General features: G+C 72.3%; 214 protein-coding genes, 1 pseudogene and 1 riboswitch (1 of these 216 only partly in view). Of the genes and pseudogenes, 106 read left to right on the top strand and 109 right to left on the bottom strand.

Features of this window, described 5'->3' with window-relative positions:
* Positions 1–21: 21 nt before the first annotated feature.
* The gene (locus NE234_RS17310; RefSeq protein ID WP_252781333.1) at positions 22–216 is read right to left on the bottom strand and encodes a CsbD family protein; all 195 of its coding nucleotides are present in this window, start codon (positions 214–216) and stop codon (positions 22–24) included.
* 146 nt (positions 217–362) lie between these two features.
* Here NE234_RS17310 and NE234_RS17315 point away from each other — a divergent pair, with 146 nt between their 5' ends.
* Entirely contained in the window at positions 363–1,010 is a 648-nt protein-coding gene (locus tag NE234_RS17315) for a spermine/spermidine synthase domain-containing protein (protein WP_252781334.1), read from the top strand.
* Here the strand turns inward: NE234_RS17315 and NE234_RS17320 are convergent.
* A complete protein-coding gene (locus NE234_RS17320) occupies positions 983–1,909 on the bottom strand; it encodes an SRPBCC family protein (protein ID WP_252781335.1) in 927 nt (308 codons plus the stop codon). The two genes, NE234_RS17315 and NE234_RS17320, sit on opposite strands and share 28 nt — an antisense overlap.
* Complete coding sequence (locus NE234_RS17325; RefSeq protein ID WP_252781336.1) at positions 1,906–2,223, bottom strand: ArsR/SmtB family transcription factor; 318 nt, start codon at positions 2,221–2,223, stop codon at positions 1,906–1,908. Before NE234_RS17325 ends, NE234_RS17320 begins: the two co-directional genes overlap by 4 nt.
* A 90-nt stretch (positions 2,224–2,313) precedes the next feature.
* Between NE234_RS17325 and NE234_RS17330 the strand changes: the two genes are divergently transcribed.
* Positions 2,314–3,114, top strand: a complete 801-nt coding sequence (locus tag NE234_RS17330) for a class I SAM-dependent methyltransferase (RefSeq protein WP_252781337.1) — start codon at positions 2,314–2,316, stop codon at positions 3,112–3,114.
* 343 nt (positions 3,115–3,457) lie between these two features.
* On the opposite strand, the gene NE234_RS44360 is transcribed toward NE234_RS17330, so the two are convergent.
* Complete coding sequence (locus NE234_RS44360) at positions 3,458–3,586, bottom strand: hypothetical protein (protein WP_256528930.1); 129 nt, start codon at positions 3,584–3,586, stop codon at positions 3,458–3,460.
* Between the two features lie 83 nt (positions 3,587–3,669).
* Here NE234_RS44360 and NE234_RS17335 point away from each other — a divergent pair, with 83 nt between their 5' ends.
* A complete protein-coding gene (locus NE234_RS17335; RefSeq protein WP_252781338.1) occupies positions 3,670–4,704 on the top strand; it encodes a zinc-dependent alcohol dehydrogenase family protein in 1,035 nt (344 codons plus the stop codon).
* Here NE234_RS17335 and NE234_RS17340 read toward each other — a convergent pair.
* Positions 4,701–5,144: a MarR family winged helix-turn-helix transcriptional regulator gene (locus NE234_RS17340; protein WP_252781339.1), complete on the bottom strand. Its 444-nt coding sequence runs from the start codon at positions 5,142–5,144 to the stop codon at positions 4,701–4,703. The two genes, NE234_RS17335 and NE234_RS17340, sit on opposite strands and share 4 nt — an antisense overlap.
* Positions 5,145–5,203: 59 nt before the next feature.
* Between NE234_RS17340 and NE234_RS17345 the strand changes: the two genes are divergently transcribed.
* Together NE234_RS17345 and NE234_RS17350 are read left to right on the top strand one after the other, a co-directional pair.
* Complete coding sequence (locus NE234_RS17345; protein WP_252781340.1) at positions 5,204–5,608, top strand: VOC family protein; 405 nt, start codon at positions 5,204–5,206, stop codon at positions 5,606–5,608.
* Between the two features lie 185 nt (positions 5,609–5,793).
* The gene (locus NE234_RS17350; RefSeq protein WP_252781341.1) at positions 5,794–7,023 is read left to right on the top strand and encodes an isochorismate synthase; all 1,230 of its coding nucleotides are present in this window, start codon (positions 5,794–5,796) and stop codon (positions 7,021–7,023) included.
* 6 nt (positions 7,024–7,029) lie between these two features.
* On the opposite strand, the gene NE234_RS17355 is transcribed toward NE234_RS17350, so the two are convergent.
* Positions 7,030–7,794: a TetR/AcrR family transcriptional regulator gene (locus tag NE234_RS17355; RefSeq protein WP_252781342.1), complete on the bottom strand. Its 765-nt coding sequence runs from the start codon at positions 7,792–7,794 to the stop codon at positions 7,030–7,032.
* A gap of 103 nt (positions 7,795–7,897) precedes the next feature.
* Here NE234_RS17355 and NE234_RS17360 point away from each other — a divergent pair, with 103 nt between their 5' ends.
* The 7 genes from NE234_RS17360 (at position 7,898) to NE234_RS17385 (ending at position 13,355) form a co-directional block, all read left to right on the top strand.
* Positions 7,898–8,881 carry an ATP-binding cassette domain-containing protein gene (locus NE234_RS17360; protein ID WP_252781343.1) on the top strand — a complete coding sequence of 328 codons (984 nt, stop codon included), beginning with the start codon at positions 7,898–7,900 and terminating at the stop codon, positions 8,879–8,881.
* The gene (locus NE234_RS17365; RefSeq protein ID WP_252781344.1) at positions 8,878–9,705 is read left to right on the top strand and encodes an ABC transporter permease; all 828 of its coding nucleotides are present in this window, start codon (positions 8,878–8,880) and stop codon (positions 9,703–9,705) included. The genes NE234_RS17360 and NE234_RS17365 overlap by 4 nt, the downstream gene beginning before the upstream one ends.
* Before the next feature lie 137 nt (positions 9,706–9,842).
* Positions 9,843–10,625, top strand: a complete 783-nt coding sequence (locus NE234_RS17370; protein ID WP_252781345.1) for a tyrosine-protein phosphatase — start codon at positions 9,843–9,845, stop codon at positions 10,623–10,625.
* 81 nt (positions 10,626–10,706) lie between these two features.
* A complete protein-coding gene (locus NE234_RS45340) occupies positions 10,707–10,931 on the top strand; it encodes a hypothetical protein (protein ID WP_308206900.1) in 225 nt (74 codons plus the stop codon).
* Positions 10,928–11,293 (top strand): Uma2 family endonuclease, encoded by a 366-nt coding sequence (locus NE234_RS45345; protein ID WP_308206901.1) that lies wholly within the window; start codon positions 10,928–10,930, stop codon positions 11,291–11,293. Before NE234_RS45340 ends, NE234_RS45345 begins: the two co-directional genes overlap by 4 nt.
* 54 nt (positions 11,294–11,347) lie before the next feature.
* A complete protein-coding gene (locus NE234_RS17380; RefSeq protein ID WP_252781346.1) occupies positions 11,348–12,532 on the top strand; it encodes a winged helix DNA-binding domain-containing protein in 1,185 nt (394 codons plus the stop codon).
* A 187-nt stretch (positions 12,533–12,719) separates the two neighbouring features.
* Positions 12,720–13,355: a glycoside hydrolase family 16 protein gene (locus tag NE234_RS17385; RefSeq protein WP_252781347.1), complete on the top strand. Its 636-nt coding sequence runs from the start codon at positions 12,720–12,722 to the stop codon at positions 13,353–13,355.
* Between the two features lie 410 nt (positions 13,356–13,765).
* Here the strand turns inward: NE234_RS17385 and NE234_RS17390 are convergent, their stop codons facing one another.
* Together NE234_RS17390 and NE234_RS17395 are read right to left on the bottom strand one after the other, a co-directional pair.
* Complete coding sequence (locus NE234_RS17390; RefSeq protein ID WP_252781348.1) at positions 13,766–14,074, bottom strand: GH25 family lysozyme; 309 nt, start codon at positions 14,072–14,074, stop codon at positions 13,766–13,768.
* Positions 14,075–14,079: 5 nt separating this feature from the next.
* Entirely contained in the window at positions 14,080–14,346 is a 267-nt protein-coding gene (locus NE234_RS17395) for a hypothetical protein (RefSeq protein WP_252781349.1), read from the bottom strand.
* A gap of 320 nt (positions 14,347–14,666) precedes the next feature.
* On the opposite strand from NE234_RS17395, the gene NE234_RS17400 reads away from it, so the two are divergent.
* Genes NE234_RS17400 through NE234_RS45355 form a run of 3 tightly spaced genes read left to right on the top strand, consistent with a single transcriptional unit; the run spans position 14,667 to position 18,723 of the window.
* Positions 14,667–15,107 (top strand): MarR family winged helix-turn-helix transcriptional regulator, encoded by a 441-nt coding sequence (locus NE234_RS17400; RefSeq protein WP_252781350.1) that lies wholly within the window; start codon positions 14,667–14,669, stop codon positions 15,105–15,107.
* Positions 15,104–16,942 (top strand): ABC transporter ATP-binding protein, encoded by a 1,839-nt coding sequence (locus NE234_RS45350; protein WP_252781351.1) that lies wholly within the window; start codon positions 15,104–15,106, stop codon positions 16,940–16,942. The genes NE234_RS17400 and NE234_RS45350 overlap by 4 nt, the downstream gene beginning before the upstream one ends.
* A complete protein-coding gene (locus NE234_RS45355) occupies positions 16,939–18,723 on the top strand; it encodes an ABC transporter ATP-binding protein (RefSeq protein WP_252781352.1) in 1,785 nt (594 codons plus the stop codon). The genes NE234_RS45350 and NE234_RS45355 overlap by 4 nt, the downstream gene beginning before the upstream one ends.
* Positions 18,724–18,929: 206 nt before the next feature.
* On the opposite strand, the gene menD is transcribed toward NE234_RS45355, so the two are convergent.
* From menD to NE234_RS17425, 3 genes are read right to left on the bottom strand one after another with little or no spacing between them, the layout of a single operon-like run.
* Positions 18,930–20,591: a 2-succinyl-5-enolpyruvyl-6-hydroxy-3-cyclohexene-1-carboxylic-acid synthase gene (gene menD, locus NE234_RS17415; protein ID WP_252781353.1), complete on the bottom strand. Its 1,662-nt coding sequence runs from the start codon at positions 20,589–20,591 to the stop codon at positions 18,930–18,932.
* Positions 20,588–21,562, bottom strand: coding sequence for an o-succinylbenzoate synthase (locus NE234_RS17420; RefSeq protein WP_305886698.1), 975 nt, complete (start codon positions 21,560–21,562; stop codon positions 20,588–20,590). The genes menD and NE234_RS17420 overlap by 4 nt, the downstream gene beginning before the upstream one ends.
* A gap of 58 nt (positions 21,563–21,620) precedes the next feature.
* Positions 21,621–22,520, bottom strand: coding sequence for a 1,4-dihydroxy-2-naphthoyl-CoA synthase (locus tag NE234_RS17425; protein ID WP_252781354.1), 900 nt, complete (start codon positions 22,518–22,520; stop codon positions 21,621–21,623).
* Between the two features lie 193 nt (positions 22,521–22,713).
* Here NE234_RS17425 and NE234_RS17430 point away from each other — a divergent pair, with 193 nt between their 5' ends.
* Complete coding sequence (locus tag NE234_RS17430; protein ID WP_252781355.1) at positions 22,714–23,880, top strand: AMP-binding protein; 1,167 nt, start codon at positions 22,714–22,716, stop codon at positions 23,878–23,880.
* 6 nt (positions 23,881–23,886) lie between these two features.
* On the opposite strand, the gene NE234_RS17435 is transcribed toward NE234_RS17430, so the two are convergent.
* Positions 23,887–24,300 (bottom strand): ribonuclease domain-containing protein, encoded by a 414-nt coding sequence (locus tag NE234_RS17435; protein WP_252781356.1) that lies wholly within the window; start codon positions 24,298–24,300, stop codon positions 23,887–23,889.
* Positions 24,301–24,466: 166 nt separating this feature from the next.
* Here NE234_RS17435 and NE234_RS17440 point away from each other — a divergent pair, with 166 nt between their 5' ends.
* Both NE234_RS17440 and NE234_RS17445 read left to right on the top strand, forming a co-directional pair.
* The gene (locus NE234_RS17440; protein ID WP_252781357.1) at positions 24,467–24,850 is read left to right on the top strand and encodes a hypothetical protein; all 384 of its coding nucleotides are present in this window, start codon (positions 24,467–24,469) and stop codon (positions 24,848–24,850) included.
* 269 nt (positions 24,851–25,119) lie between these two features.
* Positions 25,120–26,454, top strand: coding sequence for an RNA polymerase sigma factor (locus NE234_RS17445; protein WP_252781358.1), 1,335 nt, complete (start codon positions 25,120–25,122; stop codon positions 26,452–26,454).
* A gap of 70 nt (positions 26,455–26,524) precedes the next feature.
* Here the strand turns inward: NE234_RS17445 and NE234_RS17450 are convergent, their stop codons facing one another.
* The gene (locus tag NE234_RS17450; protein ID WP_252781359.1) at positions 26,525–27,460 is read right to left on the bottom strand and encodes an NADP-dependent oxidoreductase; all 936 of its coding nucleotides are present in this window, start codon (positions 27,458–27,460) and stop codon (positions 26,525–26,527) included.
* Positions 27,461–27,570: 110 nt separating this feature from the next.
* Between NE234_RS17450 and NE234_RS17455 the strand changes: the two genes are divergently transcribed.
* Entirely contained in the window at positions 27,571–27,981 is a 411-nt protein-coding gene (locus NE234_RS17455; RefSeq protein WP_252781360.1) for a winged helix-turn-helix transcriptional regulator, read from the top strand.
* A gap of 7 nt (positions 27,982–27,988) precedes the next feature.
* On the opposite strand, the gene NE234_RS45360 is transcribed toward NE234_RS17455, so the two are convergent.
* Positions 27,989–29,143, bottom strand: a complete 1,155-nt coding sequence (locus tag NE234_RS45360; RefSeq protein WP_252781361.1) for an FAD-dependent oxidoreductase — start codon at positions 29,141–29,143, stop codon at positions 27,989–27,991.
* Positions 29,144–29,254: 111 nt separating this feature from the next.
* Here NE234_RS45360 and NE234_RS17465 point away from each other — a divergent pair, with 111 nt between their 5' ends.
* Positions 29,255–29,989 carry a TetR/AcrR family transcriptional regulator gene (locus NE234_RS17465; RefSeq protein WP_252781362.1) on the top strand — a complete coding sequence of 245 codons (735 nt, stop codon included), beginning with the start codon at positions 29,255–29,257 and terminating at the stop codon, positions 29,987–29,989.
* Between the two features lie 132 nt (positions 29,990–30,121).
* Here the strand turns inward: NE234_RS17465 and NE234_RS17470 are convergent, their stop codons facing one another.
* The 6 genes from NE234_RS17470 to NE234_RS17495 form a co-directional block, all read right to left on the bottom strand.
* Complete coding sequence (locus NE234_RS17470) at positions 30,122–30,838, bottom strand: sirohydrochlorin chelatase (protein WP_252781363.1); 717 nt, start codon at positions 30,836–30,838, stop codon at positions 30,122–30,124.
* Entirely contained in the window at positions 30,835–32,019 is a 1,185-nt protein-coding gene (locus tag NE234_RS17475) for a uroporphyrinogen-III synthase (protein WP_252781364.1), read from the bottom strand. Before NE234_RS17475 ends, NE234_RS17470 begins: the two co-directional genes overlap by 4 nt.
* Complete coding sequence (gene nirD / locus NE234_RS17480) at positions 32,016–32,390, bottom strand: nitrite reductase small subunit NirD (protein WP_252781365.1); 375 nt, start codon at positions 32,388–32,390, stop codon at positions 32,016–32,018. The genes NE234_RS17475 and nirD overlap by 4 nt, the downstream gene beginning before the upstream one ends.
* A 62-nt stretch (positions 32,391–32,452) precedes the next feature.
* Positions 32,453–34,918, bottom strand: coding sequence for a nitrite reductase large subunit NirB (gene nirB / locus NE234_RS17485; protein ID WP_252781366.1), 2,466 nt, complete (start codon positions 34,916–34,918; stop codon positions 32,453–32,455).
* Between the two features lie 96 nt (positions 34,919–35,014).
* On the bottom strand, positions 35,015–36,457 hold the full coding sequence (locus NE234_RS17490; protein ID WP_252781367.1) for an FAD-dependent oxidoreductase: 1,443 nt from the start codon (positions 36,455–36,457) through the stop codon (positions 35,015–35,017).
* Complete coding sequence (locus tag NE234_RS17495) at positions 36,454–38,559, bottom strand: molybdopterin oxidoreductase family protein (protein WP_252781368.1); 2,106 nt, start codon at positions 38,557–38,559, stop codon at positions 36,454–36,456. The genes NE234_RS17490 and NE234_RS17495 overlap by 4 nt, the downstream gene beginning before the upstream one ends.
* A gap of 213 nt (positions 38,560–38,772) precedes the next feature.
* On the opposite strand from NE234_RS17495, the gene NE234_RS17500 reads away from it, so the two are divergent.
* Positions 38,773–40,107, top strand: coding sequence for a nitrate/nitrite transporter (locus tag NE234_RS17500; RefSeq protein WP_252781369.1), 1,335 nt, complete (start codon positions 38,773–38,775; stop codon positions 40,105–40,107).
* Between the two features lie 47 nt (positions 40,108–40,154).
* Here NE234_RS17500 and NE234_RS17505 read toward each other — a convergent pair whose 3' ends face one another.
* Positions 40,155–41,144: an RNA polymerase subunit sigma-70 gene (locus NE234_RS17505; RefSeq protein ID WP_252781370.1), complete on the bottom strand. Its 990-nt coding sequence runs from the start codon at positions 41,142–41,144 to the stop codon at positions 40,155–40,157.
* On the bottom strand, positions 41,141–41,545 hold the full coding sequence (locus NE234_RS17510; protein ID WP_252781722.1) for a VOC family protein: 405 nt from the start codon (positions 41,543–41,545) through the stop codon (positions 41,141–41,143). Before NE234_RS17510 ends, NE234_RS17505 begins: the two co-directional genes overlap by 4 nt.
* 155 nt (positions 41,546–41,700) lie before the next feature.
* On the opposite strand from NE234_RS17510, the gene NE234_RS17515 reads away from it, so the two are divergent.
* Complete coding sequence (locus tag NE234_RS17515) at positions 41,701–42,282, top strand: TetR/AcrR family transcriptional regulator (RefSeq protein WP_252781371.1); 582 nt, start codon at positions 41,701–41,703, stop codon at positions 42,280–42,282.
* Positions 42,283–42,412: 130 nt separating this feature from the next.
* Here the strand turns inward: NE234_RS17515 and NE234_RS17520 are convergent, their stop codons facing one another.
* Both NE234_RS17520 and NE234_RS17525 read right to left on the bottom strand, forming a co-directional pair.
* Positions 42,413–43,261 carry an NAD(P)-dependent oxidoreductase gene (locus tag NE234_RS17520; protein ID WP_252781372.1) on the bottom strand — a complete coding sequence of 283 codons (849 nt, stop codon included), beginning with the start codon at positions 43,259–43,261 and terminating at the stop codon, positions 42,413–42,415.
* Between the two features lie 71 nt (positions 43,262–43,332).
* Positions 43,333–43,914, bottom strand: a complete 582-nt coding sequence (locus NE234_RS17525) for a TetR/AcrR family transcriptional regulator (protein WP_252781373.1) — start codon at positions 43,912–43,914, stop codon at positions 43,333–43,335.
* A gap of 136 nt (positions 43,915–44,050) precedes the next feature.
* On the opposite strand from NE234_RS17525, the gene NE234_RS17530 reads away from it, so the two are divergent.
* On the top strand, positions 44,051–44,674 hold the full coding sequence (locus NE234_RS17530; protein WP_252781374.1) for an NlpC/P60 family protein: 624 nt from the start codon (positions 44,051–44,053) through the stop codon (positions 44,672–44,674).
* A gap of 364 nt (positions 44,675–45,038) precedes the next feature.
* Here the strand turns inward: NE234_RS17530 and NE234_RS17535 are convergent, their stop codons facing one another.
* A complete protein-coding gene (locus NE234_RS17535; protein WP_252781375.1) occupies positions 45,039–45,920 on the bottom strand; it encodes an SDR family oxidoreductase in 882 nt (293 codons plus the stop codon).
* Between the two features lie 122 nt (positions 45,921–46,042).
* Here NE234_RS17535 and NE234_RS17540 point away from each other — a divergent pair, with 122 nt between their 5' ends.
* From NE234_RS17540 to NE234_RS17555, 4 genes are all read left to right on the top strand, one after another.
* Positions 46,043–46,621 (top strand): TetR/AcrR family transcriptional regulator, encoded by a 579-nt coding sequence (locus tag NE234_RS17540; protein ID WP_252781376.1) that lies wholly within the window; start codon positions 46,043–46,045, stop codon positions 46,619–46,621.
* 174 nt (positions 46,622–46,795) lie between these two features.
* Positions 46,796–47,065, top strand: coding sequence for a hypothetical protein (locus NE234_RS17545; RefSeq protein WP_252781377.1), 270 nt, complete (start codon positions 46,796–46,798; stop codon positions 47,063–47,065).
* Positions 47,066–47,075: 10 nt separating this feature from the next.
* A complete protein-coding gene (gene glmS / locus NE234_RS17550) occupies positions 47,076–48,878 on the top strand; it encodes a glutamine--fructose-6-phosphate transaminase (isomerizing) (protein ID WP_252781378.1) in 1,803 nt (600 codons plus the stop codon).
* On the top strand, positions 48,878–49,474 hold the full coding sequence (locus NE234_RS17555; RefSeq protein WP_252781379.1) for a LysE family translocator: 597 nt from the start codon (positions 48,878–48,880) through the stop codon (positions 49,472–49,474). The genes glmS and NE234_RS17555 overlap by 1 nt, the downstream gene beginning before the upstream one ends.
* Positions 49,475–49,507: 33 nt before the next feature.
* Here the strand turns inward: NE234_RS17555 and rho are convergent.
* A pseudogene (gene rho, locus NE234_RS17560) lies at positions 49,508–50,614 on the bottom strand (transcription termination factor Rho); the annotation flags it as partial.
* Between the two features lie 413 nt (positions 50,615–51,027).
* Between rho and NE234_RS17565 the strand changes: the two are divergent.
* Both NE234_RS17565 and NE234_RS17570 read left to right on the top strand, forming a co-directional pair.
* Positions 51,028–52,329: a sensor histidine kinase gene (locus NE234_RS17565; protein ID WP_252781380.1), complete on the top strand. Its 1,302-nt coding sequence runs from the start codon at positions 51,028–51,030 to the stop codon at positions 52,327–52,329.
* A complete protein-coding gene (locus NE234_RS17570) occupies positions 52,326–52,973 on the top strand; it encodes a response regulator (protein ID WP_252781381.1) in 648 nt (215 codons plus the stop codon). The genes NE234_RS17565 and NE234_RS17570 overlap by 4 nt, the downstream gene beginning before the upstream one ends.
* A gap of 104 nt (positions 52,974–53,077) precedes the next feature.
* On the opposite strand, the gene NE234_RS17575 is transcribed toward NE234_RS17570, so the two are convergent.
* Positions 53,078–53,722 carry a lysophospholipid acyltransferase family protein gene (locus NE234_RS17575; RefSeq protein WP_252781382.1) on the bottom strand — a complete coding sequence of 215 codons (645 nt, stop codon included), beginning with the start codon at positions 53,720–53,722 and terminating at the stop codon, positions 53,078–53,080.
* An 82-nt stretch (positions 53,723–53,804) separates the two neighbouring features.
* Positions 53,805–55,229 (bottom strand): MFS transporter, encoded by a 1,425-nt coding sequence (locus NE234_RS17580; RefSeq protein ID WP_252781383.1) that lies wholly within the window; start codon positions 55,227–55,229, stop codon positions 53,805–53,807.
* Positions 55,230–55,312: 83 nt separating this feature from the next.
* On the opposite strand from NE234_RS17580, the gene NE234_RS17585 reads away from it, so the two are divergent.
* Complete coding sequence (locus NE234_RS17585; protein ID WP_252781384.1) at positions 55,313–55,840, top strand: winged helix-turn-helix transcriptional regulator; 528 nt, start codon at positions 55,313–55,315, stop codon at positions 55,838–55,840.
* Between the two features lie 47 nt (positions 55,841–55,887).
* Here the strand turns inward: NE234_RS17585 and NE234_RS17590 are convergent, their stop codons facing one another.
* Entirely contained in the window at positions 55,888–56,514 is a 627-nt protein-coding gene (locus tag NE234_RS17590; RefSeq protein ID WP_252781385.1) for a maleylpyruvate isomerase N-terminal domain-containing protein, read from the bottom strand.
* 395 nt (positions 56,515–56,909) lie between these two features.
* Positions 56,910–57,320 carry a plectin gene (locus NE234_RS17595; RefSeq protein ID WP_252781386.1) on the bottom strand — a complete coding sequence of 137 codons (411 nt, stop codon included), beginning with the start codon at positions 57,318–57,320 and terminating at the stop codon, positions 56,910–56,912.
* 113 nt (positions 57,321–57,433) lie between these two features.
* Here NE234_RS17595 and NE234_RS17600 point away from each other — a divergent pair, with 113 nt between their 5' ends.
* The 3 genes from NE234_RS17600 to NE234_RS17610 all read left to right on the top strand — a co-directional run bounded on the left by NE234_RS17600 (position 57,434) and on the right by NE234_RS17610 (position 59,445).
* On the top strand, positions 57,434–57,973 hold the full coding sequence (locus tag NE234_RS17600; RefSeq protein ID WP_252781387.1) for a TetR/AcrR family transcriptional regulator: 540 nt from the start codon (positions 57,434–57,436) through the stop codon (positions 57,971–57,973).
* Between the two features lie 147 nt (positions 57,974–58,120).
* Positions 58,121–58,987 (top strand): oxygenase MpaB family protein, encoded by an 867-nt coding sequence (locus NE234_RS17605; protein ID WP_252781388.1) that lies wholly within the window; start codon positions 58,121–58,123, stop codon positions 58,985–58,987.
* A gap of 254 nt (positions 58,988–59,241) precedes the next feature.
* Positions 59,242–59,445: a DUF5999 family protein gene (locus NE234_RS17610; protein ID WP_252781389.1), complete on the top strand. Its 204-nt coding sequence runs from the start codon at positions 59,242–59,244 to the stop codon at positions 59,443–59,445.
* Positions 59,446–59,494: 49 nt separating this feature from the next.
* Here NE234_RS17610 and NE234_RS17615 read toward each other — a convergent pair whose 3' ends face one another.
* A complete protein-coding gene (locus NE234_RS17615) occupies positions 59,495–60,097 on the bottom strand; it encodes an alpha/beta hydrolase family protein (protein WP_252781390.1) in 603 nt (200 codons plus the stop codon).
* Positions 60,098–60,235: 138 nt separating this feature from the next.
* On the opposite strand from NE234_RS17615, the gene NE234_RS17620 reads away from it, so the two are divergent.
* Both NE234_RS17620 and NE234_RS17625 read left to right on the top strand, forming a co-directional pair.
* Positions 60,236–61,363, top strand: coding sequence for a VIT1/CCC1 transporter family protein (locus NE234_RS17620; RefSeq protein WP_252781391.1), 1,128 nt, complete (start codon positions 60,236–60,238; stop codon positions 61,361–61,363).
* A 43-nt stretch (positions 61,364–61,406) separates the two neighbouring features.
* Positions 61,407–61,835: a PPOX class F420-dependent oxidoreductase gene (locus NE234_RS17625; RefSeq protein ID WP_252781392.1), complete on the top strand. Its 429-nt coding sequence runs from the start codon at positions 61,407–61,409 to the stop codon at positions 61,833–61,835.
* 128 nt (positions 61,836–61,963) lie between these two features.
* Here the strand turns inward: NE234_RS17625 and NE234_RS17630 are convergent, their stop codons facing one another.
* Both NE234_RS17630 and NE234_RS17635 read right to left on the bottom strand, forming a co-directional pair.
* Complete coding sequence (locus tag NE234_RS17630; protein ID WP_252781393.1) at positions 61,964–63,091, bottom strand: tetratricopeptide repeat protein; 1,128 nt, start codon at positions 63,089–63,091, stop codon at positions 61,964–61,966.
* A gap of 320 nt (positions 63,092–63,411) precedes the next feature.
* Positions 63,412–64,869 (bottom strand): serine hydrolase domain-containing protein, encoded by a 1,458-nt coding sequence (locus NE234_RS17635; RefSeq protein WP_252781394.1) that lies wholly within the window; start codon positions 64,867–64,869, stop codon positions 63,412–63,414.
* A 351-nt stretch (positions 64,870–65,220) separates the two neighbouring features.
* Here NE234_RS17635 and NE234_RS17640 point away from each other — a divergent pair, with 351 nt between their 5' ends.
* From NE234_RS17640 to NE234_RS17650, 3 genes are read left to right on the top strand one after another with little or no spacing between them, the layout of a single operon-like run.
* Positions 65,221–65,646: a septal ring lytic transglycosylase RlpA family protein gene (locus NE234_RS17640; RefSeq protein ID WP_252781395.1), complete on the top strand. Its 426-nt coding sequence runs from the start codon at positions 65,221–65,223 to the stop codon at positions 65,644–65,646.
* Positions 65,647–65,660: 14 nt separating this feature from the next.
* Entirely contained in the window at positions 65,661–66,263 is a 603-nt protein-coding gene (locus tag NE234_RS17645; RefSeq protein WP_252781396.1) for a cell wall protein, read from the top strand.
* A gap of 20 nt (positions 66,264–66,283) precedes the next feature.
* Positions 66,284–67,111 (top strand): MauE/DoxX family redox-associated membrane protein, encoded by an 828-nt coding sequence (locus tag NE234_RS17650; RefSeq protein WP_252781397.1) that lies wholly within the window; start codon positions 66,284–66,286, stop codon positions 67,109–67,111.
* Between the two features lie 76 nt (positions 67,112–67,187).
* Here NE234_RS17650 and NE234_RS17655 read toward each other — a convergent pair whose 3' ends face one another.
* Together NE234_RS17655 and NE234_RS17660 are read right to left on the bottom strand one after the other, a co-directional pair.
* Entirely contained in the window at positions 67,188–67,484 is a 297-nt protein-coding gene (locus NE234_RS17655) for a MoaD/ThiS family protein (RefSeq protein ID WP_252781398.1), read from the bottom strand.
* Positions 67,481–68,596, bottom strand: a complete 1,116-nt coding sequence (locus NE234_RS17660; RefSeq protein ID WP_252781399.1) for a WD40/YVTN/BNR-like repeat-containing protein — start codon at positions 68,594–68,596, stop codon at positions 67,481–67,483. Before NE234_RS17660 ends, NE234_RS17655 begins: the two co-directional genes overlap by 4 nt.
* Positions 68,597–68,848: 252 nt before the next feature.
* Here NE234_RS17660 and NE234_RS17665 point away from each other — a divergent pair, with 252 nt between their 5' ends.
* Complete coding sequence (locus tag NE234_RS17665; protein WP_252781400.1) at positions 68,849–69,925, top strand: carboxylate-amine ligase; 1,077 nt, start codon at positions 68,849–68,851, stop codon at positions 69,923–69,925.
* Positions 69,926–69,972: 47 nt separating this feature from the next.
* On the opposite strand, the gene gcvP is transcribed toward NE234_RS17665, so the two are convergent.
* Positions 69,973–72,810, bottom strand: coding sequence for an aminomethyl-transferring glycine dehydrogenase (gene gcvP / locus NE234_RS17670; protein WP_252781401.1), 2,838 nt, complete (start codon positions 72,808–72,810; stop codon positions 69,973–69,975).
* A 162-nt stretch (positions 72,811–72,972) separates the two neighbouring features.
* Positions 72,973–73,070: riboswitch (glycine riboswitch) on the bottom strand.
* A 121-nt stretch (positions 73,071–73,191) separates the two neighbouring features.
* On the opposite strand from gcvP, the gene NE234_RS17675 reads away from it, so the two are divergent.
* Together NE234_RS17675 and NE234_RS17680 are read left to right on the top strand one after the other, a co-directional pair.
* Positions 73,192–74,043: an SCO6745 family protein gene (locus NE234_RS17675; RefSeq protein WP_252781402.1), complete on the top strand. Its 852-nt coding sequence runs from the start codon at positions 73,192–73,194 to the stop codon at positions 74,041–74,043.
* Positions 74,044–74,124: 81 nt separating this feature from the next.
* The gene (locus NE234_RS17680) at positions 74,125–76,806 is read left to right on the top strand and encodes a lysylphosphatidylglycerol synthase transmembrane domain-containing protein (RefSeq protein WP_252781403.1); all 2,682 of its coding nucleotides are present in this window, start codon (positions 74,125–74,127) and stop codon (positions 76,804–76,806) included.
* A gap of 70 nt (positions 76,807–76,876) precedes the next feature.
* Here NE234_RS17680 and NE234_RS17685 read toward each other — a convergent pair whose 3' ends face one another.
* The 8 genes from NE234_RS17685 to NE234_RS17720 form a co-directional block, all read right to left on the bottom strand.
* Positions 76,877–77,878, bottom strand: a complete 1,002-nt coding sequence (locus tag NE234_RS17685) for a glutathione S-transferase family protein (RefSeq protein WP_252781404.1) — start codon at positions 77,876–77,878, stop codon at positions 76,877–76,879.
* A 58-nt stretch (positions 77,879–77,936) separates the two neighbouring features.
* A complete protein-coding gene (locus tag NE234_RS17690) occupies positions 77,937–78,530 on the bottom strand; it encodes a MerR family transcriptional regulator (RefSeq protein WP_252781405.1) in 594 nt (197 codons plus the stop codon).
* A gap of 389 nt (positions 78,531–78,919) precedes the next feature.
* Positions 78,920–79,390, bottom strand: coding sequence for a bifunctional nuclease family protein (locus NE234_RS17695; RefSeq protein WP_252781406.1), 471 nt, complete (start codon positions 79,388–79,390; stop codon positions 78,920–78,922).
* A 99-nt stretch (positions 79,391–79,489) separates the two neighbouring features.
* Positions 79,490–80,173, bottom strand: coding sequence for a transcriptional regulator FtsR (ftsR, locus tag NE234_RS17700; RefSeq protein WP_252781407.1), 684 nt, complete (start codon positions 80,171–80,173; stop codon positions 79,490–79,492).
* A 171-nt stretch (positions 80,174–80,344) separates the two neighbouring features.
* A complete protein-coding gene (locus tag NE234_RS17705; protein ID WP_252781408.1) occupies positions 80,345–80,902 on the bottom strand; it encodes an FHA domain-containing protein in 558 nt (185 codons plus the stop codon).
* Between the two features lie 319 nt (positions 80,903–81,221).
* A complete protein-coding gene (locus NE234_RS17710) occupies positions 81,222–81,938 on the bottom strand; it encodes a DUF881 domain-containing protein (RefSeq protein WP_252781409.1) in 717 nt (238 codons plus the stop codon).
* The gene (locus NE234_RS17715) at positions 81,935–82,267 is read right to left on the bottom strand and encodes a small basic family protein (RefSeq protein ID WP_252781410.1); all 333 of its coding nucleotides are present in this window, start codon (positions 82,265–82,267) and stop codon (positions 81,935–81,937) included. The genes NE234_RS17710 and NE234_RS17715 overlap by 4 nt, the downstream gene beginning before the upstream one ends.
* On the bottom strand, positions 82,264–83,106 hold the full coding sequence (locus NE234_RS17720) for a DUF881 domain-containing protein (RefSeq protein WP_252781411.1): 843 nt from the start codon (positions 83,104–83,106) through the stop codon (positions 82,264–82,266). The genes NE234_RS17715 and NE234_RS17720 overlap by 4 nt, the downstream gene beginning before the upstream one ends.
* Positions 83,107–83,257: 151 nt before the next feature.
* Here NE234_RS17720 and NE234_RS17725 point away from each other — a divergent pair, with 151 nt between their 5' ends.
* Positions 83,258–83,671 carry a hypothetical protein gene (locus tag NE234_RS17725; protein WP_252781412.1) on the top strand — a complete coding sequence of 138 codons (414 nt, stop codon included), beginning with the start codon at positions 83,258–83,260 and terminating at the stop codon, positions 83,669–83,671.
* Between the two features lie 30 nt (positions 83,672–83,701).
* Here NE234_RS17725 and NE234_RS17730 read toward each other — a convergent pair whose 3' ends face one another.
* The gene (locus NE234_RS17730) at positions 83,702–84,685 is read right to left on the bottom strand and encodes an AraC family transcriptional regulator (RefSeq protein WP_252781413.1); all 984 of its coding nucleotides are present in this window, start codon (positions 84,683–84,685) and stop codon (positions 83,702–83,704) included.
* Between the two features lie 130 nt (positions 84,686–84,815).
* Here NE234_RS17730 and NE234_RS17735 point away from each other — a divergent pair, with 130 nt between their 5' ends.
* Both NE234_RS17735 and NE234_RS17740 read left to right on the top strand, forming a co-directional pair.
* Positions 84,816–85,727, top strand: a complete 912-nt coding sequence (locus NE234_RS17735; protein WP_252781414.1) for an MBL fold metallo-hydrolase — start codon at positions 84,816–84,818, stop codon at positions 85,725–85,727.
* 115 nt (positions 85,728–85,842) lie between these two features.
* Positions 85,843–87,369, top strand: a complete 1,527-nt coding sequence (locus NE234_RS17740; RefSeq protein WP_252781415.1) for an MFS transporter — start codon at positions 85,843–85,845, stop codon at positions 87,367–87,369.
* Here the strand turns inward: NE234_RS17740 and NE234_RS17745 are convergent.
* The 7 genes from NE234_RS17745 to NE234_RS17770 all read right to left on the bottom strand — a co-directional run bounded on the left by NE234_RS17745 (position 87,299) and on the right by NE234_RS17770 (position 95,508).
* Positions 87,299–88,414, bottom strand: a complete 1,116-nt coding sequence (locus NE234_RS17745) for an alpha/beta fold hydrolase (protein WP_252781416.1) — start codon at positions 88,412–88,414, stop codon at positions 87,299–87,301. The two genes, NE234_RS17740 and NE234_RS17745, sit on opposite strands and share 71 nt — an antisense overlap.
* 65 nt (positions 88,415–88,479) lie before the next feature.
* A complete protein-coding gene (locus NE234_RS17750; protein ID WP_252781417.1) occupies positions 88,480–90,978 on the bottom strand; it encodes a sugar phosphate nucleotidyltransferase in 2,499 nt (832 codons plus the stop codon).
* A gap of 28 nt (positions 90,979–91,006) precedes the next feature.
* The gene (locus tag NE234_RS17755; RefSeq protein WP_308206902.1) at positions 91,007–91,600 is read right to left on the bottom strand and encodes a CDP-alcohol phosphatidyltransferase family protein; all 594 of its coding nucleotides are present in this window, start codon (positions 91,598–91,600) and stop codon (positions 91,007–91,009) included.
* 255 nt (positions 91,601–91,855) lie between these two features.
* Positions 91,856–92,167: a DUF397 domain-containing protein gene (locus NE234_RS45945; RefSeq protein ID WP_406567019.1), complete on the bottom strand. Its 312-nt coding sequence runs from the start codon at positions 92,165–92,167 to the stop codon at positions 91,856–91,858.
* Between the two features lie 41 nt (positions 92,168–92,208).
* Positions 92,209–93,186, bottom strand: a complete 978-nt coding sequence (locus tag NE234_RS17760) for an aldo/keto reductase (protein ID WP_252781419.1) — start codon at positions 93,184–93,186, stop codon at positions 92,209–92,211.
* 470 nt (positions 93,187–93,656) lie between these two features.
* On the bottom strand, positions 93,657–94,478 hold the full coding sequence (locus NE234_RS17765; protein WP_252781420.1) for a hypothetical protein: 822 nt from the start codon (positions 94,476–94,478) through the stop codon (positions 93,657–93,659).
* A 142-nt stretch (positions 94,479–94,620) separates the two neighbouring features.
* The gene (locus NE234_RS17770) at positions 94,621–95,508 is read right to left on the bottom strand and encodes an aminoglycoside phosphotransferase family protein (protein ID WP_252781421.1); all 888 of its coding nucleotides are present in this window, start codon (positions 95,506–95,508) and stop codon (positions 94,621–94,623) included.
* A gap of 136 nt (positions 95,509–95,644) precedes the next feature.
* Here NE234_RS17770 and NE234_RS17775 point away from each other — a divergent pair, with 136 nt between their 5' ends.
* The 3 genes from NE234_RS17775 (at position 95,645) to NE234_RS17785 (ending at position 100,387) form a co-directional block, all read left to right on the top strand.
* Entirely contained in the window at positions 95,645–98,305 is a 2,661-nt protein-coding gene (locus tag NE234_RS17775) for a methyltransferase domain-containing protein (RefSeq protein ID WP_252781422.1), read from the top strand.
* Positions 98,305–99,873 (top strand): ArnT family glycosyltransferase, encoded by a 1,569-nt coding sequence (locus NE234_RS45080; protein ID WP_305886699.1) that lies wholly within the window; start codon positions 98,305–98,307, stop codon positions 99,871–99,873. The genes NE234_RS17775 and NE234_RS45080 overlap by 1 nt, the downstream gene beginning before the upstream one ends.
* A gap of 166 nt (positions 99,874–100,039) precedes the next feature.
* Positions 100,040–100,387, top strand: coding sequence for a helix-turn-helix domain-containing protein (locus NE234_RS17785; protein WP_252781423.1), 348 nt, complete (start codon positions 100,040–100,042; stop codon positions 100,385–100,387).
* A gap of 8 nt (positions 100,388–100,395) precedes the next feature.
* Here NE234_RS17785 and NE234_RS17790 read toward each other — a convergent pair whose 3' ends face one another.
* The 3 genes from NE234_RS17790 to NE234_RS17800 all read right to left on the bottom strand — a co-directional run bounded on the left by NE234_RS17790 (position 100,396) and on the right by NE234_RS17800 (position 102,512).
* A complete protein-coding gene (locus tag NE234_RS17790) occupies positions 100,396–100,986 on the bottom strand; it encodes a ClpP family protease (protein ID WP_252781424.1) in 591 nt (196 codons plus the stop codon).
* Positions 100,983–101,609 carry a ClpP family protease gene (locus NE234_RS17795; protein WP_252781425.1) on the bottom strand — a complete coding sequence of 209 codons (627 nt, stop codon included), beginning with the start codon at positions 101,607–101,609 and terminating at the stop codon, positions 100,983–100,985. The genes NE234_RS17790 and NE234_RS17795 overlap by 4 nt, the downstream gene beginning before the upstream one ends.
* Before the next feature lie 330 nt (positions 101,610–101,939).
* Positions 101,940–102,512, bottom strand: coding sequence for a GNAT family N-acetyltransferase (locus NE234_RS17800; RefSeq protein ID WP_252781426.1), 573 nt, complete (start codon positions 102,510–102,512; stop codon positions 101,940–101,942).
* A 581-nt stretch (positions 102,513–103,093) separates the two neighbouring features.
* On the opposite strand from NE234_RS17800, the gene NE234_RS17805 reads away from it, so the two are divergent.
* From NE234_RS17805 to NE234_RS17820, 4 genes are all read left to right on the top strand, one after another.
* On the top strand, positions 103,094–103,636 hold the full coding sequence (locus tag NE234_RS17805; protein ID WP_252781427.1) for a dihydrofolate reductase family protein: 543 nt from the start codon (positions 103,094–103,096) through the stop codon (positions 103,634–103,636).
* Positions 103,637–104,099: 463 nt separating this feature from the next.
* Entirely contained in the window at positions 104,100–104,594 is a 495-nt protein-coding gene (locus tag NE234_RS17810; RefSeq protein ID WP_252781428.1) for a DUF6640 family protein, read from the top strand.
* Between the two features lie 165 nt (positions 104,595–104,759).
* Positions 104,760–105,194 carry a DUF6234 family protein gene (locus NE234_RS17815; protein ID WP_252781429.1) on the top strand — a complete coding sequence of 145 codons (435 nt, stop codon included), beginning with the start codon at positions 104,760–104,762 and terminating at the stop codon, positions 105,192–105,194.
* 84 nt (positions 105,195–105,278) lie between these two features.
* Entirely contained in the window at positions 105,279–106,517 is a 1,239-nt protein-coding gene (locus tag NE234_RS17820; RefSeq protein WP_252781430.1) for a dipeptidase, read from the top strand.
* 14 nt (positions 106,518–106,531) lie between these two features.
* Here NE234_RS17820 and NE234_RS17825 read toward each other — a convergent pair whose 3' ends face one another.
* Positions 106,532–107,410, bottom strand: coding sequence for a PaaX family transcriptional regulator (locus NE234_RS17825; protein WP_252781431.1), 879 nt, complete (start codon positions 107,408–107,410; stop codon positions 106,532–106,534).
* A 137-nt stretch (positions 107,411–107,547) separates the two neighbouring features.
* Between NE234_RS17825 and NE234_RS17830 the strand changes: the two genes are divergently transcribed.
* The 8 genes from NE234_RS17830 (at position 107,548) to NE234_RS17865 (ending at position 114,672) form a co-directional block, all read left to right on the top strand.
* The gene (locus NE234_RS17830) at positions 107,548–108,450 is read left to right on the top strand and encodes an SDR family NAD(P)-dependent oxidoreductase (RefSeq protein ID WP_305886700.1); all 903 of its coding nucleotides are present in this window, start codon (positions 107,548–107,550) and stop codon (positions 108,448–108,450) included.
* Positions 108,451–108,467: 17 nt separating this feature from the next.
* Complete coding sequence (locus NE234_RS17835) at positions 108,468–109,340, top strand: amidohydrolase family protein (protein WP_252781432.1); 873 nt, start codon at positions 108,468–108,470, stop codon at positions 109,338–109,340.
* Between the two features lie 61 nt (positions 109,341–109,401).
* Complete coding sequence (locus NE234_RS17840; protein WP_252781433.1) at positions 109,402–110,940, top strand: acyl-CoA synthetase; 1,539 nt, start codon at positions 109,402–109,404, stop codon at positions 110,938–110,940.
* Positions 110,941–110,968: 28 nt separating this feature from the next.
* Positions 110,969–111,427, top strand: coding sequence for a MaoC family dehydratase (locus NE234_RS17845; RefSeq protein WP_252781434.1), 459 nt, complete (start codon positions 110,969–110,971; stop codon positions 111,425–111,427).
* A gap of 13 nt (positions 111,428–111,440) precedes the next feature.
* Positions 111,441–112,262: an IclR family transcriptional regulator gene (locus tag NE234_RS17850; RefSeq protein WP_252781435.1), complete on the top strand. Its 822-nt coding sequence runs from the start codon at positions 111,441–111,443 to the stop codon at positions 112,260–112,262.
* 86 nt (positions 112,263–112,348) lie between these two features.
* Positions 112,349–113,404: an aromatic ring-hydroxylating dioxygenase subunit alpha gene (locus tag NE234_RS17855; RefSeq protein WP_252781436.1), complete on the top strand. Its 1,056-nt coding sequence runs from the start codon at positions 112,349–112,351 to the stop codon at positions 113,402–113,404.
* A gap of 64 nt (positions 113,405–113,468) precedes the next feature.
* Complete coding sequence (locus NE234_RS17860) at positions 113,469–113,663, top strand: hypothetical protein (protein ID WP_252781437.1); 195 nt, start codon at positions 113,469–113,471, stop codon at positions 113,661–113,663.
* A 64-nt stretch (positions 113,664–113,727) separates the two neighbouring features.
* Positions 113,728–114,672, top strand: a complete 945-nt coding sequence (locus NE234_RS17865; RefSeq protein ID WP_252781438.1) for a PDR/VanB family oxidoreductase — start codon at positions 113,728–113,730, stop codon at positions 114,670–114,672.
* A 51-nt stretch (positions 114,673–114,723) separates the two neighbouring features.
* On the opposite strand, the gene NE234_RS17870 is transcribed toward NE234_RS17865, so the two are convergent.
* Entirely contained in the window at positions 114,724–116,043 is a 1,320-nt protein-coding gene (locus NE234_RS17870) for an MFS transporter (protein WP_252781439.1), read from the bottom strand.
* Positions 116,044–116,122: 79 nt separating this feature from the next.
* Here NE234_RS17870 and NE234_RS17875 point away from each other — a divergent pair, with 79 nt between their 5' ends.
* The 6 genes from NE234_RS17875 to NE234_RS17900 all read left to right on the top strand — a co-directional run bounded on the left by NE234_RS17875 (position 116,123) and on the right by NE234_RS17900 (position 123,471).
* The gene (locus tag NE234_RS17875; RefSeq protein ID WP_252781440.1) at positions 116,123–116,704 is read left to right on the top strand and encodes a CGNR zinc finger domain-containing protein; all 582 of its coding nucleotides are present in this window, start codon (positions 116,123–116,125) and stop codon (positions 116,702–116,704) included.
* Positions 116,705–116,786: 82 nt separating this feature from the next.
* A complete protein-coding gene (locus NE234_RS17880; RefSeq protein ID WP_252781441.1) occupies positions 116,787–118,151 on the top strand; it encodes a hypothetical protein in 1,365 nt (454 codons plus the stop codon).
* Between the two features lie 97 nt (positions 118,152–118,248).
* Positions 118,249–119,832 carry an MFS transporter gene (locus tag NE234_RS17885; protein WP_252781442.1) on the top strand — a complete coding sequence of 528 codons (1,584 nt, stop codon included), beginning with the start codon at positions 118,249–118,251 and terminating at the stop codon, positions 119,830–119,832.
* A 335-nt stretch (positions 119,833–120,167) separates the two neighbouring features.
* Entirely contained in the window at positions 120,168–121,010 is an 843-nt protein-coding gene (locus tag NE234_RS17890) for a nitrilase-related carbon-nitrogen hydrolase (RefSeq protein ID WP_252781443.1), read from the top strand.
* Positions 121,011–121,030: 20 nt separating this feature from the next.
* Positions 121,031–122,437, top strand: coding sequence for a dihydropyrimidinase (gene hydA / locus NE234_RS17895; RefSeq protein ID WP_252781444.1), 1,407 nt, complete (start codon positions 121,031–121,033; stop codon positions 122,435–122,437).
* Between the two features lie 14 nt (positions 122,438–122,451).
* Positions 122,452–123,471, top strand: coding sequence for a TIGR03842 family LLM class F420-dependent oxidoreductase (locus NE234_RS17900; RefSeq protein WP_252781445.1), 1,020 nt, complete (start codon positions 122,452–122,454; stop codon positions 123,469–123,471).
* Between the two features lie 53 nt (positions 123,472–123,524).
* Here NE234_RS17900 and NE234_RS17905 read toward each other — a convergent pair whose 3' ends face one another.
* Positions 123,525–123,914: a phage holin family protein gene (locus NE234_RS17905; protein ID WP_252781446.1), complete on the bottom strand. Its 390-nt coding sequence runs from the start codon at positions 123,912–123,914 to the stop codon at positions 123,525–123,527.
* 123 nt (positions 123,915–124,037) lie between these two features.
* On the opposite strand from NE234_RS17905, the gene NE234_RS17910 reads away from it, so the two are divergent.
* Positions 124,038–124,211: a hypothetical protein gene (locus tag NE234_RS17910; RefSeq protein WP_252781447.1), complete on the top strand. Its 174-nt coding sequence runs from the start codon at positions 124,038–124,040 to the stop codon at positions 124,209–124,211.
* 30 nt (positions 124,212–124,241) lie between these two features.
* Here the strand turns inward: NE234_RS17910 and NE234_RS17915 are convergent, their stop codons facing one another.
* Positions 124,242–125,648: a serine/threonine-protein kinase gene (locus tag NE234_RS17915; protein WP_252781448.1), complete on the bottom strand. Its 1,407-nt coding sequence runs from the start codon at positions 125,646–125,648 to the stop codon at positions 124,242–124,244.
* A 102-nt stretch (positions 125,649–125,750) separates the two neighbouring features.
* On the bottom strand, positions 125,751–126,680 hold the full coding sequence (locus tag NE234_RS17920) for an alpha/beta hydrolase (protein WP_252781449.1): 930 nt from the start codon (positions 126,678–126,680) through the stop codon (positions 125,751–125,753).
* Positions 126,681–127,020: 340 nt separating this feature from the next.
* Here NE234_RS17920 and NE234_RS17925 point away from each other — a divergent pair, with 340 nt between their 5' ends.
* Together NE234_RS17925 and NE234_RS17930 are read left to right on the top strand one after the other, a co-directional pair.
* Positions 127,021–128,712, top strand: a complete 1,692-nt coding sequence (locus tag NE234_RS17925) for a PucR family transcriptional regulator (RefSeq protein ID WP_252781450.1) — start codon at positions 127,021–127,023, stop codon at positions 128,710–128,712.
* 133 nt (positions 128,713–128,845) lie between these two features.
* Positions 128,846–129,178, top strand: a complete 333-nt coding sequence (locus NE234_RS17930; RefSeq protein ID WP_252781451.1) for a DUF2795 domain-containing protein — start codon at positions 128,846–128,848, stop codon at positions 129,176–129,178.
* Between the two features lie 154 nt (positions 129,179–129,332).
* Here the strand turns inward: NE234_RS17930 and NE234_RS17935 are convergent, their stop codons facing one another.
* The 3 genes from NE234_RS17935 to NE234_RS17945 form a co-directional block, all read right to left on the bottom strand.
* Entirely contained in the window at positions 129,333–129,842 is a 510-nt protein-coding gene (locus tag NE234_RS17935; RefSeq protein WP_252781452.1) for a lytic polysaccharide monooxygenase auxiliary activity family 9 protein, read from the bottom strand.
* A gap of 493 nt (positions 129,843–130,335) precedes the next feature.
* Positions 130,336–132,051 carry a serine/threonine-protein kinase gene (locus NE234_RS17940; RefSeq protein ID WP_252781453.1) on the bottom strand — a complete coding sequence of 572 codons (1,716 nt, stop codon included), beginning with the start codon at positions 132,049–132,051 and terminating at the stop codon, positions 130,336–130,338.
* Positions 132,052–132,154: 103 nt separating this feature from the next.
* Positions 132,155–132,514: a TraR/DksA family transcriptional regulator gene (locus NE234_RS17945; protein ID WP_252781454.1), complete on the bottom strand. Its 360-nt coding sequence runs from the start codon at positions 132,512–132,514 to the stop codon at positions 132,155–132,157.
* Here NE234_RS17945 and NE234_RS17950 point away from each other — a divergent pair.
* The 12 genes from NE234_RS17950 to NE234_RS18005 all read left to right on the top strand — a co-directional run bounded on the left by NE234_RS17950 (position 132,408) and on the right by NE234_RS18005 (position 148,257).
* The gene (locus NE234_RS17950; RefSeq protein ID WP_256528940.1) at positions 132,408–133,613 is read left to right on the top strand and encodes a LacI family DNA-binding transcriptional regulator; all 1,206 of its coding nucleotides are present in this window, start codon (positions 132,408–132,410) and stop codon (positions 133,611–133,613) included. The genes NE234_RS17945 and NE234_RS17950 overlap by 107 nt on opposite strands.
* 247 nt (positions 133,614–133,860) lie before the next feature.
* Positions 133,861–135,210 (top strand): ABC transporter substrate-binding protein, encoded by a 1,350-nt coding sequence (locus NE234_RS17955; RefSeq protein ID WP_252781456.1) that lies wholly within the window; start codon positions 133,861–133,863, stop codon positions 135,208–135,210.
* 37 nt (positions 135,211–135,247) lie between these two features.
* On the top strand, positions 135,248–136,192 hold the full coding sequence (locus NE234_RS17960) for a carbohydrate ABC transporter permease (RefSeq protein ID WP_252781457.1): 945 nt from the start codon (positions 135,248–135,250) through the stop codon (positions 136,190–136,192).
* Positions 136,193–136,208: 16 nt separating this feature from the next.
* Entirely contained in the window at positions 136,209–137,201 is a 993-nt protein-coding gene (locus NE234_RS17965) for a carbohydrate ABC transporter permease (protein ID WP_252781458.1), read from the top strand.
* A 127-nt stretch (positions 137,202–137,328) separates the two neighbouring features.
* Positions 137,329–138,912 (top strand): glycoside hydrolase family 13 protein, encoded by a 1,584-nt coding sequence (locus tag NE234_RS17970; protein ID WP_252781459.1) that lies wholly within the window; start codon positions 137,329–137,331, stop codon positions 138,910–138,912.
* 87 nt (positions 138,913–138,999) lie between these two features.
* Positions 139,000–140,841 (top strand): glycoside hydrolase family 15 protein, encoded by a 1,842-nt coding sequence (locus NE234_RS17975; RefSeq protein ID WP_252781460.1) that lies wholly within the window; start codon positions 139,000–139,002, stop codon positions 140,839–140,841.
* Between the two features lie 126 nt (positions 140,842–140,967).
* Complete coding sequence (gene uidA, locus NE234_RS17980; protein ID WP_252781461.1) at positions 140,968–142,734, top strand: beta-glucuronidase; 1,767 nt, start codon at positions 140,968–140,970, stop codon at positions 142,732–142,734.
* 104 nt (positions 142,735–142,838) lie between these two features.
* On the top strand, positions 142,839–144,152 hold the full coding sequence (locus NE234_RS17985; protein ID WP_252781462.1) for an ABC transporter substrate-binding protein: 1,314 nt from the start codon (positions 142,839–142,841) through the stop codon (positions 144,150–144,152).
* Between the two features lie 16 nt (positions 144,153–144,168).
* Positions 144,169–145,164: a carbohydrate ABC transporter permease gene (locus NE234_RS17990; RefSeq protein ID WP_252781463.1), complete on the top strand. Its 996-nt coding sequence runs from the start codon at positions 144,169–144,171 to the stop codon at positions 145,162–145,164.
* Positions 145,157–146,014, top strand: a complete 858-nt coding sequence (locus tag NE234_RS17995) for a carbohydrate ABC transporter permease (RefSeq protein WP_252781464.1) — start codon at positions 145,157–145,159, stop codon at positions 146,012–146,014. Before NE234_RS17990 ends, NE234_RS17995 begins: the two co-directional genes overlap by 8 nt.
* A 44-nt stretch (positions 146,015–146,058) precedes the next feature.
* On the top strand, positions 146,059–147,390 hold the full coding sequence (locus NE234_RS18000) for a GH1 family beta-glucosidase (RefSeq protein WP_256528983.1): 1,332 nt from the start codon (positions 146,059–146,061) through the stop codon (positions 147,388–147,390).
* A 234-nt stretch (positions 147,391–147,624) separates the two neighbouring features.
* Complete coding sequence (locus NE234_RS18005) at positions 147,625–148,257, top strand: hypothetical protein (RefSeq protein WP_252781466.1); 633 nt, start codon at positions 147,625–147,627, stop codon at positions 148,255–148,257.
* Here the strand turns inward: NE234_RS18005 and NE234_RS18010 are convergent.
* On the bottom strand, positions 148,230–149,279 hold the full coding sequence (locus NE234_RS18010) for a helix-turn-helix transcriptional regulator (RefSeq protein ID WP_252781467.1): 1,050 nt from the start codon (positions 149,277–149,279) through the stop codon (positions 148,230–148,232). The two genes, NE234_RS18005 and NE234_RS18010, sit on opposite strands and share 28 nt — an antisense overlap.
* 168 nt (positions 149,280–149,447) lie before the next feature.
* On the opposite strand from NE234_RS18010, the gene NE234_RS18015 reads away from it, so the two are divergent.
* The 3 genes from NE234_RS18015 to NE234_RS18025 all read left to right on the top strand — a co-directional run bounded on the left by NE234_RS18015 (position 149,448) and on the right by NE234_RS18025 (position 152,092).
* Positions 149,448–149,870, top strand: a complete 423-nt coding sequence (locus NE234_RS18015) for a VOC family protein (RefSeq protein ID WP_252781468.1) — start codon at positions 149,448–149,450, stop codon at positions 149,868–149,870.
* A gap of 95 nt (positions 149,871–149,965) precedes the next feature.
* Positions 149,966–150,985 (top strand): aldo/keto reductase, encoded by a 1,020-nt coding sequence (locus tag NE234_RS18020; protein ID WP_256512837.1) that lies wholly within the window; start codon positions 149,966–149,968, stop codon positions 150,983–150,985.
* A 6-nt stretch (positions 150,986–150,991) separates the two neighbouring features.
* The gene (locus NE234_RS18025) at positions 150,992–152,092 is read left to right on the top strand and encodes a winged helix DNA-binding domain-containing protein (RefSeq protein WP_252781470.1); all 1,101 of its coding nucleotides are present in this window, start codon (positions 150,992–150,994) and stop codon (positions 152,090–152,092) included.
* Positions 152,093–152,199: 107 nt separating this feature from the next.
* On the opposite strand, the gene NE234_RS18030 is transcribed toward NE234_RS18025, so the two are convergent.
* Positions 152,200–154,395, bottom strand: a complete 2,196-nt coding sequence (locus NE234_RS18030) for a discoidin domain-containing protein (RefSeq protein WP_252781471.1) — start codon at positions 154,393–154,395, stop codon at positions 152,200–152,202.
* A 244-nt stretch (positions 154,396–154,639) separates the two neighbouring features.
* Here NE234_RS18030 and NE234_RS18035 point away from each other — a divergent pair, with 244 nt between their 5' ends.
* Together NE234_RS18035 and NE234_RS18040 are read left to right on the top strand one after the other, a co-directional pair.
* Complete coding sequence (locus tag NE234_RS18035; protein ID WP_252781472.1) at positions 154,640–155,830, top strand: ROK family transcriptional regulator; 1,191 nt, start codon at positions 154,640–154,642, stop codon at positions 155,828–155,830.
* A 244-nt stretch (positions 155,831–156,074) separates the two neighbouring features.
* Entirely contained in the window at positions 156,075–156,866 is a 792-nt protein-coding gene (locus NE234_RS18040) for an SDR family NAD(P)-dependent oxidoreductase (RefSeq protein ID WP_252781473.1), read from the top strand.
* Positions 156,867–156,948: 82 nt separating this feature from the next.
* Here the strand turns inward: NE234_RS18040 and NE234_RS18045 are convergent, their stop codons facing one another.
* Entirely contained in the window at positions 156,949–157,680 is a 732-nt protein-coding gene (locus NE234_RS18045; RefSeq protein ID WP_252781474.1) for an alpha/beta hydrolase, read from the bottom strand.
* Positions 157,681–157,836: 156 nt separating this feature from the next.
* On the opposite strand from NE234_RS18045, the gene NE234_RS18050 reads away from it, so the two are divergent.
* From NE234_RS18050 to NE234_RS18060, 3 genes are all read left to right on the top strand, one after another.
* Positions 157,837–158,226, top strand: coding sequence for a winged helix-turn-helix transcriptional regulator (locus NE234_RS18050; RefSeq protein WP_252781475.1), 390 nt, complete (start codon positions 157,837–157,839; stop codon positions 158,224–158,226).
* A 79-nt stretch (positions 158,227–158,305) separates the two neighbouring features.
* A complete protein-coding gene (locus tag NE234_RS18055) occupies positions 158,306–159,010 on the top strand; it encodes a Clp protease N-terminal domain-containing protein (protein ID WP_252781476.1) in 705 nt (234 codons plus the stop codon).
* A 147-nt stretch (positions 159,011–159,157) separates the two neighbouring features.
* Positions 159,158–159,784, top strand: a complete 627-nt coding sequence (locus NE234_RS18060; RefSeq protein WP_252781477.1) for a DUF6000 family protein — start codon at positions 159,158–159,160, stop codon at positions 159,782–159,784.
* Between the two features lie 43 nt (positions 159,785–159,827).
* Here the strand turns inward: NE234_RS18060 and NE234_RS18065 are convergent, their stop codons facing one another.
* The 9 genes from NE234_RS18065 to NE234_RS18105 all read right to left on the bottom strand — a co-directional run bounded on the left by NE234_RS18065 (position 159,828) and on the right by NE234_RS18105 (position 170,770).
* On the bottom strand, positions 159,828–161,006 hold the full coding sequence (locus tag NE234_RS18065; protein ID WP_252781478.1) for a DUF2332 domain-containing protein: 1,179 nt from the start codon (positions 161,004–161,006) through the stop codon (positions 159,828–159,830).
* Positions 161,007–161,024: 18 nt separating this feature from the next.
* Positions 161,025–161,765, bottom strand: a complete 741-nt coding sequence (locus NE234_RS18070) for an enoyl-CoA hydratase/isomerase family protein (protein WP_252781479.1) — start codon at positions 161,763–161,765, stop codon at positions 161,025–161,027.
* A gap of 4 nt (positions 161,766–161,769) precedes the next feature.
* Positions 161,770–163,263: a 3-hydroxyacyl-CoA dehydrogenase gene (locus NE234_RS18075; RefSeq protein WP_252781480.1), complete on the bottom strand. Its 1,494-nt coding sequence runs from the start codon at positions 163,261–163,263 to the stop codon at positions 161,770–161,772.
* A gap of 10 nt (positions 163,264–163,273) precedes the next feature.
* The gene (locus tag NE234_RS18080) at positions 163,274–163,795 is read right to left on the bottom strand and encodes a gamma carbonic anhydrase family protein (RefSeq protein ID WP_252781481.1); all 522 of its coding nucleotides are present in this window, start codon (positions 163,793–163,795) and stop codon (positions 163,274–163,276) included.
* The gene (locus NE234_RS18085) at positions 163,795–164,655 is read right to left on the bottom strand and encodes an amidohydrolase family protein (RefSeq protein WP_252781482.1); all 861 of its coding nucleotides are present in this window, start codon (positions 164,653–164,655) and stop codon (positions 163,795–163,797) included. The genes NE234_RS18080 and NE234_RS18085 overlap by 1 nt, the downstream gene beginning before the upstream one ends.
* Before the next feature lie 97 nt (positions 164,656–164,752).
* Positions 164,753–166,321, bottom strand: coding sequence for a benzoate-CoA ligase family protein (locus NE234_RS18090; RefSeq protein ID WP_252781483.1), 1,569 nt, complete (start codon positions 166,319–166,321; stop codon positions 164,753–164,755).
* Between the two features lie 49 nt (positions 166,322–166,370).
* Entirely contained in the window at positions 166,371–167,789 is a 1,419-nt protein-coding gene (gene boxB / locus NE234_RS18095; RefSeq protein ID WP_252781484.1) for a benzoyl-CoA 2,3-epoxidase subunit BoxB, read from the bottom strand.
* Positions 167,790–167,791: 2 nt separating this feature from the next.
* On the bottom strand, positions 167,792–169,513 hold the full coding sequence (gene boxC, locus NE234_RS18100) for a 2,3-epoxybenzoyl-CoA dihydrolase (protein ID WP_252781485.1): 1,722 nt from the start codon (positions 169,511–169,513) through the stop codon (positions 167,792–167,794).
* 120 nt (positions 169,514–169,633) lie between these two features.
* Positions 169,634–170,770 (bottom strand): F420-dependent hydroxymycolic acid dehydrogenase, encoded by a 1,137-nt coding sequence (locus NE234_RS18105; RefSeq protein ID WP_252781486.1) that lies wholly within the window; start codon positions 170,768–170,770, stop codon positions 169,634–169,636.
* Between the two features lie 186 nt (positions 170,771–170,956).
* Here NE234_RS18105 and NE234_RS18110 point away from each other — a divergent pair, with 186 nt between their 5' ends.
* The 3 genes from NE234_RS18110 (at position 170,957) to NE234_RS18120 (ending at position 176,914) form a co-directional block, all read left to right on the top strand.
* The gene (locus tag NE234_RS18110; protein ID WP_252781487.1) at positions 170,957–174,421 is read left to right on the top strand and encodes a GH92 family glycosyl hydrolase; all 3,465 of its coding nucleotides are present in this window, start codon (positions 170,957–170,959) and stop codon (positions 174,419–174,421) included.
* Between the two features lie 169 nt (positions 174,422–174,590).
* A complete protein-coding gene (locus NE234_RS18115) occupies positions 174,591–176,387 on the top strand; it encodes a cellulose binding domain-containing protein (RefSeq protein WP_252781488.1) in 1,797 nt (598 codons plus the stop codon).
* 95 nt (positions 176,388–176,482) lie between these two features.
* Positions 176,483–176,914, top strand: a complete 432-nt coding sequence (locus NE234_RS18120) for a hypothetical protein (RefSeq protein ID WP_252781489.1) — start codon at positions 176,483–176,485, stop codon at positions 176,912–176,914.
* Between the two features lie 9 nt (positions 176,915–176,923).
* On the opposite strand, the gene NE234_RS18125 is transcribed toward NE234_RS18120, so the two are convergent.
* The 4 genes from NE234_RS18125 to NE234_RS18140 all read right to left on the bottom strand — a co-directional run bounded on the left by NE234_RS18125 (position 176,924) and on the right by NE234_RS18140 (position 181,787).
* A complete protein-coding gene (locus NE234_RS18125; protein ID WP_252781490.1) occupies positions 176,924–177,934 on the bottom strand; it encodes an ABC transporter permease in 1,011 nt (336 codons plus the stop codon).
* Positions 177,931–178,896: an ABC transporter permease gene (locus NE234_RS18130; RefSeq protein WP_252781491.1), complete on the bottom strand. Its 966-nt coding sequence runs from the start codon at positions 178,894–178,896 to the stop codon at positions 177,931–177,933. Before NE234_RS18130 ends, NE234_RS18125 begins: the two co-directional genes overlap by 4 nt.
* Positions 178,893–180,452, bottom strand: coding sequence for a sugar ABC transporter ATP-binding protein (locus tag NE234_RS18135; RefSeq protein WP_252781492.1), 1,560 nt, complete (start codon positions 180,450–180,452; stop codon positions 178,893–178,895). The genes NE234_RS18130 and NE234_RS18135 overlap by 4 nt, the downstream gene beginning before the upstream one ends.
* Positions 180,453–180,704: 252 nt before the next feature.
* A complete protein-coding gene (locus NE234_RS18140; protein ID WP_252781493.1) occupies positions 180,705–181,787 on the bottom strand; it encodes an ABC transporter substrate-binding protein in 1,083 nt (360 codons plus the stop codon).
* A gap of 250 nt (positions 181,788–182,037) precedes the next feature.
* On the opposite strand from NE234_RS18140, the gene NE234_RS18145 reads away from it, so the two are divergent.
* Positions 182,038–184,554: a LamG-like jellyroll fold domain-containing protein gene (locus NE234_RS18145; RefSeq protein WP_252781494.1), complete on the top strand. Its 2,517-nt coding sequence runs from the start codon at positions 182,038–182,040 to the stop codon at positions 184,552–184,554.
* A gap of 58 nt (positions 184,555–184,612) precedes the next feature.
* Positions 184,613–187,075, top strand: coding sequence for a beta-L-arabinofuranosidase domain-containing protein (locus NE234_RS18150; RefSeq protein ID WP_252781495.1), 2,463 nt, complete (start codon positions 184,613–184,615; stop codon positions 187,073–187,075).
* Positions 187,076–187,083: 8 nt separating this feature from the next.
* Here NE234_RS18150 and NE234_RS18155 read toward each other — a convergent pair whose 3' ends face one another.
* Positions 187,084–188,610 (bottom strand): sugar ABC transporter ATP-binding protein, encoded by a 1,527-nt coding sequence (locus NE234_RS18155; protein WP_252781496.1) that lies wholly within the window; start codon positions 188,608–188,610, stop codon positions 187,084–187,086.
* 92 nt (positions 188,611–188,702) lie between these two features.
* The gene (locus NE234_RS18160; protein ID WP_252781497.1) at positions 188,703–189,086 is read right to left on the bottom strand and encodes a BlaI/MecI/CopY family transcriptional regulator; all 384 of its coding nucleotides are present in this window, start codon (positions 189,084–189,086) and stop codon (positions 188,703–188,705) included.
* 222 nt (positions 189,087–189,308) lie between these two features.
* Here NE234_RS18160 and NE234_RS18165 point away from each other — a divergent pair, with 222 nt between their 5' ends.
* Positions 189,309–189,953 carry a phosphatase PAP2 family protein gene (locus NE234_RS18165; protein ID WP_252781499.1) on the top strand — a complete coding sequence of 215 codons (645 nt, stop codon included), beginning with the start codon at positions 189,309–189,311 and terminating at the stop codon, positions 189,951–189,953.
* Positions 189,954–189,971: 18 nt separating this feature from the next.
* Here the strand turns inward: NE234_RS18165 and NE234_RS18170 are convergent, their stop codons facing one another.
* Positions 189,972–191,159: a glycosyltransferase family 4 protein gene (locus NE234_RS18170; protein WP_252781501.1), complete on the bottom strand. Its 1,188-nt coding sequence runs from the start codon at positions 191,157–191,159 to the stop codon at positions 189,972–189,974.
* 160 nt (positions 191,160–191,319) lie between these two features.
* Between NE234_RS18170 and NE234_RS18175 the strand changes: the two genes are divergently transcribed.
* Complete coding sequence (locus NE234_RS18175; protein ID WP_252781503.1) at positions 191,320–191,709, top strand: BlaI/MecI/CopY family transcriptional regulator; 390 nt, start codon at positions 191,320–191,322, stop codon at positions 191,707–191,709.
* Between the two features lies 1 nt (position 191,710).
* Positions 191,711–192,730 (top strand): M48 family metalloprotease, encoded by a 1,020-nt coding sequence (locus tag NE234_RS18180; protein ID WP_252781504.1) that lies wholly within the window; start codon positions 191,711–191,713, stop codon positions 192,728–192,730.
* A gap of 12 nt (positions 192,731–192,742) precedes the next feature.
* On the opposite strand, the gene NE234_RS18185 is transcribed toward NE234_RS18180, so the two are convergent.
* The gene (locus NE234_RS18185) at positions 192,743–194,089 is read right to left on the bottom strand and encodes an aspartate aminotransferase family protein (RefSeq protein ID WP_252781505.1); all 1,347 of its coding nucleotides are present in this window, start codon (positions 194,087–194,089) and stop codon (positions 192,743–192,745) included.
* A gap of 86 nt (positions 194,090–194,175) precedes the next feature.
* On the opposite strand from NE234_RS18185, the gene NE234_RS18190 reads away from it, so the two are divergent.
* Positions 194,176–195,105: a LysR family transcriptional regulator gene (locus NE234_RS18190; protein ID WP_252781506.1), complete on the top strand. Its 930-nt coding sequence runs from the start codon at positions 194,176–194,178 to the stop codon at positions 195,103–195,105.
* Between the two features lie 10 nt (positions 195,106–195,115).
* Here the strand turns inward: NE234_RS18190 and NE234_RS18195 are convergent, their stop codons facing one another.
* From NE234_RS18195 to NE234_RS18230, 8 genes are all read right to left on the bottom strand, one after another.
* Complete coding sequence (locus NE234_RS18195) at positions 195,116–195,922, bottom strand: DeoR/GlpR family DNA-binding transcription regulator (RefSeq protein ID WP_252781508.1); 807 nt, start codon at positions 195,920–195,922, stop codon at positions 195,116–195,118.
* Positions 195,923–196,003: 81 nt separating this feature from the next.
* Positions 196,004–196,690 carry an urease accessory protein UreD gene (locus NE234_RS18200; RefSeq protein WP_252781509.1) on the bottom strand — a complete coding sequence of 229 codons (687 nt, stop codon included), beginning with the start codon at positions 196,688–196,690 and terminating at the stop codon, positions 196,004–196,006.
* Between the two features lie 47 nt (positions 196,691–196,737).
* A complete protein-coding gene (gene ureG / locus NE234_RS18205; protein WP_252781511.1) occupies positions 196,738–197,397 on the bottom strand; it encodes an urease accessory protein UreG in 660 nt (219 codons plus the stop codon).
* A 9-nt stretch (positions 197,398–197,406) separates the two neighbouring features.
* Positions 197,407–198,141, bottom strand: a complete 735-nt coding sequence (locus NE234_RS18210; RefSeq protein WP_252781512.1) for an urease accessory protein UreF — start codon at positions 198,139–198,141, stop codon at positions 197,407–197,409.
* The gene (locus NE234_RS18215) at positions 198,141–199,838 is read right to left on the bottom strand and encodes an urease subunit alpha (RefSeq protein WP_252781513.1); all 1,698 of its coding nucleotides are present in this window, start codon (positions 199,836–199,838) and stop codon (positions 198,141–198,143) included. Before NE234_RS18215 ends, NE234_RS18210 begins: the two co-directional genes overlap by 1 nt.
* Positions 199,831–200,151 (bottom strand): urease subunit beta, encoded by a 321-nt coding sequence (locus NE234_RS18220; protein WP_252781515.1) that lies wholly within the window; start codon positions 200,149–200,151, stop codon positions 199,831–199,833. Before NE234_RS18220 ends, NE234_RS18215 begins: the two co-directional genes overlap by 8 nt.
* Positions 200,148–200,450 (bottom strand): urease subunit gamma, encoded by a 303-nt coding sequence (locus NE234_RS18225; RefSeq protein ID WP_252781517.1) that lies wholly within the window; start codon positions 200,448–200,450, stop codon positions 200,148–200,150. Before NE234_RS18225 ends, NE234_RS18220 begins: the two co-directional genes overlap by 4 nt.
* 121 nt (positions 200,451–200,571) lie before the next feature.
* Positions 200,572–201,666, bottom strand: coding sequence for a PDDEXK family nuclease (locus tag NE234_RS18230; RefSeq protein ID WP_252781518.1), 1,095 nt, complete (start codon positions 201,664–201,666; stop codon positions 200,572–200,574).
* Positions 201,667–201,785: 119 nt separating this feature from the next.
* Between NE234_RS18230 and NE234_RS18235 the strand changes: the two genes are divergently transcribed.
* Positions 201,786–202,433, top strand: a complete 648-nt coding sequence (locus tag NE234_RS18235; protein ID WP_252781519.1) for a DUF6928 family protein — start codon at positions 201,786–201,788, stop codon at positions 202,431–202,433.
* Positions 202,434–202,607: 174 nt separating this feature from the next.
* Here NE234_RS18235 and NE234_RS18240 read toward each other — a convergent pair whose 3' ends face one another.
* Both NE234_RS18240 and NE234_RS18245 read right to left on the bottom strand, forming a co-directional pair.
* Positions 202,608–202,955 (bottom strand): hypothetical protein, encoded by a 348-nt coding sequence (locus NE234_RS18240; protein ID WP_252781520.1) that lies wholly within the window; start codon positions 202,953–202,955, stop codon positions 202,608–202,610.
* Positions 202,956–203,149: 194 nt separating this feature from the next.
* The gene (locus NE234_RS18245) at positions 203,150–205,951 is read right to left on the bottom strand and encodes a P-loop NTPase fold protein (protein WP_252781522.1); all 2,802 of its coding nucleotides are present in this window, start codon (positions 205,949–205,951) and stop codon (positions 203,150–203,152) included.
* 277 nt (positions 205,952–206,228) lie between these two features.
* Here NE234_RS18245 and NE234_RS18250 point away from each other — a divergent pair, with 277 nt between their 5' ends.
* Together NE234_RS18250 and NE234_RS18255 are read left to right on the top strand one after the other, a co-directional pair.
* Positions 206,229–207,071, top strand: a complete 843-nt coding sequence (locus tag NE234_RS18250) for an alpha/beta fold hydrolase (RefSeq protein WP_252781524.1) — start codon at positions 206,229–206,231, stop codon at positions 207,069–207,071.
* A 13-nt stretch (positions 207,072–207,084) separates the two neighbouring features.
* The gene (locus NE234_RS18255; RefSeq protein WP_252781525.1) at positions 207,085–207,804 is read left to right on the top strand and encodes a hypothetical protein; all 720 of its coding nucleotides are present in this window, start codon (positions 207,085–207,087) and stop codon (positions 207,802–207,804) included.
* Between the two features lie 86 nt (positions 207,805–207,890).
* On the opposite strand, the gene NE234_RS18260 is transcribed toward NE234_RS18255, so the two are convergent.
* A complete protein-coding gene (locus tag NE234_RS18260) occupies positions 207,891–208,553 on the bottom strand; it encodes a helix-turn-helix transcriptional regulator (protein WP_252781526.1) in 663 nt (220 codons plus the stop codon).
* A 91-nt stretch (positions 208,554–208,644) separates the two neighbouring features.
* Positions 208,645–210,354, bottom strand: coding sequence for an FAD-dependent oxidoreductase (locus NE234_RS18265; protein WP_252781527.1), 1,710 nt, complete (start codon positions 210,352–210,354; stop codon positions 208,645–208,647).
* Between the two features lie 139 nt (positions 210,355–210,493).
* On the opposite strand from NE234_RS18265, the gene NE234_RS45365 reads away from it, so the two are divergent.
* Complete coding sequence (locus tag NE234_RS45365; RefSeq protein WP_252781528.1) at positions 210,494–213,349, top strand: helix-turn-helix transcriptional regulator; 2,856 nt, start codon at positions 210,494–210,496, stop codon at positions 213,347–213,349.
* 119 nt (positions 213,350–213,468) lie between these two features.
* Entirely contained in the window at positions 213,469–214,302 is an 834-nt protein-coding gene (locus tag NE234_RS18275; RefSeq protein WP_252781529.1) for an alpha/beta fold hydrolase, read from the top strand.
* Between the two features lie 58 nt (positions 214,303–214,360).
* Here NE234_RS18275 and NE234_RS18280 read toward each other — a convergent pair whose 3' ends face one another.
* The 4 genes from NE234_RS18280 to NE234_RS45950 form a co-directional block, all read right to left on the bottom strand.
* Positions 214,361–214,717, bottom strand: a complete 357-nt coding sequence (locus NE234_RS18280; RefSeq protein ID WP_252781530.1) for a VOC family protein — start codon at positions 214,715–214,717, stop codon at positions 214,361–214,363.
* 69 nt (positions 214,718–214,786) lie between these two features.
* Positions 214,787–215,089 carry a DUF1905 domain-containing protein gene (locus NE234_RS18285; RefSeq protein ID WP_252781531.1) on the bottom strand — a complete coding sequence of 101 codons (303 nt, stop codon included), beginning with the start codon at positions 215,087–215,089 and terminating at the stop codon, positions 214,787–214,789.
* A gap of 104 nt (positions 215,090–215,193) precedes the next feature.
* A complete protein-coding gene (locus NE234_RS18290) occupies positions 215,194–215,829 on the bottom strand; it encodes a hypothetical protein (RefSeq protein ID WP_252781532.1) in 636 nt (211 codons plus the stop codon).
* 349 nt (positions 215,830–216,178) lie between these two features.
* Positions 216,179–216,295, bottom strand: a complete 117-nt coding sequence (locus tag NE234_RS45950; protein ID WP_406567024.1) for a DUF397 domain-containing protein — start codon at positions 216,293–216,295, stop codon at positions 216,179–216,181.
* An 8-nt stretch (positions 216,296–216,303) separates the two neighbouring features.
* Here NE234_RS45950 and NE234_RS18295 point away from each other — a divergent pair, with 8 nt between their 5' ends.
* The 3 genes from NE234_RS18295 (at position 216,304) to NE234_RS18305 (ending at position 218,243) form a co-directional block, all read left to right on the top strand.
* Positions 216,304–216,849, top strand: a complete 546-nt coding sequence (locus NE234_RS18295; RefSeq protein ID WP_252781534.1) for a hypothetical protein — start codon at positions 216,304–216,306, stop codon at positions 216,847–216,849.
* 209 nt (positions 216,850–217,058) lie between these two features.
* The gene (locus NE234_RS18300) at positions 217,059–217,586 is read left to right on the top strand and encodes a hypothetical protein (protein ID WP_252781535.1); all 528 of its coding nucleotides are present in this window, start codon (positions 217,059–217,061) and stop codon (positions 217,584–217,586) included.
* Positions 217,587–217,655: 69 nt separating this feature from the next.
* Complete coding sequence (locus NE234_RS18305) at positions 217,656–218,243, top strand: DUF6817 domain-containing protein (protein WP_252781536.1); 588 nt, start codon at positions 217,656–217,658, stop codon at positions 218,241–218,243.
* Positions 218,244–218,271: 28 nt separating this feature from the next.
* Here NE234_RS18305 and alc read toward each other — a convergent pair whose 3' ends face one another.
* Genes alc through uraD form a run of 10 tightly spaced genes read right to left on the bottom strand, consistent with a single transcriptional unit; the run spans position 218,272 to position 227,696 of the window.
* A complete protein-coding gene (gene alc, locus NE234_RS18310; RefSeq protein WP_252781537.1) occupies positions 218,272–219,300 on the bottom strand; it encodes an allantoicase in 1,029 nt (342 codons plus the stop codon).
* Positions 219,301–219,303: 3 nt separating this feature from the next.
* On the bottom strand, positions 219,304–220,608 hold the full coding sequence (gene allB, locus NE234_RS18315; protein WP_252781539.1) for an allantoinase AllB: 1,305 nt from the start codon (positions 220,606–220,608) through the stop codon (positions 219,304–219,306).
* Complete coding sequence (locus NE234_RS18320; protein ID WP_305886706.1) at positions 220,605–220,976, bottom strand: allophanate hydrolase-related protein; 372 nt, start codon at positions 220,974–220,976, stop codon at positions 220,605–220,607. Before NE234_RS18320 ends, allB begins: the two co-directional genes overlap by 4 nt.
* Complete coding sequence (locus NE234_RS18325) at positions 220,976–223,276, bottom strand: molybdopterin cofactor-binding domain-containing protein (protein ID WP_252781542.1); 2,301 nt, start codon at positions 223,274–223,276, stop codon at positions 220,976–220,978. Before NE234_RS18325 ends, NE234_RS18320 begins: the two co-directional genes overlap by 1 nt.
* On the bottom strand, positions 223,273–224,631 hold the full coding sequence (locus NE234_RS18330; RefSeq protein ID WP_252781543.1) for an 8-oxoguanine deaminase: 1,359 nt from the start codon (positions 224,629–224,631) through the stop codon (positions 223,273–223,275). Before NE234_RS18330 ends, NE234_RS18325 begins: the two co-directional genes overlap by 4 nt.
* Positions 224,631–225,101 carry a (2Fe-2S)-binding protein gene (locus NE234_RS18335; RefSeq protein WP_252781544.1) on the bottom strand — a complete coding sequence of 157 codons (471 nt, stop codon included), beginning with the start codon at positions 225,099–225,101 and terminating at the stop codon, positions 224,631–224,633. The genes NE234_RS18330 and NE234_RS18335 overlap by 1 nt, the downstream gene beginning before the upstream one ends.
* The gene (locus NE234_RS18340; protein ID WP_252781545.1) at positions 225,092–225,961 is read right to left on the bottom strand and encodes an FAD binding domain-containing protein; all 870 of its coding nucleotides are present in this window, start codon (positions 225,959–225,961) and stop codon (positions 225,092–225,094) included. The genes NE234_RS18335 and NE234_RS18340 overlap by 10 nt, the downstream gene beginning before the upstream one ends.
* A 3-nt stretch (positions 225,962–225,964) precedes the next feature.
* The gene (gene pucL / locus NE234_RS18345) at positions 225,965–226,891 is read right to left on the bottom strand and encodes a factor-independent urate hydroxylase (protein WP_252781547.1); all 927 of its coding nucleotides are present in this window, start codon (positions 226,889–226,891) and stop codon (positions 225,965–225,967) included.
* 2 nt (positions 226,892–226,893) lie between these two features.
* Positions 226,894–227,205 (bottom strand): hydroxyisourate hydrolase, encoded by a 312-nt coding sequence (gene uraH / locus NE234_RS18350; RefSeq protein WP_252781548.1) that lies wholly within the window; start codon positions 227,203–227,205, stop codon positions 226,894–226,896.
* A gap of 2 nt (positions 227,206–227,207) precedes the next feature.
* Positions 227,208–227,696 (bottom strand): 2-oxo-4-hydroxy-4-carboxy-5-ureidoimidazoline decarboxylase, encoded by a 489-nt coding sequence (uraD, locus tag NE234_RS18355; RefSeq protein ID WP_252781549.1) that lies wholly within the window; start codon positions 227,694–227,696, stop codon positions 227,208–227,210.
* A gap of 179 nt (positions 227,697–227,875) precedes the next feature.
* Between uraD and NE234_RS18360 the strand changes: the two genes are divergently transcribed.
* A protein-coding gene (locus NE234_RS18360) for a PucR family transcriptional regulator (RefSeq protein ID WP_252781550.1) crosses the window boundary here: on the top strand, positions 227,876–228,237 show its start. 1,264 nt of this gene lie beyond the right edge of the window; 362 of the gene's 1,626 nt are visible here — the first part of the coding sequence; the start codon lies at positions 227,876–227,878; its stop codon lies off the right edge, out of view.

A 228,237-nucleotide genomic window follows, 5' to 3' on the forward strand; every position in this document is an offset into this window, starting at 1 on the left:
ACCTTCCCGCTTCCCGGCCCCTCACCGCTCGAAGGTGCGACGGACCTCCTTCGCGGCGTCCTTGGCCTGCTCGCCGACCTGCTTGGCGCCGCCCTTCATGCGATCCTTGCGCCCCTCGGACTCGAGGTACGGATCGCCGGCTTCCCGGCCCGCCGCCTCTTTGCCGCGGCCCTTCGCCTTCTCCGCCTTGTTCTTCAGCTTGTCCAGGAGACCCATCGGTTTCCCCTTCCGTACGAAGCTGTACGCGGCTGGTCATTCCCCATCGTTGAGGACCTATTCGGCTCCACGACCTCGAATGACGACTCTGCGTCACCTTTCACTCACGTCGCGGATGGTGATCTTGCGGGGTAGGCTGGCGGCTCATGGAGGTCCACGATCGGCGGACCGGCCCGCACGGCGAGCTGGTCCTTCGCGGTGACGGCGAGCACTTCGAGATCATCAGCAACGGCGTGTTCCTGATGGACACCCGGGCCGGCGCGTCCGAGCGCCTCCTGGTCCGCGCCGCCCTCGACCGCCTGGCCCGCCCGGCCGACGTGCTCATCGGCGGCCTGGGGGTGGGCTTCTCCCTCGCCGAGGCGGTGCGCTCGCCGTACACCCGCGGGGTGACCGTCGTGGAGCGGGAGCCCGCGGTGATCGGCTGGCACGCCGGGCCGCTCCGGCCGTACTCCGAGGGCGCCCTCGACGACCCCCGCGTGCGCGTCGAGTGCGCCGATCTCCTGACCTGGCTGCGCGCGCCGGGCGAGCCGTATGACGCCATCTGCCTGGACATCGACAACGGCCCGGAATGGACGGTCAGCGAGGGCAACGCCGCGCTCTACGGCCCGGAGGGGCTGGACCTGCTGGCCGGCCGGCTGCGGCCCGGCGGCGTCCTCGCGGTCTGGAGCGCCGCCGCCGTCACCGTGTTCGAGGATCGCCTGCGGGAACGGTTCGCGGGCGTGTCCGCGCATCCGGTCGAGGTCGCGCGCGGCGAACCCGACGTCGTCTACCTGGCCTCGATCCGGGCGGCGTAGCGGCGCTCCAGTTCTCCGGTCTCGTCGGAGCCGGGGCGCTCGGCGTCCCGCAGCCGGTCGGCCAGGGACCGCAACCGCAGGTGCCAGGCGGCCAGCGCGGCGGCGCACCGGCCGCGCTCCGCGGCCGGGCCGGTGCAGGTGAGCACCACACGGGTGCCCGCCGGATGGCCGCCGGTCAGCCGCCACCGCACGCGCCCGAGGGCGTCGCCGGCCGGCCAGGAGTACTCCAGGACCTCCGGCGCGGCGGCCTCGGTCACCTCGCCCGCCGGCACCGGGCCGACGGTGGCCCCGGGCGGCGGGACGTCGCCGGCGGCGGCCGGGGTGGGCCCGGCGAGCGCCGGCCAGACCTGCTCGATCGGGTGCGGGATGTTCCGCTCGAACCGGATCGTCCAGCCGTCGGCGTCCTCGACCACGACGCCTTCGTCCAGGCCGAACGCCTCGGCGTACGCGTCGTGCCGCTCGGGGTAGTCCTCCGGCGCCGGCCGCGTGGGGGCGCCCGCGAGGGCGGAGCCGAGCGCGGACAGGCAGGCCTCCCAGCCGGTGGCGAAGCTGCCGGCCATGGGCCGGTCGGTGAAGGTGTGGGTGAAGACGAGGAGGCAGCCCTCGCCGTCGGGGCGCAGCTCCCAGCGGAGCGGATCCTCGTACCAGGTGAAGGCCAGCACGTGCGGCGGATCGAGCTCGGCGATCTCTCCCGAGCCGAGCGGGATCTCTTCGTACTCCTGTGTGAAGCGGACCTCGCCGCCGAGGCGCAGGTCGATCTCCTCGACCGCCGAGGGGAACCAGTGGGCGAGGTGCGCGGGGTCGGTCAGGGCGCGCCAGACCTTCTCCACCGGATGGGCGAGGCGGCGCTCGAACCGCAGGACGCTACGGCCGTCCGCGGTCTCCAGGGTCGGGTTCATGTGTCGTCGGTCTCCATCGTGTCCAGATGCCGTTCCAGTGCGTCGAGCGAGTCGGACCACAGGCGCCGGTAGGGCGCCAGCCACGCGTCCACCTCGGCCAGCGGCTCGGGGCGCAGCTCGTACCACCTGCGCTGCGCCTCGGGCCGGGCCCTGACGAGGCCCGCCTCACGCAGGACGCGCAGGTGCTTGGAAGTCCCGGGCTGGGTGAGACCGAGCGCCTCGGTCAGCTCCCCGACCAGACGGGGACGCTCGAGCAGGAGGTCCAGGATGCGACGGCGGGCGGGTTCGGCCAATACGTCGAAGGTCGTGCTCACCCAGGAAACATAACGAGACAGCTATATTCCTGTCAAGGAATACAGAGTCTCGGCCTCCCCCGCGGCGCCGGGGCCCGTACGCTGCGGCAGGTGACCGACTTCGACGCGTACGAACGCGAGCTGTGGGCGGGCCGGGCCGACGCGTACGAGCGCGGCTTCGCCCGGCTGACCGCGCACACGGTCGAGCCGCTGCTGGACGCCGCCGGGGCCCGAACGGGCCGCCGCGTGCTCGACCTGGGCACGGGCCCGGGGATCGTGGCGGCCGCCGCCCTCCGCAGGGGCGCCGTCGTCTCGGCCGTGGACGCCGATCCGCAGATGGCGCGGACGGCGGCGCGCAACGCGCCCGAGGCGGAGGTGCGCGTCGCGGTGCTGCCCGTCCTCCCGCACGAGGACGAGGCGTTCGACGCGGTGGCGGGCAACTTCGTCATCAACCACGTGGGCGAGCCCGAGACCGCGCTGTGGGAGCTGCGCCGCGTCCTACGGACCGGCGGCCGGGCCGCGCTGACGTGCTGGAGGATGCCCGGCAGCGGCGTGCTCGCGCTCGTCCGCGACGCGATGGACCAGGTCGGCGTCCCGTGGCCGGACGACGTGCCGCCCAGCCCGTTCATGGAGCACGGCAGGCCGGACGCGTTCGGCGACCTGATGGGACGGGTCTTCGGTGACGTCGCGGTGGAGGAGCTGACCTGGGACTTCGAGTTCGAGCCCGAGGAGTGGTGGCGGACCGGGGCACTGGCCAGGGTCGGCTCGAACGGCGTCGTCCTCGCCCGGCAGGACGCCGCGACGATCGCCCGGGTCAAGGACGCCTACGACGGGCTCCTGAAGCCGTACGCGGCCGGGAACGGACGGGTGCGCGTGCCCGCACACGCCCTGCTGGCCCGCGGCACGCGCTGACGCCCAACCCCCTCAGCCCCGATCCGGGCGGTCGGAGACGGACGAAGACCCGGAGACGGGCGAGGACACCGTGAAGGGCCGCCGCCCGCCGGAGTGGTCACGGCCGCGGTCGCGTACACGCATCACCACACCGTCCGCCGGAGCGAGAACGGGACGGCCGAACCCGCGGAAGGACGCGGGCCGGCGGGCCGGCGGGCCGGCGTACACGCCCGCCCAGTCCCGCCCGGCATCCGGATGGTGGACCAGGTCGATCGCGTACGTCTGGCCGACCCGTGCACGCCGTGGCTGGGCACGCGGTCGGCGGGGCTGTTGACCGGAACCCACCGCCCTCGCACGGGTGGGCTCACCCGCACCGGCTCGCGCTCCGCCGGGCGCAGCCGGACGATGAGCGCGGCAGAAGGAGCAGGAGCCGGACCGGGCGGGCCAGCGCGGCCAGCACGGCGGCGCCCTGCGTCCCGTCGGCGGTCAGCATACGTCCAGCCGTCCGTCGACCCGCGGACTTCGTGCGCGGTCCGCGTCGGTACGGTGTGCCGGGAGCGAGAGAGGAGCGGGCCGGTGCGGGCGGTGGCGTACGACGGGTTCGAGCGGATGCCGGAGGTTCGGGAGGTGCCCGATCCCGAGCCGCCCCGTGCCGGGGTGGTCATCCGGGTCGAGGCGACCGGCCTGTGCCGCAGCGACTGGCATGGGTGGATGGGCCACGATGCCGACATCACGCGGTTCCCGCACGTGCCCGGGCACGAATTGGCCGGCGTCGTCGCCGCGGCCGGCCCGGAGGTCACCGGGTGGCGGGCCGGCGACCGGGTGACGGTGCCGTTCGTGTGCGCGTGCGGCCGGTGCGCGGCCTGCGCGGCCGGCGACCAGCAGGTGTGCGAGCGGCAGACGCAGCCCGGATTCACCCACTGGGGCTCGTTCGCGGAGTACGTCGCGATCGACAATGCCGACGTCAACCTCGTGGCCCTGCCCGGTGACCTGCCGTACGCGACGGCGGCCGCGCTGGGCTGCCGGTTCGCGACGGCCTTCCGGGCCGTCACCGCGCAGGGGCGCGTCCGGCCGGGCGAGTGGGTGGCGGTGCACGGCTGCGGCGGGGTCGGGCTGTCCGCCGTGATGATCGCGGCGGCCTGCGGGGCACGGGTCGTCGCGGTCGACGTCTCCCCCACCGCTCTGGACCTGGCCCGACGCTTCGGCGCCGCCGCATGCGTCGAGGGTCCCGACGGGGTGGCCGAGGCCGTCCGCGAGGTCACCGGCGGCGGCGCGCACCTGTCACTGGACGCGCTCGGGAGCCCGGCGACGTGCGCGGCGTCGGTCGAGAGCCTGCGCCGCCGCGGACGTCACGTCCAGGTAGGGCTGCTGCCCCCCGCCGCCGGCCCCGCCGTCGTGCCGATGCACCGGGTCATCGCGCTCGAACTGGAGGTCCTGGGCAGCCACGGGATGGCCGCGCACGCGTACGGCCCGATGATGGCCATGGTCGCGGACGGTTCGCTGCGCCCGGACCTGCTCATCACCCGGACGATCGGCCTGGCCGACGCTCCGGCCGCCCTGGCGTCGATGGGCACCGCCCCCGCCGCGGGCGCCACCGTCATCGTTCCCTAATCTCCTTCGTGCAGGTGGGCGAAGAGCCGGCGCAGCAGCGCGTGCAGCACGGCGCGTTCGTCCTCGTCGAGGGGCGCCAGCACCTCCTCCCGCACCGCCGTCGTCTCGGCGATCAGGTCCGCGAGCGCCGTACGGCCGGCGGCGGTGAGCGTCACCGTGGCCCGGCGCCGGTCGGCCGGGTCGCGTGCCCGCTCGACGTGGCCCGCCGCGGCCAGTTCGTCGAGGACCTTCACCACGTCGCTCGGATCGATCCGCAGCCGGGCGGCGAGGTCGCGTTGCGCCTGCGGCCCGAAGTCCGCCAGCGCCGCCAGGACGGCCATGTGCCAGAGGCGCAGTTCGCGCGCCGAGAGGCGCTCGATGATCCGGCCCCGGGCCGTCTTCCCCACCCGTGACAGCAGGTACGGGGTCAGCGCCAGCAGGCTGGGCGGTGTCTCCTCCATGTCCGCACAGTGTAGGGTCTCCACCAATAGTGGGTGCCCACCTATGAATTGGAGGCGTCATGGACGCGCTGTACCCCCGCCTGCTGGTCGGGCGGTTCGCCGAGTGCTTCGGGTTCTACGACGCGGTGCTGCCCGAGCTGACCGGCGCGACCCTCGCGCGCGGCGGCGCGACCGGGCCGTACGCGAGCTGGGACGTCGACGGCGAGGGGGCGCTCGCGCTGTTCGACCGCGCGGCGATGGCCGCGGCCGCGGGCACCGCGGACCTCCCGGCCGAGGCGCCCGCCCAGGACAGGGCCATGCTCGTCGGAAGGGTCGCCGACGTCGACGCCGGATACGAGTTCTGCCTGCGCCACGGCGCCCGCGCGGTCGCGGCCCCGGCCGACCGGCCGGAGTGGGGACCGACCCTCCGCAACGCCCTGGTCCGCGACCCCGACGGCAACCTGCTGGAACTGCAGTCGTACTGAGCCACCGCCGCCGCCCGGCGGCGCGACTCCGGCCATCCACCCCGCCAACCGATATGTCGCAATGTTTACAGCAGGATTGGGCGGCTACCCTCCATCCCGGCGACGGATCGATCGGGCCGAAGCTCGCGAATCTCACCGGACCCTGCTGTTTGAACAGGTTCAAATCTCCCGTACAGTGGGGTCTCGTGACCCTCGCTGTTGGACTGCCGGAGCAACTCGCCGTCCGCACCGTCCCCGTGCGCGCGCCGGAGGATCTGCTCGCCCGACTCCCCCACGCGGCCGCCCTGGCCTGGGTACGCCACGGCGACGGGCTGGTCGGCTGGGGCGAGGCCGCACGCGTCGCCGTCCCGCCGGGCGAGGACCGCTTCACCTGGGCGCGGCAGTGGCTCTCGGCGCTCTTCGACGCCGCCACGATCGACGACCCGCTCCAGGTGCCCGGCTCCGGGCCGGTCGCCTTCGGCAGCTTCTCCTTCGACCCCCGCTCCGAGGACTCGGTCCTCATCGTGCCGCGGACCGTCCTCGGCCGCCGTGACGGGCAGGCCTGGTACACCACGATCGGCGACCACGCCGACCCGCTGACCCTCCTGCGCCCTCCGGCGCCGCCCGCCGCCGTCCGGTGGGCCGACGGCGACGTCACCGCGCCGCGGCACATGCGGGCCGTGGCCGCCGCCGTCGAGCGCATCCGCGCGGGAGAGCTGTCCAAGGTCGTCCTCGCCCGCGACCTGCTGGCCGTGACCGACGAGCCGATCGACAGCCGGATCCTGCTCCGGCGCCTCGCCGACCGTTTCCCGTCCTGCTACACCTTCGCGTGCGCCGGACTGGTCGGAGCGACGCCCGAACTGCTGGTCCGGCGCATGGGAGGCCAGGTCGAGTCGCTGGTGCTGGCCGGGACGATCGCCCGCGGCTCGGACGGCGACTCCAGCGCCGCCACCACCCTGTTCGCCTCGGCCAAGGACCGCGAGGAGCACTCCTACGCCGCCGACATGGTCCGCGCCGCGCTGGCCCCGCTGTGCCGGGACCTGACGGTGCCCGCCGAGCCGGAGATCCTGCGCCTGTCGAACCTCATCCACCTGGCCACGCCCGTACGCGGCCGGCTCGAGGAGGACCGCTCGGTCCTGGACGTCGTCGGCGCGCTGCACCCGACGCCGGCGGTCGGCGGCACGCCCACCGACACCGCCCTCGACGTGATCCGCGAACTCGAGGCGATGGACCGAGGCCGCTACGCCGGGCCCGTCGGCTGGATCGACGCCCGGGGCGACGGCGAATGGGGCATCGCCCTGCGGTGCGCGCGGATCGAGGGGCGGCGGGCCCGCCTGTACGCCGGCGGCGGCATCGTCGCCGGCTCCGACCCCGCCGCCGAACTCGCCGAGACCCAGACCAAACTGCGCGCCATGCAGTACGCCATCGAGGGCTGACCCTCCTCAGCCCGAGCGGGACTCCACGAGCGCGCCGATCCCGTCGAGGATCCGGGCGAGACCGAACTCGAAGGCGTACTCGGGGCTGAGGGCGGCCTGGTGAGCCTCGCCCGCGGCGGCGCCCACGCGCGCGGCCACGGGATACCGGTCGGCCTCGAAGACGTTCGCGAGCAGCGGGGCGTGCGCCGCCCACCACTCCTCGTCCGTCATGCCCGTACGGCTCTGCGCCTCGGCCGCCTCGACCAGCAGGCGCGCCGAGCTCACCGCGTGCTGCAGGACCAGCGTGAGCGCCGAGTCCATCTCCACGTCGGTCAGCCCGATCCCCTCGACGGCACGCAGTTCCTCGTCGTACTTGGCCAGCGCGTTCGGCCCGAGGGCCGGGCGGACCGTCGCGACCTGCAGCATCCAGGGGTGCCGCCGGTACAGGGCCCAGTTGGCGCGGGCGACCTGCCCCAGCCGCTCCCGCCAGCCGCCGGACGTCTCCACCCGGCCCGGCCGGTCGCCGTGGACGGCGTCGACCATGAGGTCGATCAGCTCCGCCTTGCCGGGGACGTACGTGTAGAGCGACATGGCGCCCACGCCCAGCCGCTCGGCGACCCGCCGCATCGACAGCGCGGGCAGGCCCTCGGCGTCGGCGACCTCGATGGCGGCCCGCGTGATCTGCTCGATGGTCAGGCGCGGCTTCGGTCCCCTGCTGGGGCGTGCCTGCACGCCCCAGAGCAGCTCCATCGTCCTCGTGGGGTCGCCGCTGCCGCTGTACTCCGTCGTCACCTCGCAATTGTCTCCAACCCGTCTCGGCGGACCGAACTCCGTATGCCGTACGGTATTGTTTGACCCAGATACTCCGTACGACGTACCGAGTTAAGGGGATGGGATGACCACGACCGACCTGGCCGTCGCCGCCGAAGGACTGCGCAAGCGGTACGGCGGCACCGCCGCCCTGGACGGCCTCGATCTCGCGGTGCCCGCCGGCACCGTCCGCGGGCTCCTGGGGCCGAACGGCGCGGGCAAGACGACGACCGTACGGATCCTGGCCACCCTGCTGCGGCCGGACGAAGGGCACGCGACCGTCGCCGGGTTCGACGTGCTCGACCGGCCCGCCGAGGTCCGCCCGCGGATCGGGCTGCTCGGCCAGCGCACGGCGGTGGACGAGATCCTCAGCGGCCGGCAGAACCTGGAGCTGTTCGGGCGGCTGCATCACCTGGGCGCGCGCGCTGCGCGCGCCCGCGCCACCGAACTCCTCGACCGCTTCGGCCTGGGCGACGCCGGAGGAAAGCCCGTCGGGCGCTACTCCGGCGGCATGCGCCGGCGTCTCGACCTCGCCGCGGCGCTCATCCTCGCGCCCGCCGTGCTGTTCCTCGACGAACCGACGACCGGGCTGGACCCGCGCGGCCGCCTGGAGATGTGGGACGCCGTCCGCGCGCTCGCCCGTGAGGGCACCACCGTGCTGCTCACCACCCACTACCTGGACGAGGCCGACCACCTCGCCGACACCATCTCCGTGGTCGACCACGGCCGGGTCGTCGCGGAGGGCACGCCCGACGAGCTGAAGTCCCGCACCGGGGACGACCGGATCGACGTCGTCGTCCGCGACCCGGCCACGCTGCCGGTCGCCGCCGAGCTCCTGGGCCGCGTCAGCGGGACCACGGCCCACGTCGACCCGGACCTGCGCCGCGCCGGGGCGCCGGTGCGCGACCGCGCCACGGCGCTCACCGGGGTCGTCCGGGCGCTGGCCGACGCGGGCATCGATGCCGAGGACATCGCGTTGCGGCGCCCGACCCTCGACGAGGTCTTCCTGCACCTGACCGGGCACCGCGCCGGCGAGCCGAACCGGAACGGGCAGGAGGTGCCGGCATGACCGTGCACGTCCCCCCGATCCCCCGGACGCCGGCGGCCCGGTTGCGCTGGGCCCTCACCGACGGATGGACGCTGACCCGCCGCGCCCTGACGCACTGGGCGCGCCGGCCCGCCCAGGTCGTCGTCGGCCTGCTGTTCCCCGTCATGACGGTGCTGATGTTCCGCTACCTGTTCGGCGGGCAGATGCGGGTGCCCGGAGGTGGCGGCTACGCGCAGTTCCTGCTGCCGGGGATGTACGCGATGACGATGGCGTTCGGGCTGGAGACCACCTTCGCCGCCGTCAGCGGGGACGCGGCCAAGGGCGTCACCGACCGGTTCCGCTCCCTGCCGATGGCCTCATCGGCGGTGGTCACCGGCCGCGCGGTCGCCGACCTGCTGAACTCCGCGCTCGCCCTCGCCCTGATGGTCGCCTGCGGGCTCGCGGTCGGCTGGCGCTGGCACGACGGCGCGGGGCGGGCTCTCCTGGCGGTCGGGCTGCTGCTGCTCCTGCGCTTCGCCCTGCTGTGGGCCGGGATCTACCTCGGCCTCGTCGCGGGGAACCCGGAGCTGCTCGCGGCCGTGCAGATCCTGGTCTGGCCCGTCGGCTTCCTGTCCAACGTCTTCGCCGCGCCGTCCACCATGCCCGGCTGGCTCGGGACGATCGCCGAGTGGAACCCGCTGTCGGCCACGGTGTCGGCCGCCCGTGAGCTGTTCGGGAACCCCGGCTGGGGCGGCGGATCCTGGGCCGCCCGCCACTCCCTCCTGCTCGCCGTCCTGTGGCCGGTCCTCATCACGTCCGTCTTCCTTCCCCTGTCCGTACGCCGATTCCGGCGGCTGAGCCGCTGACCCGGCGCACCGGCCGGCCTTCGGGGCGGCCGGTGGCGCGGAATGCGCATCCCGCCCGTAACCGTGCCGCCGATCGGCGCGCCCCCTTGCGACGTGGAGCGGCCATGCACCCCGGATAGGGTCCAGATCATGAGTGAATGATCGAACTGGAGGGCGCGGTCAACGTCCGGGACCTGGGCGGCCTGCCCACCGTCGACGGCGGCGCCATCCGCACCGGCGCGCTGCTGCGTTCGGACAACCTGCAGGACCTCACCCCGGCCGACGTCCGCCGCCTGGTGACGGACCACGGCCTGCGCAACGTCGTCGACCTGCGCAGCGACACCGAGGTGAGCCTCACCGGCCCCGGACCGCTGACCCGCGAGCCCACCGTCACGATCCACCACCTGTCGCTGTTCAGCGAGGGCGGCCGGTTCACCGACGTCGAGGCCGACACGATCGACACCGACAATGTGCTGCCCTGGCAGGGCCGTCAGGAGGACGGCCCGGAGAGCGACCGCTCCGTCGGCCACTACCTGGGTTACCTGGCCGACCGTCCCGACTCCGTCGTGCGCGCGCTGCGCGTCGTCCCCAGCGGCACGTCGATCGTGCACTGCGCCGCCGGGAAGGACCGCACCGGCGTCGTCGTCGCCTTCGCCCTGTCCGTCGCGGGCGTACCACGCGAGGAGATCGTCGCCGACTACGCGGCGACCGGCGAACGCCTGGAGGCCATCCTCGCCCGCCTGCGCTCCAGCCCCGTCTACGCCCAGGACCTCGACTCCCGGCCCGCCGACACCCACATGCCGCACGCGCAGACGATGGAGAAGTTCCTCGCCGTCATCGACGAGCACTTCGGCGGCCCGCTCGGCTGGCTCGAACGCCACGGCTGGACGGACGCGGACACCACCGCCCTCCGCGCCACCCTCCGCGACGGGAGTCGATGACTTTCGGTGACGAAGTCTCGCTCTGCGTGTTAGGGTCCTGCTCAAGCCGCCGACACCGAGTATTGGGGAATCACGTCTGTTATGACCTCACTGCCCGAGTGGCTCTACCCCGGGCCGGAGGGCGGCTGGACGTCGGACGACCTGGACGCCCTTCCGCCCGACGCCCCGAAGCATGTCGAGCTGGTCGACGGAGCCCTCGTCCTGATGTCACCGCAGACCAAGTTCCACATGCTGGTGGTCGACCTGCTCACGGACGCACGGCTCGGCATCCGCCCCCCGAGGGTCTCACCGTGGTGCGGGAGATGACCGTCAAGCTCGGTCTGCGGCAGCGTCCGGAGCCCGACGTCATGGTGGTGGCGGATCAGCGCCCCGACGACCTCGACCGCACCTACTACCTGCCCGAAGAGGTACGGCTCGTCGTCGAGGTGGTCTTGCCCGACTCCGAGGACCGCGATCGGTTCACCAAGCCGATCAAGTACTCCGAGGCCGGGATCAGGTACCTCTGGCGGATCGAGCGTGACGGTCAGCGGCCCGTCGTCTACACCTACGAGCTGGATCCGTCCATCCGGGCGTACGTGCCGACGGGCGTCCATCACGGCCGGGTGCACACGAACATCGGGTTCGAGGTCGACCTGGATCTCGACCTGGGCCGGTTCCGTCAGCGCTGACCGGGCGACCATTGCGGTCGAAAACCGGCCGCAATGTCCCGTACGGTGCCGGTCATGGAGATCCTTCCTTCCCCCGGACCGGCGCCTGCCGCCTCCACGACGGCCGCCCCCCGTGTCCTCGGCCGCCGCGCGCTGAACCGGGCGCTGCTCTCCCGCCAGATGCTGCTCGCCCGCGAGACCCTGCCGGCCGTCCGGGCGGTCGAGCGCCTGGTCGCGATGCAGGCCCAGGCTCCGCTCGCGCCGTACGTGGGGCTGTGGACCCGGCTGGCGGGGTTTCGGGCCGACGACCTCGCCGACCGGATCAACGGCCGCGACCTCGTCCGCATCGCGCTGATCCGCGGAACGATCCACCTGCTCAGCGCGGACGACTGCCGTGAGTTGCGCCCGCTCGTCCAGCCCGTGCTCGACCGCGCCCTCAGGGCGGGGTACGGCCGGCACCTGGCCGGGCTCGACCTCGATGCCGTCGCGGCCGCCGGCCGGGCGCTCGTCGAGGAACGGCCGCGCACGTTCGCGGAGCTCGGCGCGGCGCTCGGCGACCGCCTCCCGGACCGTGACACCGGCGCGCTCACCGCGGTCGTACGCACCCAGGTGCCGCTCGTGCAGTTGCCGCCCCGGGGCGTCTGGGGCCGGGGCGGGCAGGCCGTGCACACGTCGGCCGAGGCATGGCTGGGCCGGCCCCTGTCGGCGGACCCGTCGCCGGAGGATCTGGTGCTCCGCTACCTCGCCGCGTACGGCCCGGCCTCCGTCAAGGACCTGCAGGCCTGGTCGGGCCTGACCCGGCAGCGCGAGGTGGTCGACCGGCTCCGGCCCCGTCTGCTGTCCTTCCGCGACGAGCGCGGCACCGAACTGCTCGACCTGCCGGACGCGCCCAGGCCCGACCCGGAGACTCCCGCTCCCCCGCGGTTCCTCCCCGAGTACGACAACCTGCTCCGGTCGCACGCGGACCGTACCCGCGTCCTCCCGGAGGAGCATCGCGGCCGGCTCGCCACCCCGAACGACTCCCCACGGCCGGCGTTCCTCATCGACGGGTTCGTCCACGGCACCTGGCGGATCGTCCGCGAGCGGGACCGCGCGATCCTCGACGTCGAGCCGTACGCGCCCCTGGCCGCGCCGGACCGTACGGCGCTGCTGGAAGAGGGCGCCCGGCTCCTGGCCTTCGCCGCCGACGGCGCCGACCACGACATCCGGGTCCGCGTCGCGGAACCCGGCGTCGCCGGTGAACGCCGCCCGGTCGAATAGGGCGCGATCGGTGAACGTCGCTCCGCCGAAGCCGGGGCGGCGGTCATCGACGTCGAGACCACCGGTCTGGACGGCGTCGTCATCGAGGTCAGCGAGGAAGCCGCCCGGCCACGCCATGCGCCTGTGCCCACACGGAGAGTATGTTCGCGCTTGATATGAGGGGAGCCCCACGTGTTTTCGTGAGGGTATGGCACTCGACAGGGGCGAGAACTGGGGCACGCCGGTGTTGTCGGACGACTTCGGGGGCACCCGGCTTGACTCGCGCAAGTGGCAGGTGGACGAGGCGCCTGACGGCGTCCACGTCTCGGGCAGGGTCCTCAACCTCGTGGGCGGGCTCTACGGCGGCCACGACCAGAACGCGGGCGTCATCTCCCGTCTTGCCCAGACCTACGGCCGCTGGGAGGCCCGCGTCCGGGCCGACCGTGGCGACGGCTACTCCGCGACCGCGTTCCTGTGGCCGGTGCACATGGGCGACCCGGAGTACGCCGAGATCGACTTCGCCGAGATCTTGTCGGGTGACCGTAAGAGCGGTGGCCTGTTCATCCATCACGGGCCCGACGACCGGCAGGTGCAGCGCACCATCCACGCTGATTTCACCAAGTGGCACACCATGGGCGTCGACTGGCTGCCCGACTACGTGACGTTCTGGATGGACGGTGAGGAGACCTGGACCTATTCCGGGTCGTTCGTCCCCCACCAGGCCGAGATGCAGCTCTACCTGCGCATCGAGATGCGGGAGGGGTTCCACCGCACGCCTACGACGCCCGAGCGGATCACCATGCAGGTCGACTGGGTCCGGGTCTACCGCGCTCCTCATGCGTGATTCCGTGCCTTCGCCGGTTTCGATCACGAGGCTCCGGGACCCGGAGCGTCACCGTCCCGTTGCCGGTCCCGATTCCGGCCGCCCTACGGCGTCTCGTCCCGCGCGGGTGGGGCATGCCCACCTCCGGCGAGCTGGTCGATGGTGAGCCTGGCGATGTCGGCGTCCAGGCCATCGAAGTCGTCGGTGAACTGCCAGATGTCCGGCCTTTGCCAGCCGCACGTCAGCCTCTTGGGCAGCCACGGGTCGAACGTCCGCGGCCATGTCGAGGTGCGGGCGCTGCTGGGGTATTGGGGGTACCACCACAGGTCGTAGTGCCGGTCGAGCCCGCGGCCGGTGCCGTTGGAGGCGTAGGCGGAACCCAGGTAGATGCCGGAGGTGACGCCGCGCGAGTGCCGGCGGATGTGGTCACCCTATGCCTTCGCCCAGGCGTTCGTCCTAACCTGGTCCAGGTCGCCGACTTCCAGGTCGAGCCACACCGACTCGCCCGGCACGGGCTTCACGACGGACAGGAACCTGGCGGCCTGCAAGGCCGCCGAGGAGTCCTCCGGACGCGCGAAGTGATACGCGCCACGGTGCCTTGCCCCGCCCTTGGCCGATTTCCACTGCGCGGCGAATTTCGCGTTGGTGTAGCTCGTACCCTCGGTGGCCTTGACGATGACGAAGTCCGCGGCCGGCGCTGTGGCCGAGTCGTACGCGGAGATGTCGAATCCATGGAGCACGGTGGTCACCCCACCGGGCGGGAGTCGTCCGCCGGCGCCGCGGTTCGGGCGATGAACTCCCACCATTCGCCGTAGCCCATGATCTGAGAGTCGCGGGGCCGCTCGACCAATCCCACCCGGTGGTGATGATCGCCCTCCCACACCCAGATCGTCGAGGAGGTGCAGTGGTCGATCATGCCGATGTGGTTCGCCCCCCTCGGGGTGCCGGCCCAGTCGTACCAGACCAGCCGGCGAGCCCGCGGCATCCTCGAGACCCGGTCGTGCAGCCTCATCCAGGCGAACCAGACCTGGACCTCGGCGAAGTGCTTGTTCAGGCCACCCGCCGCGGCGGTCCACTCCGACCCGCCCTGAGCGATGACCCAGAGCAGGCCGTATCCCGGTCCGCTCCGAGGACCGCAGCCGGCCGCGTGCGCCGGGGTTGTTGACCTGGTAGGGGAACCACTGGTCCGTCCTCATGCGGCCGGGCCGGTTGGCGAGATGGCGAGCGGTGTGCCGTGGCCCGCCTGATGGTTCGTAGCTGCGAAGCATCATGGTGTAAGTCTCCGATAAATCGGTTGTATCGGTACGCAACTGCGAACTAAGTTCGGCTGCCATGGATGAGGTGGCGGAGGTGGTGGCCCGGGCGGCGAACAGCCTCGCGCAGCGGATGCGGGCCGAGCGGCCGCGCGACGGGCTGAGCCTGTCGATGGTCAGCGTGCTGTCCCACCTGGACCGGGCCGGGCCCCTGACGCCGGGGACGCTCGCCGAGCTGCAGAAGGTCGAACCGCAGACGATGACGCGGACGCTGTCGCGGCTGGAGGAGGAGGGCCTGATCGACCGGGTCCCCGATCAGGCCGACCGCAGGCGGCTGCGCATCAGGCTCACCGAGGCGGGGCGGCGGCGCCTGGAGGACCATCTGCGGCCGAGGATCGACTGGCTGGCCCACCGGATGGAGGAGAACCTGACCCCCACGGAGCGGGAGCTGCTGCGGCTGGCCGGCGGGCTGATGGAGTCCCTGGCCGCGTGGGACGACGACCAGGTGACCGCCCCGTGAGCCCGCCGGCCGCACTGCGGGACTCGCCGCGGTACCGCGTCCTGAAGGCACTGGCCGCCGGCTCGCCCGGCCTGCTGACCGGCGCGGTCGTCTTCATGCTCGCCGAGGGTCTCATCCCCAACCTCGTCCTGATCGCCATGGGACGGACCGTCGGGGCGATCCCCGCGGCCGTACGCTCCGGGCTGGGCGGGCACGACGGGGAGGTGCTGCTGTCCCGGCTGACGGTGGCGGGCCTGGTGTACGCCGTGTCGCTGCTACGCGGACCGGCGGAGGACGTCCTGACCGCGATGGTGCAGGCGAAGATGAGCGCGGTCCAGCAGGAACGCCTGATCGAGGCGGTCAGCGCGCCCGCCGGGATCACGCACCTGGAGGACCCGGACGTGCTCGACCGGCTGGCGTCCGCGCGCGGCGAACTGTCCGCCTACCAACCCGCCGGAGCCGCGATGACGCTGATCGGGCAGCTCGGCGACCGGCTGTCGGGCGTGATCGCCTGCGCCGTCCTCGCGAGCTTCCGGTGGTGGCTGGGGCTGGGCCTGTTCGTGATGTGGCTGCTGGTCCGGCGGCCGCTGCAGGCGCTGGTACGGGCGCGCATCGCGACGTTCCGCAAGGCCACCGAGCCGCTGCGCAGAAGCTGGTACTACCTTCACCTGGCGTTCCGCCCGGCCGCCGCGAAGGAGGTCCGGGTGTTCGGCCTGGGGCCGTGGCTCGTCGGCAACTACCGCGAGCGGAACACCGAGGCGATGCGGCCCGCCTCCGACGAGATGCGGGCGCTGAACGGCCGGATCGCCGCGTCCACCGTGCTGATCCTGGCCGGGTACGGAATCGCCGCCGTCGCCCTGGGCACGGCCGCGTACGACCGTTCGCTGCCGCTCGGCACGCTCGTCACGATGCTGACCATGCTGCCCGCCACGATGCAGGTCGGCGGCCTGACGGCGGCCGACGTCGCCGTCGAGACCATGCTGTCGTCCGTCCCCGACCTGGACGCGCTGACCACCGACCTGCGGCCCGCTCCCCTCCCCGCGGGCGGTGGGCGGCCCGTGGCCGGACGGCCGCACCGCGAGATCCGGTTCGAGGGCGTCTCGTTCCGGTATCCCGGTACCGACCGGAACGTGCTCGACGGCCTCGACCTGGTGCTGGAGGCCGGCCGGTCCACGGCCGTCGTCGGCGTCAACGGGGCCGGGAAGAGCACGCTCATCTCGCTGCTGGCGGCCCTGCGCACCCCGACCGAGGGCCGCGTCCTCGTCGACGGCGTCCCCCTGGAGGAGTTCCCGGTACGGGACTGGCAACGGCACGTCGCGGCGGTCTTCCAGGACTTCACCCGCCTGCCGCTCACCGCCCGCGAGAACGTCACGATGGGCCTCGGCGGCGAGCCCGCCGACCCGGAGGTCCTGGCGGCGGTGGCGCGCCGCGCCGGCGCCTCCGAGCTGGTCGCGGACCTGCCGGACGGATGGGACACCGTCCTGTCCGCGCAGTACGACGGCGGCCGGGACCTGTCCGGCGGGCAGTGGCAGCGGATCGCCCTCGCGCGGGCGCTGTACGCCGTCGAGCGCGGCGCGGGGGTCCTCGTCCTCGACGAGCCGACCGCTCAGCTCGACGTCCGCGCCGAGGCCCGCTTCTACGACCGTTTCCTGACCATCACCGAGGGCGTCACCAGCCTGATCATCTCGCACCGCTTCTCGACGGTCCGCAAAGCGGACCGGATCGCCGTCCTCGACGGCGGCCGCATCACCGAGTACGGCGGCCACGACGAGCTGCTGCGGGCCGGTGGCACCTACGCCGAGATGTTCCGGATCCAGGCCGCTCGCTTCGCACCGAACCGGGAGGCACGCCGGTGAAAGGCACTTCCGCCGTCACGACGCTGATCGGCACGGCCTGGCGGGCGGCGCCCATGACGCTGCTGTGGGCGTTCACGGCGGCCACCGTCGGGGCCGTCGCGTCGGCCGCCTTCCCCCTCGGCTTCCACTACATGGTCGACGGGGCACTCGCCCACCGCTCCGGCGAGGTCACGTTCGGCGTGGCCCTCGTGGCGATCCTCTTCAGCGTGGCGACGACGCTCACCACCTTGTCGGTCACCGGGAACTGGACGCTCACCGACCGCCTCAACCTGTTCGTCTCCGGGCGCATCGCGCTGCTGCTGAGCACCGCGCCCCGGCTGGAGCACTTCGAACACCGGGAGCTGCTGTCGGAGATCGACCAGCTCCGCAACGACCGCCGGAGCCTGGCCGCCGCGCCCCGGCAGCTGCTCCGGGCGTGGCAGGTGGTGATCCGGGGCGGCGCGATCATGTTGCTGCTGGCGACCGTGTACCCGCCCGTCATGCTCATGCCGCTGTTCGGGCTGATCCCCGCGCTCGCCGACCGGCGGGCCGGGCGCGTCCAGGCCCGCACCGGCGACGAACTCGCCCCGACCCGGCGGCTGATCGGCGACCTGTTCACGCTCGCCACCACCGCCGAGACCGCCAAGGAACTCCGGACGTACGGCGTCACCGACGCGCTGGCCGCCCGCCACGCCACGCTCGCCGAAGAGGCCCGCCGCCGCGACGTGCGGGGAGCGATCCGCGCCGCGGCGTGGGAGGCCCTGGGCTGGGTCGGGTACGCCGCCGCCTTCGTCGGCGTCATCATCGTGCTCGTGCTGCGCGCCGCGCACGGGCACACCTCCCCCGGCCAGGTCGTCATGGCCGTGAGCCTGATGCGACGGGCCCAGCGCCAGGTCGCCGGCGCCTCCGACACCGCCGGGTCCCTCGCCAGGGCCGTCCGGACCGCCCGGCGGCTGGCCTGGCTCGAGGACTACGTCGCGGAGGAGACCCGGGCTCCCGGCCGGACGCCGGTACCCGACCGCCTCCGTACGGGCATCCGCCTGGAGGGCGTGGGCTTCCGCTATCCGGGATCGGACGAGGACGTCCTGTCCGACCTCACCGTGGACCTGCCGGCGGGAGCGACAGTCGCGATCGTCGGGGAGAACGGCGCGGGCAAGACCACACTGGTCAAGCTGCTCACCGGCATGTACCGGCCGACGGACGGGCGGATCCTGGCCGACGGCGCCGACCTGGCCGGCCTGTCCCCCGACGAGTGGCGCGCCCGCACCACGGCGGTGTTCCAGGACTTCGTCCGCCCCAACCTCGTCGCCCGGGAGGCGGTCGGCATCGGCGACCTGCCCCGGATCGAGGACGAGGCCGCGGTGCGCTCCGCGCTGGCCGCCGCGGGCGCCGACGGCCTGCCGTCCCGGCTGGCCGACGGTCTCGCCACTCCCCTCGGCCGCTGGTTCACCGGCGGCCAGGAGCTGTCCGGCGGGCAGTGGCAGCGGATCGCGCTCGCCCGCGGCCTGATGCGGGCCGACCCCCTGCTGACCGTCCTGGACGAGCCGACCGCGGCCATGGACCCGGCCGCCGAGGCCGAGCTGTTCACCCGGTTCGCCGCGCTGGCCCGGGCCGGGCGCCGGGCCGGCGGCATCACCCTGCTCGTCTCGCACCGGTTCTCCACCGCGCGCACCGCCGACCTGATCATCGTGCTCCAGGACGGCCGGATCACCGAGGCCGGTGACCACGAGACGCTGCTCGCCCGCGGTGGCGGCTACGCCGAGTTGTTCACCCTGCAGGCCAAGGCGTACGAGCCCGGCTGAGCCGCCACGCGCGACCGCGGGCCGGGCCTGGCCGGGGCACGCGCCGAGCCGAACGTGCACCGAAGAGCGGACCGGTCGAGCGGCCACAGGCCCCGCGAAGACACGGACCGTCCGAGCAGCCGCAAGCCCCTGCGATGACGCGGACCGGCCGGGCGGCCTTGAAGGAGCCGGCCGGCCGGGCGGCGTCAGGCACCGGGCCGGGTGCCCTAGACGCCGAGGAGCGCCCGGACCGCGTCCTGCGCCGCGTCGCGCATCCGGGCGTGGAACTCGGCGTTGGCCGTGCGGTCGGTGCGCGCCTCGACGATCCGCAGGCCCTCCTTGGCCACGACCTTCGGCAGGTCGCTCAGCGACTCCAGCCGGGCGTACGGGATGCCGTGCGCCGCCGCGATCGAGGCGATGTCCACCTGGTGCGGCGTGGCGAAGACCCGCTCGAACGGCTCGGGGAACGACGCCTGCGGCAGCAGCGAGAAGATCCCGCCGCCGACATTGTTGATCACGATGATGGCCAGGTCGGGCCGCTGGTCCTGCGGTCCGATCACCAGGCCGTTCTGGTCGTGCAGGAACGCCAGGTCGCCCAGCAGGGCGTAGGCGCGGTTGCCGTGTGCCAGCGCCGCGCCCATCGCCGTCGAGATGAGGCCGTCGATGCCGCTCGCCCCGCGGTTGGCGAGGATGCGGATGCCCCGGCGCGGATGCATCGTCTGATCCAGGTCGCGGATCGGCATGCTCGCAGCCGCCAGCAGCAGCGAGCCGCCGGGAATCGTCGCGACGAGGTCACGGGCGAGCCGCGGCTCGGTCAGCTCGTCGGTGGAGTCCAGGACCGAGTCCACCGCGTTGCGCGCGATCAGGTCGGCGGTCCGCCAGGACTTCAGCCACGAGTCGTCGCCCGACACGACCGGGATCTCCGCCTCCTGCGCCACCTGCGTGGCCGACCGCACCGGGTCCGGCCAGCGCGCCAGCGACGGGGAGACCACGACGTGCTGCTCGGCACGGCGCAGGAACGACAGCAGCGGACGGGACAGGCCCGGTTTGCCGAGCGTGACGACGACGTCCGGGTGGTGCCGGTCGACGAACTCCGGGACGCCGAGCAGGAAGTGGTGCGCCGAGAGGGCGTGGTCACCGTAGCGGGCGTTGCCGTTCGGCTCGGCCAGCACGGGCCAGCCCGCCATCGACGCCGCGGCGACATAGCGCTTGACGTTCACCGCTCCGTCGCCGACGACGAGGACGCCGCGGCGGGTCGGGGGCACGTGCAGCACCGAGCCGGGCGTCGCCGCGCGCACCTTGGTCCAGGCGCCGTTGACGTCGCCTTCCAGCGGCTCGCACCAGTCCTCGTCCCCGTCGGGGATCAGCGGCTCGCGGAACGCGAGGTTCAGGTGGACCGGGCCCGGGTCGGGCTCCAGCGCGGCGTGCCAGGCGCGGCTGGCGAGCGACCGCCAGTACGCCACCATCCCGGGGCGCTCCTCAGGCACGCCGACCTCACAGCTCCAGCGCGCCGCCGTGCCGTACAGCTTGACCTGGTCGATCGTCTGGTTGGCGCCGGTGTAGCGCATCTCCGGCGGCCGGTCGGCCGTCAGGATCAGCAGCGGCACCCCCGACTCGTGCGCCTCGACGACGGCCGGGTGGAAGTTCGCGGCGGCCGTCCCCGACGTGCAGATCACGGCGACCGGGCGGCCGCTGCGCTTGGCGATGCCCAGCGCCAGGAACGACGCCGACCGCTCGTCGATCCGCACGTGCAGCCGGATCTTCGACTGCTGGTACAGCGCCAGCGCCAGCGGCGCGGACCGCGAGCCGGGGGCCAGCACGGCGTCGGTCATCCCGCAGCGCATCAACTCGTCGACCAGCACGGTCGCCAGCGCGGTCGCCGGGTTCATCGCACGCCCTCGGCATCCGTCACCAGCGGAGCGCCGCCCAGCTCACGCTGCGCCTCGGCCGCCCGGCGCCGCCACGCCTCTCCGTCGACCTCGTACCGCCGCAGGGCGTCCTCGTCGACCTCGGGGCGGCGTACGTCGATCGCGCCGTCGGTCACCGTGAGCGGGTCGGCAACGACGTCGCCCTCCAGCAGCGAGAGGGTTCCCAGCCCGCAGGCGTACGGCAGTTCGGGCAGCGCGGCGGCCAGCGCGGCGCCCGCGGCGAGCCCGACGGAGGTCTCGACCGCGCTGGAGACGACCACGGGCAGCCCGCACGCCTCGGCCACGCGCAGTGCGGCGCGCACCCCGCCCAGGGGCTGCACCTTGAGCACGACGACGTCGGCGGCCTCGGCCGCCCGGACCCGCAGCGGGTCCTCGGCGCGGCGGATCGACTCGTCGGCGGCGATCGGCGTCTCGACGCGGCGGCGCACGGCGGCGAGCTCGTCCAGCGTCGCGCAGGGTTGCTCGGCGTACTCGAGCTCGCCGAGGCGCCGCAGCACGCGGACGGCGGTGTCGACGTCCCAGGCGCCGTTCGCGTCCACCCGGACCTTTCCGCCGGGGCCGAGCGCGTCGCGGACCGCCTCGACCCGCGCCAGGTCGTCCGCCTCGGTCTGCCCGGGCTCGGCGACCTTCACCTTGGCCGTACGGCAGCCGGACGCGCCGGCGATCCGGTGGGCGGTCTCGGCGTCCACCGCCGGAACCGTGACGTTCACCGGGATGCGGGAACGCAACGGCGCCGGCCATCCGTCATGTGCCGCCTCCCGTGCCGCGGCGAGCCAGCGAGCGCACTCCTTCGGGCCGTACTCCGGAAAGGGGGAGAACTCCCCCCATCCGGCGGGGCCTCGCACCAGCAGCCCCTCTCGCCGTGTCACCCTGCGGAACCGCGTGCGCATCGGGATGGCGAACACGCGCAATGGCCTGACCCCCCTGTCCAAAGACGCTGTTTCCCGCCTTACCTTAGGGCCGCGCGTCCGCCGCCCGTGCACGGGCCGGTCAGTAATACCAGGGGAAACGGGACCAGTCGGGGGCGCGCTTCTCCAGGAAGGAGTCGCGGCCCTCGGCGGCCTCGTCGGTCATGTACGCCAGCCGGGTCGCCTCACCGGCGAAGACCTGCTGGCCGACCAGCCCGTCGTCGATGAGGTTGAAGGAGTACTTCAGCATCCGCTGTGCGGTCGGGCTCTTGCCGTTGATCTTCCGGGCCCACTCCAGCGCGGTCCGCTCCAGCTCGGCGTGCGGTACGACGGCGTTGACCATGCCCATGCGGTGCGCGGCCTCGGCGTCGTACGTGTCGCCCAGGAAGAAGATCTCCCGCGCGAACTTCTGCCCCACCTGCCGGGCGAGGTACGCCGAGCCGAACCCGCCGTCGAAGCTGGCGACGTCCGCGTCGGTCTGCTTGAACCGCGCGTGCTCGCGGCTGGCCAGGGTCAGGTCCGCGACGACGTGCAGGCTGTGCCCGCCGCCGGCCGCCCAGCCGGGGACGACGCAGATCACGACCTTGGGCATGAACCGGATCAGCCGCTGCACCTCCAGGATGTGCAGCCGTCCCGCGCGGGCGGGGTCGATGGTGTCGGCCGTCTCGCCCTCGGCGTACCGGTAGCCGTCCCGGCCGCGGATCCGCTGGTCGCCGCCCGAGCAGAACGCCCACCCGCCGTCCTTGGGCGACGGGCCGTTGCCGGTGAGCAGCACGCACCCGACGTCGCTGGACATCCGGGCGTGGTCGAGCGCGCGGTAGAGCTCGTCGACGGTGTTCGGCCGGAACGCGTTGCGCACCTCGGGCCGGTCGAACGCGATGCGCACCGTGCCCTGGTCGACCGCCCGGTGGTACGTGATGTCGGTGAAGTCGAAGCCCTCGACCGCCTTCCACGCGTCCGGGTCGAACAGCTCGGAGACCATGCGGTGTTCCTTTCCAGCCCGCCGGCGGCCCGCTGCCTGTCGGCGCCCGCTCTATTCAAGCGCGTCGGCGGCATGGCCCCGCAGGCGGCGTCCCCCGGGGTCGTCGTTCCCGAGGCCCCGAACCGACTGCTCTCGAAGCGCCGTCCTTTACATAGTAATTTGAAGAATTGATCAGGCTAGGCTGGTCGGCGTCATGAGCCGAAGCCTGCACGCCGTCATCCTGCCGCCCGGGCCCCTGCTGTTCCGCCGCCTGGAGGCGGCGCTCGACGGCAGCGGCCCGGCGATCTGCCCCCTCTCCCCCGACCTGCCCGCCCCGGCCCTGACCCGGCTGCTCGACGTCCTCCGCCCCTCCCGGGTGGAGACCGAGGACGGGACGCGACGGTACGACTGCGGCAGCGACTGCGCGCCCGGCCCTGCCGTGGCCGACGACACGGCCGTGCTGATCGCCACCTCCGGGTCGACCGGCACCCCGAAGGTCGTGGAGCTGTCGGCGACCGCGCTGCGGCACTCCGCCTCGGCGACGCTGGCGCGGGTCGGCGCGGAGCCCGGCGACCGCTGGCTGTGCTGCGTGCCGACCAGTCACATCGCGGGTATCCAGGTGCTCGTACGCTCCCTGGTCGCGGGCACCGACCCGGTGATACACCCGCGCTTCGACGTGTCGCGGATCGCCGGCGCCGGCGCGGCCCACGTCTCGGTCGTGCCGACCCAGCTCCGGCGCCTCGTCGACGCCGGCGTCGACCTGAGCGGCTTCCGGTCGATCCTGCTCGGCGGGGCGGCGCCGCCGCCCGACCTGGTGGCGACGGCGCGCTCGCGCGGCGGCCGGGTCTTCACGACGTACGGGATGAGCGAGACCTGCGGCGGCTGCGTGTACGACGGCGTGCCCCTCGACGGCGTGTCCGTGGAGATCGGCGCCGACGGGCGCATCCGGCTGGCCGGGCCGGTGCTGTTCGGCGGCTACCGGCTGCGGCCCGAGCTGACCGCCGCCGTACGGGACGGCGCCTGGTTCGTCACGCAGGACCTGGGCGTGATCGAGGACGGCCGGCTGCGCGTGCGGGGCCGGGCCGACGACGTCATCGTCACCGGCGGCGAGAAGGTCGTGGCCGGCGAGGTCGCGGCGGTTCTGGCCCGTCATCCCGGCGTACGGGACGTCGCCGTCGTCGGGCGGAGCGATCCCGAGTGGGGCCAGCGCGTGACGGCCGTCGTGGTCCCCGGCGAGGAGCCGCCGGACCTGGAGGAGCTCCGCGCCTGGGTGCGCGCGGAGCTCCCCGCGTACGCGGCGCCGCGTCAGGTCGAACTCGTCGGGGAACTGCCGATGCTCCCCTCCGGAAAGCCCGACCTGGAGCGGCTGCGCCGGGCCTGAGGTCCCCTAGAGCCGGTAGAAATCCGTGTAGTGGTTCGGCGAGAACCAGGTCGTGCCGGTGCTGCGGTTGACGACGATCCGGTAGGCGTCGCGCGCGGCGCCCTTGGCCCGGGAGTAGACGTCGTACTCGTAGTAGGTGGCGCCGCTGGGCAGCTCGCCCTCACGGTTGTAGAACTGCCCGCCGGTGTAGTTGTACTTGCCGTCCGGCCAGGAGTACCACCCGCTGGACGTCGGGTAGCCCTTGGAGGCCCAGATGGAGTCGGCCGAGCGGGCGTCGGCGCAGCGCGAGATCGTGCAGGAGCTGTAGACGGACGCGTCGGCGTGGGTGATGCCGACCACGCCGGCCAGGGACGCGGTCGCCGCGACGGCGACGGCGATCCGGGCCGACCGGGTGGAGCGAGTGCGTTGGCGGGTGTGCACGGAGCCTCCTTGTCAGGGGGACGGACACTCGCCATGATCAGACCTGTCAGGACCTCGATGAAGGCCCGAATCGCCAAAAAATGGTGAATTCTTCCACTGATCGGCGTGACCCGACCGGGCCGTACCGCGGCTCAGCGGCCCTGCGGTTCTGAGAGAATCCGTGGTCGTGGTGGTACGCCCTGCATTCGTCCTCTTGGCGTTGATCGCCGCCGCGGGTTGCGCGAGTCAGCGCCATCCGCAGGCGCGGCCGAGCGCCTCCCTGGTGATCCCGACGCCCTCGCCCTCCCCCACCGGCAGGCCGCACCTCGCCCGGCCCGGCGCGGAGTGCGGCCAGGTCACCACCGTGACCGGCGGCCGCGCCACGGTCCAGGTCGTACGCGGACGGACCACCTGCGTCGAGGCGATCCGGGTCTTCGAGAAGTACAACGACCCCGACACTCCCGCGGAGGGCACGGCGGGCCTGGTGGTCATCGGGCACTGGACCTGCGGCACGAAGGGCACGATCACCACCTGCGCGTCGAAGATCGCGACGATCCGGACCCATCCATGACCGCGCAGCCGACGACCCTCACACCGAGTGAGGTCGGTCACACTCCGCAACGAGCCTCCGGCGAGGCTTCCCGCAGGTGAGGCAGGGGGCTGATAGCCTGTCCGGCCGGCGGGCGAGGGGGACTTTGCCGTACCCGGGCGCGTGCACACGTGAAAGTTTTCGCTCTGCGGGAACAACCCGGACGCAATCGCGCGTTTCCGATAGTGCGCGCGCAAGCAGACGACATACGTCCCGTACCGCTAGGACATCGAAGGGAGGGAGGTGTCCTCATGCCGCGAACCGCTGCTGCGACCATGCCCGCAGGGCCGACGCCTTTCGAGGAGCTTCTCGACCGGGGCCGCTCTCAGGGGCACCTCTCACTGGACGAGGTGCGTGCTGCCTTCCACGAAGCCGGCATCACCCCCACGCAGGGTCGCTCCATCATTCGTGAGCTGACCGACGCCGGAGTCCGGCTGGCCAGTGAGGACAAGACCGAGGCCGCGTCCACCAAGAAGGGTACGGCCACTGTCAAGAAGGCCAGGCCCGCCCGCGCCAAGAGCAGGACCACCGCCAAGGCGAAGGCCGCCAAGGCCGAGACCGAGGCGCCGCAGGCCGAGACCGCGACCGACCCCGACACCATGGACGTTCCCGCCACCGAGCTCGAGTCCGACGACTACGAGGTCGACGCCCCCACCGACCTGGACGACCAGTCCTCGGTCATGGGCGACTCGGTGCACACCTACCTCAAGGCGATCGGCCGCCGGCAGCTGCTCACCGCGGCGCAGGAGGTCGAGCTCGCCAAGCGCATCGAGGCCGGGCTCTACGCCGAGCACAAGCTGGAGACCGAGACCGGGCTCTCCGAGAGCGACCGCGAGGACCTCGAGCTCGTCGCCGAGGACGGGCGCCGGGCCAAGGCCCACATGCTGGAGGCGAACCTGCGGCTCGTCGTGTCGGTGGCCAAGAAGTACGCCGACCGCGGCCTGTCGCTGCTCGACGTGGTGCAGGAGGGCAACCTCGGCCTGATCCGCGCGGTGGAGAAGTTCGACTACACCAAGGGTTACAAGTTCTCCACGTACGCGATGTGGTGGATCCGGCAGGCCATCCAGCGTGGCTTCGCCGACTCCGCCCGCACCATCCGGCTGCCCGTGCACGTCCTGGAGATGCTGAGCAAGCTCAGCCGGGTCGAACGGGACATGCACCAGCGTCTGGGCCGCGAGCCCACTCCGGAGGAGCTGGCCGTGGAGCTCGATAAGAGCCCCGCCCAGGTCCAGGAGCTGCTGCGGACCAGCCGCCAGCCGATCAGCCTGGACTCGACGATCGGCGAGGACGGCGAGACGCGCATCGGCGACCTCATCGAGGACACCGACAGCCCCGAGGCCTCCGAGCTGGTCGACCGCCAGCTGATGGCCGACCAGCTGCGCCGCGCGCTGTCCGTGCTCTCGCCGCGCGAAGAGAAGATCATGGCGATGCGGTTCGGGCTGTACGACGGCACGCCCCGCACGCTCGACGAGATCGGCAAGCACCTCGGGCTGACCCGTGAGCGGATCCGCCAGCTCGAGAAGGAGTCGCTGTCCAAGCTGCGGCACCCGAGCAACGCCCAGCCGCTGCTCGACTTCGCCAGCTGAGCGGACGGAGCCGACCGTACGAAGGCCCGCCGGGAGCACCCGCTCCCGGCGGGCCTTCGCCTTTTCCCCTCTACGGCACGAGCACCGGGCGGCCGCGCAGGCCGCCCTTCTCCAGGAGCCGGTGGGCGGTCGCCGCCTCGGTGAGCGGGAACGTCCCCGCCACCCTCGTCGTGAGCCGCCCCTCGGCCGCGAGCAGCGCCAGCTCGCCCAGGCGCGGTCCGTCCGCGCGGATCCACACGTTGACGACCCGGGTGCCCCGCAACGCCGGCGGGGCCGCGCCGCCGACGACGGCCGCGAACGCGCCGCCGCCCCGTACGGCCTCCAGCGCGGGCAGGCCGACGACGGCGGCGTCGAGCGCGGCGTCGACGCCGCCCGGCACGGCCGAGCGGACGGCCGCCGACAACTCCCGGGTCCGGGGCACGAAGATCTCGGCCCCCAGGCGGCGCACGAGATCCTCGTCCCCCTCCCCCGCGACCGCGACGACGCGGATCCCGCGCAGCGCGGCCAGTTCGGTGGCGAACCCGCCGACGGCACCGGCGGCGCCCGTGATCAAGAGGGTCTGGCCGGCGCGGAGGCCGAGGCGGTCCAGGGCCTGGTCGGCGGTGAGGACGTTCAGCGGGAGCGTGGCCGCCTCCTCCGGGGACAGCCCCGCCGGCGCCGGCGCCACGGCGTCCACGTCGAGGACGACCTGGTCGGCGTGGGTGCCCAGGGGGAGGTCGAGGCGGTCGGACAGCCCGATCACCTCCTCCCCCGGCGCGAACCGGGCCACTCCGGGACCGGTCGCCTCGACCACCCCGGCGACGTCCCAGCCGAGACCGGTCACCTCGCGCGCCGCCATGATCCCGCCCTGGACCAGGAGTCCGGCGCGGGTCGCGACGTCGACAGGGTTGACCGCGGCGGCGCGGACCCGGACGCGCACCTGGCCGGGGCCCGGTTCGGGAACCGGGACATCGGCGAGCTCCAGGGCCTCCGGGCCCCCGTAGGAACGAACGACGACCGCGCGCATGGCGTAGTCCCTCCTGTATGCCGGTATCGGGTACACGGGAAACCTACGGATTGCTACTCTCCATCGGGAAGTACGCACCTGGAAGTGCGTAGGGAACCCGAGGGAGCGCCATGCCCACGCAGACCGCCGCGCAGCGACGGGCCGAGGCCCGCGCCGCCTACGACGCCTACCTCGCCACCTGCCCCGCCCGTGAGCTGCTGGACCGGATCAGCGACAAGTGGGTCACCCTCATCCTCAACGCGCTGGCCGACGGCCCGCGGCGCTACAGCGACCTGGGGCGGACGATCGCGGGCGTGAGCCAGAAGATGCTCACGCAGACCCTGCGGGCCCTCGAACGGGACGGCATGGTCACCCGGAGCGTCACCCCGTCGGTGCCGGTCCGCGTCGACTACGAGCTGACCCCGCTCGGTGTGAGCCTGCTGCCGCTCGTCCAGGCGGTGAAACAGTGGGCCGAGGCCCACATCGCCGCGGTCCACACCGCCCGCGCGTCCTATGACGCGGCGGCCGGGGAGTCGTCGTAACGCCCCGTCACCGAGCTTCGGCGTGACGCTGGAAGAGCTCCAGGAGGCTACGCGCGCCGGACATGAGATTCTTCAGGATGTCCACCGACTCCCGCGCCGCGGCCGCGGCGCGGTCGAACATCGCGGTCTCGTAGTCCCTGACCGCAGTGGCCAGGTCGGCCCGGCCCCTGGCCAGGGCCAGGCCGAGTTCGGCGGCGTCGAGCATGGCCAGGTTGGCGCCCTCTCCGACCGGCGGCATCAGGTGCGCGGCGTCGCCGAGCAGCGTGACGCCGGGGACGTGCGTCCAGGTCAGGCCGACCGGCAGCATCGTGATCGGACGGGGCACGAAGGGGTCTTCGCACGCCTCGATCAGCGCGGCGCACTGCGGCGTCCAGTCGGCGAACAGCTCCATCAAGGCCACGCGAGCCCGCTTCGGGTCGTCGAAGGGGATGCCGCAGCCGTTCAGCCAGCCGTCGGGGGTGTGGAAGCCCAGGTGAACGCGGACCCGGCCGTCGCCGTTGCGCTGAGCCGTCAGGGACCGGTCCGGGCCGAGGACCCAGTAGTTGCCGCGCCCCACCATGGCCGCGAGCTCGGGATGCGTACGGTCGATGTCCGGGATTCCGCTCTCCACGGTGTTCAGGCCGGCGTGGAACGGAAGGGCGTCGGTGAGCAGGGGGCGGACGCGAGAGCGACCCCCGTCCGCGCCGACGAGCAGGTCGCAGTCGACGGTGCCGCCGTCGGCGAAGTGCAGCCGGTGCCCGCCGCCGGGCAACGTGGTCGCGCGCTCGAACGCGCGTCCCCACACGATGGCGTCCTGCGGGATGGAGCCGATCAGCAGGTCCCGTAGGTCGGCGCGGTCGATCTCCGGCCGGTCCATCGGGGCGTCATCGGCAGTGTCCTCCTGGAGCAGCAGGGTGCCGTCGGGCTCCAGCAGGCGCAGGTCCTGACCCTCGCGGCGGGCGACGGACAGGAACTCCTCCAGCAGTCCGGCCTCGCGGAGGGCGCGCTGTCCGGTCTCGACACGCAGGTCGAGCGAGCCTCCCTGGGGCCGCGCGGCGCGGGAGGCGTCGCGCTCGTAGACCACGGCGTTCATTCCGTGGACGTGGAGGACGCGGGCGAGGGTCAGCCCGCCGGGGCCTCCTCCCACGATCGCGATCCGGGCGTCTTCGAGGGGAACGTTCACGGGGTCTCCGATCCTTCACGATCAATACGATGTATCGAACGATACAGCGTATCGACCGATCGCGTGTATCGTTTCACCCGCGGACGACAGTCGACGAGATGGCGAGGCCCGATGGCGAGACGACGAGGCTCCGATGGCGAACCCACGCTGGTCTGGGAGCGCCCCGAGCCGCCGAGCCGGCCGGCGCCGAGCCCGCTGAGCAGAGACCGGATCGTCGAGACCGCGATCCGGCTGGCGGACGCCGAGGGGCTCGAGGCGGTGTCACTGCGCAAGGTCGCCGCCGAGCTCGGCGCGGGCCCGATGCGGCTCTACGGTTACCTGTCCGCCAAAGAGGAGTTGCTGGACCTCATGGTGGACGCGGTGTACGGCGAGATCCCCCTGCCCGCGCCGGACTGCGACAGGCGCGCGGCACTGCGTTCCCTCGCACACGGGCTACGGCGGGCCGCCCGGCGCCACGAGTGGTTCGCCGACCTGCTCGGGGGACGGCCGCACCTCGGTCCCTGCGCACTGGCCTACCTGGAGGCGTCACTGGCCGCGCTGGACGGCAGCCCCGGATTCGCCGACATCGATGCCGTCATGCAGGCGACCCGCACGGTGAACGCCTATGTGGTCGGAGCGGTCCGGGAGGAGATCATCGAGTCGCGCGCCGAACGCGCCACCGGCCTGGACGAGCCACGGTGGCAGGCCGCGATCGGCCCGTACATCGAGAGGGCGCTGGCCACCGGGCGCTATCCCTCGCTGGCCAGGGCGATCCGGGACAGCACGCACCTCGACGCGGAGACCGCGTTCGACACCGGCCTCGAACAGGTGCTCGACGGCATCGGCGCCCGGCCGCCCGCCCCGTGACGCCCCGCCGAGCCCGATGCCCCTCGGCCGAGCCCGGCGTCCTCGCCGGGCTTGATGCGCCTCGGCCGAGCTTGATGCGCCTGGGCCGGAAACGGGCGCCCTTCGCCGGGCGAACCGGGCGTCCGGTCCATGTCATCCTGCGCGGCTCGCCGTCCGACGGTCCCGGGTCCTCTCCGCGGCGCTCGCGGCCGTGAGTGCCTCGTCGTAGCGGCGGAGGACGACCCGGGCCAGGGCGTCGTGCACGCCCAGCGGCGGCGCGACCGCGTCGGCGCCCGCGGCGAGCAGGCGGTCGTGGAAATGGCCGGGCGCGAGCAGGTAGGAGGCGACCGCGACGCGGCGGGCGCCCCGGGCCCGCAGGTCCCGGACGACCTCGGCGAGATCGGGTCCCGCCCCGGCCGCCAGGCCGTACGCCACGGGGCGGCGCAGGCGGCGGCCCAGCAGGCGGGCGGCGGAGGCCGCGTCGGCGATTCCCTGGGGGTCGGAGGTGCCGGCCGCGCCCAGTACGACCGCGTCCGCGTGCCGGTCCCGGCCCAGCCGGTCGGTCAGCGCGCCGGCCAGCAGCGGGTGCGGCCCCAGGGGCCGGGCGACCGTGGCGTACGGGCCGACGCGGCCGGGGATGTCCACCAGCGTGTGGTAGCCGCGGCCGAGCATCAGCGGGACCGCCACGACCGGCCCGCTCCCGGTGGGAAGCGCGGCGAGGGCGTCTTCCAGGGAGGGCTCGGTGATCTCGGCGTACGACTCGGCGACGGTCAGGCCAGGGCGCAGAGCGCGAAGCCGTTCGAGGAGGGCGCGGATGACGGCGACTCCGGCCGGGTCGCGGGTGCCGTGTCCGACCGCGAGCAGCGTCACACCGCCTCCGGGGCGCCGGTGAGCCGGGCAGGCCCGGGACGGACGGGATCGCAGGCCAGCCGGTAACCGCGCTTGACCACGGTCTCGACGAGCCCGCCCCGGCCGAGGCCGCGGCGCAGCCGCGCGACCGCCATCTCCACGGCGTGCTCGTCCGGATGCGGGCGGCCCGGGGTCGCGCCGCCCGGCAGAGTCCGGCTCGGCAGCACGGTGCACAGTTCGGCGCGGGAGACCACGTGGCCGGGCCGGCGGGCGAGGGCGCGGAGGATCGCCATGGGCGCGGGCGCGATCGGCTTGAGCTGCCCGTCGATGACCACGGCGTGTCCGCGCAGCTCGAGGGCGTGACCGGCCACGGCGACCCGGCTGGACCGCCGGACGGGCAGCTCGGCCGCGAGCGTCCGGACGAGCGCGCCGAGGCGGGCGCGCTCGGGACGCACCGTCGCCACGTCCCGCTCCTCCAGCGGCGCGGCGGTCACCGATCCGACGCACGCGGCGACCACCTGCGTGCGCAGCGCCTCCAGCAGCGGATCCTCGAGGTTGTCGTCGGCCGCGACGGCCAGGGTGGCGGACACCGCCGGGGCGCTCGTGAAGGTGATCGCGTCGATGGTGCCGGCCACCGCCTGCCCGACGAGCCTGCGCAGCGGCGTCGGGTCGTCGGTGCGGGCCCAGCGGTACACCGGGACCTCCACGACGTCGGCGCCCGCGCGCCGCAGCGTGCCGGTGAGGTGCGGCGTCGGATCGCCGTACAGCTGAACGGCGATCCGGCGTCCCCGGAGGTCCTCCTCCAGGAGATGGCGCAGGACCTCGTCGCAGTTCTCCGACTCGGGCGACCACGCCTCGGCCATCCCGGCGGCGCGCACGGCGCCCTTGGCCTTCGGCCCGCGGGCCAGGATGCGCACGTCGCCCAGGCGCTTGATCAGGTCGTCCCGCAACCCCCAGCCGTCGGCCGTCTCCAGCCAGGCCCGGAAGCCGATCCCGGTCGTGACGATCACGTCGTCGACCGGGTCCGCGAGGATCTCGCGGGTGGCCGCCAGCAGCTCGGCGTCGTCGGCGAGCGGCACCAGCCGAATCGCGGGGGCGTACACCACGCGCGCGCCCTTGCGCTCCAGCAGCGCCGTCAGCTCCTCGTGCCGCCGCGCCGCCGTGACGCCCACGGTGAATCCGGCCAGGGGCGTGTCCTTCACGACTCGGCCACCTCCACGCGGTGGCCGGCGCGCCGTATCCGGAACACCGGCACGGACACGGCCGGGTCGTCCAGGCAGCGCCCCGTCGTCAGGTCGAACACCTGCTTGTACATCGGGGAGGCCACGGTGGGCAGGCCATCACGGGTTCCGACGATCCCCCAGGCCAGGACGTTCGCGCCGCTGAACGGGTCGTGGCCGGACAGGGCGTAGAGCGCGCCGTCATAGGTGCGGAAGATCGCGACCTGCCGATCGCCGACCAGCGCGCAGACGCCACGCTCGGGCTGCAGGTCGTCGTAGTCGCAGACGGTCGTCCACCGGGTCTCGGTCAGCGTGCCGGTGCCCGCGGGCGCCGACGCCAGGGTCTCGGTCAACGGATTCTCCTTTCACTCCGCCCGCCCGGCGGCTGCCCGCGGGCCGGCGACGCGTGCGCCGGTCAACGGGTCACCTCCACCATCGCGGGCTTGATCTGCTCACGTTCGGGCTCGAAGACGATGCTCGGGTCGGGCATGCCGGGCGCGTTGACGAAGGAGACGAAGCGGCGCAGCTTCTCCGGGTCCTCCAGAATCGCCCGCCACTCGTCGGAGTAGCCCGCCACGTGGCGCTCCATGGCCGCGTCGAGCTCGGCGCAGATGCCGAGCCGGTCCTCGACGATGACCTCGCGCAGGTAGTCGAGGCCGCCGTCGAGGTTCTCCAGCCAGGACGCGGTGCGCTGCAGCCGGTCGGCGGTGCGGACGTAGAACATCAGGAACCGGTCGATGTAGCGGATCAGCGTGTCCTCGTCCAGGTCCTGCGCGAACAGGTCCGCGTGACGCGGCCGCATCCCGCCGTTCCCGGCGACGTAGAGGTTCCAGCCGCGTTCCGTGGCGATGACGCCGAAGTCCTTGCTCTGCGCCTCGGCGCACTCGCGGGCGCATCCGGACACCGCCGACTTGATCTTGTGCGGGGCGCGCAGGCCCCGGTAACGCAGTTCGAGCCGGATGGCGAGGCCGACCGAGTCCTGGACGCCGTAGCGGCACCACGTGGACCCCACGCAGGACTTGACGGTCCGCAGCGCCTTGCCGTACGCGTGGCCGGACTCGAACCCGGCGTCGATCAGCCTCTTCCAGATCTCCGGCAGCTGCTCGACGCGGGCCCCGAACATGTCGATCCGCTGCCCGCCGGTGATCTTCGTGTAGAGCCCGAACTCCCGGGCGACCTCGCCGATGACGATCAGTTTCTCCGGCGTGATCTCCCCGCCCGGGATGCGCGGCACCACCGAGTAGGTGCCGTTCTTCTGCATGTTCGCGAGGAACCGGTCGTTGGTGTCCTGCAGGCCCGCCTGCTCGCCGTCGAGGATGTGGCCGTTGCCGAGGCTGGCCAGGATCGAGGCGACCACCGGCTTGCAGATGTCACAGCCCCGGCCGCGCCCGTGCTCGGCGATCAGCTGGGAGAAGGTCGCGATCCCGCGCACCCGGACGATGTCGAACAGCTCCGCGCGGCTGTGGTCGAAGTGCTCGCACAGGGCCTTGCTCACCTCGACGCCGGCGGCGGTCAGCTCCGCGTCGAGGATCTTCTTGACGAGCGGCACGCAGCTGCCGCAGCCGGTGCCCGCCCTGGTGCAGGCCTTCACGGCGGGCACGTCGGTGAGCCCGTCCTCGGCGATCGCGGCGCGGATCGTCCCGGCGGTCACGTTGTTGCAGCTGCAGATGACGGTCGCCTCGGGCAGCGCGCCGCCCGCCGCCTCGGTGCCGCCGAACAGCGCCTGCTCGGGCGTCCCGGGCAGCTTCGCGCCGACGTAGGCCCGCAGCGTCGGGTAGGACGAGGCGTCGCCGACCAGAACGCCGCCGAGCAGGGTCTGCGCGTCGTCGCTGACGACGAGGCGCTTGTAGATCCCGGCGACCGGGTCGGTGTAGATCACGTCGAGGGCGTCGGCGGACGGGTCGCCGAAGCTGGCGACGTCCACGCCCATCAGCTTCAGCTGCGTCGACAGGTCCGCGCCGGTGAAGCGCGCCTCCCCGCCCAGCAGCCGGTCGGCGACCACCTCGGCCATCGTGAAGCACGGGCCGACCAGGCCGTACACCATGCCGCCGACAAGGGCGCACTCGCCGATCGCGAAGACCCGCGGGTCCGCGGTGCGGCAGGCGTCGTCGACGACGATGCCGCCGCGCTCCCCCACCGGCAGGCCGGCGGCGCGGGCGAGGTCGTCGCGCGGGCGGATGCCGGCCGAGAAGACGACCACGCCGGCGTCGATGACGACGTCACCGGCCAGGCGCACGCCGCCGGGCTCGACGCGTTCGAGACCGGCGCCGGTGTGCACGGTCATGCCCAGGGCCTCGATGTGGCGGCGCAGCATCGCGCCGCCCCCCTCGTCGAGCTGGCGGGGCATCAGCCAGGGCGCCACCTCGACGACGTGGGTGTCCAGGCCGAGCCCCTGGAGCGCACGGGCGGCCTCCAGCCCGAGCAGTCCACCGCCGACGACCACCCCGGCCCGCGGCCTTGACATAGTAAGGTCGCCGCCGGCCGCGGCGGCGCGCAGCGCGTCGAGGTCCTCGATCGTCCGGTAGACGAAGGCGTGTTCGGCGCCCGGCACCGGTGGCACGAACGGCACCGACCCGGTGGCCAGCACCAGTGCGTCGTACGGCAGGGTCGCCCCCGCGTCCGTACGGACGACGCCGGCGGCGCGGTCGATCGCGGTGACCCGCTCCCCGGTCCGCACGACCACGCTCTCGTCGTGCGGCGGGTAGCCGAGGTCGGCGTCGTCGGTGAGGTAGGACGTCAGCGCGACGCGGTCATAGGCCGTACGCGGCTCCTCCCCCACCACCGTGATCCGCCACCGGCGGGCGGAGTCGCGCTCCCGCAGCGCCTCGACGAGGCGATGCGCCGCCGGACCGTGTCCGACGACGACAAGACGGCTGGTCATCCGAATTCAGTCCTCCCCGACGCGACTTGACCTCGATCTTGACCATCGGGCGTTTCGCGTCTGCGTCCCGCTTGTTACCGCTGTGCTACAAGCCGCTCACCTACGGCCTGACCTGGTGGGGAACGTCACCTCCTGTGTTCCGAGCCACTCGAGGATCCCTTCGACGGTGTCCCGGCAGCCGCCGCAGCCCGTCGTCGCGCGCGTCATCGTGGCGATGTCGGCGACCTCCCGCGCGCCCTCCTCCCAGCAGGCGCGGATCCGGCCCTTGCTGACGTTGTTGCAGTGACAGACCACCGCGGCGTCCGGGATCCGCACCGGCGTCTCGGTCGGCGTCGCCGGGCTCAGCCCGGTGAACAACAGCCCCAGCCGGTCCGACGGCACCGGGGCGGCCCGGTCGTACAGCTGGGTGAGCAGCCCGGCCGTCGTCGTCTCGCCGAGCAGGATCGCGCCGACCAGCCGGTCGTCCCGGATCACGACCTTCTTGTACGTGCCGCGCACCGGGTCGGCGAAGCGGACGACCTCGGCCTCGTCGTCGCCGAGCGTCGTCTCGCCCATGGCGGCCAGTTCGATCCCCGCGGCCTTGAGCCGGGTGACCTGGCGAGACCCCTCGTAGCGGGCGTCACCGCCGGTGAGCAGGTCGGCCAGGATCCGGGCCTGTTCCCAGGCGGGCGCGACCAGCCCGTACACCGTGCCCTGGTGCTGGGCGCACTCCCCGATCGCGTGGACGTCCGGGTCGTCGATCGAACGGAGCCGGTCGTCGACCACGACGCCGCGGTCAACGGTGAGCCCGGCGGCCGTCGCCAGGCCCGTCTCGGGGCGGATGCCGCAGGCGAGCACCACCAGGTCGGCGGGGAGCACCGCTCCGTCGTCCAGCTCGATGCCCGTGACGCGCCCGCCCTCGGCCCGCGCCCCGGTCAGGCGCGCCCCGACGAGCGTACGGACGCCGAGGTCGCCGATGGTGCGCTGCAGCACTCCGCCGGCCTCGGCGTCCAGCTGCCGTTCCATCAGGTGCCCGCCCAGGTGGACGACGGTGACCGGCAGGCCACGGCCCGCCAGCCCGCGCGCCGCCTCCAGGCCGAGCAGCCCGCCGCCCACGACGACCGCGGACCGCGCGCCGTCGGCCAGCCGGATGATCGCCTCACAGTCGCCGAGCGTGCGGAAGGCGACGACGCCCTCGGCGTCCAGTCCCGGCAGCGGCGGGACGACCGGGGCGCTGCCGGTGGCGAGCACCAGCGTGCCGTACGCGGTGACGGTGCCGTCGGCGCAGGTCACCGTCTTGCGCTCCCGATCGATCGCGACGATCTCCTGCCCGAGGCGGGCGTCGACGCCGTTCGCGGCGTACCACGCCGGGTCGGTCAGGCCGATGTCGCCGGGCGCGGTGACACCGGCCAGGACGTTCGACAGCAGCACCCGGTTGTACGGCTGGGCGGCCTCGGCGCCGAAGACGGTGATCCCCAGGGTCCGGTCGCGGGCCCGCAGCTCGGAGACGAGCCGGGAGCCCGCCATGCCGTTGCCGACGATCACGATGTGTCGGTTCACTTCTTCTCCAGTCGGACGGCGCACACTTTGAACTCCGGCATCCGCGACGTCGGGTCGAGCGCCGGGTTGGTGAGCAGGTTCGCGCGGGCGGGACCGGCCCAGTGGAAGGGCATGAAGACGGTGTCGCGGCGGATCGCCGTGCTGAACCGCGCCTTGGCGACCGCGCCGCCCCGCCGGCTCGTCACGCGGACGTCGTCGCCCTCCTCGATCTCCAGCCGCGCCGCCAGGTCGGGATGGATCTCGACGTACGCCTCCGGGACCGCGTCGAGCAGCGCCCGCACCCGGCGGGTCTGCGCGCCGCTCTGGTAGTGGGCGAGCACCCGCCCGGTCGTCAGGTAGACCGGGTAGTCCGCGCAGACGTCCTCGGCGGGGCCGCGGTGCTCGACCGGCACGAGGCGGGCGCGGCCGTCCGGCGTGGCGAACCGGTCGAGGAAGACGCGCGGGGTGCCCGGGTGGTCCTCCCCCGGGCACGGCCAGAAGACGCCGGTCTCGGCGACGATCCGGTCGTAGGTGATGCCGGAGTAGTCGGCGAGCCCGCCGGCGCTGGCCGCGCGCAGCTCGTCGAACACCTCGGCCGGCTCGGCGCTGAACCGGCCGGGGGCCGCGAGCCGCTCGGCCAGGGCGGCGATGATCTCCAGGTCGGTGCGGACCCGCGGCGGGCGGGGCCGGGCCGCCCGCCGCAGCAGGACCCGGCCCTCCAGGTTGGTGATCGTGCCGGTCTCCTCCGCCCACTGTGCGGCCGGCAGGACGACGTCGGCGCGCAGGGCGGTCTCGGACGGAACGAAGTCGGACACCACGAGGAGGTCCAGCGCGTCCAGGCGGGCCTGGACGCGGCCCGCGTCCGGCGCCGACACGACCGGGTTGGAGCCGAACAGCAGGAGGGCGCGCGGGCCGCCGGGCGTGCCGAGCGCGTTCAGGAGCTCGGTGGCGGACAGGCCGGGGCCGGGCAGGTCGCCGGGGTCGATCCCCCAGACGCGTGCGACGTGCTCGCGCGCGGCCGGGTCGTCGATCTTCCGGTAGCCGGGCAGCTGGTCGGCCTTCTGGCCGTGCTCGCGGCCGCCCTGGCCGTTGCCCTGCCCGGTCAGGCAGCCGAACCCGGAGCCGGGACGTCCGGGCAGGCCGAGTGCCAGGGCGAGATTGATGAAGGCCGTCACCGTGTCGGTTCCGGTGGCGTGCTGCTCGGCGCCGCGCGCGGTCAGGATCAGCGCGTTCGCGGCCTCTCCCAGGATCCGTACGGCCGCCCGCATCGCCGGCACCGGCACGCCGGTGATGCGCTCGACGCGCTCGGGCCAGTAGCCGTTGATGACGGTGCGGACGGCCTCGAAGCCCTCCGTGCGCTCGTCGAGGTAGGCCTTGTCGATCAGACCCTCGGTGATCGCCAGGTGCAGCAGCCCGTTGGCGAGGGCCAGGTCCGTGCCCGGCGTGACCTGCAGGTGCAGGTCGGCGCGGCGCGCGGTCGCGGTCTCCCGGGGGTCGACGACGATGAGCCGGCCGCCCCGCTCGCGCTGGGCGGTCAGGTGCCGGACGAACGGCGGCATGGTCTCGGCGACGTTGCCGCCGGCCAGCAGGATGGCGTCCGCGGCGGCGACGTCGGTGATCGGCACGGGCAGGCCCCGGTCCAGGCCGAACGCCCGGTTCTGCGCCGCGGCCGCCGACGACATGCAGAAACGGCCGTTGTAGTCGATGTTGGGCGTGCGCAGCGCGACGCGGGCGAACTTGCCGAGCTGGTACGCCTTCTCGTTGGTCAGCCCGCCGCCGCCGAAGACCGCGACGGCCGAGCGGCCGTACGTCTCCTGGATCCGGCCGAGCTCGGCGGCGATCCGGTCGAGCGCGGCATCCCAGGAGACGGGCTCGAGCGGGGCGTCCCGGCGGGCGCGCATGAGAGGCACGGTCAGCCGGTCCGGCACTGTCAGGAGCTCCCCGGCCGTCCACCCCTTCTGGCACAGTGCTCCACCCCCCTGGCTACGCCCCACCGCCCCCGGGGCGCCTCCGGCACCGCCATTGGCGGGGATGTCCTCGCGCGGCGCGACGGTGGTGCCGGGGCCGACGAGCATCCCGCACTGCAGCGCGCAGTACGGACAGTGGGTGGCTATGGGCGACATGCCTCGATCGTGCGGTTGAGGCGTTTCCCACCGGGGTCCGCAGTGTTACCGGCCCGCTACAACCCCTTCACGGAGGCCTCTGACCTGCGGTGCGGCTCACAGTGCCCCCGAGGCACGGGTGCGGGGAAGTTATCACCGCCGCATTACGCGACACACACCGAAGAAACGGGCCGCTCCTAGCGTCGGCGCAGCACCCAGCCAGGAGGAGCCCGTATGACCACCATCGAACAACGCCTACCCGGCGCCGGCACGGCCGGCCGCCGGTGGATCGCGGACTGGCGCCCGGAGGACCGGACCTTCTGGGAGGAGACCGGGGCGAGGGTCGCCCGGCGCAACCTCGCCTTCTCGATCTTCTCCGAGCACATCGGGTTCTCGGTGTGGAGCCTGTGGTCCGTGCTGGTGCTGTTCCTCGGCCCGGCGTACCACGTCGACCCCGCCGGGAAGTTCCTGCTGACGACGGTCCCCACGGCGCTCGGCGCCGCCCTGCGCCTGCCGTACACCTTCGCGATCGCCAGGTTCGGCGGCCGTAACTGGACGATGTTCAGCGCCGCGCTCCTGCTGATCCCGGCGGTGTCGGCCGCCGTCCTGATCAGGCCGGGCGTCTCCTTCACCACCCTCCTGGTCCTCGCGGCCGTGGCCGGGGTCGGCGGCGGCAACTTCGCCTCCTCGATGGCCAACATCAACGCGTTCTATCCGCAGCGGCTCAAGGGATGGGCGCTCGGGATCAACGCCGGAGGCGGCAACATCGGCGTGGCCGTCGTCCAGCTGGTCGGGCTGGCGGTGCTGGCCACGGCGGGCAGGGACCACCCGCGGCTGGTCGCCGGGATCTACATCCCCTTCATCGTCCTCGCCGCGCTGGGCGCGGCCCTGCGGATGGACAACCTCGCCGGGATGCGCAACGACAAACGGGCCATGCGGGACGTCGTGAAGGACCCGCATAGCTGGATCATGTCGCTGCTGTACGTCGGGACGTTCGGATCGTTCATCGGGTTCGGCTTCGCCTTCGGCCAGGTGCTGCAGGTGCAGTTCACGGCGGACTTCGACACGCCGATCAAGGCCGCGTACCTGACGTTCCTCGGCCCGCTGCTGGGATCGCTGATCCGGCCCGTCGGCGGCTGGGCGGCGGACCGGCTCGGCGGCGCCAGGGTCACCTTCTGGAACTTCGTGGCGATGGGGATCGGCGCCGCGATCGTCCTCACCGCCTCCGCCGAGCGGTCGCTGCCGCTGTTCCTCACCGGGTTCGTGCTGCTGTTCGTCCTCAGCGGCGTCGGGAACGGCTCGACGTACAAGATGATCCCCGCCATCTTCCGCGCCAAGGCCCCGACGGAGGAAGAGGGCCGCCGCCTGTCGAGCGCCCTCATCGGCGTGGCCGGCGCGATCGGGGCGTTCGGCGGCGTCCTGGTCAACCTGGCCTTCCGCCAGTCGTTCCTGACCTACAAGACGGGCGACGGCGCGTACGTCGCCTTCATCGCCTACTACGTGCTCTGTTCCGCCGTGACCTGGGCGGTCTACCTCCGCCGCTCCCCGCGGCGGCTGCCGGGCGTCTGAAGCCGCGCGTGGTGCCGCCCCGGCTCGGCGGGCGGCACCACGCGCCGTCAGAGGGTCGCCGGCAGGCCGAACCGCGGGAACAGCTCCGGGCCGAACGTCGTGATCTCCCTGATCCGGCCGTCCTCGACGCGCAGGACGTCGAACTTGAACGCCCGGTACTCCGAGTCGCCGGGCCGCCGCAGGTAACTGGCGGCCGTCGGCATCCGGTTGGCCGACGTCGGGAGGAGACGCCAGTCGCCCTCGCGGTCCTCCCCGAAGGCCCGCTCGAGGAGCGGCACGACCGCCGCCAGGCCCTCGTAGAGGTGCGGGTACGGCGGCATCGTGACGCGCAGGTCCTCGGCCGCGATGGCGATGGCGGCCGCGGCGTCGCAGCGCTCGTGCGCGTCGATGAAGCGATCGAGCAGCGCACGCTCGGCACGGCTCAGCTCCCCCGTCGACCACTCGGTACGGCGCTCCGGCAGCCGCCGCTGCATGGTGGCCCGGGCTCGTTGCAGCGCGCTGTTGCCGGCGGCGACGCTCGTACCCAGCAGGTCCGCCGTCTCCGCCGCGGACCTGCCGAGCACGTCGCGGGCGAGGAACGCCGCGCGCTGCCTCGGCGGCAGGGCCTGCAGGGCGGCGATGAACGCCAGCTCGATCGTCTCCCGCTCGACCACGACCGCGTCCGGTCCCTCGTCGACGGGCGCGGCCGCGTCGAGGCCGGCGTCCGGGTACGGCTGCAGCCACGGCACCTCGGACAGGGTGTCTCCGCGCACCGGCCGGCGGGCGGCGCGCCGGAGCTGGTCCAGGCAGACGTTCGTCGCGATGCGGTAGAGCCACGCCCGGAACAGCGTGCCGCCGTCGAAGCCCTCCCGCCCGCGCCAGGCCCGCAGGAAGGTCTCCTGCACCGCGTCCTCCGCCTCGTCGAACGAGGCCAGCATCCGGTAGCAGTGGACGTGCAGCTCCCGTCGGTGCCGCTCGGTGAGCGCGGCGAACGCCGGCTCGTCACCGGCGACGGCCGCGGCGATCTCGTCCTGCCGTACCTCCGTGGTCCCGGTCACGCCTCGCCGCCCCGGACCTGCTGGAGCAGCCAGCCGTTGCCGTCCGGGTCGCTGAAGGAGGCGAAGTTCGCGTAGTCGCGCTCCTCCGCGTCGTGCCCCGGCACCGGGCCGCCCGCCTCGTGGTGGAAGACGTCGCTCACCTCCACCCCGCGCCCGGCGAGTTCGGCGCGCACGGCGTCGATGTCGGCGACCACCAGGTGCAGGCCCTGCACCGAGCCCGCCGTCTCCTTGTTCTTCATCAGCGCGATCGAGCAGGCGGAACCGGGCGGCGTGAGCTGCACCACCCGGAAGTCCTCGCCGGCGCTGAAGTCGACGTCCAGCCGGAAGCCCGCCTCCTCGGCGTAGAAGGCCTTGGCCCGGTCGACGTCCGAGACGGGGACGACGATGAGTTCGAGCTTCATCTCCACGGTGCTTGTCTCCTCGGGTCCGGTCGGCCGATCACCGACGTGCTGGCCATGTAACGCCATCACTCCGACGAACTCATCGGTGCCGCGATGAGAAATCCCGGCCCGACGATATTTGACCGATCGGTCTGGATCCGGCTAGCGTCCGGGGCGTGGCGAGGACGAAGGAGTTCGATCCGGACGCCGTGCTGCAGAAGGCGATGGAGCTGTTCTGGGAGCGCGGGTACGAGGCGACGTCGATGGCCGACCTCGTCGAGCATCTCGGCATCGCGCGGGCCAGCATCTACGCCACCTTCGGCGGCAAGCACGACCTCTACCTCAAGGCGTACGAGCGGTACGCCCGGACGCGCGACCTCAATGTCGTCGAGATGCTGTCCCAGCCGGGTCCCGTCCTGCCCGCCGTACGGGCGCTGGTGCGCGCCTACGCCGAGGAGTCGGCGGCCGATCCGCGCCGGCGGGGGTGCATGGTCGTGAACACCGCGGTGGAGCTGGCCGGCCGGGACCCGCAGGCGGCGCGCCGGGTCGACGCGAGCTGGGACACGGTGGAGACCGCCCTGACCTCGGCGCTGACCAGGGCGCGCGCGCAGGGCGAGCTGCCCGCGGACAAGGACCCGCGGGCGCTGGCCCGGTTCCTCCTCGTGCTGCTGCAGGGGATGCGCGTGCTCGGCCGCGCCCACCCGGACCCGGACCGCCTCCGTGACGCCGCCGACCAGGCCTTGGCCGCCCTGACCTGAGCACCGGTTCCGGTACGGGCCGGAGCGCGTCCTCGACCGCGTCGCCGTGGCCCTGGCCGCCCGCGGCTGAAGGTCGGTGCCGAGGATCCTCGTGGTCGGGACGACGAGGATCCTCGGCACGAGCAGACGGTCAGACCGTGAAGCCGGCGAAGTAGGCGGCGGCCATGTCCTCCTCGGCGTGGCCCGCCAGGGCGGCGCGCTGGAAGCGGTCGCGAGCGGCCTCCATGACGTCCATCCGGGCTCCGGCGGAGGCGCCGGCCGCGCAGATCAGCCGCGTGTCCTTCTCGGCGTTCGTCACGGTGAAGGTCGGCGAGAAGTCGCCCGCGATGATGGCCGCGGCCTTCTGCTGGAACAGCGCGCTGTCCATCGGCCCGGCGCCGACGACGTCACGGAACGCCCGCGGGTCGACGTCCAGGACCCGCGCCAGGGCGAGGGCCTCGCCGACCCCGGAGACGAGGGTGAGGGCCCAGGTGTTCGTGACGAGCTTGAGCCGGCTGCCCGCGCCGGCGGGGCCGAGCCACAGCGTCCGCTTGCCGACCGCGTCGAACACCGGACGCAGGGGCTCCCGTGCACTCTCCGGCCCGGAGGCGAGCACGATGAGCTCGCCCTGTTCGGCGGGTTGCCGGCTGCCCTGCACCGGAGCGTCGACGAGGACGAGGCCGTGGCGCTCGGCGATCCGGCGGAGATCGTCCAGCGGTTCGAGGCCGACCGTGCTCATCTGCGCCCAGATCTGCCCCTTCCGCAAACCCGGGGCGGCCTGTTCCATCGCCTGGCGCACGGCCTCGCCGTCGTTCAGCATCGTGATGATCACGGTGGCGCCCTCGACGGCCTCGGCGGGGGTGCCGGCGACCTTCAGCCCGTCGACGGCCTCGGCCTTCGCCCGCGTGCGGTTCCAGCCCCGCAGGTCGATGCCCTGAGCCAGCAGGTTGCGGGCCATCGCCGCGCCCATGATCCCGGTTCCCAGCAGTGCGACGGTCATCGATCCGGCTCCTCTTTCTTGACTGTTCGTTACATATTCTGGGCAGAGAACAGCGCCGGGCGGCCACGGCGTCACGGCAGCACGCCCAGGGCCGTCTCGACGACGCCGGTCAGCCGCCGCCGGTCGGGTCCGGCCTTGGCCATGACGCGCAGCCCCTGGATGGCCGTGATGAAGAAGTCGGCCAGTCCCGGCACGTCGGCGTCCGCGGGCAGCTCACCGCGCTCGCGGGCCCGGGCGAGCGCGGTCGCGATCGACTCGCGCACCCCGCCGAGCGCGTCGGCGACGATGCGCCCCGAGACGGCGTCGTGCGGGAGCCGCTCGATCGCGGTGTTCGTGACCAGGCAACCGCGCCGGTCGGCGTCCCGGGCCGCCTCGTCGACCAGCGACAGCAGCAGGTCGCGGAGCACCGTGCGGATCGGGACGTCGCGTTCGAGCCGGGCCGTCATCCGCGCCGACGACAGCTCGGCATAGCGCCGGAGGGCCGTCTCGTACAGCCCGTCCTTGCTGCCGAACGCCGCGTACAGCGAGCCGCGCCCCAGCCCGGTGGCCTCCACCAGGTCCTGGATCGAGGTGGCCTCGTAGCCGCGGCGCCAGAACAGCTCCATCGCCGACCGGACCACCGCCTCCGTGTCGAACTCCCGCGTCCGCGCCATGTCCGGGACGATAGCCGTATCTGTAACGAACGGTCAAGAACACTCCGGCGGCGCGTCACCCGAGCAGGGATGATCACCTTTCGCTAGCGTTCGGTCACGTTCAGCGACATCTCCGCGCATCGAGGAGGGACCACGGATGAGGTATCCGGATCGGCGGGTCATCACCGTCGTGCTGGGCGGCCTGCTCGCCGCCGTGACCATGACCGGGTCGGCGCTGGCCGACGCGCATCCGCGCGTTCCCCGGCCCATGATGAGCGCGGCGCTCGCCGCCACGCCGGGACGGGCCGAGGCGGCGCCGATGGTCCCGACCAAACGGAGCGTCGCGATCGCCCGCGCCCGCACGTGGCTCACCGCCTGGCACGGCGGGCCGGTGCCGTACAGCCAGAGCCGCTACCTGAACGGCTGGCGCACCGACTGCTCCGGATACATCTCCATGGCCTGGAACCTTCAGAACGCGAACGGCGCGCCGCTCAACTACAACACCGACAGCATGCTGCGCGGAGGCCCCGGATTCCCGGGCCCGGTCGTCCACCCGATCGGCTGGGGCGACCTCAAGCCCGGCGACGCGATCGGGTTCCTCGGCGCGGGCAGCGCCGGCGACGCCGGGCACGTGATGCTGTTCGAGGGGTGGGCCGACCCGGCGCACACCGCGTACCGGGTCTACGAGCAGGCCGGCGACGGCGGCACCCACCACCGCACCCACCCGGTCTCCTACAACCACTACAAGCCGTACCGCTACGACAGAATCCTCGAGGGCTGACACGGGACCGACGCAGCAGGCGAACGACCGGTCACGCCGAGCCGGGGCCGGCTCGGCGTGACCGGTCGTTCGAGTACTACTGGGTCGGTGTGGCGCGAAGTGACACGTGGCAGTTCGACTGCTCTCGGCCGGTCATCCCCGTGCGCAGGTGAAGTTCTGCGCCCGGTCGGCGCTGCCGCGTCGGGGCAGGCCACGGATATGGTCAATCATCGGCTACTTCTCTGAATCGTGGGAACCAGGGGAGATGTCGAGCGCCCCACCCCGATGAGCAGGAGCTGAGGCGCAGCCGTTTCGGGGGCTCTTCACAGTTGAGGGTGGCCCTGGCCGGCCGTTCGGCTCGGCCAGGGGAACCGGGTCGACGGTCTCAGGGCTGGATGTTCTCCAGGTCCTCCAGCAGGCTGGGGTGCGTCGGCTGCCATCCGAGGGCATCGCGGGTGTGGGCGCTGGAGGCCGGCTGGTCCATCGCGAAGATCGGGCCGAACGGGCCGAAGGTCTCCTCCGGCACCGTCTCGACCGGCAGGCCCAGTCGTCGGCCGATGACCGTCGCGATGTCGCGTACCGCGTCGCCCTCGTCGGCCACGGCGTGCCAGGCCGTCCCGGCCGGCGCCGATTCGAGGGCCAGCCGGAACAGGACCGCCGCATCGAGGGCGTGCACGGCCGGCCAGCGCTGCGTGCCGTCGCCCGGGTAGCCGGCCACTCCGGTGCGGCGCGCTTGATCGGCCAACAGGCCGGCGAATCCGCCCTTGCCCTCGTTGTGGACCGTGCGCGGCATGCGGACCGCCGTGGCGCGCACACCGCGCGAGGCCAGCTCCAGCAGCGCGTTGACCGAACGGCCTCGACCGCCGACCGGCCCGTCGGTCGGCAGCGGATCGGCCTCCGTGGAGGCGCGGCCCGGCACCCAGGGCGTACCGGAGACGGTGACGATCGGCCGGCCGCTACCGGTGAGCTCTTCCCCCAGCGCGGCCATGGCCGCGCTCTCCTCGGCGATCGCCGCCGCGAGCGCATCGGGGTTGCCGTAGTCGCGTCCGAACGCCAGGGAGATGACGCCGTCGGACTGCGCGGCGCCGGCCCGCAGGACGCCGAGGTCGGCCAGCTCTCCGCGCAGCACCTCGGCGCCGGCGTCCTTGAGGGCCCGCTCGGAGCGGTCCGAGCGGGCCAGCGCGAGAACGGTGTGGCCGTTGCCGAGCAGTTCGGCGACGACGGCGGATCCGATGGTGCCGGTACCGCCGGTGACGAAGACGTGCATGGACGACTCCCAAGAGTGACGGGACTAATGTCTCATCACCGTAGCAGAGTGACGGGACTGATGTCTCATCACCGGGCCGGAGCGACGGGATACATGTCGCATCACTCTGCTACAGTGATGCCATGGCTCGATGGCAACCGGGGGCACGCGAACGACTGGTGGTCGCGGCCGTGGATCTCTTCACCGAGCAGGGGTACGACGCCACGACGGTGGCGCAGATCGCCGAGCGCGCCGGGGTAACCAGAAGTACTTTCTTCCGGCATTTCTCCGACAAGCGCGAGGTGCTGGTGGCCGGCCAGGAAACGTTGAGCCGGCTCCTGGCCGAGGGAATCACCGAGGCGCCCGCCGGTGCGACCCCGCTCGAGGCGGTCGCCGCCGGTCTCCAGCGCGCATCGGCCGAGATGGGACCGGTGAACCGCGAGATCGGCCCCCGCCTCAGGGCGGCCGTGGCCGCCAGCACCGAGCTTCAGGAACGGGACGCGCTGAAAAGCGTCGGTCTCGCGAGCGCGATGACGGCCGCGCTCGTCGCCCGCGGCGTCCCCGATCCGGCCGCGCACCTCGCAGCCGAGCTGGGAGTCCTCGCCTTCAAGCGAGGCTACGCCCAGTGGTCCGAAGCCGATCGCGATGACGACAAAGGGCTCGCACACCATGCGCTGGCCGCCCTGGAGGACCTTCGCACGGCGACCACGGCGCTGGGCTGATATCTCCCCACCACCACCGACCTGGCGTTCCGCTCCGGAGGGTGACCCCGGACGTCCGAGCACGTTGCGGCGTCGAGCGGCGGCGGCCAGATGTCGCGGGAAACGCGGCGATCCTGCCCGATTCCGGGCAGGATTCTTGCTTTTTTCATCCTTAGACCGGAATCATCGGCGATCGTGCCCGATCACCCCCATGACGAGCTCGTCGCCCACCTCAGCCGCACGTCGCCGCTGACCCCCGGCGAGGCGGCGCGGGTCGTCGCCGACGTGCTCGCCTACTTCGCCGAGCCCGCCGAGGACTTCGTCCGCCGGCGGCACGCCGAGCTGAAGGCGGCCGGGCTGACCAACGACCGGATCTTCGAACGCATCGCCGCCGAGCTGCCGTCGCGGCGCGTCGCTCCCCCGGAGCTCTCGCTGCGCCAGCTCCGCCGGATCGTCTACGGATGAAGGAGACCTGATGTGCGGAATCGTGGCCTACGTCGGCCCGCGGGACGCCGTCCCGATCCTGACGGAGGGGCTGGCCCGCCTGGAGTACCGGGGCTACGACTCGGCAGGTCTCGCCGTGCTCGGCCGCGCGGGTGACCTGCGCGTGCGCAAGGCCAAGGTACGCGTCGGCGAGCTGGCGGCGGGCCTGCCCGCCCGGTTCAAGGGCGCGCCGGGCATCGGGCACACCCGCTGGGCCACCCACGGCGAGCCGAGCGAGCCGAACGCCCACCCGCACGTCGCCGGGACGATCGCCGTGGTGCACAACGGCATCATCGAGAACGCCGACGAGCTGCGCGCCGAGCTGACCGCCGACGGCGTCGTCCTGTCCTCCGAGACCGACAGCGAGGTGCTCCCCCACCTGATCGCCCGCTCCGGCGAGGCGGAGCTGGAGGACGCCGTACGGGAGGCGCTGTCGCGGGTCGTCGGGACGTACGGCATCGCCGTCGTGGACGCCCGCCACCCCGGGACGCTGGTCGTCGCGCGCAACGGAAGCCCGGTCGTGCTGGGCATCGGCGAGAAGGAGATGTTCGCCGCCTCCGACGTCGCCGCGCTGGTGCGCTACACGCGGCAGGTCGTGCACCTCGACGACGGTGAGCTGGCGACCGTACGGGCCGACGGGTTCCGCACCTCGACGCTGGATCGGCAGACCACCCGTAAGGAGCCCTCCCTCATCGAGGCCGAGGAGGCAGCGTACGACGCCGAGGGCTACGGGCACTTCATGCGCAAGGAGATCCACGAGCAGCCCGCCGCCGTCGAGCGGGCGCTGCGCGGCCGCTTGGACCTGCGCTTCCACACCGCGCACCTGGGCGGCCTGAACCTCGACCCGCGCGAGGCACGGGAGATCCGCCGGGTGAAGATCCTCGGCTGCGGCTCGGCGTACTACGCCGGGCAGGTCGGGGCGCAGCTCATCGAGGAGCTCGCCCGGATCCCGGCCGACGCCGAGCCCGCCTCGGAGTTCCGCTACCGCAACCCGGTCGTCGAGGCGGACACCCTCTACGTCGCGGTCAGCCAGTCCGGCGAGACGTACGACACCCTCGCCGCCGTGCAGGAGCTGAGACGCAAGGGAGGCCGCGTCCTGGGCGTCGTGAACGCCGTCGGCAGCGCGATCGCCCGCGAGTGCGACGGCGGCGTCTACCTGCACGCCGGCCCGGAGATCGCGGTGGCCTCGACCAAGGCGTACACCTCGACGGCCGTGGTGTTCGCGCTGATCGCGCTGCACCTGGGGCGCATCCACGACCTGTCCCCCGCCGACGGGCGCCGGATCGCCGAGGGCCTGCGGGCCCTGCCCGCGCAGATCGAGAAGATCCTCGAGCAGGAGGACCGGATCGCCGAGCTCGCGCGGGAGTTCGCCGCGTACCGCAGCATGCTGTTCGTCGGGCGGGTGCGCGGCTGGCCGGTCGCCCGGGAGGGCGCGCAGAAGCTCAAGGAGGTCTCCTACGTGCACGCCGAGGCGTACCCGGCGAGCGAGCTGAAGCACGGACCGCTCGCCCTGGTCAGCCCGGAGCTGCCCGCCGTCGCCGTCGTGCCGGACGACGAGCTGCTGGACAAGAACCTGTCGACGATCGAGGAGATCCGCGCCCGGCGCGGCCGCGTGCTGACGGTCGGGCACCGCGACCTCGGCGACCACGCGATCGTCGTCCCCAAGAACGAGCCGGAACTGGACCCGATCCTGCTGCCGATCCCGCTGCAGCTGCTGGCCTACCACGCCGCCGTGGCGCTGGGCCACGACGTCGACAAGCCCCGCAACCTGGCCAAGAGCGTGACGGTGGAGTGATGACGCTGCTGACGTTCGCCGGGGTCGCGGCGCTGCTCACGCTGGTCCCCGGCCCGGACTCGCTCCTCGTGCTGCGGACCGCGATCGCGCAGGGCCGCCGCGCCGCGCTGGTCGCCGCGCTCGGCATCCAGGTGGGCTGCTTGTGGTGGGGCGCCGCGGCCGGCCTGGGCCTGACCGCGGTGCTCGCGGCCTCGCACACGCTGTACACCGTGCTGCGCTGGGTGGGCGCCGCCTACCTGCTGTACCTGGGGGCGGGGCTGCTGCTGCGCCGCGGGCGGGCGGGTGAGACCGCCGACGCCTCCGGCCGGAACCGGTTCCTCACCGGGCTGCTGACCAACGCGCTCAACCCGAAGGTCGGGGTCTTCTACCTGTCGCTGCTGCCGCAGTTCGTGCCGGCGGGCGCGCCCGTGCTGCCGTGGAGTCTCCTGCTGACGGGCGTGCACGTCACCGAGGGGATCCTCTGGTGCGCGCTGCTGGTCGCGCTGGCGGACCGTCTGGGGCGGATCCTGCGGCGGCCGAGGGTGGGACGGGTGCTCGACCGGGTCGCCGGCACGGCGTTCCTCGGGTTCGCGCTCCGGCTGGCCCTGCGCCCGTGACCCGCCGCCCTCGGAGTCGCGGAGGGGCGGTCCTCAGCGGGTGGCGGTCAGGACGACTCTGCTCAGCTCGGCGTTGGAGGCCGTGTCGCGCAGCTTGCCGATGAGGAGCTCGGCGGCCTCCTGGGGGCCGAGCGCGTGCAGGACGCGGCGCAGCCGGCCGGCGACCTCCAGCTCCGCCGGCGACAGCAGCAGGTCGTAGCGGCGGGTGCTCGAGCCGGTGACCTCGACGGCGGGGAAGATCCGCTTGTCGGCGAGCTCGCGGCTGAGCCGCAGTTCCATGTTGCCGGTCCCCTTGAACTCCTCGAAGAAGACGTCGTCCATGCGGGAGCCGGTCTCGACCAGCACGGACGCGAGGATGGTCAGCGAGCCGCCCTCCTCGATGTTGCGGGCGGCGCCGAGGAACCGGCGCGGCGGGTGGATCGCCGTCGTGGCGACGCCGCCGGCGAGGATGCGGCTGCCGGCGGAGGCACCGAGGTTGTAGGCCCGCCCCAGCCGGGTGATCGAGTCGAGGATGACGACGACGTCCTGTCCGAGTTCGACGAGCCGCTTGGCGCGCTCGATCGCGAGTTCGGCCACGGCGACGTGCTCGGCGGCGGGCCGGTCGAACGTCGAGTGGACGATCTCGGCGTCGACGGACCGCCGCAGGTCGGTGACCTCTTCCGGTCGTTCGTCGACGAGGACCACCATGAGGTGGCATTCGGGATGGTTGAGACGAATGGCCGTGGCGAGCGCCTTCAGCATCATCGTCTTGCCGGCTTTCGGCGGCGCGACGATGAGCCCGCGCTGTCCTTTTCCGATCGGCGCGATCAGGTCGACCACGCGGCCGGCCAGGTCTTTTCCGCCGGTCTCCAGGCGCAGGCGTTCGCGGGGATGGAGCGGTGTCAGATTCGCGAATTCCGGCCGCGTGGCGGCGGTGTCCGGCGGCCGCCCGTTCACGGTGTCGACGCGGACGAGAGCCTGGAACTTCTGACGCCTGTCGTCCGGTCGCGGGCGGCGGGCCATGCCTTCGATCCGGTCGCCGGGACGCAGGCCGTACCTGCCGACCTGCGCGAGGGACAGATACGCGTCGGCGGGCCCGGCCAGGTAGCCGGACGTCCGGACGAACGCATGCTTGTCGCCGACGTCCAGGACGCCGGAGACGTGCGTCGCCGGGTTCTCCTGGCCGGCCGGCGCGCGGGACGAGGTGGTGGTGGGTTCGAGGGTGATGGTCATGAAGGGTCCTTTCGGAACGCGGCGCCGTCGACGATGACGGCGCGCGGGGAACAGGGCGGCGCGTCGGGCCGCCTCCGGAGAAATCGCGTACGGCCGAGCGGTACGCGGAAAGACGAGACCGTTTCGGAGAGATCGAGCATCGCCTGCCGGAAACTCAACGGCGGCGGATGGAACGAATGTCCCTGCGGAAGAACGCCGTTTCCGATCGGGCGGAGAATCCCGGCGTCGCACTCAACATATAGCACAGGACGGCCGGTGCACCAGTCACCGAATTCCCGGCCAGCGGAACCTCGCTCCTCCGGGGGAGGCGCGGCGGACCGCCGTTCTGGGACGATTCCGGCGTGAAGTTCCTGGTCCGCCCGCTCATCAGCGTGACGACGTACCGCCGCTGGACGTTCCTCCTCGGCGGCACGGCGATCCTGGTGCCGTACCTCCTGATCTATGCCGGTCTGTTGCGGATCACGAACAGCGCCGGGCGGCTGGCCCCCGACCGGTTGCTGCAGTCGCTGGTCATGCTGCTCGCCTACATCGGCGTCTCCAGCGCGGTGGCCTTCATCCCCGCCGTGCGCATCCTGTCCCGTACCGCCGTCGAGACGCTGCTGGACGTTCAGCTGCCCGCGGAGACCGTGGAGGGGATGCGCTCGTGGCGGTCGCGCCGGCGCACCGCCGTGTGGTGGGTGCTGCACATCGGCGTGGGCGGCGGCACCGGCCTGGTCGCCGTCGTCGCCGTGCCGGTGGTCCCGGTCCTGCTGCGGGCGGCGTCCCGCGGGGACAGCCCCGTCCGCGAGCTGCTCGGCGATTCGGCGCTGCTGCTCGCCGGGGTGTCCGTGCTCCTGGGGCTCCTCATCCTGCCTCTGATCGTCTCCCTCGGAGCGGCCGTCGGAGCGGTGCTGGCCCGGCTGGCGCCGGCGCTGCTCGGCCCGTCCCCGGCGGACCGGCTGGTGCAGCTGGAGCGGCGCGCGGAGCAGCTCATCGAGCGCAACCGGCTGGCCCGTGAGCTGCACGACTCCATCGGGCACGCGCTGACCGTCACGACCCTTCAGGCCGGCGCGGCGGTCCGCCTGCTCGACACGGACCCGGAGTTCGCCCGCCGCGCGCTGTCCGCGATCGAAGAGACCGGGCGCACGGCGCTGGAGGACCTCGACCACGTGCTCGGCCTGCTGCGCGAGGACCCGAGCGCCCGGACCCCGCAACGTACGCTCGCCGATGTGGAGGCGCTGGTGGAGCAGACCCGGTCCGCCGGCGCCGAGGTGCGGGCCGAGGTCGGCCCGACGGACGGCATCCCGGCGGTGGTGTCCCGGGAGGCCTACCGCATTCTGCAGGAGGCGCTCACCAACGTCCTCCGGCACGCCGGCAAGGTGCCCGTCGACGTTCGGATCGGGGTGTGCGCCGACCGGCTCGAACTCGAGGTGGCGAACCCGCTCGGGCCCTCCGCCACGTCACGCACGGGGGCCGCACCACGGACGGGCGTCGTGCAACGACCCGGCGCCGCGCCGCGGAGCGGCGGCGGCAGCGGCCTGCGCGGCGTCCGCGAGCGCGTCGCCCTCCTCGGCGGGCGCTCCACCGCGGGCCTCGACGGCGCGCGGTGGCGCGTGCACGTCACGATCCCGGTCGTCCCCCTCCTGGAGCTCGAACGACGGTGACCGACATCCTCATCGCGGACGACGAGCCGCTGATCCGCACCGGCCTGCGCGCCATCATCGACGCCGAACCGGACCTCACGGTCGTCGGCGAGGCCGCCGACGGCGCCGAGGTGCCGCCGATGGTCCGCGCGCTGCGTCCCGACATCGTCCTGATGGACGTCCGCATGCCCGCCGTCGACGGCATCCAGGCGACCCGGACGATCCTCGGCGCGGTCCCCGACCCACCGCGGATCCTGGTCGTCACGACGTTCGAGAACGACGACTACGTGTACGAGGCGCTGCGCGCCGGCGCGAGCGGCTTCCTGCTCAAACGGGCCCGGCCGCCGGAGATCCTGCAGGCGATCCGCACCGTCGCGCTCAGCGACTCGCTGCTGTTCCCGGCGGCGATCCGGGGACTGGCCGCCCGGCACGCGGCGGGCCGCGAGACCGACCGGGTGCGGCAGGCGCGGCTCACCGAGCGCGAGGAGCAGGTCCTCACGCTGATGGCCCGTGGCCTGTCGAACGCGGAGATCGCCGCGGACCTCGTCGTGAGCGTGGAGACGGTGAAGACCCACGTCGGGAACCTGCTGGCCAAGCTCGGAGCCCGGGATCGCACCCAGGCGGTGATCGCGGCGTACGAGTCGGGGTTCGTCCGCCCCGCGTAGCCCGTCACACCGTTGAACCGCCCGGGAGGCGGATCTGTTCCCGGCCCGTCCCCGCCGTTCCCTGGCCTGTCTCCGCCGTTCCCGGCCGTCCGGGGAAGGCTCGGTCAGCCGTTCTTGACGGAGGCGGCGTAGACGTCGACGTACTCCTGGCCGGACAGTTTCTGGATCGCCGCGATGATCTCGTCGGTGACCGCGCGCGGGTCGGCCTCCTTGCCGAACCGCAGCGGCTCGCCGAAGCGCACCTCCACCCGCATGACCTTCTTGGGGAACCTGTGCCCCATGGGCTGGACCTTGTCGGTTCCGATGAGGGCGCACGGGACCACCGGCGCGCCCGAGGCGAGGGCCAGCCGGGCCACGCCGGTCTTGCCACGGTAGAGCCGGCCGTCCGGCGAGCGGGTCCCCTCCGGGTAGATGCCGAAGAGCCCGCCCTGCCGCAGCACGCCCAGCGCCGTGTCGAGCGCGTCGGCCGCCTCGGAGCCGCCGCGGCGGTCGACGGGGATCGTGCCGACGCCCCGGAAGAAGGCCGCGACGAGCCGCCCCTTGATCCCGGTGCCGACGAAGTACTCCTCCTTGCCGATGAAGACGACCTTGCGCGGCGCCATCAGCGGCAGGAACAGGGAGTCGCAGAAGGACAGGTGGTTGGAGGCGAGGATCGCGGCGCCGTCCGGAACGGTGCCGGTCACCTTGGGCCGGAACACGATCCTCAGGAGGGGTCCCAGCAACACGTGCTTGAGGAGCGAGAAGAACACGGCCACCCTTCCACTGACGAGTGCCCGACAGTCTGGCGTCTCCGCCCCGGCCCGTCGTTGCCTACGGGTCACAAGAAACCTTTCACGGTTCTTGTACCGCGCCCTCACTTGACGCACACGCTCTCGGCGCTTCGCCCGCCGGGCCGTGGAGCCGGCGCCCGCGCGCGGCGAGAGCGGCCGGCGCGCCGGCGAAGGCGAGCGCGGCGCAGACGGCCAGGGCGACGTCGGTCCCGTGGGCGAGGTCCGGCCCGGACGTGGCGAGGGCGACCACGACGGCGACGCCGATCGAGGCGCCGATGTAGCGGGCCGTGTTGTTCGCGCCGGACCCCATGGCGGTACGGGACGGCGGCACGCTCTCGACGGCCATCCGGGCGAGCGCGGCGTTGAGCAGACCACTGCCCGCGCCGCTGACCACCAGGCCGGGGACGAGCCGCCACCATCCCCATCCGGCGGACAGGCCGATCAGGGCGAGGTCTCCGAGCGCGCACAACGCCAGGCCGGCCGCGATGAGGTGACGGCCCTCGGCGCGGAGGCGGCGGACCTGGAGCGAGACGGCGAACGCGACGCCGGACCACAGGGTCAGCACGGCGCCCGCGAGAAGGGGAGGCGCCCCGAGCACCCGGCCCACGATCGTCGGCAGGTAGCTCATCAGCCCGATCACGGCGACCCCGGTGACGAACGCGCCACCGGTCGCCACCGCGAAGTCCGGCCGGCGCAACAGCCGCAGGTCCAGCAGCGGTTCGCGGGACCGCGACTCCGCGAGCACGAACGCCGCCAGGAGGACGGCGGCGGCGGCGCCCAGCGTGAGCACCTCCGTCCTCGCCCATCCCCCGCGTCCGAGGGTGATCGCGCCGAGCAGCGCCGCGACGCCGGGGCCCAGCGTCAGGATGCCCGGCAGGTCGACGCTGCGCCGCTCCGCGGCCCGTGACTCGCGCAGCACGGCACCGGCCGTCGCGGCCAGACCGACGGACGCGACCGCCGCGGCGACGTACCAGGCCCGCCAGCCGGCGAGTTCGGCCAGGCCGGCGGAGGCCTCGGGTCCCAGTGCGATGCCGAGGCCCAGCATCGCGCCCCAGACGCCGGTCGCGCGGGCGCGCTCGGGACCGGCCGGGAAGGCGTGGCCGACGAGCCCGAGCCCGGCCGCCAGCAGGGCCGCGGTCGCGCCGCCCTGCAGCAGCCGGCCGGCGACGAAGGACGCGGTCGTCGGGGCGAGGGCGCACACGACGCTGGAGGCCGCCAGCGTGCCCGCTCCGGCGACGAAGACGCGCTTGCGCCCGTGATCGTCGGCGAGGCCGCCGACCGCGAGGAGCAGCACGGCGGTGCCGAGCGATATGGCGCCGAGGATCCAGGTCTGTCCCGCCGTTCCCGCGTTCAGGTCGCGCGCCATCGCGGCGAGCGTGGAGAAGGTCGCGTTGTAGTTCATCAGCGCGAGCATCGTCGCGGCGGAGACGACGGCGAGGGTCCGTCCCTCCCGCACGCGTTGCCCGACCGGCACGGTCGTCCGCACGGCCATCACCTCGGTTCATTGATTGAACTAACGGAGGGCCGACTGTAACACGTGAGTTCGGTGAATGAACTAACCTGGGGGCCATGGCCCTAGGCAAGGACTACGAGGCGCAGGACTGCGCGCTCGCCCGCGCCCTCGAACTGCTCGGCGAGCGGTGGACGCTGCTCATCGTCCGGGACGCCTTCTACGGCGTGCGGCGCTACGGCGACTTCCTCGCCCATCTGGACATCCCCCGTGCGGTGCTGGCGACGCGCCTGCAGGCCCTCGTCGACGCCGGCGTGCTCGCCCGGCGGCCGTACCAGGAGTCACCTCGACGTCATGAGTACGTGCTCACCGAACGCGGCCGCGAGCTCTGGCCCGCGCTGAACGCGCTCGGCCACTGGGGCGGGGAGCACCTGGCGCCGTTCGGACCCGGCCGGCTCTACACCCATCTCCCCTGCGGCACGCGCGTGGACCGTACGGGCACCTGCCCGGCGTGCGGGCGGTTCGCCCCGCCCGAGGAGCTGGAGGTGCGCCCCGGCCCGGGCGCCGACCGGCCGCACCGGGACGACGCGGTCTCGCGGGCGCTCCGGCGGCCACACCGGATGCTGGAGCCGCTGCTCACCGAATGAACCCCCGCGCGCTGCTCACCGAGTGAGTCGCCGGGGCGGCACCGTCGTCACTCGGGATGCCAGTCCGGTGACCGCCCGGACGCGCGCAGCACCGCCTCCCACTCGTCGCCCCGGCCCGGCGACGGCAGGTGCGGGACCCCGGTGCGCCAGGCCGCCGCGATGACGTCGGGGCGGCTGGGCCGGTGGTCCTTGTCGAGTGCGCGGGCGAGGTCCCAGGCGTGCAGGTGCCACTCGACGCACACCGCCCCGGCGTAGTCCCCCGCGGTCAGCTTCGTGCCCCGGTAGGAGAGGTACGGCTCGTCCCACACGTCGAGCAGCCGGTCGGAGTAGGCCTCGGCGGAGACGGCGAACGCGACGATGTGGTCCCGTCCCTCGGCGGGCGGCAGCACGGCCAGCTCGGCGGCGTTCTGCCGCGACAGCTGGCGCATCATGAGGGCGGCCGGCGCGTCCTGGGCGAACAACCGGGACAGCCGGCTGTTCGGGGCGTCGTTGAGGTACTCGTGGAAGTTCTCCGCGACGCAGCGCAGGTGACCGGCCAGGTCGATGGCCTCCCACTCCCTGCACGGCGTGGGCACGGACCAGTCGGAGAAGTGCGCGGCAAGCTCGCAGATGGCGATGACGCCTTCTCGGCACGCGCCGAGAAGGTCTCGCCGATCAGGCGCCGTGCGCTCCAACTGATCCCCCCGGACAGAGCACTTCCTGCTGGCCCGCATCGCCGTGGCCGGGACGGCCGCTGTTGCCCACGACGACACCTGAGTCGGTAGAGTCTCAGAGTTCATCGGCCCGTGCCACTCCGACCGGGCCGTGTTCACGCTGGTGGGGCACTGCCTTGTCCCCGTTGGACGAAATCCGGCGTCGATTTCATGGACAAGTGGCGACGGCGCGAGCGAGTCGCGCCCAGGGTCAAGGGCCCCTATCGACCAGGTCACCACGGCGTGCCGCGCGAGGGGCGCTGAATCCCCGGCGGCGACCGGTCCGCCCCCGGACCGTTCAGGCCTGCGCGGGGGCACCCCGGCGGCGCCCGGTGTCCGGGCGCCGCACGGCCGGTCCCACGTGATGGCGGGACGCCTCAGACGTGGGCGGGCGGGGTCGTGCGCACGGCCAGCTTGTGCGCCTCGCGCAGGGTGCGCAGCCGGTCGACCTCGTTGATGTACGGACGGACGCTCGCCTTGGCCCGCGCCTTGCGGGCGGCGATCTGCGCGGCACGGCGCTCCTTGGCGTCGCCGTGCTCGTAGGTCTTCGGGCCCATCGCCACGCGCTGGGCCGCCTCCGCGGCGCGAAGCGCGTCGAGCAGCGCGCGGTCGTAGGCGACCGCCAGCGGGCGCAGCTCGTCGAGCGGACGGCCCTCGACCTGAGCGGCGTGGAACTCCCGCTCCGCGTCCTGCGCGGCGGCGAGCCGGTCGCGAAGCTCGCCGGCGAGCTCCTTGTCGGCGGCGTGGTGCTCAGCGACCTCCGGGCTCACCTTGCGACCCAGGACCATGGCGGCTCCCCTTCTTTCCTCGATGCTTCCGAGGCAAGGGTAGACGGTACGGCGCCATGACACGCAGCCGGGATGCTCTTCCGGCGGCCGCCTTTACGCAGTAAGGTGCGATCATGTCGCAGCGGGAGCCGCTCACGCGCGAGCGCATCATCGAGACCGCGCTCCACCTCATCGACGGTCAGGGCCTGGGCCGGTTGACGATGCGCCGCCTCGGCGACTCGCTGCAGGTCGAGGCGATGGCGATCTACCACCACCTCCCGCACGGCAAGGAGCAGCTCCTCGAACAGCTGATCGCCCACGTCGCCGCGCTGCCGGTGCCGCCCGGCGACGGTGATCCCCGCGACCGGCTGCGCTCCTGGGCCCACGCCTACCGCGGCCGGCTGCTCGAACACGTCGGCGTGATGCCCCTGATCGTCACCCGCCGCAACCCGGGGGCGCTCGTGGCGACGACGATCTCCGTACGGGACCTGCTGCGCGAGGCTGGCCTGCCGGAGGCGGAGGCGTCCGTCGGCGCGCACGTCCTGCTCGGCTACCTGCTCGGCACCGTGGCCCTGGAGGCCCGCGAGCAGGCGTCCGGAACGACGCCGGACGAGGTGGACCCCGACGGGCGGTTCACCGCGGGTCTCGACCGGGTCCTGGCCGGCCTCGTCTGACCGGAAGGCGCGCCCCGCACGCCCTTCGCCCGGCGCGCCCCGCCGGGAGTCGTACGGCGTGAGGCCCGTCACTGCCGCCGGGCGGCCGTCTCCCGTACGATCATGGGGTCCGAATCCGGTAATCACCCCCTTATACGGAGATTCGGGATGGCCCGCTATACCCGTCTACGGCAGCTCCAGGCCCTCGACCCCGAGCGCGACTACCAGGACATCTACCGGATCAGCGCCGAGTACGAGTTCCCGTGGGACCTCCAGCGGTCCCTGGAACTGGCGCTCTTCCGCACGTACGCGGTGCCGTCGATCGGCGGGCTGCTCGACCGGACCGGGGAGTTCGCGCGGCGCGGCCAGAAGCGCTACGACGACACCGTCGTCCTGCTGTACGAGATGACCCAGGACGGCGGGCTGGACTCCGAACGCGGCCGCGCCGCCCTCCGCCGCATGAACCGCATCCACGGCCGGTACTCCATCTCCAACGACGACTTCCTGTACGTCCTGGCGACGTTCGTGGTCGTCCCGGTCCGCTGGATGGCGGAGTACGGCTGGCGGCCGTACAGCAGGCACGAGGTACGGGCCACGGTGAACACGTTCCGCCACATCGGCCGGCTCATGGGCCTGAAGGAGATCCCGGCGACGTACGCGGAGTTCGCGGAGTTCCTCGACGGGTACGAGCGCAAGAACTACGCCTACACCCCGGAGAACCACCGGGTGGCGGAGGCCACGATCGCCATCTTCGAGGGCTGGTTCCCCCGGTTCCTGCGCCCGCTCGCCCGCAGGGGCGTGCTGACCATGACCGACGCGCCGCTGCGTCAGGCCCTCGGCCTGCCGCGCGCCCCGCGGTTCCTGGAGGCCGCCGCGCACCGTGCCCTCAAGGCGCGGGCGCTCGTCGTACGGCTGCTGCCGCCGCGTCCGTCCTCCCGGCCGAAGAAGCCCTACACCCGGTCCTACCCGGACGGTTACACCCTGCGGGACATCGGCCCCGAGTGGGTCGACGGCCTCGGCCGGCGCACCGCCTGAGCACCCCGCTCCGCAGGCCGGGCGGTCACGGCGACAGATCGTTGTCTGTACTGAGAGTTGTTCTTTGGCCGATTTGGATGCGGGTGCGGACCGATAAGCCGTAAAGTGATCTCTGTCACGAGGAGTCACTGGGGCCTTCGGAAAACCGCCCGCTCGGGCCATATCGGCGTGCGGGCGAACCGCAGCACACTCGAAGACGTCTTAGTGACATGAGGCAACCGCACCTACGAGTAGTCGAGACCGGAGGCACGCAGATGTGCCCGCACGAGCCGCCATGCCCCTCGGCGACCGCACCAGACCGTGAGGCCGCTCGCACCGTCACCTGCCACCCCGAGCAGGGATGGAGTCTGCTCTGCAACGGGGTCGTGCTGTTCGAGGACACCGGCGAACTGCTTCCCGACGGGGGGATCATCGCGCCGCACCGCCCGACCGACCTTCCGGCCCACACGGCGGCGTGACGCGTTCTCTTCGGGGGACCAGTCCGAAATGACCATCGACCCGGGGATCTCAGGGCGAGCCGGTGCTCCACCGGCGTAGCCACTCCCCCACGACCGCACCCACCTCGGCGGGCCTCCTGGCCAGATCGTGCCGTTCCCCCGGCAGGACCTGGACGCAGGTGGCGTCCGCGGGGTCCGGGACACCGAACGGATCACGGTCGCCGTTGACGACCACGACCTCCACGCCCGCGGCTCTCAGCTCGTCCGCGCGGGAACGTTCGGGTCTTCCGGGTGGGTGCAGCGGAAACGCGAGCGCGATCACCCCGCGTGCCCCGGCCTTCAGCGCCGTACGGCAGGCGACGCGCGCGCCGTTGCTCCGCCCGCACTGAATCATCGGCACGTCGGGGAATCTCTTCCGCAGCTCGGCGACCACGGCCAGCCAGGCCTCGTCCTGCCGCGGAGCCGGACCGGGGGCGCGCCGCCCGGCGCGGCGGAACGGCTGCAGGACGCGCGCCACGGCCCCGCCGAGCGCGAGCGCCTCATCGCGGACGGCGAGCAGGTCCGGCGCGTCGACCCCGCCGTTCGACCCGTGGGTCATGACCAGGAGAAAGGCCGGATCCGCCGGCTCGTCCAGGGTCACCTCGGCCGGCCCCTGGGGGGTCGCGATGTCCATGCCGGAACCGTACTCCGCGGCCGGCCGGCCCCCGCCACCGAGGTGCGGCGACAGGCCGGAAGGGATGACTTTCCGGTCCCGGCGGGTTGTCGGTCATAGGGTTTCGGACACGGACGAAGGACGATCTCGAGGAGAATCATGGGGCAAGCCTCCGATCGGCAGAAGGTCAAACGCTGGCAGGACCTCCTCGCCAGTGAGCGGGACGCCGCGGCCCTGTACTCCAGCCTCGCGGTCGCCGAGGACGGGGAACGACGCGAGATCCTGGAGGAGCTGGCGAGCGTCGAGCTGAGGCACGCGGCCCACTGGGAGGGCAAGCTGCGCGCGGCCGGAGCGGAGGTGCCCCCGCCCGGACCGCCCAGCATGCGGACGCGGCTGCTCGCCACGGCGGCGCGCCGACTCTCTCCGCGCGCGGTTCTGCCGATGATCGAGCGCGCCGAGCGCTCCGACGCGGGGCTCTACGACCGCGACCCGGACGCGGCCCCGGGGATGGCCGATGACGAGCGCGGTCACGCGCGCACGCTCGCCAAGCTCATCGAGGGCGGGAAGCCCGATCCGCGCGTGCAGATCTCGCGCCGGGAGGGCTGGCACCGTACGGACCGCTCGGGGGCGCTGCGGGCCGGCGTGTTCGGGGTCAGCGACGGCCTCGTCTCGAACACCGCCCTGGTCATGGGCTTCGCGGGGTCCGGGTCGTCCCGGACCGCGATCCTGCTCGCGGGAATCGCCGGGCTGCTGGCCGGCTCGTTCTCCATGGCGGCCGGGGAGTACGTCTCCATGTCCAGCCAGCGGGAGATGTTCGAGCGGGAGCTCGCGCTGGAGGCGCAGGAGCTGGAGGAGACGCCGGAGGAGGAGCACGCGGAGCTGGTGCTGCTCTACCGCGCCAAGGGCCTGGACCGCGCCGACGCCGAGCGTCTCGCCGACCGGATCATGAGCGACAGGAAGGTCGCGCTCGACACGCTCGCGCGGGAGGAGCTCGGCCTGGACCCGGACGAGCTGGGCTCCCCGTGGAGCGCGGCGGGCTCCAGCCTGTTCGCGTTCGCGCTGGGCGCGTTCGTCGTGGTCCTGCCCTACCTGATCACGGGCGGTGCCGCCGCGCTGCTGACCGCGATCGGCCTCGCGGTCCTCGCGCTCTTCGGCGTCGGCGCGGGCATAGGCGTCCTCAACGGGCGGCCGGCCGTACGCTCGGGCCTGCGCCAGGTCGTCGTCGGCGGTCTCGCCGCCGGGGTGACGTTCCTGGTGGGCCACCTGATCGGCACGTCCGTGTCCTGACCCCGCCGCGCGTGGCGTCGCGTCGCTCGGAAAGAATCGGATCATGGCCGAGACCATGAGCGACGAAGAGTGGCGCGACTTCCTGCTGACCGGCACCCGCACCGGCAAGGCGGCCGTGACCAGGACCGACGGCACACCGCACGTCACGCCGATCTGGTTCCTCCTCGACGGGGACGATCTGGTGTTCACGACGGCGGCCTCGGGGACCAAGGGCAAGGCCCTGCGCCGTGATCCCCGCATCTCCCTGTGCGTTGACGACGAGGTCCCGCCGTACTCCTTCGTCTCCCTGTGGGGCGAGGCGTCCCTGTCCGACGATCTGGACGAACTGCGCCGGTGGGCGACCGCGATCGGCGGGCGCTACATGGGACCGGACCGCGCCGAGGAGTACGGCGCCCGCAACGCGGTGCCCGGCGAGCTCCTCGTCCGCGTGCGGATCACCAAGGTCGTCGCCCAGCGCGACATCGCCGACTGACCGCCGCCGTCCGGCGCGGGTAGCGGATCGCCGGCGGTCGGCTGCGGGCCGCCGGCGGTCGGCGCGTGGCCGGATCCCGTTCGCCGGGCGGCGGGCGGCGGGTTCGCCGAGGCCGCGCCCGCTCCCGGTCAGCCGGCGTCGGGCCAGTTCGGGGGCAGGACGGGGACGTCGGAGCCCATGGCCTGGCGGAGTCGCTCGGCGAAGCTGTCCCGCAGCGCACGGCCCCACGGATAGTCCGCCGGGACCTGGACGGCCTCCCCGAGCACGCCGTAGGCCTCGGCGGGCAGGCCGTCCGGGCCCTTGGCATACCTGGCGGCGATCACGGCGTGCATGTGGTCGAGCGCCCCGAACACCTCGCCGGTGAGGAGGGGCAGCGAGCCGGCGCGCACGGCGGCCTCCACCTCGTCCTCCCACCAGGCGTCCTCCCCGTCGACGGCGAACGTGCGGCGCAGCCGGGCCCGTACGTGCTCGCCGAGCGCCGGGTCATCGAGGCCGCGCCGCCAGATCTCCTGGGCGGCGTCGTCCCGGCCGCGGAGGGGGAGCGTACGGGCGAGCAGCTCGATGGCGAGGGGGACGACCTCCGGGTCGGCGTCCTCGCCCGGCGTCACGCTGCCGAACGCGTGGATCGCCTGCTCCAGGTGCGCGATGCCGAGGCTGACCGCGAGCCGGGCGTGCGCCTGCGGGTCGCGGCCCCGGTCGACGAGGTCCAGCGCGCCGGCGAGGACACGCTGGGCGCGGGCGGGCTCGCCCCAGTCGATCAGGCGCAGTGCCAGGTCGTGCGCGGCGACCGGGGCGTATTCCTCGTCGCCGGTCGCGATCACCTGCTCCCACCACTCGCAGGCCTGCCGGGCGTCGCCGTCCTCGTCGGCGAGCTGGGCGAGCGCGAGGTACGCGGGCGGCAGGTAGGCGCGGTTGCCGAAGTCGACGACGGCGCGCCAGGCGTCATGTGCCTGGTCGCGCTCGCCGGCCCGCTGCCAGGACAGCGCGAGGTGGTACGCGGCGCGCGCGCCGTACTCCGGGTCCCCGGTGGCGATCGCGAGCCGGTCGGCCTCCCGGGCGCCCTCGTCGTCGCCGCGGCCCTCCAGCACCACGGCCAGGCCCAGCGCCGCCTGTGCCCGCGAGGCCGTGTCACCGGTCTCCAGCACCTGGCGGAACAGCTCCGCGGCGCGGTCCAGGTCACCGCTCTCGGCGTGGTTGCGGGCCTCCTCGAGAGAGGTCGACGGGTCGGCCGTCGCCTCGTCGGGGGTCGCGCTCATCGGGCCCTCCGATCGCACGACGGCCCGTCGGCCGGGATCCGGGGTGATGCCTGGTCGCTCGCACTCATTCTCCGTGCCCTTGGGGGTAGGCGCTGGCCGTGTGGGGACGAGCCTAACCGGGCGGGGGCCGCTCCGTCCCGTCTCGCCGCCGGTGTCGGCCACTCGGGCGGCGGGAGGCGGGGAGGTGAACGGAACGCTCGGCGATCATGAGCACAATCGGGACGAATCGCCTACCCGCCTGGACGCGAATTCGTCGGTTCCGCCGCAGATTCCGTGGTGCTCACGGCGGCCGTCCGGGCCGGGCCACGCGCGGCCCGGCGTCAGATCTCCCTCGTCACGTCCAGCGTCTGAATTCTGGGTGGATCCTGCGGGTTCAGCCGGATCTCGCAGCGCAGCGCGCCGCGAGCACCCCGGACGTCCCAGACGACGTGGGCCGGCGAGTCCGACCGGACGATCTCCTTCGGCTCGGCCGGGTCGAGCAGCGGCCCCACCTCGCCGACCAGGCTCTCGATCTCCGCCCTGCGACGGCCCAGGTCGAGGTCCAGGTCGACGTTGCCGGCGAACCAGGCGGCGGCCACGGCGGGATCCCACCCCCGCAGGAGCCCCTCGACGGCGGCCCGCGCCTCGGCCGTCTCCGGCCACAGGGCCACGGGCTCCTGCGGATCGGCCAGGTCCGTGAGGACGGCGCGCAGCGCGGCCGCCGCCGGTACACGACCCGTGGAGTACCTGGCGTTGGTCAGCACGACGACGCCCAGGCCCGTACGAGGGTGCCAGCGCATGTGCGATCCGAATCCCGGATATCCGCCGCTGTGCGCGACGACCGTTCCCCAGGCCGGGTCCTGCTGGATCATCAGGCCGTAGCCGTAGCCCACGGTGACGGGCATCGATCCGTCGCCCGGCTCCCCCGCCGGCCGGGGCGGCGACACGGCCCGGTGCACCTGCTGCATGTCGCGGCGCGAGGCCCGGCGCAGGGGCCCGTCATCCGCGCCGTCGCGCGCCGGGAAGGCGTCGGCGAGCCAGCGCATCCACCGGGCGAGGTCCTCGACCGTGCTGAACAGCCCGCCGATCGCGGAGAAGACCCCGGGATCGGAGAACGCCTCCGGGTGCCAGCGCCCGTCGAGCCGGGAATGCCCCGTCGCGACGCCGCTCGGCGCGGCGACCGAGGTGTCGAAGCCGGTCGCCGTCAGGCCGAGCGGGCGGAGCAGGCGCCGCTCCACGAACTCGTGGTACGGCGTTCCGGAGGCGGCCTCGATCACGCGGCCGAGGAGGGCGTATCCGAGGTTGGAGTACTCGAAACCGGTGCCCGGCACGCTGACGAAGCGGACACCGCCGGTCAGCAGGCGCCCGAACTCCTCCCGGCTCATCGACTCCTGGCGGTCGGCCCACGGGTCGTCGGTGGGCAGGCCGCCCGACATGGACAGCAGCATCCCCACGGTCACCTGCGGGGAGTCGGTCGTCGGCGGCCGTACCGCGCCGAACTCCGGAACGTACCTGCTGACCGGATCGTCGAGGCGCACCGCTCCCTCGTCGGCCAGGATCATGGTCGAGGCGGCGGTGAAGCTCTTGGTCATCGACGCGATGCGGAAGGCCGTCGCCGCGTCCGGGCGGTCACCGTCCAGCCGCGCGGCGCCGTGACCGGCCGCGTGGACGAGGCCCCCGCGGTCGACGATCCCGTACGCGAGCCCCGGCACGTCGCCGTCATCCACCAGCGCGCGGAACAGCGAGTCGACCTCCTCGACCGCCCCGCCGCTCGACGTCCGATGCGCCGCCGTCGTCATCCGCCACTCCCTGCCTCGATCAACGTCCAACCGTCGGATAAGGACATCTATCACGCGGCGCGTCGCGCATCTTCGACCGGGCCGTCGCCGCTCGGCACGGCTCTCGACCTGCTCGGACGAGATCCGGCGGCACTCCGCGCTCGCGTGGCCTGGTGTGGCCAGGACCGCCCGCGGGCGGCATACCCGGCGGTTCGCCCCACTAGGGCAGGAGTGCGGTTCTGCCAATCACTCGGGCGGCCGGTTGTAGGAAATTTCCTTTTAAGCGGATGTTGACGACGTAAGTTTCCTTCTTCACGATCGGGGGCACCCGGGCAGGCCTGTCACGTCGGAACGAACGAACGGAGACAGAAGATGGGGTGTTCCAACAGCAGCTCTCCCGCCTATGGGGAGATGTCGTGGTTCTGCTGCGGCAGCTCCTGGGGACCCTGCGGGAGCGCGGGCGGTGGGGCCTGCGGCACCTGCAACTCCGGCTCGCACCAGTGCGCGTGGCCGAACACGTCCGACGCCTGCTTCAACATCACCCGGCCCGACCAGTGCGGTGAGGGCCTGGCCCGCCGTACCTGCGGCCACGTGTTCTACGTGACCAGCGTCTGCAGCGGCAAGTGCGTGAGCGTGTCGATCGCCGACTGCGGGCCGGACACCAACTCCTTCTGCGGCGAACGGTCCTGCTGCGGATCGACCTGCTACACGAACCGGATCATCGACCTGACGCCCTCCGCCTACAGCGCCATCGCCGACCTCTCGACCGGGCTGTCCCCCGCCCGTATCGACAGCTGACCGGAGGCCCCGCCATGCCCCAGCCAGATCGCCGTCGTTTCCTCACCTCCGCCGTGCTCGGCGGTTCCGCCGTCGCCGGGGCCACCGCCCTCGGCTCGCTGGCCCCCGAGGCCGCCTTCGCCGCCGCGCCCAAGATCAAGCTCGACCCGGGCGCCCTCGACCCGAACTTCGCCGAAGGCCGGATCACCGGCATCAGCGGCTCCCTGATCAAGGCCTCCGGATCCGACCGGACCCTGCACCGCATTCACATCACCGACGGCACCAGCATCTGGAAGCTGCACCCGACGACCTTCGACCAGGTCAAGGTGGGTGACGGGTTCTACGCCCGCGGCGTCCGCCTGCCGGACGGCTCGCTGGCCGCGGACGCGATCTGGGTGAACATCGTCAACCTGGACGCGTCGATCGCCGCCATCGAGACCGCGCGTCTCCACCTCGACCACAACGGCAAGCGAGTGATCGGCCACGTGGTCGGCGGCAGGACCGCCGCGGTGTACGGCTCCGCGCCGGCCGTCGCCGACCTGACCCGTCTGCAGGTCGGCAGGCACGTGAAGGTGATCGGCGCCTGGCGGCCCGACACCAACGAGGTGGACATCGCGACCGTCTACTCGGGCGCGTAGCGGGAAGGAGGCGATCTTCCATGGTCGAGTGGCCGGCGTCGGTCCAGCCGTTGTTCGTCGGCGCGACCCTGCTGTGGTCGGGCGGGATCAAGTGTGCCGGCGCGTCCGCCCGCCGCGCCGCCCAGCGGTCCGCGTTGCGGTCGCTGGTCGGCGAGGCACGGGCGCCGATCGCCTACCGGCTGGTCGGCGCGGCGGAACTGGCGCTGGCCGCCGCCCTGCTGCTGCCTCCGGTGTACGCGGGTGAGGCCGTGGCCGCCGCCGTGCTCGCCACCGGGTTCCTCGCGTACCTCGCGTACGCCCGGGTCGTCGCCCCGGGCTCCTCCTGCGGCTGCATGAGCGCGCGTCCCATGCCGGTGACGTGGCGCGGTTTCGCCCGCGCCACGCTGATCCTCGCCGCGGCGCTGCTCGGCACCCGGGCGGGCCCGTGGTGGGACGCGGCGACCGGTCACCCCTGGGCCGCCGGAGCGACGCTCCTCGGCGAGGTCGCGGCGCTGGTCGCGCTGTCGCCGGAGGCGGACCGGCGATGGTTGTACCCGCTGCGACGGCTGCGGGTACGCCTGCGGCACCCGCTCGCCGACCGGTCGTTCGACATGCCCCTGGAGTCCAGTCTCCAGCAGCTTCTGGGCAGCACGGCGTACCGGCAGGTCAGCGGTCTGCTGCGATCCGGGCTGCGGGAGACCTGGGACGAGGAGGACGTCCGGGTGCTCTGCTACACCGCCGAGTACGAGGGACGGCTCGCCACGGCGGTCTTCGCGGTGCCGCTGCGGCACTACCGGCCCGAGGAGATCCGCGTCGCCCTCGTCGACGAGTCGGCCGAGTCGACGCTGCTGGTCCTCGACGGCGCCTGACCCGCGGCCCGTTCCGAGGGTGAGCGCCCTCCGCCCCCGCGGGGGGCGCTCACCGGTCCCGGAGCGGGATCGCGGGTCAGCCGCCCGCCATCGCGCCGACGATCAGGAAGGGCTCGGCGCCCTTCGCGACCGGCTCGGGCAGCGGGGTGTCCGGCGGGTCGTGGGAGAGGTCCCGCTCGCACGCGTAGTAGCGGACGAACGCCCGGCGCCGGAGGGTGCCGTGGTCGCGGATGGTGCCGCGCAGCACCGGATACCGGTCCTCCAGGGCGTCGAGGACGGAGCCGGGCGTCGCCGGCCCGGCGACGTCGAGCCGTACCTCGCCGTCGATCCTGGCGAGGACCTTCAGGTGCGCGGGCAGAACGACACGGATCACGGCAGCGTCTGGACTTCGACGGACAGGACGGCCGGGAGGTCCCGGGCGATCGGCGCCCAGGAGTCCCCGGCGTCGGCCGAGGCGTAGACCTGACCGCCGGTGGTGCCGAAGTAGACGCCGCAGGAGTCGAGTGAATCGACCGCCATCGCGTCGCGGAGCACGTTGACGTAGCAGTGCTCCTGCGGCAGCCCCTTCGTCAGGGGCTCCCAGTCACCGCCGCCCGTCCGGCTGCGGTAGACGCGCAGCCGTCCGTCCGGCGGGTAGTGCTCGGAGTCGCTCTTGATCGGCACGACGTAGACGGTGTCCGGCTCGTGGGCGTGCACCGCGATCGGGAAGCCGAAGTCCGACGGCAGGTCACCGCTGATCTCGTGCCAGGACTCGCCGGCGTCGTCGGTCCGCATGACGTCCCAGTGCTTCTGCATGTACAGGACCTCCGGGCGCGACGGGTGCAGCGCGAGGCGGTGGACGCAGTGGCCGACCTCGGCCTGGGGATCCGGGATGCCGTTGCTGACCAGGCCGCGGTTGATCGGCCGCCAGGTGTCGCCGCCGTCGTCGGTGCGGAACGCACCGGCGGCGGAGATCGCCACGTACATCCGGCGCGCGTCGGACGGGTCGAGGATGATCGTGTGCAGGCACATGCCGCCCGCCCCCGGCTGCCACGACGAGGCGGAGCCGTGGCGGCGCAGTCCGGGCAGTTCCTCCCAGGTTCCCCCGCCGTCCTCCGACCGGAAGATGGCCGCGTCCTCGGCTCCGGCGTAGACGGTGTCCGGGTCGGTCGGTGAGGGCTCCAGGTGCCAGACGCGCGCGAACTCCCAGGGATGCGGCGTCCCGTCGTACCACTGGTGGGTGCCGGTGACGCCGTCGTACTCGAACCGGTTGCCCACCGGCTGCCAGGTCCGACCGCCGTCGTCGGACCGCTGGATCAGCTGCCCGAACCACCCGGAGGACTGGGTGGCGTACAGCCGAGACGGATCGGCGGGGGAACCCGCCATGTGGTAGATCTCCCAGCCGCCGAAGAAGGGACCGCTGACGTCCCACTCCTCCCGGTGGCCGTCCGAGGTGAGGACGAACGCGCCCTTGCGCGTCCCGACCAGTACCCGTACTCCGCTCACGCGCCACTCCTCCGTTTTGGGGGCTTATGTGCTCGGTGACCTGCGGAAGTTCAGGTCGCTCACGGTAGACCAGCGGCACGGGGAAAACTCATCGTTCAGATACGTCGGCGCGTCGGAATACGGGAGCCGATGGCGTCCACGGGCTTTTCGGCCGTCCGATTCTTCTCTCCCTGGCGGGGTAGAGACGGATTCCCTGCTGCACGAGGATCCCCCTGCTGCACGAGGATTCCCCGCCGAACGAGGAGGCCGTGGTTGCGAAGTTTCGGAGTCGAAGAGGAGCTGCTGCTGGTCGCACCGAGCAGCGGCGTCCCGGTCGCGCTCGCCGAGTCCGTCACGCGGGGCGGGGACGAGGACGGGCCGGAGCGTGAGCTGCAGCGGCAGCAGGTCGAGACGGGCACGGACCCGTGTAAGACGCTCGACGAGCTCTCGCGCCAGCTACGGGACCGCCGGAACGCCGCCTCCCAGGCCGCCCGGCGGGCCGGCTCGGAGGTGGCCGCGCTCGCGACCTCGCCGCGGGCCGTCACCCCGTCGACCACTCCCGCGGAGCGCTACCTGCGGATGGCCGAGGAGTACGCCCTCACCGCGCAGGAGCAGCTGACCTGCGGGTGCCACGTCCACGTGAGCATCGAGTCCGAGGACGAGGGCGTGGGGGTGCTGGACCGCGTCCGCCCGTGGCTGGCGCCGCTGCTCGCGATGACCGGGAACTCCCCCTTCTGGCAGGAGCGCGACAGCGGATACGACAGCTATCGGTACCAGGTCTGGGGGCGCTGGCCGTCGGCCGGGCCCACCGAGGCGTTCGGGACGCCCAAGCTCTATCACGAGACCGTACGGTCGATGGTGGAGTCCGGGACGCTGCTGGACGAGGGGATGATCTACTTCGACGCCCGGCTGTCCCGGCACTATCCGACCGTGGAGGTCCGCGTCGCGGACGTGTGCCTGATGGCGGACGACGCCGTGCTGCTCGCCGCGCTCGTCCGGGGGCTGGTGGAGACCGCCGCGCGGGAGTGGCGGGCCGGGCAGCCGCCGGTGCCCGTGCGCACGGAGCTCCTGCGCCTCGCGTCGTGGCGCGCGAGCCGGTCCGGGCTGGCCGGCGACCTGATCCATCCGGTGACGCAGCGCCCCGCCCCGGCCGGCGTGGTGGTCCGCGCGCTGATCGAGCACGTCGCCCCGGCCCTCGTCGACACGGGCGACCTGCAGGCCGTGACCGAGCTGGCCGAGCGGCTGCTGGAGCGGGGCAACGGCGCCGCCCTGCAGCGCCGGGTGCACGAGGAGACCGGCGACCTGTCCGCCGTGGTCAACGCCGCCGTGGCCCGTACGCTCGCGGCCTAGTGAGAGGGCCGCCCCGGTGCGCGGCGCGCACCGGGGCATACCCGGGATCAGGACTCGAAGGCCTCCGGCGGCGGGCAGGAGCAGACCAGGTTCCGGTCGCCGTACGCCTGGTCGATGCGGCGCACCGGCGGCCAGTACTTGTTCTCCCGCAGGGACCGCAGCGGGTAGGCGGCGTCCTCCCGGCTGTAGGAGTGCTTCCAGTCCTCCGTCAGCAGCGACGCGGCGGTGTGGGGGGCGTTCTTCAGCGGGTTGTCGTCCGCGTCGTACTCCCCCGTCGCCACCCGCTCGATCTCCCGGCGGATCTGGATCATGGCGTCGCAGAAGCGGTCCAGCTCGGCGAGGTCCTCGCTCTCCGTGGGCTCGATCATCAGGGTGCCCGAGACGGGGAAGGCCAGGGTCGGCGCGTGCAGCCCGTAGTCGATGAGCCGCTTGGCGACGTCCTCCGCCGTGATCTTGGTCTCCTTGGCGATCTTGCGGAGGTCGATGATGCACTCGTGCGCGACCAGGCCGCCCCGGCCGGTGTAGAGGACCGGGTAGTGCTCCGACAGCCGCTTGGCCACGTAGTTGGCGGCCAGCACCGCGGCCTCGGTCGCGTCGCGCAGCCCGTCCGCGCCCATCATCGCGATGTAGGTCCACGAGATCGGCAGGATGCCCGCCGAGCCCCACGGCGCGGCCGCGATCGGTCCGCTGCCCGTCTCGGGACCGGCCTCGGGCCGGAGCGGGTGGTTGGGCAGGAACGGCACCAGGTGCTCGCGCACGCCCACCGGGCCGACGCCCGGGCCGCCGCCGCCATGCGGGATGCAGAAGGTCTTGTGCAGGTTCAGGTGGGACACGTCCGCGCCGAACTCCCCGAGCCGGGCCAGGCCGACCAGGGCGTTGAGGTTGGCGCCGTCGACGTACACCTGGCCGCCGGCGTCGTGGACGCTCTTGCAGACCTCGGTGATCGTCTCCTCGTAGATGCCGTGGGTCGAGGGGTACGTCACCATGATCGCCGCGAGCCGGTCACGGTGCTTGTCGATCTTGGCGTGCAGGTCGTCGAGGTCGATGTCACCGTGGTCGGTGCTCTTGACGACGACCACGCGCATCCCGGCCATCACCGCGCTCGCGGCGTTCGTGCCGTGCGCGGAGGACGGGATCAGGCAGACGTCACGGTGGCTCTCGCCGCGGGCGGCGTGATAGCCGTGCACCGCGAGGAGGCCGGCCAGCTCGCCCTGGGAGCCGGCGTTCGGCTGCACCGACACCTTCGCGTACCCGGTGATCTCGGCAAGCCACGCCTCCAGCTCCCCGATCAGCGCGACGTAGCCGCGCGCCTGCTCCAGCGGCGCGAACGGGTGGATCTGCGCGAACTCCGGCCAGGTGATCGGCTCCATCTCGGTCGTGGCGTTGAGCTTCATCGTGCAGGAGCCCAGCGGGATCATCGAGCGGTCCAGCGCGATGTCCTTGTCCTGCAGGCGCCGCAGGTAGCGCAGCATCGCCGTCTCCGAGCGGTGCGCGTGGAAGACCGGGTGGTCCAGGTAGCCGCTCTCCCGGCGGAGCGCCGGGGGCAGCTCGGCCTCCGTGGCGACGGACAGGGCCTCCTCCTCGGCCAGGCCGAACGCCCGCCACACCGCGGTCACGTGCCCGTCGGTCGTCGTCTCGTCGCAGGCGATCCCGACGTGGTCGGCGTCCACGAGGCGCAGGTTGACACCGCGTTCGCGCGCCCGGCGCACGATCTCCCCGGCCCGGCCCGGCACCCGGGCGAGCACGGTGTCGAAGAACGTCTCGTGCACGATCTCGGCGCCGAGCGCCGCGAGCCCGCCCGCGAGGCGGACGGCGTGCCCGTGCACCCGCTCGGCGATGCCGCGCAGCCCCTCCGGGCCGTGATAGACGGCGTACATGCTCGCCATGACGGCCAGCAGCACCTGGGCGGTGCAGATGTTGCTCGTGGCCTTCTCCCGGCGGATGTGCTGCTCGCGCGTCTGCAGCGCCAGGCGGTACGCCGGGTCCCCGTCCACGTCGACGGACACGCCGACGAGGCGGCCGGGCAGCTGCCGCTGCAGCCCCTCCCGTACGGCCATGTAACCGGCGTGCGGGCCGCCGAAGCCGTACGGCACGCCGAACCGCTGCGAGGTGCCCACCGCGATGTCCGCGCCGATCTCCCCCGGCGCCCGCAGCAGGGTCAGGGCCAGCAGGTCGGCGGCCACGACCACCTGCGCGCCGCGCTCGTGCGCGGCCTCGGTCACCGGCGCCAGGTCGCGTACGGCGCCGCTCGCCCCGGGATACTGCAGCAGGACCCCGAAGAACTCCCCGTCCGGCAGGCCCCCGGACAGGTCGGCGACGACGACCTCGATCCCCAGCGGCACCGCGCGGGTGCGGATGACCTCGATCGTCTGCGGCAGCGCGTCCGCGTCGACCAGGAAGGTGTCCCCGGCCCTGGCGGCCCGGTGCGCGAGCGTCATCGCCTCGGCCGCCGCCGTGCCCTCGTCCAGCAGGGAGGCGTTGGCGACCGGCAGCCCGGTCAGGTCGCTCACGACGGTCTGGAAGTTCAGCAGCGCCTCGAGACGCCCCTGGGAGATCTCCGGCTGGTACGGCGTGTAGGCGGTGTACCAGCCCGGGTTCTCCAGGACGTTTCGGAGGATCACTCCGGGGGTCACCGTGCCGTAGTAGCCCAGGCCGATCATGGAGGTCAGGACCTGGTTCTGCGCGGCCAGCTCGCGCAGCCGGGCCAGCGCCTCCACCTCGGTCAGCGCAGGGGGCAGGGCGAGGGGCCGGTCGGTGCGGATCGCGGTGGGCACGGCCGCGTCCACGAGGGCTTCGACGCTCGGGAAGCCGACGGCCTCGGCCATCGCGGCGCGTTCGGTGGGGGACGGCCCGATGTGCCGATCGACGAAGGGAACCTCGGTCATTGGGGAGCCTCCTGGTGCGGTGGGTGCGCAGCCACCACCGGGCGGGCCGGTGGCCGGTCTCCCCCTCTGTCAGGTGAACCTGAGAGCTTCACCGCGCCGGGGCGCGGCTTGCACCTTCGGTGAGGCCCGATGTGGAGCACCGGTCCTGCTTTCCAGAGGTGCCTCGCTCATACGGTCCTTTGTGCCTGAGAGGTTCCGGGGAGGGTTGCTCCTTCGGCGCCCCGCACCACGGTGTGCGAGGTCTCTCCCGTACGAGGTCGACGGCTATTCCACCCTACCGGAGGACAAGTCACCCCGTTCCGGTCACGATCATGTACCCCTCCCCCCGGCGCGCATCACCGTGCGACGATGAGCCGTCCCGGCCCCGCGCGGAGGAGACCCATGGACGAGACCTGGCGGCTGATCGAGTGTTGTCACGCGTTCGTCTACTTCGTGCCCGAGACGCGGGACGCCTACGCCGAGGCCGGTCTGACGGGTTTCTGGCGGGGGTACTTCGCCTCACGGGCCGCCGCCCTCGGCACCGCCCCGGCCGAGGTGGTGGCGGCGGCGTTCCACAACTTCGCGCCGCGCATGGTGGCCCGCGCGTTCCCGGACGTCTGGCACCGGTCCTCACCGGAGGCGGTCCTGGCCGCCCGGACGGCCGTCGCCGACCGCGCCCTGCGCCGTCTGGCGGGCGACCTGATCGACGGGCCCGCCGTCGCCGAGGCCGCCGCCCTGGCGGGGCGGGCGGTCGAGGCGACACCCGTCGCGGGCCGCGTCCTGTTCGCGGCGCACGCGGCGCTCCCCCGGCCGGACGAGCCGCACCTGGCCCTGTGGCACGCCGTGACCGCCCTCCGGGAGTTCCGCGGGGACGGGCACGTCGCCGCCCTGCTCACGGCGGGGCTCGACGGCTGTGAGGCGAACGTCCTGGCGGGCGCGCTCGGCCTCACCCCGCCCGCGCAGCGTGACCACCGAGGCTGGACGGAGGAGGAGTGGGCGGCCGCCGCCGGGCGGCTGCGCGCCCGCGGCCTCCTCGGCGACGACGGCGCGCCCACCCCGGAGGGACGCGCGGAGCGGGAGACGATCGAGGACGTCACCGACCGGCTCGCCCGCCCGCCCCTCGACGCCCTCGGCCCGGACGGCGCGGCCCTGCTGACCGGCCTGCTCCGGCCGCTCGCCCGTGCGATCGTCGACGGCGGCGGCATCCCCTTCCCCAACGCGATGGCCATGCCGCGGCCCGCCGCGTCCGTGTAGTGATCCGGCCCGGGACGCCCATCGAGCGGTTATCGGACACCTCCCGAGCGTCCCGGCCGATGAACTGGGAGGATGCACTGCGTGTCCGTGAACGAATCCCCCGGCGCCGACCGTCCGGTACCCGGCAAGTCGCCGCCGTCCACCGGGACGGAGCCCGTGGAAGCGACGGCCCGGTCACACGACGCCGCCGACGGCGTCCGGCCGGCCGCCGAGAACCCGGCGGCCGAGACGACGGCCGAGGAGACGACGGCGACCGAGACCACGGCCCACGAGCGCCCGACGGGCGAGGACCCGGCGGCAGGCCGAGTCCCCGACGAGCCTCCGCCGGCCGAGATTCCGGCCGGCGAGACGACGGCCGGCGGGGGTCCGGCCGTCGGGGGTCCGGCCGGGGAGGTGCGGGTCGAGGAGCCGTCGCTGCCGCGGCGGATCCGACGCCCGTCCGACGCCATCCGCTTCCTGCTGACCGTGGGCTTGATCGGGCTCATCCTGGTGCTGGCCCACATCGCGCGGCACACCACGAGCGGGCTGGCCTCCGACATCGCCAGCGGAACCGAGCGGGCACCGCACCTGCTCCTCACCCTCGCCAACCTGGCGTCCGGCATCGGCGTCCTGGCCGTTCCGGTCGCCTTCGGGGTGGCCCGCGTCATCGGCCGTGACGGGCTGCGGGTGGTGATCGGCGTCGTCGCGGCGGTGGTGGCGCTCGGCGTCTCCCTCGGCCTGGACTCGTGGATGACCGCTGCGGGCATGCGCGACCTCGCCTGGTACCTGACGTGGAAGCGGCACGGCGGATGGTTCCCCGGTCCGGCCCACATCGACCTCACGCCCGTCATCGCCTACGTCACCGCGGTCGGCCTGGGCGGGCGGACCCGCTGGCAGCTCGCGACGTGGGGGGTGATCGGCCTGGACGCCGTCGCGTCCCTCACGACCGGCGCGATCACGCCGCTGGCGGTGCTGACGACCTACCTCATCGGCCGCGCCGTCGGCTACGGCACGCTGTACGCGGTCGGCGCCCCCAACATCCGCCCGCCCGGAGACGCCGTCGTGGCCGCGCTGCGGCGCGTCGGGCTGGCTCCGGTCCGCGCCGCGCGCGTCGCCGCCGGCCCCGAGGACACCCGCCGCTACACGGCGGCGCTCGCCGACGGACGGACCATCGACGTCACGGTGCTGGACCGCGATCAGCAGACGGCCGGCCTGCTGTACCGCCTGTGGCGGCGGGCGCGGCTGCGCGGCGAGATGCCACGCCGTACGATCCGGTCCCTGCGCCGCTCGCTGGAGCAGGAGTCGCTGATGTCCTACGCCACGACGGCGGCGGGCGCGGCGACCCCGCGGTTGCTGGCGACATCGGAGGTGGGCAGTGAGGCCGCCCTGCTCGCCTACGAGCACGTGCCGGGCCGGCTCCTCGCCGACCTGCCGGACGAGGAGCTGACCGACGACCTGCTCGTCGGCGTCTGGACCGAGCTCAAGCTCCTGCAGGACCGCCGCCTCGCGCACCGCCTGCTGGTGAGCGAGAGCATCCTCGTCGACGAGTCCGGGCGGCCGCACCTCGTCGACCTGCGGGGCGGGGAGATCGCCGCCGGCGACCTGGTCCTCCGCGTCGACCTGGCGCAGCTGCTGACCGAGCTGGCGCTGCGCGTCGGCGCCGAGCGGACGGTGCGCACCGCCGCCGCCGTGCTCGGCGCGGACGCCCTCGGCGCGGCGGTGCCGCTGCTGCAGAAGGTCGTGCTCGCCCGCTCGACGAGGAACGCCCTGCGCCGGGACAAGAAGCTGCTGAGCCGGATCCGGGAGCAGATCCGCGTGCTGCGCCCCGAGCTCGTGACGGCGGCCCAGCCGCTGCGGCTCGACCGCTTCCGGCCGCGCACGCTGGTGAGCGTGGTCGCCGGGATGGTCGGCGCGTACCTCCTGCTGTCCCAGCTCGGCAACGTGAACCTGGCCCACCTCGTGACCCACGCCGACTGGCGGTGGTTCGCCGTCGGCGCGCTCGCCTCGGCGGCCAGCTACCTGGCCGCGGCCCTGATGCTGATGGGGTTCGTGCCGGAGCGGCTGCCACTGGGCCGGACGATCCTGGTGCAGCTCGTCGCCTCGTTCATCAAGCTGGTCGCGCCCGCCGCGGTCGGCGGGATCGCGGTGAACACGCGCTACCTCCAGCGGGCGGGCGTGCCGGCCGGCCAGGCCGCCGCGAGCGTCGGCGCCTCACAGCTGACGGGGATGGCCTCCCACATCCTCATGCTGGCGCTCTTCGGCTACATCACCGGCAGCAACTACGGCCCGTCGCTGCCGCCGTCGCGGATCATCATCGTCTCGCTGCTCGGGGCGGCCGTCCTGGCGATCATCCTGTTGTCGGTCGGGCCGCTGCGGCGGCTCGTCGCCGCGCGGATGCGGTCGATGTTCTCCGGGGTGCTGCCGCGCCTGCTGGACGTGCTGCAGTCGCCGAAGAAGCTCGCGACCGGCCTGGGCGGCACGCTCCTGCTCACGGCGGCGTTCGTCGCCTGCCTGGACGCGTCGATCCGCGCCTTCGGCGGCTCGATGAGCCTGACGACCGTCGCGGTGGTGTTCCTGACGGGCAACGCCCTCGGCTCGGCCGCTCCCACGCCGGGCGGGCTCGGCGCCGTGGAGGGCGCGCTGTCGCTGGGGCTCACGCTCGCCGGGCTGCCGGCAGGAACGGCGACCTCGGCGGTGCTGCTGTTCCGGCTGCACACCTTCTGGCTGCCCGTCCTGCCCGGCTGGGCGTCGCTGTCCTACCTCCAGCGCAAAGAGGCGATCTGACCCTCACCCGGTCGATTCGCCCCTGGCCCGGCCGGAGCCGACCGCCGGCCGCCGCGCCGGCCGCCGGCGGTCAGGACGGGTCGGGCACGCGTTCGCCGGCGGGAGGCGGGCCGGGCGGGGTGCCGTCGCCAAAGGGCCGGCCGCCCAGCTCCTCCCGCCCGTGCGGCGTCAGCCAGCCGCGCGGATCCGGGCCGACCGCGACGATCCTGGTCGGGTTGATCTCGTGGTGGACGTAGTAGTAGTGCCGCCTGATGTGGTCGAAGTCCACCGTGTCGCCGAAGCCGGGGGTCTGGAAGAGGTCGCGGGCGTACGCCCACAGGACCGGCAGCTCGGTCAGCTTGCTGCGGTTGCACTTGAAGTGGCCGTGGTAGACGGCGTCGAACCGCACCAGCGTGACGAACAGCCGGATGTCGGCCTCGGTGATCGTGTCGCCGACCAGATAGCGGCGGGTCTCCAGCCGCTCGGACAGGGCGTCCAGCCGCTCGAACAGCCGCCGGACGTGCCCCTCGTACCCCTCCTGGTCCCGGGAGAAGCCGGCCATGTAGACGCCGTTGTTGACGTCACGGAACACCTCGGCGTTGACGGCGTCGATCTCGTCCCGCAGCCGCTCGGGGTATAGGTCCGGCGCGCCGGGCCGGTGGTGGGCGGTCCACTCGGTGGACAGGTCCAGCGTGATCTGCCCGTAGTCGTTCGTGACGAGCCGCCCGCTGGGCACGTCGACGATCGCCGGGACGCTCACGCCACCGTCGTAGCCGGGCTCGGCCTTCTCGTACGCCTCGGACAGGAAGCGGATGCCGAGGACCGGGTCACGGTCGCCGGGGTCGAGCGTGAACCGCCAGCTGCGCTCGTCCTGGATCGGGTCGACGACCCCGATGGAGATCGCGTCCTCCAGGCCCAGGAGCCGGCGGACGATCAGCGCGCGGCTCGCCCAGGGGCAGGCGCGGCTGACCACCAGGCGGTACCGGCCGGGCTCCACCGGCCACGGCGAGGAGCCGTCGGCGGTGATGCGGTCGGTGAAGTGGCTCGGCGACCGGGTGAACTCCTTGTCGTCCTGCTGCCGGGTGGGGCTCAAGGCACTCGCTCTCGGTGAACTCGGGGGGATCAGCGGTCCGGGGTCGGCGAGACCGGGATCAGCCGGTCTTGCGCACCCGCCGGCGGCGGGCCAGCTCGTCGTGCGGGCTGTCACCGCCCGCGTGCGCGCGTTCGGCCGGCATCTCCGCGAGGCTGCCCTCGACCTCCTGCCACACCCGTCCCAGCGCGATTCCGAACACTCCCTGGCCGCCCTGCACGAGATCGACGACCTCGTCGGGCGACGTGCACTCATAGACGCTCACGCCGTCGCTCATCAGGGTGATCTGCGCCAGGTCGTGCACTCCGCGGTCGCGCAGGTGCTCCACGGCGGTGCGTATCTGCTGCAGGGAGACTCCGGTGTCCAGCAACCGCTTCACGACCTTCAGCACCAGGATGTCGCGGAAGCTGTACAGACGCTGGGACCCCGAACCATGGGCGGAACGCACGCTGGGCACGACCAGCTCCGTGCGCGCCCAGTAGTCGAGCTGGCGGTAGCTGATGCCCGCCGCGGCGCATGCCGTTGGACCGCGGAACCCGACGTCGTCGGGCAGGGGCGACACGCTCCCGCCGAACAGGAGACCTTGCTCCCCGGCGCGTTGAGACGCATCGTGCCTTTCGCGGGCCGCCTTGCCCTCGCCGCTGCTTGCCGCCACGCGGACCTCCGGCTCTATCATCCCGCAGCGATCCACCAAGGGGGTTTGACGGAATTACGCCGCAGGTGTTCAAGCAGCACGGTAGGTCGCGGCCCCTGCAGGGTCAACGTTCGCGGTCGGCGCGTCGCAGCCAACGCAAAACGCTACGACGTCGTCTAAACCCCATATTCATCGCTATCGGCGGCACCTACCCACGTAGTGACGCTCTTCGCGGCATGAAGGTTCCCGTGAAGCCGGACGGAACTTTTCCTCCGGGATTACGATCCTGCTACCGAGAGGAACAGCCCAGGCGGGCACCGGTGAGCGCAAGAGCACGGCGCAATCGCAGGCGGGCGGAGACCGGTCTCCGCACCATGGCGAGGAGACCTCTCAGACGCGAGGGACGCCGCTCAGGTGGCGCGGCCGAAGTCCTCGGGCGAGATCGTGTCCAGGAACTCCCGGAACTTCTCGACCTCGTCCTCCTGCTCGTCGGGGATCGCCACGCCCGCCTCGTCCAGAACGTCCTCACTGGCGAAGATCGACGCACCGGTGCGCAGCGCCAGGGCGATGGAGTCCGAAGGACGGGCGCTGACCTCCGCGCCGTTGGAGAAGACCAGGTCCGCGAAGAAGATGCCCTCTCGCAGCGCCGTGATGTTCACCGTCCGCAACTGGACGTCGAACGCCTCCAGCACGTCCCGGAACAGGTCGTGGGTGAGCGGGCGCGCCGGCAGCACCCCCTGCTGGGCGAAGGCGATCGCGGTGGCCTCCACCGCGCCGATCCAGATCGGCAGGTAACGGTCGCCGTCGGTCTCCTTCAGCAGCACGATGGGCTGGTTGGAGGGCATCTCGACCCGTACGCCGACGACCTCCATCTGCTTCACAGCGGCTCCCTGCTGAGACGGCTACCCGAAACCCTTGTAGCCAACGTACACCCGAGTCGCACCGAGCCGGGGAGCGGAGGACGGGTCAGGACGCCGATCTCAGGGATCGAGTCCCTCCCGCAACCCGGTCGAGACCAGGGCGGCGTGCAGCTTCAGCGACAACGCCGCGATCTCACGCGCCGTCTCGGCCGCGCGCTCCCGCGCGCCGGGGCTGCGCTGTCGCATGGCGGGCGCCACCGCCGCCTCGATCAGGCCGACCTCCCGGTCCGCCGCGCCCTTCACCGCGCGCAGGTGCCGCGCCTCGAAGCCGAAGGACCGCAGCGCCGCCGCCGCCCGGGCGATCGTGAGCGCGTCCCGGTCGTAGTGGCCGCCGTTGCGGCGGACGAGGCCGAACTCCTCCAGGTCGGTCAGCGCGTCCGCGTCGATGCCGGCCGCGTCCATGAGCTGCCTGCGCGTCAGCCGTACCTCGGCGTTCTCCTCCGCCGTGCTGTCGGCCGCGACGAGGCTCCGCGGCGCGCGCCGGCGTCCGGCCAGGGGAGGCGGCTCCAGTCCGCGATCGGCGGCGTCCAGGTGCTCCTTGATGACTCGCAGGGGCAGGTAGTGGTCACGCTGGGCCGCCAGGATGAACCGGAGCCGCTCGGCGTCCGCCGGGGCGAACTTCCGGTACCCGGACGGCGTCCGCTCCGGCTCGATCAGCCCCTCCGCCTCCAGAAAGCGGATCTTCGAGACCGTGATGTCCGGGAACTCGGCGGACAGCAGGCCGAGCACCTCGCCGATCGTCATGTACGCACGGGCCGCGGACGGACTCATCTCCACCCCCGCTCCGACGGCGCACGGCCCTGCGCGCCGTCGCCCGGCGTCCGGGCGCCCGCCCGGCGCCCGTCGCTCACGGCGTCCACGGGCGCGCGTGCTCCGCGCGCCCTCCCGGCCTCGACCACTGCGCCTCCGCCTCCGTCACAGCCCTCCCGCCGGCCGGCCATCGCCCCTTCCCTCGGCGGCGAACTGCGGGTTGGTGAGGAACACCAGCCGGAACTTGCCGATCTGGACCTCGTCACCGCCGGACAGACCGGCCTCGTCGATCCGCTCCCGGTTGACGTAGGTACCGTTCAGGCTGCCGACGTCGCGTACGGAGAACTGCGCGCCCCTGCGGTAGAACTCGGCATGGCGGCGGGACACGGTGACATCGTCGAGGAAGATGTCGCTCTCGGGGTGACGGCCCGCCGTGGTCCGGTCGCTGTCGAGCAGGAACCTGCTTCCGGCGTTCGGCCCACGCTTCACCACCAGCAGCGCGGTGTCGGGCGGCAGCGCCTCGACCGCCATCTGGTCCGGAGACAGCTCCTCGCCCGGCTCGACGTCCGGGATCGCGCCGAGCGAGATCGTCGACGTCGAGTCCCCCGGCTCGCCCGGAACCGGCGGCGCCGCGCTACGGGAGAGCGGGGTTCCGCACTGCGAGCAGAAGTTGGCATTCTCCGGATTGGCGTGACCACACTGCGTGCAGTAGACGCTCGGCATTTATCGGCTCGGCCTCCTACCTATGGCCTCGGGTCTGCCTCTGGCACCGTACGGCACGGAGGTCGAGCACTGATGACACCGTCGGCACCGTACCTTCGGTCGGCCTCAGCACACCATCCCCCCTCCAAGCACCGCCGGTCATGGCGCTCTCAGTCCCTCGTCCGCCACGTCGGCGGTTGCCGCAACTTACGCGGCAATGACCGAGGGGTCAACCACGACAAGAGTCCTGTCTTCCCACGCTACATTCGACAGTGATCGTCGGTCCACGCCGCCGCGCTGTGAAGCTCCGGCGCGCGGCCGGCGCGGCCGCCGCCACGGTCTACGGCGACCGTACCGCACGGATCACGATCCGCTGTTCCTGAGTCACGTTCCCCCGCGCGCCGTCATTGCGCAGCGTCTGCAGCACGCCGCCCGGAATGTTCAGCGCCGTCGCGAGTGTGTGCGGATCGCCGATCACGAGGAAGACGTACGGCCGCGACAGGATCTGCCCGTCGGCGACGACACCGCCGGACGCCGCGTCGGCGAAGTAGGTGCTGACTCCGACGCGCACGTCGCCGACCTGGATCACCTCGGCTCCCGCGTCGCGCAGTTCCTCCAGCGCGTCGAGGAGGTCCTCCGCCCGCAGCCGGCCCCGCGGGTCGTCGATCGTCAGCCGGATGCCGGGACCCGCCGCCGGCAACGTCCCGGCGAGCATCCCGTACGTCGCGGCGCGCTTCCGCGCGTCCTCGACCGCGGTCTGGCCCTGCGTGTCGCGTTCGAGGCCGGCCTTGGTGTTCTCCAGGTCGCGGATGTCGCCGCGCAGCCGCTCCGAACGCTGCGACAGGTCGCCCAGGATGCCCACCAGCTCGTCCTGCCGGGCCGTCGCGAACTTCGTGCTCCGGTCGTTGGACCGGACCTCGGCCGTGACGGCGAACCCGAGCACCGCGCACAGCACCCCGATCAGGAGCCGCCCGGCGAGCCGCCGTCCAGTCCCCCGGCGCGCCTCCCCGACGTCGCGCTCCTCCGGCGCGACGTCCTGCCCTTCCGGCTCGCTCATGCCTGGAACAGCTTTCGGCGGATGGCGGCGACGTTGGAGAAGATCCGGATGCCGAGGACGACGACCACGCCCGTGGACAGCTGCGACCCCACGCCGAGCTGGTCGCCGAAGAAGACGATCAGCACGGCGATGATCGTGTTGCTGAGGAACGAGACGACGAACACCTTCTCGTCGAAGACGCCGTCGAGGCGGGCGCGCAGGCCGCCGAACATCGCGTCCAGCGCGGCCACGATCGCGATGGGCAGGTACGGCTGCAGCCACAACGGCACGTCGGGATGGAAGAAGAGGCCGAGGGCGATCCCCGCCACCAGGCCGGCCAGGGCGATCACTTCGACGGCACCTCCCCCGCGTAGCGGAGCGTGGGGGCCGGTGCGGCGGGGAGTCGCACGCTGTCCTCCTGGTGGATGTCGAAGCGGATGCCGAACGCGGTCTTGAGGGTACGGAACGATCGTGCGGCCGGGGAACCGGCGAACGACCCGTTCAGAGCGCCCGGGTCGCCGAGGGCGGTGACGGTGTACGGCCGGGACAGCGGCCGGTAGTCGACGAGGATGGCGTCGCCGGCGAAGCGGATCGCGGTCGTGGCGGCGATCCGCTGCCCGTTCACGGCGACGGCGGTCGCGCCGGCCGCCCAGAGCGCGTTGACGAGCCGTTGCATGTCCTGGTCGGAGACCCGGCCGGCCTGCGGGTCCCCGCGGGTGCGCGAGTCGTCGAGGACGACGGTCAGTCCGGGGCCGTGGACGGGGCCGGCCGCGGCGGCCGCGGCCAGCCCGTCCATCTCCCGGCGCGCGGTCCGGCCGGCGTCGCTGCGGGCCAGGGCGGCCCTGCGAAGTGCGTCGGTCTGGCCGCGAAGCCGGTCGGCCTGCCGCTGCAGCCCGTCGTCCTCCCCGGTCCGCTGTTCGATCTGGCTGAGGAGGGCTCGGCGCTGACGCTGGGCGACCGGCTCGCCGCGGCGTACCTGGACCACGGCGACGGCCCCGAGCAGGCCGATGATGAGGGTGCCGGCGAGCAGCCGCGCCCATCGGCCCGCGCGGCCGCGCCGGTCGCCGCTCGCGGCGCGCCGGGCCGCGGCGGCCTCGTAGCCGGGATCGAGGTCCTTGCCGGCCAGCAGGTCGGCGAGCAGCGACATCGAGGCGTCAGGCCGGTTCCAGCGCGTCCCCCGTTCGGTCATCCGGACATTCTCCCAAGACCGTGGTACCGGCCGGACCCTGGGCATCACGCCTGATCGGTGGCGTTTCACAGCGAACTCTTAGGAAACGTGCACAGCCTTCGCAGAAACGGGCGGTGAACTGGTTCCCATGCGCAGCAGGGCAGGGGGAGCTATGGGGGAACAGGTGGGCGCGGTGCCGCTCATGCGGCTGCCGATCAGCGGTTGGGCGGTGCGGATCGGCCGGGCCGCCGCCGATCGCGTCGCGCTCGAGATGTACGAGGGGCTGCGGCTGGCCGACGTCTGCGTGGCGACCCCGGTCTCACTGTCGGTCCTGCGCGGCGCCTGGCGCAATCCGCGGGGGGCCGCGGGTTGGGCGCTGGCCTGGGGGCAGCTGCCCGCGGGCGTGTCCGTGGTGACCGCGGAGTTCACGGGGTCGGGCCGCACGCCGGTCATCAGCCGCGTGCCCGCGGTCGTCATCGAGCGGGCGTACTGGGTGGCGGAGGTCGCCGGGGACTTCGCGGGGGTCACCGTGCACGCCGGGCCGGCACTGGTGTCCGGCCGGCTCCGCCGCTCCCGCGGCCGCTAGGTGCCGCGCATTCCACGATGACCGTGGGAGTCACTGCCTGACCGAGTTACCGACGTCAGTTTGTTGTGACGTCGTCTGAGAGCTTGCGGCGGGAGCGGGGCGAGCTGTGACCTTCGCTCGATATCTCCCCGGTGTGATGCCGAACTCCCTTTCAAAGGCGTGGGAGAGTGCGTACGGGCTGCTGTAGCCGACTCGGCCGGCGATGGTGGCCAGGGTTTCCGGGGTGTCGCGGAGCAGAGTGGCGGCAAGCATCACGCGCCACCACGTGAGGTAAGCCATCGGAGGGCGGCCGACCAGGGCGGTGAAGCGGCGTGCCAGGGTGGGACGGGAGACGCCCGCCTCCGCGGCCAGGCGGTCGATGGTCCATGGCGCGGCCGGTTTAGAGTGCATCGCCCGCAGGGCGGCGGCCGTCACCGAGTCACCCAGTGCGGTGGGCCAGGCTCCGCTGGTGGCCTCGGTCATCCACGAACGGATCATGTAGACGAGGAGGAGGTCGAGCAGGCTCGGGAGGGCCACGCAGGAGCCGGGCTGCACCTCGTCCAACTCGCCGGTGAGCAGATCGATCGCCGCCCGGAGTTCGAGGTGGCTGCCTACTCGGCTGGGAAGGTGGACGACCTCGGGCAGCTCAGCCATGAGCGGGTGCATGCGGCTGCAGTCGAGCCAGTACTTGCCGCAGAGCAGCTCCGTCCCGTCACGACCAGGCCGGGCTTGCGGCCCTGTCCCCGCCAGCCATTGTTCGAACGGTACCGCCTTCTCCTCCGCGACCGCCGCGTCGATGGGGGAATCGGCGATCACATGGCCTGTGCCATGAGGCAGCAGCACCGCGTCGCCCACGCCGAGCGTCACCAGGGTGCCGCCGTCGGTCAGCAGCCAACTGCTTCCCTTCACGACGACGTAGAAGCCCGCGCCATCGTAAGGGTCCAGCCTCGCGCACCAGCTCCCGCTCGCCCGCACCCGGTGAAACCAGGGGTGCCCGAGGTGGGCGGCAGAGATCGCGTCGCTCACCACATCCATTCGCCCAGGTTATCTCCCGCATCATGCGTGAGACGGATTCGTATCTTTTCGACCTTGTCGCGTATCGAAAGGATCGTTCGGTGTTCTTAGGGTCGAGCGCATGACGAACGAGAACGAGAGTGTGCAGAGCATGGTGCTGGGGGACGTCGAGGTCATCCGGGTCGTGGAATGGCATGAACCGTTCCTGCCCACCTCAGGAATGTTCCCGGCAGTCGCTGCCGATGTATGGCGGGACAACGAGGACTGGCTGGCACCGGACCACTGGGAGCCGGACACCGATCGGGCGGTGCTCGCTCTGCAGACCTGGGTGCTGCGCAGCGGTGGGCGGACCGTCCTGGTCGACACCGGCGCGGGCAACGGGCGCGAGCGACCGGGCATGGGGCCCTTCCACCGGTCCCAGAGTGATCTCCCTGGCCTTCTGGTGAAGGCCGGTGTCCACCCGCAGGATGTGGACGTCGTCGTCAACACCCACCTCCACGTCGATCACGTCGGCTGGAACACCGTCGACACAGACGGGCAGTGGGTACCGACATTCCCCAACGCCCAATACCTCATTCCTGCCGCAGACGACTTCCATTACGGTCCGGACAACGCGTACGGCAACGGCGCGCAGAAGGTCGACCGCCTGATCTACGAAGACAGCATCGCGCCCATCCACGAGGCCGGACAAACCGTGCTGTGGGACGGCCTTCATCGCATCGACGACCACCTCACCCTGGAGTCCGCGCCCGGCCACACCCCCGGCTCGTCCGTGCTGCGACTCGCATCCGGGAACGACCGGGCGGTTTTCGTCGGAGACCTGCTGCACAGCCCGGTGCAGATCCTCCAGCCCTGCTGCAACAGCAACGCCTGCCTGGCCCCGGAACAAGCGGCGGCCAGTCGCCGCCGGATTCTCGGGCGGGCCGCCGATGAACGGGAACTGCTCGTCCCCGCGCACTTCGCTGGTGCGGGCGCGGTGGAGGTCCGACGGGAGGGCGATGGATTCGCCCTCGGCGCATGGGCGACGGCCGACCCGAAGAAGGCAGCGTCATTCTCCGAGTGATCCTTTGGTCCGGCGTTTCGCTCGAGGTGCGGTCGCCGCACCCGGCTGAGCCTGCGGAAATCCACGAGCCGTCCTGCACGGAACCCCTCGACCTCCCAGACTGGAGGCCTTCTTCATGACGCACACGTCGACCGACCAGCCCACGACAAGAGCGAGCGGGGCCCTCGTCCCGGTGCTCGCCTTCACGGGCATCGTGGTCTCGGTGATGCAGACCCTGCTGGTCCCGGTGATCAAAGACCTGCCGCAACTGCTGGGCACCGAACCGAGCAACGCGACTTGGGTCATCACCTCGACCCTGCTCTCCGGCGCCGTCGCCACACCGATCATGGGCCGTCTCGGCGACCTCCACGGCAAGCGCAGCATGCTGATCCTCAGCCTCGCGGTGATGGTCATCGGCGCACTCGTCAGCGCCCTCACCAGCGACCTGCTCACGATGATCGCAGGCCGGGCCCTCCAAGGCTTCGCGATGAGCGCGATACCCCTCGGTCTCGGCCTGATGCGCGACATGCTCCCCCGCGAGAGGCTGGGCTCGGCGATGGCCCTCATGAGCTCCTCCATGGGCGTCGGCGGCAGCGTCGCCCTGCCCGCCGCGGCCCTGGTCGCCCAACACACCGACTGGCACGCCCTCTTCTACGGCGCCGCCGGCCTCGGCATCCTCTGCCTCGCCCTCACCGTCCTCGTCGTCCCCGAATCCCCGACCCGCGCGCAGGGCACCTTCGACGTCCTGGGCGCGATCGGGCTGTCCGCCGGTCTGGTCCTCTTCCTGCTCCCGATCACCAAGGGCAACGACTGGGGCTGGACCTCCGGGGCCACCCTCGGACTGTTCGCCGCGGCGGCGGTCGTACTCGTCCTGTGGGCCGTGATGGAGCTACGTCTCAAGGCGCCGCTGGTGGACCTGCGCACCACGGCCCACCCCGCGGTACTCTGCACCAACCTCGCCTCGATCATGGTGGGCATCTCCTACCTGGCCGCCTCCCTGGTCCTTCCCCAGCTGCTCCAGCTGCCGAAGGCCACCGGCTACGGGCTCGGCCAGTCGATGGTGGTCGCCGGCCTGCTCATGGCACCGCTCGGCCTGACCATGATGCTCACGGCTCCCCTCTACGCCCGGCTGTCCGCGAAGTACAGCCCCAAGGTCACCCTGATCCTCGGCATGATGATCATCGCGATCGGCTACGGGGCCGGCCTCGGCCTGATGAGCGCCCCCTGGCAGAGCCTCGTCATCACGGTGATCCTGGGTCCGGGCATCGGCCTCGCCTACTCCTCGCTCCCCGCCCTGATCATCGGCGCTGTCCGCGCCTCGGAGACGGGCGCGGCCAACGGCCTCAACACCCTGATGCGCTCGATCGGCTCCTCGGCCTCCAGCGCCGTCATCGGCATGGTCATCGCCAACACCGCGAACGACGTGAACGGGGTCGCGGTCCCGACCATGCACGGCTTCCGCGTCTCCTTCCTGGTCGCGGCAGCTTCGATGGCGATCGGCCTGCTCATGGCCTTCCTCCTGCCCCGAGCCCGCGATCCTGGACCTGGCGCTCGCCCTCGCGCCGAAGCAGACGGCGCACCGGCCTCCGGAGTCAGGGCGTACGGCGGGCGGCGAGGTCCTCGACGGCGCGGGCGACCTGCGACGGGGCGGAGATCAGCGTGAGATGCCGCGCCCCCGGGATCAGGGTCGGCTCCGGAGCGCCGATCCGGCGGGCCGTCTGGGCCGCGGAGTCCTTGGCGAACACGTGGTCCTCGGCGCCGTACACCACCGCCTTGGGCACGCCGACCGATCGCAGCCCGGTCAGCCGGCCGGGAGGCAGTCCGGGCACGCCGTACCGCAGCATCCCCCAGATTCCGGACTCCGCGCCGGCCACCTGGAAGGGCCGGCGCCATTCCTCCACTCCGGCCGCGTCCAGGCGGGCGCAGCCCGGGCCGCACTGCGCGGAGTAGATGGTGCGGATGAGCCAGTCGGAGCGAACGCCCAGGCGCAGGAGGGTGGTCCGGTAGGGCGGGATGATCAGATAGCGGGCGGCGGAAGGCGGCCCGGCCCCGGTGCTGAGGGCGTCGCCGTCGAGGAACATCAGGCCGCCGACGCGGTCCGGGGAGCGCAGCGCGGCGTCCGCGACGGTCGCGGCCCCCGAGGAGTGCCCGACCAGCACGGGCCGGCGCAGGCCGAGCGCGTCGATGAAGGCGAGCAGCTGCCGTGTCTGGTGGTCCAGGTCGTACGGCGCGCGCCGCGAGGTGTACCCGGCCCCGTTGAGGTCCAGGGCGTACACCCGGTGGTCGCGGGCGAGGAGCTCGGCGACCGGCTGCCAGGTGTCGGCGGACTCGGCCGCCCCGTGCACGAGGACGACCGGCGAGCCGCCGGTGCCCCACGCGCGGTACCGGGTCAGCAGGTCGCCGGTCCGTACGTAGGTGAGTCCGGCGGGCGGGCGGACCCGGCCGGCGGTGGCCGCGTTGTAGATGAAGGAGAACATCGTCGTGGCGACGGCGAGGGCGAGCACCGCCAGGCCCAGCCGCCGCCCCCAGCGCCGCCACCACGGCCGCCGCGGCCGGCCGGCGGGGACGGGTGCGTCCCCTCCCGGCGGCTCGGGCGGCGCGTCGGCCGGTCCTGGATCTTCGGTGCGCACCCCGGCGGCGGCGTCCCCGGGGGCGGGGTGGTTCGGGGGCGGCCCGTCCGGGGCCGCGCCGTCGTGCCGATCGGTCATGAGGCCTCCTTCGCCGGCCTCATGACCAAGGTGCTGTGCTCGATTGATTCCCTCGCTTCGCTCGGTCATGAACCGGCGGCCTCCACGACGGCGGCCCACGTCTCCAGGAGCGCCTGGGCGGAGTCCCGGTCGGCGCCCTCGGCCCACAGGTGGGTGACCGCCTCGGCCGGGTCGGGCAGGACGAGCACCCAGCTGGCGTCGTCCTCGATGACGCGGACGCCGTCGGTCGTGTCGATCAGGCGGTCGCCCGCGGCCTCGACGACGTGCCGCATGACGCTGCCCTTGGCCGCCCACGGGGTGGGGACCGACCGTTTCAGCAAGTGTGCCTCCGGAATCCGCTGGTCGATCTGGGAGAGCGTCAGGCGGGTGCGTGCGACCAGGCCGAGCAGCCGCAGGAACGCGGCGACCCCGTCCACCGTGGGGCTGAACTCCGGGATCACGAATCCGCCCCGGCCGTCTCCGGCGAAGATGATGTCGTCGGCCGTCGTCGCCTTCGTCAGCACGTCCTGGGAGGTGGAGGTCCACTCGACCTGCACGCCGTGGAAGCGGCAGACCTGCTCGGCCACCCGCGTGGTGGTGACCGGCAGCGCGACCCGGCCGCCGCGCCGCTCCGCGGCCACGAGGTCGAGGACGACGAGCAGTCCGCGGTCGTCGCTGATCAGCTCGCCGTTCTCGTTGACGAGGCTGATGCGCTCGGCGACGGTGTCGAAGCGCACGCCGAACGCCGCCCGCGAGGAGGACACCAGGTCGCTCAGCCGCTGCAGGTCGCGCATGCGCTCGGCCAGCGTCTCGGTCGGCGACACCTCGTCGAGGCGGTTGTTGACGGTGAGGACCTCGACCCCGATGCGGCCGAGCAACTGCGGCAGGACCAGCGATCCGGTGCCGCCGGCGCAGTCGATGACGATCTTCAGCTCGGCCTCGCGGACCCCGCGCAGGTCGATGCGGCGCTCCAGGTCGCGCGCGTAGCTCTCGAAGACCCGGGCGGGGTAGGTCAGCTCGGCGATCTCGCCGGGGAACGCCCGGCGGTACTCCTGCCGGCTGAACACCCGCTCCAGCTTCCGCTGCGCCGCCTGGGAGAGGTCCGCGCCGTTCTCGTCGAGGAAGAGGATGTCGACGCCCTGCGGGTCGCCCGGGGTCGTACGGATGACGATGCCGCCCGAGCAGTCCTCCCGCGCGGTCTCGTACCGCGCGACCGGGATCGGGCAGGCCTCCAGGTCCTGGACGTTGATGGCGCTGGCGGTGAGCGCGCTCTGCACGGCGCGCTTGAGCGTACGGGCCGCCCGGGAGGCGTCGCGGGACGCCGTCACGCCCGCGCCCTTCTTCAGCGTGGTGGCGTACGCGCTGGCCAGCCGCACCGCGAGCTCAGGGGTGATCTCGACGTTGACCAACCCGGACACCCCACGCGGCCCGAAGAGCGTGCGCTGGCCGCGGGACTCCCAGATGACGCTGGTGTTGACGACCGCCCCGGCCTCGATGGTCTTGAACGGGTAGACCTTGACCTCACTGGAGATGTACGCCTCGGCCTCGATCACGCACTCGTCGCCGATGATGGCGCCCTCTTCGACGCGGGCGGCGGACATGATGTCGGTGTTCTTGCCCACGACGCAGCCGCGCAGGTTGGCCAGTGGGCCGACGAAGACGTTGTCGTGGACGATGGCGCGGTGCAGGAACGCGCCCTCCTTGACGACGACGTTGCTGCCGAGCACGGTGAACTCCCGCAGCTCCGCACCGGCCTCGACCTTGGCGTAGTCGCCGATGTAGAGCGGGCCCTTGAGGATCGCCTCGGGGTCGACCTCCGCGCCCTCGCCGACCCAGACGCCCGGGGACATCTCGAAGCCGTCGAGCTCCGCCTGGATCTTGCCGGACAGCATGTCGGCCTGCGCCTTGAGGTAGCTCTCGTGGGTGCCGACGTCCTCCCAGTAGCCCTCGGCGACGTAGCCGTACAGCGGGGCGCCCTCGGCGAGGAGCTTGGGGAAGACGTCACCGGACCAGTCGACGGACTCGCCCGCCGCGACGTGGTCGAGCACCTCCGGTTCCATCACGTAGATGCCGGTGTTGACGGTGTCGGAGAACACCTGGCCCCAGGTGGGCTTCTCCAGGAACCGCTGGATGCGGCCGTCGTCGTCCACGATGATGATGCCGAACTCCAGGGGGTTCGGCACACGTTTGAGGCCGATGGTGACGAGCGCGCCGTTCTCGCGGTGGAAGCGCACCATGTCGGTCAGGTCGATGTCGGTGAGCGCGTCGCCGGAGATGACGAGGAACCGGTCGTCGCGTAGCGCGTCCTGGGCGTTCTTGACGCTGCCCGCGGTGCCGAGGGGCATCTCCTCGGTCGCGTAGCTCAGCGCCATGCCGATCTCTTCGCCGTCGCCGAAGTAGTTGCGGACCAGCGCGGCGAGGAACTGGACGGTCACGACCGTCTCGGTGAACCCGTGCCGTTTCAGCAGACGCAGCACGTGCTCCATGATCGGTTTGTTGACCACCGGCAGGAGCGGCTTCGGCTGGTTGGCGGTCATCGGACGCAGGCGGGTTCCCTCCCCGCCCGCCATCACCACGGCCTTCACTGGAGCCACTCCTTCACGGGTACGCCGATCATGGTAGGGGTTCCGCTCCCTTCAGCTCGCCGGAGCCGCGGTCGGCCAGCACGAGCCGGCGGACCTGGACGGTGTAGAGGACGGCGGCCCACCAGTACAGACCCGTTCCCCAGATCGTGAACGCCCAGCCGACCACCTTCGCGACGGTCGCGTAGGTCCCCGAGTGCGCCCCCAGGAACAGCAACGGGAAGGCATAGAGCAGGCAGAGCGTCGCCGTCTTGCCGACGAAGTGCACCGGGAGGGCGGCGTAGTCGTGCCGCCGCAGGACGGCGAGGGGCAGGGCCATGTACACCTCGCGGCCGACCAGGACGAGCGCCACCCAGAGGGGGACGACGTCCCGGACGACGAGCCCGATGAGCGTCGCGAAGATGTAGAGCCGGTCGGCCGCGGGGTCGAGGAGCGTGCCGAGCTCGCTGGTCTGGTCGAGCATCCGCGCCAGCTTGCCGTCGAGCCAGTCCGACAGTCCCGCGAAGACCAGGATGCCCAGCGCCCACCAGTCCTCCTTGACGAGGACCAGCCACAGAAAGACGGGAACGCCGATCAGACGAGCGAAACTCAATGCGTTAGGCCACGTCCACAGACGGTCGTTCAACGCCCACCTCCCGCTCCCCCACGCTGGTCATGACCTTACCTGTCGGTACCGCCGCGTGCCGTGGCCGGGCCGTGGACGCGGCGCGGAGCCGCCTCCCACGGCCACGCAGGCCGGGCGGGTGATCGGCGGATTCATCCGCGGCCGGGCGCGCCGGGGCCCGCGGACCGGCTCGTCCGGGTCCGGCCATCGGCCCCGTCAGGGCTGGCCCGGAGCCGGGCGGCATGTTATTCCGGCCCGCGCGCGGGCCGGGGGCGGTCAGGCCCGGTCGGCCGGCCCGCCCTCCGGGCACTCCGGGCCGGGCCCGCGATCGCCCGCACCGGCGGGCGCGGGCGGCCGCACCCGTGCGACCTCCACGCAGCAGCCGCTGGGATTGCTGTACCTGCTCTTGCGCCAGTCTCGATCCGACGACGGAACGTCCGGGCCTGTCCGCAGCACTGTGATCCCTTCCACGGCGCCGCCCGCGGATCGTCCTCCGGCGGGCCGTGGATCGGCAGGGTGATCCGCGTCGAGGGGCGCGGCCGGCGCCCGATCATGCGCATCATATCCCGGCATGTGCACAATGCACATGCCCCCGGATCCGCGAGAACGGCGGGCGGCGCGGGCGGCTACTACCAGCGGTGGTGCACCTGCGGGCGGATCCGGCGGTCGTAGAGATCGCGCACGGCGTCGAGTGTCGGCTCCGGCAGCGGCGCCAGGCCGGCCGCGGCGCAGTTGGCGCGGACCTGGTCGGGGTTGCGCGCGCCCGGGATGACCGTGGTGACGCCGGGCTGCTGGATGATCCACCGGAGTGCCGTCTGCGCGGGGGTGGCCCCCGGCGCCGCCAGCGCCGCGAACTCGGCCGCCGCGTCGACTCCGGTGTCGTAGTCCACGCCCGAGAACGTCTCGCCGACGTCGAACGCCTCTCCTCGCCGGTTGAACGTCCGGTGGTCCGCGGGGCCGAACTCCGTGTCGTGGCGGTAGCGGCCCGACAGCAGGCCCGAGGCCAGCGGCACGCGCGCGATGATCCCGACGCCGGCCTCGGCGGCGGCCGGCAGCACCCGCTCCAGGGGCTTCTGCCGGAAGGCGTTCAGGATGATCTGGACGCTGGCCGTGCCCGGCCGGGCGATCGCGGTGAGCGCCTCGTCGCACGTCTCGACGCTGACGCCGTACGCGGCGATCCGTCCCTCGTCGACGAGGGTGTCCAGGGCGTCGAACACCTCGTCGCGGGAGTAGACCGGCGTCGGCGGGCAGTGCAGCTGAACGAGGTCGAGGGTGTCGACCCCGAGGTTGGCGCGCGACCGGTCGGTCCAGGCGCGGAAGTTGTCCAGGGTGTACTCGGCGGGGTCGAGCGGGGCCCGGCGCCCCATCTTGGTCGCGACGAACAGACCGGGGTGATCGCGCAGGAAGCGGCCGATGATCTGCTCGCTCCGCCCGTCGCCGTAGACGTCGGCCGTGTCGAGGAACGTGACCCCGGACTCGACCGCCGCCTCGAGGACGGCGACGGCGTCCTTCTCCTCCACCTGCCCCCAGTCGGCCCCCAGCTGCCAGGTGCCGAGCCCGATGACCGACGCGCGCCGGCCGATCCTGTCGATGAGACGTTCCTCCATGACAGGCCATTATCGGGTCCGCCCCGCCGCGCGCGCGACCGGGCCCGCGAACCGATGGGGCGCTGGACGCCGGTGTCTCATCACCCGCGGCGTCCAGCGCCCTTGTCACCGGCCCCGGATGCGCGAGAGGCCGGGCTGAGGAGAGGCTGGATCTACTGGGGCGGATCGACGTGCCTCTCCATCCACGGTCCCGGGAACGGCGGGCTGGGCGGTGCGATTCATTTGGGAAGATCCACTAAGGATCGGCACACCCGCCTGTCACCGGAACTCTTTCGACGGTAACCCCGCAGGTCAGCGCAGGGGAAGAAGCTCCACCTTCACAGAAAATGACAACGGATGTCCGATTCGGTGACCGAGAGACCGCGTCCGCCGGCGCCGCGGGGCGGTGCCATGGGCCTTCCGTCCGGATCCGCATCACCGGAGAGATGGCGGTGGTCGTGGTGGTACCGGTCGTCACACGCCGCGGCCGATCAGCGAGCCGAGGCAGGGGGCTCGGGGAGTGCGGTCGGGGTGATCCGCCACCCGGCGGGGACGATCTCCCGTGCTGCGGTGATGAAGTCGGCAGCGGCCTGTTCGGCGTCAGGTCCCTCGAAGAAGAAGATGGTGTAGCGGTCGTTGTGCTCGGTGACGGGGGCGGCCTCGTGTGTGCGGGCCAGTGCCGGCAGCACAGTGTCGATCAGGTCGGCCTGCCGGTCGTCATGGGGCCCGCGGTGGTTCACGGTGACGGGGTGGGTGTTGTGGGAGCCCTTGCGGACGTCCATCGAGACGGCGAGGGTCTCCTCTTCCAGGGTGTACTTGGGAGAGCGGAACCGCATGGCATATGGTCCGGGCCGCGGGAGGCCGTGCCGTTCCAACTCGGCGAGGACACGCTCTCGGCACCATGGCGCGGCGCCGATGGAGCCGGCGTCGGGGTCGATGCCGAAGAGGGTCATGACGACCGGGCCCGTGGCGTACGGCTGTTTCCGCATGCCGTACGTCAGGTAGCGTCCTTCTGGCGGATCGCTGCTCTTCAGCACCAGGCGAAGTCGATACGTGATCAACACGGTACGCCCGGTATTCACGTGTTCGGTGTAGATCAGGCCGGCGATGTCGTCCCAGGGAATCCGGCGGCGGCGCCACGGCCGGATGATGGTGACGGCGGTGTCATCGAACCGTACCGCCACCAGCCAGGCCATCTGCACCGCATGAAGCAGGAGCGGGGTACCGAGGAGACACAGGAGCCGCCCGCCCGGGGAATGCAGCAGGCCCGACCCGGCGGCCAGGCCGATCCCGAGGGCAGACCGGCGAGCCATGCCACGGCCAGAGGCAATCCGTGCTCGGGTACCAGCGGATACAGGCGAACGGTCGTCGGTTCCGGCATTGGCCCCACCGCCCCCTCGTTTCAGATCATTTTCGGGCCGTCGATCGGCGGCGGCAAGGCGATCGGCCGCGGCGTCACACGCTCGCGAGCGCGATGGCCGTCCAGTGCTCGAAGCGGGAGTACCCGTCGGCGATGTCCTGGGTCTCCGGAACGGGCATGCTCAGGATCATGTCGGCGGCGTCCAGGAGGTCCCAGTAAGGGTGCCGGCCGTCCGGCCCGGCGATCCGCTGGTAGAAGGCGAGGAACCGCTCGGCGACCTCGAGGCCGTACTCCATGGCCAGGCTGATCCGCATCCGGGCCAGGTCGACGCCGTACGGGCCCCGGCAGCCGGTCGTCCAGTCGACGATCCCGGTCAGCCGGTCCCCGGACCACATGATCTGCCCCGGGTGGAAGTCGCGGTGGATGAACCCGCCGGGCGTCTCCGGGGCGGGGCCGGAGATCACCTCGAACACCCGCTGCCAGAGCTCGGGACTGCCCGACCAGGCGGGCGGGCGGCGCTCCCCGTGGACGGCGGGGTCGTGGTACGGCGCGTAGGCGCGCAGGTCCGCCTCCGGCTGCACCTCGTGGACCCGCGTGAGGGCCTGGGCCATGCCGATCAGGTAGGCGTCCATGTCCCAGGGCCGCACCGCGTGCCGGCCCGGCACCCGCGTCACGAGGAGCGCGGGAACGTCGCAGAGCCGGCCGTACGGGTCGGCGGCGAGCAGGCGCGGCGCCGGCACCTCGGTGTCGTCGAGGAGCTCGAGGACGGCCGCCTCGACGGCCGGGACGTACCAGGGGTCGGTCCGCAGCCGCGCGGTGTCGTGGAACCGGCGCACCACCAGGCGGCGTACGGGGTCGGTGCCGGCGTCGATCGCGTGCAGGGTCGTCGAGCCGGCGCCCATCGAGCGGATCGAGGTGATCCGGCCGCCCACGACGTCACGGACCCACCCCAGGACCGTCTCCGGCGGATGCGGAGATGCCATCTACCGGGTGGAGCCGATCTGAGCCACGGTGACCACCTTAATTCTCCGTCGATTACCCCGGTGTCGCCTGCCCGACACCGTCCGTTCGCCGGGCGCGGCTAGCGTCGCTGCGCCACTTCCGACGACATGAGGCTCAATGGCTAATTCCGATCGCATCTCCGAGGTCTACAAAGGCGAGATCTGGGCCGAAAGCACGCAGCGGGTCGCTCGTGATCGTATCCACTGGCTCGTCGGCCAGGCCACCGGAGAGGTGCTCGACATCGGGTGCTCGCAGGGCATCGCCTCGATCCTGTGCGCGCGGCGCGGGCTCACCGTACTCGGCGTGGACATCCAGGCCGACCGTATCGAGTACGCGAACAAAGAACGCGACGCCGAGCCGGAGGACGTACGCGCCCGCCTGGAGTTCCGGCTGGCGGACGCGAGCGCGCTGGACCTGCCCGACGCCTCGTTCGACACCGTCATCATGGGCGAGATCGTGGAGCACATCCCGGACGCCTCCCCGTTCCTCAAGGAGGCCGCGCGGGTGCTGCGCCCGGACGGGGTGCTGGCCCTGACGACGCCGTTCGGCCTCAGCAAGCACCACGACCACTACGCCACCTTCTACGTGGACTCGCTGGTCCGGTTGCTCGCGCCGTACGTCTCGATCGAGAGCCTCGACATCGTCGACCGGTACCTGCGGGTGCGGGCGCACCCCGGGCCGATGGCCGACCCGGACCGGCTGATCATCGAGTCCCAGCCGCTGATGGAGCGCGCGTTCATCGCGATCCAGGAGGCGATGCAGGACGAGAAGGAGCGGATGCGGCGCTACGACATCGCGATCGCCCGCTACGAGCAGGTCAACGCCCGGATGAAGAACCTCGAGGCGCGCCTGGCCCACCAGTCCTACCGGACCGAGTACGTCACCTGGCAGCTCAAGTCCGCCAAGAACCGCAAGTGGTGGCGGCTGGGCGAGGCGCTGTGGAGCGCCAAGCGGCCCGCCGACGCGCTCAAGCTGCCGAAGAACGTGGCGAGCGCGCTGAAGCCCCCGCCGCGCCTCGCGGAGCCGAAGCCCGACACGACGACCGGCTCGCCGGACCAGACCGGGCACTACTCGGCGATCGCCATCCCAGAGGTCGCCGTCCCGGACGGGCCGGTCGCCCGCGACCTGAAGGTCGCGGTGATCCTCGACGTGTTCTCCGCGACGGCGTTCCGGTACGAGTGGCAGCAGATTCAGTTCGGGCCGGAGGACTGGCGCGAGGTCCTGGAGCGTGAGCGGCCGGAGCTGCTGTTCGTCGAGTCGGCCTGGCACGGCAACGACGGGCGCTGGGCGACGATGATGAGCGCGGCGGGCGCGCCGAAGCAGCCCGTGCGCGACCTCGTCGCCTGGTGCCGGGGCCAGGGCATCCCGACGGTGTTCTGGAACAAGGAGGACCCGCCGAACTTCGACCGGTTCATCGAGACGGCGAAGCTGTTCGACCGGGTCTTCACCGTCGACGCCGACTGCATCCCGCGCTACGTCGAGGCGCTGGGCCACGACCGGGTCGCGCTGCTGCCGTTCGGCGCGCAGCCGCGGATCCACAACCCGGTGGCCGTGCCGGGCGGGCGGAAGTACGAGGTGGCGTTCGCCGGGACGTACCACTCCAAGAAGTACCCCGAGCGCGCGGCGCAGATGGACACGATCCTCGCCCCGGCCCGCGAGTTCGACCTGCACATCTACAGCCGCATCTCCGACGACCCGGACTTCCAGTTCCCGCCGGAGTACGCCGACCACATCGTCGGGTCGCTGCCGTACGAGAAGATGCTCGCCGCGTACAAGGCGTACAAGATCTTCCTCAACGTCAACTCGGTGACGAGGTCGCCGACGATGTGCGCGCGCCGGGTGTTCGAGCTGTCGGCCTGCGGTACGCCGGTCGTCTCCGGCCACTCGCGGGCCCTGGAGGAGGTCTTCGGCGACCTCGTACGGCTCTCGACCACCCCGGAGCAGACCACCGAGGCCCTGGTCGAGCTGATGAAGAGCGCGGACCTGCGGGACCGGATCGGGCACCTGGCCATGCGCGAGGTGTTCGAGAAGCACCTGTACGGGCACCGGGCGGACGCGATCCTGTCGGCGGCGGGCGTGTCCGCGCCCCGGCGGGAGCGCTCGATCTCGGTGATCCTGCCGACCAACCGCCCCGAGCAGATCGACCACGCCATCGAGCAGGTCGCCCGGCAGGTCCACCGGCCGCTGCAGCTCGTCCTGGTCACGCACGGCTTCTCCTCCGACCGGGCCGCCGCCAAGGCGCGGGCCGCCGGGCTGGAGAACGTCGTCGTGCTGTCCGCCGACGCGGGCCTGACGCTCGGCGCGGTGCTGAACCTCGGCATCGACGCGGCCGACGGCGCGTACCTCGCCAAGATGGACGACGACAACCTGTACGGGCCGCACTACCTGAGCGACCTGGCCTACGCCTTCGACTACACGACGGCCGGCCTGGTGGGGAAGGGCGCGCACTACTGCGAGATGCGCACGCACGGGGTGACCCTGCTGCGCTTCCCGCACCTGGAGCACACCGAGGCGGAGCTCATCCAGGGCGGCACGATCCTCGCCGACGGCGACGTCCTGCGGCGGCTGCGGTTCTCCGACCTGCCCCGCGCCGTGGACAGCGACCTGCTGCGCCGGGTCCAGGCGGAGGGCGTCGGGATCCACTCCGCGGACCGCTTCAACTTCGTCTCCGTGCGCGGCGACCGCGAGGCGCACACGTGGAAGGTCAGCGACGAGGAGCTGATGCGGCACGGCCGGGTCGCGTTCCATGGGCCCGCCGAGGAGCACGTCGTCTTCTGATGCTGGACACCGCCTCCGAGCCGGCCGTCGCGGCGGCGGCCCCGCGCCGCCGCGGCGAGCTCCTGCTGCCCGCGATCCTGCTGGCGGCGTACGCCGTGCTGCTGCTCCTCGACCTGTCGGTCCCGCAGCCGGTGGACCACAGCCGGTACATGGACGCCGCCCGGTCCTTCCCGTCCCGGCCGCCGGACCCGATCTTCGAGCACCAGTACCTGCGGATCGGGCTGACCGCGCCGACCGCGCTGGCGATGAAGGTCTTCGGCTACTCCGAGGCGACCTATCACCTGTTCCCGGTCGCGGCGGCGCTGCTGCTGTTCGGGTCGGTGTACGCGATCGGGCGCCTGCTGTTCGGCCGCCTCGTCGGCGCCGTGTCGGCGGCGGTCCTCGGCTGCGTCGGGATCGTCGTCGTCGCCGGCACCGAGCTGCTGCCGGACCTGCCCGCCACCGCCCTGTTCACCGCGGCCGTCGCCCTGGCCGTCGCGCTCCGCCGTGGGCTGCTCCGCCACCGCCGGGTCTGGCTCGTCGTGATCGGCGTGCTGCTCGGGTGGAGCTACCTGGTCCGCGAGTTCATCGTGTTCGTCTGGCCGCTGGTCCCCGTGCTGCTGTGGCGGCGGATCGGCCGGTGGGACGCGCTGTGGGCGTTCGTTCCGGTTGCACTGACCGGCATCGGCGAGACGGCGTTCAACGCGTGGCTGTACGGCGACCCGCTGGCCCGCCTGCACGCCGGGTCGGGCCTGGGCGACCTGCCGTCCCGCCCGGAGGTCGCGAAGACCTTCCACAACCTGCCGTTGTGGGTGTACCTGTGGCGGCTGCCGCAGCAGCTCGCGACGCTCCCCGAGGGTCCGGGCCTGCTGCTCCTCCTCGCCCTGACGCTCGGCGCGGGCGTGGTCTGCTCCGTCGGTCTCGTGCGGGGGTGGCGCGGCGGCCCTCCGGCGGATCCGCCGATACGGCGGGCCGGCGTGTTCGCGCTGTGGATCGTGCTGCTGTGGGTGCCGCTCACGCTGCTCGGCGGCGTCCTGAACCCGGCCCATCCGAAGCTGCGCCTGCAGCTCCTGCGCTACTGGTACCCGGTGTTCCCCGCCTTCGTCCTGGGCGGCGTCGCGGCGCTCTGGCTGCTCGGCCGCGCCGTACGCCCGCGGGCGCGGGCGGCCGCTCCGGCCGTCGTCTGCTGCGTCGCGCTCCTCACGGCGGGACTCGCCGTGTTCGGCCGGCCGGGCGCGCCCGGCTGGGCGGGCTCGCCGCGCGTGTCGTCGGACGCGCTGCCGGAGTTCCGGTCCTGGCTGGCCCGCTCCGGCGCCCGCACGGTCTGGGCGGACGCGAAGCTGTACCGCGTCCTGCCGATCTACTTCGTGACCCGGACCGGCCACCGGGTGTGGCGCGGCCGCCTGCGGCCGTTGACGAACGCGGGACAGCCGGCGGTGGGCGACTTCGTCGTGGCCTACAGCGTCGGCAGCGACGCCTGCCCGCGCTGCGGCGACGCCGCGAAGGCCGCCCTGCCCGGCATCCCCTCGACCTGGCGCCCCGTCCTCACCAGCCACGACCACCTGCTGCACGTCTGGCAAGTCCACTGACGCGCTCAGCGACATGACAGGACGTTGGTTTTAGTAGGGGCGGTGTCGGGTGCTGGCATGTCGACGACCGACGGGGTGACGACGCCCCGCAGGCTCAGTGCCGCAGGTGTTTCGCCTGGAGAGGAAGCGCTGCCCTAGGTCGCCGGACCGGTGCCAGGATGACCGTATGGCGGACATCCTCCAGTTCCAGCTAAATCACATCCCCGCACCGGATCGTGAGCCGGAGCCGTTGTGGCGCGAGGTGCTCGGTCGAACCCTGCGCGCGGCCAGGGAGGAGCAAGGTGGGCGCCTCATCGACATCGCGGAGCGGGCCGGCATCTCGCCCCAGTACCTGTCCGAGATCGAACGCGGTCGCAAGGAGCCGTCGAGCGAGATGATCGCCGCGGTCACCGGTGCACTCGGCATCGACCTGGCCGACCTGCTCACCGACATCGCGGGCGATGTCCGGCGGCACCGCAGCACGAGTCCCACGGTCGGGCGCCGTCCCGCAGGACCCGTGCTCATGGCCGCATGAGACCGTGGTCAGATTCGGTGGTCGATGACCTGGTCCGCTAGCCCGTAGCCGACGGCGCTCGCCGCGTCGAACACGCGGTCCCGGTCGGTATCGTGCCGCAACTGCGCGACATCGTGACCAGTGTGCCTCGAGAGGATCCCCTCCAGCTGCGTGCGCACCCGTATCACCTCGTCCGCCTGGAGAATGAGGTCCGGGATGGCGCCGCGACCCTGCGCTGCGGGCTGATGCAGTACCACCCGGGCGTGGGGCAACACGGAACGGCGTCCAGCCTCGCCGGCAGCCAGCAGCACCGCGCCGGCCGCGACCGCCTGGCCAACGCACGTCGTCGCCACCGGCGCCTTGATGTAGCGCATGGTGTCGTACAGCGCGAGCATCGCCGACGGGTCGCCGCCCTCGGAGTTGATGTACAGGTTGATCTCCCGCTCCGGGTCGTCCGCCTCCAGGTACAGCAACTGGGCGATCAACGCGTTCGCCACGCCGGAGTCGATCGCGGTGCCGAGGTAGACGATCCGCTCCGCCAGCAGGTGCGAGTAGACGTCCATGATCCGCTCGCCCCCCGCGACCCGCGTGATGACGTTGGGGATGGTGTACGTGCTCACGCGCGGACTCCTGTCGCCGAGCCGAGTCCCAGCGTGTGCGGGCGCACGGGCACGACCTGGCTCAGATCGTTGACGATGTGGTCGATGAAGCCGTACTCGCGGGCCTGCTCGGTGGTGAACCAGCGGTCGTGCAGCGAGTCAGCGAAGATCCGGTCGATCGGCTGGCCGGTGTCCTCCGCGATGAGGCCGAGCACCGTGTCCCGGGTGTGCCGCAGGTCGTCGGCCTGTACCTCCACCTCGACGGCCGATCCGCCGATCCCCGCCGAGCCCTGGTGCATCAGGATACGGGCGTGAGGTAGGGCGAAGCGCTTGCCCGGTGTGCCCGCAGACAGCAGGAACTGCCCCGCACTGCACGCCAGTCCCAGCGCGAGGGTGGCCACGTCGCACGGCACGAGCCGCATCACGTCGCGGATGGCCAGCATCGCCGGGACGGAGCCGCCCGGCGAGTGGATCCACAACGCGATGTCCTTCCCGGGATCCTCGCTCGCGAGGGAGAGTAGCTGTGTCGCAAGCACCGTCCCGTTGTCGTCGTCGAGCGCGCCGTCGAGGACCAGTACCCGCTGGCTGAAGAACCGTTCTCGGAGCCGGTGGTCGAACAGCGGCTGCTTCTCATCGTTCGTCATGCCCCGACCATGCCGCCTACGTGGCGCCAGCCGCCGGTTTCGCTGCTGTGAGCAGATCAGCCCTCAGCAGGCCAGGTATTTCGACGGGTGCCTGTCGGTGCTGCTGCAGGCCAGCCGTACCCGGGCCGAACTGGCCAGAGATAGTTCGGGACGCCTGATTGCCACCACGGCAGCCCGTCGAGCCATGCGCGCTCATCGGCACGAGCAAGTGCCTGCTCGGGTTTTGGATCGAGTGCGCGATCGGCGGCATGACAGTGCACGGTGCCACCCCCTTCAACGCGGCGGAATGAGGAACCGCAGGCCGGGCCGCCCTCTCGTGGGCGAGAGGGCTCAGCGGGCGGGAACCGGTTCGGGCGAGGGACGCCACTCCCGCCTGATCAGCCCGTACACCCACGAATCCGACACCTCGCCGTTCACGATGCAGTCCTCCCGCAACGTCCCCTCCCGCAGGAACCCGAGCTTCTCCAGGACGCGAGCGGACGCCGCGTTGCGTGTGTCGGCCTCGGCTTGCACTCGGTTCAGGTCCAGCGTGTCGAATGCCCACCGCAGCAAAGCGCGCGCGGCCTCCGTCGCGTAGCCGCGGCCCCACGCGGCGTCGTGAAGGCAGTAGCCCAGCGCCGCGCTGCGGTGGTCCGGGCTCCACCGGGTCAGGCCGCACCAACCGAGGAACGCCCCGTCGGAGGCACGGTCGATGACCAGTCGCGCCCCGGTGCCCTCGTCCGCCATCTGCCGGCACGCCGCGATGAAGCGCTCGGCGCGCGCACGCTCGCCCCAGGGCGGCACGTCCCAGTAGCGCAGCACGTGGGCGCTGCTGTGCAGGGCGAAGAGGTCGTCCGCGTCCGCGTCGTCGAAGGGACGCAGTCTAAGGCGAGTGGTGCGCAGCGTCGGGGTGGGCAGCGGCATAGGCGTCATGTTCCCTCCGGTGATTGGTGGCCGATCAACCTGACATCCAGGGCCGACCACTCGCAATGGGTTTTCTCGGCGGGCAGGCGGAACGACGTGCTCGCTCATCGGCACGTGATGTCACATCTGCCCGTCTTGGCCGTTGAGCACTACGGATTCGTGTTCACAGATACTTCCGCGCCGTCGTGGAGGCCACGGAGAGGACGCTTCCACGAGCGGATCGGCGGCAGGCGTAGGTCGTCGCCTACAGCATTCGGCAGCGACGCCCCTCCCGCTGCGGCGACGCCGCGAAGGCCGTGCCCGCCCGGAATCCCGTCGACCTGCACCAGGTGCTCACGCGCCACGACCACCTGCCGCACGTCCGCCAGGGCGGCTGAGGCGACCGGTATGGACGTGCGGCCACTCACGTTGCCGGAAGTGGCCGACGGCCGCGGCAGATCATCTCTTCCCCGTAGCCTCGGTCATGGCGGCAGCGGCTCCACCGTCTCGATGGATTCGGGCGCCGAGCCGCGATGAGTTCTCCTCCGCCGCGTGGTCTCCACAGAGGTCCCCTCATCCATCGGCACGAAAGCAGGTAGATCATGGCCAAGATGCTCTATTCGGTCAGCATGTCGCTGGACGGCTTCATCGCCGGCCCGGGCGGTGACATGTCCTGGCTGACGCCGTACATCGGGCCGAACCCGATGGTCGGGGAGTTCATCGCGCGGATCGGCGCCCTCCTCGTCGGGAAACGCACCTTCGGCGGCGACGACCCGCACCGGGGCACGGAGAAGGAGGGCAAGCCGTTCGGCGGCGGCTGGGAGGGCCCGCAGTTCGTGCTCACCCACCACGCCCCGGCCGATCCCGTGCCCGGCGTCACCTTCGTCGACGACCTCCACAAGGGGGTCGCGGCGGCCAAGGAGGCCGCCGGCGACAAGTACGTCAACATCCTCGGCGCCGAGGTCGCCCGGCAGTGTCTCACCGCCGGGCTGGTCGACGAGCTCCTCATCTTCATCGCGCCCGTCCTGCTCGGCGACGGCGTCCGCCTGTTCGACCACGCCGGCGGCCACAAGATCAAGCTCGAACGCCTGCGCCAGAGCGAGGTGCCGCTCGCCACGAACCTATGGTTCCGCGTGGTCCGCTGAGCTCCGCCGCCACGCCGCGCACCGCTGGAGCCCACCACTCCCCCGCGGTCAGCCCCGTCAGCAGGAACCCGTGGACGGTGGCCTCGCCGGGCACCAGCCCGGGATAGGCGCGCCCGGACAGGACCGCCGCACGCCACCCGCGGGCCCCGGCCGACGCTCCGGAACGCGGCCGAGCAGAGCGGCGAGAAGCTCGGGGAACTGAAGGGTCCCGTAGACGAACAGACCGTCCTCACCCACCACCCGGCGGCCGGGCCCGGCCGGTCCAGGAGCCGGCGACCAGGCCGGATCACGCATGCCCCACCTCTCGGACCACCGTAACGGGTCCGGTCGGACTCGTTACCCCGTGGCCGCCGGCCGGCGAGGGCGGACACCGTTTGGCCGGACCGGTGCCGGGATAGGCCACTACAGAGGGTGAGTACGGTCACGGATCGGTACCACCGGTCGAGCACTGATGGAGGAGACGATGGCGAGAGTCGGTCGGTCCCTCGTGACGGCCGCCGTCCTGGGCAGCGGGATCAGCAACGCCCTGGCGGACTTGAACCGCACGCACGTCTTCAATCCGTGCTGGCCGCCGCACGCCCGCTTCCACGCCGCGTCGGCGGTCACGACCAACGTGGGATGGTCGTTCACCTCGCTGTGGCTGCTGTGGCGCCGGGGGACACCGGGTGAGCGGAGGCTCGCGCTGAAGGTCGCCGCCCTGCACCCGATCCTCGCCTACGGGCCCTTCTTCGTCGCGGAGGCGATGCCGGGGTCGGAGGCCGAGGACCGGCCCGGGCAGATACCGCGCGTCGCCGGAGTGCCGGTGAACCTCTTCGTGGCCGGCGTCGCGTCGGGCCTGTCGGCCCTGGGCTACCTCCTGGCCCGTCGCGAGGCCGAGGAGCGGCCCGTCACCCACGCCGCCGACCTCCATGCCGACGCCACGGCCGAACCCGTGGGCAGCGGGCGGATGAGCCGGTGAACGGCTCGCGCTCCACCCTCTGAACCGGACGAGCAGGGACGGCTCGGACGCTGCGGCGACGGGTGTCCGAGACCTCTGTGCGCACGAACCGGCCGGAACCACCGGTGGCGGGGTCTGAGTAGTTCTACTCTGCTCCGCGAGCGGCCGCGCCGGGATGCTGATCACATGATCGACACGAGACTCCCGCCGAACACGACGGCGCGGACGGTCACCGGGGTCCTGCTGGTCCTGCTCACCCTCGGATGGATCGGCGGCACGGTCGCGCTGTTCCTCGCGGCGCTCGATCCGATGATCTGTTTCGAGGGGTGCCAGGTCACCGAGCAGCAGAGCCTGCACTCCGACCATCTCCTGATCGCCTCGGTCGGCTGCGCGCTCGTGCTGCCCATCGCGGCCGTCGTCCTCAGTGTGGCGACCCGGCGGCGGGTCGCGGCCGTCGTCTTCCTCGTCGCCGGGGTGCTGCCGGGGATCGCCTACGGCCTCACGGCCGGCGTGGGCGCCGCGCGCGACATCCACCGGATCCAGCTTCGTCACCCCGCACCCCTGCCGTCGGGCTACTGCCCCTGCTACAGCGGTGGCTCCTGCGACTGCCCGGGCGGCTGAGGCCGCAGATGGGACCCGGGCGGCCCGGCCCCCGCGGCGTGCTGGTTAGGCTGGGAGCCGCAGGGAGACGATCACTCGAGCACGGTGGGGGCGCAGGCAGCGATGGGATATGTCGCCGATCCGGCATTGGTGGAGCGCGCCCGAGCGCTGCTGGCCGAGCACCCGGTGGTGGACGGTCACAACGACCTTCCGTGGGCGCTGCGCGAGCAGGTCGGCTACGACCTGGACCGCCGTGACGTCGCGGTCGACCAGAAGGAGTTCCTGCACACCGACCTGCCGCGGCTGCGCGCCGGCGGCGTGGGCGCGCAGTTCTGGTCCGTGTACGTCCCGTCGAGCCTGGCGGGCGACGCGGCGGTCAGCGCCACGCTGGAGCAGATCGACTGCGTACGGGCGCTGGTCGAGCGGTATCCGGACGATCTGCGGCTCGCCCGTACCGCCGACGAGGTGGAGGCGGCCCGCGCCGACGGGCGCATCGCGTCGCTGCTCGGCGCGGAGGGCGGGCACTCGATCGCGTGCTCGCTGGCGACCCTGCGCGCGCTGTACGAACTCGGCGTCCGCTACATGACCCTCACGCACAACGACAACACGCCGTGGGCCGACTCGGCCACCGACGAGCCCGTCGCGCACGGCCTCACCGCCTTCGGCGAGGAGGTCGTGCGGGAGATGAACCGCCTCGGGATGCTGGTGGACCTGTCCCACGTGGCGGCCGACACGATGCGGGACGCGCTGCGGGTGAGCCGTGCGCCGGTGATCTTCTCGCACTCCTCCTCGCGGGCGGTCTGCGACCATCCGCGCAACATCCCCGACGACGTGCTGGAGCGGTTGCCCGCCAACGGCGGGGTCGCCATGGCCACGTTCGTGCCGAAGTTCGTGCTGCCGGAGGCCATCGCGTGGACGCGGGCGGCCGACGAGCACCTGCGGGCCCAGGGCATCGATCCGCTCGCCACCACGCCGGAGGCCAAGGAGGCGCGGCGGGCGTACGAGGCCGACCACCCCCAGCCGGTCGCGACGGCCGCCACCGTGGCCGACCACCTGGACCACATGCGCGAGGTGGCGGGAATCGACCACCTCGGCCTCGGCGGCGACTATGACGGCTGCCCGTTCCTGCCCGCGGGGCTGGAGGACGTCTCCGGCTACCCGAACCTGATCGCCGAGCTGCTCGGGCGCGGCTGGAGCGAGGCCGACCTCGCCAAGCTGACCTGGCAGAACGCCCTGCGCGTGCTGCGCGACGCCGAGGCGGTGGCCCGTGACCTGCGCGCCACCGAGCGGCCGTCGATCCTGCGGATCGAGGACGCCGCACCGGCCACCGACGCCGCAGGCTGAACCTCCTCGGTTCCTCAGTCGTCGGACGGCGTGATGCCGTCGAGGATCTCGGCGGCGCGGGCGCGGGCCGGCTCGCCGTAGCGGTGGGCCAGGGAGTGGAAGACCTGCTCGGCGCGGACCGCGGGCCAGTCGGCGGGCAGGTGCTCGGCGGGCAGGTGGGGGTCGCGGCGTACGAGGTCGAGCCAGTCGGTGTGCAGCAGCAGCTGCCGGGCGAGGACGTCGGCCTCGGCGGCGGGCTCCGGCCGGTCCCAGCGGGACAGGAACTCCTGGTAGCGGCGGGCGATGCCGGGCACGTCGAAGGCCGCCTCGATCAGCCGGGCGGCGTCGGTGGGCTCCACGGCGACGCCCTGGAACGCCTTGAGGTGTGCGTCGAGGCCGAGCCCGTCGACCAGCGCGGCCACGTCGACCCGGCCGGGCGCCGCCCACATCCCGCTCTGCAGCGGCCCGAACCCGCCCCACAGCAGGCGGGAGCGCAGGTCGTGCCGCTCGCGCCGCCAGGAGTCGGGCAGGGAGAACCCGACGACGGTCCAGGTGCCGTCCCAGCCCCGGTTGACCGCACCGGTCTGCCAGACGCGGCGGTGCCCGTCCCGCAGCACCTCGACGGCGCGGGCCGTGAGGCCGAAGTACATCTTGCGCCCGCGCCGGTGGCGCTCGAGGAGGTCGCGGCGGACCATCCGGGTGAGCGTCGAGCGGACGGCGTCCTCCCCCACCCCGGCGCGGGCGAGCACGTCGATGATGCTGGCGGACGACAGCGCGACCGGGCGGTCCAGGACGTGGATGCCGAAGAAGCTGAGCATCAGCGACTGGGGGCGGGGGGCGCTCTCCGCCGCGTCACCTCCGTCGAGGGCGGCGACCGAGGACGTGTCGGGCTCGACCTGATCGATACGGGTCACCAGGACAGCGTAGGCGCTCGGCACCCGGGCGCGGAGCCGCTCAGGGTAATCATTGGGCAAGTTATTGACGACGGTCGAATATCTGCCTAGTTTGGGCGATGCCAGACACCCTCCCGGCTCCGCTGGAAAGGAAACCCATGGATCTCACCGGCAAGGTCGCCGTCGTCACCGGCGCCGGCCGTGGTCTCGGCCTCGCCTATGCCTCCGCCCTCGCCGCCGCCGGCGCGGCCGTCGTGGTGAACGACGTGGACGGCGAGGCCGCCGAGGCGGCGGTCAAGGGGATCACCGAGGCCGGCGGCCGCGCGGTCGCCGAGGTGCGCCCGGTCGGCACCACGGAGACCGCGGAGGCGCTGGTCGCCCGCGCCGTGGAGGAGTTCGGCCGGCTGGACGCGATGGTCACCAACGCCGGCGTGCTGCGGGACCGGGTGCTGTGGAAGATGTCGGACGAGGACTTCGACACCGTGATCCAGGTGCACCTGCGCGGGACGTTCACCTGCGCCCGCGCGGCGGCGATCCGCATGCGGGAACAGGGCGAGGGCGGCCGCGTCATCGTGGCGGGCTCCCCCGCCGGGCAGCGCGGCAACTTCGGGCAGACCAACTACGCCGCCGCGAAGGCCGGCATCGCCGCGATGGTGCGCACCTGGGCGATGGAGCTGGCCAGGGCCGGGATCACCGTGAACGCGGTCATCCCGAACGCGGCCACCGCGATGACCCGGACGATCCCGGCGTTCGCCCCGTACGTCGAGGCGTACGAGAACGACGGCACCCCCCTGCCGGACGCGCTGCGCAAGGGGTACGCCTTCGGTACGCCCGAGGACTGCGCCGGGCTGGTCGTCTACCTCGCCTCGGACGCGTCCGGCGACGTCACCGGCCAGTGCGTCGGCATCGGCGGCGACAAGCTCTCGCTGTGGTCCCACCCGCAGGAGATCAGCGCCGCGTACGCCGACGGCGGGTGGAGCGGCGACGCCATCGCCGCCGCCTGGCCCGTGTCGGTCGGGCAGCAGCCGGAGACGTACGGCATCCCGGCGCCGAAGCTGTGACCGGGAGGGAGACGACCATGATCGACCTGGACGCCGTCACGGCGATCGACATGCACACCCACGCGGAGGTGTCCGAGCGCGGCGACCGCTCGCTGTCCGCCGACCTGGACGCCGCCGCCGGAGCGTACTTCAAGACCGAGCACCGGCACCCGACACTGACCGAGATCGCCGCGTACTACCGCGAGCGGCGGATGGCCGCCGTGGTGTTCACGGTGGACGCCGAGGCGGCCACCGGCCACCCGCCGGTCCCGAATGAGGAGGTCGCCGAGGCGGCCCGCGCCAATCCGGACGTCATCATCCCCTTCGCCAGCGTCGACCCTGCGCGCGGGAAGGCGGGCGCGCGGCAGGTGCGGCGGCTCGTCGAGGAGTACGGCGTGCGGGGGTTCAAGTTCCACCCCAACGTGCAGGCGTTCCACCCGAACGACCGGCGGGCGTACGTCCTTTACGAGGTGATGGAGGAGCTGGGCGTGCCCGCGGTCTTCCACACCGGGCAGACGGGCATCGGCGCCGGCGCGCCCGGCGGGGGCGGCATCCGGCTGAAGTACTCCAACCCGATGGACGTGGACGACGTCGCCGCCGACTTCCCCGGGCTGACCATCATCCTCGCGCACCCGTCCTTCCCCTGGCAGGACGAGGCGCTGGCGGTCGCCACCCACAAACCGAAGGTGTACATCGACCTGTCCGGCTGGTCGCCGAAGTACTTCCCGCCGCAACTCGTGCAGTACGCCAACTCGTTGCTGAAGGACAAGGTCCTCTTCGGTTCCGACTACCCGATGATCAGCCCGGATCGCTGGCTCGCCGACTTCGCCAAGCTGCCGATCAAGGACGAGGTCCGTCCCAAGATCCTCAAGGAGAACGCCGCCCGGCTGCTCGGCCTCACCCGGGACTGACCGGGCCGGGGCCGCACCTCCCAGATCCACCGCGCACCCGCTGGGCGAGAGGAGCCCTCCAATGCGCAACCAAGGCATCGGCTCATGGACCGCGCGCCGGGCCCGCAAGACCCCGAAGCGCACGGCCCTGGTCTTCGACGACCGCCGTCTGAGCTACGCCGCGCTGCACGACCGCGCGACACGCCTGGCCCACGTCCTGCGCGACCGGGGCGTACGGCACGGGGACCGGGTCGCCTACCTGGGCCCGAACCATCCGGCCTACCTGGAGACGCTGTTCGCCGCGGGCGTCCTCGGCGCGGTGTTCGTGCCGCTGAACAGCCGCCTGGCCGACCCGGAGCTCGTCTACCAGCTCCGCGACTCCGGCAGTTCGGTCCTGGTGCACGCCGGCCGCGGGCCGGAGACGCTCCGGGCCGTCCACGACGGGGCCGCTCCCCGGGCGACCCTCGCGGTCGGCGACCCGGTCCACCCGGCCGACCTGCCCTACGACACGCTGGTCGAGGCGGCGTCCGCCGAGCCGATCGACGAGGAGGTCGGGCTCGGCGACCCCTGCCTGATCATGTACACCTCGGGCACGACCGGCCGGCCGAAGGGCGCCGTGCTCACCCACGGCAACATCACGTGGAACAGCCTGAACGTGCTCGTCGACGTCGACCTGTCCGGCGACGAGGTCATGCTGGTCAGCGCGCCGCTCTTCCACACCGCCGCGCTCAACATGACCTGCCTGCCCACCCTGCTCAAGGGCGGCGCCGTGGTGCTGGAGCGGTCCTTCGACGCGGCGCGGACCCTGGAGCTGATCGCGCGATACCGCGTGACGTGCCTGTTCGGGGTGCCCGCGATGTACGACCGGATCGCCGCCGACCCCGGCTTCGCCGGCGCGGACCTGTCCAGCGTACGGTCGCTGCTGTGCGGCGGCGCGCCGGTGCCGGCCCGCACCATCCGGACCTACCTCGACCGGGGCCTCGCGTTCGTCCAGGGGTACGGGATGACGGAGGCGTCCCCCGGCGTGCTGCTGCTGGACCGGGCCGACTCCCTGGACAAGGCGGGCTCCGCCGGCGTTCCGCACTTCTTCACCGACGTACGGCTCGTGGACCCGCTCGGTGACGACGTTCCGCCCGGCCGGCGCGGCGAGGTGCTGGTCAAGGGCCCGAACGTCACGGCCGGGTACTGGGGCCTGCCCCAGGCCACGGTCGAGTCGATCAGCGATGGGTGGTTCCACACCGGCGACGTCGCGGCGGCCGACGAGGACGGGTACGTCACGATCGTCGACCGGCTCAAGGACGTGATCATCTCGGGCGGGGAGAACATCTATCCCGCCGAGGTCGAGGACGCCCTGCTCGAGCACCCCGCGGTGCGGGACTGCGCGGTCATCGGCGTGCCGGACCCCCGCTGGGGCGAGGTCGGCCGGGCCGTCGTCGTCCCGGAGCCGGGCGCCGCCCCCACCGAGGAGGACCTGCTCGCCCACCTGGAGGGCCGGCTGGCCCGCTACAAGATCCCCAAGTCGGTCGTGTTCGCCGACGGCCTGCCGCGCACGCCCAGCGGCAAGCTGCTCAAGCCCGCCATCCGCTCCGCGCACGGCGGCGAGGAGACGGCCGACCGATGACGCCCCGACCGACAACGAAGGAGACCACGTGAGCATCACCGTCAACGGCCTGGAGGAGATCAAGGCCCAGGCCGGCGCCGATCTGGGACACAGCCGGTGGATGGAGATCACCCAGGACCGGGTGAACACCTTCGCCGACGCGACCGACGACCACCAGTGGATCCACGTCGACGAGGAACGGGCCAAGGACGGCCCGTTCGGCGGGACGATCGCCCACGGCTACCTCACCCTGTCCCTGCTCATCCCCCTGTGGAGCGAGCTGCTCGAGGTCACCGGCGTGCGGATGGCCGTGAACCTCGGGCTCAACCGGGTGCGCTTCCCCTCCCCCGTCCGCGTCGGCTCGAAGATCCGGGCCCATGGCGCGATCGCCTCGGTGACCGAGGTGAAGGGCGACGGCGTCGAGGTGGTCGTGGACCTCACGGTCGAGATCGACGGCGTCGACCGGCCCGCCTGCGTCGCCCAGGCGGTCTACCGCTTCTACGCCTGACCCGGGTCGCGGCGTGGAACCGGACGCCGAGCGAGCCGGCACGTCGGTCGCCGACCGGCTTCTCGGCGTCCTCGGCGCGTTCACGGCCGACCGGCCGGCGCTGTCGCTCAGCGACATCGCCCGCCGGGCCGGCCTGCCGCTGCCCACCGCGCACCGCCTCGTGGCCAGGCTCGTCGCCTGGGGCGCCCTGGAGCGCGGCGCCGACGGCCGCTATCACGTCGGGTTGCGGCTGCTCGAGGTCGCCTCGCTGGCCCCGCGCGGCCTCGCCCTGCGCGAGACCGCCATGCCGTACCTGGAGGACCTGTACGAGGCGACGCACGAGAACGTCCACCTCGCCGTCCGCGACGGTCTGGAGGCGGTGTACGTCGAGCGGATCTCGGCGCGCTCGGCGGTCCGCGTGCTCAGCCGCCTCGGTGCGCGCTGGCCCCTGCACGCCACCGCGGTGGGCCTGGTGCTGCTGGCGTACGGCGGCCGGGAACTGCAGGAGGAGGTGTGCTCCCGGCCGCTGCGGGCCTTCACCCCGTACACCGTCGCCGATCCGGCCGTGCTGCGCCGGATGCTCGCCGAGGTCCGGCGCTGCGGCTGCGCGGTGAGCGACCGGCAGATCACCGATGACGCCATCTCGCTGGCGGCGCCCGTACGCGGAGCGAACGGCGACGTGATCGCCGCCGTGTCCGTCGTCGTCGGCGTGCAGGACGCCCGCGTCCCCGCGCTGACGGCGACCGTCCAGGTGGCGGCGGGCGGGATCTCCCGGGCGCTCGGCTGGCGGCCGGGGCTGTCCAGGCCCGGCCTTTCACCGGGCCGGCCTACACCAGGTGAGGCTTTCCCCGGGTGAGGCTTTCACTGGGTGAAAGGGGCATGGCGGCGACGTCTCCCTGAACGCGAATCTGACGCCACCCGCGCCTACCGAGAGAGGGCCCGATGACGTCTTTCGCGAGGAATCAGTGGTACGTCGCCGCGTACGGCCGGGAGGTCGGCCGCGACCTGCTGGCCAGGACGGTGCTCGGTGAGCCGCTCGTGCTGTACCGCACCGAGGCCGGCGAGGTCGTGGCGCTCGCCGACCGTTGCGTGCACCGGCGGTTCCCGCTGTCGGAGAGCCGGCTGGACGGCGACCGGGTCGTCTGCGGCTACCACGGCTTCACGTACGCCCCGGACGGCGGGTGCGTGTACGTCCCCGGTCAGAAGCGGATCCCGCGCACCGCCCGCGTCGCCTCCTACCCCGTCGCCGAGCAGGACTCGTTCGTGTGGGTCTGGATCGGCGACCGGGCGCTCGCCGACACCGCCGCGATCCCCCGCGCGCCCTGGCTGGCCGATCCGGAGTGGACGACGGTCAGCGGCATGGAGCCGCTGGACGCCCGGTACGGCCTGCTGGTCGACAACCTCCTCGACCTGTCGCACGAGACGTACCTGCACGGCGGCCACATCGGCACGCCCGAGGTGGCCGAGACCCCGATCACCACCGAGGTCGACGAGGAGGCCGGGATCGTCCGGGTCAGCCGGCACATGCACGGCGCCGAGTGCCCGCCGTTCTACTCGAAGTCGACCGGCATCGAGGGGCGGATCGACCGATGGCAGGACATCGAGTACCACGCGCCGTGCCTCTACCTGCTGCACAGCCGGATCGCGCCCGAGGGCGTGGCGCCCGGCCCGGACGGGGACGACGGCGACGCCTTCCACGTCGAGATCGTCTACGCCATCACCCCGTCCACCGAGAACACGACGTACGACTTCTGGGCCGTCGCCCGGGACTTCGCCCGCGACGACGAGAAGGTCAGCGCCTTCCTGCACGATGCCAACCGCGCGGTCATCATGCAGGACGTCGACGCGCTGAACATCCTGGAGAAGGTCATCGCGACCGAGCCCGACGGCTACCAGGAGCTGAGCATCAACATCGACACCGGCGGCCTGGCGGCCCGCCGGATCCTGGCGCGCCTCGCCGCCGGCGAGCAGGCCCCGGCCGGGACCGTCGCACGATGACCGAGCGAAGCGAGGGAATCGAGAGGCACAGCACCCTGGTCATGGGGCCGACGAAGGAGGCCCCATGACCGGGCGGGAGAGGCCGGTCTACCGGGTGCGCTGGCTGCCGGGCACCGACACGCTCCTGGGCACCTGCCACTGCGGCGCCGAGCGGACGGCCGAGGACCCGGTGCCGCTGTGGGAGTGGCTGCTCGCCCACCCCGACGGCCATCGGGCGCCCGGAGACGAGACCGCGCCGCTCGCCGCGGCGACCGTCTGAACGCACGTACGGGGACGTCACCCCCGGGTGGCGTCCCCCTTCACCGAGAGAGGCGACAGCGATCGTGAACGACGAGACCGAAGTCGTCGTCGCCGGACGGGACCGGGCCGCCGACGGCGTGGTCCGCCTGACCCTGCGCCGCCCCGACGGCGGGCCGCTGCCCGCCTGGGCGCCGGGCGCCCACATCGACCTGCTGCTCGACGGCGGCCTGAGCCGGCAGTACTCGCTGTGCGGATCGCCGGAGGACCGGACGGCCTGGCGGATCGCCGTCCTGCGCGAGCCGGACGGCCGGGGAGGGTCGGCGTACGTCCACGACCGGCTCCCCGTCGGCACGCGGCTGCGGGTGCGCGGGCCGCGCGGCAACTTCCCGTTCCGGCCCGCCGAGCGCTACCTGTTCATCGCGGGCGGCATCGGCATCACGCCCCTGCTGCCGATGGTGGCGGCCGCCGAGCGGGCCGGCGCCCGGTGGCGGCTGCTGTACGGCGGCCGCACCCGCGCGTCGATGGCCTTCCTCGACGAGCTCACCGGCTACGGCGACGCGGTGAGCGTACGGCCGCAGGACGAGACGGGACTGCTGGACCTGGACGCGTTCCTGGGCGAGCCCGACGACCGGACCCTCGTCTACTGCTGCGGCCCGGAGCCCCTCCTCGCGGCGGTCGAGGAGCGGTGCCGTTCCGGGTGGCCGCCGGGCGCCCTCCAGGTCGAGCGCTTCCATCCCAGGGAGACCGGCACGACGGACGACGCCGCGTTCGAGGTGGTGCTCGCGCGGTCCGGGCGGACGCTCACCGTGCCGGCCGGCGGCAGCGTCCTGGAGACCGTCCGGTCCGCCGGGGTCGAGGTGCTCTACTCCTGCACGGAGGGCACGTGCGGCACCTGTGAGACCGACGTCCTGGAGGGCGAGCCCGACCACCGCGACTCGGTCCTCACCGAGGAGGAGCGGGCGGGCGGCGAGACGATGATGATCTGCGTGTCCCGGTCGCGCGGCCCGCGCCTGGTCCTCGACCTGTGAGGATCCGCCCGCCGCGCCGGGACCGGCGGCCCGGTCCTCGACTCGTGAGGATCAGCCCGCGCCGCCGCGGCCGGCGGCCCGGCCTTCGACTCGTGAGGATCGGCTTGCGGCGCGCCGCGCCGGGACCGGCGGGTCGGCCTGGCGCCGCGCCGGGTTCCCGCGCTCCCGCCGCGCGCACGCCAGGCGGTCCGCGCCGGCGGACAGGAGGGCGACCGCCCCGACCCCGGCGCACAGCAGGAGCAGCGTACGGCCGCCGAGACCCGCCATGGCGCCGGCCGCGGCGGACCCGACCGAGGACACCGCGACCTTCAGCCCGGCGCTGGTGACGAACACCTGCGCGCGTGCGGCGGCCGGCGCGTACGCCGTGCGGGCGGTCAGCGTCGCGGTGAAGGAGAGCGCGTTGGCGACGCCGATGAGCGCGAAGCCGGCGAGGGCCAGGGTGAATCCGGGCGCCAGCGCGCCCAGGGCGGTCGTCACGGCCAGGATGGCGAACAGCCGGAGCGCGAGCCGTTCGGGCTCTCCGCGCAGCGGGAAGATCGTCACGAGCAGGGAGCCGCCGAGGTTGCCGAGCCCGTACGCGACGGTCAGGGCGGCGCCCGCGCCGGGCCGGCCGGTCAGGTGCGGTCCGAGCACGGCAGCGATGACCGGCAGCGCGCCCAGGCCGAGCGCGCCCAGCAGGGTCAGCGTGGTCACCCGCCGCAGGGGCGCGGACCTGGCCAGCACGCCCATGCCCGCCAGAACGCCCGGCGCGCGGTCCGCGGACGCGTCGGTGGAGCGTTCCAGCGGCAGGGTCGGCGTCAGCGCGGCGGCGAGGGCGGCCGCTCCGCTCAGCCCGAGCATCGCGGTCAGGGGCCCGAACAGCCCCGCGAGTCCGGCGACCGCGGCGGGGCCGGCCGTGCCGCCGATGCCGTACGTCAGGGCGTCCCAGCCCTGGGCGCGGCGCCGGGCCGGACCGTCCGCTCCGGAGGTGCCCGGCAGCCGGCTGCTCAGCCCGCCGGTGAGGAGGGGGCCGCAGCAGCCGGCGACCGCCACCGCCGCGACCGCCGCCCAGACGGGGGCGCGGCCCAGCAGCAGCGATCCGGTCGCCAGCGCCGCCGCGTAGACCAGGAACGCCGTCGCGAGCACCCAGCGGGCGTCGCGGGCGCGGTCCAGGCGGCGGGCCGCCCAGGGCCCGAACAGGTGCGGCGCGCTCAGCGCGCCCGCCAGGAGGCCGCCGGTCGCGGCGGCCCCGGGAATCCGGAGCCCCGGATCCATGGCGAGCAGGACGAGTCCCACCGCCGCTCCGCCGTCCGCGCCCCGCGCGAGGACCGCCGCCGGAACGTACCGGACCAGTCCCCTGGCGATCTGCCCGTCGGCGCGTCCGGCGCTCACGGCCTCATCTCCTCGCGTCACCGCACAATGTGGTGACGCCACGGTGGCACGGGCCCGCGTCACCGGTCAATATGGTGACGTGTTCGCCTTTCTCAGCGGTCGGCCCTGCCTCGACCTCACGACGACGCTCCAGGTCCGCCACCGCACGCCCGTCGAGACCCTGCGGTCCCCGCACGACGCCCGCGACTGGATCGAACAGGCGGGACTGGCCGAGGGGGTCGCCGTCGGCGACGACGGCCTCGTCCGGCTCCGGGAGCTGCGCGAGGTGATCCACCGGCTCGCCCGCGCGGCGCTCGACGCGACCTCCCCCGACCCGGCCGACGTACGGCGGCTCAACGACGCCGCCGCACACCCGCCGACGGTCCCCCGCCTGACCGGCGGCTCCGTACGGCACGGGGGCGACCTCGACCAGGTCCTCTCCACGATCGCCCGGGACGCGATCGACCTGCTGGCCGGACCCTACGCCGGCCGCATCCGCGAGTGCGCGCACGCGGACTGCAGCCGGCTCTTCCTGGACGCCTCCCACGCCGGGCGCCGCCGCTGGTGCGGGATGGCGGCGTGCGGCAACAAGTCCAAGTCGGCCGCCTACCGCCGGCGTACACGCGGCGGCGCGGATCACCAGGCGACGCGGCCGTCGGATGAACATTCGGCACACTCTTGACGACGGAAAAAATACGGCCCTACATTCGAGCCGTTCCCTCATGTGTCGCACGACACATGCCCCCCGAGAACGGAGTGCTTCCGTGCCTCGACGCCTCCTACGCATTCCCGCGGCCCTCGCCGCCGCCGCAGCCCTCGGCGCGACCGCCCTGACCGGGACCGCCTCCGCCGCGGCGGCCCCCGCCCCCTCCCACCTGACCGGCACCCTCGCCGACGGCGCCACCTGGATCGCCGACGTGCCGGCCGGATGGAACGGGACCCTTCTGCTGTTCAGCCACGGTTACGGGCCGACCGTGGCGCAGGACGCCCCGTCCGACGAGGCCCGTACCGCCCTGCTCGGCGAGGGCTACGCGCTCGCCGGCTCCTCGTACGACCCGCACGGCTCCTGGTGGGCGCTCAACAGCGCCGAACGTGACCAGTTCGCCACCCTGGACGCCTTCACCCGCACGGTCGCCCGGCCGTCCCGGACCCTGTCCGTCGGAGAGTCGATGGGCGGGCTCGTCAACGCCCAGATCGCCCGCGACGCGCGGGGCCGCGTTGCCGGCGCCCTCGGGCTCTGCGGGCTGGTGGCCGGCGGAGTCGACCTGGACGACTACCAGCTGGACGCCGAGTACACGATCGCCTCCCTTCTGCTGCCCGGCCAGGACGTGAAGCTCACCGGCTTCGGCAGCGCGGACGAGGCCGCCGCGACGGCGCAGCGGCTGACCGGCGCGGTCACCGCCGCCCAGGCCACCCCGCAGGGGCGGGCCCGGATCGCGCTCGCCGCCGCGTACCTCAACCAGAGCGACTGGGCGCCCGGCCAGAACCCGCCCGCCGCCGGCGACGCCGACGGGCAGGAGGCCCAGCAGTACGCCTGGATGAGCCAGGGGCTGCTCGCGTTCATCGAGAACGGCCGGTGGTCCATCGAGCAGTCGGCCGGCGGCAACACCTCGGGGAACACCGGCGTCGACTACGCGGCGCTGCTGCGCGAGTCCGAGCACGCCCCCGAGGTCCGCGCCCTGTACGGCGAGGCCGGCCTGGACCTGCGCGCCGACCTGAGCACGCTGACCAGAGGGGCGCATCTGACGGCCGACCCGAAGGCGCGCCGCGCGCTGCGGGAGACCTCCACGGCGGGACAGCGCCTGGCAGTGCCGCTGCTCGACCTGCACACCACGTCCGACCAGCTCGTCCCCGTCGAGCAGGAGTCCGCGTTCGCCGCGCGGGTCCGGGCGGCCGGCGACGGCGCGCTGCTCCGGCAGGCGTACGTCGCCCGTCAGGGTCACTGCGCGTTCACCACCGCCGAGATGGTCGCGGGCGTGCACGCGATCGACCACCGCGTCGCGACCGGTCGCTGGGACCGGGTCGCCGAACCCGCCTCCCTGCAGCGGGCCGCGCAGTCCCTCAACCTCGGCGGCGCCGCCTTCGTCACCTACCGCCCCGGCCGGCTCGTCGGCGTCCGCGCCTCCTGACCCGCGCCGTTCCCTCCCCTCCCTCGTCCTCTCATCCGCTCGTCCGCGTGCCTCCGCCCGCGCCCTCCCCCAACCCCTCCGACTTCCGGGAACACCCATGTCGCATCGCGAACCCACGGACCCCGGGCCGGCCAGGCTCCCGCTCGGCACGCTCATCGCCGGCTGCCTCGCCGTCTGCCTCGCCCAGATCGCCCTCGCCATCCCCGCCACCCTGAACGGCCTGTTCCAGGAGGACCTGCACCCGATCGGCTCGCAGCTCACCTGGATCTCCGACGCCTTCCTGCTGCCCGTCACCGTGCTGGAGCTGACCTTCGGCGTTCTCGGCGACCTCTTCGGCCGCAAGCAGTTGCTGGTCGGGGGCTCGCTCCTGATCGTCGTCGGTGAGATCGTCGCCGCCGCGAGCGACGGCGTCCACCTGCTGTGGGCCGGGCAGGCCATCGCCGGGCTCGGCGCGGCCGCGCTCTTCCCGACCTCCCTCGCCATGGTGGCCGCCGGGACCCGCACCCACCAGGCGCGGTCCCGCGCCATCGCCATCTGGGCGGCGTCGCTGTCCACCGGCGGTTTCATCGCCCCGGTGCTCGGCGGGATCACCGGCAACTACGGATCCTGGCGGTGGGCCTTCGTCGTCGTGACGCTGATCGCCGCCGTCAGCACCCTGGTCAGCCTGCTGCTGGCCGCGAACTCCAGCGCACCCGAGGGCCGCTCCCTGGACCTGGGCGGCCAGGTCACGATCGGCATCGGCCTGTTCGCGCTGCTGTACGCCGTCATCCAGGGGCCCACCGACGGCTGGGGCTCCGGCCCGGTGGTGACGGCGTTCGTGATCGCCGCGGTCTTCGTGGTGCTGTTCGTCGTCGCCGAGCGCCGGGCCCGCTCCCCCCTGCTGCGGCTCGACCTGTTCAGGAACCGGGCGTTCGCCATCGCGTCGTTCGTGGCCGTGGTCGGCATGTTCAGCTTCCTCGGCACGGCGTACGCGGCGAGCATCCGGCTGGGCCCGATCCAGCACCAGAGCCCGATGCGCTCCTCGGTGGCCTTTCTGCTGCTCAACGGCCTGGCCCTGGTGATGCTCCCCCTCACCTCCCGGCTGCTCGACCGGCTGGCCGGCCGCTGGATCCTCACGATCGGCCTGGCGCTCATGGCGGCCGGCGACTTCACCGCCGCGACCCTGCCCGTCTCCGACCGGGCGCTGACCTCGCTCATCCTGCCGCTGGGCCTGGTGGGCGTCGGCTTCGCGCTGACCGTCTCCTCCATCACCGCGACCGCCGTGAACACGGTGCCGATCCACTACGCCGGCATGGCCAGCGCCGCGACCAGCCTCCTGCGCGACTTCGGGTTCACGCTGGGCCCCGCGGTGATCGGCGCGATCGCGCTCAGCCGGGCCGCGTCGCAGTTCACCGCGGATCTCGCCCATTCGACGCTGAGCCCGGCGGTCAAGGCCGCCGCCGGGCACGTCGCCGCCGAGGGCGGGCCGCTCGCGGTGAACTCCGTTCCGCCCTCCTCCCCGCCCGGCGGCGCGGGGCCCCTCGCGTTCGACGCCCTCGGGCACGGCTACACGATCGGTTTCGTCGTCTGCGGGGCGGCCGCGCTCGTGTCCTGTCTGCTCGCCCTGGTCGCCCTGCGGGGCGGGGTCCGGGAGGAGGTCACCGAGCAGCCGCCGGCCCAGGAGGCCGCCGCCACCGCCTGACCGACGTACGCCCGTCGTCACCTGATCGACGGCTCGTCCGGTGCTGCCGGGCAGCGGAGTCGCCGAGCCGACGGGGCCGTCGCCCACCTGTTCCGGGTGGGCGGCGGCCTCCCGCATGAAGCCGGCCGAAACGCGGAATTCACTCATCGAGTGCCTCGTCGTGACACTTCCGTGAACGGGCGTCGGCGCAGGTGACGAGGTGCAACGCGGCCACCGGATCCCGTTACACCGTGGCACTGTACGACGCGCCGAACGGCTCGTAGCGTCAGCCGACATGAGGGCGGGGAGCCCACTCCCTCCCTGCGCCGCTCACGCTTTCCGATGGGAGAGATCCGATGAGCCCGATCGTGCGCGCGGCCCTGGTCCAGGCGACCTGGACGGGTGACACCGAGACGATGATCGCCAAACACGAGGAGCACGCCCGCGCGGCCGCCGCGCAGGGCGCGAAGATCATCGGCTTCCAGGAGGTCTTCAACGCTCCCTACTTCTGCCAGGTGCAGGATTCCGAGCACTACCGGTGGGCCGAGCCGGTGCCGGACGGCCCGACCGTGCGGCGCATGCGCGAGCTCGCCCGCGAACTCGGCATGGTGATGGTCGTCCCCGTCTACGAGATCGAACAGTCGGGCTTCTACTACAACACCGCCGCCGTCATCGACGCCGACGGCGCCTTCCTCGGCAAGTACCGCAAGCACCACATCCCCCAGGTCAAGGGCTTCTGGGAGAAGTTCTACTTCCGGCCCGGGAACCTCGGCTGGCCGGTCTTCGACACGGCCGCCGGCCGCGTCGGCGTCTACATCTGCTACGACCGGCACTTCCCGGAGGGCTGGCGCGCCCTCGGCCTGGCCGGCGCCCAGCTCGTGTACAACCCGTCGGCCACGCACCGGGGCCTGTCGTCGTACCTGTGGAAGCTGGAGCAGCCCGCCGCGGCGGTCGCCAACGAGTACTTCGTCGCCGCGATCAACCGGGTCGGCGTGGAGGAGTACGGGGACAACGACTTCTACGGCACCAGCTACTTCGTCGACCCGCGCGGGCAGTTCGTCGGCGAGGTCGCCTCGGGCAAGGAGGAGGAGCTCGTCGTCCGCGACCTGGACTTCGGACTGATCGACGAGGTGCGGCAGCAGTGGGCGTTCTACCGGGACCGCCGCCCGGACGCCTACGGCCCGCTGACCGACAGCTGACCCGGAGAGGAGCCGACCGCATGGGGACCACCGTGATCCGCGGCGGACTGGTGATCACCGCCGCCGAGGAGACGAACGCCGACGTCCTCGTCGAGGACGGCCGGGTCACCGCGCTCGCCGCGCACGACAGCGACGTCGCCCGCACGTGGGCGGGGTCCGCCGGCCGCGTCATCGACGCGACCGGCAGGTACGTCATCCCGGGCGGCGTCGACGCGCACACCCACATGGAGATGCCGTTCGGCGGGACGAACGCCGTCGACACGTTCGAGACCGGCACCCGCGCCGCCGCCTGGGGCGGGACCACGACGATCGTGGACTTCGCCGTGCAGACCGTCGGCGAGTCGCTGCGCGCCGGGCTGGACGCCTGGCACGCCAAGGCCGACGGGAACTGCGCCGTCGACTACGCCTTCCACATGATCCTCTCCGACGTCACCGAGGACACGCTGAAGGAGATGGACGCCCTGGTCGACGAGGGCGTCACCAGCTTCAAGCTCTTCATGGCCTACCCCGGCGTCTTCTACAGCGACGACGGCAAGATCTTGCGTGCCATGCAGCGCGCCGCCGGGAACGGCGGCCTGGTCATGATGCACGCCGAGAACGGCATCGCGATCGACGTGCTGGTCGAGCAGGCCCTGGCCGCCGGCCGTACCGACCCGCGCCACCACGGCGAGGTCCGCCACGCGCTGCTGGAGGCCGAGGCCACGCACCGCGCGATCCAGCTGGCGCGCGTCGCCGGGGCGCCGCTGTACGTCGTGCACGTCTCGGCGATGGAGGCGGTCGCCGAGCTCGCCCGGGCCCGTGACCTGGGCCTGCCCGTCTTCGGGGAGACCTGCCCGCAGTACCTCTTCCTGTCCGCCGACAACCTCGCCGAGCCGGACTTCGAGGGCGCCAAGTACGTCTGCTCCACGCCGCTGCGCCCGAAGGAGCACCAGGCGCACCTGTGGCGGGCGCTGCGGACCGACGACCTGCAGGTCGTCTCCACCGACCACTGCCCGTTCTGCTTCAAGGGCCAGAAGGAGATGGGCCTGGGCGACTTCTCCAAGATCCCCAACGGGCTGCCGGGCGTCGAGAACCGCATGGACCTGCTGCACCAGGCGGTGGTCGACGGCCACATCTCGCGGCGCCGCTGGATCGAGATCGCCTGCGCGGCCCCGGCCCGCATGTTCGGCATGTACCCGCGCAAGGGCACCATCGCGCCGGGCGCGGACGCCGACATCGTGATCTACGATCCGGACGCCACCCAGGTCATGTCCGCCGAGACCCACCACATGAACGTCGACTACTCGGCGTACGAGGGGCGGACCGTCACGGGCCGGGTCCAGACGGTCCTGTCCCGCGGCGAGGTCGTCGTCGACGACCGTTCCTACACCGGCCGGGCCGGTCACGGCCGCTTCGTCGCCCGCGAGACCTGCCGGTACCCCGGCTGAAGAAAGGCCGCCTCATGGACTTCGGACTCGTCCTGCAGACCGATCCGCCCGCCTCGGCCGTCATCGAGCTGATGCGCCGCGCCGAGCGATGCGGCTTCACGTACGGCTGGACGTTCGACTCCGCCGTGCTGTGGCAGGAGCCGTTCGTCATTCACAGCCAGATCCTCGCGCGGACCGAGCGCCTGATCGTCGGCCCCATGGTCACCAATCCCGGCACCCGTACCTGGGAGGTCACCGCCTCGACGTTCGCCACGCTGAACTCGATGTTCGGGAACCGGACGATCTGCGGCATCGGCCGGGGCGACTCCGCGATGCGCGTGGCGGGCCGCCGGCCGAACTCCCTTGCCGTGCTCGAGGAGGCGATCCACGTGATCCGGGACCTCGCCGAGGGGCGTACGGCGGAGGTCGACGGCACGCCCATCCGCATCCCCTGGATCGAGGAGGGCGCCCGGCTGCCGGTCTGGACGGCGGCGTACGGGCCCAAGGCCCTCGCCCTCACCGGGGCCAAGGCCGACGGCTTCATCCTGCAGCTCGCCGACGTCTACCTCACCGAGTGGATGGTCAAGGCGGTCCGGGACGCCGCGGCCGCCGCCGGCCGCGACCCCGCCGACGTCACGATCTGCGTCGCCGCCCCGGCGTACGTCACCGGCGACGACTCCCCCGGGGCCCTGGCGCACGCGCGTGACCAGTGCCGGTGGTTCGGCGGCATGGTCGGCAACCACGTCGCCGACCTCGTGAGCAGGTACGGCGAGTCGTCCTCCCTGGTGCCCGCGGAGCTGACCGACTACATCAAGGCCCGCCAAGGCTACGACTACGCCCACCACGGCCGTGCGGGCAACCCGGACGCCGCGTTCGTCCCGGACGAGATCGTCGACCGGTTCTGCCTGGTCGGCCCGGCCGAGGCGCACATCGACCGGCTGCGGAGGCTGCGGGCGCTCGGCGTCGACCAGTTCGCCGTCTACGACATGCACGACGCCAAGGAGAGGACGATCGACGCCTACGGCGAGACCGTCATCCCGGCCCTGACCGGCTGACCCGCGGGCCCGTCCGGCCGGAGGCGTGACGGCGGCCGGACGGCCACGGCCCGTCACGGCAGGGCCCGGTCGACGATGTCGAGGGCGTCCTCCTTGATCCTCGTGGTCGACTCCTTGGACACGAGCGGGAAAGCCTGCCGCAGCTCGCGTCGCCCGGCCACCGCGAGCGCGCCTCCGGCGGAGATCAGGCCGCCGCCCACCGTCAGCGCGGCGGCCCACATCGGCAGCCTCCGGGACAGCGCGGCGACCGAACCGGCCACGACCGCGCCCGTTCCGTAGGCGATCAGAGCACCCCCGCCGCCGAGCAGCACCATCCCGCTCTTGGCCCGCCCCGCGTTCTCGACCATCTCCTTACGGACGACCGCCATCTCGTCGCGGACGAGGTGGACCGTCTGCGCCGTCACGTCCTGCAGGAGCTCGGACATCGATTCGTCGTCGGCCATTGCCGCCTCCTCACGTGTTTTACCCGAGCGCTACCCGGCACCGGTGCGGAGTAACGCGCCCGGCTCGTACGGACGTCGTCCTGCGGGTATGCCCTGACCAGGAACTCCGGAAGGAGGAGTGACATGTCGCTGTTCCTGGCCCTCATCCTCGTCGCGATAGCCCTCGGCATCTCCGGATGGGTGGTGAAGGGCCTCTTCTTCCTGTTGATCATCGGAATCGTGGTGTTCCTGGCCGACATGATCCTCGGCGGAATCCTGCTCGGCCGGCGCCGCGGCCGGCCCCGCGCCGTACGCTGACGCGGGCCGCCCCGGCGGGGCGCGGCCGGGTCAGTCCTTGCCGTGCTTCCTGCGCTTGCCCTTCGCCTTGCCCTTCGGCTCACCGGCCTTGGCCTTCGCCTTGCCGGGAGGGGCCGGCCGGTGGACGACGGTTCGCGTCGGCTCCGCGGATCCGCCGGTACGGGACGCGGCGCGCGTGGTCCGGTGTGGCGCCGAGGGCGTCGTGAGGGTACGGGCCGCGTAGACCGTGACCGTCGTGCCGACGGCCATCTCCCCGGAGGGTGTGAGCCCGACCACCGTGCCGGAGCTCCGTCCCGGAACCACCTGGTGCCGGACGCTGACACGCAGGCCCAGCCGCTGCAGCGCCTTCACGACGGAGTCCAGGCGGTGCCCGTAGTAGTCGGTGGGATCGACGGTGACCGTCCGGCGGGGCCGGGCCGACGGCGCGCCGCCGGTCTGGGCGCGTGCCGACCGCACGGCGGACGGGCTGCGCAACGCCCACCCGCTCGCTCCGGTGAGCGCCGCGGCGGCGACCGCTCCGACGCCGAGGAGGAGGGCCCGCCGGTGCGGCGACGCGGGGACCTCGGCCGTGTCCCCGGCGGGCGACGGCTCCTCCTCGACGGCGAGGACGGGACCGGGCGGCGCGGCGGCCACCGCCGGGTCGTCGCGCAGCCGCCGGGCCCACTCGGCGACGGCGACGGCGTCCGGCCGGGCCGCCGGGTCCTTGGCGGTGAGCGCCTCCACCAGGGCGCGTACGGGCTCGGGGACGCTGTCGGGGAGCAGCGGGACGGGGCGGTCGCGGTGGGCGATGGCGACCGCCAGCACGTCATCGCTTTGGAACGGCGGCCGCCCGGCCAGGCACTCCCAGGCGATCACGCCCAGGCTGTAGAGGTCGCCGGCGGGTGTCACGCCGTACCCGGCCGCCTGCTCGGGCGCCAGGTACAGCGGGGTGCCGATCACCTCGCCGGTGCGGGTCAGCCGGAGCGTCTCGGGCCCGCGCGCGATGCCGAAATCAGTGATCTTCACGCTGCCGTCCGGGCGGATGAGCAGGTTCGCCGGCTTCATGTCGCGATGAACGAGCGCGGCCGCGTGGACGCACGCCAGGCCCTCGGCCGCCTGCGCGACGATCTCGACGACGCGGCGGGGCGGCAGTGTGCGCGCACGGGCGAGCACGGCCGACAGCGGCTCACCGTCGATGAGCTCCATGACGAGGTACGGCCGCTGGTCCTCCCGGCCGTCGCCGTAGTCGTAGACCTCCGCGAGGCGCGGGTGGGACAGGGCCGCCAGGTGCCGTGCCTCCAGCCGGAGCCGTTCGCGGTACTCCTCGCTCTCGGCGTGCTCCGGGCGCAGCATCTTGACGGCCACCGTGCGGTCGAGCGCGGTGTCCTCCGCCCGCCAGACCTCGCCCACACCTCCGGCCGCCAACCGCTCGCACAACCGGTAACGTTCTCCGACCACTCTCGGCACCACGGTAGGCATGGGACTCCGCCTACCCGTCTCTGTCCGGAAAACACCGATAACCTGCGCCACACGCGGTACGCCGGATTTTCGGCGACGTGATCAGCGTCCGAGCAGGCCCGTCAGCGCGTCGAGGACCGTGGGCCAGGCACCGGACAGCGGGTCGATCAGCGCGAGATGGCCGATGCCGGGAAGCTCGATCCGGGCGCAGGGGTCGCCCGCCGCCCGTGCCGCGTCGGCGTACCGGCGCGACTGCCCGACCGGGACGTCCTCGTCCGCCGTCCCGTGCACCAGCACGGACGGGATCGAGGAGGGGAGCAGCGCCAGCGGGTCGGCGAGCGCGGTGCGCTCGGGCAGATCGCCGGCGGGCCCGCCCAGCAGGTCGTCGGCGGCGCCGTCGCTCAGGCCCTGGCGCGAGGCGAGTTCGAGCGCCGCCACCGGCGCCAGCGCGAGCACTCCGCGCAGCGGCGGCGCGGCCGGAAGACGCCAGGGGGCGCACGCGGGAAGGCGCGCCCGTGACGCGGCCCACAGCGCGAGGTGACCGCCCGCCGAGTGGCCCAGCAGCACGACGTCACCGATCCCGCCCGGAACGACTCCGGCCGCGAGCGCGGGAACGGCGTCGACGGCCCGGGCGACGTCGTCGAAGGTGCCCGGCCAGCCGCCGCCCTCCTGCCCCACGCGGCGGTACTCGACCGAGGCGGTGGCGAAGCCGCGGGCCGCGAGGTCGTCGGCCATCGGCCCGGTGTGCGCCCGGTCGTACCGGGCGCGCCAGAACCCGCCGTGCACGATGACGACCAGCGGCGCCGCCGCACCCGCGCCGTTGCGGGGGAACCGCACGTCGGCGACCTGGTCCGGCAGGTCGCCGTACGCCACCGTCGCGTCCGGCGCGGAGGCGCGCCGGGTCAGCACGCCGGACGGCTCCCCGGCAGGCGCACCGGAGGGGACGCCGGAGGACACGGCGGAACCCTCCCCGGCAGGCGCGTCGGAAGGCTCGGCCGGACTCGTGTGCCGGCCGCCTCTGATGTCGTTCACCCCTCACCTCTACCGAGGTCACCGCCGTCGCGGCAAGCGAAAAGATCCGGGCGTACTCGATCCACGACGCCTACGTCTCCGAGCTCGGCCTGGAGGTCGTCGAATCGTGGCTGGAGGTCGAGGCCGAGCGGTCCGGCGCCGACATCCGCGTGCTCAGAACCGGGGAGAGCGTCGAGCTGTGACCAGCGCCCTCCCCGCGCGGGTCCACGGCCGGCGCCGTGCACATCCCGGCCGCCGGCGCGGCACCCCTGCGGGCCGGTGAGGGTGGGCATCCCCCGGGGACCCGGAATAGTCTCTTGCTCATCGCTACCCGGAGGGGTGAAGGAGACAGGCCGGCGGCTTGAGCGAACAGACACCCACACCTGCCGCGCGGGGGCCGCGGTCCACGGCCGCCCGGCTCACGGTCCGCGACGTCCTGAGCCTGGACCTGGTGGCGACCTGGGGGCCGGAGGTCGTGGCCGGCACCGCGCACCTGGACCGCCCGGTGCGCTGGCTGCACGTCGCCGAGGCCACGGACGTCGCCGTGATGCTCGCCGGCGGGGAGATGGTGCTGACCACGGGCCTGCTCCTGGCCGGGAACGACCAGGCCCAGGCGGAGTACATCGAATCAATGCGGCGCGTGGGCGTCGCGGCGGTCGTCCTCGGCCTCGGCCGCGCGTTCCGTACCACGCCCGAACCCATGCGCCGGGCGGCGCAGCGGTGCGGGATGCCGCTGATCGTGCTGCACCGGCCGGCGCCGTTCGTCCGGATGACCGAGGAGGTCCACTCACGGCTCCTCTCCGGCAGGTTCGCCGCTCTCGACCTGTCCGACAACATCCGGTCCTCCCTCACCGCCCTCAACCTGTCCGGGGCCACGCTGCAGCAGTTGCTCGACGAGATCGCGTGCTACAGCGGCTGCCCGGTCGTACTGGTCAACCTGGCCCAGCGGGTTCTCGCCTCGGCCGGTGACCGGGCCCCGCTGAGCGAGCTGCTGCGCGACTGGGACCGCGTCTCCCGGCAGGTCGCCGAGCTCGCGGGAAGCGGGCCGGTGACCGTCGAGCCCGACGGGTGGATCGTCGTGGACCTGGAGGCGCGCGGCCGCCGGTGGGGGCGGCTGGTCCTCTTCGGGTACGCCGGATCGGAGGAGTTCGGGCTGCTGCTCGGGGCCCGGGCGGCCGAGGCGCTGGCGATGCACCGCCTGCTGGGCGACCGGGATCGCGGCTGGGAGGAACAGGCCGCGGAGTCCCTGCTGCTCGACCTGGCCTCCGGAGCCGCCCGGCCCGAGCAGCTCTTCACCCGGGTACGCGCCGCCGGGCTGCCCGTCGACCGGCGGACCTTCGTGCCCTTGGTGGTCCGTGTCCTCGACGACGGCCGTGCCGACGGCGAACGCCGCAACGGCGAACGCGGCGACACGCCGGAGCTCGTCGACCGGGCGGTGGCGGAGACGCCGGAGGTGGCGGGGCTGGTCGCCCGGATCGAGCCGGAGGGCACGGCCGTGCTGCTGAGCATTCCCTACGGGGAGGACGCCGGCGCCGTGCTCCGCCGGGTCGCGGTACGGGTCCGGGAGGCGCTGGCCCTGCGCGGACGGCGGGCCGTGATCGGCGCCGGCTTCGCCTGCTCGGTGCTGGACGAGGTCCGCCGGTCGTTCGTGGAGGCGGTCCACGTCGCGGACGCGGCGGTGGCCGCACCTCCTGACGGACCGGTGGCCCGGCTGGGAGACGTGCGGCTGCGGGGGCTCGTACGGCTCCTGCGGGACGACCCGGAGCTGCAGGCGTTCATCGGACGCGAGCTCGGGCCGCTGCTGGAGAATCCCTCGCTCCTCGGCGTGCTCCGCACGTACATGGAGACGGGCCGCAACAAGTCCCTGGCCGCGCAGGCGCTCCACGTCAGCCGCCCGACCCTGTACCGCCGGCTGCAGCGCATCGAGGCGTTGCTCGGCATCGACCTGGAGGACTGGGAGCGCCTCACCTCCCTGTACGTCGCGCTCCTCGCCCATGAAGGCCAGACGGGCCCCCGGCCCGCCCCACCAGGGTCGGCGCCTGAACGGCCGTAGTTCACCGCGAACCGGCCGGGCGGCCATCCGCCCGACCGTCGTCCTCGCACGTCGGCGCGGTTTAGGTCGCCCGGGAGGGGGCAGCCCCGACGAGGACGGTACGGGCGGCGTGGCGGTTCATGAGGAGTCCGTCATGAGAGCCACGAACACCGACGAGATCAAGGAAGTCCTCTCCGACATGGACTTCCCCGCGAGCAAGGAAGAGATCGTCGACCACGCCCGCGACAAGGCCGCGGGCACCGAGGCGGAGCGGGCTCTGCGGGCGCTTCCCCTCGGCGAGTACGGCTCCGTCGCGGAGGTGCAGCGGTCGGTACCCCTGGAGCCGGATCCGGATCGAACCGCCTCTGAGCGGAACTACCAGCGCCGGCACCACCGGAAGCCGGGTCTGGCGGAGCACGAGCGCGAGGTGGAACGGCCCCCCGTGGAGGATGAACTGCGCTCCGACCCCGGCGAGCGACCTCGCTGACGGCCCGCGCACGAGCGGCGGAGCGGTGCTTCGTCACCTCCGGGGAGGTGCCCGGACAGAACACCTGTGGGCGGGCGGTCACCAGGCCGGCGCCGGAAGCGAGAGCCGCCTGACGGCGACGTCTCCCGCTCCCGGGCCGGATCCGCGCCTGGGGTCAGCCGACCTGGAGGTCGACGCAGGAGTAGAAGGCGTTCGCGGTGTCGGCGATGTTCCAGACCGCCAGCAGCTTCACGCGGCCGGACACGTTGCCGAGATCGACGGTGTGCGACACGGTGCTCGGCGGCTGGGCGTTGTTGCCGCTGACGTCGCCGACGAGCGTGTTGCCGATGTAGTACTGCCAGTCGGTGGTGCGGTGACGGGCGGTGAACACCCAGGTGAAGGTGACCGTGCGCCCGACCTGCGTCGCGCGCCAGCCCTTGCTGTCGTCGTCGAGCTCGGCGAACCGAGCGTTGCCGCCGCTGCAGCTGCGCAGGCCCTTCGGGCCTTCGACGCTCTGCGGCTCGTACTTGATGTCGCCGCACTGGACGATGCCCTGGGCGCACTGCGCCTGCCGGCTCGGCGGGGAGTTGATGTAGCCGTGGGCGCTGGCGGCGCCGGCGAGCGCCACGATGATCGCGGGGGTGAGAGCGACGCCCGCGGCGGCGGTGACAAGCCTTCTGGTCATGTGAGCTCCTCATGGTCGACGGCCACCCGAGCGGCGGCCGTTGCGGGGACGTACCTGGGCTCGAGGTGTGGCCGGGGGCGGGGCACGAGCCGCCATGACGGTCTCCGATGCGCGCCAACTAAAAGGAAACTTTACTGTTTGCCAGAGTTTGACCCTGCCATGACCGGCTGTCAATACCGGGAACGCGAAGGCCGGTCATGCCGGGAGACCACCGCCGCCGTCACCCGGGGGTGTACGGCGAATGTCACCGGCGGATGGATGAATCCCACGCGCCGGCCACGTAGCTTTTAGGTCGTACGACGAACACGAGACGACCACAACGGCCCTCGTCCCCGTTGGATTGGGGGGTTCACCGGGGACACCTCAACAGGGCCGATATCCAGACGCTCGGAGTCACTCCGGGCCGATGATGGTGAACGTCCGCGAGCACGCTCTTTTGGGGGAAGGGGCAGGCTCGCGGACGTTCGCGTCTCCGGCCGGGAGCGGACGGGCGTCAGGACGCCGGCTGGAAACTCGCGGCGAACACGTCGAAGTACCGCCGGCTGCGAGACCACTGGGAGGCCGGAGTCGACCAGTACAGCGCGTACGCCCGATGCCCGTTCACGAGGATGTTGCGGTTCAGCACGTGGGTCTTCTCACCGCCGGAGGTGTGCAGGAACTCCAGGTCGGCGGCCTTCTCGAAGTATCCGTGCACGGATTCCAGCCTGATCCTGGTGTACCCGGCGTCGCTACCGCGCCGGTAGGCGTCCTGCTGCCGCCAGTCCGCCAGCGGATCGCTCTTCGGATGGGTCGTCTGGTCGATGAGGAGGTACCGGGACGAGCCGGGGTCGCGTACGTAGACGTAACCGCCGTCATGGCTGACCTTCCAGCCGCGCGGCACGCCGATGGAGAAGCCGGAGTCGTCCTCGTACCGGCGGAAGTCGGCCGGCAGCGCGGTGCCGCCGGGAGACGGGGAGGCGGCCGTCGTCCCCCGTGACCTCGACGGGCTCGCCGAAGCGCTGGACCGGGCCGACGGCGTCGTGAGCGGCGACGCGCTCCGGCCGGTCCCCTTGCCGCTCGTGCCCGTGAGGCCCGCCGCGTGATGGTGTGACCGGTTCAGGAGAACGGTGAGGGCCCCCGCTGCCCCGAGCAGGAGGACGATCGACACGACGGCGGCGGCTCGTCCCCACCGGTGCGCCGGACGTGCCGGCAGGAGTCCGGTCCCCCGAGGTGGCTCCGTGTCCTCTCGGGGCGGCTCCGCGCCGGGCGTCCCGCCGCGGGGCCGTACGGGTGCGGCGTCACGGGGCCGTTCGTCCTCGGCGGGACGGCCGACCGGCATCTTGTACGGGGCCGGCGGCGGGTCCGCCGCGCGGGCGCGGGTCTCCGGGTCCGCGGCGCCGATCTCCTCCCGCGCCGTGACCTCGGTGAGCGCCCGGGCGAGGGCGACGGCGTCGAGCCGGTCGGCCGGATCCTTGCGGAGCAGTCCCTCGATCACGGGCCACAACGCTCCGGCACGTCGTGGGGGATTCGGTGGATCGGTGAGGATCGCCGTGAGGGTGGCCATCACGTTGTCGCGGTGGAAGGGCGTCTCCCCCTCCACGGCCGTATAGAGCGTGGCGCCGAGCGACCACAGGTCGGAGGCGGGGGTGAGGGGCCTGCCCCGCGCCTGCTCCGGCGACAGGTAGGCGGGAGAGCCGATCAGGACGCCGGACCGGGTCAGCGTCGGCTCCCCCTCCGCGACCGCGATCCCGAAGTCGCCGAGGACCACCCGGCCGTCCGGGGCGATGAGGATGTTGCCGGGCTTGACGTCCCGGTGCAGGACGCCCGCGGCGTGCGCCGCAGACAGCGCCGCCAGCACCTCAAGCCCGATCCGGGCCGCGTCCGCCGGGGCGAAGGGCCCCTCCTCGTCGAGGATCCCGTTCAGCGAGCGGGCGGACGGGATCAGCTCCATGACGATCCAGGGCCGTTCCTCGGCCTCCACGACGTCGAAGATCCGGACGACCCCCGGATGGCTGAGCCGGGCCGCGGTGCGCGCCTCCCGCATCATGCGGCCGCGCATGGTCTCCTTGTCCAGGGCGCTCAGGTTGGGCGGAAACACCAGCTCCTTGACGGCGACGTCCCGTCCGAGCAGTTCGTCGCGGGCCCGCCACACCGCACCCATGCCGCCGCTCCCGAGGGAATCGGCGACCCGATATCTCTCGCCGAGGAGAGTGCCGCTCGCGGAGGACATGACGCCGGAGATACCCGCGCGTTTTTCGAGTAATCCCCTGGCAAAGACGGCGTCGCGGGCGGTACCGCGATCCTCCCGCACACGTCAGTGCTCAGCAGCGGGCTCAGCGAGCGGCGCAGGTGATGCAGGTACGCGCCGCGGGGCGCGCGAGGAGGCGCTCCGGTGCGATCGGGCGACCGCAGTGCTCGCACATCCCGTAGGTGCCCTCATTGAGGCGTTCGACCGCTCGGTCGAGATCGGCGAGATGGCGGCGCGCCTGAGCGAGCAGCGACTCGACCTGGGAGCGCTCGAAGGCGATGGTCGCGCCCTCCGGGTCGTGCTCGTCGTCGACGCCGATCTGGCTGGAGGACTCGACGATGCCCTCCCAGTCGCGGGTCAGCGCCGCGATCTCCTCCAGGACGCTCGCCCGCTCGGCGCGCAGCGCCTGCGCCGGCGAGGACGCGGAGAACGACTCGGTCACCATTCTTACAACCGCACGGCCCCCGCCCGGATTCCCGGCCCCACCGCTTGCTGCAACGACTGCAAGTATTTTGCGTGTTCTGCGCTATTCTTGCGGCATGTCACGACGACTTGCTGATGTGGCCCGGAAGGCCGGGGTGAGCGAGGCCACCGTCAGCCGGGTGCTCAACGGCAAACCCGGTGTCTCGGCCGCCACCCGCGACAACGTGCTGACCGCGCTCGACGTGCTCGGCTACGAGCGGCCGACCCAGTTGCGGGGCGACCGGGCGCGGCTGGTGGGCCTGGTGCTGCCGGAGTTGCAGAACCCGATCTTCCCGGCGCTGGCCGAGGTGGTCAGCGGCGCCCTGGTGCAACTCGGTTTCACGCCGGTCCTGTGCACCCGAACGGCGGGCGGGCTGTCCGAGCCGGAGTACGTCAACCTCCTGCTCGACCAGCAGGCGTCCGGGGTGATCTTCGCGGGCGGGATGTTCGCCGAGGCGGACGCCTCTCATGACCACTACCACCTGCTCCGCAAACGCGGCATGCCCGTCGTTCTCGTCAACGCGGCGGTCGCCGACCTCGGATTCCCCGCGGTGGCGACCGACGACGCCGTCGCGATCGAGCAGGCGTACGGGCACCTGCGTTCGCTCGGTCATGAGCGGATCGGCCTCGTCGTCGGCCCGGCGGACCACATGCCGTCCCGCCGGAAGGTGGCGACCTTCGAGCGGCTCGCCGACGAGGCCGGCCTCCCCTCCGACGGCGAGTTCGTCGAGCGGACACTGTTCTCGCTGGAGGGCGGCCAGGCGGCGACGTCACGGCTGCTGCGCCGGGGGGTCACGGCCGTGATCTGCGGCAGCGACCCGCTGGCGCTCGGCGCGGTCAAGGCGGTCCGCCGGCAGGGCAAGCGCGTGCCCGAGGACGTCTCGGTGGTCGGCTTCGACGACTCGGCGTTCATGAGCTGCGCGGATCCGCCGCTGACCACGGTCCGGCAGCCCATCGACGCGATGGGGCGGGCGGTGGTCACCCTCCTCGGCGCCCAGATCGACGGTTCGCAGGCGGCCGACGACGAGTTGCTGTTCGAGCCGGAACTCGTCGTCCGCGGCTCCACCGGCCCGGTCCGCTGACGGGCACGGCGATCCCCTCCCCTTTTCAGGCGTCCTCCCGCCTTCGCGGGAGGACGCCTGACGCGTTCACCGGAGCACCCTGCCGCTGAGCCGCCTTCACAGGAGGAACGTGCTGTCAACTTTTTTCGATCTTTAGTACGTCTATTGCAGTGCCCTGTTGGTCTCTATATCGTTCTCGCACCGGATCCTGCAGTCCCGGTCCCCGGCCCACGGCCTCGCCCGAGGCCAGTCCAGGAGGGAGTCGACGATGAGACCCCGAAGGCTTGCGATCCTGCTGGCGGCAGGGCTCGCCCTGACCGGTACGGCGTGCGGGGGCGGTGACGACTCCAAGAACGACGCCTCGGGCGGCAAGGTGACCATCACGGTCGGCTGCATGCCCGCGAAGAGCCAGCCGATCCAGCGCCGGGAGTGGACGGAGGACGTCGCCGCGTTCGAGAAGCTGCACCCGGACATCACCGTGGTCGGCAAGGACGCCTTCCCCTGCGCCGACCCGAAGACGTTCACGGCCAAGCTCGCGGGCGGCCAGATGGAGGACGTCTTCTACGCCTACTTCACCGACATCCAGAGCGTCATCACGTCCGGTCAGGCCGCCGACATCAGCAAGTACGTCGGCAGCGTCAAGCAGTTCCCCGACATCCAGCCGTCCGTGAAGAAGGTCTTCACCGGTCCCGACGGCAAGATCTACGGCCTGCCCCGGCAGAACTACTCGATGGGCCTGCTCTACAACCGCAACCTGTTCAAGCAGGCGGGGCTCGACCCCGACAAGCCGCCCGCGACCTGGGCGGAGCTGCGCGCGGACGCGAAGAAGATCGCGGGTCTGGGCAAGGGCATCGTCGGCTACGCCGACTACAGCGCGGGCAACCAGGGCGGCTGGCACTTCACCACCGAGCTGTACGCCCAGGGCGGCGACGTCGTCACGCCCGACGGGAAGAAGGCCGCGTTCAACAGCCCGCAGGGCCGCGCCGTGCTGCAGAACCTGCAGCAGATGCGCTGGACGGACGACAGCATGGGCTCCAAGCAGCTGCTGCAGCTCGCCGACGTGCAGCAGATGATGGCCGCCGGCCGGCTCGGCATGTACCTGTCGGCCCCGGACAACATCACCGCGCTGGTCGACCAGTTCCAGAGCAAGTACAAGGACTACGGCCTGGCGCCGATCCCCGAGGCGAAGGGCACCCTCCTCGGCGGCGACGGCTACCTGTTCAACGTGAAGGACTCCCCCGCCAAGATCAAGGCGGGCCTGCTCTGGCTGGAGTACTACGCCCTCACGCCGGGCCAGGGACAGCTGAACTACCAGCGGGCCGCGAAGTACGGACGCGCCGTCGGGCTCCCGCAGCCGAACTTCTACACCGGCCAGACCGCGGCCACCGACCACTCGCTGCGCACCGCCGCCGCCAACGTCCCGGTCGCCAACTACAAGCCGTACGAAGACGCGGTCGACCGCATCCCCGGCCGGCTCGAGCCGGCGAACGCGCAGCAGATCTACGCCGTCCTCGACTCGGTGATGTCGGGGGTGCTCACGGACCGCACCATCAACATCGACCAGCTCCTCGCGACGGCACAGAAGAAGGTCGACGGCATCCTCGCCCGATCCAACTGAACAGGCCACGGCCGGGTGACGACGTGAGGAGAGACCGGTGACCACGACGATCCTGAGGAAGGCCGCACCGCGGCGTTCGACGTCCCGCCCGGCCGGGCCACGCCGGTCCGTGTCCCGGCACGCCGTCCGGCGCGGCCTGTCCGCGTACGGGTTCCTGTGCGGAGCGCTGATCTGCTTCGCGGTGTTCTCCTGGTACCCGATCGTGCGGGAGGCGCTGCTCGGCTTCCAGAAGACGAACTTCGTCGGACGGTCCGAGTGGGTCGGCCTGGACAACTTCCGCCGGGTGGCCGGCGACCCGGCGTTCGGCAAGGCCTGGCTGAACACCCTGGAGTTCACCGGCCTGGCGCTGCTCTGCGGCTACGTCCTGCCGTTCGTCACGGCGGTCGTGCTGAACGAGCTGCGCCACGCGCGCGCCTACCTCAGGTTCGTCGTGTACCTGCCCGTCATGCTCCCGCCGGCGGTCGCGGTGCTGCTGTTCAAGTGGTTCTACGACCCCGGTCCCGGGCTGTTCAACCAGCTGCTGCACGTGGCCCACCTGCCGGGGCTGAACTGGCTGGACTCCACGAGCACCGCGCTGCTGTCCCTCGTCATCGTCTCCACGTGGATGAACATGGGCAGCGGCACGCTCATCTACCTCGCCGCCCTGCAGAGCGTGCAGAGCGAGCTGTACGAGGCGGCGGAGCTGGACGGTGCGGGGCTGCTGCGGCGGGTCCGGCACGTCACGATCCCGCAGACGCGGCTGATCCTGCTGGTCATGCTCCTGCTCCAGGTGATCGCCACCATGCAGGTCTTCGTCGAGCCGTACCTGCTCACCGGCGGCGGGCCGCAGGACGCCACGGTCAGCGTCGTCTACCTGATGTACCTGTACGCGTTCCGCTTCAACAGCTACGGCGGGGGCAGCGCCCTCGGGCTGATGCTGATGGTCGTCCTGATGGTGTTCTCGGCGGTGTATCTGCGGGTCACCCGGGACGGCGGGCGATGAGACGAGGAGGCCGGAGTTGACCGAGCCCACCAGCGGGGCGGCCACCACGGCCGCCGGGCGGCGCCACCGGCGGGGGCGCGCCGCGCCCGAGCGGCCGCGCCGACGTGGCCGGAGGAGCGCCCCCGGCGACACACCCGCCCCGCGGACCCTGATCTCGGCCCGCGCGCTGAACACCCCGCGCGGCCGGGTGATCTACTGGATCGTTCTCATCGCCGTGATCGTGTTGTTCACCGCCGTCTTCGTCTTCCCGCTGTACTGGATGGTGACCGGCGCGATGAAGTCCTCCGGCGAGCTGGCCCGGACCCCGCCGACGCTGTTTCCGCGGCACCCTCACCCCGGCGTCTACCGCGACGCGTGGCGGCGGCTGTACCTGGGCAGGTTCCTGCTCAACACGCTCGAGTACGCCGTGGGCGCCTGGCTGTTGCAGTTGGCGGTCTGCGTCCCGGCGGCGTACGCCCTGTCCAAGCTGCGGCCCGTTCTCGGCCGAGCGGTCCTCGGCATGATGCTGGCCACCCTGATGATCCCGTCGACCGTCCTGCTGGTCCCGCTGTACCTGACCGTGCGGGACGTGCCGCTCCTGCACGCCAACCTGCTGAACACGCCGTTCGCGATCTGGTTCCCGGCCGCGGCCAACGCGTTCAGCATCTTCCTGCTCAAGCGGTTCTTCGACTCCATCCCCGGGGAGCTGCTGGAGGCCGCGGCCATCGACGGCGCGTCGTCCTGGCGGATCCTCTGGTCCATCGTCCTGCCGATCTCGCGGCCGATCATCGCGGTCGTGTCCATCTTCGCGGTGGTGGGCGTCTGGAAGGACTTCGTGTGGCCACTGCTGGTGCTGCCCGACAGCAACCGGATGACGGTGAGCGTGGCGATCTCCTCCCTGTCGGAGCAGACGCCGCAGAACATCCTCATCGCCGCCCTCGTGATCGCGAGCATCCCGGCCGTGGCGGTCTTCCTGCTGTTCCAGCGCCACATCATGGCCGGCCTGACCGCCGGCGGGCTGAAGGGGTGAGACGCGCGGACCAGGTCCTGCGGCCGGGCCGTCCACCGGACGGCCCGCGGCGCGATCCGTGCCGTTCCGGACCACGCCACCCCGTACCCGCGCCGACCAACGACATCGAGGGAGATTGATGACCGGCATGGCCGAAAACGTTCCTTCCGGCACCACCCCGGACTCCGCCGGGTGGTGGCGGGGAGCCGCGATCTACCAGGTCTACCTGCGCAGTTTCGCGGACGGCAACGGGGACGGCATCGGTGACCTGGCGGGGCTACGAGGGCACCTCGGCCACCTCGCCGACCTGGGCGTCGACGCCCTGTGGCTGAACCCGTGGTATCCCTCGCCGATGGTCGACGGCGGCTACGACGTCGCGGACTACCGGGACATCGACCCGGTCTTCGGCACGCTCGCCGAGGCGGAGAAGCTCATCGAGGAGGCGCACGGGCTCGGGCTCCGGGTCATCATCGACATCGTCCCGAACCACTGCTCCGACCGCCACGCCTGGTTCCAGGAGGCGCTGCGGGCCGAGCCGGGCTCCGCGGCACGGGAGCGGTTCTGGTTCCGGCCGGGACGCGGCGACGCGCCGCCGAACGACTGGGAGTCCATCTTCGGCGGCCCGGCGTGGACCCGGGTGCCGGACGGTGAGTGGTACCTCCACCTGTTCGCCCCGGAACAGCCCGACTTCAACTGGACCAATCCGGAGGTCCGCGAGGAGTTCCTCGACGTCCTGCGGTTCTGGTTCGACCGGGGAGTGGACGGTATCCGCATCGACTCCGCCGCCGTGCTGGTCAAGGACCCGGACGCGGAGCCGGACGGGCGCGACCCGTACACCGACCGGGACGGCGTGCACGACATCTACCGCGCCTGGCGGCGTACCTCCGACGGATACGGCGACCGCGCGCTGATCGGGGAGCTGTGGCTGCCCGACCAGGACCGCTTCGCCGCCTACCTGGCCCCCGACGAGCTGCACACGGCCTTCAACTTCGACTTCCTGGGCTGCCCGTGGGACGCCGCCGCGCTGCGCCGGGTGATCGACACGACCCTGGAGACCCACACGCCGCTCGGCGCGCCGCCGACCTGGGTGCTGTCCAACCACGACGTCACCCGGCCCGTCACGCGGTTCGGCCGGGAGGACACGTCCTTCGACCTGAACGAGCGGCGGCACGGGGCGCCGACGGACCTGCGGCTCGGGCTGCGCCGCTCCCGGGCGGCGGCGCTGCTGGCGATGGCGCTCCCGGGCAGCGTCTACGTCTACCAGGGCGAGGAGCTCGGTCTCTGGGAGGTCGAGGACCTGCCCGAGGAGGTACTGGAGGACCCGATCTGGTTCCGCTCCGGCCGTACCGACCGCGGCCGGGACGGCTGCCGGGTTCCCATCCCCTGGTCCGGTGACGCGCCCGGCCTCGGCTTCGGCGGCGAGCCGTGGCTGCCGCAGCCCGCGGCCTGGCGCGACCTGGCGGTCGAGGCCCAGTCGGGCGACCCGTCCTCGACGCTCGGCCTCTACCGGCGAGGACTGCGGCTGCGGCGGGAGCTGCTCGGCTACGGCGGCATGACCTGGCGTCCGATGGGCGAGAACGTCCTGGCCTTCGACCGGGAGAACGGGATCACCTGCGTCGTCAACCTCGGCGCCGGCCCCGTGCGCCTGCCGGAGGGCCGGGAGCCACTGCTCGCCAGCGACCCCCTCGAACGGGGCGAACTCCCCCCGGACACCGCCGTCTGGCTGCGCTGATCCGGGTGCCCGGGCTCCTCCCCCGCCGACGCCGCTCCGTCTAGGCTGGTAGACGCGCATCGGCGATCCGGGGGAGGAGCCGCTGCCATGGACACGACACGGACCACGTCCGCGAGGCGGGGGCCGACCGGAGCCGACCGCTACCTGCCGATCTCCGATCACGGGCTGATCGGCGATCTGCGAACGGTGGCCCTGGTCGGCACCGACGGCACCATCGACTGGTACTGCTGCCCGCGGTTCGACGCGCCGAGCGTCTTCGCCGCCATCCTCGACGCCGACCGGGGCGGATCGTTCGAGCTGGCCGCGATCGCGCCGGCCAGGACCAAGCAGTTCTACTTTCCCGACACGAACGTGCTGATCACCCGGTTTTTCACCGAGGACGGGCTCGGCGAGGTCCAGGACTTCATGCCGGTCTGCGAGACCGGCGAAGCCGACCGGCACCGGCTGATCCGGCGGGTGATGTGCGTACGCGGATCGCTCCCTTTCCGCGCCCGGATCGCTCCCCGGTTCGGCTACGGCGCCGACCCCCACACCGCGCGGATGCTCGACGACGCGGTGCTCTTCGAGTCCGAGGCGCTCACGCTCGCGCTGACCGCCACAGTGCCGCTCGAGTGCGACGGCGTGGACGTCCACGCGGAGTTCAAGCTCACCGAGGGCCAGGCCGCGGTCTTCGCCCTGGACCACATCGGCGACACGATCGCGCCGCGTGCCTGTCCGTACACCGAGGCGGACCGGGAGTTCACGGCCACGGTCGCCTTCTGGCGGACCTGGCTGTCGTCGTCCCGCTACCGCGGCCGATGGCGGGAGATGGTGCACCGCTCGGCGCTGACCCTCAAGCTGCTGACCTACGCCCCCACCGGCGCGATCGTCGCCGCGCCCACCACGAGCCTGCCGGAGCGCCTCGGAGGCGGACGGAACTGGGACTACCGTTACGTCTGGGTCCGTGACGCGGCGTTCGCCGTGTACGCGCTGCTGCGCCTGGGCTTCACCGGAGAGGCCGAGGCGTTGATGGCCTTCCTGCGGCGGCGGACGAACCTGTGCGGTGACGGGCCGTCCGGGCCCTTGCAGATCATGTACGGCATCGACGGGCGTACCGACCTGCCCGAGCGCGAGCTGCCCCATCTGGAGGGTCATCGCGGTTCGGCGCCGGTCCGGGTCGGCAACGCCGCCGCCGACCAGCTGCAGCTCGACATCTACGGTGCCCTGATCGACTCCGTCTACCTCTACGACAAGTGGGGGCAGCCGATCTCCAGCGACCACTGGGACGGGGTGTGCGCGGTGGTCGACTGGGTCTGCCGCAACTGGGACCAGCCCGATGAGGGCATCTGGGAGGCCCGTTCCGGGCGCAGGAGATTCCTGTACTCGCGGCTGATGTGCTGGGTGGCGATCGAACGGGCCATGCGCACGGCCCGGCGCCGCGGTCTGCCCGGTGAGCTGCCGCAGTGGATGAGGTCCAGGGATGAGATCTACCGGCGGATCATGGGAAGCTGCTGGTGTCCTGCCCGGAAGGCGTTCGTCCAGCATGAGGACGGTGACGCGCTCGACGCGGCCGTGCTGATGATGCCGCTGGCCAAGTTCGTCTCCCCCACCGACCCGAAGTGGCTGTCGACGCTGGACGCGCTCACGGCGGATCTGGTGTCCGACTCGCTGGTCTACCGTTACGACCCGCGGATCAGCCCGGACGGCGTCGGGGGCGAGGAGGGCACCTTCTCCATCTGCTCCTTCTGGTACGTCGAGGCCCTCGCCCGCGCCGGGCGTGTGGAGGAGGCCCGGCTGGCCTTCGAGAAGATGCTCACCTACGCCAACCACGTCGGCCTGTACGCCGAAGAGATCAGCCACACCGGAGAACAGCAGGGCAACTTCCCCCAGGCGTTCACCCACCTGGCGCTGATCAGCGCCGCGTTCAATCTCGACCGCGCGCTCGGCTGAGCCTGCGGCCGCCACCGTCTCACGACCCGGCGGCCGCCGGTCGCCGTTCAGCGCGATCACCCACCCTTGACACGCTTACGTCAGTCCTTAAATCATGCCAAAAAATTAGCCTTCCCCGGAGGTATCGTGCTACGTCCTCAGGAGACGCCCAGCCGCGAACGTGTCGGTCTCAACGGGCTGTGGGCCTTCGCGCTCGACCCCGGCGACCAGGGGCGCGCCGAGCGGTGGTGGTCCGGCCCGCTCCCCGGCGCGTCGGAGATGCCGGTTCCGGCGAGCTTCAACGACGTGCCGGCCACCCGGGACGCCCACGACCACGTCGGCGACGTCTGGTACCAGCGGGAGGTACGGATCCCGGCCGGGTGGGCGGGCCGGCGGGTCGTGCTGCGGTTCGACGCCGCCGCCCATCGCGCCGTTGTCTGGTGGAACGACGCCGAGGTCGGACGGCACGACGGCGGTTACACGCCGTTCGAGTGCGACCTGACCGGGCACGCCCGCCCCGGCGAGACCGGCCGGGTGACCGTGGTGGTCGACAACCGGCTGACCCCCTCCTCGATCCCGCCCGGGATCGTCGACGTCCTGCCGGACGGGCGCCGCCGCCAGCGGTACTTCCACGACTTCTTCAACTACGCCGGGCTGCACCGCGCGGTCTGGCTCTACAGCACGCCCCGCTCGTACGTCCGCGACATCACCGTGACCACGGAGGTGACGGGCGCCGACGCCCGGGTCCACTACCGCGTGGACGTCGTGGACGGGCAGGTCGCCGAGGTCGTGCTGCGCGACGCCGACGGCGCCGAACGGGCGCGGGCAACGACCGCCGCCGGCACGCTCGAGGTACCGGACGCGACGCTGTGGCGGCCCGGCCACGGCCACCTGCACCGCCTCGAGGTCCGTACGGGCGGCGAGGACGCCGACGAGTACGCGCTGCCGGTCGGCATCCGCGAGGTGAGGGTGGACGGCGACCGCTTCCTGATCAACGGCGAGCCGTTCCACTTCCGGGGATTCGGCAAGCACGAGGACAACCCCGTGCGCGGCAAGGGCCACGACGACGTCCACATGGTGCACGACTTCGCGCTGCTCGACTGGATCGGCGCGAACTCCTTCCGCACCTCGCACTACCCGTACGCCGAGGAGGTGCTGGAGTACGCCGACCGGCACGGCATCGTCGTCATCGACGAGACCCCGGCCGTCGGGCTCAACTTCGAGATCGCGCACACGCTCGTCCCCGGCGACCCGCCGCACATCTGGGCGGCGATCGACGACACCACCCGGGCGGCCCACCTGCGCGCCATCCAGGAGCTGATCGCCCGCGACAAGAACCACCCGAGCGTGGTCATGTGGAGCATCGCCAACGAACCGGACTCGGCCCGGCCCGAGGCGCGCACGTACTTCGAGCCGCTCGTCCGGGCCGCGCGCGAGGCCGACCCGAGCCGGCCCGTCTGCTTCGCCCAGGTCCAGCTGCCCCCGGACAGGGACGTCATGAGCGACCTGTTCGACGTCATCTGCCTCAACCGCTACAACGGCTGGTACGTCGACACCGGCGACCTGGTGACGGCGGAGCGCGAGCTGGAGGCGGAGCTGCGCGAATGGGTCCGCCTGCACGGCAAGCCGATCATCGTGACCGAGTACGGCGCGGACGCGATCGCCGGCGTGCGCTCGGTCGCGGCGGGCACCTGGACCGAGGACTACCAGGTCGCGCTGTTGGAGACCTTCCACCGGGTCTTCGACCGTGTCGGCTCCGTCGTGGGCGAGCACGTCTGGAACTTCGCCGACTTCGCGACCGGGTACGGCGTGAACCGCGCCGACGGCAACAAAAAGGGCGTCTTCACGCGGGACCGCCGGCCTAAGGCGGCCGCCTTCGCCCTGCGCCGCCGCTGGCGGACGGAGGCGGATTGACCGTATGCGCATTCGTGACAATCGCGCGATCACCACGCCCTTGACACGCTTATCTCAGATCTTAAATCATGCCTTAAAATTAGCCTCACGGAGGAAGTGGCATTATGAGCGTGCGGGCCCGTACCGCCTTCGGCGCCGTCCTAGGCGCGACCGTCCTCGCCGTGCTCCCCGGCTGCGGGGGCGGGACCTCCACCGCGCCGAACGGTGGCAACAGCCACCCCAAGACGCTCACCTACTGGGCGAGCAACCAGGGCGCCAGCCTGGAGGACGACAAGGCCAAGCTCACCCCCGAGCTGCAGGCGTTCGAGAAGCAGACCGGCATCAAGGTCAAGCTCGAGGTCGTCCCGTGGTCCGACCTGCTCAACCGCATCCTCGCCGCGACCACGTCCGGGCAGGGCCCCGACGTGATGAACATCGGCAACACCTGGTCGGCCTCGCTACAGGCGACCGGCGCCCTCCTCCCCTTCACCGACGCCAACTTCGCCAAGATCGGCGGCAAGGACCGCTTCCAGGCGTCGGCGCTCGGCTCGACGGGCGCGGCCGGCAAGCCGCCGACGGCCGTGCCGCTCTACTCCCTGTCGTACGCGCTGTACTACAACAAGAAGCTCTTCGGCCAGGCCGGGATCAGCAAGCCGCCGGCCACCTGGAACGAGCTCGTCCAGGACGGCAAGAAGCTGACCACCGGCGGCCACACCGGCCTGGCCATCGAGGGCGCCAGCATCCCGGAGAACACCCACCACGCCTTCGTCTTCGCCAAGCAGCACGGCGGTGACTTCTTCGACGCGCAGGGCAACCCGACGTTCACCGCGCCGGGCGTCGCCGAGGGCGTCAAGCAGTACGTCGACTTCGTGGCAAGCGACAAGATCGCCTCGCCGAGCGACGCGGAGTACGCCCAGAACGAGTCCGTCCGCGACTTCGCCTCCGGCAAGGCCGCGATGATCCTCTGGCAGGCCGGCGGCAAGAACTTCCAGAGCCACGGGATGAAGCCCGACGACTACGGCGTCGCCCCGGTCCCCGTACAGTCCGGCGCGCCCGGACAGGGGCAGAACGTGAACTCCATGGTCGCCGGGATCAACATGGCCGTCTTCAAGAACACCGGCAACCTCGACGGCGCCCTGAAGTTCGTGCAGTTCATGACCAGCGACGCCGAGCAGAAGAAGCTCAACTCCGAGTACGGCTCGATCCCGGCGGTCAAGACCGCCGCGCAGGACCCGGCGTTCGCCACCCCGGAGCAGAACATCCTGCGCACGACCATCGCCACCAGCGCGACGCCGATGCCGCAGGTGCCCAAGGAGTCGCAGTTCGAGCAGGTCATCGGCAGTGCGCTGAAGGACCTGCTGGCCGACGCGGCGGCCGGGCGGCCGGTGACGCTGGAGTCGGTGCGCAGCCGGCTCGCCAAGGCCCAGCAGCAGATGTAGCGCGGGTCCACCACTGATGACGACGACCGCGCATCGCGAGGCGCCCCCCGGGGCCCGGGAGACCGGCCCGGGGGCGCCGCGCCGGCGCCCGTTCCGCATCCCCGACCGGGTGCGGCGCGGGGGCCTGCCGTATCTCCTCCTGCTGCCCGCGATCCTCCTCGAGCTCATCGTCCACGTCATCCCGATGGTCCTGGGCGTGGCGATGAGCTTCAAGGAGCTCACCCAGTTCTTCATCCGCGAATGGTGGAAGGCCCCCTGGACCGGGTGGGACAACTACCGCGTCGTGGTGAAGGTGAACGGGCCGATCGGGCACGCCCTGCTGAACTCCTTCCTCGTCACCTGCGCCTTCACCGTGCTGGCGGTCGGCCTGTCCTGGCTGCTCGGCACGGCCGCGGCCGTCCTCATGCAGGACGATTTTCGCGGCCGGGGGGTGCTGCGGGCGCTGTTCCTCACCCCGTACGCCCTGCCGCTGTACGCCTCGGTGATCGTCTGGGCGTTCATGTTCCAGCACGACAACGGCATCGTGAACCACGTCCTGCACGACCAGCTGCACCTCACCGGCAGGCCGACCTTCTGGCTGCTCGGCGACAACAGCTTCTACTCCCTCGTCATCGTCTCGGTCTGGCGCAACTGGCCGTTCGCCTTCCTCGTCGTCGTCGCCGGCCTGCAGAACATCCCGCGCGAGCTGTACGAGGCATCGGCGATCGACGGCGCCGGGATCTGGCAGCAGATCCACCGGATCACGCTGCCGTCCCTGCGCCCGGTGAACCAGGTCCTCGTGCTCGTCCTGTTCCTGTGGACGTTCAACGACTTCTCCACGCCGTACGTGCTGTTCGGCCAGGCGCCACCGGCCGGCGGGGACCTGGTCTCCCTGCACATCTACCAGTCCTCGTTCATCACCTGGAACTTCGGCGAGGGATCGGCGATGTCGGTGCTGATGCTGCTGTTCCTCGGCCTGGTCACGGCCGTCTACCTGCTGGTCACGTCACGAAGGAGGGGCGCACGTGCCTGACCGCTCACCGATGGCGCCGCCGCGCTCGTTCGTGTGGACCCGGCGCGTCGTCCTGACCCTGCTCACGGTGTTCTCGGCGCTGCCCGTGTACGTCATGCTGAGCAGCTCGCTCAAGCCGCTGCAGGACGTCGCGGGGACGTTCCACTGGTTCCCCGAACGGCTCACCCTCCGCCCGTACATCGACATGTGGCGGACCGTTCCGCTCGCCCACTACTTCGCCAACTCGATCATCGTCTCCGTCGGCGCGACGGTCTGCTCGGTCGTCGTGGCGATCTTCGCGGCCTACGCCGTCAGCCGCTACCGGTTCAAGGGCCGCCGGGTGTTCACCGTCACGGTGCTGTCCACCCAGATGTTCCCCGGCATCCTGTTCCTCCTGCCGCTGTTCCTCATCTACGTCGGCGTCGGCAACGCCACCGGCCTCGCGCTGAGCGGCTCGCGCGGCGGCCTGATCCTCACCTTCCTCACCTTCTCGCTGCCCTTCTCGATCTGGATGCTGGTCGGCTACTTCGACTCCATCCCCGAAGGGCTCGACGAGGCGGCGATGGTGGACGGCTGCGGGCCGCTCGGCGCGCTGTTCCGCGTCGTCATCCCCGCCTCGCTGCCGGGCATCGTCGCGGTGGCGATCTACGCCTTCATGACCGCCTGGAGCGAAGTCCTGTTCGCCTCCGTGATGACCAACGACGCGACCCGCACGCTGGCCGTGGGGCTGCGCGCGTACGCGACCGAGACCGACGTGTACTGGAACCAGGTGATGGCCGCCTCGCTGTTCGTCAGCGTCCCCGTGGTCGCCGGGTTCCTCCTCCTGCAGCGTTACCTGGTCGCCGGGCTCACCGCCGGGGCCGTCAAGTGAACGCCGCCACCACCACAGAAAGGCACTCCGTGGATCACCTCAGCCTGCTCCCCGTGGACTTCGCATGGGGCGTGGCGACCTCCTCTTACCAGATCGAGGGCGCGGTCGACGAGGACGGCCGGTCCCCGTCGATCTGGGACACCTTCAGCCACACCCCGGGGAAGGTGGACGGCGGCGACCACGGCGATGTGGCGTGCGACCACTACCACCGCTGGCCCGAGGACATCGAGATCATGAAGCGGCTCGGCGTGACCGCCTACCGGTTCTCGATCGCCTGGCCCCGCGTCTTCCCCGGCGGGACCGGCCCGGTGAACGCTCCGGGCCTGGCCTTCTACGACCGTCTCGTGGACGCCCTGCTCGACGCGGGCATCACGCCGTTCCCCACGCTCTACCACTGGGACCTGCCCCAGGTGCTGCAGGACGCCGGCGGCTGGACCAACCGCGACACCGCCCGGCACTTCGCCGACTACGCCGCCTGCGTCGCCGGGGCACTCGGCGACCGCGTCAAGGGCTGGGCCACGCTGAACGAGCCGATGTGCGCCGCCTGGATCGGCCACCTCGAAGGCCGGCACGCGCCGGGCCTCACCGACGTCAAGGCGGCGGTGCCCGCGTCGTACCACATGCTGCTCGGCCACGGGTTGGCGTCGCAGGCCCTGCGGGCCACCGTGCCCGGCGTCGAGGTCGGCGTCGTCCACCTGCTCAACCCGGTGGAGCCCGCGAGCGACTCGGCCGCCGACGCCTCGGCGGCGAAGCGCTTCGACGGCCACACGAACCGCTGGTGGCTCGACCCGGTGTTCGGGCGGGGCTTCCCCGCGGACATGCTCGAGGTGTACGGCGTCGACCTGCCCGAACAGCCCGGCGACCTGGAGACCATCGGCGCGCCGCTGGACTGGCTGGGCGTCAACTACTACCGGCCGGCCGTCGTCGCGGACGACCCCGACGGCACCCCGCCGTACGTCCGGGAGACCACGCCGGCCGGCCGCCCGCTCACCGGGCTGGACTGGGTCATCGAGCCCGACGGCCTGGCGGACATCCTGGCCCGGGTCGCCGAGGAGTACCGGCCGCCGCGGATGTACGTCACCGAGAACGGCTCGGCGTTCGCGGACACCGTCGAGGGCGGGCGGGTGCACGACCCGGACCGGGCCGCCTACCTGGAGGGGCACCTCGCGGCGTGCGCGTCGGCGGTCCGGCGCGGCGCCCCGCTGGCCGGGTACTTCGCCTGGTCGCTGATGGACAACTTCGAATGGGCGGCCGGCTACGCCCCGCGCTTCGGCCTGGTCCACGTCGACTTCGACACGCAGCGGCGGACCGTGAAGGACAGCGGCCTCCGCTACGCCGAACTCATCCGCACCCACCGGGAGCGCACCGGCACCTGACGTCGCCTCCGCCGGGCCCTCACGGCCCGCGCCCAGACCGCGGCCCTCGCCGGTGTCCGTCTCCCGGCGAGGGCCGCGCCGTCGCGAGCCGGGGACGGACCCGGCATCGCGAGCCGGGTAGGAAGGCGGGATCGCGAGCCGGGTACGGACGCGGGACGGCGCCGGAATTCGCGCCACGAGGCGCCCGGTCCGGGTTACGTTCGGGACGTGGCGTGGGGAACCAGGATCGCAACGTTGGCGGCGTTGGCCGCGGGACCCGTACTGATCGCCGTGGGCGTGGCGCTGGGCGCCGGGCCCTTCGCCGACTTCGAGGCGTACGAGCGGGCACCGCTGTGCGGATCGCCGCCGCCGGCCGACACGGGTCACTGCGTCACGCGGCTGCCGATGACCGTCATCAAGAAGTCCACGTACACGACCGAGGACCCGGACCCGCCGGACCCGCCCCAGTTCCCGCAGCCGCCCCCACCGCCTCCGCCTCCGATGGGGCCGTTCCGGGTGGTCCTCCCGACCGTGGTGAGGCAGCGGGTCGTCGCCGCCTCGCGGACCACCCACTACAAGGTCACCGTGCGCACCGCGGACGGGCGGTACCACGACTTCGAGGTGGAGCACGACTTCTACAAGGTGGCCGAGGCGGGCACCACCGGCACCGCCGACATCTGGCACGGCCGCGTGGTACGGCTGCAGATCGGCACGCACGTCGACGACGAGTGGCCGGACTGGAAGCTGGGCATCCCGGTCTGCATCGTTCTGGCGGGGACGATCGTGTTCGTCGTCGTGGTGATCCGCCTCATCAGGCGCCGCGTCCGTGAGCGGAGGCGCAGACGGCGCGGCTCCGGCTTTCAGGGCTCCCCGTGGGGGGCTTGGTGACGCCGGGTGTCCCGGCGCGAGGCGTCGGCGTCCGGCACGTCGGACGGGCGGGTGGTGATGCGGGCGGCGTCGGCGTAGCGCTCGGCGAGGCGCGCGAACGCGGTGGCCAGCTCCGGCGGGCCGATGACCTCGATGTCGGCGTCGAAGCGGCCGATCGCGGCGGCCAGACCGGTCCATGACCAGGAGCCGAGGGTGAGCCGGCAGCGGCCGGCGCCGAGTTCTTCGACGATCCCGTCCCGGGCGAAGGGTGCCACGGCGGTGGCGGGGAGGTCGAGGACGACCTCCCCGTGGCAGGGCCAGTCGGTGGTGGTGCCGTCGGTGCCACGGAACCGGCCGGTGATGAAGGCGGACACGCCGCCGGGGAGCTCCCGCGGGCTGAAGCGCGGGCCGGTGGGCGTGCGCAGGCGCATGCGGTCGACGCGGAAGGTGCGCCAGTCGTCGCGGTCGGGGTCCCAGGCGAGGAGGTACCAGCGGCCTTGCCAGGTGACCAGATGGTGGGGCTGTGCTCTGCGAGGTCGCTCATCGGGATCGGGGCGGTCTCGGCCGTAGTCGAAGCGAAGCTCCGCATGGGCGTGGATCGCGTTGCTCAACTCCGCCAGGAGTCGCGGGTCGCCGGGTCGGGCGTCGCCGTTCTCGCGGGGGTGGACGGCGGTGATCCGGAGCATGTCGACGCGGTGGCGCAGACGGGGCGGCAGGACCTGACGAATGGTGGCCAGTGCCCGTACGGCGTCTTCGCCGATCGTGGTGTCGGTGGCCGCGATCTGGAGTGCGACGGCCAGGGCGACGGCTTGGTCGTCGTCGAACAGCAGGGGCGGCAGCTGCGAGCCGGCCTCCAGGCGATAACCGCCGGAGGGCCCCTTGTAAGCCGTGATCGGATACCCGAGCTCCCGTAGGCGATCCACGTCACGGCGCACCGTGCGCGGGGTGACGTCGAGCCGCTCGGCGAGGTCGTCGCCGGACCAGTCACGGTGCATCTGAAGCAGGGAGAGCAGCGCGAGCAATCGCGACGAGGTCTTCTGCATGGTCCCATTCTGCGCGGAGTACAGGACACAACCTGTCCGCTACCCCTGGAATGGTGGACACCAGAGCCGCCGGGGGGCATCGCCCCTGGTGGTCATGGGTCGCCGCGCCCGTGGGCTCTGTCGGGCCGGTGGCGCACCTCCGTGGAACCGAAGGCAAGGAGCAAGGACATGTCCGTCACCACCACCACTCACCTGAACTTCCGGGGCACCGCGCGTGAGGCGCTCGACTTCTACCAGTCCGTGTTCGGCGGGCGCACCGTCGCCGTCACGTACAAGGACGCCGGCGCCGTGCAGAACGAGAACGAGGCGGACTGGGTGATGTGGGGCGAGGTCGTCGGCGACAACGGCTTCCACGTGATGGCCTACGACGCGCCCTCCCAGCTGCCCTGGAGCCAGGGTGACAACCCGTTCTTCGTGTCCGTACGCGGCGATGACGCCGACGAGATCAGCGCCTTGTGGCGGAAGCTGGCGGAGGGCTCGACGGTGGTGCGCCCCCTGGAGGCGGCGCAGTGGGCGCCGCTGTACGGCATGCTCACCGACCGCTTCGGCGTGACCTGGGTCCTCGACGTCGCCGCTCCGTACAACGGCTGAGCCGACCGGCCAGACGCAGAAGAACTCCCCCGGGCCGCCGCGTCCCCGCGGCGGCCCGGGCATGACGAACCGGAAGGGAACGGGTCACCGTGCGAATGCGACAGCTGGGACGTACCGGCATCGAGGTCAGCGCCTACTGCCTGGGCACCATGATGTTCGGGACGGGCAATCCCGACCACGACGACTGCGTGCGCATGATCCACCGGGCGCTCGACGCGGGCATCAACTTCCTCGACACCGCCGACGTGTACGGCTACAGCGCGACCGAGGAGATCGTCGGCAAGGCCCTGAAGGGGCGCCGCGACGAGGTGGTGCTGGCCACCAAGTTCAACGGCCCGATGGGCGAGGGCCCCAACCGCGGGGGCAGCTCACGCCGCTGGATCATGACCGCGGTCGAGGACTCACTGCGACGGTTGCGGACCGACCACATCGACCTCTACCAGATCCACCACCCGGACCCGCACACGGACATCGAGGAGACCCTCTCCGCGCTCTCCGACCTGGTGCGCGCCGGAAAGGTCCGCGCGATCGGCTCCTCCAACCTGCCGGCCTCGCAGATCGTCGAGGCCCAGTGGGTGTCCGAGCGGCGCGGACTGCACCGGCTGCGCACCGAGCAGCCCACCTACTCCATCCTCAACCGCGGCATCGAGCGGGAGGTCCTGCCGGCCTGCCGCCGCTACGGCATGGGCGTCCTCGTGTGGAGCCCGCTGGCCATGGGCCTGCTGACCGGCCGCTACCGCAAGGGCACCGCGCCGAACGACGCCCGCATGCGGTGGGTCCCCCGGCACCTCACCGACGAGAACAAGCTCGACGCCGTCGAACGACTCCTGCCCATCGCCGACGAGGCCGGTGTCTCCCTCACCCACCTGGCCATGGCCTTCGCCGTCGGCCACCCGGACGTCACGTCCGCGATCATCGGCCCGCGCACCATGGAGCACCTGGACGACCTGATCGCGGGTGCGACCGTCACCCTCGGCGACGACGTCCTCGACCGGATCGACGCGATCGTCCCGCCCGGCGCCGATCTCGGCCCCCTGGACGTCTCCTACACCCCGCCCTCCCTCACCCGGCCCGGACTGCGCCGCCGTCCGGTCGGCGAGCGGTCCGCGGCCTGAGCGCCCATGACCGTCCTCAGCGCCCGCGCCCTGGGCCGCGCGACCCTCGCCCGCCAGTACCTGCTCGAGCGCGCGGACACCCCGGCCCGTGACGCCGTGGCGCACCTGTGCGGCCTGCAGGCGCAGGAACCCCAGGAACCGTTCACCGGCCTGTGGTCCCGTCTGCGCGCTTTCAAGCCGGAGGAACTGGACGAGGCGCTGACGGACCGGACGGTCGTCCGTACGCACCTGATGCGCCGCACCGTCCACCTGGTCACCGCCGACGACGCGCTGGCCTGGCGGGCCCGCCATGACGCCATGCTGCGGCAGCGGGTGACGGCCACCTACCGGCGTGAACTCGCGGGCATCGACCTGGACGAGGTGGCCGCGGCCGGGCGCGCGGTCATGGCCGACGGCCGGCCCCGTACCATGGCCGACCTCGTCCGTGCGCTCGAGGACCGCTGGCCCGGCCCGCCGCGCCGGGTCCTGGGCGAGCTCCTCGTCGCGGCCCTCATCCCGATGGTCCAGCTCCCGCCGCGCGGCCTGTGGCACACGACCGCCGGGGTGCGGAACCTGCCCCTGGCCGCCTGGGTCGGGCGTGAGATCGCCCCGCCGTCCGCCGACCCGGGCGATCCGGTCGGGCAGCAACTGGTACGGCGTTACCTCGCCGCCTACGGGCCCGCCGCCACCGCGGACCTCCGCGCCTGGTGCGGTCTCGCCGGTCTTCCCGCCGCCGTCGAGGCCCTCCGTGAGCGGCTCGTCGTCTTCCGCGACGAACGCGGCCGTGAACTCCTCGACCTGCCCGACGCGCCACGCCCGTCTCCGGACACGCCCGCCCCCGTCCGGTTCCTCCCGGCCTTCGACAACGCGATCCTCGGCTATCACGACCGCGGCCGCATCATCGACGACGCCCACCGCGGTCTGTCCGTCGCCGGCCGGCGCGCCGTGCTCGTCGACGGACGCGTCGCCGCCACCTGGACCGTACGCGACCGGCGGATCCGCGTGACGCCGCTGCGGCCCCTCTCCGTCCCGGAGCGAGAGGCCGTCGGTGAGGAGGCCCACGACCTCGCCGCCTTCCTGGACGAGGGCGCCGACCGCGTCGAGATCACCGCCCATGCCGACCGCTGAGCGCGTGCGTCGGCCGAGGGTCTCCGCGCTCGCGGGCCGGGGCGCGAGCGCGGGAGGGCCCGCGCGGCAGGATGCCGCGCGGGCCCGGAGTGGCAGGGGCCGGCGGGTCAGGGGTAGCTGACCACGTCGACCGGGGTGGTCGCGGTGCCCTGGGCGGCGCCGCCGGTGTTGTTGATGACGTGGTCGATCGTGCCGTTGCCGCCGAGGGACACGGTCAGCAGGTCGTGGAACTTCACGCCGGAGGCGTTCGGCGCCTCGAAGGCGTGCGCCGCGTGGATCGAGGGATCGACGTTGAAGTAGCAGTAGCTGCCGAGGCCCCACCCTTCATGGGTCGTGACGTTGGCCCCCACCTTGTAGGCGGCGTAGCCGTTGGTGGAGCCGTTCATCCAGGCGGCCTGGTTCGGCGGGTCGTACGGCATCTCGTTCTGGAAGAAGAACGTCTTCCCGCGCTCGCCGTTCCAGACGACCTCGTACTTCTGGTAGTGCTCGACGAACAGGCCGTACGCCGTCACGTCGTTGCCGTTGACGATCAGGCCGGTGTCGGCGGTGTTGCTGGTCCAGCCGACCCCGGAGCCGTGGTCGGCGCGCCAGGCCCAGATGTGGTCGATGATCGCGTTGTTGCTGTTGACGACCAGGCTGTTGGTGGCCTTGCCGACGCCCGCGCCGCCGATCCGGAAGAACACGTCCTGGATCGAGGTCGGGTCGGCGGAGTGGTCGGCCGTGGACCCGCTCGGCCCGACCTGCAGCAGGTTGGGCGAGTTGGTCGCGCCGGCGTCGAACAGCAGGCCGGCGATCTTCACGCCGTTGACGTCGGCGACGGACATCGGCGTGACGCCGTTCTGCGGCACCAGCGTGGCGTAGCCGAGGCCGAGGACGACCGTGTCGGGGCGTGTCACGTTGAGCGTCTGGTCGATGCTGTAGACACCGGGGGTGAACAGCAGGTTGAGGCCCTGGGCCAGCGCCTGGTTGAGGGTCGCCGCGCTGTCGGACGGGTGGGCGACGTAGAACTGGCTCAGCGGGATCGACGAGCCGGGCGTGGTGCCGCCGCTCCAGGTGGTGCCCTGGGTGTTCTGCCGCAGCGACGGCACGAACACGCGGTACGCGCCGGAGGAGTCGACGTACAGGAACGGCTTCTCCCGCGTGACGGGCGCGTTGGCCACGGTGGTGTACGGCGGGTTCGGGAAGCTCTGCGCCGGTGCGCCCGCGACGCCGGTGAACACCATGTTCCACACGCCGTTCAGCCAGCCGCCGATCTGGCTGTTGCGGGTGAACCACTGCTGCTGGGAGTACGGCTGCACCGTGCCGTCGACCTTGGTGTCGGCGATGTAGCCGCCGCTGGCCCAGCCGTAGCCGGTGGGCGCGAGGTTCAGGTCGCCCTTGATGTGCATGCGGCGGAACGGCGCGGCCTGGGAGACCGCCCAGCGGTCGGACCCGCCGGTGGGCTGCACCGCCATGTTCTCCGCGGAGCGCCAGAAGTTCTGGGTGGCGTTCCCGTTCATCCAGCCGGCGTCGACGTTGACCGAGCCGTTGATGGTGACGTCGTCGGGGTTCGCGCCGAGCCCGGCGATGGAGGTGTAGAAGCCGATGTTGGCGTTGACGTTGTAGCTGCCCGGTTTGAACAGCAGCGCGTACCGCTGGCTGCCGAACTGGTTGCTCTCCTGCTGGCTGAACACGCTGTCCAGCCGGCTCTGGATGGTGGCCGAGGACATCGACGGGTCGAAGACGTACACGTTGGGCCCGAGGTCACCGCCGCCGGGGAGCGTGCCGCCTCCCCCGCTCGCGGTGTGGACGACGAACTCCCAGAGCGAGTAGCCGTAACCGGTGGTGCGGGCGGTGCCGTACATGCGAACGTAGCGGCCGGTGCCGCTGACGTTCAGCGTCTCGGTGCCGCCCTGACCGGTCGTGGTGGAGTAGATGGTGGTCCAGGTGTTCCCGTCGGGCGAGGTCTGGATCTGGTACGCCTTGCCGGCGGCGGTCTCCCACTGCAGGACCACCTGGCAGATCGACTGCGAGGAGCCGAGGTCGACCTGGAGCCACTGGGGGTCACTGAAGGCGCTGGACCAGCGGGTGCCGGTGTCGCCGTCGACCGCGTTGGAGGCGGTGGTGCCGGAGTTCTCGGTGGAGGACGCGGTGGCGGGCCGGCCCTGGGCGGCGTCGGCGGTGCCGCAGGTCGCGGCGCGCGAGGTCGGCGCGAGGGCGACGAACAGGCCGGCGAGGAGGGCGATGACCGCGGCGATCGACATCGGCAGGTGGCGATGGGGCCGGGGTCTGGTCCGGCCACCTGGGGCGAAAGCGGATTTCATGAACGTCTCCCGGTTACGGGGGCGGGGAGGAGCGGACGCGTGCGGCGCCGTCGGCGCACGTGTCCAGGCGGGGCCCGTTGCTACAGGGCTTAATTAATGACGTGATTTAACCTCGGGGGTCGCAGGTCGTCAAGGGCGTGTAACACCCGCGCGCGCTGCTTTTCGAGTGCTTGTTATAAGATCTGAACTAATCGGGGAGGTCGGTATGCGGGAGCACGTCACACCAGAACGTCGGCGAGGCACGGTGCGTGACCTCCGTCGCGACAACCGGTCGGTCCTGCTCTGGTCGCTCTACTTCGACCAGCCCTGTACGCGCCAGGAGCTCAGCCGGGCGACCGGCCTGTCCCCCGCGTCGGTCAGCAACGTCGTCCGCGAGCTGATCGAGGAGGGCGTCGTCGCCGAGGCCGGCGCCGTCGACTCCGACGGCGGCCGCCCGCGCGTCCTGCTCCGCATGAACAGCGACTACGGGTACGTCATCGGAGTGGACGTCGGCGAGACCCGCGTCCGCGTCGAGTTGTTCGACCTCGCGATGAACGAACGCGCCAGGGCCGACTTCCCGCTGGACCCCCGGGAGCACGGCGTCACGACCATCGTCGAACGGATCCTGGAGGGCCTGTCCGCCGTGCTCTCCGACGCGGACGTCGACGCCTCGTCGGTGCTCGGCGTCGGCATCGGCGTCCCCGGCGTCGTCGAGCAGGGCGACGAGGTGCTCGTGCACGGCCAGACGTACGGCTGGGAGGGCGTCCCCCTGGAGCGCCTGCTGCGCGCCGGGACCGACCTGCCGCTGCACATCGACAACGGCGCCAACACGATGGGCCGCGCCGAGATGTGGTTCGGCGCGGGCCAGGGCGCCCAGCACGCGGTCGTCTGCCTGATCGGCTCGGGCGTCGGCGCGAGCATCATCGCGCACGGCCGGACCCACCGCGGATCCACGTCCAGCGCCGGCGAGTGGGGTCACACCACCATCGTGGTCGGCGGCCGCGGGTGCCGGTGCGGCTCGGCGGGCTGCCTGGAGGCGTACGTCGGCGCCGAGGCCGTCCTCGACCGCTACGGCAGGACCCCCGGCCAGGACGAGGAGTCGGCGCTGGCCGCACTGCTCGACGCGGCCGCCCGGGGCCAGGAGGACGCGGTGCACGTCCTGGACGAGACCGCGCTGTACCTCGGCGTCGGCCTCGCCGACCTGATCAACCTCTTCAACCCCGAGCGGATCATCCTCGGCGGCTGGGCCGGCCTGCTGCTCGGCGAACGACTGTTGCCGGCCATCCGCGACGCCGCCCGGCGCAACTCTCTCAAGCACGCCTTCTCCGAGACGTCGATCGAGCTGGGCCGCCTGGGCCCGGAGGCCGTGGCCCTCGGCGCCGCGACCCTTCCCATCGAACTGTTCCTGAACGGCGCCCCGCTCTCCGTCACGGACCGCCACCGCTCCGCCGGCTGACAAAGGATCGAAGGCCGGAGATTCGGACCCGGCCGTCTCTGGCGTCTGCTGCTCCCTAGAGGCACCACACGCCAGGGATCAGCGGCTTGACACGTCAACGGCCGGGGCGGGGAGCGGGCGGCACGCAGCGGTGACGCCGTGGAGCGCGTCATGCCACCGGCCAACGACCTTGGTTGCCGAGTGCTTGGGAGACCTGTAGCGTCAACTCCAACGTTGCAGTTGGAACATGACCGACGGAGTACGTATGCCGGATTCAGCACCCGGATCGCGCGTTGTGATCGTCACCGGGGCCGCTCAGGGCATCGGCGCTGCGGCCGCGTGGCGTTTCGTCGAGGACGGAGCCAAAGTCGTGCTCACGGATATGGCGCCGGATGGCGCGGCCGACGTCGCGGCGAAGATCGCGGCGACCCACCCTGGTTCCGACGCCATCGGACTCCACACCGACGTCACCGACCCTTCGGCCTGTGACGAGCTGGTCGCCGCCGCCGTCGCGCGGCACGGCCGGCTCGACGTGCTGGCCGTGGCCACCGTGGTCGCACCACAGTGGTCACCGCTCAAGGACCTGCCGCCCTCCGAGTGGGACCGGGTCATGGCCGTCAACGCCAAAGGCCCGTTCCTGCTGTCGCGCAGCGCCATCCCCGCACTCACCGCGCCGGGCGGCAGCATCGTCTACGTCTACTCAGGCCACGCGCAGCTCGGCGCACCGGGACGAGCCGTCTACAGCGCGTCCAAGGGAGCGCTCGGCTCGATGATCAAAAGCCTCGCGCTCGAACTCGCACCCGACCGGATCACGGTCAACGGCGTCGCACCACTGCACATCGACGCGCCGCTGAACGACACCAGCCTGAAGGCCGTGGCGGCCGAAGCCGGGATCACGGTGGAGGAGGCGCGGGCACGGCGGGACAGCGCGATTCCCCTTGGCCGCCCGGCGACCCTGCGAGAGATCGCCGACGCCATGGCCTACCTCACCTCTCCGCAAGCCGCCTACATCACCGGAACGATCCTCGACATCAACGGCGGCATCCTGCTGCGGTAGCCCGCGCTCGTCAGGGGTGAGACGGGGCCCCAGCGATGAGGTGAGGTGGCCGGGTTCGGCGCGGACCTCGACGTGAAGTCGCCTAGGAGTCGAGTTCGAGCAGCAGTTCGCTCAACTCCGCCGGCATGGTGATCATGCAGTCGTGCCCGGTCGGCAGTTCCCGGACCCGTGCCGGAGAACCATTGGGCTGGAGAGCGGGGACGGGCCGCCGGACGATGCCTTCCACCTTCACGCCGACGCAGTGGATGTGCGTCCGCGGGATCGCGTTCACGGCCGGGTTGTCCAGCCGGACCGGTTGCTGCAGGCAGCGCACCGGCTGATCCGAGAGCATCGTGCGCAGCCATGCGACGTCGGCCGGGTCGGTGACACCGAACAGGCCGAAGGGCGGAGGCATCTCGGGCAGCGGCGGAACGCGCCAGCCGCTGCCGGACTTCGCGGCGAGGTCGATGAGGTTCCGGGTCATGGGCTGGACATCGACGGCGGTCTCGCCGTGCTCCGGGACCATCGCGTCGAGGTAGACCAAATGAGCGATCCGGCCCGGGACCTGATTGGCGGCAGACGAGATGACCAGCCCCGCGTAGCTGTGACCCACGAGCACCACCTCGGTCAGGTCCTCCTCGCGGATCAACCTGACGACGTCCTCGACGTGCGTGTCGAGCCCCACCTCGGGACTGAGCAGGTGCGCCTTGTCGCCGTAGCCGGTCAGCGACGGCGCGAACACGCGATGTCCGGCCGCCTCCAGCAGCGGGACCACCCGCTCCCAGCACCGGCCACTGTGCCAGGCGCCATGTACCAGCAGGAATGTCGACGTCATTGGAACGATCTTCCTCTTCGGTATGTGGAGGCACGGGAACATGGTGGTTCCCTTTTGTGCCTCGGTACTCTTTGAGAACCACCGTCATCGTGGCGCAGCGGCCACGTTTCGGGCAATAAGGCACATTTCGGTGCCCCGGTTCTCTGGAGGTAACCAATGAGCACAGCGAGCGGCGAGCCGCGGCCGGCGGAGCTGGAGCCCTGCCGGACCCGAGAAGTGCTCGACATCGTCGGGGACAAGTGGTCACTGCTCGTCGTACGCAACCTCAGCCAGGGCCCGCGCCGCTTCACCGAGCTCAAGCGCGCCATCGACGGAATCAGCCAGCGCATGCTGACCGTCACCCTGCGCAGCCTGGAACGCGACGGAATCCTCACCCGGACCGTCCACAACGTCATGCCGCCGCACGTCAGCTACGAACTCACCTCGATGGGCACGACCCTCCGCGAAGCCACCGCACCGCTGCTGGAGTGGAGCATCACGCACCTGGCGCACATCGACGCGGCCCGCGCCACGTACGACGCCCGCCCCGGCACCCCTCCCGCCTAGGGCCGGCCGTATCAAGCCCACCGAAATGCGCGTCAACTACAGGTTGACGATTCGCCGATCGTCAACCTACGGTTGACGTATGAGTCCACTCGACATCAGCCTCGCCGACCTGATCGCCCGTCTCGACGAGGAACTCCCCGACACCAACGACCTGGCCCGCATCGGCGAGGCGCACCTGCGTGCCCAGACCCTGTCCGACCTCGGTGACCAGCTCGTCGGCCACTACGTCGCCAAGGCCAAGCAGGCCGGCGCGTCGTGGAGCGAGATCGGCGACGCCATCGGGGTGTCCAAACAGGCCGCGCAGCAACGCCACGCGCCCAACGCGTTCGAGCGGTTCACCGACCTGAACCGGCACAGCATCGTGCTGGCGCAGGAGGCCGCCCGCACGCACAAGCACGACTTCATCGGCACCGAACACATCCTGCTCGGCCTCCTCGGCGAGCAGCGGGGTCTGGCGTACAAGGTGCTGATGGCGAAGACCGAGTCGGAGCAACGCATCCGCGACGCGATCGAGGAAGCGATGCCGCCGGCCGGGGAGAAGGCACCGCGGGGTCACATCGCGTTCCGACCGGAGAGCAAGAAGGTCATCGAGCAGGCACACCGCGCGGCGGCCGACCTCGGCCACGACTGGGTCGGCACGGAGCACACGCTGCTTGGCCTGATCCGCGCCGAGGAGAGCCCGGCCGCGCAGATCCTGCGCAACCTCGGCTTCACGTCGGACGAACTGCACGAGACGGTCAAGACGGAGATCACCAAGCGGTCCGCCGCCCGCGACAAGGAGTAACGAAACGATCAGCCGGCGAGGCGGGCCGACCGACCGGCTGCTGCTGCGGCCGAGTCAGCGCGATCCCGGCCGGCAGCCCTGCCCGGACTCCGTGCCGGACGCGAAACGGGATGGCCGTGGCCCTGCCGAGACGGCCACACTGCGGTCATGCCTCTTCCTGCTCCGTACGAGTCGGAGTTGCGCGCACTGGAACGGAGATACGTCTCCTGGAGCCAGACAGGCCCGCTTCGCCTGCGCTATCTGAAGATCATGGGGGTCAACGCCCTCCGGGACGACGAGCCGCGACGCTCTTTGCTCGTGCAGTCGCTGGCCGAAGACGCACGACAGATCACCGACGATGAACTCGACCTCCTCCTCACGAGCGAGTGGCGTGCCCGTCTCACCGCCGCCTGGCTGATCGGGCTCGATCACCGCACACAGTTTCGTGACAGGATCGGTTCCCTGCTGCGCGACGGCCCTTTGATGAAGGCCGGCGCCGGTTACGCCCTCGCCCTCGCCCGCTTCGGACAACACTCCGACGCAGCGCTGCTGGCCACGTGTCTCGAGCGCAGGCTGTCCACGCCAGAGCCGTTCTACGAACAGCACTTCGTGATCGGCGCGCTCCTGTATCTGGACGAACGGCTCGGAACCGATCATGCGTGGGACATTCCGGGCCGCTCATGGCGACAGCCCGTAGCCGGCGAGGAGGTCCGGGAACGGTTCAAGGACTATATGAAGCAACTGTGCGCGTTCGCCGACGAATGCATGCTTCGAACATCCAGCGAACCAGAATGAGCGTGTGGAAGTCGATACGTTGTTCACGCAGCCGACGGGCGCGTCAGCCGGCGTTCGGCTCTGCGGGCAGCCACTGGAAGTCGTCTGCGGGCTGCCGTGCCGGGGCGAGCCAGCGCAGGTACGGGTCGGCCAGGGCGAGCAGGCCGTCGTCCTGGCGGCCATGGCCCCGCAGGCTGACTCCGACCAGGTAGAGGGTGTTGCGCTTGGCCAGCGGCCCCTGCAACGCGGGCACGGCCACGTTGGTGGCGGCGACCAGACCGGGGGCTTCGGCGAAAGCCCAAGCCACCGGTCGTCGCTGGGCGATCTCGTCAAGCCGGTTGAGGAAGGCGGCCCTGGACCGGGCGCCCAGGTAGCTGAGCAACGACGCGGTGAAGACCACGATGGGCTCGCTGCCGGGCAGATCGGCGAGCAGCCGGGCGGTATCGGCGGCGGCGTCGCCGCGCACGACGGGCGGGACTCCGGTCGAGACGGCGAGCTCCATGGCGCCGCGCAACGTGGCCAATCCGTCCACGTCTTCGGGCCAGATGAAGGCCTCCAGCCAGGCCCTGTCGACCGGATCGGACAGCGAAACCGGCCGCATGTCGATGCCGAGTCTGGAGGTGATCTTCGGGAGGGGCCGGTGGAGCCGGTCAGCGGACGTGCCGCCGCGGAGGTCGCACGAGATGACGACAGGTGAGTCCGCCGCCGGGGTCATTTCCCGGCCGCCGATACGGTAGCGATAGCGGTCGAGCAGCAGGTTGAGGCCCGCGCTCGCGCCTACCTCCGCGAGGGCGACCGGTTCGCCCCAGCGTTCGCTGACATGGCCCAGCGCGAGGCGAAGGGCCGCGCAACGGCGGATCTCATTGGTCTGGGTGGACCCGGTGCGCAGCAGGTGGCCCAGTTCGTCGCCGTGCTCTGCGCAGAATGCGGCGAATGTTGGTATGAGCTGATGGTCGACCGGTCGCCGGCCCCCGTGAATCGGATAATAGGAAGCGAGCGCGGCGTCGGGATGCGCCGCCAGGATGGAGTTCACCGCCGCGAACAGCAAGCTGGGCCGACCCTGATCGCGTGGTGTCCGCATGAGCAGGGCAAGCAACTCGTCATTGCCTGTTACCCCCCTGCTCAGTGCCTCGTATACCAGGGATCGGCCATGCCCATGAGTGGCGGAGAAGACGCCGAACAGGCGGCGTAGATGCTCCGCCTCCACGCCCTTGTCGGCCGATTGTTCTTCGGACAACCACATTCACCTACCTTGAGTGCGTCAGCGTTTGCGCCGCTCCAGGAAGGCGGTCATCCGGGCCTGTTTGTCCTCGCTCTCGAACAGGAGGGCCTGGGCGGCCAGGTCGAAGGTCGTGGTAGCGGGGCGGGTGCTGCGCAGCGCGAGCTTGGTCAGTTCCAAGGCCCGCCAGGAGCGCTCGGCGATGGTGGCCGCGAGCGCCCTGCCGCGTTCGGGCAGGTCCTCACTGCTGTCGGCGACCTCGTCGACCAGGCCGGCGGCGAGGGCCTCGCCGGCGTCGAGCCGCGCGCCGGCGTACAGCATGCGGCGGGCGGTGGCCAGGCCGACCAGTTGCGGCAGCCGCCAGTTCGCCCCCGCGCCGGCGATGATGCCCAATGAGAGCTCCGGCTGGGCGAACCGCGCACCCGGTGAGGCGATGCGGAAGTCGCAGGCCAGCGCCAGCTCGCAGCCGCCGCCGAACGCGGGGCCGTCGACGAGCGCGATCGTCGGCCAGCGGTGGGCCTCCAGCCGTTCGAACAGGCCGGCGTTGATGGCCAGCAGCGCCGCGTCGGCGTCGCGCTCCCGCAGTTCGGCGATGTCGGCCCCGGCGGCGAACATGCCGGGCGTGGTGGAGTGCACGATCAGGACGCACGGCTCGCGGCGGGCCTCGTCGAGCACCGCCGTCAGCTCGGTGACCATCGCCTGGTCGAGCGCGTTGTGCTTGGCGGGCCGGTCGAGGCCGACCCACCACAGGTGGTCTTCACGGCGGACCTGGACCAGCGTCATGACGTCACTCCGCTCCCGTCAAAGGCGTTTCGGTCAGAGCGCGGCGGCGCAGCAGCGGGGCGGGCCGGTAGCGCGGGTCCCCGTAGACCTCCTGGAGGATGCTCACGATCTCGTCTACGGTCTCGGCGCCCCACCGGTCCCCCCACGCGAGCGGGCCGAGTGGGTGGCCGGCGCCCAGCCGCATGGCCGTGTCGATGTCGGCGGCGGTGGCGATCCCCTGCTGGAGGGCGTCGACGGCCAGGTTGACCAGCATCGCGACGGTCCGCGTGACGATGAGGCCGGGCGTGTCGTCGATGACGTGCACGGCGAGGCCGGCGGCCTGCAGCAGGCCGATCGCCTCGTCCAGAGCCTCCTCCGGGCAGCCGTCACAGGGCGCGACGGCGATCGCGGTGGCGGTGGCGTCGTCCAGCGTACGATCGACGACGATCACCGCCCGGCCGTGGTCCTCGACCAGTTCGGTGGCCATCTCGCCGTTGCTGCGGACGAGCAGGGCGCCGCTCGGCAGGACGACCGTGCCGTTCGACAGCTCGCCGCCGCGGACGTCGACCTCGGCGCGGGTCAGCAGCGGGCGCAGGTCGTCCGCGTCGTTGTCGGTCACCTCTCCGGCCGGGGCCGGGCGAGGCGCGGCCGGGGTCGCCGCGGGCGGCCGCGCGTCCTCGCCGTAGGCGTAGACGCCCCGCCCGCTCTTACGGCCGAGCCGGCCCGCCTCCACCAGGGCGCGCTGCGCCGGAGACGGCGCGAAGCGCGGGTCCTGGGCGAACGCCGTCCACACCGAGCGGGTGACGGCCTCGTTGACGTCGTGGCCGATCAGGTCCATCAGCGCGAACGGCCCCATCGGGAAGCCGCCGGCGCCGTTCAGGACGGCGTCGATGGTCTCGGGTGCGGCGGCGCGCTCCTCGTAGACCCGCCAGGCCTCGGCGTAGTACGGCCGGGCGATCCGGTTGACGATGAACCCCGGCGTCGCGGCGGCGCGTACGACCGTCTTGCCCCACCGCTCGACGAGGGCGGCGGTCCAGTCGGCGAGCTCCGGCGACGTGTCGGCGCCGGCGATCAGCTCGACCAGGCGCATGCGCGGCACCGGGTTGAAGAAGTGCAGGCCGAGGACCCGTTCGGGGTGCTCCAGACCGGCCGCGATCGCCGTGGGCGACAGGGACGAGGTGTTGCTGGCCAGCACGCACTCGGGGCCGACCGCCGCCTCCAGGTCGGCGAACAGCCGCCGCTTGACCGCCAGGTCCTCGACGATCGCCTCGATCACCAACCCGGCGGGGGCGAGCGCGGCGGCGGAGTCCACGGCGGTCAGGTCCAGTGCCTCCGGGTCCGCGTCGATCTTGCCGCGGGCCACGAGGGTCTTCACCCGCTCGCGGATCCCGGACACCGCGCGGTCGGCGGCGCCGGGGACGGCGTCCAGCAGCAGGACCGGGTGGCCGGCCAGCGCGGCGACCTGGGCGATGCCGGTGCCCATGGTGCCCGCGCCGACCACGGCGACGACGTCGTGCATGGTGTTCCTCTCACCCGATCCGGCGCAGGCTCGTACGGTAGCGTGCCGCGTTCTCCTGGTAGAGGGCGACGGCCTCGGCGATCCACTTGGTGAGTTCTCCCGGCGCGGGCCGTTCCCTGGCCGGGACGCCCACCGCGATGTGCCCGGCGGAGATCCGGGAGTCCTCGGTGACCAGGGCGGCGGCACCCACCGCGGCGCCCGGCTCGATGACGGCGCGGTTCAGGACGGTCGACCCGGATCCGATGAGGCAGTCGTCGCCGACCGTGCAGCCCTCCAGGTGGGCGTTGTGGCCGACGACGCAGCGGTCGCCGATGAGCGTCGGCCACTCCTCGGTGGTGTGCAGCACGGTGCCGTCCTGGATGGAGGTGGCCGCCCCCACCTCGATGCGCCCGTAGTCGCCGCGCAGCACCGCGGCGGGCCAGACCGAGGCGCCCGGCCCGATCGTCACCGCGCCGATCACGGTCGCGTCCGGGTGCACGAACGCGTCCGGGTGGATGTCGGGGGTCAGCTCGCCGAGGGCGTAGATCGCCATCAGGTCTCCGGCTTCAGGTTGTAGACGCGGGCGGCGTTGCCGGCCAGCACGAGCGCGGCGGTCTCCTCGTCGGGGCAGAGCGCGGCGATCGCGCGCGCGTTCCTGGCGATCCCCGGCACTCCCGGCCAGTCCGTGCCGAAGATCATGCGCCGGGTGAGGCGGTTCCAGTTGTGCTTGGCGTAGTAGTCGCGCAGGCGGGACGGGGGCAGCCCGGACAGCTCGATCCACACCCGCTCGTTGGACAGGGCCATGAAGGCGGCCGCGTCGTACCACCAGCCCCGGCCGCCGTGCGCGAGCGCGACGTTCAGCCGCCGGAAGTCGCGCAGCACGTCGTCGAGCAGGACAGGGTCGGCGAAGCGGTTGCTCGAGCCGGGGAACGTGCTGGTCCCGCAGTGCACGACCAGCGGGATCCCGGCCGCCTGGCACACCTCGTACGCGGGGTACAGGGCCCGGTCGTTGGCCGCGACGCCCGCGTGCACCGGATGCAGCTTGCAGGCGACCGCGCCGAGGTCGAGCTGGCGCTGCAGCTCCTCGTCGATCGGGTAGTGCAGGTGCGGGTTGATGTTGGCGATCAGCTTGATCCGCGCCGGGTGGTACGCGGTGAGCGGCAGCATGTCCTCGACCGGCTGGTACCCGGTCGCCTTCGGGCTGTACTCGGCGAGCACGAGCGCGACGTCCACGCCCTCGTCTGCCAGGTACGCGTCGAACCGGGCGGGGTCGACGGTGCCGGAGGCGTCGTAGACCCGGTCGAGGACCTCCCGGTCGCCGAAGTCGTGCGCCCACTGCCGCCACGCGGGCTTGAGCGTGGGCAGCCGGGCGGCGTGCAGGTGGACGTCGACCAGGGGCATGCCGTCGAGCATCAGACCGCCTCGCAGGCGGCGGAGTCGATGGGTTCTGCGGGCACCCTTCCATCCTGGCGGATCGCCGTACGCCCGGTGAACCCGGCGGCGTTGTGAGTCATGACAACGCGGCCTCCTGCTGCGGGCCGGACAGCACACCGGCGGCGTGCGCCCGCAGCTCCACCCTCCGTATCTTGCCGGTCGGGGTGGTCGGCAGGGTCTCGACGAACAGCACCCGGCGCGGCCGCTTGAACGACGGCAGCCCCGCCCGGCAGAACTCCACGAGCTCCGCCTCCGTCACCTCGGCCGCCGTGACGACGTAGGCGACCGGCTTCTCCAGTCCGTCGGTGTCGATGCCGGCCACGACGACGGCCTGCGCGACCGCCGGGTGCGCCAGCAGCCGGGTCTCCACCTCGGCCGGCGACACCCACATGCCACTGGCCTTCAGCATGTCGCTCGTACGGCCCTGGCAGACGTAGTAGCCGTCGGCGTCCCGCACGTACGTGTCGCCGGTGCACAGCCACTCCCCCTGGAACACCTGGCGGGACGCGGCGTACCGGGACCAGTAGCCGGTCGCGGCCGACTCGCCCCGGACGTACAGGGTGCCGGGCGTTCCGGGGGCGACCTCGCGCCCGTCCTCGTCGAGGATGCGCAGCTCGTAGCCGGGCACCGCGCGGCCGGTCGTGCCGGGCCGTACGGAGCCCTCGGCGTTGGACAGGAAGATGTGCAGCATCTCGGTCATGCCGATGCCGTCGAGGATGTCGACGCCGAAGTGCCCGGTCCACCGGTGGTAGAGCGCGGCGGGCAACGGCTCGCCGGCCGACGCCGACAGCCGTACTCCCCCGAGCGCCGTGGGAGGCAGATCCGCGCGGAGCATGTTGGCGAAGAACGTCGGCCCGGCGAAGAACAGCGTCGCGCCGTACGTGCGGGCGCGTTCGGCGAGCAGGTCCGGCCGGGACGGCGCGGGTTCCAGGATCGCGGCGGCGCCCGCCCAGAGAGGGAACAGCAGCGAGTTGCCCAGGCCGTACGCGAAGAACGCCTTGGCCGCCGACAGGCACCGGTCGCCGGGGCGGATGCCGAGGACCTGGGCGCCGTACGTCTCGCACACGACGCGGACCGAGCCGTGGCGGTGCATCGCGGCCTTGGGCGTGCCGGTGGTGCCCGACGTGTAGAGCCAGAACGCCGGGGAGTCGGCCGTGGTCGCGGGGGGCGCGCCGTCCGGTTCGGCGGCGGTCAGGTCCGCGAGCGCGTACACCGGCAGCGGGACGGTCATCGCGGCGCCGTCCGCGGCGAGGACGCCGGCCAGTTCGGGCGCCGCGGCGGCGGCCTCGGCGGCGACCTCGGTGAACTCCGGCGTCACCGCCAGCAGCCGTGCCCGCGAGTCGCGCAGCAGCTCGGCCAGCCCGTCGGCGTGCAGCATCGTCGACACCGGCACCGGGATGGCGCCGATCCGCAGGGCCGCGAGGAACACCGTGACGAAGTCCGGCGAGTCGGTCATGAACATCAGCACCCGCTGCTCGGGCAGCAGCCCGATCGCGCGCAGCCCGGCGGCGGTGCGCCGGACGCGGTCGTGCAGCTGAGCGTAGGTGAGGTCCCCGCCCGCGCCGGTCAGCGCCAGGCGGTCACCGTCCCCTCGCTCGAGGTGGCGGTCGAGCAGGTAGATGGAGGCGTTGAAGGGTTCGCTCATGGGCGGCCGTCCGGCTTTCAGGCGAGGTGGACCTGGTCGTGGTCGGGCTTCAGACGAGGTGGACGTAGTCGTAGTCGAAGGGCTTGCCGTTGATGCCCTGGCGGGGCGGGGCGATCCAAGCGGCGATCTTGCCACGCTCGTACACCGGGCGCATCAGCGACCGGACGTAGGTCTTGTCGAGGTCGGTGGGCAGCCACTCGCCCTTGCGCCGGTCCCACTCCTCCTGGGAGACGACCTCGCCGTCGGGGGTGGCCTGGATTCCGGCGAACGCGCCGACCTGCCGGTTGAAGGCGACGCTCGGCAGGCGGAGCCGCTGTGGCAGGCCGGCCTCCTCCAGGATGCGGTTCCACCGGTTGACGCCGCTCTGGCAGTCGGCGATGTACTCGCGCCGCAGGTCGGTGTTGAGGCCGACCAGCGCCGCGACCTCGGTCTGCCCGATCCGGCCGTCGACGACCGCGTCGACCATGATCGAGTCGTCGGTGAGCCGGTGGTCGTCCCTGCGGCGCTCCTCCGACCAGCGGCCCTTGATCCCGGCGGTGAAGTAATTCGCGACGTTGGTGGAGGTCTCGGAGCCGAACAGGTCCAGCGACACCGAGTAGTGGAAGTTGAGGTACTTCTGGATCACGCGCAGCGGGATGCCGCCGTGCCCGACGACGTCGTCGGTGTCGTGCTCCAGCATCAGCTCCACGGTCCGCCGCACCACCCGGTCGATGCCGGTGGTGCCCACGAACATGTGGTGGGCCTCCTCCTTCAGCATGAACTCACACGTCCGCGACAGCGGGTCGAACCCGCTCTCCTTCAGCGTGCCGAGCTGGTACTTGCCGTCCCGGTCGGTGAAGTAGGTGAACATGAAGAACGACAGCCAGTCCGGCGTCTCCTCGTTGAACGCCCCCAGGATGCGCGGGGCGTCCTCGCTGCCGGAGTTGCGGTGCAGCAGCTCCTCGGCCTCCTCGCGGCCCTCCCGGCCGAAGTAGGCGTGCAGGAGGTACACCATCGCCCACAGGTGGCGGCCCTCCTCGACGTTGACCTGGAACAGGTTGCGCAGGTCGTACAGGCTCGGGGCGGTCGCGCCGAGGTTGCGCTGCTGCTCGACCGAGGCGGGCTCGGTGTCGCCCTGGATGACGATGAGGCGCTGCAGCTCCGCGCGGTACTCCCCCGGCACCTTCTGCCAGACCGGCTCGCCCTTGTGCTCGCCGAACGCGATGCGCCGGTCCTGGCGCGGCTCGGCCAGGAAGATGCCCCAGCGGTAGTCGCGCATCGCGACGTGGCCGAAGTGCGCCCAGCCCTCGCGGCCGACGTTGATCGCGGTGCGCAGGTAGACGTCCTCGGTGGGCAGGGTCGGCCCCATCGACTCCCACCAGGACAGGAAGTTCGGCTGCCAGGACTCCAGGGCCCGCTGCAGGCGCCGGTCCTCCCGCAGGTCGACGTTGTTGGGGATCTTCTCGCCGTAGTCGGCGGTCGTCGTCATCGTCAGACTCGCTTCTGGTCGAAGTGGGCGCGCCGTCCGGTGCCGAACCTGCGCAGCGCGCCGTCCGGCCCGGAGGCGTTGGGGCGATTGAAGATCCAGTTCTGCCAGGCGGACAGCCGGCCGAAGATCTTGGTCTCCATGGTCTCGGGACCGGCGAAGCGGTAGTTCGCCTCCAGGCCGGTGAGCGCGTCCGGGCTGAACCCGGCCCGCTCCTCGACCGCGATGCGGACCTCCTCGTCCCAGTCGATGTCGTCGGGGGTGAAGGTGACCAGGCCGAGCCGCTCGGCGTCCTCGGCCCGCAGCGCCTTACCCTCCGCGGCCTCGGCGGCGGCCAGCCCCTCGGCGTCACCGTGGAAGCGGGTGGCCAGGCGGCTGAGGCCGTTGCCCATCGGCAGCGGGCCCACGTTCATCGGGCCGACGGTGATCGCGGCCGGCTCGGCGTCGGGATCGACGTCCTCGAACACGCCCAGGAGCTGGAAGGACCGGTCGGCGGCCAGCGCGAGCTCCAGCAGGGAGCCGGCGAAGCAGCTGCCGGGCTCGATGAGCGCAATGAGGCTGCGGCTCGTGACGTCGAGGCGCTTCAGCGTGCGCTTCAGGTACAGGACGATCTCGCGGACCAGCCAGTCTCCGGAGTGCTCCAGCAGCAGCGCGTCGTACGCCAGCACCCGGGCCGCGTCGCCCTTCGCGCGGAACACCCAGGTGCCCAGCTCGGTCTCGTTGGTGCGCAGGTCCAGGATCAGGTCGTCGAGCTCGCGGGTGAGCGCGAGGGTCCAGAAGTCCGCGCCCTGGGCGTGCACGCCGGCGGCGTCGGCCGGAGCGTCGCCGTCCGGGCCGAGGACGGTGATCTCCACGACGCCGCGCTCCCGATCGAGGACGGCGTCGACGTACCGGTAGCCGACGCGGTCATCGGTACGCGTCTTGGCCAGGGGGGTCAGCTCGACGCCCCGCCCGCCGGCGGGCCGGTCCGAACGCGTCGCGAGGGCCGCGGCGCGCTCGGCGACCGTACGGTCCCACGCGGTGCGCGGCACGGCCTCGTCCACCAGCCGCCACTGCACGGCCTTCCTGCCGCCGAGCCCCTCCGTCTTGGTGGAGAAGTAGTCGGCCAGGTCACGCCGTACGTGCCGCTTGTCGACGACCCGGGTGAGCCCGCCCGTGCCGGGCAGCACGCCGAGCAGCGGCAGCTCGGGCAGCGACACCGCCGAGGAGCGGTCGTCGACCAGCATGATGTGGTCGCAGGCCAGGGCCAGCTCGTAGCCGCCGCCGGAGGCCGTGCCGTTCAGCGCGGCGAGGTAGGTCTGCCCGGAGTTGGCGCTCGCGTCCTCGATGCCGTTGCGGGTCTCGTTGGTGAACTTGCAGAAGTTCACCTTCCAGGAGTGCGAGGAGGCGGCGAGCATGCGGATGTTGGCGCCCGCGCAGAACACCTTCTCCTTGCCCCCGGTGACGACGACCGTACGGACCTCGGGGTGCTCGAAGCGGAGCCGCTGGACCGCGTCGTACAGCTCGATGTCCACGCCCAGGTCGTAGGAGTTGAGCTTCAGCTCGTATCCGGGGACCAGGCCGCCCTGCTCGTCCACGTCCATCGTGAGAGTGGCGACGGGCCCCTCGCAGCTCAGTCGCCAATGTCGGTACCGCGACGGGTCGGTACGGAAGTCGACTCTTCGCGGCCGGGTGGGCTCCTCGGCCGCCGCGTTCGGCTGGACGGTGGGCTCGCCGGCCACGCTCATCAGGGAATCCTCCCGTCGATCCGGATGAAAATACTCTACAGAGGCATCGATGCCCGTCAAGCCTTCGTAGAGCATTCGCCATGGAGCATCCCCTCGCCGGCCCGTCCGCTCCGGACGCGCTCAGCGGCGCAGGTGGGGCAGGACCTCGCGGCCGTAGAAGTCGATCACATGTCGCTGGTCCGTCTGGCCGGAATGGATGAACGGCGTGACGCCCTCGTTCAGGAGCCGCTGCAGCGCCGTGATGTGCACCTGCGGATCCGTGCCTCGCGGCCACGCGGAGTACACCTTCTCCAGCGGCCAGCGCTGTTCGGCCAGGCGCTGGATCGTCACCGGATTCGGCTGGTACAACAGGTCGCCGAAGCCGTGGACGGTGAACCGCCACTTCCGCGCGGCCTCGTTCGTCTCCGCCCGGCCGCCCACCACGACCCACGTCTCGGCGATCTTCGGCATGCCGTCGGGGTCCCGCCCCGCGGCCCGTGCCCCACGGGCGAACTCCTCGCGCAGCCGGCGGTCGCCCAGGTCTTTGACACCGCCGATCCAGCCGTCGCCGTAACGCCCCGCCAGGTAGGCGCTCTTCGGCCCGCTGGCCGCGACGTAGATCGGCACCGGCCGGTCCGGCACGTCGTACAGCTTCGCCTGGTCGGTCCGGTAGTAGGTCCCGTCGAACGTCACCCGCTCACCCGTCCAGAGCCGGCGGATGAGCCGGATGGCCTCGATCAGCCGATCGTGCCGTTCGGGGTACCGGCCGAAGCGCCCGGTCGCGGCGAGTTCGTTGAGCGACTCACCGGTGCCGACGCCCAGGAAGACCCGGCCGGGATACAGCACCCCGAGCGAGGCGAATGCCTGCGCCACTTCGGACGGGTGGTGCCGGTAGAGCGGGCAGGTGACGCCGGTGCCGTACGTCAAGTGCGACGTACGCTCGCCGATCAGCGCCAGCGTCAGCCAGGGGAACATCGCGTGGCCTTCGTTGTCCTGCCACGGCTGGAAGTGGTCGCTCGTCCAGACGTGACCGAACCCGGCCCGGTCCGCCAGCTCGGCGAACCGCACGATGTCCGGCGTCCGGAACTGCTCATGCGCGAGCGCGATCCCGACCGGGGCCGCCGTCCGCCCGCCCGGCGCCGGCGGCGCCGCCCCTGCGGCGCGCCGCACGCCGGCGGCGCACAGCGCCGCCGCTCCGAGCATCGAGAACCGCCGCCTCGACAGGCCATCGTTCGGCTCGTCCCCCGGCCACCGGCCGTACTCCTGTCCGCCCCTCATCAGATCCCCCGCGCCTAACGACAAATAGCTCTCATCCCGGCAAATACCCATAAAACGGGAAGTCGTCCGGCTCCAGGAGGCCATCGGGCCGGGTGGCCACCGGCTCAGGTCTTGTAAGACGACGATCAATGGCGTACAACCCTCCTGGACAGACAACGTTGTCATTAGGGAGAGGTAACCCCCCTTATGCCCTCTCATCATGACCCCTCACGACGCCGGTTGCGGGCACTCGCGGTCGTCATCGCGGCCGCCGGGACGCTCACGGCCGGCAGCGGCGCGGCGGCCGGGGCCCTGCCCCTCTCCCCGCCGGGGAACGCCGCCGGAGACGCGCTCGTGAGCGATCCCGCGTCCCTGGTCGATCCCCTGATCGGCACGGGCTCCGGAGGCGCCACGGTCGGGCAGGTGGACACGTATCCGGGCGCGACGGCGCCGTTCGGCATGGTGTCCTTCAGCCCCGACACCCCCTCCCGGCCCGACGGCGGGGGCTACAACTACGACGACTCCTCCACCACCGGCTTCAGCCTCACCCACATGTCCGGCCCGGGCTGCGGCGCCTTCGGCGACTTCCCGATCCTGCCGACCGTGGGCGCCCTGGAGGACGACCCGGCGAACACCACGGCGGCGTTCCAGCACGGCGACGAGCACGCCGCACCGGGCTCCTACTCGGTCGGGCTCAACCCGGGCACGCCCACGGCGGTGCACGCCGACCTGGCGGCCACGACCCGTACCGGCATCGCCCGGTTCGCCTATCCCCGGACCACCGCGGCGAACGTGCTGTTCAAGATGGGCGCCGCGCAGTCCGGCAACCAGTCGGCGAGCGTTCAGGTGGTGGGCGACGACACGGTGACGGGCACGGAGACGGCCGGGCAGTTCTGCGGAACGCCGGGCACGTATCCGGTGCACTTCGTCGCCAAGTTCAGCCGGCCGTTCTCCTCGTACGGCACCTGGCACACCGCGCCCACCGGGGACAACGTCTTCACCCAGCCCACCGGCGACCTGTCCTGGAGCTACCACGAGGTGGCGAGCGGCGGAACGACGGCGAGCATCACGCCCGCGCAGACGCCCGACGGGGGCAGCGCGGTCGCCTGGAAGCAGAGCAACGCACTGGCCAACACCTGGATCGAGACCACTCCCCCGGCGCTGACCCAGGGCGACACCTACCAGGCCAGCGTCACGCTGCAGGGCAGCGGGAACGTCTACCTCAACTTCTACAACGGCCGCCAGGACGTCGGCGGGAAGGCCGTGAACCTCACCTCCACCCCGGTGACCCTGACGGTCGACGCCGCGATCCCGACCGGGTCCATCGGCAGGCCGGTCTTCCAGGTGCGTACGGCGGGCGCCGGCCCGGTCGACCTGCTGGCCTCGGCCGCGTCGATCCGCCGGGAGGCCGTCGTCAAGACGCCCGGCAGCACGAAGATGAGCGCGCACGGCACCGCTATGCCGCGTGTGCCCGCCGGACCCGACGGCAGGCCGGCCGGAAACACCAGGACACCGGTGGCCCCGCGCGGAGTCGAGGCGAAGGGCGCGCAGTCGCGCACCCAGGTCGCGGGCACCGAGGGACTGCAGTCCGGCGCCTGGGTCGGCTTCGACACCACGAAGCGGCAGCAGGTGACGATGAAGGTCGCGCTGTCGTACGTGAGCGAGAAGGACGCCGCCGCCAACCTGGCCGCCGAGAACCCCGGCTGGAACGTCTCCGCGGTCGCCAAGCGCACATACCGGCAGTGGAACGACCTGCTCTCCCGCATCCGCGTCGGCGGCGGCACCGCGGCCCAGCGCAAGGAGTTCTACACCGCGCTGTACCACACCATGCTCGAACCGAGCGTCTTCTCCGACGCCGACGGCGACTACCTCGGCTTCGACGACAAGGTCCACCGGACCGCCCACGGCACGGTGCAGTACGCGAACTTCTCGGGCTGGGACATCTACCGCTCCGAGATCCCCCTCCTCGCCGTGGTCGCGCCCGAGCAGACGAGCCAGATGATGACCTCGCTGCTCAACGACCAGGCGCAGGGCGGCTGGCTGCCCAAGTGGGGATTCGCCAACGACTACACCGACGTCATGAACGGTGACGCCGCCGACGCGATGATCGCCGAGGCGTACGCCATGGGCGCCCGGCACTTCGACGCCAAGGCCGCGCTGGCCGCCATGGTCAAGGGCGCCACCCAGGTGCCGTCCTCGCCCGCCGAGATGGGCCAGGGCTGGTACGTCGAGCGGCCCCAGCTCTCCTCGTACCAGTCGCTCGGGTACGTCCCGAACACGACGAAGAGCTCCCTGTCCCCCGAGAACAACGGGGCCTCGGAGACCATCGAGTACGCCACCGCGGACTTCGGCATCGCCCAGCTCGCCAAGGCGCTCGGGCAGGACTCGACCTACAAGACGTTCCTGCAGCGGTCGCAGAACTGGACGAACATCTTCAACACCGCCACCGGCTACATCCAGCCGCGTGACGGCGACGGCCAGTTCCCCAAGTTCGACCCGACCACGGACGGGATGGGCAACTTCGGGCAGTCCGGCTTCCAGGAGGGCAACGCCGCCCAGTACACCTGGGCGATCCCGCAGAACATCCACGGCCTGATCACCGCGATGGGCGGCGACGAAGCGGCGATCCAGCGCCTGGACACCTACTTCCAGCAGCTCAACGCCGGCCCCAACCTGCCGTACGAGTGGGCCGGCAACGAGCCCGCCTTCCTCACCCCCTGGATCTACGGCTACGCCGGCGCGCCGTACAAGAGCGAGGAGATCGTCCACCGCCTGCTCACGACGGTCTACTCGGACGCCCCCGGCGGGGAGCCCGGCAACGACGACCTCGGCTCCATGAGCTCCTGGTTCGTCTGGTCCAGCCTCGGCATGTACCCGGCGACCCCGGGCACGCCGGTACTCGCGCTGGGCGCGCCGATCTTCTCCCGGGCCGAGTTCGACCTGCTCGGAGGGCACCGGCTGAAGCTGACCGCGCCGGGTGCCTCGACGACCACCTACGTGCACGGCGTGTCCGTCGACGGGAAGTCCTGGGCGCCGGCCTGGCTGTCCGCGTCGCTGCTCACCGGGGCCGACGCCCCGTCGGGCCGGCGGACCACCGAGCTGGCGTTCCAGCTCACCTCCAGCGCCGACACGTCGTGGGGGGCCGCGGCCGCCGACGCACCGCCGTCCTACCCGGCCGGACCGCTGACGTTCCCGCCGGGACGCAAGCCGATCATTCTCACCCCGACCGGGCCCAACCTGCTCGGCAGCGCGTCCACCGGCGAGCTGTCCTGGCAGGGACCGGTGCAGAACGGCGTCGGCTCGGTGCCCGGAACCGTCGGCTCCGCCACCACACCCGGGGGGAAGAGCGCGGTGCACTGGACCGAGACGAACGCCGCGCCCAACACCTGGATCTGGGTCGATCCGGCGTCCCCGCTGCCCGCGGGCCAGAGCTACCAGGCCTCCGTCACCCTCGAAGGCAAGGGAACGGTGTACCTGGACTTCTGGAACGGGCAGCAGGACCTGACCAGTCAGACGGTGCAACTCACCGGCACGCCGCAGACGGTCACCGTCCAGGGCGCGGTCCCGTCGGCGGCGGACACCCACTTCCAGATCCGTACGGCGGACGTCGGCCCGGTCGACCTCTACGCGAGCGACGCGTCCATTCAGGTGCTGACGCAGAAGCAGGACTGACGCACCGCTGAGAGCTCGCCCGCCGCTTCCCCGGTTCCTGGGGGGAAGCGGCGGGCGGCCTGAAAATCGGTGAAAGCCCTGTTGCCCGGTTCCGCGACCCGGCTTAGTTTCGCGATGCGCACCATCGAACGATGTTCGGTATCTCGAACAAGCCGTCGTGGAGGGCCCTATGTCGCGATCCGCACGCCATATCCGGCTGATGGCCGCCGCGGCCCTCGGCCTCGGTTCGATCGTCGCGATGAGTCACCTGCCGGCCAACGCCGCGTCGACCGTGGCGATCAACGGCGGCACGACGTACCAGAAGATCGACGGGTTCGGCGTCTCGGAGGCGTTCGGCCAGGCCAACTCCATCCGCAACGCCGCGAGCGCGACACGGCAGCAGGCGCTGGACCTGCTGTTCAGCACGACCAAGGGCGCCGGGTTCAGCATCCTGCGCAGCATCATCCCCTCGGGCAGCGACTCCATCGAGCCGAAGGCTCCGTCCAGCCCCTCGGCCACCCCGACATACGTCTGGAACGGCAACGACGACGCCCAGGACCAGGGGCAGGTGTGGCTGGCCAAGCAGGCGAAGGGCTACGGCGTCACGAACTTCTACAACGACGCCTGGAGCGCACCGGGGTTCATGAAGACGAACGGCAGCGACTCGAACGGCGGCTCGCTGTGCGGCACCCCGGGCGCCTCGTGCGGCTCCGGGGACTGGCGGCAGGCCTACGCGAACTACCTGGTCCAGCACGCGAAGTTCTTGGCCTCGGCCGGCCTCACCCCGTCCGCGGTCGGCTTCGTGAACGAGCCGACCCTCAGCACCAGCTACTCCAGCATGCTGGTGAATCCCACGCAGGCCGCGAGCTTCCTGTCCGTCCTCGGTCCCACGATGAAGGCCTCTGGACTGTCCACCAAGGTCGCGTGCTGTGACGCCCTCGGCTTCAACAACCTCCCCGGCTACGTCAGCGCGGTGCAGGGCAACGCGACCGCGAACGCGGGCGTCGGGCTGTTCACCAGCCACGGCTACTCCGGCGCGCCGACGTCCACGATCGACACCGGCGGCCGGCCGCTCTGGGAGTCCGAGTGGTCGATCAACGGGAACACCTGGAACACCGCGTGGGACGACGGCAGCCAAGCCTCCGGGCTCACCTGGGCGCAGCAGATCCACACCGGCCTGACCCAGGCGAACCTCAACGCGTTCCTGTACTGGTGGGGCGTCAGCTCGACGAGCCACGACAGCTCCCTGATCGGGCTGACCGGCTCGACGCTGACGCCGTCCAAGCGGTACTACGCGCTGGCCGGCTACAGCCGGTTCATCCGGCCCGGCGCGACGCGCATCTCGGCCACCACCGGCGACGGCAATCTGAAGGTCTCCGCCTACAAGAACACCGACGGCACCGTCGCCGTCGTCGTCCTCAACACCGGCACGAGCAGCTCGTCGGCCACGTACACGGTGAGCAACGCCGGCCTGTCGAGCGGGACCGTGACCCCCTACCTGACCAACGGGAGCAACAGCCTCGCCCCACAGAGCGCGATCGCCCTGAGCGGGGGCGCGTTCACGGCGACCGTACCGGCACGGTCCCTCGTCACCTACCAGATCAGCGGCACCGGCACGTCATCGCCCACACCCACGCCGACGCCCACACCGACCCCGACGCCTCCGGCGGGCGGCTGCAAGGTCGGCGCCACGGTCAACGCCTGGAACACCGGGCTGACCGAGAACGTCACCATCACCAACTCCGGAACGACGCCCATCGACGGCTGGTCGCTGAAGTTCACCCTTCCGGCCGGGCAGACGCTGGTCTCGGGCTGGAACGCGACCTTCAGCTCCTCCGGAGACCAGGTGACCGCGACGAACGCCTCCTACAACGGCTCGCTGGCGCCCGGGGCGTCCACCACCATCGGCTTCCAGGCCGACCACACCGGCGACACGGCCACGCCGGCGGCCTTCACCCTCAACGGATCCCCCTGCGACGTCACCTGACCGGGCGGATCGTCCTTGCGCGGCAAGGCGCGCCGCGCGACAGTGAAGGGGGCGACGGTCGTCGTCGAAGACGTCGTCCCCCGCGGAGGTTCGCGATGTCCTTATCCTCGCCCCGGTCCACGGAGACGGCCTACTCCGAAGAGCTGGCCCGGCTGATCGCCGTCCTCGACCGCGCCGTCGAGGAGCAGGCGGCCGCGGACCGGGTCGTGCGCGTCTGCGCCGGCGGGCCGGCCGACGTTCCCGCCGCCTTCGCGCGGGGCGCCACCCGCACCGCCTACACGTACGTGGAGTTGGCGCAACTGCTCGAGCAGCCGATCGGGATCGCGGAGCTGGACGGCTACCGGGTCCGTGCCCTCGGCCTGATCCGGCACCACGTGTACATGCTCCACGGCTCCCTCGACCTGGCCTTCAACAGCACGCTGCGCCGGCGCCGATCCGATCCGCACGCCGTCGCGCACGGCCTGGACCGTCCCGCCGCCGAGCTGCGTGCCCTGCGCCTGGAGGTACGCGCGGCTCAGCGTGGATGACCGCACGGGTCACAGCCGGCGGGCGCGGCTGAGGTAGGTCTGGGCGACCACCACGACGGCGAGGAACGCACCGCTGACGACCTGCTGGTAGGAGGAGGACAGGTCGCCGATCTGGTTGATGAGGTTCTGGATCACGCCGAGGAGGAGGACGCCCGCGATCGTGCCGCTCACCGAGCCGGCGCCGCCGGTCAGCAGTGTGCCGCCGATGACGACCGCGGCGATGACGTCGAGCTCCATGCCGGTGCCGAGGATGGTCACGCCCGACGACAGGCGTGCGGCGTTCAGCGCGCCGGACAGCCCGGCCAGCATGCCGGACAGCACGTACACGATGATCTTCGTACGGGCGACCGGGACGCCCATGAGCGCGGCGGCGTCCTCCGCGCCGCCGATGGCGTACACCGCCTGCCCGAAGCCGGTCCGCTGCAGCACCACGCCGCCGATGACGAACAGGACGAGCGTCAGGTAGACGGGATAGCCCAGGCCGAACAGGTGTCCCTGGCCGAGCCGGGCGAGGACCGTGCCGTGCGGGATGAGGTACGTCGTCGCGCCCTCGTGCGAGATCGACAGCAGCAGGCCGCGCGCGCCGAGCAGGCCGGCCAGGGTGACGATGAACGGCGCCAGCCGGACCCGGGCGATCAGCAGGCCCTGCACCAGCCCGACCGCGCCGCAGACCGCCAGCGGCACGAGGAGCCCGGCCACCGTCCCCCACCGCACGGCGTACGCGGCCAGGACGCCGCCGAGGGCGAAGACCGACCCGACCGACAGGTCGATGCCGCCGGTGATGATGACGAACGTCATGCCGAGCGCCACCATCGCGGGGAACGACGAGGTGATGGCGATGTCGCCGAGGTTCTCTCCGGTCGGGAAGCGGCTGAAGGAGAGCGAGCCGACGATGAGCAGGAGGACGAGCACCGCGGTCGCGCCGTGGCGCTGGATCAGGCCGAAGGCGCGGTCGCGCCGGCTCGGCGCGTAGGCGTCCTGGGTGACGGGCGTGTCGGCCGTCGCTTGCTCGGTGGTCATCGTCCGGTCCCTCCCCTCGCCGCGTACACGGCGGCCAGGATGATCACTGCCTGCACCATCTGGGCGACCGAGTCGGGCAGGTTGTGCTTGATCAGCGTCGCCCGTACGAGCTGGATCAGCAGCGCGCCCGCGACGGTGCCCAGGACCCGCACCCGGCCGCCGGTGAGCGGCGTGCCGCCGACCACGACCGCGGTGATCGCCGACAGCTCCATCAGCAGGCCGAGCGACGACGGGTCGCTGGCCTGCAGGCGGGCGGTGGCGAGCACGCCCGCGACCGCGGCGAGCAGGCCGGACAGGACGTAGACCAGCAGGAGGACGCGCCGGACCGGCAGCCCGGACAGGACGCTCGCCGTACGGTTGCCGCCGATCGCGACGAGCTGCCGGCCGAAGGTCGTCCTGCGGACGACGCCTGCCACCAGCACGGTCAGCACGGCCGCGACGACCACGGGCAGCGGGACACCGACGAGGCTCGACGATCCGAGGTCCAGGAGGGTCGTGTCGTGCACGTCCTTGAGCTGACCGCCGGCGATGACGAGGGCGAGCCCCCGGCCGCCGACGAACAGGCAGAGGGTCGCGACGATCGGCTGGACGTTGACGAACGCCACGAGCGAGCCGTTCACCAGGCCGACCGCGACGCCGCCGACCAGGGCGACGAGGATCGCCGCGCCGACGCCGTACCCGAGGTAGAGCGGGATGAGCGCGGTGGCCAGCGCCATCACCGAGCCGACGGACAGGTCCACGCCCTCGGTGCCGATCACCAGCGCCATGCCGAGGGAGACGATGACGACCGGCGCGACCTGGACGAGCTGGGTGCGGAGATTCTCCGTGCTGATGAAGTGCGGGGTGATCGCGATGTTCACGACGATGAGCGCGGCGATCGCCGCGTACACCCCGTAGTTCTGCAGCCAGGCCAGCGTTCGCGCGCCGGCCGGCCGGGGCACCGCGACGGCGGTGTCGCTCATCCGACGTTCTCCCGCGTGTGCGCGGCGATCGTGGTCATCACGCCCTCCTCGGTCAGTTCGTCCCCGGTCAGCTCACCGACGACGGCGCCGTTGCGCAAGACCACGACGCGGTCCGAGCCCTCGACCAGCTCCTCCAGGTCCGAGGAGATCAGCAGGACGGCGAGGCCCGCCTCGGCGAGTTCGTCGACGAGCGCCTGGACCTCCGCCTTCGCGCCGACGTCGATGCCCCGCGTCGGCTCGTCCAGCAGCAGGACCTTCGGCTCGGTGGCCAGCCAGCGGGCCAGCAGGACCTTCTGCTGGTTGCCGCCGGACAGCTCGGCGACCGGCTGGTGCGGGCCGGTCGCCTTGATCCGGAGTCGCTTCATGAAGGTCTCGACGATCCGGTCGATGCGGGCGTCCGAGACGACGCCAGCGCGGGCCAGGCGCGGGAGGGCGGCGAGGGCGATGTTGTCGCGGACCGAGAGGGTCGGCACGATGCCCTCCGCCTTCCGGTCTTCGGGCAGCAGCGCGATCCCGGCCCGTACGGCGGCCGTGGCCGAGCCCCGCCGGACCGGGAGCCCGGCCACGGTGACCCCGCCCGCGTCGAGCGGGAGAACGCCGGCGATGGCCTTCGCCGTCTCGGTACGGCCCGCGCCGAGCAGGCCGCCCAGCCCGACCACCTCGCGGGGCCGGATGGTCAGGGACACGTCGTCGAGCAGGTGCCGGCTGGTCAGCCCGCGCGCGTCCAGGACCGGCTCTCCGGACGCCTCGTGCGCTCCGGAGAACCGCGTGACGCCCTCGGAGCGGACCTCAGCGACGTCGCGGCCGAGCATCAGCGAGACGAGGCGAAGCCGGTCCAGGTCCGCGAGGGCGCCCTGGTGGACGACGCGGCCGTCGCGCAGCACCGTGACGCCGTCGCAGATCCGGTACAGCTCGTCGAGGCGGTGGCTGACGTAGATCACCGCGATCCCCTGCCCGCGCAGCCGCTCGATGACGCCGAACAGCGTCTCGACCTCGCGGGGTTCGAGGGAGGACGTCGGCTCGTCCATGATGACGACGCGGGCGTCCACCGAGACGGCGCGGGCGAGCGCGACCATCTGCTGGGCGCCCACGCCGAGGGAGCGCAGCGGCAGCCGGACGTCCACCCGCACGCCGTACGACTCGAGCGTCCGGGCGGCCGTCTGGTGCATGCGGCGGGTGTCGATGAGGCCGAGGGCGCGGCGCGGCTCGCGGCCCAGGAGCAGGTTGCGGGCCACGCTGAGGTCGGGGACCAGCCCGATCTCCTGGTGCACCGCCTGGACGCCGGCGCGCTGCGCGTCCAGCGGGCCGGTGAACCCGGCGACCCGGCCGGCGAGGCGCACCTCGCCCTCGTCCGGCCGGTGCACACCGGTGATCACCTTGATGAGGGTGGACTTGCCCGCGCCGTTCTCGCCGACCAGCGCGTGGACCTCGCCGGGACGCAGGCTGAGGGTCACCCGGTCGAGGGCGAGCACGCCGGTGAAGCGCTTGACGATGTCGCGGGCCTCCAGCAGCGGCGGGTCACCGGCGTTCGGCCGCTCGGGGACGGGATCGGTCATGAGGCCTCCTTCGTCGGCCTCATGACCAAGGTGCTGTGCTTACTGATTCCCTCGCTTCGCTCGGTCACGAGGCCTCCTTCGTCGGCCTCATGACCAAGGTGCTGTGCTTACTGATTCCCTCGCTTCGCTCGGTCATGAGGCCTCCTTCCTCGGCCTCATGACCAAGGTGCTGTGCTTACTGATTCCCTCGCTTCGCTCGGTCATGGGCACCCCCAGTCGTGTCTGAGCATCGATCAGTACGCGGGCGCTCGATCAGTACGCGGACGCGACCGACTGCTTGGCGTTGGAGGAGTCGTACTCCCGGTCGGAGATGATGACCTTGTCGGGGATCGGCTCGCCGTTCAGGAACTTGCTCAGCGTCTGGAACGCCAGCGGGCCGAAGCGGGGGTTGGACTCCACGACGGCGTAGATCCAGCCGCTGACGATCTGCGAGACGGCGTTGCGGGTGCCGTCCACCGAAACGATCTTGATGTCACCGGCCTTCTTGCCGGCGCCCTTGAGAGCGGTGACCGCGCCGAGCGCCATCTCGTCGTTCTCCGCGTAGATCGCGTTGACGTCGGGGTGGCTCTGGATCATCTGCTCGGTGACCTGCTGGCCCTTCTCGCGGGCGAAGTCGCCGGTCTGCTCGAAGGTGATCTGGATGCCGGGCGCCTTCTTGGCGATCTCGTCCTTGAAGCCGCTGGTGCGCTCGGTGGTCACGTTGTTGCCGGACGCGCCGAGGAGGATCGCGACCTTGCCCTTGCCGCCCAGGGCCTTGATCATCTGGTCGGCGGCGCGCCTGCCCTGCTCGTAGAAGTCGGACCCGATGAAGGTCACGTAGTCCTTGCAGGCGGTCGCGTTGATCTTCCGGTCGATGGTGATGATCGGGATGTGCTTGGCGGAGGCCTGCTGCAGCACCGGCTCCCAGCCGTCGGAGTTCAGCGGCGCGATGACGAGCGCCTTCGCCCCCTGGGCGATGAGCTGCTGGACGTCGCTGATCTGCTTGCTGAACTGGGACTGGCCGTTGGTCGTCCGCAGGTTCGCGATCCCCTCCTGCTTCGCCTCCGCCTTGATCGAGGCCGTCTCGGCGATGCGGAAGGGGTTGGCCTCCTTCTCGGACTGGGAGAACCCGATGACCGAGCTCTTCGGGTCGAACTTCGCCGCCCCGAACTTGTCGATCGTGCAGGAGGGCGCGGAGCCCGTCGGGGTCTGCACCACCTGCCCGGCCTGGGCGCCCCCGCCCCCGGTCTGCTGGTCCTTCTCGGACTTGGCGCAGCCGGCGGCGACCAGGGCGGTCAGCGCGACGATCGTGGTGGTGAGCGTGACCACGCGGGGGCGGTACAGAGGGACGGTCATGGCTGGTCCTTCCCCAGGCGGAGGCGAGATGCCGGTAATTGACGCACCCCCGATCGAGTTCTGTCAATAGCGATCAGCAACGGTCGGATTTTTCGGTCTAAATCTTGCAGGATCGATCAGAGCCATTCATGCTGTCCTCACCGGTACCGGCCGTCCCAGCGCCCTCCTGGCCTCCGTCCGTTCCGGCGCAGCCGCGTGCCGCGCTGCGCCCCTCCGCCCATCACCCTGATCCAACAGATGGGAGTCTGCCGTGCCCACCCTCCGATCATCCAGCCTCGCCAGGCCCCGCGGCCCGGCGGTCGTCGTCGGCCTCGCGGTCGCGCTCCTGGCCGCCCTCGTCGCGCCCGCCTCGGCCCGCGCCTCCGCGCCCGCCCCCGCGGCCTGGAAGGCCCAGACCCCGCCCCTGACCACCCCGTGGACCGACAAGGTCTCGCCGACCAACGCCCTCCCCGACTACCCCCGGCCCCAGCTGACGCGGTCCCAGTGGCAGAACCTCAACGGCGAATGGGAGTTCGCCCAGGCGACCGCCGGCGAGGCACCGCCGACCGGCAAGACCCTGGGTGAGCGGATCCTCGTCCCGTACCCGGTCGAGTCGGCGCTGTCCGGGATCAAGCGCCACGTCGACCACATGTGGTACCGCCGGACGTTCACCGTGCCGAAGTCCTGGCACGGCGACCGGCTGCTCCTGCACTTCCAGGCCGTCGACTACCACGCCACCGTCTACGTGAACGGCACGCAGGTCGCCACGCACACGGGCGGCTACGACGGCTTCTCCGCCGACGTCACCGGCGCCGTCCGGGGCAAGGGCCCGCAGGAGCTGGTGGTCGGCGTCGACGACCCGACCGACATCGGCACCCAGGCGCTCGGCAAGCAGCGCTCGCCGGGCGACGGCATCTTCTACACCCCGTCCTCCGGGATCTGGCAGACCGTCTGGATGGAGCCGGTCGCCGCGTCGTACGTGTCCCGCCTGGACGCCACGCCGGACCTGGCCGACAAGACACTGCGGCTCACCGCGCACGTCGCCGGGGACTCGGGAGCGACCGTCGAGGCGACCGCGTACGCCGGGAACCACAAGGTGGGCCGGGCTCTCGGCGCGGCCGGCTCCGAGCTGAGCATCCCGATCAGCAAGCCGCACCTGTGGACGCCCGACGACCCGTACCTGTACACGCTGAAGGTCAAGGTCCGGGACGGCCACAAGGTGGTCGACAAGGTCGGCTCCTACTTCGGGATGCGCTCGATCAGCCTCGGCAAGGGCCCCGACGGCAAGGTCCGGATGCTGCTGAACGGCAAGTTCGTCATGCAGGTCGGCACGCTCGACCAGGGCTTCTGGCCGGACGGCATCTACACCGCGCCGACCGACGACGCCCTGAAGTTCGACCTGGAGGCGCACAAGCGCCTCGGCTTCAACATGGTCCGCAAGCACGTCAAGGTCGAACCCGACCGCTGGTACTACTGGGCGGACAAGCTCGGGCTCCTCGTCTGGCAGGACATGCCCGCGACGTACGCCGGCCACTCGCCGTCCGCGGCGGTCAAGACGCAGTTCGAGACCGAGCTGCGCAACCTCGTCGACCAGCACCGCAGCCACCCGTCCATCGTCGTGTGGGTGCCGTTCAACGAGGGCTGGGGCGAGTACGAGCCGGACCGGATCGCCGCGCAGGTCAAGGGCTGGGACCCCAGCCGCCTCGTGGACATCGACAGCGGCACCAACTGCTGTGAGTCGATCCCGAACATCACCTCGGGCGACATCTACGACGACCACACCTACGTCGGTCCCGGCGCACCGGTCCAGCAGGGCGCACGGGCCGCGGTCGACGGGGAGTACGGCGGGCTCGGCCTCAAGGTCGACGGTCACATGTGGGACCCCGCCAACGGCTTCGCGTACGAGATGGAGCCCGACTCGGCCACGCTGACCCGGCGCTACACCGAGCTGCAGAACCGCCTGCTCGACGTGGAGAAGCGGTGCGGCGTGTCCGCGTCGGTCTACACCCAGATCACCGACGTCGAGGACGAGCTGAACGGCATCTACACCTACGACCGCCAGGTGCTCAAGCCCGGCGCGGACCAGGTCCGCGCCGCCAACCAGGCCCTGATCAAGGCGTCCTCCTCGGTCGGCCAGGGCGACGCGACGACCTTCCCGCCCGGCACGCCCGGACTCGACGGCGTCAGCTTCTACCCGCTCGACGAGGGGTCCGGCACGGTCGCCAAGGACGCGGTCGGCGGCCACGACGCGACGCTTGTGAACGGGCCGACGTGGACGGCCGGGCACTCCGGGTCCGCGCTGCAGTTCAACGGTTCCAACCAGTACGCCGACACCGGTGCGGCCCTCCTGGACACGACCGGGAACTACAGCGTGTCCGCCTGGGTGAAGCTCGACCGGCGCGGCGGGTTCGCCACGGCCGTCAGCCAGGACGGTGACACGAACAGCGCCTTCTACCTGCAGTACTCCGGCCAGGACGACCGGTTCGCGTTCAGCTTCGCCGGGGTGCGGGCGCTCGCGCCGGCCGCCCCGGAGACCGGCCGGTGGTACCACCTCGTCGGGGTCCGCGACGCCGCCACCGGCACGCTGACCCTGTACGTCGACGGGCAGAAGGCCGGGACCGCGGCCGCCTGCCTCGGCGACCGCTCCACCGGGCACACGGTGATCGGCCGCGGCAAGTACGGCGGCAACCCCGTCGACTACTGGCCCGGGGCTCTCGACCAGGTGCACGTCTTCGACCGGGCCCTGTCCGCCGACGACGTCGCCAAGCTCTACCAGTCCGGCAAGTGACGCGACGCGGGAGGGGCCCTCGGGTCCCTCCCGCCTTCTGTTGGGAAGGAGAGAGTCGATGGAACGACGGGCGTTCCTCACCCGCGGCCTCGCCGTCACCGGAGGCGTCGCGGCGGCCGGCGTCGGCGCGCGGCCCGCCGGCGCGGAGTCCCGTGATCAGACGCGCGTGCGCGTCCTGCCGGCGGTGGAGGCCGCCTCGGCGGGCGGGCACTACACGCCGAACCGCGCGCCGCTGCGTCCGGCGCCCTTCCTCAGGCTCCCGCCGGGAAGCGTGCGGCCGAAGGGGTGGCTGCGGCGGCAGCTCGACCTGCAGGTCGAAGGGCTGAACGGTCGCATGCCCGAGGTGTCGGACTACCTGGACTATGACACGAACGGGTGGGTCGATCCCGCGAAGGGCGGCTGGGAGGAACTGCCGTACTGGCTGCGCGGCTTCACCGACCTCGGCCTCGTGACCGGCGACGAGCGCGTGCGGGCCCTGACCCGCCGCTGGGTGGACGGCATCCTGGCCGCGCAGCAGCCCGACGGCTGGTTCGGCCCGGCCGCCCTGCGGACCTCCCTCGAGAGCGGCCCGGACTTCTGGCCGCACATGCCCGTCCTCGACGCCCTCCGCTCGTACGCCGAGGCGACCGGCGACGACCGCGTCACGCCGTTCCTGACGCGCTACTTCGACTTCCAGAGCCGGCAGCCCGCCGAGGTGTTCCGGCGCGGCTGGGGCGCGTACCGCTGGGGCGACACGATCGACAGCGTGTACTGGGTCTACAACCGGACCGGGGACGACCGGCTCCTCGACCTCGTCCACAAGATCCACGCCGGCTCCGCCGACTACGTCACCGGCCTGCCGACGTGGCACAACGTGAACCTCGCCCAGGGCTTCCGCGAGCCGCTGCAGTACGGCGTGCTGGCCGGCGACCCGGCGCTGCGCGCGGCGACGTACCGGAACCACGACGTGATCATGGGCACGTACGGGCAGTTCCCCGGCGGCGGGTTCGCCGGGGACGAGAACTGCCGCCCGTACTTCACCGACCCCCGGCAGGGCATGGAGACCTGCGGGTTCGTCGAGCTCATGCACAGCTTCGAGCTGCTGACCCGGATCACCGGGGACCCGGTCTGGGCCGACCGCTGCGAGAACATCGCGGTCAACTCGCTGCCCGCCGCCTTCGACCCCGCGCAGCGCGGCACCCACTACATCACCAGCGCGAACTCCATTCAGCTCGACAACGTCGCCAAGACCCACGGCCAGTTCGACAACGACTTCGCGATGCAGGCGTACAAGCCCGGGGTGCACGACTACCGCTGCTGCCCGCACAACTACGGCATGGGCTGGCCGTACTACGCCGGGGAGCTGTGGCTGGCGACGTACGACGCCGGGCTGTGCGCCTCGATGTACGCCGCGTCCGAGGTGACGGCGAAGGTGGGGACCGAGGGCACCGACGTCACCGTGACCGAGGAGACCGGGTACCCGTTCGAGGAGACCGTGACGCTGCGGATCTCGACGCCGCGGCCGGTCGAGTTCCCGCTCTACCTGCGGGTTCCCGGCTGGTGCGCGAGCCCCGCGCTGCGCGTGAACGGCGCGCCCGTCCCCCTGCGCGCGGCGCCGCCGTGCTACGTCGCCGTCACCCGTACCTGGCGGCACGGGGACCGCGTCGAGCTGCACCTGCCCATGCGCGCCACCACCCGCACCTGGGAGAAGAACCACGGCGCGGTCTCGGTGGAGTACGGCCCGCTCACCTTCTCCCTCGCCATCGAGGAGCAGTGGCGGCGGTTCGCCGGCACCACGGCGTGGCCGGAGTACGAGGTCACCGCCGGCTCACCGTGGAACTACGGCCTCGACGGCGGGTCGCTGCGCGTTCTGCGGCGATCGGCGCGCGGCAACCCCTTCACCCGGCGGGGAACGTCGCTGGAGATCCGCGCCCGCGCCCGGCGGATCCCCAACTGGCGGGCCGACGACGAGAACGTCGTCCGGCCGCTGCAGGACGGCCCGGTCCGGTCAGGCGAACCCGCCGAGACCGTCACGCTGATCCCGATGGGCGCCGCCCGGCTGCGCCTCACCGCGTTCCCGGCCATCGGCCACGGCCCGGACGCGCGGGAGTGGCGGCTCGTGCCGATCGCCACCGCCTCCCACACGTGGCAGGGGGACACGACCGAGGCACTCTGCGACGGGATCGAGCCGTCGGCCTCCGGCGACCAGTCGATCCCCCGGTTCACCTGGTGGGACCACCGCGGCGGCGTCGAGTGGGTCCAGTACGACTACCCCGAGCCCGTCACGGCCGCGGCCACCGCCGTCTACTGGTTCGACGACACGGGCCAGGGGCAGTGCCGCGTCCCGGTGTCGTGGCGGCTGCTGTACCGCGACGGCGACACGTGGCTGCCGGTCGAGAACCCGTCGGCGTACGGCACCGCGCGCGATACGTACAACCGCACGACGTTCACTCCGGTACGGGCTACGGCGTTCCGGCTGGAGGCCCGCCTCGGCGACGGGGTGTCGGGCGGCATCCTCGAATGGCGGATGGAGGAGGGCTGAGGAGCCGGTCAGCGGTCCGCCGGCGGTGCGCCGCCGGCGGAGGCCATGGCCGTGATGATGCGCTCCTCGGTGATCTCCAGGCCGGTCAGCTCGGCCGCGACCGCGCCGTCGCGCAGCACGACGACGCGGTCGCACCCGGAGACCAGCTCCTCCAGGTCGGAGGAGATCAGCAGGATGGCCAGGCCGGCGACGGCCAGTTCGTCCAGCAGGTCGCGCAGCTGGGCCTTGGCGCCCACGTCGATGCCGCGGGTCGGCTCGTCCAGCAGCAGGACCTTCGGCTGCATCGCCAGCCAGCGGGCCAGCAGGACCTTCTGCTGGTTGCCGCTGGACAGCTCGGCGACCTTCTGCAGCGGCGACGTCGCCTTGATGCGCAGGCGGCGCATGAAGGTCTCCACGACCCGGTCGATCCGCGCGCCCGAGACGAGCCCGAAGCGGGACAGGCGCGGCAGCGCGGCCAGGGCGATGTTGTCGCGGACCGACAGCGACGGGATGATCCCCTCGACCGCGCGGTTCTCCGGCAGGAGCCCCACCCCCGCGCGGATCGCGCCGGCGATCGAGCGCCGCCGCAGCGGCGCGCCGGCCACGGTGACCTGGCCGGCGTCCAGCGTCAGGGCCCCGGCGATCGCCTTCGCGGTCTCCGTACGGCCCGCTCCCAGCAGGCCGCCCAGCCCCAGCACCTCGCCCTCCCGGAGCTCCAGCGACACGTCGGCCAGCGCGTGCCGGCGCGTGAGCCCGGTGGCGCGGAGGTACGGCGGGTCGGCCGGCGCCTCGGCGGCCGCCTCGGGCAGGGCGGGCGACACGCGCGGGAGCCGCCGCCCGAGCATGATGGACACGAGCGCGCGCCGCTCCAGGCCCGCGAACGGCCCGCTGTGCACGACCCGGCCGCCGCGCAGCACGGTCAGCCGGTCGCCGAGGCGGTAGAGCTCGTCGAGCCGGTGACTGACGTACAGCACCGCCCGGCCCTGCTCGCGCTGCTCGGTCACGACGCGGAACAGCGCCTCGATCTGCGGCGGCTCCATCTCCGCGGTCGGCTCGTCGAGGACGAGCACCTCGGCGCCGGCCGTCACCGCTCGGGCCAGGGCCACGAGCGTGCGCGCCCCCGGGTCGAGCGTCGCCAGCGGCCGGCGCACGTCGACCCGCAGCCCGTACGCGGCGAGGATCTCGGCGGCCCGGTCGTGCATCCGCGCGAGGTCGATCAGGCCGAACCTGCCCCTGGGCTCGGCACCGGCGAAGAGGTTGCGCGCGATGCTCAGCGAGGGGATGAGCGCGCTGTCCTGGTGGACCGCCATGACGCCGGCACGGCGGGCGTCCAGCGGGCTGCCGAAGCGGACCACCTCGCCGTCGCGGCGGAGCCGTCCGGCGTCGGGCCGGTACACCCCGGAGAGGATCTTGACGAGCGTGGACTTGCCCACGCCGTTCTCGCCGGTGAGCGCGTGCACCTCCCCGCGCGCCAGCGTGAGTGAGACATGGTCGATAGCGACCGTGCCGGGGAACACCTTGAGGATCCCGGCCGCCTCCAGGGCCCTGTCGGTCACGACGCACCTCCCGGTAACGCGCCGGTGTACCGCAGGTAATACCACGCCGCGGCCGTCGATCACCAGAGAGCGGGGACGCATCGTCGCCCGGTTCACTCCTGATCCGGCAGGCCGCCGAGGAGTTGGCGCAGCAGCCGCTCGTCCTGGGCGGAGAGGTCCTCCACGAAACGGGCGAGCACCGCCCGCCGGTCCGCGTCGGACTCCAGCACCTGCCGCATCCGCCGCGCGGTCAGCCCGGGGGCGTCGGCGACCGGCGCGTACGCGTAGGCGCGGCCCTGTTTGCCGCGCGTCAGCAGGCCTTTGTCGAACATCCGGGACAGCACGGTCACCACCGTGCTGTAGGACAGGTCGCCGCCCAGGCCCTGGAGCACCTCGCCGGGGGTCAGCGCCGCAGAGGAGGACTGCAGCAGACCGAGGACCTCGGCCTCCAGCGCGCCGCCCGGCCTGCGCTCGCCCGGAGCGTGTCCGGCGTTCACGAGTTGGCTCCCCTCCGTTCATCATCTACAGTCCTGTAGAACTTCTACCAGTATGTAGAAGTCGGTGCGTCGTCGAGTCTGTCACGCCGGCCGGGCGTGGCGCACTCCGTCGACGCGCCGCCGGAAGCCGGCCGCGCCTTCCCTCGGACTTCTACAGATCCGTAGATCCAGAGCCTCCTCGGCCCGGCCCGAGCCCTCCTCAGTTCCTGGAGATCGACCTCGATGACAGTCCACCCCGTAACTCCCGCCTTCGACGGCTCCCACATCGACGGCTCGCTGTTCACCGCGATCACCGACCTCGCCCGCGACACCCGGTGGCTCAACTCGCCGCTGGAGATGTGGACCAACGCCGGCCTCGGGGTGTTCGCGGTGCTCATGCTGATCGGCTGGTGGAACGCCCGGCGCCGTGACACCCGCGCCATGACTCTCGCCCTCGCCGCGCCGGTCGCCGTGGCGGTGGCCTTCGCCATCGCGGAGGTCGCCAAGAAACTGATCACCGAGGTGCGGCCGTGCTACTCGCTGCCGCACGACTACTTCGTGTCCCCCTGCCCCGTCCGCACCGACTACGCCTTCCCCAGCGGCCACGCCACCGTCGCCGCCGCCGCGGTGGCCGCGCTGTGGCTGCTCGACCGGCGCCTGTCCGTCGTCGCCGCGGCCTTCGCGGTCGTCGAGTGCTTCACCCGCGTCTACCTCGGCGACCACTACCCCCACGACGTCGTCGGCGCCGTCGTCCTGGCCCTGCCGGTCGCCTACCTCCTCAGCCGGGTGCTGGGCCGCGTCGCCGTTCCCCTCGTCGCCCGCCTGCGCGCCGGAGCCCTGGCGCCGGTGCTGACCGCCACGCCCGCCGGCGCCCAAACCACCCGCTGAGAGACGCCCTGAGCCGGGCTATGAACGCGCGCGGGCGGCGATGAGGTCGGTGAACAGGGTCTCCCACCGCCGGGCGACGGTGGCGATGTCGTAGCGGGCGGCGGCCTGGTGAGCGGCCGCGCCCATCGCGTGGCGCCTGGCGGGGTCGTCGATGAGTTCTCCCAGGGCATCGGCCAGGGCGTCGGTGTCACCGGCCGGGACGAGGAGCCCGTCCCGGCCGTGGGTGATGATCTCCCTGGGGCCCTGGGGACAGTCGAAGCTGACGACCGGGACACCGCCGGCGAAGGCCTCGATGATGGTCATGCCGAAGCCCTCGAAGGAGGAGGACAGCGCCACGATGGAGGCCTCGGCGAAGGCGGCGTGGATGTCATCGGTCCGGCCCATGAACGCGACCTTGTCGCCCAGGTGGTGGAAGGCGGCGACGCCGCGGAGCCTGGCGAGTTCGGGGCCGGTCCCGTACAGGCGCAGGGTCCAGTCCGGGCGGGTCGCCGCGACCTTGGCGAAGGCGTCGATGAGCCGCTCGTAGTGCTTGACCTTGGCCATGCGGCCCGCCGCGGCGATCACCGGGGCGTCCAGGCCGGAGACCGGCTTGGCGCCCGCGGGCAGGGCGTTGGGGATGACCTCCAGCCGCGTGGGAGCGCCTTCGAGGAAGCCGGTGTAGGCACGCCGGTCGGCCTCGGTGAGGGTCACCAGGGCGTCCAGGCGCGGGTACCAGCGGCGCAGGTGCTCCTTCAGGCCCGCGCGGTGCGCGTCCAGGTGGAGGTGCTCCTGGCCGACCACGACGACGTCGCGCGGGGCGAAGCGGGCGGCCAGCAGGTTGAACGCCGGGCGGGTGGTGACCAGCACGTCGGTCTCGAGCCCGCGCAGCGCCCGCCACAACCGGTAGTCACCGCGCAGGGTGATCTCCGACCACATCCTCTCCCCGCGGGGCACCAGCCGGCTGTTGTGCCGGCCCAGCCGCGCGTCGAGGCGCCCGGGACGTACTCCCGTGCGCACGTCCATCAGCGTGCGGACGCCGACGCGCTCGTCGATCGGGAAGAACGGATCGGTCCGCCGCCGGTGCAAGGTGATGATCTCGACCTCGTGCCGTATCGCGAGCCGGTTGGCCAGGGTGATGGTGGCGCGAATAGTGCCGCCCATTCCGTAGGCGGATCCGAGAAGAAACGTGATCTTCATGTGCGGTGTCTCCAGGGGGGTGGACGTCATGGGGGCGGACCCTCACCTCGTCAGGCGCCGCGGGATGACGGTGTTCACACCGAGGCGGCGTTCGACCGCGCGACCAGCCCGAATTCTTACTATTGAGATAGTATTACCGCGATAGTACTACTTGATGCGTAGATTGCGGCCGGACGAAGGAGCACACCACGTGAACCACGCGAACGGCGATGGCGCCGTCCCCCGCCGCCCCCCGGGCATGCTGGAAGACGAGGTGCTGGCGGTGCTGTGGGCGCTCGGGCGGCCGGTGACGCCTGCCGAGGTGCAGCTCGAACTCGGCGACCGGCTGGCCTACACCACCGTGATGTCGACGCTGAGCCGCCTGCACCGCAAGAACCTGGTCACCCGCGCGCCGACCGCACGAGGCGGGTACGCCTACGCCCCGACGATGGACGAGGCCGAGCACACCGCCCGCGCGATGACCGAGCTGCTGGACCGCCGTCGCGACCGCGCCGGGACGCTGGCCCGCTTCGTCTCATCGCTCCCGCCGGAGGACGAGGCGCTCCTGCAACGGCTGCTCCACGCGGAAGGCGGCGACTGACATGCATCTCATCGTCTACGCGCCGTTCGCCGCCTCGGCGCTGCTGGCCGTCTCGGGACCGCGGCTCGCCGCCCGGATGCCGCCGGCGACCGGAACCCGCCTGCTGCTGACCGCCGGCCTCGCGTGCGCCCTGACGTCGTCGCTGTCACTCGTGCTCCTGGCCGCCACGCTCATCGGACGGCTTCCCCTGGTCGCCGCCGTCGGCGCGTGGTCCGGCGACCGTCTGCGCCACGCCGACCCGGTCTCGCCCGTCACCGCGAAACTCGCGATGCTCGCCCTGCTGCTCCTGGCCTTCGCGGTCGCCGGGACCACGGCGCGGCGCGTCCGCGCCCTCCGCCGCGCCCGGCGCGCCTGCGCCCGGCTGGGCCCGCGAAGCGGCCGCCTCGTCGTCCTCGATCAGCCCGTGATCGAGGCGTTCGCCGTCCCCGCCGGCCGCGGACGGCAGGGCCGCATCGTGGTGTCGACCGGCATGCTGCGCACCCTGAACGCGGAAGAGCGCCAGGTCCTGCTCGCCCACGAGACCGCCCACCTGGACCACCGGCACCACCGCCACCGGGTCCTGGCCGCCCTCATCACGGCCGCCGACCCCCTGCTGGCCCCTCTTCCGGCGGCGATCCACCATCTCACCGAGCGCTGGGCCGACGAGGACGCCGCCGCGACCGTCACCGACCGGCCGCTGGCCGCCCGTGCCCTGGCCCGCGCCGCCCTCGCCGCCCGCCACGACGACCGGCCATCACCGCGGAGCGCCGTGCTGTGCTTCGGCCGCAGCGACGTGCCGGGCCGCGTCCGCGCCCTGCTCGCCGGGACCCCGGCCCGCCGCCCGGTCATCGTCGCCGTGCTGGCCGCCACTCTCACCGCGTGCCTCGTCAGCGCGGCCGAAGCCGGGAACGACACCGCCCACCTGTTCGGCCGGGCCCGCCACGGCTACCACGCCAGACCGCTGGGCATCACCGCCGCCACCACGCACGAGGCACGCCACCTCATCACCGTCCTCGACCACCGCACCGACATGTCGCGGTGATCACGCGACGGCTCATGTCGCATCGGTCACGTCGCCGATGGCCTGGTCGAGGATGGCCAGGCCGAGCGAGATCTCCGCTTCGGTGGCGGTCAGCGGCGGTGCGATCCGGAACACGCCGCCCATGCCCGGCAACTGCACGATGTTCATGTGCAGGCCGAGCTCCAGGCAGCGCGTGGTGACCAGCGCGCCGAGCTCGTCGGATCCGCGTCCGGTCGCGCCGTCCGCGACCAGTTCCAGCCCGGCCAGCAGGCCGCGGCCGCGGACGTCTCCGACGACCGGGTGCCGCGCCGCGATCTGCTCCAGGCCGTCCCGCAGGAGGGCGCCGAGTTCGGCGGCGCGTTCGTCCAGCCGGTCACGGATCAGCACGTCGAGGACGGTGTTGCCGACCGCCGCCATGAGCGGGTCGGCGACGTGGGTGGTGAAGAACAGGAAGCCGCGGTCATGGGCCTCCTGCTCGATCTCGGCGCTGGTCAGCACGGCGGCGAGGGGGAATCCGGCGCCGAGGGTCTTCGACAGCGTCAGGATGTCCGGGACGACGCCGTCACGCTGGAAGGCGTACCAGGCGCCGGTGCGGCAGAGCCCGGTCTGCGCCTCGTCGAGGATCAGCAGCATGCCGCGCTCCCGGCACTTCTCGTGCAGCGCGGCGAAGTAGCCCTCGGGCGGCTCGATGATCCCGCCGGAGCTGAGGATGGGCTCGACGATGCAGGCGGCGAGGCTGCCGACGGACTGCGCGTCGATCAGCTCGAAGCCGAAGTCCAGCTGCCGCCGCCAGTCGAGCTCGCCGTCGGAGGTGGTGAAGTCGGGCCGGTACGCGTTGGGCACGGGGATGGCGAAGTTGCCCGGAGCCGCCGGGCCGTACCCTTTGCGGCCGGCGCTGTAGGTGGCGGACGCCGCGGCCTGCGTCATGCCGTGCCACGAGCGGGCGAAGGAGACGATCTCGTGCTTGCCGGTGACGAGCTTGGCCATCCGGATCGCGGCCTCGTTCGACTCGCCGCCGGTGGTCAGCAGCAGGGCCTTCTCCAGCGGCGCCGGCAGGGTCTCGGCCAGGCGCCGGGCGAGGTCGACGACGGGGCGGCTCAGCATGCCGCTGAAGAGGTGGTCGAGCCGGGCCGCCTGCTCCCGCACCGTGGCCACGATCTCCGGGTGCGAGTGGCCGATGATCGCGCTCATCTGGCCCGAGGTGAAGTCGAGGATCTTCCGGCCGTCCTCGGTGTACAGGAAGCTTCCGGCGGCGCTCTCGATGATCTCGCGGGTGAACCGGCCCGCCCCGGCGTAGCGCACGAGGTGCCGGTCGGCGTCGGCCCAGAAGGCGGATGAAGACGCGGAGGTCGCAGCGGTCATGTCTCGAGCAGCGGTCATGTCTCGACGCTAGGGGCCCGCCGAGCGACACGTCCATCTCACGATCCCGGCTTTCCTGTTCGGCTCAGCCGTACAAGAATGTCCCGGTGATCTTCAATCCGTGGCGGCTGCGGCTCCTGATCCAGCTCGACACGCTGGGGACCGTGCGCGCCGTCGCCCAGGCCGCGAACCTGAGCGCGTCGAGCGTGTCCCAGCAGCTGTCCGTGCTCGAGGCCGAGACGCGCACGCAGTTGCTGGAGCGCACGGGGCGGCGGGTGCGGCTCACCCCGGCCGGGCTGATCCTGGCGCGGCGGGCCCGGGAGATCCTCGACCACATGACCGCGGTCGGGGCGGAGCTGCGCAGTCTCGGCGAGGAGCCCGCCGGGCTCGTCCGCCTCGGGGCGTTCCAGAGCGCGCTGCACAGCATGGCCGTCCCGGCGATCGTCCGGCTCGCCGAGGCGTACCCGCACCTCGACGTCGAACTGCTGGAGCTGGAACCGCACGAGAGCATGCCCGCCCTGCGCGTGGGCGACGTCGACGTGATCATCACGACGACGGACTTCGTCGAGCAGCCGCTCGGCCCCGACCTCGACCTCGTGCCGCTGGCCACCGACCCGATCGTGCTCGTGCTGCCGCCCGGCCATCGGGCGGCGGGGCGCGACCCGGTCGACCTCGCCGCCTTCGCGGACGAGCCGTGGGCGCTCGACAGGCCGCAGTCCTACATGGCGAACCTGGCGATCCGCCTGTGCCGGGAGGCCGGGTTCGAGCCGCGGGTGGTGTGCCGCTTCAGCAATTACCTGATGACCACGCAGCACGTCGAGGCCGGCCTGTCGATCGCACTGCTGCCCGGCCTGGCCGTCGACCCCCGCTACCGCGTCACCGTCCGCCGGCTCGCCACCCCGGTCACCCGGACCATCACCGCGGCGATCCGCCGCGGAGCACCGCCGCGGGCGGCGGTCAACGTCGTCCTCGACGCGCTGCGCCACCATCCGGGGCATCCGGAGCTGTCGTCGCCGGGCCTTCCGGGGAGTGCGTGAAGCCCGGCACCTAGAGGCGGGCGACGTGGATCCGCACGCCCCGCGCGCTCAGGTCGTGCAGCTCCTCCGGCGAGGCGTCCTCACCGGTGACGAGGTGGTCGATGCGCTCGGGCGGAACGGTCTGCACCATGGTGTCCACCCCGACCTTGGTGTGGTCGGCGAGCACGACGACCTCCTCGGCCGCCTGGGCCAGCGCCCGGTCGGTGCCGGCGACCTGCATGTTCGGCGTCGACAGGCCGCGCTCGGCGGTCAGGCCGTTGCCGGAGATGAACACCCGGCGCATCCGCAGCCCGGCCAGCGACCGCTCCGCCGCGGTGCCGATCAGGGCCTGCACCGGGCCGCGCAGCGTGCCGCCGGTCACCACGACCTCGATGCGCGGCGAGGCGGCCAGGGTCTGCGCGACGAGGAGCGAGTTGGTCACCACCGTGAGCTCGGTGTGGCCGGTCAGCCGCTGCGCCAGCGCGTGCGTCGTGGTGCCGGGGCCGATGGCGATGGCGTCGCCGTCCTCGACGAGCGCCGCCGCGAGGTCGGCGATCGCGGCCTTCTCGTCCCCGGCGACCTGGGCCTTCTGCAGGTACGTCGCCTCGCGGGAGAGCTCGCCGGGCAGGGACGCCCCGCCGTGGTGGCGGTCCAGCAGGCCGTCGGCCTCGAGCGCGCGCACGTCACGGCGCACCGTGACCTCCGACGACTGGACGGCCTCGGCCAGCTGACGCAGCGACAGCGTGCCGTTCGCGCGAAGCAGCTCGAGAATGCGTTTACGGCGTTCGGCGGCGAATACCGGCTTGCGACCGTCCGGCGGCCCCTGGACGTCGCTCACGGTCCCCCCTGTAAGGCGAAAGCTCCCACTCTCTGAGATCGTAGCCATCTGCCGCGCCTACGGCCCACATGATCATCGAGTTCACGGTGTGACACGGCGGCGGCCCGCCGTCAGCCGCTCCCTCAACCGTACGGCGTCGGCGGCCATGGCCGTCACCAGGACCCCCGGCCCGGCGAGCGGCAGGACGGCCAGGCCCTCCTCCGCGTACGGCTCGGCGTCGGCACCCGTGATCAGCAGGGTTCCGGCGGCCCGCGCGTCGCCGAGCACCGCGCCGCTCGTCGCGTCCTCGCCGATCCGCAGCTCGTGGCGGAGCAGCGGCGTCGCGCCGGCCGTGACGTCCAGCCGGCCGCTGTAGCGGCCCGGCGGCTCACCGTGGCGGCCGAGGACGATCTCCTCCCGCCAGACCAGCTCCGCGCCCTCGTCCAGGGTCACCTCCGCCGTGGCGTGGTGGTCGCAGCCCGCCGCGGCGATCAGGGGTTCGGGCGTGACGACGAGCCGTCCCCCGGCCGCGACGTGCGCCCGTACGGCGAGGCGCGAGGCTCCGGCGCCCGCGCGGCCCGGCAGGACGAGGGTGGCCGCGGCCGAGCGGATGTCCAGCCGCGCGCCCGGACCGACCTCGACGCTCAGTTCCAGGTCGTCGCCGCCGAGCGGGCCCGCGCCCGCGCCCACCACGTAGACCGCCCCGCCCGACTCGCGCAGCGCCAGCGGGCCGTCCGACCGCAGCCGCGTGATCCGGGTCCGCCCGCCGGGGCCGCGCTCGGCACGCACGGCCGCACGCGCCCGGAGGCCGGCGTACGGGGCCGGAGGGCCGGGGATCACGCGGCGGCGTGTTCGGCGAGGGCGGCGCGCACCCAGCCGACGACCTCCGGGGCGTCCGGGCGCTCCCGCAGCGAAGTGAAGGCGACCGGCAGCCCCGCCCGTACGCGCTCGGCGTCGCGGGCCATGACGGTCAGGTCCGCGCCGACCAGCGGTGCGAGGTCCGTCTTGTTGACCACCAGCAGGTCGGCGGTGGTGACGCCCGGACCGCCCTTGCGAGGAACCTTGTCGCCGCCGGACACGTCGAGGACGAAGATCTGCCGGTCGGCCAGCCCCCGGCTGAACGTCGCGGTGAGGTTGTCACCGCCGCTCTCCACGATCACGAGGTCGAGCGGGCCATGCCGGTCCTCCAAGGTCTCGACGGCGTCCAGGTTCGCGGAGATGTCGTCGCGGATCGCCGTGTGCGGGCAGCAGCCGGTGCGGACCGCCGCGATCCGGTCGTCGTCCAGGACGGCGTTCCGGCGCAGGAAGTCAGCGTCCTCGGTCGTGTAGATGTCGTTCGTGACCACGGCCAGCGCCGCCTCCTCGCGCAGCAGGCGGCACAGCGCGGCGACCAGGGCCGTCTTGCCGCTGCCGACCGGGCCGCCGATGCCGAGCCGCAGCGCCCGGCGCGGTCGTGACTCGTACGGCTCGCGGCCGTCGTGAGGTCCCAATCCCATCCTCCGATCTCAGGATTCGAACAGGCGTGTTCCGGCCCGGTCGTGGAGCTCGGCGAACACGTCCAGCGCGGGCGCGGACGCCGCCGGCAGCCCACCGGCGCGTACCGACGCGGCCGCCTCCGCCGCGACGGCGTCGACGCGCGCGGCGAGGCCCGCCAGCACGCGGTAGGCGCCGAGGGGGTCGAGCCCGAGCAGGCGGACCGCCGCCGACGCCGGCCCGGTCACCGCGCCGTACGCCGCGATCTGCGCCGCCCGTACCGGCACGCCGCCCGCGGCGGCGACCGCCGCGCCGAGGACGATCGGATGGTGCGGCCCACCGGCCGCCCCGGCCGGGAGGTCGAGGACGGAGCCGGGCCACAGGCCGCGGGCGACGCGCAGCAGCGCCCGTCCCTGCGCGCGTGAGGCCCGCCGCTGCGCGGGCGACGGCGTACGCGCGTCCGCCTCGGCGTCGAGCCGCTCCCAGCCGTCCGGCGTGCGGGCCGGCGGGCCGGCACGGCCCGGCGGCGCGTTCCCGGCGGGCTCCCGCGCGAGGGCGCAGGCGGCCGCCGCCAGGCCCGCCGTGACGAGTCCGGCGGTGGCGAGCCGGCCGCGCAGGAAGGCGGTGAGCGTGGCCAGATCGTGGACGACGCCGGTCGCGGCGGCGGTCTCCAGGCCGCCGGAGTGCGCGTGCCCTCCGGCGGGCAGCCGCGCGTCGGCGAGCAGCAGGAGCACGGCGTCGGTGGGGGCGTTCCCGGGGGCGTCCATCAGAACAGGAAGTACCGGCGGGCCATGGGCAGCTCGGACATCGGAGCGGGTTCGATCTCCTCCCCGTCGACACTGACCGTGAACGTGTCCGGGTCGACCCTGATGTCCGGGAGGGCGTCGTTCAGCGGCATGTCCGCCTTGCCCAGCCGCCGGGTGTCCTTCACCGGGACGAGCGGCCGCCGCACGTCCAGACGCCCGGCCAGGCCGTCCTCGATCGCGGCGGACGCGACGAAGTGCACCGACGTCGACGGGGCGGCGGTCGCACCCCACATCGCGCGGGGGAACACCGGCTGCGGCGTCGGGATCGAGGCGTTCGCGTCCCCCATCGCGGCCCAGGCGATCATGCCGCCCTTCAGCACGACGTGCGGCCGCACACCGAAGAACGCCGGGTCCCACAGCACCAGGTCCGCGAGCTTGCCCACCTCCACCGAGCCGACCTCGGCGTCGAGACCGTGCGCGATCGCCGGGCAGATCGTGTACTTGGCGACGTACCGGCGGGCGCGCAGGTTGTCGTCCAGGCCGCCCCGGCGGGCCTTCATCACGTGCGCGGTCTGCCACGTGCGGATCACGGTCTCCCCGATCCGGCCCATCGCCTGGGAGTCCGAGCCGATCATCGAGATCGCGCCGAGGTCGTGCAGGACGTCCTCGGCCGCCATCGTCGTCGGGCGGATCCGCGACTCGGCGAACGCCAGGTCCTCCGGCACCGCCGGGTTCAGGTGGTGGCAGACCATGAGCATGTCGAGGTGCTCGTCGAGCGTGTTGACGGTGTGCGGCCGGGTCGGGTTCGTCGAGGACGGCAGGACGTTCGGATGCGCGGCGACCCTGATGATGTCCGGCGCGTGCCCGCCGCCCGCGCCCTCGGTGTGGTACGCGTGGACGGACCGGCCGTCGATGGCGTTCAGCGTCGACTCCACGTACCCGGCCTCGTTGAGGGTGTCGGAGTGCAGCGCCACCTGCACCCCCGAGGCGTCCGCGACCCGCAGGCACGCGTCGATCGCGGCCGGCGTCGACCCCCAGTCCTCGTGCAGCTTGAACCCCGACGCGCCGCCGCGCAGCGCCTCCCACATGCCCTCCTCGGACACCGTGTTGCCCTTGGCGAGCAGCGCGACGTTGACCGGCCAGGCGTCCATCGCCTCCAGCATCCGGGCGAGGTACCAGGCGCCGGGGGTGACCGTCGTCGCCCTGGTCCCCTCGGCCGGGCCGGTACCGCCCCCGACGAGCGTGGTGACACCGGCGCCGAGGGCCTCCTCGACCAGCTGCGGGCAGACCAGGTGGACGTGCGAGTCGACGGCCCCGGCCGTGAGGATCCGGCCGTTTCCCGCGAGGATCTCCGTGGACGGTCCGATCACCAGGTCGGGATGGACCCCGTCCATCGTGTCCGGGTTGCCGGCCTTGCCGAGCGCGGCGATCCGGCCGTCGCGCACGCCGACGTCGGCCTTGACGACGCCCCAGTGGTCCAGCACCACGGCACCGGTGATCACCAGGTCGGGCGCCCCCTCGGCGCGCGTCGCCGTCCCCTGGCCCATCGACTCGCGGATCACCTTGCCGCCGCCGAACACCACCTCGTCCCCGGCCCCGGCGCCCCGGCTCAGGTCCTCGGTGACCTCGATGAACAGGTCGGTGTCGGCCAGGCGCACGCGGTCGCCGGCGGTCGGGCCGTACAGCCGTGCGTAGCGGTGGCGGGAGATCTCAGCCACGGCGCAGGCCCGGTACGGCCGCGCGCCCCGCGAGCGGCACCAGCGACACCTCGCGTGCCACGCCTGGTTCGAAGCGCACGGCGGTGCCGGCGGGGATGTCGAGCCGGTGGCCGCGCGCGGCCTCCCGGTCGAAGTCGAGCGCGTCGTTGGCCTGCGCGAAGTGATAGTGCGAGCCGACCTGCACCGGGCGGTCCCCGGTGTTCACCACCGTGATCGTCCGCCGCGGACGCCCGGGGTTCAGGCGCACGGTGCCGTCGCCGACCACGACCTCGCCCGGGACGACGCTCGCCGCGTTCTCCTCCGGGGACGTCACGGGATCGGCCGGTGCACGGTGACGAGTTTGGTGCCGTCGGGGAAGGTCGCCTCGACCTGCACCGACTCCAGCATCTCCGGCACGCCCTCCATGACGTCCTCGCGGGAGAGCACCGTGCGCCCCGCCTCCATGAGCTCGGCGACGGTCCGCCCGTCGCGGGCGCCCTCCAGCACGTACGAGGCGACGACCGCGGTGGCCTCGGGATGGTTGAGCCGCAACCCGCGGGCCCGCCGGTCCCGGGCGAGCCCGGCCGCGACGTGGACGAGCAGCCGCTCCCGCTCATGCGGAGTGATCAGCACACCCGGACGCTAACCCCGCCCAGGTCCGGCGACACCGGTCCGCCCGCCGAGCTAACGCGAACTTCACAGGATCCAGAGCCGCACCATACGCACCGCTACCGGCCTCGGCCCGAGTCGTTGGTCAGTGGCCCGACTGTTCCGAGGACGCTCTGCGGCGCGCCGCCTCCTCGTAGGCCTTCCTCAGGAGCACGAGCACCTCGTCACTGATGTCGCTCTTCAGGTAATTGTTCTGACCGATCTGACCGGGAAGCCGCTCCTCCAGGAGGGCCAGCGTATTCGGCGCCTCGACTTCGATGACGGAGCGTTGCGGGCTGACATAGGCGCCCTGGTCGTTCCAAATGGTGAACATTCCACGGCTCTGGCCGGGGAGACGCGGGTTGAGGACCCAGCGGCCCTTGCCCACGGTGGTGAAGAGGGTGGCCAGGCCGTCCGACTGCAACCGCTCTGCCCACTCACATAGGCGACCCAACGTTGCGCGATGAGGGGGATCAGCGCTTTGGATGCTGTCACGGAAGAAGTCCGACCCTGGGACCGGCTTGACCGGCTTGGCTTCCCGTTGAGTCCCCGACGGCCGAACCGACGCCGCCGGGGCACGCTCCGGCTCGACCAACTGCGGGACGAGCACCTGGCTTCCCCGCACGTCGTAGGCCTTCACCGTCACCAGGTCGATGTCCAGACGATCGTTGGTGACGGTCTGCAGGTACCCGGCGAGCTCCACCAAGTCCGGCGGCGCGGTATCGAGGACCACGACACAGCGGGCATTCCCCTTCTCCAGCTCGTCCGCCATACCGTTGCGGAAGGTATCGATCTCGAACGAGCCGTCACCGATCTCCGCTGCCACCGCGTCGGCGATGGTCGTGTATCCGCGTTTCGCGACATGAGGTTGCATGAGCTCCTCGAAGGCGGTCGCCGACAACCGGAAGACGTAGGAAGCGTAACTGAGGACCTGCGCGAAGACGGTTCTCCGATCCGAGTTGGCAGCGAGTTTGACCTCGATGACAACTGGCCGCCCGCTGTCGGCATCCACCGCGACGAGATCGGCGTATCCGTTGCCGAGCTGCACTTCCCGGCCCAGCATCACCAGTCTCGGCTGACCGGGCAGCGGCAACATCGCGGGAGCACGTTCAATGCTGTCATGAAGCGCCTGCTCATTGGCGTACGGCTGAGCCGGAAGAGGGACCAGCCCTTTTCCTTCGTCATGCCAGATACCCGTCACCCAAGCTCCTTGGCCGCCGACCACCGCTCGTCACCGCATCGTGCCGGTATCGGCACCATGCGGCAAGCTCTCGGTGGCGGTCTGTAAGGTGCGCGGGTAACGACGCCGAAGGGGTCGCGGTGGGTGCCAAGGACTGGATGTTGATGTACGCCGACAGGGACATCCGACCGGTTCTTCGATCGGCGCCTCCCATCGACCGGGACGCCACCGTGGCGTTGGTGGAACGGCTCCACCCGGGCCGCCGAGTGTCCTGCATGGGGGACGGCACTCTGTTCGAGCACGCCAATCCGCCCGGCCACCACGTCTACGCCGGTTGTTTCGCCGATCTCACCATCGTTTGCAGCGGTGAAGTCGCGTTGGATCGGCCATCCACACTCGACCGGCGGTTCCTGGAGGAGGCGGCGGGGCGAACGGTCTACCTGCACGCAATGCACAGTGTGGTCGGCTGGTTCGCCTACGCCGTCTGGGACGGCGCCGGTGTTCTCCGTCGTTCCCTGAGCGTGTCCCCCGATGACGGGATCATGGAGCACTTCGGCACGCCCATGGAATTCGAAGAACCGTACTGGGCCGGTGAGCATCCTTTCAGCGTCGACGAGAATGACGACCTGCCACCGCATCCAGTTTTGTTCAATCCGCTCGACCTCGCGGAGGACGCTTTGCGTTTCCTCTTCGGCTTCAACTATGAGGGCGTTCACCATGACGACGATCCCGGCCTAGGGGACATCGTACTCATGGGTTTCGTGATCGGCCCCCATTCGACCCACTAATTCGGTCACCTCCGCCCGGGCGAGACCGGCCGGGTGACCGCTGTCGTCGACAACCGGCTGAGCCCTTCCTCGACCTCACCCGTGATCGTCAATGTCCTGCCGGACGTCCAAGGCGCCGTGGTGGTCGACCCGCCGAACCTCCCCCGGCCAGGCGGGTCGGCGAAGATGTTCTCTTCATCGCACGGTGGCCTCGGTGTGTGGCGCACGTGTGAGTGCGAGGATGCTTCCGGCCACGCCGATGAGGATGATCGCGACGGCGGCGCTGATCCCGCCCGCGCGGTTCCAGTACACGTCCTTCAGCTCGATCAGCAACGCGGCTTCGTCGATCACCAGGGCCAGCCCGATCCCGAAGGCGAGGCCCATCCAGGTCCGCCAGACGGGAGACCTCTCGACGAGCCCGCATGCGCCGACGGCGATCAGCAGCAGAATTCCCCAGATGTAATGGTGAATATGGACACGACCGACGTGGACGTTGCCCAGTCCCGCGACGTGAACGTGGATTGCCCAGGTCAGCGCGCGCAATCCGGCAAATGTGGCGGTAAATCCCCACCAGGAAAGGATCAGACCCCGCCGCGTGGGATGGACGTGTCGCAACCGACGTGGACGCCGAGGCGCGTTCTCGGCTGACCGATCATCCGGGGAATTCGACGCTTCACCACTCACCCGACGAGCCTACTGCCGCCGCGACGCATTGAACTGTCGGCGGACGCGGTACGTCATGTCGGCCGGAGGGGTTCATCGGCCGACGGTTGTGAGCCTCTTGGGCGCGTGCCGCAGCAGGCCTGGATGAGCTCCGCGGTGAGTGGGCCGCCGTGCCGGAACGTAAGGACCTTGTTGACGGCCGGGTCCCTGAAAAGGTCGCGGAGTTCGGCAGGAACATCGGCTAGATCGTCGAGGTGTCCGCCGAGCAGACCCACGTCTGTGGGCCGGCGGCGCAGGTGATCGGCGAGGCCCGGCCAGCGTGTCTCGACGATCGTCCAGAGAGCCAGCGGTTCGGTCCGGACGGGGTTCCCTTCAAGCGTCCGGACGGCACGGAGTGTGGTGTAGGCGTTCACGAAACGCTTCATGCTGCGGGGATTCGGGGTCATCAGAGCAGCGAAGCGTTGCAGGCTGTGTTCGGTCGCGGCGGTGACCTGCGGCGTCGTGAGGCGTTCGACGGCGGCGCCGGCGACTCTGTCGCGGATCTCGGGGCTGGCACGCCGCAGAGTCTCTAGGATCTCGGTCTCAGAAGAGCTTCGCCGCAGATCATTACGTACGGTCGCCTCTTCGGCGGCCAGGCGTTTCGCGACCTCCGACGCAGTCCGAAGTCGGAGCAGCTCGCGCAGATAGTTCTCGCATCCGGTTCGATCGATTACGGGCACCGGGACACGTAGCTGGAATATCTTGTCCAGGAACAGGTAGCCGAGAGGCCGTCCAGGCTCAGCCACGGTCCCGGCGAACTGCTCGTAGGCGATCTCGTAACTCTTGCGAATCCAGGCGCCGTCGGCGGCCACGACGAAGTGCGGTGCCACAGCCTCGTCTCCGCGACCAGGTCGGCCGGAGGCATCCCGAATCAGGGTCTGCACCGCATCCAGCAATTCCACGACATAACTTTGCGGACAGCGATCAAGATCGTCGATGAAGAAGATCACCGGTCGCCGCGCCCGACCGACGAGCCATGCGAAATGGTCCGCGACGCTCTGCATCGGGTTGGGGTCCGACTGTTCGAACAGCTTGGCCCCACGGGCAGAGTCCCAGAAGAAGAACCGGCCGGCGATCAGGATGCCGGCCCCGAAGGTGCTGATCACCGCTAGCACCGCTGTCACGGCCTTGCTCGCGTCACCTGCGGACTTCAGGGTGAGATGCGATGGCCGCAACGCCAGGAATGCCACGGCTGCACCGATCAGCAGGACCACGGCGGCCGCTACGAAGGGTCTGCCGACGCGGTTCAGCCGGATCATGGACTCTGCCAGCCGTAGCCGCAGGCGCCCCCAGCCGCCCAGCCCACGCCGGATGTCATGCCGAAGCGCCGCGAGAAGCGCCCACCACGGCGGGCCGACGCGGGACTGCCGCCAGGCGTTGAACTCCACGGCGGCCCAGTCCTGTTCCAGATCGGTACGCAGGAAGTTCAGCAACGAGCTCTTCCCGATCCCCCAGGGCCCGTCGATATGGACCAGAAAGGAGGTCTCCGGCTCGTCCGCCTGGACGCGGCGCAGCCGGTCGCCCAGTGCCTCGGCCAGCGGTCGGCGGCGCAACAGGTCCACACGGGCCGGGGCGTCGGATTGCCACTCCACCTGCTCGGCCAGTTCGGTGAGCGCCCAAACCCGAACGGTGCCGTCATCGCCTCCGCTGATGGCCACCGGCCGCCCGTCGAGGGTGGCGGACGTGACGGCCCGGACGGGCCCGGCATGGAGGCCGATGACGCGGCCGCGAGCGGGCTCCGCGTACGGGTCCCACGCCCAGATCGTGCCGTCGTCACCAGCGCTGAGGACCACAGGTCCGCCGGCCAACACGGCGATGTCCACTGCGCGCACCGGACCAACGTGTCCCGGCAGCACGCTGAGCTGCTGCTCGGTGGCCAGATCCCACACCCGTACGTCGGCGTCCCTGCATCCACTGACCGTTAAGACACGCCCGTCGAGAACGGTGGCCATCGCGACCGAACTCACTGAGTCGGTGTGCCCGGTCAGCTCGGCGATCGGTGCCCCTGATTCCGCATCCCAGACGCGCACTGTTTCATCCGCACTGGCGCTCACCGTCAGGGCACGCCCATCGACCTGCCCAAGGGCCACACCGTTCACCCACGAGCCATGCCCTATGAGCGGCTCGCCGACGGGTGCACCCGACACCACGTCCCATCGCCTGACGGTGTTGTCATCCGCACCGGTCACGGCCATGAGACGGCCCCCGACCGTAGCGGTGGCGACCGCGTTGATCGGAGCTGTATGGCCGGTCAGTCGCAGCGTCCGCCGGGCTTCGGTTCCGAGACCGAATACATGGATCTCTTTGGCATCGCCCACGCTGACGATGACATCGTCATCCTTCACGCGGGCGGCGGCCACCCCCCAGACCGGTCCGGGATGCTCGGCGACGCGCGTCAAGAGGCCGTCGCCGACGCCTAGGTCCAGAGAGACGATCGAGCCGTCCTCGCATCCGGCGACGACAACGGTCCGATCTCCGCGGGTGAGCCGAGTGAGCGCGGTGACCGCGGAGTCGGTCTGGAAGGTTCGGAGCGGCACTACCTCGGCGTCGCGGATCAGGTCCGGGCGGTCGGCCCCGAGTACGGCGTGCAGCCGCATCCAGCGATCCCGCCACTCGTCCACGTCACCGCCGCAGGCTCTGACGAACGCGAGCGTTACGTCCAGAGTCGGCAGTCGGCGCCCGGCGGCGGCCGCCGCCAGAGTGGAGGCCGAGTAGTTGGCTCCACGAGCGAGTTCCCGGAAGGTCGGCGTTCCAGGAGCGTTAGCCCGCAGTTCGCGGAGCGCGAGGGCGAACTGTTGCAAGGGCCCGTCCGGAAGCGGCGTTTCTCGCCTGGCCATTCACACCTCGATCGCTCGATCTGGGGCTGCGCCGCACGCGGACGAGGCGACTCACTCACGGTAGTGATCCCTGACCGAATGGGTCAATGTGCGCTGATGGCCGGCTCTGGAACCACAGTCCAGCACGACCCGCGTGAGGCGATCGCGCGTCGGTGTGTCCGCCGGGGCGACCGCGGTGGCACGTTCGGTCATTCCGTCGCCGTCGCCGCCCCGCGCGAGGCCGTCGGACGGTTGTACTGAGGGTCGACTTCGCAGGTAACGGCAGCAGGAGACTCTCATGTCGGATTTCACTCATCAGACCGCGCCGACGCGGTTCGCGGAGGCGGGGGGTGTCTCGTACGCCTATCGCCGGTTCGGCTCCGGCGGCGACGTGCCGCTGGTGCTGCTCCAGCACTTCCGCGGCAACCTCGACAACTGGGACCCGGACCTGACCGATGCCCTCGCCGCGTCGCGTGAGGTGATCCTCGTCGACTACGCCGGCGTCGGCTCGTCGAGCGGCGCGCCGTCGGGGTCGGTCGCCGAGACCGCGCGCCAGATCATCGCCTTCACCGAGGCGCTCGGCCTGGAGCAGGTCGACCTGCTCGGCTTCTCCCTCGGCGGGTTCGTCGCCCAGGAGATCGCTCTGGTGCGGCCACGGCTGGTCCGGCGGCTGGTGCTGGCGGGCACGGGCCCGAAGGGTGCGCCGGGGATGCACGCGTGGCGGGCCGACATCGAGTCGCACGCCCGGGCGCAGGTCAACGACGCGGACGACCTGCTGTACATCTTCTTCGCCCACACCGAGACGAGCCAGGCGCTGGGCAGGGAGTTCCTCGGCCGGATCTTCCGGCGGACCGAGGACCGCGACGCGCCGACCACCGTCGCGGTGCGCGACGCGCAGTACGACGCGATCGTGGAGTGGGGCATCCCCGACCACGCGGCGTTGCAGCGGCTGACCGGCATCCGGATGCGCACGCTGATCCTGCAGGGCGACGACGACCTGATGATCCCCACCAAGGGCAGTCACACCATGGTGGGGCTCATCCCGGACGCGCGGATCCGGATCTACCCGGACGCGGCGCACGCCTCGCTGTTCCAGTACCCGGCCGAGGCCGCCAAGGACATCAACGAGTTCCTGGGCTGAAAGGGAGAGAACCATGTCCGACCTGCTCGACGACATCCTGGCCGCGTACGGCGGCCGTAAGGCATGGGAAGAGGCGCGGCGGATCAGCGCGCGGCAGTTCTTCGGCGGCGTGCTCTGGGAGATGAAGGGCCATCCGGGCGCGCTCAACGACGTACGGGTGACCGTCGACCTGCATCGCGAGCACACCCGGCAGGAGCCGTTCTTCGCCGACAGGCACTACACGAACTTCACCCCGGATCGGGTCGCGGTCGAGACCGGTGACGGCGAGGTGGTGGAGGAACTGCTCGATCCGCGGGCCTCGTTCGCCGGGCATGAGTTGACGACCCCGTGGACCCGGCTGCAGCTCGCCTACTTCTCCGGGTACGCGATGTGGACGTACACCACCGAGCCGATCTCGCTGACGTTCCCGGGCGTCACGACCGAGGAGATCGACGGCTGGACGGAGGACGGCCGGAAGTACCGGCGGCTGGCCGTCACGTACCCGGAGAGCATCGCGACCCACACGCCGCACCAGATCCTCTACGTCGACGAGGACGGGTTGATCCGCCGGCGTGACTACACGGTCGACATCGCGGGCAGGACGCCGGGCGCGCAGTACGCCACCGCGTTCACCACGGTGGACGGGCTGGTCGTCGCCACGAGCCGGGTCATCTACAGCAGGGACGAGCACGACCGGAAGGTGCCGGAGCCGGTGGTCGTCTCGATCGACCTCGAGGACGTCACCGTCGGCTGAGAACCGGCCGCGGCGGCCGGGCGGGCCGCCGCGGCCGGAGCGCGGTGTCGTCGGTCGATCGACGTATGCCGGGGACTCCGGGCCGCTCAGATGACGCCGTAGCGCATCGCGTGGGCGATGATGTGCGAGCGGTTGCGCAAGCGGAGGCGGCGTGTGATCCGGTGGATGATCCCCTTCACGGTGCGCTCGGAGTAGCACAGTCTGGCGGCGATCTCCGTGGTCTCCAGCCCTTCGGCCATCAGCTTGATCACCTCGACCTCGCGCGGTGTCAGCCCCGAGGCGTTCAGCCCGGCGTCGTCGAGCACCTGCCGCTGCAGCTGCCGCAGATGCTTCAGCAGGTCGCCGACGAGCGGAGGCGGCAGCATCCCGTCGCCCGCGGCGACGGCGACGACCGTACGGGCGAGCCGCTCGGCGGTCACCGCCGCCCGCGGCAGCACGGCGTGCGCCCGGCACTCCACCGCCAGCAGCAGTTCCGACTCGCTGATCTCGTCGACCACGAGCACGACCGGCCGGCCGGTGGCGGCCGCGGAGCGACGCAGGGCCGGCGCCACCCGGCCGTCCAGACGGTCCGCGGCGAAGACGAGGACGTCGCCGCCGATCTCGTCCTCGGCGAGCACCCGGAGTTCCGGCCGGTCGGACAGCAGCACGGTCAGCCCGGCGAGGGTCAGCGAGTCCGTGGCGCGCAGGGATACCGCGATCGGCTGCGCCGGCACCGGCGTGCGCGGCGCCGGGGCGACGGCCTGGGTCATGGGGTCCTCCTCAGCAGCTTGCTGCGGCAACACTGCCGCGCTCGCGCCCCGGAGGCATACGTCGATTCACTGGCGGTCGCGCCGGCGGGCGCTACCGGCCTCGTCTCCGGGCCAGCGCCTGGTGCACCGAGCGCACCGCGCCGGACCCCTCGCCGACCGCGGCGGCGACCCGCTTCATCGAGGACAGCCGTACGTCCCCCGCGGCGAACACGCCCAGAACGCTGGTCTCGAACGGCAGAGGGCCGGGGTCCAGGCCACGCCACCGCTCCCCCAGGTCCTCCCTCGCCAGTTGCGCGTCCGTGCGCACGAAGCCGTCCGCGTCGACCGCCGGCCCGCGCAGCCACGACGTCGCCGCCACCGCGCCGATGAAGCTGAACAGGCCGCGGCAGTCCACCTCGCCCGTCGCGCCCGTGGCCGGTGAGATCACCGAGACGGCGTCCAGCCGCTCGTCGCCGTGCAGCGCCGAGACCTCCGTGCCGGTACGCACCGTGATGCGCGGGTCGGCGTGGACGCGCTCGACCAGGTACGCCGACATCCGCGCGCCGAGATCGGCCCCGCGTACGAGCAGCGTGACGTGACTCGCGTAGCGCGCCAGGTGCAGGGCGGCCTGTCCGGCCGAGTTGGCGCCGCCGACGACGGTCACCGGTTCACCGGCCACGGCCTGCGCCTCCAGGTCGGTCGCCGCATGGTAGATCCCGCAGCCGACGAAGTGGTCCCACCGTTCGATCGGCAGCGACCGGTACGCGGCACCCGTGGCGATCAGGACGGTACGGGACCGGATCTCCGTCCCGTCGCCCAGGACCAGCACCTGCTCGCCGCCGTCGGAGCGCAGCGCCGTGACGGCGCACGGGCTGGCGATCTCGGCGCCGAACTTGAGCGCCTGCACCGCCGCCCGGGTGGTCAGGTCGAGGCCGCTGAGGCCGAAGGGGAAGCCCAGGTAGTTCTCGATGCGGGCGCTCGTGGCGGCCTGCCCGCCGGTGGCGACCCCGTCGAGCAGGAGCGTGCTGAGGCCCTCGGAGGCGCCGTAGACGGCCGCGGCGAGGCCGGCCGGCCCGGCGCCGACGATGGCGAGGTCCATGGTGCGCCGGCCGGAACCGCGGTAGGTCAGGCCCAGCCGCTCACTGAGCATGCCCGGCGTCACCCGGCGCATCGTCTCGCCGGCGGTGAAGGCGACGGGCAGGTCGGCCGGGCCGAGCCCGGCCTCGCGCAGCGCGGTGCCGCCCGGCGCCGAGGCGCTGTCCACCCACAGGTGCGGCAGTCCCTGCCGGGACAGGAAGACCCGCAGGGCCAGCCCCTCACCGGAGCGTGGATCACCGACGATCCGAGTGGACTGCTCGGTGCTCCACCGCAGCAGCCGGCGCCGGGCGAGGAAGGCCCGCAGGATGAGGTCGCCGAGATCGGTCTGCTGCGCCATCAGCCGCCGGAACGACCGCTGGTCGATGACCTGGACGGTGCCGGGTTCGACGACGCGCACGGCGAGGGTGCGTGTCTGGCCGGTGAGCAGGCTCAGCTCGCCGGCGAAACCCCCCGGACCGTACGTGAGGAACGCTTCGGCACCGGCGTCGGCCGTACGGAACGAGGCCAGCGTCGCGGTCGAGCAGAGGATCAGGTCGCAGTTCGCATCGCCGACCTCGTAGAGCCGGTCGCCGGCGGCCACCGTCCGCCGCACCCCGTACGCCGCGGCCCGGGCGTGTTGCTCCTCGTCGAGATGGCGGGTCGCGACGGACAGCAGGTCCTCGGCGTGCAGCCCCAGCTCCGGGAACGACGTCGGAGGCGTTGGGTTCGTCTCGGTGCTCGTCACGTGCTGTGCCCTTCCGCCTCCGGTGTTCCCGGCAACGGTGGCAGGTCGGCGTGCGCGCGGGCCGCCCGCCGCGCGTATCCGCCCCTCAGGGGCAACGGCGATTGCCCGAACCGACGGCGTCCGCCCTAGAATCCGTCGAGTGTCACCTCTTCCCACCTGCGACGATCCCGGGAACGGGCCGATCGTCGGGCGGGATCGCGAGCTGGCCCGCTGCCAGGAGCTCCTTTCCGCGGTCGGGCCGGGCGGGCAGGCCGTCCTGATCGAGGGCGAGGCCGGCATCGGCAAGAGCACGCTGGTTGACGCCGTGGTCCGGTTGGCCGCCGCGCAGGGCTTCCGCGAGCTGCGCTGCACCGGCGTGCAGAGCGAGACCACCTACGGCTTCGCGGGCCTCCATGAGCTGTTCCACCCCGTGCTCGATCGCCTCTCCGCGCTCCCGGACCGGCAGCGGCAGGCCCTGGAGGTCGCGCTCGGGCAGGCCGACGGGCCGGCGCCGAGCCGGCTGATGACCGGGCTCGCCGCGCTCGGCCTGCTCGAGGACTACTCGGCCGAGCAGCCCGCGGTCGTCGTGGTCGAGGACGCGCAGTGGCTCGACGCCTCCACCGCCCAGGCCATCGCCTTCGTCGCCCGGCGCCTGTCGAACGCCCGGGTGCTGCTGATCGTGACGATGCGGACCGATGCCGCCGAGCGGGCGATCGAGGCCCCCGAGGGCGCCGCGGCCGGCCTGATCCGGTCGATCCCGCTGGCGGAGCTCCCGCTCGGCCCGCTCACCGAAGAGGAGTCCGAGCGGCTCCTGCGCGAGCAGCGGCCGGAACCCGACGAGGGCACCCGCCGGCTGATCCTCGCCGAGGCCGTCGGCAACCCGCTCGCGCTGACCGAACTCGGCCGGGCGCTCACCGGGCACCCGCCGCCGGGCGGCGTCGTCGGAGACCGGTGGCTGCCGATGACCCGCCGGCTGCAGCAGGCGTTCCTCGCCGGAGCGTCCCGGCTGCCCGAGCGCAGCCGGCGGATGCTGCTGCTCATCGCCGCGGCGCCGGAATCGTCGCTGCGCCAGCTGATGACCGCCGCGGCCCGCGCCGGCCTGAGCCTGGACGACCTCGCGCCGATCGAGAAGGCCCGCCTCGCCACCGTGGCCGGAGACCAGGTGGTGCTGCGCCATCCGCTGGTCCGCTCCGCCGTCTACGGCGCCGCGTCGTTCGCCGAACGGACCGCCGCCCACCGCGTCCTCGCCGACACCGCCACCGACCCCGACCGCGCCGCGTGGCACGCCGCCGCGGCCGTCCCGGACCACGACGACGCGGTGGCCGCCGCGCTGGAGGCCACCGCGACCCGGGCCCGCGACCGCAGCGCGCTCGCCGAGTCGGTCGCGGCGTTGCGGCGGGCCGCCGCCCTCTCGTCCTCCGAGCCCGACCGTACGCGCCGCCTCGCGGCCGCCGCGGAGATCGCCCGCCAGGCCGGCGACGTGGCGGGCAGCGCGCTGCTGGTCCGTGAGGCCCGGTCGGCGGCGACCGACCCCGACGTGCTCGCCCACCTGGCGCTCACCCAGGTCGCCCTGACCAACAGCGCCGCCGTCCCAGGGCACAGCACCGACGACCTGCTCGACCTCGCCGCCCGGCTGGCCGGCCCCCGCGGCGACGGCAACCGGACGCAGCGGCTGCGCGTGCTCGCCACCGCCGCCACCGCGCACTGCGTACACGGGTTGCCGGACGACCTCCGCGCCCGGCTCCGGCAGGCCATCGACGCGGCCGCCGGCGATGACGGCGGTCTTCTCGCGCTCGTCGGGCGGGTGCTGCTCTACCCGGCCGAACACGCCGCCCAGGCCCGGAGCGAGCTGCCCGGGCTGCTGCGCGTCATCCGGGACGCCTATCTCTCGGACGAGGCCAGGAGGTGGCCCAGCCGCCCGCAGATCATCATCGGCGCCGGGCTCATGGCCGAGGCCGTGCACGACCTGCCGGCCGCGTTGGACTGCTGGAACCTGGGCGTGGAGTACTCCCACCGCACAGGCGCCCCCGGAGACGAGGCCTGGGCCCTGCGCGAGCGCGGCATGATCCGAATCGGTCTCGGCCGGCTGCAGGACGGCCTGGCCGACGCCGAGATGGCCCTGCGGATCGGCGCCGACCTCGGCCTGCGGGTCACCGCGGCGGACGCGGCCATCGCCGCGGCCCGCGCGTACGCCTGGCGCGGCGACAACGCCCGCGCGCTCGCCGCGCTCGACCGCGGCGAAGAACTGGCCGGCGCCGACGGCCCCACCTTCATCAAGGCCCGGGCGAGCTGGGCGGCCGGCCTGGTCGCGCTCAACGAGCGTCGTCACGAGGACGCCTGGGCCGCCCTCAATGCCGCGCAGGCCCACACCTTCACCGGATGGTGGGCGCTCGCCGACCTGACCGAGGCCGCGGTGCGCACCGGCCGTACCGCGCAGGTGACGCCGCTGCTCACACGAGCGTCCGAGGAGGCCGCGGCGTTCGCCAGCCCGTACCTCGACAACCTGGTGCGGCGCGGCCTGGCGCAGGTCCAGCCGGGTTCCGGCGCCGAGGAGCACTTCGAGGCGGCGCTGGCGACCGCCGGGGACAACCCGAGCACGCTGGAGATCGCGCGCACCCGGCTCGTGTACGGCGAGTGGCTGCGCCGCCGCCGTCGCATCGTCGACGCCCGCGAGCAGCTCGGCGCGGCCCTGCGGGTGTTCGAGGGCGCGGGCGCGTCCCCGTGGGCCGAACGCGCCGCGGCGGAGCTGCGCGCCGCCGGTGTCGTGTCCGCCCCGCCGACGGCCACGCGGGAGGCGGGTCGCCGGGCCGTGCCGGACGCGACGGCCGTGCTCACCGCCCAGGAGCTGCAGATCGCCCGGATGGCCGCCGCGGGCATGACCAACCGGGAGATCGCCGACCGGATCTACCTGTCGCACCGTACGGTCGCGACCCACCTGTACAAGGTCTTTCCGAAGCTGGGCGTCAGCAACCGGACCCAGCTGCGCGCCGCGCTGGAGCAGGCCGGCGCGGCGTGAGGCCGGCCGCCCGGCCGTTCCGACCAGTCAAATGTCGGATACCTCGCCGGTGACCGGCTGACGAGCATGGACGGCAGCCGACGACACGTCGGACCGCGACCTCCGCGCGAAGGAAGAGAATGTCCACCTACCTGTCCGACCAGGCCGAGACCAGATTCGTCGACGGCCCGGAGGGCGAACGGTTCGCCTACCAGCGCTTCGGCCGGCCCGGCACCGTACCGCTGGTCCTGCTGATGCGGTTGCGCGGCACGATGGACCACTGGGACCCGGCGCTGCTCGACCGCCTCGCGGCCGAACGCGAGATCATCGTCTTCGACAACCGCGGCACCAGCGCCTCGACCGGCGTCGCCCCCGACACCATCGAAGGACTCGCCGACGGCGCGATCGCCTTCCTGCGGTCGCTCGGCCTCGACCAGGTCGACGTGCTGGGCTGGTCGATGGGCGGCATCGTCGCCCAGGGCGTCGCGCTGGCCGCACCGGACCTGGTACGACGCCTGATCGTCGCCGGCAGCTCGGCCGGCGGGGTCCCCGACCTCCCCCCGCCTCCCGCCAAGGTCAATGAGGTGCTCGCCCACCCGGAGAACGGCGACGAGGACTTCCTCTACCTCTTCTTCCCCGAGACCGAGCAGGCCCGGGCCGCGGGACTCGCCTCGCTGCGCCGGATCGACCGCCGGCTGACCGAGTCCAAGGCCCAGGTGCAGCCGGAGACGTACCGCGCGCAGCTCACCGCCATCGGCGGCTTCGCGGGTTTCTGGGAGCGCCAGGAGGAGCTGACCCTGCCCGTGCTCGTCGCGAACGGCGCGCACGACGTGATGATCCACTCGTACGCCACGTTCGCCATGTCTCAGCGCCTGCCGAACGCCAAGGTCGTGCTGTACAGCGACGCCGGGCACGGCTTCCTCTTCCAGCACATCGACGACTTCGCGGCCGAGGTCGACCGCTTCCTGGCCTGACGACCGCGCGGGCCCCGTGCGATGGCGGGCGCACGGCGACGCAAGGGCGATGCGGCCGTCAGCCGTAGTACTGGACCAGGCAGAACTCGTGGTCCTCCGGGTCCGCCATGACGACGACCACGCCCTCGTCGTAGTCGTGCCGCTCACCGGTGAACCGGCCACCGAGATCGACGACGGTCGCCATCGCCTCGTCGACGTCGTCGACGGAGACGTCGAGGTGAATCCGCACCTTGCCGGTCTTGGCCTCGGACACCGGCTGGAACACCAGCCTCGGCTGTGGGTCGTTCCGATCGCCCAGGTAGACCCAGCCCTCCTGCGACGATCCGGGCTCGCGGCCGAGCAGGGCACTCCAGAACCGGGCCACCCGCTCAGGGTCGAGGCAGTCGACCGTCACACCGGACCAGACGTTCGCCATGCGCCCATCGTGACAGAGCAGCCACCGAAGATCACTTCGTCTGCGGCTGATCAGGCGCCGGTTCGGTGCTCAGAAGTCGATGAGCTCGACGGTCACGCTCGCGGTGTCACCCACGTCGAGGGACTCGGCTCTGCGGACAGCGCGCTTGATGGGCAGCACAAAGCTCCCCCGCGCGCTGTCCGGGAAGATCGAGGTCTTCCAGGTGCTGCCACCGACCGTGACCCGCACCCGCAGCGAACCGAAGCCGCGACGGACTCCGCCGGCCAGGTCACGGATCTCCTCGGAAGCCTCGACAGGCAGGCTCACGAAGGTCCACGAGTCGGCGCGCCGCGCCTCCCATATCCACAATTCCGCATCGAAGACGACCACCACGGACTCATCATGCCGCCGAGGTCCGACAGTCCATGGACCCGCCTGTGACGCCGGCGTGGTAACACCGAGGACGACGGCGAAGCATATGGCCACCGTGTACGCCGTCAGGGAATGGCGAACCTGAGCAGTTGGAATCTTCCCCGGTGGCCGGGGAGGAGCGAGAACTCGGTCCACCTACATGTGTAGTCGCCGAGTAGTTCGATGGCGGGCTCGCGCCCTTTCATGGTTCCGGCGCCGGTATGGGGGCCCCAAGCTCGCCGACCAGTGAGCACTTGGTGCTCGTAGAGACGGAACGCGTCAGCGTTGGTGGCACGGCCGTGCCCCGGCCGAGACCAGTAGCTGGGATCGTTACTCAGGACCAATACGGCACCGCTCCATCCTGGACGCCCGTCCACCAGCCGCTCGACGCGCTGAATGTCCTTGACCACGTCGTAGGCGCGGATGTCCTGTGCCCCTTGGTTGAGGAGCGCGAACTGCTCGTGCTCTACCTCCCCGGTCCATGCGGCTGTTAGGTACTTAAGTTCAAGCCCTAGGTGCTCGCTGCGATCCGACCTTGAGATGAGCAGGTCTAGCCGGTTGCCGGGGGCGAATCTCGTCTCGAGACGGATGTGGAGGGATGGATCGGATAGATGAGCGGCCCAAGCTAGAGCATGCTGGAAGTCAGCTTCGGAGTGAAACACCGACCGTGACCGACGCAGGGCTTCCAGCCACGTGTCCAGGTGCTCTGCCCAACCGCCCATGCTCCTGAACATATGTCTGCATCAAGGTTCAGCGAAACGCACTCGTCTCGCCACAGTCCATGCGCTTTCTGAGCGGAGCCTGGACACGTATCCGGGCCATCTGGTGGGCTGATCAGCGACCTTGACAGACGGCTATCGGTAGGTGAGCCAGTGTGAGGACACAGCTGATCGAAGAACACCCCTATGACGCACGATTCCACTCGGGTGGCGACCGCGCCCTGGAAGGAAAGTGCTCTTGGCATGGTGTCACGTGCGACGACGAGGTCGTGGCCAGCGTCCTGACCCGTCATGGAGGCGGGGACGCCTGGCATGCCGTGTGCCGACGAGCTCTGAACGTTCTGCGCGCAGGCTAAGTCCTGTGGGGGGCGATCGCGGTCGCTTCGACGCACTCGCCGCCGCTTCCTCCACTGCGGCTGCTCTTGCGCCACTGCGCCGCCGACGTCGAGGAGCGGAGAGAACGGGCAATCTGCCCAGATGGCCCCCGAGGTCGCCGGTGTTGTGACGCCGGATCTCAGGTGGCTCAGCGGACGCCGTCGGGGCATTCTGGTCACCGTGGGGACTGCCTTCGATCCGGTGACCGACGCGAGCAGGTTGGACTTCCAACTGATGATGTGGTCGCCGGTGCACTGGGTGCACAGCCGGTCGCGTCTGGACGACACCACCGACTGGCTTCGGCTTCACGACTACCATCTCGTCTCTGTCGACGCGTCCTGGTTGATCACATCGCACATGTTCCGAGACCTCGCGTCGGCATTCGGGTACGCGTGTCACGATCAATGGCAATGCTTGAGCGAGAGCATGGACGAGGCTGTCGGTGAAGCGCTGAGGCATTCCGCGGGGTTCGCGCTCGTTCTCAGGGACTTCGGCCCTTTCGCCGCCCGCCATCGCGATGACGCTGAGACTCTCCTCGCGGTGGTGGCTCACCGGGCCTGGCGATCCGCGCTGTTGGGCCGGCGGGTGCTGTGCCTGGCGCATACCGAGGACCCGAATCTCAAGATAAGCCCGATCAGGATGTGGTGAGCGCCGCCGACCGTAGGGAGACGTATCGAATGCTCGGTGGAAGCGGCGATCCAATGATCGCCATGCCCGCATTCGCCCCATCCCGCCGTCGCTTCACCGAGGGTTCGGCTCGCGGCCGTTGTCGGTGGTCGCCTCTTCACCGTGAGGTGCCGGCGTCCGCCACGGATCGTCGCGCGGATTGTCACGGGTGCTCGCTATGGTGCCGGTTCATGGGTGATACCTACACGGTCTACTGGCCGCAGGACCGGTGGAGACAGGCCCTGGAGGTGCAGCGACCGCTCGAGGTGCTGTTCGGCGGGCCGCACACCTCGGAGCCGAGTTTCCTTCGTGCCACCGTGCGCGCCGGCGACATGCTCTACATGATCGGCGTGCACCGTCACGTGCTGTACGTATTCGGCCGCATGCGCGTACGAGAGATCGTGGAGCCCGAAGCGTCGCTGCAGGAGTACTTCGATCGCTTCAGCGCCTGGCGATTCCTCGCGCCGACGTGTACGGACGAGGTGGTGCTCGGCGATGAGGGCACCCTCGTCCACGGCGACCGTGCCGTACCGGGCGAGGTGCTCAAGCGGATGACTTACCTGCCGCGCAGGGGCCCACGGCCGGTCAAGCATGTCAGCGAGGAAGGGCTCTTGACGAGCGCGATCAGCGTGCAGGGCATCTACCGCCTCGCTCCGGACTCCGCCGCTGACCTCGAAGGTGTCTTGATGGGTTCGTTCGAACCGGCGCCAGGCCGGTAAGGCCCGGCGCCGGAATGGAAGCGCGCTCTTCCCCGGACACACCGGTTCACGCAGAGAAGGGAGCCCCCCATGACCATCGATCCTCCCGAACCGGAGAGGCCGAGCCGGGAGCTCGGCGTTGAGGAGGCCGGGATCGCGACCGTGGTCGAGGCGCTGGCCTTCTGCGGCGCGAACGAGATCCCGCATCCGGGCGGCACCTTGCTGGCCCATCTGGAGCGGGTCCACGCGCTGCTCACGGAGTGGGGCGCGAGACCGGCGCTGCGACTCGCCGGGCTGTGTCATGCCTACTACGGCACCGATGGCTTCCCCACCGCGCTGGGCGATCCGGCCGAACCGGACCGGCTCGCCGCGATCGTCGGCGAGGAGGCCGAGCGGCTCGTCCGCTTCTACGCCGGCTGTGACCGCGGCTTCTCCTACCCCCGGCTCGCCGATCCGGAAGGACCGTTCAAGGATCGTTTCACCGGTGCCGTGACCTCCCCACCGCTGCCGCTGCGACGGGACTTCGCGGAACTGACCGCGGCCAACGAACTCGACATCATGCGGGTCAACCCTGAGCTTCGCGCCCGGTACGGGCCGGGACTCCTGAGCCTGTTCACCTCCTGGAAGGGGCTTCTCAGCGACTCCGCCCGGCGGGCCGTCCAGACGACTCTGCGGTGAGCGCGGACAAAGGCACGGTGGACCGGTGTCAGACGGCGAAGGCGGTCCAGCGGTCGTGGAGGGTGCGTTCGCCGTGGTCGGTCAGGTCGCCCCAGACGCGGAGGCGGGCGAGGCCGCCGTCCGGGTGGAGGTCGAGCCGGACGTGGGTCAGCTCGGGAGCGGAGCGCAGCCGGAAGCGGTGGCGGCCGTCCGGCTGGACCCTGGTCGGGGGCAGCACCGTGGTCCATTCCCCTGACGTCCGGGTGTTCCGGCCGGAGAGCGCCACCCAGCCGGGGGCGTTGGACTTCAGGTGCGTCGTGTCGATCTCGACCAGCCGCGGCACGCCCGGCGCGGCCAGTTCGACCACCACCCAGTCGTTGCCGGCGTCGCGGCGCCGCGCGGTCTCCCAGCACTCGGCCTGGTCGCGGGGCAGGCCGGGCATCAGGATGTTCTCCGGGTGGGAGTAGAAGAGGTTCGAGCAGCCGGTGACCCGTGCGCCGTTCTCCAGTGCGGCCAAGTCGACCGTGAGGCCGGTGAGCAGCCGCGGGTCCGGGATCACCTCGCCGTGCACCCGGAGCCGCGCGACGCCCCCGTCCGGGAAGATGTTCAGCCGGACGTGGGTGAACCGCCGCGCCGTCTCCACCGGGAACAGGTGCCGCGTGTCCCCGCGCAGCGGGCCGCGCGGCACGATCTCCGCCCAGTCGCGGCCGGTCAGCTCCGCGGCGGACGGGTAGCCTTCCGCCGCGCAGGCCTCGACGGACGCGTACGGCGGGAAGTTGCCCCGGAACCAGGCGGTGTCGACGATGACGCCCCGGATCATCCCCGGCAGGCCGAGCCGGATGAGCGCCCAGTCGTGGCCGCGGTCGTCGGTCTCCAGGCCAAGGGCGGACGGCCGCCGCCGGGCCGTCTCCCAGCCGTCGTACACCTGGCCCTTGCGCCCGAAGGTCGCCGCCTCGTGCTCGGGTTCCCACGGGTTGATCAGGTTCTCCCGCTCCGCGAACGACTCATCGCTCGCGGCCATGACGGAACCGCCGAGGCTGCGTACCGCCAGGTCCGGGAGCGCGGTGACGTCGGCCACCGGTCACCTCCCCAGCAGGCGCCCGCGCGGCGTGCCGTCGACGGCCTCGCCGCGCAGCCACGTCGTCCGTACGACGCCGGTCAGCTCCCGGCCCGCGTACGGCGTGCGGCGGTGGCGGGTCCGCAGCGCCGCCGGGTCGACGGTGAACACCTCGTCCGGGGCGAAGGCGACCAGGTCGGCGTCGTTGCCGACCGCGATGGCGCCTTTGCCCGGCAGACCCGCCAGCGCGGTCGGCGCGGCCGACATCCAGCACACCACGTCCGTCAGGTCGTGACCGCGCCTCCGGGCCTCGGTCCAGACGGCGGGCAGGCCGAGTTGCAGGGACGAGATCCCGCCCCATGCCTCGTCGAACCCGCCGCGCTTCAGCTCGGGCGGGCACGGCGAGTGGTCCGACACGACGCAGTCGATGACGCCGGCGGCAAGCGCGCGCCAGAGCCCGTCCCGGTTGGCGGCGTCGCGGATCGGCGGGCAGCACTTGAAGTGCGTGGCGCCGGGCCGTACGTCCGCCGCCGTGAGGGTCAGGTAGTGCGGGCAGGTCTCGGCGGTCACGCGTACGCCGGCCGCCCGCGCCCGGGCCAGCGGCTCGGCGCAGCCGGCGGCCGACAGATGAAGCACGTGCGCCCGTACGCCCGTCGTCTCGGCCAGCCGGATGACCTGCTCGACCGCCTTGGACTCCGCGCTCGGCGGCCGCGAGGCCAGGAAGTCGTCGTACGCGCCGCCGAGCGGGGCGGACAGCGACCCGGGATCCTCGGCGTGCACGATGACCAGCCCGTCGAACGACGCGACCTCGGCGAACGCCTCCTCCATCTCGGCGTACGACAGCGGCGGGAACTCGGGGACGCCGGAGTCGGCGGTGAAGCACTTGAAGCCGAACACGCCGCCGTCGTGCAGGGCGCGCAGCTCGTGGGTGTTCCCCGGGACCGCGCCGCCCCAGAAGCCGACGTCCGTGAAGCACCGCCCGGCCGCCGCGTCCCGCTTGACGGCCAGCGCGCCGGCGGTGGTCACGGGCGGGAGCGAGTTGAGCGGCATGTCCACGATCGTGGTGACCCCGCCCGCCGCGGCGGCGCGGGTCGCGGTCGCGAAGCCCTCCCACTCCGTACGGCCCGGCTCGTTCACGTGGACATGGGTGTCGACGAGACCGGGGAGCAGCGCGACGTCTCCGAGATCGGCCCGGGAACGGGCGGGCGGCGCCTCGTCGTGGCCGGTGACGGCGGCGATCCGCCCGTCCCGTACGGCCACGGCCGCGGGCCGCTCCCCGTCCGGGAGGACGGTACGGCGGGAGCGCACCACCAGGTCGTACTCCCTCATGGGATCTCTCGCCGGTAGGCGGCCCAGCCGCCGTGGCCGGTGATGTCGGTCAGCTGCGGGAAGGACGCCGGCGGGCGGCGGAGCAGCATGGCGAGGGACGCCGTGGCGTCGGCGAGTTCGATCACGCCCAGCTCCAGTTCGGGCGGCTCGGCGGGCAGCAGCCGGTCGCGCAGCACGTCCAGGGGCACGTCGTAGACCTCGCCGGTGATGGGTGCGCCGCCGTGCGCGACCGGGAGGAGGCCGGGGAACCGGTCGGCGACCGAGTACAGGCGGTACCGGGGCGCGGTCGTGGTCGCGGCGACCAGCGGCGCCCCGTCGAGGAGGTGGTGCAGCGGCCCGCCGCGCATCCCCCCGCCGTTCAGGAACATCAGCGGCACAGGTCCTCCGGGCGGATCGGGACCCGGTTCAGCGGGCGGCCGGTGGCGGCGCGGACGGCCGCGACGATGGCGGGGGTCGAGGAGAGGGTGGGCGGTTCGCCGGCGCCGCGCAGGCCGTACGGGGCGCGCGGGTCGGGGCGTTCGAGGATCTCCAGCCGCTGGGGCGGCGTGTCGAGGATCGTGGGGATGAGGTAGTCGGTGAAGGACGGGTTCCGTACGAGGCCGTCCTGGACGACGATCTCCTCCATCAGCGCCAGTCCGAGGCCCTGCGCGGAGCCGCCGTGGATCTGGCCCTCCAGCGACAGCCGGTTCATGATCCTGCCGACGTCCTGGACGGCGGCCAGCTCGACGACCTTGACCAGGCCGAGCTCGACGTCGACGTCCACCACGGCGCGGTGGACGCAGAGCGCGAGCTGGACGTGGGTGTCGCCCTGTCCGGTGACCGGGTCCATCGGCACGGTGGGCCGGTGGTGGTACTCGCGGGTGTGCTCGACGGTCCGGTCGCCGAGGATGTCCGCGATCGTGGCGACCGCGCCCGCCGACGCCGCGACGACCTTCCCGCCGGCCAGCGACAGGTCGTCCCCGGCACCGAGCCGGGCGCGGGCCAGGGCGAGGACCTCGTCGCGGACCGCCGCGCAGGCCGCGCGGACCGCGCCGCCGGTCATGTAGGACTGGCGTGAGGCGGAGGACGACCCCGCGTCGCCGATCCGGTCGTCGGCCGGGGCGACGGTGACCCGGTCGACGCCCAGCTCGGTGCGGGCGATCTGCGCCTGCAGCGTGACCAGGCCCTGGCCGACCTCCGCGGCGGCGGTGTGCACGACGACCGTGGGCTCGCCGCCGGCGACCTCCAGCCGTACGCGGGCGGTGGAGTAGTCGTCGAAGCCCTCGGAGAAGCAGATGTTCTTGAGGCCCACGCCGTAGCCGACGCCCCGGACGACGCCCTCGCCGTGGGTGGCCTGGGAGACGCCGCCGGGCAGGTTCCGCAGGTCGGTGCGGTCCGGCGGGGGCGGCAGCGGCATCGCCTCCAGACGGGTCAGCATCTCGGCGAGCGGGGCGGGCGAGTCGATGACCTGGCCGGTGGCCAGCTTCGACCCCTGGCCCGCGGCGTTGATCCGGCGGATCTCCACCGGGCCCAGGCCGCAGGCGGCGCCCAGCCGGTCCATCATCGACTCGTAGGCGAAGCACGCCTGCACCGCCCCGAACCCGCGCATCGCGCCGCACGGCGGGTTGTTGGTGTAGACGCCGTACGCGTCGATCTCCAGGTTCGGGATCTCGTACGGGCCGAGGCCGAGGGAGGCTGCGTTCGCCACGACGTTGGGCGTGGAGGAGGTGTAGGCGCCGCCGTCGAGGACGATCTCGGCGGTGGCGTAGACGATCCGGCCGTCGCGGGTCGCGCCGTACTCGTAGCGCATCTGCGCGGGATGCCGGTGCACGTGGCCGAAGAACGACTCGTACCGGTTGTACACGATCTTGACCGGCCGGCCGGTGCGCAGCGCCAGCATGCCCGCGTGGATCTGCATCGACAGGTCCTCGCGGCCGCCGAACGCCCCGCCGACCCCGGCCAGCGTCATCCGGACCTTCTCCTCGGGCAGGCCGAGGCACGGGGCGATCTGCCGCAGATCGTTGTGCAGCCACTGCGTGGCCACGAACAGGTCGACGCCCCCGTCCTCGGCCGGAACGGCCAGGCCGGACTCCGGGCCGAGGAACGCCTGGTCCTGGATGCCGACGGAGAAGTCCCCGGAGACGACGACCTCCGCCCGCGCGCGGGCGGCGGCGACGTCCCCGACGCGGACGGGCTGGTGGCGGACGATGCCGCCGCGCTCCTGCACTTTGAGCCGGTCGGGGTCGGCGACGACGGCGCGCGCGTCGGTGATCGGCTCCAGGACCTCCCAGTCGATTCCGATCCGCTCCATCGCGCGCCGCGCCGTCTCCGGGTGGTCCGCGGCGACGAGCGCGACCGGCTCGCCCTGGTGGCGGACCTCGCCGATGGCGAGGACGGGCTGGTCGGCGTGGTCGAGCCCGTACAGCCTGCGGCCCGGCACGTCCTCGTGCGTGAGCACCGCCTCCACGCCGGGCACCGCGAGGGCGGGACCGAGGTCGATGGCGCGGATCCGGGCGCGCGCGTACGGGCTGCGCAGCGTCGCGCCGAACAGTGTCCCGTCGATCCACAGGTCGGAGGCGTAGGCGAACTCGCCGGTGACCTTGAGCGTGCCGTCCGGCCGGAGGGCGCTGTCGCCCACTCCCCCGCGTCCCGGGGCGGCGACGTCCCCGGGCGCGCGCGTCGTCGTCACAGGACCTCCTTCGCCAGCTCCATCAGGCGGCGGTGCGCGTCGGCGCCGGCCCGACCGAGCTCGTCCTGCGGCGCGGACACGAGCACGTCGTCCGTCACGACCGTCCGGCCGCCCACGAGGAGCCTCGCCAGCGGCGGCGCCTGGCCGTGGACGAGCGCGACGACCGGGTCCTCGACCGCCGCGTGGAAGCCGTCGAGGCGCCAGACGGCGACGTCGGCGAGCTTCCCGGCCTCCAGGGAGCCGATCTCGTCCTGACGGCCGAGCAGCCGGGCGCCGCCGAGGGTGCCGAGCTCCAGGGCCTGCCGGGCGCTCAGCGCGCTCGGGCCGTACCGGGCCCGCTGCAGGTACATCGCCTGCCGGAGCTCGCCGACCAGGGGCACCATCTCGGCCGACGCCGGGCCGTCGACGCCCAGGCCGACCGGGACGCCGGCGCGGAGCAGGTCCCGGACGCGGGCGATGCCGGAGCCGAGGCGCGCGTTCGAGCTGGGGCAGTGCGCCGTGCCGGTGCCCGAGTCGGCCATCGTCGCGATGTCGGAGTCGTTCAGGTGGACCGTGTGCGCGAACCACACGTCGCCGCCCAGCCAGCCGGCCTGCTCCATGTACGCGACCGGGGTGCGGCCGAACCGCTCCTGGCAGTACTCCTCCTCATCGAGGGTCTCGGCGAGGTGGGTGTGCAGCCGTACGCCCGTGGCACGTGCCAGACGGGCGGACTCGACCAGCAGGTCCTCGCTGACGGAGAACGGCGAGCACGGCGCCACCGCGATCCGCAGCATGGAGGAGAACGAGGGGTCGTGGTAGGCGTCGATCGCGGCGGCGGTGGCGTCGAGGATGTCGTCGAGCGTCTCCACCGCCTCGTCCGGCGGCAGCCCGCCGTCCGACTCCCCCCGGTCCATCGAGCCCCGGCAGGGGTGGAACCGCAGGCCCACGCGGCGCGCGGCGTCGATCTCGGCGGCGAGCAGGTCGCCGCGGCCCTTGGGGAAGAGGTAGTGGTGGTCGGCGACGGTCGTGGCGCCCGACCGGGCCAGCCAGGCGAGCCCGGCGGCGGCCGCGCCGCTCACGACCTCGGCGTCCATCCGTGCCCAGGGCCGGTACAGGGCGGCCAGCCAGTCGAACAGCGTGTCGCCGGCGGCCATGCCCTGCGAGGCCCATTGGTACAGGTGGTGATGGGTGTTGACCAGTCCGGGGGTGACCAGGCAGCCCCGGGCGTCGATCCGCTCCACCCGTTCGGCGCCGGCCGGGGCGGGCGCCGGTCCGGGACCGACCGCGGCGATCCGGTCGCCGTCGATCACCAGGTGGCCGTCCGGGATCTCCGCGCCGGTCACCGGTGCGAGGTAGGCGTGGTCGATGACGATCATCAGGTCGCGGCCTTCAGCTCGGCCGCACGTCGTACGGCGTCCAGGATCTTCTCGTACCCGGTGCAGCGGCACAGGTTCCCCGCGAGCGCCTCGCGGATCTCCGCGTCCGAGGGCTCGGGCACCCGTGTGATCAGGTCGTCGGCCTGCACGAGCAGGCCCGGCGTGCAGAAGCCGCACTGCACGGCGCCGCACTCGGCGAACGCCCGCTGGACGGGCGCGAGGCCGTCCGCGCCGGCCAGGCCCTCGACCGTCCGCACCCGGCGGCCCTGCGCCTGCCCGGCGGCGACGAGGCACGCGCAGACCGGCAGGCCGTCGAGGTAGACCGTGCAGGAGCCGCACTCGCCCTGTTCGCAGGCGTTCTTCGCGCCGAGCAGGCCGAGGCGCTCGCGGAGCACGAAGAGCAGGCTCTCGCCCTCCCACACGTCGTCGGCGACCTGCTCGCGGCCGTTGACGGTGAACGTCACGCGCATGCGCGGGCCCCCTTCCGGTGGTCGTTCCAGGCCCAGGTCAGGGTGCGGCGCGCCAGCACGCCGAGCGCGTGCCGCCGGTACTCGGCGGTGCCGCGCACGTCGTCGATCGGGCTCGCCGCCGCCCGGACCAGCTCGGCGAAGCGCCCGGCCACCGCGTCGTCCAGGTCGGCGTCCCAGTCCGCCTCCGCGGCCAGGAACTCCTCGGCCGCGTACGCGCGGCGCGGCGTCGGAGCCGCGGAGCCCAGCCCGGTGCCGACCCGCCGCTCGGCCGGGAACAGCGCGAGCGCGAACGAGCACACCGCGATCACCATCGCGTTGCGCGGCCCGATCTTGGAGAAGTACTGCGGGCCCGCGACCGGGGTCTGCCGGAACGCGCGGATCAGCTCATCGGGCGCGAGCGTGTTGCGCTTCACGCCCGCGTAGAACTCGGCGGCCGGGATCAGCCGGACGCCGCGCGCCGCCGACTCGACCTCGTACACCGCGCCGGCCGCCAGCAGCGGCGGATGGGCGTCGCCGGCCGGGGAGGCCGCGCCGAGGTTGCCGCCGACCGTCCCGCGGTTGCGGATCTGCGGCGAGCCGACCGTACGGGCCGCCTGGGCCAGGCCGGGCAGCCGGTCGCCCAGCCCGGTGATCACGCGGGCGTACGGCACGCCGGCCCCGACGCGGAGGGTCCCGTCGGGCAGTGTCTCCCAGCGGGCCAGCTCACGGACCGCGCCGAGGTCCAGGAGAGCGGCGGGGCGGCGCAGGTCGAAGTTCAGCTCGACCATGACGTCGGTGCCGCCGTGGATCGGCAGCGCGTCCGGGCGCTCGGCCCTGGCGGCCAGCGCCTCCTCCCAGCTCTCCGGGCGCAGGAAGTCCATCCGCTACTCCCAGGCGAATCCGGCGTCGGGGGCGTCGTCGGCGAGGACGGCGCCCTCGATCAGGCCGTACGGGCGATCGGCGGCGAAGAACACCTCGTTCGCGTTGTCCAGGCCGAAGGGCTCCAGGTCGACCGTGAAGTGGTGCCTGTTCGGCAGGGACAGGCGGATCTCGCAGAGTTCCCCGCACTCCTCCAGTACCCGGCATCCCATCGCGTACAGCGTCTGCTGCAGCGAAAGGCTGTGCGTGCCGGCGAACGCCGCCAGCAGCGCCCCCCGCGCCCGCGCGTACGACGCGCCGAACCCGTCGTGCTCGGCCCGGTGCCGCCAGGAGGCGCGGACCTCGGTGGCGAGGACGCGGTCACGGGTCGGCCGGAGGGTCGTGTACTCGTCCTCGGCGAAGCCGTGGAACTCCGAGCCGGTGGAGTTGAGGACGGTCAGCCCCGTCAGGCCGGACACGACCGTGGCCCGCTCCGACGGTCCGTCGTAGTGCACGACGCAGGTGCGGGTCTCGCGCCCGGAGCGGACGAAGGAATGGCCGGTCCCGCTCGCGCGGGTCCCGTCGGCGCCGGTCCTTCCCGCGCCGGCCCCGTCCGCGCCGTCCCCGGCCGGGATCCGGTCCCACAGGTACTCCTCGACCGCGACCCGCGCGCGGTGGACGCTCGGTAGCGAGTCGACGAAGTGCCGCGCCAGGAGCAGCGCGAACTCCTCGATCTCGGCGATGCCGTGCTTGCGGGCGAAGGCGAAGACCGTGTTCTTCTGGCTGTCGGTGGGCAGGACGGCCGCGTTGTCACCGGTCAGGTGGACCGCGGCCATGTCCCCGGACAGGGCGACGCCGACGTCGCAGTCCTTGATGTGGTGGACGTCGGCGTCCCTGGTGATCCGTACGACGCGGATCTCGGCCTTGCCGTACCGGTTCGGGCCCAGCAACATCCCTAACTCCCTCGGTAGGTGGAGTAGGCGAACGGGCTGAGCAGCAGGGGAATGTGGTGGTGCCCGTCGGGCTCGGTGATCCGGAACGCCACCGTGACCTCGGGATAGAACGCGGAGAACCCCTCGGTCTCGAAGACGAGCCGGTGGACGCCCGCCCCCGGGTCCGGCCAGTCACGGATCCGCCCGTCCTCGTCGGTGCGCCCCGCGGCCACCGGCGTCCAGGACCTGTCGGGCGCGCGGCTCTCCAGCCGCACCGGCACGCCCGCCGCCGGCCGCCCGGCCGCCGCGTCCAGCACATGGGTGGACAGGGACATCCTCAGCGCCCTCCTTCCGCGGCCAGGGCGGCGAGGCGGAGATCGACGATCTCGGTCAGCTCGGCCCGGGCGACCCGGCGCTCGGTTTCGACGTCGTTCCTCAGCCGGGCGCGCAGCTCGGCGAGCACTTCGGTGGCGCCGCGCCCGGTGGCACGGATCAGGAAGACATGGCCGAAGCTCTTCTCGTACGCGAGGTTGCCTTCGAGCAGCGCCCGCCGGACGTCCTCGGTCATAGTGTCCAACCCGGACTGCTCGCCGCGGGACCACCGCGCCACGTCGCCGCCCCCGTTCGCGCGATCGCCGATCCGGGGATGGGCGGCGAGCGCTTCCAGGACGTCATCCCAGTCCAGCTCGGCCAGCGCGCGGGCGGAGGCCGCCCGCAGCGCCGCGAGGTCGTCGTACCGCCCCGCCGCGACCGTACGGGCCCAGCGCCGGGAGGCGCAGCAGGCCAGCAGGTCCGCCTCCCGCGGAGCGCACCACCCGGCCTCCATCGCCGCTCCCCTCGCCGTCGCCCGTGCGGCCAGTACACACAGGGGGATCGGGGTAGGTCGAGACGCAGGATCTCCGAAGCCGGGCCGGCCGTTTCCGTGGTCTTCTGTAGGTTCCTCCAGCCTCGGCCGCCGGCGTCCCGGCCGGGTGCCCGGAGATCGCCGATGAAGGGAGCCGGGTCATGCGTCTGCGAACACTGCTCGCCATCCCGGATCTGCGGCTGGAACTGATCACCGGGCACGGCGAACTGGACCGGACCATCCGCTGGGTGGTCACGACCGACCTGAAGGACCCCGGCCGCTATCTGCGCGGTGGCGAGCTGGTGCTGTCCGGGCTCGTGTGGCGCAGGCGGCCCGCCGACACCGAGGTCTTCGTCCGGGCGCTGACCCGGGCCCGGGTCTCCGCGCTGGCCGCCTGGGACGCCGTGGCCGCCACGATCCCCGCCGACCTGGTCGACGCCTGCGACCGGCACGGCCTGCCGCTGTTCCGCGTGCCGGAGGACGTCGCCTTCGCGAGCGTGACCGAGCAGGTCATGCGGCGTCT

The sequence above is a fragment of the Actinoallomurus rhizosphaericola genome (assembly GCF_024055675.1).
Lineage (GTDB): Bacteria > Actinomycetota > Actinomycetes > Streptosporangiales > Streptosporangiaceae > Actinoallomurus > Actinoallomurus soli.

Bases quoted from the DNA above. Each gene is read 5' to 3' on its own strand.
- NE234_RS17380 (WP_252781346.1), top strand. From the start codon at position 11,348: ATGGAGATCCTTCCTTCCCCCGGACCGGCGCCTGCCGCCTCCACGACG.
- NE234_RS17815 (WP_252781429.1), top strand. From the start codon at position 104,760: ATGATCGACACGAGACTCCCGCCGAACACGACGGCGCGGACGGTCACC.
- NE234_RS17530 (WP_252781374.1), top strand. From the start codon at position 44,051: ATGAGGTATCCGGATCGGCGGGTCATCACCGTCGTGCTGGGCGGCCTG.
- NE234_RS18135 (WP_252781492.1), bottom strand. From the start codon at position 180,452: ATGACCGATCCCGTCCCCGAGCGGCCGAACGCCGGTGACCCGCCGCTG.
- menD (WP_252781353.1), bottom strand. From the start codon at position 20,591: ATGAACCCGGCGACCGCGCTGGCGACCGTGCTGGTCGACGAGTTGATG.
- NE234_RS18165 (WP_252781499.1), top strand. From the start codon at position 189,309: ATGACAGTCCACCCCGTAACTCCCGCCTTCGACGGCTCCCACATCGAC.
- NE234_RS17990 (WP_252781463.1), top strand. From the start codon at position 144,169: ATGACGACGACCGCGCATCGCGAGGCGCCCCCCGGGGCCCGGGAGACC.
- NE234_RS17385 (WP_252781347.1), top strand. From the start codon at position 12,720: ATGGCACTCGACAGGGGCGAGAACTGGGGCACGCCGGTGTTGTCGGAC.
- NE234_RS17785 (WP_252781423.1), top strand. From the start codon at position 100,040: ATGGCGGACATCCTCCAGTTCCAGCTAAATCACATCCCCGCACCGGAT.
- NE234_RS17940 (WP_252781453.1), bottom strand. From the start codon at position 132,051: ATGTCCTCCGCGAGCGGCACTCTCCTCGGCGAGAGATATCGGGTCGCC.
- NE234_RS17595 (WP_252781386.1), bottom strand. From the start codon at position 57,320: ATGGTCCTGGGTCGCAAGGTGAGCCCGGAGGTCGCTGAGCACCACGCC.
- NE234_RS18305 (WP_252781536.1), top strand. From the start codon at position 217,656: ATGACCATCGATCCTCCCGAACCGGAGAGGCCGAGCCGGGAGCTCGGC.
- NE234_RS17740 (WP_252781415.1), top strand. From the start codon at position 85,843: ATGACGCACACGTCGACCGACCAGCCCACGACAAGAGCGAGCGGGGCC.
- NE234_RS18045 (WP_252781474.1), bottom strand. From the start codon at position 157,680: ATGACGTCGACATTCCTGCTGGTACATGGCGCCTGGCACAGTGGCCGG.
- NE234_RS18335 (WP_252781544.1), bottom strand. From the start codon at position 225,101: ATGCGCGTGACGTTCACCGTCAACGGCCGCGAGCAGGTCGCCGACGAC.
- NE234_RS18170 (WP_252781501.1), bottom strand. From the start codon at position 191,159: ATGACGTCCACCCCCCTGGAGACACCGCACATGAAGATCACGTTTCTT.
- NE234_RS17955 (WP_252781456.1), top strand. From the start codon at position 133,861: ATGAGACCCCGAAGGCTTGCGATCCTGCTGGCGGCAGGGCTCGCCCTG.
- NE234_RS18040 (WP_252781473.1), top strand. From the start codon at position 156,075: ATGCCGGATTCAGCACCCGGATCGCGCGTTGTGATCGTCACCGGGGCC.
- NE234_RS17620 (WP_252781391.1), top strand. From the start codon at position 60,236: ATGGGGCAAGCCTCCGATCGGCAGAAGGTCAAACGCTGGCAGGACCTC.
- NE234_RS17535 (WP_252781375.1), bottom strand. From the start codon at position 45,920: ATGCACGTCTTCGTCACCGGCGGTACCGGCACCATCGGATCCGCCGTC.
- NE234_RS17910 (WP_252781447.1), top strand. From the start codon at position 124,038: ATGTCGCTGTTCCTGGCCCTCATCCTCGTCGCGATAGCCCTCGGCATC.
- NE234_RS17885 (WP_252781442.1), top strand. From the start codon at position 118,249: ATGTCGCATCGCGAACCCACGGACCCCGGGCCGGCCAGGCTCCCGCTC.
- NE234_RS18295 (WP_252781534.1), top strand. From the start codon at position 216,304: ATGGCCCCCGAGGTCGCCGGTGTTGTGACGCCGGATCTCAGGTGGCTC.
- NE234_RS17705 (WP_252781408.1), bottom strand. From the start codon at position 80,902: ATGCCGAGCGTCTACTGCACGCAGTGTGGTCACGCCAATCCGGAGAAT.
- NE234_RS18120 (WP_252781489.1), top strand. From the start codon at position 176,483: ATGTCCTTATCCTCGCCCCGGTCCACGGAGACGGCCTACTCCGAAGAG.
- NE234_RS18090 (WP_252781483.1), bottom strand. From the start codon at position 166,321: ATGAGCGAACCCTTCAACGCCTCCATCTACCTGCTCGACCGCCACCTC.
- NE234_RS18255 (WP_252781525.1), top strand. From the start codon at position 207,085: ATGTCCGACCTGCTCGACGACATCCTGGCCGCGTACGGCGGCCGTAAG.
- NE234_RS17450 (WP_252781359.1), bottom strand. From the start codon at position 27,460: ATGCGCGCGGTCGTCGTTCGTTCCTACGGGGGCCCGGAGGCCCTGGAG.
- NE234_RS17675 (WP_252781402.1), top strand. From the start codon at position 73,192: ATGGACGAGACCTGGCGGCTGATCGAGTGTTGTCACGCGTTCGTCTAC.
- NE234_RS18320 (WP_305886706.1), bottom strand. From the start codon at position 220,976: ATGTTCCTGAACGGCGGGGGGATGCGCGGCGGGCCGCTGCACCACCTC.
- NE234_RS17840 (WP_252781433.1), top strand. From the start codon at position 109,402: ATGCGCAACCAAGGCATCGGCTCATGGACCGCGCGCCGGGCCCGCAAG.
- NE234_RS17640 (WP_252781395.1), top strand. From the start codon at position 65,221: ATGGGGTGTTCCAACAGCAGCTCTCCCGCCTATGGGGAGATGTCGTGG.
- NE234_RS17540 (WP_252781376.1), top strand. From the start codon at position 46,043: ATGGCTCGATGGCAACCGGGGGCACGCGAACGACTGGTGGTCGCGGCC.
- NE234_RS18150 (WP_252781495.1), top strand. From the start codon at position 184,613: ATGGAACGACGGGCGTTCCTCACCCGCGGCCTCGCCGTCACCGGAGGC.
- NE234_RS17585 (WP_252781384.1), top strand. From the start codon at position 55,313: ATGGCCCTAGGCAAGGACTACGAGGCGCAGGACTGCGCGCTCGCCCGC.
- NE234_RS17425 (WP_252781354.1), bottom strand. From the start codon at position 22,520: ATGGTCTCCGAGCTGTTCGACCCGGACGCGTGGAAGGCGGTCGAGGGC.
- NE234_RS18115 (WP_252781488.1), top strand. From the start codon at position 174,591: ATGTCGCGATCCGCACGCCATATCCGGCTGATGGCCGCCGCGGCCCTC.
- allB (WP_252781539.1), bottom strand. From the start codon at position 220,608: ATGAGGGAGTACGACCTGGTGGTGCGCTCCCGCCGTACCGTCCTCCCG.
- nirB (WP_252781366.1), bottom strand. From the start codon at position 34,918: ATGACCAGCCGTCTTGTCGTCGTCGGACACGGTCCGGCGGCGCATCGC.
- NE234_RS17970 (WP_252781459.1), top strand. From the start codon at position 137,329: ATGGCCGAAAACGTTCCTTCCGGCACCACCCCGGACTCCGCCGGGTGG.
- uraH (WP_252781548.1), bottom strand. From the start codon at position 227,205: ATGTCCCTGTCCACCCATGTGCTGGACGCGGCGGCCGGGCGGCCGGCG.
- NE234_RS18280 (WP_252781530.1), bottom strand. From the start codon at position 214,717: ATGGCGAACGTCTGGTCCGGTGTGACGGTCGACTGCCTCGACCCTGAG.
- NE234_RS17975 (WP_252781460.1), top strand. From the start codon at position 139,000: ATGGACACGACACGGACCACGTCCGCGAGGCGGGGGCCGACCGGAGCC.
- NE234_RS18050 (WP_252781475.1), top strand. From the start codon at position 157,837: ATGAGCACAGCGAGCGGCGAGCCGCGGCCGGCGGAGCTGGAGCCCTGC.
- NE234_RS18080 (WP_252781481.1), bottom strand. From the start codon at position 163,795: ATGGCGATCTACGCCCTCGGCGAGCTGACCCCCGACATCCACCCGGAC.
- NE234_RS45945 (WP_406567019.1), bottom strand. From the start codon at position 92,167: ATGTGCATTGTGCACATGCCGGGATATGATGCGCATGATCGGGCGCCG.
- NE234_RS17905 (WP_252781446.1), bottom strand. From the start codon at position 123,914: ATGGCCGACGACGAATCGATGTCCGAGCTCCTGCAGGACGTGACGGCG.
- NE234_RS18245 (WP_252781522.1), bottom strand. From the start codon at position 205,951: ATGGCCAGGCGAGAAACGCCGCTTCCGGACGGGCCCTTGCAACAGTTC.
- NE234_RS17315 (WP_252781334.1), top strand. From the start codon at position 363: ATGGAGGTCCACGATCGGCGGACCGGCCCGCACGGCGAGCTGGTCCTT.
- NE234_RS17720 (WP_252781411.1), bottom strand. From the start codon at position 83,106: ATGACCGAACGGGGGACGCGCTGGAACCGGCCTGACGCCTCGATGTCG.
- NE234_RS18105 (WP_252781486.1), bottom strand. From the start codon at position 170,770: ATGAGGGGCGGACAGGAGTACGGCCGGTGGCCGGGGGACGAGCCGAAC.
- boxC (WP_252781485.1), bottom strand. From the start codon at position 169,513: ATGAGCGTGGCCGGCGAGCCCACCGTCCAGCCGAACGCGGCGGCCGAG.
- NE234_RS18070 (WP_252781479.1), bottom strand. From the start codon at position 161,765: ATGACGCTGGTCCAGGTCCGCCGTGAAGACCACCTGTGGTGGGTCGGC.
- NE234_RS17950 (WP_256528940.1), top strand. From the start codon at position 132,408: ATGCCCTCCCAGTCGCGGGTCAGCGCCGCGATCTCCTCCAGGACGCTC.
- NE234_RS17935 (WP_252781452.1), bottom strand. From the start codon at position 129,842: ATGACCAGAAGGCTTGTCACCGCCGCCGCGGGCGTCGCTCTCACCCCC.
- NE234_RS18130 (WP_252781491.1), bottom strand. From the start codon at position 178,896: ATGAGCGACACCGCCGTCGCGGTGCCCCGGCCGGCCGGCGCGCGAACG.
- NE234_RS17810 (WP_252781428.1), top strand. From the start codon at position 104,100: ATGGCGAGAGTCGGTCGGTCCCTCGTGACGGCCGCCGTCCTGGGCAGC.
- NE234_RS17805 (WP_252781427.1), top strand. From the start codon at position 103,094: ATGGCCAAGATGCTCTATTCGGTCAGCATGTCGCTGGACGGCTTCATC.
- NE234_RS45345 (WP_308206901.1), top strand. From the start codon at position 10,928: ATGACCGTCAAGCTCGGTCTGCGGCAGCGTCCGGAGCCCGACGTCATG.
- NE234_RS17600 (WP_252781387.1), top strand. From the start codon at position 57,434: ATGTCGCAGCGGGAGCCGCTCACGCGCGAGCGCATCATCGAGACCGCG.
- NE234_RS17555 (WP_252781379.1), top strand. From the start codon at position 48,878: ATGACGCTGCTGACGTTCGCCGGGGTCGCGGCGCTGCTCACGCTGGTC.
- NE234_RS17725 (WP_252781412.1), top strand. From the start codon at position 83,258: ATGGGGGAACAGGTGGGCGCGGTGCCGCTCATGCGGCTGCCGATCAGC.
- NE234_RS18010 (WP_252781467.1), bottom strand. From the start codon at position 149,279: ATGCAGAAGACCTCGTCGCGATTGCTCGCGCTGCTCTCCCTGCTTCAG.
- NE234_RS18250 (WP_252781524.1), top strand. From the start codon at position 206,229: ATGTCGGATTTCACTCATCAGACCGCGCCGACGCGGTTCGCGGAGGCG.
- NE234_RS18110 (WP_252781487.1), top strand. From the start codon at position 170,957: ATGCCCTCTCATCATGACCCCTCACGACGCCGGTTGCGGGCACTCGCG.
- NE234_RS17520 (WP_252781372.1), bottom strand. From the start codon at position 43,261: ATGACCGTCGCACTGCTGGGAACCGGGATCATGGGCGCGGCGATGGCC.
- NE234_RS17465 (WP_252781362.1), top strand. From the start codon at position 29,255: ATGGCGAGACGACGAGGCTCCGATGGCGAACCCACGCTGGTCTGGGAG.
- NE234_RS17370 (WP_252781345.1), top strand. From the start codon at position 9,843: ATGATCGAACTGGAGGGCGCGGTCAACGTCCGGGACCTGGGCGGCCTG.
- ureG (WP_252781511.1), bottom strand. From the start codon at position 197,397: ATGGGATTGGGACCTCACGACGGCCGCGAGCCGTACGAGTCACGACCG.
- NE234_RS44360 (WP_256528930.1), bottom strand. From the start codon at position 3,586: ATGCTGACCGCCGACGGGACGCAGGGCGCCGCCGTGCTGGCCGCGCTG.
- NE234_RS17945 (WP_252781454.1), bottom strand. From the start codon at position 132,514: ATGGTGACCGAGTCGTTCTCCGCGTCCTCGCCGGCGCAGGCGCTGCGC.
- NE234_RS18330 (WP_252781543.1), bottom strand. From the start codon at position 224,631: ATGATCGTCATCGACCACGCCTACCTCGCACCGGTGACCGGCGCGGAG.
- NE234_RS45340 (WP_308206900.1), top strand. From the start codon at position 10,707: ATGACCTCACTGCCCGAGTGGCTCTACCCCGGGCCGGAGGGCGGCTGG.
- NE234_RS17930 (WP_252781451.1), top strand. From the start codon at position 128,846: ATGAGAGCCACGAACACCGACGAGATCAAGGAAGTCCTCTCCGACATG.
- NE234_RS17730 (WP_252781413.1), bottom strand. From the start codon at position 84,685: ATGGATGTGGTGAGCGACGCGATCTCTGCCGCCCACCTCGGGCACCCC.
- NE234_RS17800 (WP_252781426.1), bottom strand. From the start codon at position 102,512: ATGCCGCTGCCCACCCCGACGCTGCGCACCACTCGCCTTAGACTGCGT.
- NE234_RS17765 (WP_252781420.1), bottom strand. From the start codon at position 94,478: ATGGCTCGCCGGTCTGCCCTCGGGATCGGCCTGGCCGCCGGGTCGGGC.
- NE234_RS18075 (WP_252781480.1), bottom strand. From the start codon at position 163,263: ATGCACGACGTCGTCGCCGTGGTCGGCGCGGGCACCATGGGCACCGGC.
- pucL (WP_252781547.1), bottom strand. From the start codon at position 226,891: ATGTTGCTGGGCCCGAACCGGTACGGCAAGGCCGAGATCCGCGTCGTA.
- NE234_RS18055 (WP_252781476.1), top strand. From the start codon at position 158,306: ATGAGTCCACTCGACATCAGCCTCGCCGACCTGATCGCCCGTCTCGAC.
- NE234_RS17625 (WP_252781392.1), top strand. From the start codon at position 61,407: ATGGCCGAGACCATGAGCGACGAAGAGTGGCGCGACTTCCTGCTGACC.
- NE234_RS17615 (WP_252781390.1), bottom strand. From the start codon at position 60,097: ATGGACATCGCGACCCCCCAGGGGCCGGCCGAGGTGACCCTGGACGAG.
- NE234_RS17890 (WP_252781443.1), top strand. From the start codon at position 120,168: ATGAGCCCGATCGTGCGCGCGGCCCTGGTCCAGGCGACCTGGACGGGT.
- NE234_RS17320 (WP_252781335.1), bottom strand. From the start codon at position 1,909: ATGAACCCGACCCTGGAGACCGCGGACGGCCGTAGCGTCCTGCGGTTC.
- NE234_RS17360 (WP_252781343.1), top strand. From the start codon at position 7,898: ATGACCACGACCGACCTGGCCGTCGCCGCCGAAGGACTGCGCAAGCGG.
- NE234_RS17500 (WP_252781369.1), top strand. From the start codon at position 38,773: ATGACCACCATCGAACAACGCCTACCCGGCGCCGGCACGGCCGGCCGC.
- NE234_RS18020 (WP_256512837.1), top strand. From the start codon at position 149,966: ATGCGACAGCTGGGACGTACCGGCATCGAGGTCAGCGCCTACTGCCTG.
- NE234_RS17745 (WP_252781416.1), bottom strand. From the start codon at position 88,414: ATGACCGATCGGCACGACGGCGCGGCCCCGGACGGGCCGCCCCCGAAC.
- NE234_RS18060 (WP_252781477.1), top strand. From the start codon at position 159,158: ATGCCTCTTCCTGCTCCGTACGAGTCGGAGTTGCGCGCACTGGAACGG.
- NE234_RS17630 (WP_252781393.1), bottom strand. From the start codon at position 63,091: ATGAGCGCGACCCCCGACGAGGCGACGGCCGACCCGTCGACCTCTCTC.
- NE234_RS18085 (WP_252781482.1), bottom strand. From the start codon at position 164,655: ATGCTCGACGGCATGCCCCTGGTCGACGTCCACCTGCACGCCGCCCGG.
- NE234_RS17455 (WP_252781360.1), top strand. From the start codon at position 27,571: ATGCCCACGCAGACCGCCGCGCAGCGACGGGCCGAGGCCCGCGCCGCC.
- NE234_RS18290 (WP_252781532.1), bottom strand. From the start codon at position 215,829: ATGGGCGGTTGGGCAGAGCACCTGGACACGTGGCTGGAAGCCCTGCGT.
- NE234_RS18260 (WP_252781526.1), bottom strand. From the start codon at position 208,553: ATGACCCAGGCCGTCGCCCCGGCGCCGCGCACGCCGGTGCCGGCGCAG.
- NE234_RS18185 (WP_252781505.1), bottom strand. From the start codon at position 194,089: ATGACCGCTGCTCGAGACATGACCGCTGCGACCTCCGCGTCTTCATCC.
- ftsR (WP_252781407.1), bottom strand. From the start codon at position 80,173: ATGACGATCGGCGAGGTGCTCGGCCTGCTGTCCGCCGAGTTCCCGGAC.
- NE234_RS17340 (WP_252781339.1), bottom strand. From the start codon at position 5,144: ATGGAGGAGACACCGCCCAGCCTGCTGGCGCTGACCCCGTACCTGCTG.
- NE234_RS17610 (WP_252781389.1), top strand. From the start codon at position 59,242: ATGTGCCCGCACGAGCCGCCATGCCCCTCGGCGACCGCACCAGACCGT.
- NE234_RS17635 (WP_252781394.1), bottom strand. From the start codon at position 64,869: ATGACGACGGCGGCGCATCGGACGTCGAGCGGCGGGGCGGTCGAGGAG.
- uraD (WP_252781549.1), bottom strand. From the start codon at position 227,696: ATGGAGGCCGGGTGGTGCGCTCCGCGGGAGGCGGACCTGCTGGCCTGC.
- NE234_RS17795 (WP_252781425.1), bottom strand. From the start codon at position 101,609: ATGACGAACGATGAGAAGCAGCCGCTGTTCGACCACCGGCTCCGAGAA.
- NE234_RS18340 (WP_252781545.1), bottom strand. From the start codon at position 225,961: ATGGACTTCCTGCGCCCGGAGAGCTGGGAGGAGGCGCTGGCCGCCAGG.
- NE234_RS17395 (WP_252781349.1), bottom strand. From the start codon at position 14,346: ATGAGGCTGCACGACCGGGTCTCGAGGATGCCGCGGGCTCGCCGGCTG.
- NE234_RS18275 (WP_252781529.1), top strand. From the start codon at position 213,469: ATGTCCACCTACCTGTCCGACCAGGCCGAGACCAGATTCGTCGACGGC.
- NE234_RS18180 (WP_252781504.1), top strand. From the start codon at position 191,711: ATGCATCTCATCGTCTACGCGCCGTTCGCCGCCTCGGCGCTGCTGGCC.
- NE234_RS17855 (WP_252781436.1), top strand. From the start codon at position 112,349: ATGACGTCTTTCGCGAGGAATCAGTGGTACGTCGCCGCGTACGGCCGG.
- NE234_RS18065 (WP_252781478.1), bottom strand. From the start codon at position 161,006: ATGTGGTTGTCCGAAGAACAATCGGCCGACAAGGGCGTGGAGGCGGAG.
- NE234_RS17430 (WP_252781355.1), top strand. From the start codon at position 22,714: ATGAGCCGAAGCCTGCACGCCGTCATCCTGCCGCCCGGGCCCCTGCTG.
- NE234_RS17735 (WP_252781414.1), top strand. From the start codon at position 84,816: ATGGTGCTGGGGGACGTCGAGGTCATCCGGGTCGTGGAATGGCATGAA.
- NE234_RS18025 (WP_252781470.1), top strand. From the start codon at position 150,992: ATGACCGTCCTCAGCGCCCGCGCCCTGGGCCGCGCGACCCTCGCCCGC.
- NE234_RS18210 (WP_252781512.1), bottom strand. From the start codon at position 198,141: ATGGACGCCCCCGGGAACGCCCCCACCGACGCCGTGCTCCTGCTGCTC.
- gcvP (WP_252781401.1), bottom strand. From the start codon at position 72,810: ATGACCGAGGTTCCCTTCGTCGATCGGCACATCGGGCCGTCCCCCACC.
- NE234_RS17710 (WP_252781409.1), bottom strand. From the start codon at position 81,938: ATGAGCGAGCCGGAAGGGCAGGACGTCGCGCCGGAGGAGCGCGACGTC.
- boxB (WP_252781484.1), bottom strand. From the start codon at position 167,789: ATGACGACGACCGCCGACTACGGCGAGAAGATCCCCAACAACGTCGAC.
- NE234_RS17645 (WP_252781396.1), top strand. From the start codon at position 65,661: ATGCCCCAGCCAGATCGCCGTCGTTTCCTCACCTCCGCCGTGCTCGGC.
- hydA (WP_252781444.1), top strand. From the start codon at position 121,031: ATGGGGACCACCGTGATCCGCGGCGGACTGGTGATCACCGCCGCCGAG.
- NE234_RS17605 (WP_252781388.1), top strand. From the start codon at position 58,121: ATGGCCCGCTATACCCGTCTACGGCAGCTCCAGGCCCTCGACCCCGAG.
- NE234_RS18030 (WP_252781471.1), bottom strand. From the start codon at position 154,395: ATGAAATCCGCTTTCGCCCCAGGTGGCCGGACCAGACCCCGGCCCCAT.
- NE234_RS17310 (WP_252781333.1), bottom strand. From the start codon at position 216: ATGGGTCTCCTGGACAAGCTGAAGAACAAGGCGGAGAAGGCGAAGGGC.
- NE234_RS17650 (WP_252781397.1), top strand. From the start codon at position 66,284: ATGGTCGAGTGGCCGGCGTCGGTCCAGCCGTTGTTCGTCGGCGCGACC.
- NE234_RS17860 (WP_252781437.1), top strand. From the start codon at position 113,469: ATGACCGGGCGGGAGAGGCCGGTCTACCGGGTGCGCTGGCTGCCGGGC.
- NE234_RS17365 (WP_252781344.1), top strand. From the start codon at position 8,878: ATGACCGTGCACGTCCCCCCGATCCCCCGGACGCCGGCGGCCCGGTTG.
- NE234_RS17345 (WP_252781340.1), top strand. From the start codon at position 5,204: ATGGACGCGCTGTACCCCCGCCTGCTGGTCGGGCGGTTCGCCGAGTGC.
- NE234_RS17495 (WP_252781368.1), bottom strand. From the start codon at position 38,559: ATGTCGCCCATAGCCACCCACTGTCCGTACTGCGCGCTGCAGTGCGGG.
- NE234_RS17835 (WP_252781432.1), top strand. From the start codon at position 108,468: ATGATCGACCTGGACGCCGTCACGGCGATCGACATGCACACCCACGCG.
- glmS (WP_252781378.1), top strand. From the start codon at position 47,076: ATGTGCGGAATCGTGGCCTACGTCGGCCCGCGGGACGCCGTCCCGATC.
- NE234_RS17775 (WP_252781422.1), top strand. From the start codon at position 95,645: ATGGCTAATTCCGATCGCATCTCCGAGGTCTACAAAGGCGAGATCTGG.
- NE234_RS17760 (WP_252781419.1), bottom strand. From the start codon at position 93,186: ATGGAGGAACGTCTCATCGACAGGATCGGCCGGCGCGCGTCGGTCATC.
- NE234_RS45080 (WP_305886699.1), top strand. From the start codon at position 98,305: ATGCTGGACACCGCCTCCGAGCCGGCCGTCGCGGCGGCGGCCCCGCGC.
- NE234_RS17400 (WP_252781350.1), top strand. From the start codon at position 14,667: ATGGATGAGGTGGCGGAGGTGGTGGCCCGGGCGGCGAACAGCCTCGCG.
- NE234_RS17900 (WP_252781445.1), top strand. From the start codon at position 122,452: ATGGACTTCGGACTCGTCCTGCAGACCGATCCGCCCGCCTCGGCCGTC.
- NE234_RS17985 (WP_252781462.1), top strand. From the start codon at position 142,839: ATGAGCGTGCGGGCCCGTACCGCCTTCGGCGCCGTCCTAGGCGCGACC.
- NE234_RS18140 (WP_252781493.1), bottom strand. From the start codon at position 181,787: ATGACCGTCCCTCTGTACCGCCCCCGCGTGGTCACGCTCACCACCACG.
- NE234_RS17830 (WP_305886700.1), top strand. From the start codon at position 107,548: ATGGATCTCACCGGCAAGGTCGCCGTCGTCACCGGCGCCGGCCGTGGT.
- NE234_RS17770 (WP_252781421.1), bottom strand. From the start codon at position 95,508: ATGGCATCTCCGCATCCGCCGGAGACGGTCCTGGGGTGGGTCCGTGAC.
- NE234_RS18015 (WP_252781468.1), top strand. From the start codon at position 149,448: ATGTCCGTCACCACCACCACTCACCTGAACTTCCGGGGCACCGCGCGT.
- NE234_RS17525 (WP_252781373.1), bottom strand. From the start codon at position 43,914: ATGGCGCGGACGCGGGAGTTCGACACGGAGGCGGTGGTCCGGTCGGCG.
- NE234_RS17510 (WP_252781722.1), bottom strand. From the start codon at position 41,545: ATGAAGCTCGAACTCATCGTCGTCCCCGTCTCGGACGTCGACCGGGCC.
- NE234_RS18300 (WP_252781535.1), top strand. From the start codon at position 217,059: ATGGGTGATACCTACACGGTCTACTGGCCGCAGGACCGGTGGAGACAG.
- NE234_RS18125 (WP_252781490.1), bottom strand. From the start codon at position 177,934: ATGACCACCGAGCAAGCGACGGCCGACACGCCCGTCACCCAGGACGCC.
- NE234_RS17445 (WP_252781358.1), top strand. From the start codon at position 25,120: ATGCCGCGAACCGCTGCTGCGACCATGCCCGCAGGGCCGACGCCTTTC.